We start from the raw sequence: 187,824 nt of genomic DNA, 5'->3' as shown, positions 1-187,824 counted from the left end.
GTATTGGGGATGTCCGGGATATTCATGATCAGTCTCGCGAAAAAAGGGAATCAGGGGCGCAGTGCCGGAAGGGCGCCGGCGTTGGGCGCATTCCAGATCGTGACGAAGTTCCAGCCAGTATAGTTCAGGGGGTCGTGCATCTGCGCGGTGGTCAGGCCGGTGCCACCAGCACTGGTCGCCTGGCCGCTCGACATCATATCCCAATAGGAGCTGGTGACGGTGCCGCCAACGGCCCTCTGGCCGATCAGTCCGCCGGCCGACCGCGTGGCGATCACCAGTCCGGTCGAATAGCTGTTGGCCACGCTGCCGCCGTAAAGATAGCCGACCAACCCGCCTGCGGTGCCGACCGACGCGTTGACTCGACCCGTGGCGTAGCTGTTGGCGGTGGTCGAGTTGTACTGGTATCCGATCAGGCCGCCGACATAGTTGGCGCCGGTCACCGTGCCGGTTGCGAACGATCGATTGATCGTTGCGCCCGAGGCATAGCCGACCAGCCCGCCAATATTGCTGACGCCGCTGACGCTGCCGCTCGCGCTGCTCTGGGTGATGCTCGATCCGTCATTCTGGTTGCCGACCAGGCCGCCGACCAGATTGTTGCCGGTGACGTTGACCGCGCTGGTGCTGCCGCTGACGCTGCCGCCGGCATAGAGCATCCCGACCAGGCCGCCGACGCCGTTCAGGCCGCTGACGCTGCCGCTGACGTTGATCGCGCTCAGCGTGCCGGAGGACAGGCCGAACAACCCGACATTCTTGATCGCGGCACGATTGATACGCAGGTTCGACAGCGTGAAGCCATTGCCGTTGAGCAGACCGGTGAAGCCGTAAATGCCGCTGGCGACGTTGGCGAGCAGCGTATAACCGGTGCCGTTCCAGGCATTGCCGAGACCATCGGTGCCGATCGGCACGAAGCCTGTGCCCGCCCACATGCCCGAATAGGAGCCGGGCGTGCCGGTAACGACCGCACCGGTTTCGGCCAGATCGATGTTGCCGGCCAGGCTATATTGGCCCGACAGACGCGCCTGATCGTAACCGATCAACTGCAGTTGATGGCTGTTGAAGATCACCAGGCGGCCGCCGGCATCGGTGGTGGTGGTGAAGCTGGTCGGCACCTCGAACGCGAGGAACGGGCGTGTGCTGTTGCCGGCGACGAACACGAAGCCGGCCTGGGTCTCGTTACCGATGCCGCTGGCGGCTGTCAGATTGGCATAGGCGCTCGCCTTATAGGCATAATTCGCTGCCGCTGCCTGTAATGGATCCGACGTGACCGACAGGATATTGGTCGCGCTGCCCGAGTTCGCTCCAAAGGCGGTCGCCCGGCCAGTGGAATAGCTGTCCCAATAGGCATTGCTGACCGAGCCGCCGGCCTGGTTGCCGATCAGCCCGCCGAGGACGGATTGGCCAGTCACCGCGCCGGTCGCATAGGCGTTGCTGACCGAACCCTGATTCTGGCCCACCAGCCCACCGGCAGCGGTAAACCCTGCGGATACGGCGCCGGTCGCATATACGCCAATGGCGGTCGCGCCGGGTTCATTATTCCCGATCAGCCCGCCCACCATATTGGAACCGGTGACCTTGCCACTTGCCCAGGACTGCGTGATGGACGCGGGTCCGATTCCGCCATTGAGCCCCACCAATCCGCCAATCGCGGCGCCGCCGATCACGTCGCCGGTGGCATAGGCATTGCTGATCGCGCCGCTGTTGATTCCCACCAGCCCACCGATGCTTGCGGAATTGCCTGCGATCCCGTTGGGGCTGCCGATGACGCTGGCCGATGCATGGGAATTGTTGATCGTGCCGACATTGTTCCCGACCAGCCCGCCCGTCCATTGCATCCCGTAAATCGTTCCGGCTGCGTAGGAATTGGTGATGCTGCCGACGTTCGAACCAGCCAGCCCACCGACCTGATAGGCGGTGGCGGTGTCCATGGTGACATTGGCGGACGATCGATCGATCGAGCCTGCATTCTGCCCGATCAGCCCGCCGATTTCGCTATTGTTATCGATCGTCCCATGAACGGTACCGGCGACCGACACGTTGCGGATGAGGGAGTCGGCACTGGATGTACCGACCAGCACGCCGACGCCATAGGCCCCGGTGACATTGGCGCCCGTGATACGGAGATTCTGAATCAGCGTGCCGTTCGCACCGAACAGACCCACATTGTTCTTGCCCGGCAAATTGATGGTCAGCCCCGCAATGGTGAATCCCCGACCGTCGAACGATCCGTTCTGATAGACATTGCCGGTATCGACACCGCCGATCGGCACAAAGCCCGCGCCACCGTTCCAGCCGGCGGTGCCGCTCGCGTCGATATTGCCGGCGAGGATGAAGCTGCTCTTGACGCCGGCATAATATCCTTCAGTCCCGACACCCTGCAGGCCATAGACATCGACCAGCGCAAAAGGATTGGCGGCCGAGCCGTCGCCCGAGGTCGCGCGCATGAACGATGCGCCGGCCGCAACCTGGAAATCACCGGCGGAGAAAGTCGGCAGGACGGCGGCGACCTGCCGCCAGCTGCCGGCCACCTGCACGAACTTGCCCACGTTGATATTTCCGCCCACGCCGGCGCCGAGACCGCCTGTCGTGTTCAGCCTCAGGGTGCCCGGTGTGGTGATCGCGCCACCAATCGAGATGTTACGTCCCGCCGTGAACGAGATCGCGTTGCCGCTGCCATTGGCCACGGTGGAAATGGTCGCGCTGGTGTTGATGTCCCGGCCGGCGATCAGCGTTACGGTCTTGGCCGCATTGGCCGTACCCGTCGCCGTGATTGCCGCGTTGACGATGATATTGTTGGCGGCATTGAGCGTGAGGCCGGCATTGCCCGACCAGCTGATCGCCGAATTGACCGTGATGTTGCCGGCTTGCGCGCCGGTCGACCCGGTGGTGATCGTCACATTGGTGCCCGCCGCCAGCGCGTTGGTGATCGAGGTGGCGCCGATTTGCGAATCATTGGCGCCGGGCGTGTAGACCCCACCCGGCAGCGTGCCGCCCGATCCCGCCACGATCGTGACGTTGCGCGGATCGAGCAGCAGCGTGCCCGACCGCGCGCCGAACAGGTCGACCGCGCCGTCGAACCCGAGCATGCCCTTGCTCGACACTTCCGCCTCGCCGCCGGCCCCGCTTTGCGCGCCGCGTGCGCTGATCGCCCCGGAAAACTGGGTGCGCTCATCCGACCACAACACGATCCGGCCGCCGTCACCGCTTTGCCGGGCATCCGATCGGATCAGCGACGCGGCATCGACCTCAAGCTCTGTTGCGTGAGCAAGCGTGCCCGAGCCCTGCCAGTCGCCGCCGAGGCGGATCGCGCCGCCGCCGGTCGCCCCCGAAGCATCGAGAGTGGCGCCGACCAGCTGCACCGTGGCGCCGGTGAGCGAGATCGTGCCGCCATGGCCGGTAACGCTCGTCGCGTCGAGGACGCCCGAGACATTGACCACACCACGCGCCATGTCGCGCGCCGTGCCTGCGGTGAGGACGATGTCGTTTGCGGTAATGCGTCCCGCGACCGTGATGCCCGCCGACGGAACCTGGACCTGAAGAAAGCCGTCACCGCCCAGGTCGAGCGCTTGCTCGCCCGAGGCGCCCAGCGCCCGTACCCGTGCCTGAACCAGGCCCTTGCCGTCACCGCGCATCGCCCCGGCGAATCCATTGCGGAGATAGCCGATCTCCTGCCCCGATCGCTGCGCCGTGACGATCGTCTCGTCCGCGCCCGCCATGAAATCGTTATCGGCAATGTCGAGGGTCGAGGCCGTGAACCCCGCCGCCCGAACCGTTCCGGTCGAGGTGATCAGAATACCATTGGGATTGACCAGGAACACGCGCCCATTGGCGGTGATCTGCCCGGCGATTTCGCTGGTCGTGCTGCCGGTCACGCGATTGAGCAACGCCGCCGTCGCACTGGGCTGGCTGATATCGACGTGCCCACCTGCACCGACCGAGAAGCTCTGCCAGTTGATGATCGCACGATCACTGGTCTGGGTGATCTGCATCGACCCTGCCCCGGGCGTGGTGATGGTCGCCGCACCGGCCTGAAGCTGGCCGCCGGTCGGCAGTTCCTGCGCAAGGGCAGCGGTGGAAACCAGCGCGGTGGAGCCGAGCAAAGCGAGCGGGAGCATGCGATTCATCAGACTTGTCCTCGATCAGAAGCGGGTAAGAAGGGAAAAGGTGGCGCGCCCGGAGCGGACTCCGTCGCGATGGACTCGGCCCAGTTCGATGCCGGCCGACAGGCCCGGGGAACCGCTTGCGGCCTGCCCCGCCAGCCGCAGGCCGACGCCGTAAGCGAACGCGTTCGTGCTGCGCCGCTCGACGATCGTGGGCTGCATCAGCCGCACTTGTGCCTCGGCGGCAAAAGCATAGGGCGCGACGCTGGCGAGCAGGCCGCGCCGCCCGAACACAAAGGATCCCCGCGCCTCACCGCGAACGGCATGGCCGGCATCGCCCTGGAGCGTGCCCGACGACAAGGGCGAGATGGCGTCGAGCGACGCCACGCCGATCTGCTCCGCATTGCCGAGCGGCCGGCCGAAACTCGTTTGCCCGCGCGCGCGCAGCGCCAGTACCAGATGCGTGACGATCGGCTGATCGACGCTGGCCGACAGAACCAGCTTGGCGAAATCGGCATCGCTCCCCGCACGCGACAGCGGCAATATGGCGGTCGCGTCAGCCGCGGACCGGGCGCCGAGCCCATTGATTCCGAACGACATCTCGACCCGGCCGTTCGCGCCGCCACCGCCCGGCAGATAGGTGTTCACATCCAGGCTGGTACGAATGATCCGCAGCCGATCAAGCGACAGCGGCAGGACCGCCGGGGTGATGATCCCGACGCGTTCATCCTCCGCATCGAGGCGCGCCTCGGCACCGATGGTCAGCGCGCGGCTATGGACCAGGGGGTAGCGAACCGCGAGCGACAAACGGCGAAACCGGCTGGCGAAACCAGGAAGCGACGCGACGTGCCGCGGCGCGGTGCGCGCGTCGGCCCCCTCCACCGTGATCGCAAAGCCATCGCCGCCAACGGGTATGATCGCACCCGCCGCGAGCGCGCGGTTGCGCGGCGTGGAGTCAAGGAAACTCGTTTCGCGACCCAGTGTCGGGAGCCCCGAGGCACGCAGATAGATGGTCTCGCCCGCCCCGAGCACCGAATTGAGATCGATGCCGAGCCCGAACGCCTCGCGCCCCAGCGTATCGCCCAACGTGTTGTCGACGGTGGCGAAGGCGGTGACCGGACGCCAGGTCGCGTCCACTCTCAGCACGGTACCGCCCGACCGCACGCCTGCCGCAAGCGTCGAGCGCAAAGTGAGTCCGGGCACTTCGGCGGCCAGCGTCAACCGGCGCTCGATCTGCTCCAGCGTCACGTCCGGACGCCCGGCCAGGTCCGCCAGCACCGCGCCGACCCGGCCCCGCACGCCGGCGGGCACACCCGACAAGTCGATCCGTTCGACAAATCCCTCGATCACCGCAAAGCGGATCGCCGCCGCATCGGCGAGGTCCTGGCGCGGCACCACGACCCGCAACAAGACGCGCCCGCGCCGTGCCTCGGCCGCCTCCGCCGCGCCCGCCGCCGCGAAGACGGCGGCGATGCTGACCCGCTTGCCCACCAGTGTTTCGCGTAGCGCAGCCAGGGTGGCGGATGACAATGCCCCGCCCTCGATCTCGACATCCCCCGGCGTCACGAACAGGGCCTCGGCGCCTGCAGGGGGCGCCATCAGCGAGTCTGCAGGCAACATGAGTGGCGATGCCGGCCGCCCCTTGACGGGGGGTGCATAGGTCGGCGGGGCAATCTGGCTGGCGGTTTGCGCCAGCGCCGGAATTCCCGCCGACGCACCCGCCAGCAGCCCGACCCCCGCAACCGCCCGTCGACGCAGTCTATGCCGGACCGCCATACGGCCAGCGATGCTGCCGTCGCATGATAATCCCGCAAGCATCGCATCGCCCCCTCGGCGGTCGAACGGTGACCGGACCAGCTGTCGTCGCGAACTTCATGCGTCCGACGCCCCGTCTCGCAGCTATTTTTACGGTGCCGAAACGAATCCACATATCGCTATAAATAGCGACACGATGCCATGACGGGTTGTGGTAGAACGCGCTTGAGCAAGCCGTTGAATGGCGGCTTGGCAAGGGCATTTGCCCGCGGGGAAAACGGATCGGCCGATGACAGCGACCAACGGCTCGGCTATCTTGCGTGTTGCAATCGTCGAAGACGATCTCTCGTTCCAGGACAGTTTTGCCGCCGCCGTCAGCGCGGCCGGCGACATGATCCTCGCCGGAACCGCGCACAACGTCGCCCAGGCCTCCAAATTGCTGCAAGGCGAGCCGCTCGATATTCTGGTCGTCGATCTGGGCCTGCCCGACGGATCGGGGATTGACGTGATCCGCGCGGCGCATATCGCATGGCCGGCGTGCGGGATCATGGTCAGCACCACCTTCGCCGACGACCGGCATGTCATCCCCTCGATCGAGGCGGGCGCGACGGGCTATCTGCTCAAGGACAGCTCGGCCCGGACGATGGCCGAGGAGATACGCTGCCTCCATTCAGGCGGCAGCCCGATCAGCCCGCGCATCGCGCGCCAGATCCTGCTGCGCTTCCGTCCGCACGAGCCACAGCCCGAGGCGATACCACCGCTGGCCACGCCGCTGTCGCCACGCGAGCGTGAAGCGCTACAGCTGATCACCAAGGGTTTCAGCTATGACGAAATCGCCGAACTGATGTCGATCTCCCGCAATACGGTCATGACCTTTGTGCGACGAATCTATCAGAAACTTGAGGTGAAATCGAAGGCCGAAGCGATTTTCGAGGCCCGTAGCCATGGAATTCTTTAAGGGTTTCCGCAAATATGTGATCGTCGTGCTGACGATCGTCGCCGGCCTGATCGGCATCTTCGCGGTGAGCCGGCCGAGTGGCATCCACCTGACCGAGGCGAACATCCTCGTTCAGAATACCGACGGTTATGCGCGTCCGCCCCGCACCGTCGATCCTGGCGCTATCACGGGGACCTGGAATCGCGTCCATTTGCCCTATGCGCCGCACCCCAAGATTCTGCCCAAGCAAGTCGCGGACGCCTCGGTCACCCCCACCCAGACGACCTGGTATCATTTCCGCCTGCCCGCCGGCGCCCAGCCTCCAACCGAGGCCTATCTCTATATCCCGCGCTGGAAGAGCGATGGCGAGATCGCGATCTATGTCGACGGCGTGCTCCATTATCAGTCGCATGCCAATTTGCAGTGGAACGGCTCGAACCTGCCGCTCTGGATCGCATTCGACGACACGGCGGAGCAGGCGCCGCCGCATGATATCCTGGTGCGGCTGCGCCATGTCCGCGGCATCGGCGGCGCGCTGTCGAGCCTCTGGGTCGGCAGCTATGCCGAAGTCGGCCCGGCCTATATGGTCCGCAACTTCTTCCAGGCCGAATTTCCCTATATCGGCAGCTGGATCTTTCTCGCCAGCGGCATTTTCGCGCTGTTCGTGTGGTTCGGGCGGCGACAGGACAGGCTGTACCTGCTCTTCTTCGCCGTGACCGTCACCACGTTCATCCGGACCATGCACAATTATGTCGGACTGGATCGGCTGCCGATTTCCGATGCCTGGTTCGGCTGGCTGACCGTCAATTCGATCATGTGGATCATCGTCAACGTCCATCTGTTCCTGATCGGAGTCCACCTCCACCGCCAGCCATTGCTGACCTGGACCATCGCCGCCATCACGGCGTTCTTCGCCATTGCGACGCTGCCGTTGCTGGGACGGTCGCCGGACGCGACCCTGGTCGCCCCGTTAATGTATCCGGTGATGTTCCTGGTCGGCAATGTGGTGAGCCTGCACGGGCTGTACTGGAGCTGGCGGGTCCGCTCGCTCGAGGGCTGCGCACTCGCCGCCTGGTGCCTGCTCGCCGCGCTGCTCGGCGGGTATGACTGGCTGCTCCAGAATAATTTCGTCAATATCGAAAATGTCTTCCTGTCGGTCTACGCGCAGATCGCGACCATCATCGCGTTCTGCCACATCATCCTCAGTCGCTATTCGACCGCAGTTGGCGAGGTGGAGCGCGCCAATATCGTCCTTGCCGAGCGGCTCGCCGAGCGTGAGGCCGAATTGCTCGCAAGCCACCAGAAACGGCGCGAGGTCGAACGACGCGAGCTGATCCATCATGAGCGCCAGCGCCTGATGCAGGACATGCATGACGGGCTCGGCTCGTCGTTGATCACCGCGCTGCGGGTGGTGGAACATGGCAAGATCGACGACGCCGCGATTGCCGAACTGCTGAAGAGCTGTATCGACGACCTCAAACTCACGATCGATTCGATGGAGCCGGTGGAGACCGACCTTCTGCTGCTACTCGGCACATTGCGCTTCCGTCTTCAGCCCCGGCTCGAAGCCACCAACATCCGCTTGCGCTGGGAAGTCACCGAAGCACCACCGCTCACCTGGCTCGACCAGCGCCACTCGCTGCACATCCTGCGCATCCTGCAGGAGGCTTTCACCAATGTCGTCAAGCATGCGAGCGCAAGCGAGATAAGGGTCGCGACCCGGGTCGTGGACGGCGAAGTGATGATCGAAGTCGCAGACAATGGCCGGGGTTTCGATCCCGACGTGACCCGCCATGGTCGCGGCCTGAACAATCAGGCGCATCGTGCCGCGGCAATCGGCGGACGCGTGGACGTCCGATCCGGAACCAGAGGCGCGCGGTTCACGCTCTTCCTGCCGGTCCGCCAGCCATCCGCGGCGTCCAATCATGCCGACATCGACATTCCCACGGGTGATCAATCGCCAAAAACCGATCGCTCGTCCGATGTGTCGGTTCAATAGGCCGCAGGGGAGTTTCGCATTCACATGGCCATATCCGCCGGCATGGCACGGTTGCAGGCCGAGGCCGGGTTGCGCGAAGGGGCCGTGCCGGCCTCCTTGCCTGACGCGCTGACCGTTACACCGACCTATGAGATTTCGCCCAACGCCTTTCTGCTCAGGCTGCCGACCGGTCTTGCTTTCCATTATCGTCGTGGTGTCGGCACCACCTATGCCCGCCCCGCCGGCATGGCGGACGGGGAGGTAAGCCTGTTCTTCGACGGTTCGGTCTATGGCGCGATCGCGTGGCTGAACGGATTGGTCCCGTTACATGCATCGGCCATATCATATGCCGGCAACGTCTATGCCTTTACGGGTGTGTCGGGCGAGGGAAAGTCAACATTGGTCGCGGCACTGGCCCAGCGCGGCCTGACGGTCTGTTCCGACGACGTCCTGGTGCTCGACCTGAGCGATCCGGGGCAGGTGATCGCGGTCCCCGGCCACAAGCGGCTGAAGCTGTGGGCGGACGCACTCACGTTGACCGGCCGACAATCGGACGATGCGGTCCGGCCAGGCATCGACAAATTCTATATCGCGGACCAAATCGAATTCGATGCGCAGCCACTGCCGATCCGCCGGCTGTACATGCTGGAAAGCATCGTCAATGCCGATCCGGGCATAGCGCCGATCACCGGGGCGGAGCGCTTCACCGCGCTGCGTTCGGCCTATTACCGTCCGCAATTCTGTGGGGCGATCGCGGATCAGGCGGACTATTTCGCCACCGCTGCGCGGCTCAGTGCGGCAATCGCCATATCGCGATTCAACCGCTCGCGCGAGACGGCGGACTTCGCCGCCGGCATTTCCATGATCGAGGCCGATATCCGTGGCGCGACCGGCTGAACCACCCGACAGCGGCGGCCGCATCGACTGGCTCGCATCCTATCCCAAGTCGGGCAACACCTGGCTCAGGCTGCTGCTGGCCAATTATTTCTCCGAAACCGACGATCCGCACGACATCAACGCTCCCGGCGTTACCCAGGGCGTGGCCAGGTCTCGCTGGCTGTTCGACAATTTCCTGGGGCTATCCAGCAGCGACCTGCTGCCGCACGAAGCGCTCGCGCTGCAGCCGCACGTCTACCATATCATGGCCCGCCGCAATTCGGCGCCGGTGTGGCTGAAGGTCCATGACCGCCAACAGCGCCTGGACGATGACAGCTGGCTTTTCCCACCCAGCGCATCGGGTGTGGTGGTGTATGTCATTCGCAACCCGCTCGATGTTGCGGTGTCGAACGCGTTTCATGACGGCCATGCCGACATGGAGCGCGCGGTGACCAAATTGTGCGACCCGGCGATGACGATCGGCACTCGCACATCGGCGCAGATCCCGCAGCATATCGGCGACTGGAGCGCGCATGTGTCGAGCTGGGTGGATCAATCCGACATCCCTGTCCTCGTCGTCCGTTACGAAGACATGCTGGTGGACACCGCCGGGGCGCTTGCCCGGGTGATCGCCTTTGCGCGACCAGAGGCAGCGATCGATCCGCGCAGGATCGAACGGGCGGTACAGCATAGCCGGATCGAGGCGCTCCAATCCGCCGAACGCGAACATGGCTTTCGCGAGGCGCCACGGCGCGCCACGCAATTTTTCCGCAGCGGACGTGCCGGCGACTGGCTCACCCATCTGTCCGCCGCGCAAGCCGGCCGCATCCGATCGGCGCACCATCCCGTGATGCGTCGCTTCGGGTATGCGGACGTCGATTGAATGGAGGGCGAACACATGATCTTCCGCAAAAATGTCGGGCAATTCCTCGAGACCGATATCGACGGAGAGGCGGTGCTGATGAAAGTCGACACCGGGCAGTTCAACGCCCTGAGGGGCACCGGCCTGGTGATCTGGCAAGCGATCGACGGGCATCGCGATGTCGCCGCGATCGCCTCCTTGCTGGCCGAATGCTATGATATCTCCCCGCAAACCTGCGCGGCCGAGGTCGATGCATTTCTCGACGAGCTCAAGCATGCGGGCTTCTTGGTCGCGGCGTGATCAGGCTCTATCGCAGCGGCCCCGCATTGAGTTCGGCCAGCTTCACCTGCCAACCGCCTTCGCAATGAGGCCTGGCACTTGCCTTCCCAAGCATATCACGGCTCAAGCCGTGAGAAAGGGGCGATCCCGCACCTATTGGCCTTGACGGCGGCAGCGCATCGCAATTTAATGAATATGACATCATATTTATTAAAGGTGAGCATAATGGCCAGATCCTACCACCCGCATCGCCGCTCGATTCTGGCCGGCGCCGGCATGGCCGCAGCAGCGATGTGGCTCGGCCCCACTGCCCTGGCCGCGACACAGCAGCATTCCCGGCGTGCCATCGATATTGTGGGCCGGTCACTGGTGATCGACATGCTCGCACCATTGTCGCTGACCAACACGCCCGACAGCTATGCGCTGCCTTTATCCCCGGCTCAGCTCGAGGACTATCGGGCAAGCGGGATCACCGCCTTCCACAATTCGGTCGGCTTTAACGGCCCCGGCGCTCATGCCGAGGTCATGGCCTATTTCGCCGCCTGGAGCGGCTTTGTCGGCCGCGACAGCGATCATTTCACGCTCATCAGCCTGGCCGAGGATCTCGATCGAGCCAAGCGGTCGGGCAAGATCGCGATGATCCATGGCGTGCAGAATGCCGATCATTTCCGGACGATCGAAGACGTCAGGACCTTTTACGAGCTTGGCCAGCGCGTATCGCAGATTACCTATAACCGGCAGAATCTGCTTGGGTCGGGCAGCACCGAACGCGTCGATGGCGGCGTTACCGATTTCGGCGCCGGCATCATCGCCCGGATGAACGAGGTCGGCATGCTCGTCGATGTATCGCATTCGGGCGACCGCACGACCCTGGACGCTATCGAGATATCGACGCAGCCGATCGCGTTCACGCATTCGAATTGCCGCGCGCTCAACAATCACCCTCGCCTCAAGACCGACGAGGCGATCCGCAAGCTCGCGGCCAAGGGCGGCGTGATGGGCATTACCGGCGTTCGCATGTTCGTGCGCGACCGCGAACCGACCACCGTCGAGCATATGGTCGATCATATCGATCATGTCGTCCAGCTGGTCGGCATCGAGCATGTCGGGATCGGGTCCGACAGCGACCTTTACGGCTATGACAAGATGCCGGATGCCGCAAACCGGGAACTGCGATCGCACTACAAGACAAGCTATGCCTTTCGCAGCCGGCTCGACACCGACGGCTATGATCATCCGCGCAAGATCTTCGATCTGACAGAGGCGCTGATCCGCCGCGGCTATTCGGATGCGAACATCGCCGCGATCCTCGGCGGCAATTTTCGCCGCCTGCTCGGTACGGTATGGAAGGCGCCGACCTGACGCCGGCGCCTCCCTTTCTACTATTCGGGCGAGACCGCAGGGGCATGAGCCAGCACCGCCCGCCAGATCGCCGCCAATTCCGCGCCATAAGCGCGCAACGCCTCCTCGCCGCCGATATTGACCAGCACGATGCGCCCGACATTGGTCTTCGGGTCGATGCCCATAAAGGTCGTAACGCCGGGATCACCGCCGAAATGACCGATCGTGCCCTCGCGGCGATGCTGCCAGAAGATGCCCTGGTTCGGTTCTTTCGCGGACCGGCCGGCGGGCGTCGCGCCAGCGGTGAATTCGGGGCTGAGCATCGCCGCGACGTCCGCCGCCTTGAGCACCCCGTCTTCACCGGCGCGTCCCTTGAGCACCGCCGTCACAAACCGCGCCAGATCCGTGCAGGAAGTGCGCAGCCCGCCATCGGGATAGGTCGCCAGGATATAGGGCGGATAGGGCTTCACCTTCTCGTCATAGAGCGTCGCATGATCCGGTCCGGTTTCCGCATCGGTCCAGCCCGAATGGGTCATGCCCAATGGCAGCAGGATGGTCTTGCGGGTGAAGTCCGCATAGGATTCACCCGCCTTCAGCTCGACCGCATAGGCCGCCAGCGTCGCGCCGATATTGCTATAGGCATAGGTGCTGCCCGGCGCAGTGGCGGCGAAGTTGCGCTTGCTGTAACTCTTCCCGTCCTTGCTGAAATAATCTTTCAGCAACGCGTCGATCCGCAATGGATTGCGATCCCCGGGACGATAGCCGGCGGCATAGACGGCCTCGCGATCGACGATACCCGACGTATGGGTGGCGAGTTGGCGCAGCGTGATCGGCCGATCGGGGAAACCGGGGTTGCGTACCGGGAAGGGCAGGATCGTGTTGACGTCATCGTCCAGCTTGAACCAGCCGCGCTCGACTCCCTTCATCAGCGCCACGCCGATCAACGTCTTGCTGATCGACCCGATTGGCTGGACGGTGTTGATCGTATAGGGTCGCCTGGCGGCGAGATCGGCGAAACCGAAGCCATTTTCGTAGATCGTGTGGCTGGCGTCGAACATGATGACGCAGAAGCCAGGGACATGCGACCCCGTATGGAGGGCGGCGAGTTCGCGATCCAGGTCCGCTTTCTCTCCGGCAACCGCCGGCGATCCGAGAACCAGGTTTGCGAGCATCGCCGCCATGACGACCCGGCGATATCGGGTCTTGATCTTGGTCATCCTCATTCTGTTCGTCTCACTATTCTGTGTTGCCGGGGCTGTTGAAAGTTCGGGCGCGCTTCAGTCCGCGTAACGAGCAGCGGCCGCGAGAAAGGCCGGGCCGTCGATCGCTGCATTCAAGGCGTCGCGATCAAACACCGGGCGAGACGGGCGCTCGGCGGCGGCGAGCGCGCGAAGCGCGTCCTGCCCGGCACGGGCAGTCGCCTGGATAACCGCGCCGGGAAACAGAATAAGCGAAAAGCCCGCCTCCCCGGCGGCTGTGGCCGACGTCAGCGGCGACACGCCTCCTTCCATGATATTATGGACCAGTGGCCGCGCACCGCCGAGTTCGCGCACAAGCCGCTGTATCTCGGCCGGCTCGGACAGCGATTCCACGAAGATCAGATCGGCGCCCGCGTCGATATAGGCTGCGGCGCGGCGCAGGGCCTCGTCAAAGCCGACGCTCGACACGGCATCGGTTCGCGCACTGATCAGGGTATCGTCGTGACGGCGCGCATCCAGTGCCGCCTTCAATTTGCCCACCATGGCCTCCAGCGGCACCAGCGGCCGGTCGGTCGGCGCGCCGGGCGACTTGATCTCGGCTTGATCCTCGATTTGAATTCCGGCGGCACCCGCCGCCTCGAACTGGCGCACGGTCCGCGTCACCTGAATGGCGTTACCAAAACCACTATCGGCATCGACCAGCACCGGAATGCCGATCCGGTCGCTCAGCCGCATCAATATCGTCGCGACCTCGCTTGCCGACAACAGACCAATGTCCGGTCTCGCCAAATGCGACCATGCCAGTGCGGACCCGGACAGAAAGACCGCCTCGAAGCCGGCCTGCTCGGCCAGCACTCCGGACAGCGTGTCGAAAACACCCGGCGCCCGCATCAACCGGCCGCCCGCCAACCCCTCCCGTAACTTTGCCCTCATGCTCGTCATGTCGCCTCCTACAGCCATGGGTGATCCGTCATCCCGCCGGTGCGGCGCGGATCTGGCCACGCGCACCGTCAGACCGCCAATGAACCACCTCAACCTCCTCGCCCGCGATTCTCCGAAAATGCGATGCACCTTGACACGCAGCGAGACTCGATAGCAATAATTGATACTGAGCTCATATTTAATAAACAAGAGGGGAGGCCATATGCTGCGCGTCGATTCGAGGGTTTATGTCGGCTTTTTCATTGCCCTCGGGCTGGCTGCGCCTGCCCGGGCGCAGACCGACGGACCCGCGCCCGGGAATGCGGGCGCGAGCGATACCGGGGACATCGTCGTGACGGCGCGCAAGCGTTCGGAGCGCCTGCAGGAAACACCAATCTCAATCACCGCCGTCACTGCCGAGGCGATGGAGCGAAAGGGGATCAAGGATATCAGCGATATCGCGCGCCAGACCCCCGGGCTGCAATATGGCGACTTCGGCGACATGAAGCTGTCCCCGACCTCGCTGCGCGGCGTGGTCGGCGGGTCGGGATCCGCCGGCGCGGATCCCGCCGTCGGCTATTATGTCGACGAAATCTATCAGGCCCAGGGGCCCGGCGCCGATCTCGATCTTTACGATATCGCGCGCGTCGAGGTGTTGCGTGGACCGCAGGGAACCCTGTTCGGCCGCAACACCATTGGCGGTGTCATCAGCATTACGACGCAGCGTCCCTCGGACAGCTTCGCTGCCTCCGCAACCGCCGACATTGGCAATTATAATGCGCTGCGCCTTGGCGCCTCGATCTCCGGGCCGATCATCCCGGGCGTCGTCTCCGCCAAGATCGCGATGATCCGGGACGTCAACAGCGGCTATGACCGCAATGTGCTGCTCGGCCGCGACGTGAACAATCATCATTCCTGGACGGCACGCGGCCAGTTGCTGTTCGACATCGCCCCAACCACCAGCCTGTTGCTGACCGCCAGCTATCGCCGCGCCAACCAGGAACAGCTGGTCTTCGAGACACGGCGCTACAACATGAATGCCGACCTGCCAAAGGCGCTGGTCGCCGCCGGCCTGCCGCTCAATACCGACCCGTTCGACCGCAAAGTCTATTCCGACAGCCGCAATCAGGAACGGCTAAGGGCATGGGACGTGGCCGCCACTTTCAAGACGCGGATCGGCCGTCTCGGCATCACCAACATCGCCTCCTATCACGATCATGACTATTTCAGCCGGGCCGATACCGACCGGTCGCCGCTGAAGATGCTGTACGACGGCGACCCGGAGAAGGTCTGGCGCTGGTCGGAGGAGTTGCGGCTCGACCTGTCGACCGGCCCGGTCGACTGGCTCGCAGGGCTATATTATTTCCGCCAGAACAGTCGCAACCAGAGCTTTGTCGAGATCGGCGCGGATCTGGCCGCCGCGCTGGGCGATCCCGGGCTGACAGGCGTGCGCACCGGATCCGACGGCAATCTCGATACGACCAGCAAGGCGGCGTTCCTGAGCGCGACCTGGAAGATCTCGCCACGCCTCGATGTCACGCTGGGCGGCCGTTACACCAGCGACAGCAAGACCATCCATTATGTGCAGCGCGACGTGATCGACTTGCTTGGCGGCAACACCGACATCCGCACCAGTGGCAGCTGGGATCAGTTCACCCCCAACGCCAATATCCGCTATCGTTTCTCACCCACGGTCATGGCCTATGCGACCGCGAGCAAGGGCTTCAAGAGCGGCGGCTTCAACGATGCGCTGGGCAGCGCGGACGGCATCGCATTTGGTCCGGAAGCGCTGTGGAACTACGAGCTCGGCCTGAAGACCGAATTGCTCAATCGCCGGCTCGTGATCAACACCGCGCTCTATTATATGGACTGGAGCAAGATCCAGCTGTCGGACGACAATCCGGCCACGCCGGTCTATGATCCGATCATTCTCAATGCCGGCAAGGCGCACAGCAAGGGCATCGAGGTCGAGGTGACCGCGCGGCCGACCGATCGCTGGACGCTGGGCGCCAATTTGTCGGTGCAGGACGCGCGCTTCGATGGCGGGCGCTTGCCGAGCGGCGCAAAGCTCGACCATATCCCTTATGCGCCGAGCTATACGGCCGATCTCAACGCCGAATATCGCATCCCGGTCAAGGGGCTGGGCTCGGTCACCCTGTTCGGCGAATACCAAATGCGCGGACGGACCTATCTCAGCAACGACACCGATCCCGATGGGGTGGTGCATCCCTATGGGCTGCTCAACATCCGGTTGTCGCTGCAAGCCCCGGACGAACGATGGCGCCTGTCCCTTTGGGCCAAGAACCTCACCAACCGGATTTACGAACAGCGCCTGTTCGATCTCTCCGACCAGGCGTTCGTGGGACAGAAGTTCGTCATCCTGGGCGAACCCCGCACGCTCGGCGTCGAATTCAAGCTGCGCTATTGAGGACCGGCCATGCCCTACAGGAACCATCTTCTGCCGGTCGTGCTGGCGACAACCGCGATCGCGGTTCCGGGTGCGAGCCCGTTGCCAGGCGCGGCCGCCGCTCAGACCGCGCCGCGCCCCCCGGTCCCGGCGGACGTACCAACGCGACCGCAAGGGTGGAGCGACCAATCCTATTACCTGCCGATGCGCGACGGCGTCCGGCTGGCCGTCAGCCTTTATTTCCCCGGCGGCGCGCTTCCCGGGAAGCCGGCGCCGGTCATGCTGATCCAGACGCGATATGGCCGCGCGGGCGAGGCCGGCTTCGCGGCGGCGTGGCAACGCGCCGGCTATATCGTCGCGATCGTCGATACGCGCGGAACGACCGCGTCATTCGGTCTGCGCCGGGTCGACCTCGGGCCGGAAGAGCAGCGCGACATGGACGAGATCATCGCGCATCTTGCGCACCAGCCATGGTCGAACGGACAGGTCATCGCCTCGGGCGTATCCTATATGGCCGATACCGCCGACCTGGCGACGAGCCGCCCCGCCCCTGCCCTGCTCGCGGCGATTCCGCGACAGAGCGATTTCGATATCTATCTGCATCTGTTCAGCCCCGGCGGCGTCTCCAATGACTGGATGCTGCGCACCTGGGGAACTGCGGTCCGTGAAATGGATCTGGGGCGCGACCCCGAAGGCGGCGACGCCGATTGCCTCAAGCGGGTCGCGGATTGCGGCCGGCTGTTTCCCACCCTTCAGCCAGTCGATGGTGACGAGCAATTCGGGCTGCTGCGTCAGGCCCTGGCCGCACGCGGCCTGCATTGGGGCCCCGAGGACTATGAGGGCATTGCCTTTCGCGACCAGCCAGGCCACAACGGCCATACGCTGTTCGCCTCTTCGCCCGCCGCGCAGCTCGCCGCCATCCGGCGCGAGCGCAAGCCGGTGCAATATTGGGGGTCCTGGCTGGATGCCGGAATGGCCGAGGCCGCACTCGCTCGCTATCGGTCGGCGCCTGACGTGCCGACGGAGTTATGGATCACCGCCAACAATCATGGGCAGAATGTCGGCGCCGATCCCTTTTTCCCCGGCGAGCGTGCGCCGATGCCCGCTGCCGCCGACATCTTCGCCAGCAATATCGCCTTTGCCGATCGCGTCCGCGCGGGCGTTCCGGTCGCGCGGGCGATCCATTATTATGTGATGGGCGCGAAGGAGATGCGCACCAGTGCGGCCTGGCCGCCAGCGGATACGAAACCGTCCAGCCTCTATTTCGCGCCCGGCCGGTCGCTTGCCCCGCGCGTGCCCGGACGGCGCGGCGAGGATCGCTATGCCGTCGATTTCACCGCGACGACCGGCAAGGCGACGCGCTGGTCCACGCAATTCGGCACGCCACCCGCCTATCCCGATCGCCGCGCCCAGGACGCCCGGCTGCTGACCTATGACAGTCCGCCGATGGCGATCGATACCGAACTGGTCGGCACGCCCGTGGTCACGCTCCACATGGCCGCGCGGACAAATGATCCGGCGGTCTTCGTCTATCTCGAGGATGTCGCGCCCGATGGCAGGTCGACCTATCTGGGCGAGGGCCAGTTCCGCGCGATCCATCGCAAGCCCGCCAATCCGGCCACCCTGCCCTATGACCAGGGGCCGGCGCCGCACAGCTTCCGCCGCCGCGATGCACTGACGATCAAGCCGGGTGCGCGGATGACCTTACGCTTTGCGCTGTTCCCGACCGCGGCCCTGATCAGGCGCGGACATCGGCTTCGCGTCGCGATCGCCGGCGCCGATGCCGATACTTTCCACATCTATTCGAACGGCAAGCCGGACACCTTCACCATCGCTTATGGCCCGGGGGCGCCAAGCGGGCTGGAGATCAGCACTCGTCCGTGGAAACCGTGATGCCATAACGCAGTCACGCCGCAAGGAATGCCTGCACCCGGGCCCGCACCTCGAGTGATTCAGCCGCGGCAAGGCAATGACGACTTTCGCGGGCCAGCGCCGTCTCAAGCCGGCAGGCGATATCTTCCGCCCGCGCCGCCTTGAACCGCGCCAGGGTGTCGGGCGGCAGCATCGCCAGGCGCGCCGCCAGCGTCAGGGCCGTGTCCTGCAGCGCGCAGCGCGGGACAACGCGGCCGACGATCCGTTCCCGCAACAAGTCGTGCGCATCGAGGCGCTCGCCGAGCCACAGAATCTCGGTCGCGCGGGCCACGCCGCAGCGTTCGTCGAGCAGCATGCTCATACCCCCGGTGGGAAACAGGCCGAATGCCGCTTCGGGGCAGAACAGGATCGTATCGTCCGCCGCGATCGAGATATCGGCATTGACCGGCCACGCGGCGCCACCGCCAACCACCGCGCCCTGAATCGCGCACACCACCGGCTTCACGCCAAGCATGATCCGCCGCGTCACCGCCTGCAGCCGATCAATGAAGACATGGGCCTTCGCGTCCCCGAGCCCCTGGGCGAACTCGGCCAGGTCATCGCCCGCGCAGAATGCCCGCCCCTCGGCACGCAGCAGGATCACCCGCGCCGCCGGGTCGTCCGCAGCCCGGTCGAGCGCATCGAGCAGGGCACCGAGCAGATCGAAACTGATCGCGTTGAGCCGCTCGGCACGATCGAGGCTGACAATGGCGACGGCATCGCGGCGTTCAAAGGTCGCAAGCGCCACGATCAGGTCGCCAGCAGCGCGGCGCGGCGCTTGAGCTGAGCCTTGTCCACCTTGCCGATCGGCAATAGCGGCAGGACGGGTTCGAAAACAAAGCGTTTGGGGATTTTGTAGTTGGCCAGCCGCGCCCGGCACCACGCCTCCAGCTCAGCCGCGGCAATCGGCTGTGCGGCGGTGACAAAGGCGATGCCCACCTCCTGCCAGACCGGATCCTCGGCGGAGACCACCGCCACGTCGGCGACGGCGGGATGGGCCTCGATCACTGCCTCGATTTCGCGCGGATAGACGTTGTAGCCGCCCGATTTGAACATCTCCTTCAGCCGTCCGGCAATCCGGTAGCGGCCATCGGGCCGCATGACGGCGAGATCGCCGGTCCTGAACCAGCCATCGGGCGTGAGCGCCTCAGCCGTGGCGTCGGGCCGATTCCAATAGCCCAGCATGGTATAGGCGGAGCGCGCCCAGACTTCGCCGGTCGCACCGATCGCCACATCCTGTCCGTCGCTGCCGACCAGCCGGACTTCCACGCCCGGAAAGGCCCTTCCCACCGTCTCCGCGAGCAGCTCGGGATCATCGCTCGGCTCCAGCGCCATGATGCCGCTGGTCGTCTCCGTCATGCCATAGTTGGTCGCCAGCCGCGGATGCACCCGCAACAGCCGCTCGATCATCTCCCGTGGCATCGCGGCGCCTTCCCACAGGATGAGCTGCAGCGACGACAGATCGAAACGGTCGAAATCCGGCAGCGCGAGTTGCATCTGGAAACAGCTCGGCACCGAGCCCCACAGCGTCGCGCGTGCGGCCTCCATCAATGCCAGGCATCGACGCGGGTCGAATTGCTCCATGAACAGGATCGTCCCGCCGGCGAGCAGGACGGGCAGACTGACATCGACCACGCATCCCACATGGTTGATCGGGAAATAATTGACCGCGCGCAGCGGCGCGACCGGCCAGAGGCGATTCTGCTCGAGACAGAACCCGACCAGGCCATCGTGATGGAGCAACGCGCCCTTGGGCCGTCCGGTCGAACCGGAGGTATAGACGATCAGACACGGATCGCGCCCGCCGCACGCGCCTCGCGCCGCGGCCAGCATCGCATCGCTCGTCGCCCCGCCCGCCGCGATAAAATCGCGCCAGCGCGTCACCTCCGCGACTGACGGCTCGCCGTCGAACGCCACGATGCGCTCGATCCCGGTCGCGGCGCGGAACGCCGCCAGCTCGGCGTCATAAGCACGCTCGCCGATCCGGGTTCGGGTGAGCAGCACGCGGGGTGCGGCATCGCCGATCACGTAGACAAGCTCATCCAGCGTATAGCGGGGATTGAGACCGATCCAGATTGCCCCGATCGAGGCCGTGGCAAGAAAGGCGATGAGATAGTCCGGATGCGGTGTCTGCAAGGTCGCCACGCGATCGCCTTTGCCGATACCGCTGGCGACCAGCGCGCGCGCAAGCTGGTCGATCGCGTCACGCATCGCGGCATAGGTCCAGCGCCTGTCATCCAGCACCATCGCTTCGGCATCGGGCGTGCGTGCCGCGAACCAGGCCGGATAATCGCTGATCCGGTCCAGCCGGGGCGGGTTCGCCTGCACCACCGTCATGCCGCGGGCGGCACCCAGGCCGTCAGCCAGCGCGCGACCAGAGCGGGCCGCGCCGCATGCTCGATCTCGATCTCGCAATCGATCGCCGTGATACGGCGCCCCCGCTCGTCATGGCGCACCTCGGCCGTCGCGAAATGTCCGCGTACCCGTGCGCCGACCGGAATTGGCGACACAAGCCGGAGCCGATCGAAGCCGTAATTCAGATTATATCCGGCAACCGCCGGGTCCGCGTCCCAGCCCTGCCCGGTCGCGTCATGGAACATCCGCGTCAACAGCGCGATGGTCAGGAAACCAAAGGCGATCGTGCCGCCAAAGGGTCCGTTTGCGGCCGCCCATTGTGGATCGATATGCATCGGATCCGGGTCGAGCGTGACCGCGCCAAAGGAATTGATCATTTCCTGGGTAACCTGAATCCAGTCCGATATGCCGATCCGGCTTCCGGGCGTGAAGCCCTGCGACATTCGGTCTATGGTAGGCGTGGACATGCAGTCTCCCGTGCGTACAATTGATGCGGTAACAAATATGATATTGAGCTCAGTTTTATGAATTCGTCAACCGCCCCTCGACCGGCGACCACCGCGCCGTCGCCCGCTGCTGCCGATACCGGCCTTTCGTTCATCGATTTCCTGAGCGAACGGCTTGCCTCGGCGCCGCCGCCAACCAAGGGGCAGCGAACGCGGGAGCGGCTGAAGATCGCCGCCGCGCGCGTGCTTGAACAAAAGGGCTATCACGCCCTGCGCATCGCCGATGTGGCGGAGGCCGCGAAGGTCGCTGAAGGCTCATTCTATGTCTATTTCCGCGACAAGACCGAGATCACGCTGGCGGTGCTGACCTCGCTCCTCGACGACTTTTTCAGTATCAACCTGACCAACCAGTCCGACACCGGGCCGTTTGACACGATCCGCCGCTCCAACCGGCGCTGGCTCGCCATTTGCCGCAACAATTCCGGCCTGATGCGCTGCATGCTGCAAGTCGGCGATGCCGATCCCGAATTCGCCCAGATGGCCCAGAACGGCAATCGGCGCTGGTACGAGCGCATCGCCGCCAGCGTCACGCGCCGCTATCCCGAGGGAGCATTGTCGGAAACATTGGTCCTGCTGGTCGCCTATATGCTCGGGGCGATCATGGACGATCTGGCGCGCAAGCTGGTGGTTTATCCGGACGAAGGACTTCTTGCGCTGCTCAAGCAGTTCGACGCCGACGATGATGCCGCCGCCGATGCCGCCAGCGTGCTCTGGATGAAGATATTATATCCCGGTGTGCCGATCGACGCCGAACTCCATGCCGCGGCCAGCGCGATCGTCGCCTGGCCGTCATCGGCGATTCCCGGCACCGGATAACGCAACCCGCCGGGCATGAAGGCGCGCCTTGCCGGTCGCCGCGCCGGTCGGCATTTTCCCGCAGCTGCGGGAGTTGCTGCGGGAGTTTCTGGGGGAAAATGCTTTTTGAGGGTTCTGCGGGAGTCTGCGGGAAAAGCTGCGGGAGTTTTGATGGATCCGCACGGGAGTTTTTCCGGTTGCCTGCGGGAAAAACGGGAAATGGTGAGGGGCTATAGGGCTCCTCATTCGCCGGCGGATTCACCGGCCGCCGGATAGAGCCGATGCCATGCCGCGACGGGTCGCGGACCGCGGCGTGGCCGGCGGGCTGTTATGATATTCGTCATGTCAAAGAGCACGACGGGTGCCCGGGGGCGGCCCGTCCGGCACGACATTGTCATGAGCGGGGCCGACGTTGAATCGCCAGCATCTCATCGCCGCGCGCCATTGCGCGACAGCCAGGCGCGCCGCCGACGGCGATGTGCGCGATCGGACCGGGACGGGAATGCATCTTGCCAAGCCAGGGCATCTTGCCAAGCCAGGCAAAATCGTTTTAAGCATAAATCATTATAAGCCAGGGAGAGACGATGCGCATTGCCTGCCTTGGAGGTGGCCCGGCCGGGCTGTATTTCGCGATTTCGATGAAATTGGCGGACCCGACGCATGAGGTCGACCTGTTCGAGCGCAACCGCGCCGGCGACACTTTTGGCTGGGGCGTAGTGTTTTCGGACCAGACGCTGGCCAATCTGCGCAGCAACGATCCGGTCAGCGCGGCCGTCATCGAAGATGAGTTCGCCCATTGGGACGACATCGATGTGCGCATCCGCGGCGAATCGATCCGGTCGTCGGGGCATGGCTTTATCGGCATCGGGCGCAAGCGGATGCTGGCGATCCTTCAGGAGCGTGCGCGCGAGCTGGGCGTGCGGCTGCATTTCGAGCATGAGTTCACCGCCGACCTGGCCGATTATGCCGATTATGACCTGGTCATTGCGGCGGATGGCGTGAACAGCAAATGCCGCGATGCCTATGCCGCGCATTTCGGCGTCGACATCCAGCAGCGTGCGAACAAGTTCGTCTGGCTCGGCACGAGCAAGATGTTCGACGCGTTCACCTTCGCATTCGAACAGACGCCCCATGGCTGGGTCTGGGCGCATGCCTATCGCTTCGACGACGGGCTATCGACCTTCATCGTCGAATGTTCGGAGGCGACATGGCTCGGGCTGGGGCTCGACGCGATGGATCAGGAGGCGACCTGCCGTTTCGCCGAGGCATTGTTCGCCCGCCACCTCGACGGCCACAAGCTGATGGGCAACATGGCGCATCTGCGCGGATCGGCGGCGTGGCTCAATTTCCGGCGCGTGCTGTGCGACCGCTGGTCGTACGACAAGCTGATCCTGCTTGGCGATGCCGCGCATACCGCGCATTTCTCGATCGGATCGGGCACCAAGCTCGCGCTCGAGGACGCGATCAAACTGGCCGAGGTCCTGAACCGGCCGGGGCTCGCCCGGGCCGATGCGCTGGCGGAATATCAGGCCGAACGCAGCGTCGAGGTGCTCAAGCTCCAGAACTCGGCGCGCAATTCGACCGAGTGGTTCGAAACGCTCGACCGCTATCTCGATTTCGCGCCGATCCAGTTCGCCTATTCGTTGCTGACGCGAAGCCAGCGGATCAGCCATGAGAATCTTCGCGAGCGCGACCGCGCCTGGCTGGAGTCGGTCGAGCGGTGGTTCCTGGGTGATGCGACGGGAGCGCCGGTCGATCCGGCGTCATCCGCCACGCCGCCGATGTTCGCACCCTTCCGGCTGCGCGAGATGGCGCTGGCAAACCGCATCGTCGTCTCGCCAATGGCGACCTATTCGGCGGTGGACGGCGTGCCGCAGGATTTCCACCTGGTGCATTATGGCACGCGCGCGCAGGGCGGTGCGGGGCTGGTGTTCACCGAGATGACCTGCGTGACGCCCGACGGCCGGATCACGCCCGGCTGCCCCGGACTCTATAGCGATGCGCAGCAGGCGGCATGGGGGCGGATCACCGATTTCGTCCATGCCAACAGCGCGGCCAAGATCTGCCTCCAGCTCGGCCATGCGGGGAGCAAGGGATCGACGCGGATCGGCTGGGAAGGCATGGACGCGCCGCTGGCATCGGACAATTGGCCGCTGCTCGCCGCGTCGGACCGCGCCTGGTCGCCGGCCAATCAGACACCGCAGCCGATGACGCGCGCCGATATGGATGCGGTGCGCGACGCCTTTGTCGACGCGACGCGGCGCGGAATCGCGGCGGGCTTCGACATGATCGAGCTGCATGCGGCCCATGGCTATCTGCTTTCATCCTTCATCACGCCGCTGCAGAACCGGCGCACCGATGAATATGGCGGCAGCCTGGAAAACCGGCTGCGGTTTCCGCTCGAAGTCTTCGCGGCAATGCGCGCGGCATGGCCCGCCGGACGACCGATGTCAGTGCGCATTTCCGCGAATGACTGGGCGGGCGCGGCAGGCGTCACGCCCGGCGAGGCCGTGCGGATCGCGCGCGCCTTTGCCGATGCGGGGGCCGACCTGATCGACGTCTCGGCGGGACAGACCTCGATCGAGGCGCGACCCGTCTATGGGCGGATGTTTCAAACGCCCTTTTCCGACCAGATCCGCAACGAGGCGCGGCTGGCGACGATGGCGGTGGGCAATATATTTGAGCCCGATCACGTCAATTCGATCCTGGCGGCGGGACGCGCCGATCTGGTCGCGCTGGCGCGACCGCATCTGATCGATCCGATGTGGACGCTGCGCGCCGCGGCGGCGCAAGGCTATGATGCGGTGGCGGTGCCGCCGCCTTATCAGGCGGGGATGGACCAGCTGCGCCGCAATCTGCAACGCGCGGCCGAGCAGCAAGCGGTGTTGAAGGCATGAGGCCGCTCGAGGGGCATCATGCGGTCGTGACGGGCGGCGGCAGCGGGATCGGCGCCGCGATCGCGCGCACGCTCGCTGCGCAGGGCGCACGGCTGACACTGGTCGGGCGTCGTGCCGGGCCGATCGAGGCCTTGGCGCACGCATTGCACGGGGCGGCGGCGACCGCAGATGTCACCGATCGCGCTCAGGTCGACGCCGCGCTGGCGCAGGCGCGCGCGGCGAACGGGCCGGTGACGATCCTGATCAACAATGCCGGCGCCGCCGAATCCACACCGTTCGCCAAGATCGATGCCGCCGGGTGGCGACGGATGATGGCGATCAATCTCGACGCGGTGTTCCATTGCACCCAGGCGGCGCTGCCCGATCTTCGCGCCGCCGCCGCCGGGCGCATCGTGACCGTGGCGAGCACGGCGGCGCTCAAGGGCTATGCCTATACCGCCGCCTATGCCGCGGCGAAGCATGGCGTGCTCGGGCTGACCCGGTCGCTCGCGCTGGAACTTGCCGGAACGTCGGTGACGGTGAATGCGGTGTGCCCCGGCTTCACCGATACCGCGATCGTCGCCGAGGCCGCCGCGAATATCGCGCGCCTCTCGGGCCGGACGCCCGACGCGGCGCGCGCCGAACTTGCGCGCTTCAATCCGCAAGGGCGGCTGATCACGCCCGAGGAAGTCGCGGCAAGCGTCTTGTGGCTCTGCCTGCCCGACAGTGGATCGATCACCGGACAGGCGATTGCGATCGCCGGGGGAGAAGTGATGTGAACCCAACGGCATTTCGCGAAAAACATGATGGCGCGCTGGCCGGGCCGCTCGATGTGCGGCTGTGGCTGCGCCTGCTGTCCTGTACGATGGTGATCGAAAAGCGGCTGAAGCGGCGGCTGACCGATCGTTACGATACCACGTTGCCGCGGTTCGACGTGCTCGCGGCGCTGGCGCGGCATCCGGACGGCATGACGATGGGCGCATTGTCGCGTTCGCTGCTGGTGTCCAATGGCAATGTCACCGGCCTTATCAAGACGCTCCAGAAAGAGGGACATGCCGCACTGGCCCCCGGCGCGGAGGACCGGCGCGCATCGATCGTCCGCCTGACGCCCGAGGGGCGGGAATATTTCGACGCGCTGGCCCAGGTTCATCGCGGGTGGATTTCGGGAATGCTCGGCGCGCTCGACACCGCGCAGCGCGAAGCGCTGTTCGAGTTGCTGGGCGCGCTCAAAGTATCGATTGCCGCAGATAGCGAGGACGGAACCAGGACATGACGCCAGAAACATTCGCCCCCCGGCATTTCGGCTGGGCATTCGACGCGGGCGTCGCCACGGTCACGCTTGATCGCGCCGCGCTCAAAAATCCGCTGACGTTCGAATCCTATGCCGAATTGCGCGACCTGTTTCGCGCACTGGTCTATGCCGATTCCGTCAAGGCGGTGGTGATCCGCGGCGCGGGCGGCAATTTCTGCTCGGGCGGCGATGTGCACGAAATCATCGGGCCGTTGACGGGGATGGCGATGCCCGAATTGCTCGCCTTCACGCGGATGACGGGCGATCTGGTCAAGGCGATCCGCGGCTGCCCGCAGCCCGTGATCGCCGCGATCGACGGCGTGTGCGTGGGTGCGGGCGCGATCATCGCGATGGCGTCCGACCTGCGGATCGCCACGCCGCGCGCCAAGACCGCCTTCCTGTTTACGCGTGTCGGGCTGGCCGGGTGCGACATGGGGGCCTGTGCGATTCTGCCGCGGCTGATCGGACAAGGGCGTGCGTCGGAGTTGCTGTTCACCGGGCGCGTGATGACCGCCGAGGAGGGTGAGCGCTGGGGGTTCCACAACCGGCTGGTCGCGCCCGAAGCGCTGGATGATGAGGCATTGGCCACCGCGCGGGCGCTGGCCGAAGGCCCGACCTTTGCCCATGGCATGACCAAGACCCAGCTCAACATCGAATGGGCGGTCAGCATCGAGACCGCGATCGAAATGGAAGCGCAGGCGCAGGCGATCTGCATGCAGACGCAGGATTTCCGCCGTGCATTCGACGCCTTTGCCGCCAAACGCGCGCCGATATTCGAGGGAAACTGAATGCCCGACCGGAGCTTTCTCGACTGGCCGTTCCTGGATGACTCGCATCGTCGCCTTGCCGCCGACCTGGATGCGTGGTGCGTGGCCGAAGGGCTGGCCGAGGCGCATGACGAGCATGACGTCGACGCCGCCTGCCGCGCGCTGCTGGCGCGGCTGGGCGCGGGCGGCTGGCTCCGTTATGCCGTGCCGCGCGCGTTCGGCGGCGTGCACGACCGGATCGATGTGCGCTCGCTCTGCATCATTCGCGAGACACTCGCGCGTCATTCGGGCCTCGCCGATTTCGTGTTTGCGATGCAGGGACTCGGATCGGGAACGATCTCGCTGTTCGGCACCCCCGCGCAGCAGACGGCCTATCTCCCCGCCGTGGCATCGGGCGCCAAGATGGCGGCATTCGCGCTGACCGAGCTCGATTCGGGTTCGGATGTCGCCGCGATGGAGACCTCGGCACGCGCCGACGGCGATGTCTATCTGGTCGATGGCGCCAAGACCTATATCTCGAACGGCGGGATCGCCGATTATTATGTGTTGTTCGCCCGCACCGGCGAGGCGGCGGGCGCAAAGGGCATCTCGGCATTCATCGTCGACGCCGACGCACCGGGCCTGACGATCGCCGAGCGCATTCGCGTCATCGCGCCGCACCCATTGGCGACATTGCGCTTCGACGCCATGCGATTGCCGGGCGACGCGCTGATCGGACGGGCTGGCGCGGGGTTCGGCGCGGCGATGGCGACGCTCGACATTTTCCGCCCGACGGTGGGTGCCGCCGCGCTCGGCTTTGCGCGCCGCGCGCTCGACGAGGCGACCCAGCGCGCCGAGGGGCGTCGCCTGTTCGGTGCGGCGCTTTCGGACAATGCCGTGGTTCAGGCGCAACTTGCCGATATGGCGCTCGACATCGATGCGTCGGCGCTGCTTGTCTATCGCGCCGCCTGGGTGGCCGATGTGCAGGGCGTACGGAACACGCGCGAGGCGGCGATGGCCAAGCTCCATGCAACCGAAGCGGCGCAGGGCGTGATCGATCGCGCGGTGCAGATCTTCGGCGGACTGGGTGTCGTCCATGGTGTGGCGGTCGAGGGGCTGTACCGCGAAATCCGCGCGCTCAGAATTTATGAGGGTGCATCCGAGGTTCAGCGAGTCATCATCGCGCGTCAGCACCTTGCCGCTGCACGGGCGGCGCAAAACAGGGAAAATTCATGAGCAACACGATTCTGCTGCCCGACGGGTGGCAGCGGCCGCGCGGTTTTTCGCACGGGATAAAGGCACGCGGTGAAACGGTCTTTACCGGCGGCATTGTCGGGTGGGACGCGCAGGAGCGCTTTGTCGGCCCGGATATGGTGAGCCAGTTCGAGCAGATCCTGCGGAACACCGTCGCGGTGCTGGCGACCGGCGGCGCACGACCCGAGCATATCGTGCGCATGACCTGGTACGTGACCGATCGCGACGAATATTCGGCCAACCTCGCAGCGATCGGCGCGGCATATCGCACGCATATCGGACGGCATTTCCCGGCAATGGCGGTGGTGCAGGTGGCGGGGCTGATCGAGCCCGCGGCGCGGATTGAAATTGAAACCACGGCGGTCATTCCCGATACGGAAACCGGCGCATGAACGCGCGGGTCAGCTTCGATTGGGCCGATCCGCTCCTGATCGACGCGCAATTGACCGATGAGGAGCGCCTGATCCGCGACGCCGCGCGCGGCTTTGCGCAAGCCGAGTTGATGCCGATGGTGCGCGACGCATTTCGCGACGAGCGCATCGATGCGGCGCTGATGCGTAAACTGGGCGCCGCCGGCCTGCTTGGCCCGACCATTCAGGGCTATGGCTGCGCGGGCGCGAACCATGTCGCCTATGGGTTGATCGCGCGCGAAATCGAACGCGTGGATTCGGCATATCGCTCGGCACTTTCGGTGCAGTCCAGCCTGGTCATGCATCCGATCCATGCCTTTGGTACCGATGCGCAGCGCGACGCCTGGCTGCCGCCGCTCGCCAGCGGCGAATGGGTCGGGGCGTTCGGGCTCACCGAGCCCGGTGCCGGATCGGACCCCGGCGCACTTCGCACGCGCGCACGGGCAACGGCCGACGGCTATGTGTTGAGCGGCACGAAGATGTGGATCACCAATGCCCCGCTCGCCGATCTGTTCATCGTCTGGGCGAAATGCGACGACGACATCATTCGCGGTTTTGTCCTGCTCCGTGGCGATACCGGCCTCTCGACGCCGAAGATCGAGGGAAAATTCTCGCTTCGCGCAGGGGCGACGGGTGAGATCGTGATGGATGAGGTCGCCATCCCGGCCGATCGGCTCCTGCCCGGGGTCGAGGGTCTGAAAGGCCCGTTTTCGTGCCTGAACAAGGCGCGTTTCGGCATCGCCTGGGGCGCACTCGGCGCGGCCGAATGGTGCTGGCACGCGGCGCGGCGCTACGGGCTCGACCGCGTACAATTCGACCGTCCGCTCGCCGCCACGCAATTATTCCAGCTGAAGCTCGCCGATATGCAAACTGAGATCACGCTCGGGCTCTCGGCTGCGCTTGCGGCAGGGCGGATGATGGACGAGGGGCGGCTGGCGCCCGAGGCGATCAGCCTGCTCAAGCGCAACAATTGCGGCAAGGCGCTGACCATCGCGCGGGTCGCGCGCGACATGCATGGCGGCAACGGGATCGCCGATGAATTCGGCGTGATCCGCCACATGCTCAACCTCGAGGCGGTCAATACCTATGAAGGGACGCACGACGTCCATGGACTGATCCTGGGGCGTGCCCAGACGGGATTCGCCGCCTTTTAGAGTTTGATTCAGCTGCGCTGAAGCGCGGCACCGGCCCGCAGCGCTGCATGCGGGCCGGCGGATTCCTCACGCATCTATCGTCACGCGATCGGCAATCGCGCAGCCTCGCCGTCAGGCGCGAACCGCACAACTATATTCATCTTCATATTCATTTTTGTGCTTTCGTTTTAAGTCTAAAGCGTTTATCGCTCCCCTCAGGACACCGCGAAGCGTGATCCGCATAATGATGAGGAGGGGACGGGAGATGATGACAAACCTGAAGTCAGGGCTCGGAAAGAGCCTCGCCATAGGCTCCAGCTGGACGGCGATCGCCGCCGGGCTGATGCTGATCGCTATCCCTGCGCATGCACAAGACGCGCCGCCCGCACAACCCGAACAGCCGCAAGATGCCGCAAGCGAAGGCGTCGAGGACATCGTCGTCACCGCGCAGCGGCGTTCGGAAAGCATCCAGCAAGTGCCTGTCGCCGTCACGGCATTCAGCGCCGAGGATATGCAACGCGCCAATATCAGGGATGTCGGCAGCTATTTCGCCAGCACGCCCAATGTGTTCATCACCGACAGCCCGATCCGCAGCGGCAACAATGTGTCGGACAGCGCGCTCGGCCTCGCCATTCGCGGCATCTCGAATGTCGGCGGCAACGGATCGTCCTTCGGCATCTATCTCGACGATTTCAACATTTCGCACATCGCGCTCAATCCGCATCTGCTCGACATGGAGCGGATCGAGGTGCTGCGCGGGCCACAGGGCACCTATTTCGGGCGCAACGCGTCGGCCGGCGTGATGAGCCTCAGCACCGCCAGGCCATCGACATCGGGTGTCTCGGGTCAGATCGACGCGATGTACGGCAGCTTCAACACCGCCGAAGTGAGCGGGGCGATCAACGTGCCGCTCAGCTCGACCGTGGCGATACGGGCGGCGGCGAAATGGGAGGGCTCGGACGGGGAGTTCCGCAACAAGCACCCGATCGGCGGCGGCAATGGCCGGGACTATAAGGCGGCGCGCCTGTCGCTGCGCGCGACGCCGACCGACCAGCTGACGATCGACCTGTCGTATAACTACACAAGGGAGCATGACGACGATTTCGGGCTGATCAACACCGGTGTGGTGGGCAGCTTCATCAAATCGATCTGCCCCGGCGTGACCTTCACATGCCCGGTCGACAAGAATCTGGGTTTTTATCCCAATAACCGCCGCAACTATGCGCATGACGCGCCACTGAAGGTCGATAACGAATATCATATCGCCATCGGTCGCATCCAGTGGGAGGGCGATACGGTCGGGATCACCAGCATCACCGGGTTCGGATCGGCGAAGTTCCACCGCGCCGGCGAACTCGACTTTTCCAGCAAGGATTTCCTGCGCGAGGGCTTTAACGACAATACCCGCCAGAGCCTGTCGGAGGAGCTGCGTATCCAGTCGGTCGGGAACGGTCCGTTCAAATGGACGATCGGCGGCGTCATTGCCCGCGACAAGATCCGCAACGGCGAACTGATCTCGGCGGGCAAGGAAAATGATATCGGCCTGCCCGAAGGCTTTGTGATCGAATTGTCGCATTTCAGCCAGACGATCTCCTCCAAGGCGGTGTTCGCGGAGGCCTCATATGATTTCACCGACGCGCTGAGCCTGACGCTTGGCGGGCGCTATTCGCATGACACGATCGAGCGGTTCGAGGATCAGATCGAATTTGGCGGGCCGCTCGACAAGGTGGCGGGCAAGAAGTCGTTCCAGGATTTCTCGCCGCGCGCGGTGCTGAAATACAAGGTGAGCCAGGACGTCAACCTGTATGCCAGCGCCTCGAAGGGCTGGAAATCGGGCGGGTTCCAGCTCGATCCGCAGCGCGCGCGCAGCGACTTCGGCGCCGAAACATTGTGGAACTATGAGGTCGGCATGAAATCGACTTGGTTCGATCGCAAGCTGCGCGCCAATCTTGCCCTGTTCTATATCGACTGGAAGGACGTTCAGGTGAGTTCGGGCGTGGTCGGTGTCGATTCGAACGGCGCGATCATCAACTTTGCCGGCATTTCGAACGCCGCAAGCGCAAGCAGCAAGGGCGTCGAACTCGAACTCGTCGCCGCGCCGATGCGCGGACTCGAGCTTGGCTTCAACCTTGGTTACATGGACGCCAAGTTCGGCAAGTTCGTCGACGCGCGCACCAATTTCGGCAAGATCGACTTGTCGGGCAAGCCGCTTCCAAAGGCGCCGGATTGGACGATTTCGAGCTTCGCGCAATATAGCGTTCCCGTTTCCGGTACGATGAGTGCGTTCCTGCGCGGCGAATATTTCTACACCAGCGATGCCTATACCAACGTCAACAATATCGCGGCGGTGGCGACCGGGCAGCCGATCTTTCCCTTCCGCATCAATGCCTATGACAAGGTCAATCTGCGCCTGGGCATCGAAACCGATACCTATCGCATTTCGGCCTATGTCGAGAATCTGTTCGACGCCAAATATTATACCTCGTCGTTCGATTTCGGCTTCGCGAATGGCGCCGCCGTGATCCCCAGCCTCCGCCGCTGGGGGCTGCGCGGCAGCTATAAATTCTGATGAGCGGCAAGGGATGAACGGCGGGGGGTGCCGGTCGCGACGCCCCCTCGCCCGCATGAAGACCGCGCCGCCCAGTCACCTGGGCGGCGTTTGTTTATGCGGGAACGTCCGGATCGCCATCGACAGTATCGCGCGGGATGCCGTCGAGATTGGCGTCGAGCTTGGTGAGCAAGGCGATCAGACGGTCGAAATCGCGCGCCGAAAAGCCGGCGATCAGCTTGGCGTAAATGGGTGCGGTCAGACGGCGCGCCTTGCCCAGCATGTCTTCGCCCAGCGGAGTAAGCCGAACGTCGGTGACGCGCGCGTCGGTGGCATTGGGGGCGTTCGATACCAGCCCGGCATTGGTCATACGCTGCACGATCCGCATCATCGTCGACAGATTGATGACGGCGGCCTCAGCGATCTGGCCGATGCTGCGGGGCGATCGTTCGCCCAGCACCATGAGGACTCGCCAGGTGGGAATGTCGATCCCGATCGAGCGCAGCCGTGCGTCGATGATGATATTGTACCGGCTGACCGCCCGGTTGAGCAGATAGAAGGGATATTGATTGAGCCGGAAGGCCGGCGTGCCCGGATCGCCGAGAAGCCTGTTGTCGATTGCCAAATCATTGTCTCCCTTCGCGCCAGATAGGCGCGTCCATTCTCTCTCGGCAAACGAATAAAACTTGCAAATGCAAGTTTCTCTGCCATCCTGCCCTGAGCGAAAAGAACCGGAGAGGAATGGGAAAATGATCAATCCGCCAAACACGATCCTTGCCGGCGTCGCGGAGGCGCTGGCAAACGGCGCGGTGCGTACGGTGGACCTGTCCCAGTCATTGTCGCCGGACACGCCGATCCTGTCGCTGCCGCCCGAATTCGGCCAGTGCGCGCCCTTTTCGATCGAAGAGATCAGCCGCTACGACGAGCGCGGCGTTGCCTGGTACTGGAATAATTTCACGATGAGCGAGCACACCGGCACGCATTTCGATGCGCCGGTGCACTGGATCACGGGCAAGGACCTGCCGGCCAACACGGTCGATGCCATTCCACCAGCCGATTTCATCGCCCCGGCGGTCGTCATTGACGTGTCGCGCGAGGCGGCGGCGGACCCCGATTTTCTGCTCACCGTGGCGCATATCGAGCAATGGGAGGCCGAACATGGCCGCATCCCGCCGCGCCATTGGGTCTTGATGCGCACCGACTGGTCGAAACGGTCGGTGGAGGACTACGTCAATCGCCGCGAGGATGGCGCGCATACCCCCGGGCCGTCAGTGGAAGCGGTGCGCTTCCTGGTCGATGCACGCGACGCGCACGGCTTTGGTGTCGAGACGATCGGCACCGATGCCGGGCAGGCGCATCTGCTCGATCCCGCTTATCCCGCGCATACATTGTTCCACGGCGCCGGGCGTTATGGGCTGCAATGCCTGGAGAATCTCGATCAGCTTCCCCCCAAGGGCGCGCTGATCCTTGCCGCGCCGCTGAAGATCAAGGGCGGATCGGGCAGTCCCTTGCGCGTGCTCGCGCTCGTCGCGGATTGAGCGATGGCCGAGCGTTCGTTCAAGGCCGAGGTCGAGTTGCTCCGCCTGGGTGAGGGGGAAATTTTCCATGGCGAAGGCATATTGGCCGTCACCAAGGCGCTGCTCCAGGCCGGCGTGGCTTATGTCGGTGGTTATCAGGGATCCCCCATCAGCCATCTGATGGATGTGTTCGCTGACGCCAATGATCTGCTGCTCGAACTGGGCGTGAATTTCGAAGCGAGCGCATCGGAGGCGAGCGCGGCGGCGATGCTCGCGGCGTCGGTCAATTATCCATTGCGCGGCGCTGTCGCATGGAAATCGGTGGTCGGCACCAATGTAGCGTCCGACGCGCTGTCCAACGTCGCGTCGGGCGGCGTGACCGGCGGCGCGCTGATCATCATCGGCGAGGATTATGGCGAAGGCTCGTCGATCATGCAGGAGCGCACGCATGCCTTTGCGATGAAATCGCAGATTTGGCTGCTCGATCCCCGGCCGAATCTGACCAGCATCGTCGACATGGTCGAAAAGGGGTTCGCCCTGTCCGAGGCATCGCACACGCCGGTGATGTTCGAATTGCGCGTACGCGCATGCCATATGACCGGGCGGTTTGCGGCGCGGGACAATGTACGCCCGGCGATGACCGTCGCGGACGCCGCGCGCCATCCGGTGCGCGATACGCAGCGGATCGTGCTGCCACCCGCCAATTTCCTGCACGAAGTCGAGAAGATCGAACAGCGCTGGCCCGCCGCGCTGGCCTTTATCCGCGAGCATGGATTGAACGAGCGGTTCGGACCCGACACCGGCGAGATCGGCATCATCGTCCAGGGTGGATTGTTCAATACGCTCAACCGTGCACTCGAGTTGATCGGCCTGTCGGACGCGCAGGGCCGCGCGCTGCTGCCGGTCTATTGCCTCAACGTCGCCTATCCGCTGGTGCCCGATGAGGTCGCCGAATTCTGCCGCAACAAGCGTGCGGTGCTGGTCGTCGAGGAAGGGCAGCCGGAATTCATCGAACACGAACTCAATACCCTGATCCGCCGCGCCGATCTGCAAACCCGGATCGTCGGCAAGGACGTGTTGCCGCGCGCGGGGGAATATTCGGGGCAAGTGTTGAGGGACGGACTGGCGACGTTCCTGGCCGAATGGGCGCCGGCGCTCGCACCCGAACCGGCAGCGCCCATGGCCGGCGTTCCCGCGCTGATACCCAGCGACGTGCCGCAACGGCCCGCCGGCTTCTGCACCGGATGCCCCGAGCGTCCCATCTTCACGGCGATGAAGCTGGTCGAGCGCGAACTCGGGCCGGCGCATGTCTCGGCCGATATTGGCTGTCATCTGTTTTCGATCCTGCCGCCGTTCCACATCGGCAATACGACGATGGGCTATGGCCTGGGCACCGCCGGCGCTTCGGCTTTTCGCCCGGACGGCAAGCGCGCGATCGCGGTGATGGGCGATGGCGGCTTCTGGCACAACGGGCTGACGTCCGGCATCGGCAATGCGGTTTTCAACAAGGATGACACCGTCACCTTGATCGTCGACAATGGCTATTCCGCCGCGACCGGCGGGCAGGACATTCCGTCATCGCGCGCCGAAAACCGGTTTCGCACCACCAATAGCCCGATCGAAAAGGCCGTACGCGGGGTGGGCGCGGCGTGGGTTCGTTCAGTCACACGAACCTATGATCTGAAGCGGATGCGTGACACGTTGCGCGAGGCGCTGACCACGGCCGAGACCGGCCCCAAGGTGATCATCGCGCAGTCCGAATGCATGCTCAACAAGCAGCGCCGCGAAAAGCCGCTGATCGCCCGTGCCGCGCGCGAAGGACGGCGCGTGGTGCGCGATCGCTTCGGCATCGACCCCGATACGTGCACCGGCGACCATAGCTGCATCCGCCTGTCGGGCTGTCCCTCGCTGACGATCAAACCCAATCCCGATCCACTGCGCCGCGATCCGATCGCACATGTCGACAACAGCTGCGTCGGATGCGGCCTGTGCGGTGAAGTCAGCCATGCCGCGATACTATGCCCGAGCTTCTACCGCGCAAGCATCGTCACCAATCCGACGCGGTGGGATCGGCTGCGCAATCGAATGCGTGCATCGGTGATCGGGCTGCTGCAGCGACGTGGCGATCGCGCGCGCGCCGGGCGAGCCTTTTGATGGCGCGGGATCGGATCACGATCGCGATCCTGGCCCTGGGCGGGCAAGGCGGCGGCGTGCTTGCCGACTGGATCCTGGCGCTGGCCGAAGCGAATGGCTGGCGAGCACAAGGGACCTCCGTGCCCGGCGTCGCGCAGCGTACCGGCTCAACGGTCTATTATATCGAAATGGTGCCTGAAAACGGCAGCGATCCGGTGCTCGCATTGATGCCGGTGCCGGGCGATGTCGACATCGTTCTCGCATCCGAACTGATGGAGGGCGGGCGGGCGATCCTGCGAGGTTTTGTGAGCGATGATCGCACGACATTGATCAGCTCGACCCACCGTATCTACGCCATTTCGGAAAAAACCGCGATGGGCGACGGCATGGCGGCAAGCGATCGCATCGTCGCGGCAGCTGGCAAGCGCGCCAAACGGTTCATCGGGTTCGATATGGAGACTGCGGCCGATAGCGCCGGCAGCGTGATCAGTTCGATTCTGTTCGGTGCGCTGGGCGGCAGCGACGCCCTGCCGTTTCCACGCGCTGCGTTCGAAGCCGCGATCGAAAAGGGCGGTATCGCGGTGCCGGCCAATCTATGCGGGTTCGCAGCAGGATTCGCGGCGGCATCAAGGGATATTGCGGCGGCGCCAGCGACTAGCGCGGCGACGCTTCCTTCCGTCGTGCCTGCCATCCCGCCACAGCCCACCAGTGTCGCCGGACACGGCCTGGCGGCGCGCATCCGCGGACGGTTGCCGGCCGATGCACAGGTGCTTGCGCTTCACGGCGCCGCACGATTGGCCGACTATCAGGACACGGCCTATGCCGCGCGCTATCTCGATCGGGTCGAAGCGCTGGCGGCGCTTGATGACGGACGCCAGGACCATGCGCTGACGGTCGAGGGCGCGCGCCATCTGGCGTTATGGATGAGTTATGAAGACACGATCCGCGTCGCCGACCTGAAAACGCGCGCCGATCGTTTTGCACGCGTGCGTGGCGAAGTCCGCGCAACGCCCGATCAGCTGCTCGGCGTGACGGAATTCATGCATCCGCGACTGCGCGAAATCTGCGAGGTGCTGCCCGCGCCGATCGGCCGCCGCATATTGGCCAGCAAAACCGCCAATCGTCTGCTTGCGCCGTTCTTCACGACGGGCCGTCATGTCGAGACCACCAGCCTACGCTGGTTCGTCCTGCTGCGCGGCATTGCGTGGCTACGGCGATGGCGCTCGATCAGTTTACGCTTCGCCGAAGAACAGGAACGGATCGACGTCTGGCTGGCGCTGGCGGGCAAGGTCGCCCAACAGGACACGGCGCTGGCGATCGAGGTCATACGGTGCCAGTCGCTCATCAAGGGCTATGGGGACACGTTCGATCGCGGACTGGGCAATTTTTCGACGCTCATGGCGCTGGTGCCCACATTGATGCTGCGCCAGGATGCAGCGGCATGCCTGGACGAGTTGCGCAGCGCGGCGCTGGCCGACGATGCGGGAACGGCGCTTGCCGCAGCGGTCGAGGCGACGCTCATGCCCCGTGCGCAGGCAATGGGCTGACGCCGGCAATGGGCTTCAGTCGTCAGACTCTGGTTCGTTTTGCGCATGTCGATGCGGCGGGGATCGTCTTCTATCCGCGCTATTTCGAGATGGTGAACGCGATCGTCGAGGATCTGTTTGCCGCCTGTGGCGAGGATTTCGCCGAACTCCATCTTCGGCAGGGCAAGGGCGTTCCCACCGCCAATGTCGCGATCGATTTCACCGCGCCGTCGCGGCTGGGCGAGTTGCTGGATTTCGACCTCGCTCTCGTGCGGCTGGGGCGTAGCGCGCTGACGCTCGGCGTCGAGGTCCGCTGCGCGGGTACGCAGCGGCTGACGGGATCGGTCACGCTCGTCCGGATCGACCTGGCGAGCGGCGCCAGCGAAGCCTGGCCCAGCGATCTCGCCGCGCGGTTGCGCGACACGCTATCGGCCCCCGCTATTTGAGCGGCGCCAGGATCGCATCCAGCCGCGCGGGGACCGTCGGATCACGCTCGAGGCGCGGATAGCGCAACCCCATCGCACAGGTGACGGTCGCGTCGCGCACCATCGGCCCGCGGCGAACCGTCAGCGTCATTGGTCGCGAGCTGCCCGTGCACGCACCGATTGCCTGCCGAAGCTTGTCCGCCTCGAATGCCTGACCATTGACGGCCAGGATATGCGCCCCGATCGTCAATTCAGCGGCAAAGGCGGGACTATCCCACAGCACATCGCCGATTGTGCCATCGGTATCGATAACCAGTCCGATCGAATAGCTCAGGTCCATCACGCCGCGCTGCTTTTCGAGCGCGCGGAAAAAGTCGGTCGGCGTGTCGGTATAAACGAGCCGGTAGCCACCGCGCGCCAGCCCATCCAGGGGCGCTCGGGGCGTCACCTTCTCGACATGCTCGTGAAGGAAGCTGCCCCAGTCGTAAGGCACCTGGGCATTGAGCCCGGCGATCACGTCGTCGAAGACATAAGGAACCGGGCGGTGCGATCCGTTGTCGACGCCGAAGAATGGGCGCGCGAAATCGTCGAGCGATTTTCTGCCGCCTGACAGTTCGCGCATCCGCGTATCGACATCGAGCCAGAGCAGCTGGCCCTCCAGATAATAGTCCGATCCGCGCTGCCAGTTAGGCCAGGGCTGAGCGCCTTCGGCATAAATCGAATGGTTGGTGGTATCGAGCAAGGGTCGCCATTGGCGTCCGGCGCGATTGTCCATCAGCGCAGCCGATACGGCGAAATTGCTGCGCGCCTCTTCCGATGTATTAAGCCCGGCACGTGCGGCGAGGACCGCGCCATAATAGCGCGTCATCCCTTCATAGACCCACAACAGGCTGTTGCGCATCGGAGCGTCGAGCGTTGGCGTCAGCAAATCGGCGCCGCGGCGAAACTTGCCGTTCCAGCTATGGACGAATTCGTGCGGCAGCAGCTCGCGCGCCGGCGCATTGCCCGCCCAGTCGGTGAAATAGCCGGCGGCGGTAAAATTCTCGCTCGACTGGTGATGCTCGGCACCCAGGCTGCCGATCTGCGTCGTCAGTCCGGTGAGGAATGTATAGCGGTCGAAATGGCGTGAGCGGAACAGCTTGTAAGCCTGTTCGACCAGCCGGCGATGCGCGGCGATCTGCTCGGGCTGCACGGCGAGCAATTCGGGAGAATCGGCGAACAGATCGAGCATGACCGGCGCCGGTGCCCCTGCGTCGAGAATCTCGCGACGGTGATAGCGGCCCGCGACGATCGGCGAATCGACCAGCGTCTCATAATCGACCGGCTTGAACACCACCGTGCCGTCGCGCGTCGAGGCAGCGTCGAGCGCGGTCGCATATCCCCATCCCGCGGGCAGTTTGACCGTCGCCTCGACGGTCATGTCGCGCGACGCATAACCTTGTGGATAGGGCGCCAGAGAGGTCCATTGCAGATCGATCATGTCGGTCGTCACTTCGACACGCCCCATCTTCGGATCGGTCGGCGAGAGATACTGGAAATCGACCTCGATCGAGGTGGCCCCCTCGGGCACAGTCAGGTGCAGCATATGCATCTGCACCGGATCTCGCGTCCAGGCGATGTCACGACCAGCCGAGCTGACATGAATCCCCGCGATCCGCGATATTGGGCCCGATGGCGCATGATGCCCGGGCACCCAGCGCGGAAACAGCAACTGCATCGGCCCGGCCTGCGCCACCGGCAGGATCAGCCTGCCGGTGAAAATCGCGCGATTGACGTCGGTTGCGTCGATCAACAACCGCATCATGCCCTGCAGCGCGCCGTGCGTCCCGGAAGAAGAAGCGGCGGGCGTGACCTGCGCCACGGCGGGCAGCGCCATACCTGCTGCCAGAACCGCAATCAGTTGGTATCGAAATCGCATGGTCGCTCCCCTGGCTTTATGGGGAACAATCAATGCAAAAATATATGCAAATGCAAGTTAATTCGCATCGCGTTCTTGCCGGGACAAAGCGGTGGCCGATTCGAACACCCCGATGGATGCGGGTATCGAGGGTCGGGCTGCTGAATTTATGCCGCGGCATTGCCGCAAACGGCGTCAGTCGCTCAGGGCCGGTCCAGCCAGTGAAAGAATTCGACCATATAGCCGCCGGGGTCGCGCACGCGGAATTCCAGGGTTCGCCCTCTGCATCCCGATATGAGCGACGTATCCGGCGGACAGTGCCCCGCGACCTTGAATCGCTCCAGCCACGCCTCGAGCTGATTGGTTTCGATCGACAGCATCGCGCCCTGATTGCCACCGCGCGGCGGCAGATGATTGCCGCCGGTCGCATCGACGAGCCCCACGGTACAGCCCGGACGCAGCTGCAGCAGCACAAGCCACTCCTCACGCATCAGAATATCCAGACCGAGCACCTCATGATACCAGCACGCCGCGGCATCGAGATCGTCATAGTAGAAGAACAGGATCGACCCGTCGATCGCCGGCGGCGCGGCGGGCATCGGCGGTCGCGCGGCGCCGGTCACTGGTTGAAGTCGATATTCTGCTCGATCCTTGCGACGATGGCGCGGAATTGCGCGATTTCGTCACTGGACAATTCGGACAGCGCTTCTTCCTGATGACGGTGCGCGATCGCCACGATCGTATCGATCTTCTCGACGCCCTCGGGCGTGAGCGTGACGAGCGTGATGCGCGAATCCTCGGCCGATATCTCGCGCTCGATCAGTCCGTCTGCTTCCAGTTGCACGATGACGCGGCTGACCGTCGGCTGTTCCATCAATGAATGTTCGGCGATACCGCCAATTGCCAGCGTACCGTGCGAGCGCAGGACGGTCATGACGCGCCATGGCGACGGCTTGATTCCCAATTTGCGCAGCCTGGTCTGCAGCCGGCGATCGAGCCGGTTGGTCAAGCGATAAAGCTGATACGGGACATAGCCCTCAAGCCAATTATTGCCGAGACTGGGGTCGCAATCCTTTGATCGCGGCATGGCTTCATTTTTCTTTCGCTGGCTCACCGGCGCAACTTATCCGCTACGCGGCGCTGGTCAATCACCGACCTTCGGGTTACATCAATAATCATATAGCAATGGATACACATTGGAGGGGTGATGCGACAAAATGAGGTTCAGGGGGAGCAATGGTCATCGCGGCTGGCCTTTCTCTATTCGATCGGCGCGGCGGCGATCGGGCTCGGCACGCTGTGGCGCTTTCCCTATGTCGCCGGTGCGAACGGGGGTGGCGCATTTGTCATTCTGTACATTCTGTTCGTGGTGGCGATCTGCGTGCCGTTGATGATCGCCGAAATGGCGATCGGCAAGCGCGGGCATGGCAGCGCGATGACGAGCGTGGACAGTGCGATCGCCGCCGCGGGTGCGTGGCGGGGCTGGCGCACGATCGGAACGCTGAGTCTGCTGATCCCCTTTTTCGGGCTGAGCTATTACAGCATCGTCGCGGGCTGGGCGATCGACTATAGCATCGCGTCGATCGCGCGTGGGTTCGCCGGGTTCGATGCCGAGCAATCGCGCACAATGTTCGGCGCGCTCGCCGCTTCGCCCGTCCGTGGCGGGTTGCTCCAGCTGACCTTCATCATGGCGACGGCGATCGTGGTCGGGCTGGGCGTGCGGCGCGGGATCGAAACGGTGTCGCGGATCAAGATGATCGCGCTGTTCGTGATCCTGATCGGGCTGGTGATTTACAACGCGCTGACGGTCGGCCTGGGGCCAAGTGCCCAGTTCCTGCTGCAACCCGATTTCGCCGCATTGGGGGCGGAGGGCGTGCTGACCGCTTTGGGCCAGGCGTTGTTCTCGACCGCGGTCGGCGTCGGGGTGCTGATCACCTATAGCGCCTATCTTCCGGCTGAAGCGTCGCTGCCGCGATCGTCGATGGCGCTGGCGGGCGGTGTGATCATTGTCGCGCTGTTGACGGGCTTCGCGATCTTTCCCGCCGTTCTCGCATATGGCCTCAAGCCCGCCGAGGGTCCCAATCTGATCTTCGTCACCCTGCCGATCGTGTTCGGCAAGATGGCGGGTGGGCGGATCATCGCGATCCTGTTCTTCGGGCTGATCGCGCTCGGTGCGTTCACGACAGCGGTCGGGATGCTCGAACCGGTTGTGGCATGGTTGCGCGAAAAGACCGGCATGGGCCGGGCGCCGCTGGCGGCGATGGCCGGCTTCGCGATCTGGCTGGTCGGACTGCCGTCGCTGCTGTCGTTCAGCACCCTGTCCGATTTCCACCCGCTCGCATTTGCCGGCGTGACCGGCAAGACGGCGTTCGACCTGCTCGACTTCTCCATCGCCAACCTGCTGCTGCCCGCCAATGCGCTGCTCCTGGCGATCTTTGTCGGATGGAGCTGCCGTGGCCTGATCGGTGCGCGCGAGACGGGGTTGCGCCCGACGATGCTCGGCGCGTGGCGTTTCGTCATTCGCTTTGTCGCGCCGATCGCGATCCTGGGACTGGGCGTGCATTTGCTCCTGTAGAATTTGCTGGATTGATGATGCATTTTTTTACATATAAAAAAGAATATAAATTATGGAGAATCCGCCATGGCCGCCTTTGCCGATTTCCGCGCGCAGTTTCCGACGGTTGAAACAAAGCTCTATCTGAACAGCGGCTCTTACGGATTGCTGGCCAACAGCGTGCGTGCGGGGATGACTCATTATCTCGACAATCGCACCGAACATGGGGCCGATTGGGGCGGATGGGTCGGGCTGGAAGGCGAGGTGCGCGATCGCGTGGCGCGATTGCTTGGCGCATCCTCGCGCGACGTGGCCGTGACGGCATCGGCATCGGCGGGGATCAACGCCGTGGCGAGCTGCATCGATTTCGGCGCGCGGCCAAAGGCAGTGGTGAGCAATTACGAATTCCCGACCAGCGCGCAGATCTGGCACGCGCAGGAGAAGCGCGGCGCGCAGGTGGTTCATGTCGCCGAGGCGGCCGACCGCACCATCCCGGTCGCGCATTTCGATGCGGCGATCGACGAGCACACCGCGATCGTCACCCTGTCGCACGTCTGTTACCGGCATGGCGCGAAGCTGCCCGCCGAGGCGATCCGGGACATCGCCCGGATCGCGCATGAGCGTGGCGCGCTGGTGATCCTCGATTGCTATCAGTCGATCGGCACCGAGCGGATCGACGTGCAGTCGCTGGGGGTCGATTTCTGCGTCGGCGGCATGCTCAAATATCTGCTGGGGTCGGCGGGGAGCGGTTTCCTGTGGGCGCGCGAGGCGCTGACCACCACGCTCCTGCCGGGAACGTCGGGCTGGTTTGCCCAGGCCGATATCAATGCGATGGATATCTTCGCCAACGATCCCAGCCCCGATGCGCGGCGCTTTCAGGCCGGGACGCCGCCCGTCCCCAGCCTGTACACCGCGCGCGCCGGGCTCGACCTGATCCTGGCGACGGGTGTCGATGCGATCGAAGCACGGGTCCGCGGCCTCACACGCTATGCGCTCGACCGGCTGCGCGAGGCGGGCATTGCGGTCGCCACGCCCGACCAGGATGCGTTGCGCGGGCCGATGATCGCCATCCCCGCGCGCGACGAGATGGCGCTGGTGGACTATCTGGCCGAACGCGACATGGTCGTGTCGTGCCGCGACGGCAATATCCGCGCCGGCTTCCATGCCTATAATATCGAAGCCGAGGTCGACCGCTTCGTTGCGGCGCTGGTCGCGAGCGGGCTGTGCCGCGACACCGCGACGCTTGCCGCCGCATAAGCAAAAAAGGGGGAGGCGACCGCCCGGCCGCCTCCCCTTTCCATCCGCCCGCTGTTCGGTGGCCGGATTCAATAATTGATGCCGGGATTGTCGCCGGGGTGAATGAGCCCGACCACATTCATGCCGTCGGTCGCGGTGCATTGCAGCGAATGGCGGTGCTTGCGCGGAAAGAAGATCACGTCCCCCGCCGCCACGCGCGCCCGCGCGCCATCGTTCCAGATCACGCCGTCGCCCGACAGGATGACCAGCGCCTCCTCATACAGATGCCGGTGCATTTCCGCCCGTGATTGCGGGATATGGCCGATGAATTGAGTCGCGGTGGTCGATCCCACCCGCTTGTCGACCAGAAGCTGGAAATAGCGCGGCCCCATGGCGTGCCGCTGGCTCTCATCGACACTGACGAGCCGGTCGGGCCAGACGGTGTCGAAATTGTCCGGCATCGCATCGAGCGTGTCGAGCGCCTGAGTCGCGGGGCAGGCATGGATGTGCACGGCAAGCGCCGCGTCGCCCGATTGAGTGAAGCGGAACGCTTCGCCCGCGCGGACATAGACGCCGGTATCGCCGGCGATGGCAAAGCCCCGCCCCGAAATCTCCACCGCGCCCGCGCCGCCGACCACCCACAGCACCACGTCACCGGCCGTGGAAGCCAGGACGGGCGAGTGGCTGCGGGTCAGTTCGGCATAGAATTGCGCCTGATGCTGCGCGCCCATGTCAGTCGAGACGATCGTGCGGCACCACCAATCGGGCGCATCAGCCGGACGCGTCGCATCGGCACGGATGACATAGCAATGCCCGTCAAGCACGCGGACGCCCGCCGCGTCGCTCTCCGCCCAGGGCAGGTCCTCGACACTGTCCGGTTCATCGGCATAGCCGCCGGGAAGATTACTGTGCGCGCCGTCGCAAAAGGGCGGTGTCGCGGTCTGCTTGCAGCCGCAGAACAACACTTCCTCGCGGTCGACGGCGGCGGTGTATTTGACCGGCTCGATCCCGGTCCCCTCATGCGAACGACCGTCGCAAAAGGGTTGCCGCTTCGATCGGCCGCAGGCGCACCAGAGATAGCTGCGCCCGGCCTGTAGTTCCTTGTAGAAGGGCTTGCGGCTTGCCACCACGGCGTCAGCCATTCGTCATCTCCCCATATCGCGATGTGGCCGCCCGCCGCACAGGGGCGACGGGCGACAAGGTCAGTCAAGCCGGATCAGGTCAGCCAAAGCGCACGATGATCCTCGTACCAGATTTCGAGTTCCATATTGCGATGGTCCATCACGCCCAGATGATAGGGGTCGTGGAGCTTATATTCGGCAAAGGGGCCGGGATAATCGCGACGGCGTTTCTTGTACGCCTCGAAACTGGCGAGATCGTCATATTCCCAGACGATGAAATGCCGGCCGCTGCTGGAGCCCGCAATCTCGCGGATGAAATAGCGCAGGCTCTTCCATTCCTTGAACAGGCTGCGATGCGCATTCACCCATTGCAGGAAATCCTTCATCGCCGCGTCATGCTCGGCTTCCTTGCCCTGGAGCGGGAACCAGCTTTCGACTTCATAGATCGCCATGTCAGCGCCCTCCCCCGTTGCCGCCGCCGAATTCGCCGCCATAGAGCCGCTTGGCGCGCTCCAGTTCCTCGGCCGTAGGGCGGGCGGAAGACCGCGCCGGCGTGCCGCCCGAGGCGGCCGCGACCGGCGCACCGATCGTCATCGCCGCCACCGCGAATGACGCAAATCCCAGCGCCTCGCGCCGGTTGGTCGTCATTTTCTCATCCATAGCCTGGCCTCTCCCCATCGCATTTTCAGTGGCCGGAGCTTAGATTGCGCTGGATAAGTGTCAAATGTTTTCATATGAAAACGGATATTAATTGTGGAGAGCGGGATGCGGAAACTGGGTTGGGCAATGGCGCTGGCGGCGCTTTGCTGCACATCGCCGGCGATGGCGCGCGGGCGCGAGCCGGCCCCTGCGCTGCGCGGGCAGATCACTTTTCTCTATTATAAGGACCTGCCCGCCGCGGCGCGATTTTACGAGCGGCTGCTCGGCCGCGCGCCGGAGTCGACGCCCGACTGGGTGCGGCTGTTTCCGCTGACATCGACCGCGACGATCGGGCTGGTCAATGCGACCGGCGGCGCGCTGCGCCCGTCCGAGGAAAAGCCGGTGATGGTGACGATGGTGGTCGATGGCACGCGGGCGATCGACCATTGGTATGACCGGGTTCGCGCACAGGGAATCCGCATCGTCGAGGAACGCAAGACCACCCGCATCGATGCGCGGCGATCGATCCACGCCTTCATGTTCAATGACCCGGAAGGCTATCGGATCGAGATATTGAGCTGGGTGCGCACGCCGCGCGGCTGAGGGCGACGCGCCCGGACGCGCAGTGCGAGCCGCGGCGCCAGACTCCCGCAGCTGCGGGAGTTTCTGGAGGAAAATGCTTTTTTGGGGGTGCTGCGGGAGTCTGCGGGAAAAGCTGCGGGAGTTTTGATGGATCCGCACGGGAGTTTTGCGGGGTCCTTGCGGGAAGATCGGGAATTGCGGGGCGGTCATCATGCTCTGCTCGATTCAACTGGCCGGCCGGATGGGCTTTTACCGGTGGCGCGCGATGCGCCCTGCCCATGCCGGAGAGCCGATATGACCATGCCAGACAGCGAAGTGAATCGAGCCGGGGAGGCAGCCGAGCGGATGGCGGCAGGAAGCGCCGCGCCGGGCGATTACGCGGTGGGCCATGGCAAGCCGCCGGTCGAGCATCGCTTCAAGAAAGGCAATCGCGCCAATCCGGGCGGCAAGAAACGCAAGGTGCGGTCCGCCGACGCGGTGGTCCCGCAGCTGGCCCTCGATTCCTTCCATGAAATGCTGATGGCCGAGGCGCGGCGGATGGTGCGGGTGAAGGCCGGCGGGCGCATGGTCGAGATCCCGGCGCTGCAATCGGCGTTCCGCGAAGTGGCGATGAAGGCGGCGCGCGGCAACCGGCTGGCGCTGACGACGATGGCGCAGCTGGTGATGCGATCCGATGCGGCGGAACGCGCCGCGACGGCGGAACCGAGCGCGGCGAAGAGCATGACGGCGGCCGACCTGGGATGGGCAGCGCCATTGGCGCCGTCCGTCGACCCGTCCGGGAACCCGGTGCGCCAATCCCCGGCGCTGAAGGCAGCCGAGGAGTATCAGGCGCTCTGGACTCTGGTGCTGACCCGGGCGGCGACGCTGAACGCGGAGATTGCCGCGCCGGTGCCGCACCCGGACGATGTCATCATCGCGCGAGTGCGCGGCACCGCGCATTGGCCGGGGTCAGCGCCGGACGCGCTGCTGTCGCTGGATCAGCTGGCCGCGATGCACGCCGAGCTGCAGGCGGACCTGCCGGCGCGGCGTCCGGCGATCGACGCGATGGCGGAGGGATATGACAAGGCCATCGCCTGGTGCGACTGGTTCGCGCTGAACGAGATCCGCGCGCTGATCGCGGAGAATCTGCCGAGACGCTATGCCAACCAGATCGAGCCCGACCGGCGTCCGCCCGACGCGCGGGCGCGCGGCAAGACGCTGCGCGCGCTGGCGAACAGCGACCGCCAGCAGCACGAACATCAGCTCAGCATGGCCGCGGCCCGGGCGCGCATGGCGGCCGAGGATGCGGCGCGGGGTGGTGCGGATCGGGGCGGCCTGGCGGGGGGCGAAGATGGGGAAGACTGGCAAGGCGGGGAAGATCGGGATGGGACGGAACGCGCCGCCCATGCCGTGATGCCGATCATGGAGGCGCCGCTGGATCCGGCGCAGGCGGCGGCGGAAGCGAGCATCTATCGGGCGGCGTGGCTTGAGGTGCTGGACGTCGCCAGGGATATGGAGATCAAGGTCGAGGCGCCGATGCCGCCGCCCGATGATGTGACCATCGATGCCGAGGCGGAAACGGTGACCTATCCAAGGCCGCCGGCGCCGGGCCAGCGCGCGACACTGACCAGCCTGCGCGCCACGCTCGCCCGGCTGAAGGCCGATGCGGCGCGGCACCAGCGCGATGTGAACTGGGCGACGCGGCCGTTCTTCGCTGAGCTTTCAGGGCGGCGGCGGGATCAAGTGGTGGCACTGTGTGCGGTGATTGAGCGGCATTTGGGTGGGGGTGGGGATGGGTGATTCTTGGGGTGAACTTGGCATTCTTGTCGACTATCTCGGTGAAGGGCCTGGATAAATTGGCAGGGTGGATGCAGGCTGACAGCCCCACCCCTATGCTAAAAACGGACATCGAATAAAGAATCAGCAACCGCCGCATCTTACAGGATGTGCTGTGGCAGAAATTCTGGGACATGCCGCCGACGCAGGAAGACGCGTGAGCACGCAATTCAAGAACGAAAGTGCAAAATAAGTGGCCAGTGACCCCAAGGTAATCGAGACCAGCCTGTTCAAGATGGCGGACCAGCTTCGCGCCAATTCCGGGCTCAAGCCTTCGGAATATAGCCGCCCCGTGCTTGGCTTGCTGTTCCTGCGTTATGCCGAGGGGCAGTTCGCCAGCGTGGACAAGACGCTGGCACCCAGGGCCGGCTCCCGGCTCAAGCCCGGGCCGGACGACTACAAGGCGCAAGGCGTGATCTACCTCTCGCCGGAAGCGCGGTTTTCGTATCTGCTCGGCTTGCCCGAAGATGCCGATGTCGGCCGTGCGCTCAACAATGCGATGAAGGATATCGAGCGAGACAATGTCGAGCTGGAAGATGTCCTGCCCAAGAATTTCAACGAAATCCCCAAGGACACGCTGATCGAGCTGATCCGATTGCTCAAGCCACTGGAGATCGACGGTGACGCCTTCGGCCATGTCTACGAATATTTCATGGGCGAGTTCGCCAAGCAGGAAATGCAGAAGGGCGGCGAATTCTACACCCCCAGCTCGATCGTGCGGCTGATCGTCGAGATTATCGAGCCGTTCCATGGCCGCATCCTCGATCCGGCCTGCGGGTCGGCGGGCATGTTCGTCCATTCGGCGGACTTCGTGAAGCGCCACCAGCGCGCACCGGACAAGGAGATCAGCCTGTTCGGCATGGAGAAGACCAAGGAGACGATCCGCCTCGCCAAGATGAACCTGGCGGTTCACGGCCTGTCCGGCACGATCGCCGACACCAACAGCTATTATGATGATGTACCGGAGGCGTTCAAAGGCGTGCCGCTGGTCGGCGGGTTCGATTTTGTCATGGCCAACCCGCCGTTCAACGTGTCGGGCGTGGACAAGACCAAGCTGAAGACGGTGACCGCGAGCGGGACCGAGGTGGTGAAACCGCGCTTCCCGTTCGGCCTGCCCAGCACGGACAATGGAAATTATATCTGGATCAGCCAGTTCTACTCGGCGCTGAACGACAATGGCCGTGCGGGCTTCGTCATGGCCAACAGTGCGGCGGACGCGCGCGGCAGCGAAGCGGAGATAAGGCGCAAGCTGATCGAAAGCGGCGCGGTGGACGTGATCGTCTCGGTCGGCCCCAATTTCTTCCTGACGGTGACGCTGCCCTGCACCTTGTGGTTCTTCGACCGCGCCAAGCCGCGCACGAGCCGTGCCGATGAAGTGCTGTTCATCGACGCGCGGCACGTCTTCAACCAGGTCGACCGCGCGCACCGCGATTTCCGTGATGAGCAGATCGAGTTCCTCGCCAATATCGTCCGCTTGTGGCGCGGCGGCGAGCCGGAACTGGCGTTTGGATCGACGGCCTTGCTGCGCGAGCGGCTGGGCGGGCTGGATAACTATGTCGACGTGCCCGGCCTGTGCCGTGTGGCCTCACGCAAGGAGATCGAAGCGCAGGGCTGGTCGCTCAATCCCGGCCGCTATGTCGGCGTTGCCGAGGGCGAAGCGGACACCGAGGATTTCAAGGAACGGCTGGAGGCTTTGCAGGAGGAACTGGAGCGGCTGAACGGCGAGGCGGTGGAACTGCAGGGGCGGATTGCGCTCAATGTGGCGGAGTTGCTGGCGTGAATTGGACTGAATCACGACTTGCGGACGTGTTGCACGTCAAACACGGGTTCGCGTTCAAGGGCGAGTTCTTCACCAATCAAGGGGACAAAGTTGTCGTCACGCCTGGCAATTTTTTCGACGAAGGGGGATTCAAGTCGAAAGGCGACAACGAGAAATTCTATAGTGGCTCTATTCCGGAAGGCTATGTCTTGAAGCCGGGTTCACTCATCGTTGCAATGACCGAGCAAGCCGAAGGACTGCTGGGTTCGGCAGCGAAGACACCTGTGGGTCGTATCTATCTCCACAATCAACGACTTGGCCTCGTTTCCGCCATCCGGCCTGACAGGTTCGACCTCCAGTTCGCCTATTATCTCTTCAATTCCCGTCCAGTAAGGCAGCAAATTAGAGCAACTTCAAGCGGAACCAAGGTTCGGCATACCTCACCGTCGAGGATCGGCGAGGTCAGGGTCAAATTGCCACCCGTGACAGTTCAGCGCCGCATCGGCGACATCCTGTCCGCCTATGACGACCTAATCGAAAACAACACGCGACGCATCGCTGTCCTCGAAGACATGGCCCGCCGCCTGTTCGAGGAGTGGTTTGGGAATGGTGTGGACGCTGGCTGGCCATCGGTGAAGTTGGGAACCGTCGCTGCTATCAACCCGGAATCGATCAAGCCAAAATCTCTACCAGCCCATATCGGCTATATCGACATTGCCTCCGTTTCGCCCGCGAGGGTCGATCAGGTGCAATGGATGGACTTTGCCGATGCTCCCGGTAGAGCGCGACGTATAGTGCGTCATGGAGATGTCATCTGGTCAAACGTGCGCCCTAATCGCCGTTCATTCGCTCTACTTCTCGATGTGGAACAGAACACTGTCGCTTCAACCGGATTTTCCGTATTGAGATCAACAGCCGTTCCATGGTCTTACCTCTATGTGGCAACCACGACTTCGGATTTCACGGCGTATCTGACCAATAGAGCCAAGGGTTCGGCCTACCCTGCGGTGGGCAGCGAAGATTTTGCTGATGCAGACATTTTGCTGCCGGATTCTGCGGCTTTGGACCGCTTCCACAATCATGCCGGACCAATGCTGGAGCTAGCCGCCCGTTTGCATGTACAAAACACCAACCTCCGCACCACCCGCGACCTGCTCCTGCCCAAGCTGATCTCCGGCGAAATCGAAGTCCGCGCCGCCGAGGAAGAATTGGAGACCGCCGCTGCATGACGCCACCCGCTGGCCCTCACAATTCCGGCCGCTATCCGACCCGCGAGGAATCGCTGGGCCGGGTGCTGTCGGCGTTCGGCGAGGGGCAGATGGTCGAAGACCCGGCGGTCGCGCGGCTGATCGAACTGGGGTGGCGGCACGAGAATCTCTACGCCGAAACCCCGCTGGCCCTCGCGCCCGATCCACGCACCGGGCGCACCAGCTTTCGCCAGGCGATGCTGCCCGGCCCGCTGCGCGCAGCGATCGAGCGGCTGAACCCAGGCCTCGATGCAGATGCCATCGGCGCAGTCGTCGATGGACTGATGCGCAATCGGGGGGACATGAACCCCATCGCCGCCAACCGCGAAGTGATCGGCCTGCTGCGCGACGGCGTGGAAGTGCGCACCACGCTACCCGACGGCACCAGCGAAACCCGCATCGCCCGCGTGATCGGCTGGCGCGATCCGCACGCCAATGATCTGCTGATCGCCCAGCAATTCTGGATCGCCAGCGAAATCCACAAGCGCCGCGCCGATCTGGTCGGCTTCGTCAACGGCATCCCGCTGTTGTTCGTCGAGCTGAAGGCCAGTCACCGCAGCGCGCAGGCCGCCTATGACCAGAATTTGCGCGATTATCGCGATGCCGTGCCGCACATCTTCTGGGGCAACGGGCTGGTGCTGCTGTCCAACGGCGACGATGCCCGCATCGGCGCGCCCCTTGCCGCATGGGGCCATTTCAAGGAATGGAAGCGCATCGATGATGAAGGCGCGAAAGGGGTCGTCAGCCTCGACACCGTGCTCACCGCCGCCTGCTCGCCGGAGCGGCTGCTCGACATTGTCGAGAACTTCGTGGTGTTCGAGGAAACCCGCGACGGCCTGATTAAAAAGATCGCGCAGAACCACCAGTATCTTGGCGTCAACAAGGCGGTGGCCGAAATCGGCAAGCTGGGCGGCAAGCTGGGCGTGTTCTGGCACACGCAGGGGTCGGGCAAGTCGCTGTCCATGCTGGCCTTCACGCAGAAGGTGCTGCGCACGAAGCCAGGCGGATGGACCTTCCTGATTGTCACCGACCGGCAGGAGCTGGACGGCCAGATCGCCGCGTTCTTCCAGGCCTGCGGGGCCTTCTCGCTCCCACTGCCGCAGGTGCAGGCGCAGAGCCGGGCGCATCTGAAGGAGCTGCTTTCGGGGAATGCCCGCTTCGTCTTCACCCTGATTCACAAATTCGGGACCGAGTTGGGAGAGACCTATCCCGAGCTTTCGCAGCGCGACGACATCATCGTCGTCACCGACGAGGCACATCGCAGCCAGTATGACGTACTGGCATCCAATATGCGGCGCGCCCTGCCCAATGCCGCTTTTATCGGCTTCACCGGCACGCCACTGATGGCGGGCGAGGAGAAAACCCGCGAGGTCTTCGGCGATTACATCTCGGTCTATAATTTCAGCCAGTCGGTCGAGGATGGGGCGACCGTTCCGCTCTATTACGAAAACCGCATTCCCGAGTTGCAACTGGCATCGGGCGATATTGACGAGGCGGTCGATGCGATCATCGCCGAGGCCGACCTGGACGATGACGACACCCTTGCGCTGGAACGCAAGCTGGCGCGGCAATACAGCCTGATCAAGCGCGAGGACCGGCTTGACCGGATCGCGGAAGACGTCGTCCGCCACTTCATGGGCCGCGGCTACCGCGGCAAGGCGATGTTCATCGCCATCGACAAGGAAACCGCCGTGCGAATGCACGGCAAGGTCCGTGCGGTTTGGGATGCCGCGCTGGCCGATAAGGGCAAGGCGATCCAGTCGCTGTCTGGCGATGCTCGGGAGGCAGCCCAGGCCGAACTCGAATGGCTGCACGAAACCGACATGGCCGTGGTCGTCAGCCAGGGGCAGAACGAGATCGCCGATATGGCCGCCAAGGGCCTGGACATCCGCCCCCACCGCGAACGGATGGTGAAGGAAGATCTGGACGAAAAGTTCAAGGCCCCGGCCGATCCGCTGCGGCTGGTCTTTGTCTGCGCGATGTGGATCACCGGCTTCGACGTACCGACCTGCTCGACGGTCTATCTCGACAAGCCGATGAAGAACCACACGCTGATGCAGACCATCGCGCGCGCAAATCGCACGGCGCCGGGGAAGCTGGCGGGCCTCATCGTCGATTATGTGGGCGTGTTTCGGAACTTGCAGAAGGCGCTGGCGATCTATGCCCAGCCATCCACCGACGGCACCGAGCCGATCGAGGAAAAGGCGGCGCTGGTCGCCAGGCTGAAAACAGCGGTGGACGAGGCGATGGCTTATTGCCGCCGCCGTTCGGTCGATCCCACCCAGATTGTCAGCGCCAAAGGCTTCGACCGAATTGCCAAGCTGGCCGAGGCGGTCGAAGCGGTCATGGGCACCGATCAGGAGCAACAGGCATTTTTGCGGCACGCCGGCAATGTCTGGAACCTGTTCAAGGCCGTCCTCCCCGATCCAACCGCCGATACGTGGCGCGTGGAAGCGGCTGTCCTCCAAGTCATGGCCGAGAAAGTCCGCGCCCTGCGGGAAGACCCGGAAAAAAAGGCTCGGGTCCAGCGCGTCGCCGACGCGATCGAAGCGTTGCTGGACGAGGCCATCCTCGGTGTCGAGATCACGGCACCGGTTCGATCGGGCGACGACATGGAGGGCCTGTTCGACCTTTCGCGGATCGACTTTGACAAGTTGCGCGAGCGTTTCGCGAAGGGACAAAAACGCACTCAGACACAGAAGCTCCGCACCGCCATCGAACGCAAGCTGGAAGAGCTGGCGGCGCAGAACCCGACGCGATCATCACTGGTCGAGCGATTCCAGGAGCTGATTGCCGAATACAATGCGGGCAGCCTGAATGTAGAGCGCTTGTTCGAGGCGCTGATGGCCTTCATCCGTGATCTTGATGAGGAAGAAGGTCGGGCAATCCGCGAGGGATTGTCAGAGAAAGAACTGGCGATCGTAGACATCCTCACGAAGCCGGAACCCGAACTGACCGCCGACGAACTCGCGTTGGTCAAGCAGGTCGCGAGGGCTATGCTGGAGACCCTGAAGCGGGAGAAGCTGGTTCTCGACTGGCGATTGAAAGAACGCGCCAAGGCCGCAGTACGGAGTGCCATCCAGAAATCGTTGGATGCCCTGCCTTCCGCCTATAACGATGAAATCTGGCACGGTAAGGTAACCCAAACCTACGAATGGGTTTTCGATCATTATTCCGGGCATGAAGGTATTAGCTGAGACGGCGAATAGAGTCTCAGTAATTGGGGCCACCCGCCACCGCAGTGTTTTGAGGGACGGCGTCACCCGCATCGCCCATTTATTCAACCGCTCGGTCATCTGCATCGACCCCAATGGGAAATGCCCGAAGCACAGGATGCGCCATCAGACCGGCATTCCATCCCGATCCCTTTGACGTTCCCAATCAGCCGTCACCCTCCCTCAATCCGATAGCCGCCTCCAGCCTCGCGGATGCGTTCGACATATCGCACCAGATCGACCAGCGATCGTGCGCCCATCTTACGCATCACCTGACCGCGGCGTACCTTGATCGTCACTTCGCTGAGAGAAAGCCGTGCCGCGATCTGTTTGTTGAGCAGGCCGGTGATGACGAGGTTCAGCACGTCCTTCTCTCCGTCGTTCAATGTGGCGTAGCGCTGGCATAGTTGCGCCCGGGCTTGCGCGTTGCGGCGGCTTTCTTTGTCCAGCGTCAGGCTTTGCTGGATGGCGTCGAGCAGATCCTGTTCGCGGAATGGCTTGATCAGGAACTCCATGGCGCCGGCCTTCATGGCGCGAACCGACATCGGGACATCGCCATGCGCGGTGATGAAGATGATCGGCATCCTGATGCCCATCGCCGCCATCCTTTCCTGAAATTCGAGACCGCTGAGCCCGGGCATGCGAACGTCAAGCACCATGCAGGAGGCGATATCCGGTCGCTCACTGTCCATGAAATGCTGTGCCGAGGGGAAGGCCATCGCGCGCAACCCGATCGAGGAGAGCAGATCCGCTAGTGATTCCCGCACGGATTGATCATCGTCCACGATATAGACGATCGAGGCCCCGTCATCGCTGATAGCGCCGATAGCGCCGATAGCGCCGTCATCGCGGATACCGCTGATATCGCTCATACCGCCCCCAAGGCCCGTGCCGGCAAGGTGAAGTGAAATTCCGCGCCGTCCCTTGGATGCGGGCATGCCCAAATGCGACCGCCATGCGTCTCGACGATCGACCGGCTGATCGCGAGCCCCATGCCCACGCCATCCGCCTTTGTGCTGTAGAAGGGATCGAATATCTGTTCGACCCGCGCGGGATCAATCCCCTTGCCGGTATCGGTGACGGCGAACTCCGCCACATTGCCGGGGAGCAGCATGGTCTCGATCGTCAATTCGCGGGTCCGCGAGTCGACGCCGTTCATCGCTTCAAGCGCGTTCAGGACCAGGTTGAGCAGCACTTGCTGAATCTGAACGCCGTCGGCGAAAACCAGCAACAGGCCGCTTCCGGATTTCCGGACAACGGCCACGCCAGCCAGGTCGAGCTCGCTGCGACACAGCGTCAGCACGTCGCTCACCAGTGCTTCGGCATCGATCCATGCCCGTTCGGGCTCCGCACGCTTCGAGAGGTTGCGCACATGGCTGATGATCTCGCTGGCGCGATTGGCGTCCATGATCATGCGCTCGATGGCCTGCTGCGCTTTCGCGATATTGGGCGGCTCGCCGGCCAGCCAGTTGCGGCAGGCCGCCCCGCTCGCGACGATGCCGGTCAGCGGCTGGTTGACTTCATGCGCGATCGATGCGGCCATTTCGCCAAGCGCGTTCACACGGGCAAGGTGCGCGAGTTGCGCCCGCGCCGCATGTTCCGCCAGCAAGGCCGTCGACCGCTCAAGCGCGAGATAGGTCGTCACGGCAATGGCGCAGATGCTGAGAATGCAATTGACGACGCCCGCTTCATAGGCGCCGCCCTGCGTCAGGAAGAAGCTGACCAGCGTCAGGCAGGACGAGATCACCGAGACGGCGAGGACACCCCGTGCCGGCAGGAACCCGGCGGCAATCAAGATCGCACCGACATAGAATACGGCGACCGCGATTTCGTAATTGGTCAGCGTGTCGGCGACGAAAATGACCGGGATGGCAATCATCAGCGACGCCCAGCGCGCGACCGTCGCCGGGCGATGACGGTCGAGCGGCTGACGACCGAGACGGAACGCGGGCCATATCATCTTCAATATATCCTCGCCCCCTTTCCGCATGGCAGTTCACGCGATCACCGTAGCGACACGCCGTTCAAATATCATCCAGGCTGGTCAGCCGCCACCGGGCGGCCGTCACCATGGGCTCAAGGCTCAGCCGCCCGACGATCTGCTCGAGCAGGCGGTCCTGACGATTGTCCGCCCGGACCAGGGCGGTGACTTCGACCCGGTTGCTCCCCTCGATGTCGCTGCTCTCCAGTCCCTGGACATGCAGGACGGAGCCGAGGTCACGCAAAAGCAGCGCACGGACATGGGCCTCCGCTTCGCCATGACAGACGATCCAGATCGCGTAGCGGCTTTCCAGTTCGCTGGTGGCAAGCGGCTGGCGCTGGACCAGACGCACCAGGGGCCTGAGCAACAGATTGACCAGGATGACGAATGCCGTCGTGATGATCGCAAAGCCGTGCTGGCCGGCGCCACACATCGCCCCGATCGCGGCCGAGCACCAAAGCGTCGCCGCGGTGTTGAGCCCGCGAACATTGGTGCCTTCCTTCATGATGACGCCGCCGCCGAGAAAGCCGATGCCCGACACCACATAAGCGATGATCCGCGTCCCGCCCTCGCCTCCCGCCAGACGTATGCCGAGATCCACGAACGCAGCCGCGCCCAGGGCGACCAGCGTGTTGGTGCGCAGGCCGGCCAGGCGCTGACGCCATTGCCGCTCGAACCCGATCAGGCTGCCGAGCGAGAACGCCGTGCCGAGATTGAGGACGGCGCTGATCATCGTCTCAATGGCCATGATCTTCATTCCTTCCTTCGATATCGCGTGCCTGCACACGCAAAGCCAACCGGACGGCCCGCCGCCGCACCGCGCGCGCGATGCGCAGCCCGTCGCGCGCCCGGCGCGGATCGAGCAGGCCCGACCAGGCCAGCCGGACGACCAGCCGCGACAGTGACCCGGCGCATGTCAGGCACAGCAGCGCGCCGGCCAGCCGGACCTTGCGCCAGACCGATCCGCTCATCGCCATATCGGCTCTTGCGGTCAGAATGATGATGTCACGGTCAATAATAGCTGCCGGGGCGCCGCCCGCATGAAGGTCTGATAATCCCCCGATGCCGAGAAGCCGCCAATGCCCGTGCTGCCGATATTGTTGCGGTTGAGGAGATTGTTGATGTCGAGGCGGACGCTGGTGTCGGGAATCCCCGACACGTCGGGCAGCCGATAGGACGCATAGGCATTGACCATCCAGTAGGTCGGCACATGGATGTCATTCGAATAGGTGAAGGGTTGATTGGCATAGATCGTACTGATCATGCCGGTGTCGAAGCGGCCGCGCTTCGCCGTCAATTGCGTGGTCAGTGAGGTTCCCGGATAGCCCGGCTGGTTCCGCCCCGCCAGCCGGAGCACGCCACCGGGAAAAGCGAGGTCGCTGTCATAGCGGAACCGGCTGAGCGAGAGCGACTGCGAGAGCGTGACCCCGCGCAGCAGATCGGCGCTGACGGTGATGTCGGTCCCGATGATGGTCGAACGCGGGACGATCCCCACCGTCCTGATCGGATTGAATTGCGGGCCGGTCGATGCGTTGAGCAGCCGATTCTGCACGATGCCGTAATAGGCGTCGAGATTGATCCGGAATGCGCCGAGGCGCCGATAGGCCCCAACGGTGAAATTCCAGTTCTTCTCGGGCTTGAGATTGGGCAAGGCCGCCTGGAACGTGGCCTGATCGTCCGCGGCCCATGCCGATGAGACGGGCCCGATATTGCCGCGCGGCGATACGCGATATCCAATCATCGTGCTGCCGATGTCGAGAAACATCGTCGTTGCGGAATCCGGGCGCCAATCCAGCGACACATGGGGCAGGAAGGCACTGCGGGCCGTCAAACTGCCGTTGGGCGCCTCGTCCGGCCCAACCCCGCCGCCCGCCGTCGTGAAGTCGACCGATTTGAAGCCGACCGTCAGCGTCGCGGCGTCAGTGATCCTGAAGGCGTCCTGGAGATAGGCCTGGAACGATCGCGTCCGCCAGCGCGAGCTGTTCCTGGTCTGGAACGCGGGGCCATAGACATCATAAGGTCCGACGGTCTTCAGCGGCGCGCCCTGGCCGAGCAGCGGCTCGCTATACCAGTTGAGTTCCGAGGTGGATGAGGCACGTTCGACCCAGACGCCGGCGGATAGCGTATGCCGTCCGGCGGAATAGCTGAGTTCGGCGGTGCCGCCAAAACGCCGGGAGCGTGGTTGCCAGACCTGATTGGAAAAGGGCGCACCGGTGGCCGAAGGGGTGGAGACGTCGCTGATCGCGATGTTGGTGACATTGCTCGCACCGTAAAACGCCACGCGCCCCGAAAGATCGGACGTGATGTCGAACCGGTGCGCGATGTTGCCGACCATATCGACCGTATTCTGGCCGGTGTCATAGGGCCTCAGCGCGGCCAATTCGCCGCAGGTATAGGCGCCGCACGATTTGTTGGCGTTCTCGGGAAGATTGATCCGATAGGCATAGGCATAGTCGGGAAACAGGATGTCGGTGCCGTTCCACCCAAGCTTTTCGAGCATGTCGAAAGAGGTGTTGTTATAGCCCCAGATGCGCGCACGGGCAGCGGAGAAGAAGACGGTGACATCGCCCCACGGCACGTCCTGCACCACCTTGACGTTGCCGCGGATCATGAACTGCGTACCCGCGCCGGTATATTTGTCCTTGAACACCCGTTGCGCACCGATGAGGATCCTGGGGCCGTTCGCTCCCAGTTCGCCCGAGTTAAGCGACGCGCTCGTCACCACGGTGTTGTTGCTGCCATAGGCGAGCGACAGGGACGCATCGGGCCTCTGCTTGGGGTCGGCCAATGCATAGCGTAACTCTCCGCCATCGGCGGTATTGGAGAAAGTGCTGACGCGCACCGAGCCGGGCGCCACCTTGATCGACCCGAGCGTGTCGGGAACGCCGACGCTCAGCACGGAATTTCCCGTGACGCTGCCATAGCTGCCGTCGCCGAGCGGAATACCCTCGAAGCTCAAGGCCAGTTCGTTGGCGCGATATCCCCGGACGAAGAGGAACGCGTCCGACAGGTCGAGGCCATAGGCGTCGGTGGAGGTGAAGCTGACGCCGGGCAGATTCTTGACCAGCGCCAGCGGATTGGTGCCGGGCAGCACATCGGGCCAATCCAGGCTGGTCAGCTCATATTCGCCGGGACCAGCCGGACGCGCGCGACCGGACTGCGTGCGCTGGCCGGTCACGACGATGTCCTGCAGGTCACCCGGATCGGTGTCTTGCGAGGCGGATTGCGGGGTTGGGGCCGCGTCCTGCGCGGCGATGGCCTGCGCGGACGCAGCATGGGGAACAGCCGTCGAAACCGGCAGCGCGATCAGGCTGAAGAAGGTCAGATTGCGGTCGAACATGGTGTTTTTCCTTAGGTCTATTCTGGGGGCCTGTTCCGGCCGGCGCGTCCGGCGTTCGGGCGCGCGGCACCGCACCCGACTGACGCCGAGCGACCCCGCCTGGGTGAAAGTCATGGCGGTCGTGTCAGCGTCGCGGGGGGTGCGGCGCTTTCGGAAGAATGAAGGGAGCGCCGGGCCCGAAAGGATCGGCCCGATGGTCCAGCAGGCTCAGGATAAGGCCCGCCCGCACGGCCCATCCCGCGGCAGGCGGGGGAACGGACCGTTGCGGGAGCAGCCGCTTCGGGAGGTGCGGACAGAGCATGATCAGAGCCAGGCCTTGAACCGACGGATGTAGAGCGTCTTGATGAGCTGGGTCAGCACGCAATAGCCAAGCAGCGTCGCGACGAGCCACGGGAAATAGGACCAGGGCAGCGGCTGGAGGCCGACCGCGGCACCAAGCGGCGAGAAGGGCACATAAATGCCGAAGGCGATGATGATTCCGGTCAGCACCAGCACCGGCAAAGCGGCCGTGCTCTGGAAGAACGGAATCTTTCGCGTCCGGATCATATGGACGATCAGCGTCTGCGACAGCAGGCCTTCGATGAACCATCCGGACTGGAACAACGACTGGTCGGCCACCGTGTTCGCGCTGAAGATGAACCACATCAGGCAGAAGGTCGTGATATCGAAGATCGAGCTGATCGGGCCGATCGACACCATGAAGCGCGCAATGTCGCCCGCATACCATTTGCGGGGCTTTTCCAGATACTCCTCGTCCATCCCGTCCCATGGCAGCGAGAGTTGCGACACATCGTAGCAGAGGTTCTGGATCAGCAGATGGATCGGCAGCATCGGCAGGAAGGGCAGAAAGGCCGAGGCGACGAGGACGCTGAACACATTCCCGAAGTTCGAACTGGCCGTCATCTTGATATATTTGATGATGTTCCCGAACGTCGCCCGACCGCACAGCACGCCGTCTTCGAGCACCATCAGGCTCTTTTCGAGCAGGATGATGTCCGCCGATTCCTTGGCGATATCCGCCGCGCTATCGACCGAAATGCCAACATCCGCATCCCGCAGGCCGGGCGCGTCGTTGATCCCGTCGCCCAGGAAGCCGACGGTGTGGCCAAGCGCCTGGAGCGCCCTGATGATACGCGCCTTGTCGAGCGGCGACAATTTGGCGAACACCACCGTCTTGCCGACGACCGCCCTGAGCGCGGCGTCGTCGAGCGCGGCAATATCGCGTCCGAGCAGCGGTTCGCCGACATCCAGCCCGACTTCGCGGCAGATCTTCGCGGTGACGACGGCATTGTCGCCGGTCAGTATTTTGACCGCCACGCCGTGCCGCCGGAGCGCCTCGATCGCGGTGGCCGCACTGTCCTTGGGCGGATCGAGAAAGGCCAGATAGCCAAACAGGGTCAGCCCCGCCTCATCGGCCACACCATAGGCATCTTTCGTTTCGGCGACGTCGAACGCGCGCGTTCCGACCAGCACGACCCGAAAGCCGTCCTGATTGAGGTCATGCGCCCGCGCCGCGACGTCGTGCCGGCGCATATCGTCGAGCGGCTCGACGCCGGTCGGCGTCATGACCTGGCTCGAGATGGAGAGCATCTCCTCGACCGCGCCCTTGCAGACCAGGAGATGCCTGCCGTCGCCATTCCCGACAACGACCGAGAGGCGCCGCCGCACAAAGTCGAACGGCATTTCGTCGATCTTGTGATACTGCGCCTGCCGTTCGATGCCGGCATGGCCCCTGGCATAATCAAGCACCGCCACGTCGAGCAGATTCTTGACCCCGGTCTGGTGTGCGCTGTTCAGCCAGGCGAGTTCCAGCACGCGGTCATCGCGCCGACCGGCAATGTCGAGATGATTTTCGAGGATCACCTTGTCCTGGGTCAGCGTGCCGGTCTTGTCGGTGCACAGCACGTCCATCGCGCCGAAATTCTGAATGGCGTTGAGCCGCTTGACGATCACCTTGCGCTTCGACATCGCCACCGCGCCCTTGGCGAGATTGGCGGTCACCACCAGCGGCAGCATTTCGGGCGTCAGGCCGACCGCGACCGACAGCGAGAACAGGAGCGCTTCGAGCCAGTCGCCCTTCACCAACCCGTTGATCGCGAACACGATCGGCACCATCACCAGCATGAAGCGAATGAGCAGGAAGCTGACGCTCCTGACGCCCTTGTCGAAAGACGTCTCGGCACGCTGGCCGACGATCGCCTTTGAGAGCGAGCCGAAATAGGTGTGGCGTCCGGTCGCGACCACCACCGCACGGCCCTGTCCGCTGACGACATTGGTGCCCATGAAGCAGATATTGGAGACGTCGAGCGGTCCGGCGTCGGGCCCGGTCCGGGCCGTCGCGGACTTCTCCGCCACCGCACCAAGCGTGTCGTACTTCTCGACCGGAATGGATTCGCCGGTCAGAACGGCCTGGCTGACGAAGAGGTCCTTTGAGTCAAGCAGGCGCACGTCAGCGGGGATCATGTCGCCCGCCCCGAGCTGGACGATATCCCCCACCACCAACTCCCGGATCGACACCTCTCGCAAAATGCCGGGGCAGTCCCGCGGCAAGGCGCGCCGCAACACGGTGGCGGTGGTCGTGACCATCGCCTGCAGGGCCTCGGCCGCCCGGCTCGAGCGATATTCCTGCCAGAAACGCAGGACGACGCTGAGCAGGATCATCGTGCCGATGATGATCGGCGCCTTGAGGTCACCGGAATCCAGGACGAGCGAAATCCCCGCGAGCAGTGCGAGCACGATAATGAAGGGATTGCGGCACGCGCCAAGCAGCTGGCGCGACCAATGCGGCGCTCTTTCATGCGCGGTCTCGTTCGGGCCGGTCTCGGCGAGCCGAAGCCTGGCCTCGGTCTCGGTAAGACCCTCGGCATTGGCCCGGACGGTCAGCAGCGTCGCCCTGATATCATTATGCGCTTCGAGTGCGGCGCGCAGCGAGAGCGTCCGCGCACCATCTTTCGCCGGCACCGTGATTCTGCGGGGGCCGGTCGGCCACCGACGGGTGGAGGAGGTCTTGAACATGAAACTGGCCTTCGTGGCGCGCGGGGACGCGTCGACGAAACCGGATCAGGTTACCGGCTTGTCCACACGTCTGGCGCAAGAAATTGGTGCTGGGTGGTGTGTGCATTGCGACATCGGCACGGCGGACTGCCCGCCTGTGCCGATGCCGCGACTAGGCCCTTCGTCCATGGCGCGCCTCCATCAGCCGGGGCTGCGACCGGCGCGCGCGCCGGGAAAGCGCATGCCGGCGCTGGCGGCAGGTTCCGTCACTGCCGAGCGTATCGATCTCGCCTGTGAGCTGCCAGCGCGCGGCCAGCCGTCCGGCCTTGTCGATCGACCAGACCATCTGCAGCTGCCGCACGGCACCAGCCACTCTGGTCGGCGCCATGGCCGGCACAGGCCGGAGGATGGCCGCGCGCGCGGGATTGTGGAGAATTTTGTTCATGTCTCACCTCGCAATGGCCGCACGCGGCACTACGAGCGAGACCCAGATGCCTAGGCTCGGACGAGCATCGCGTGCAGCGCGGTTGAGCAACTACTGTCGCCAGGCATCAAAAAGGGGTCCTTCGGTTTCGCTCGAACAGAGAATGTCTCTTCGGGCTTGGCAGGCAGATAGGCCCCCGCAATTGCGGGAGCAAGCGTGCGAGAGGGTGGAGAGACAGGGTATTGGTATCGGCGAAATATACTTAGGTATATTGGACTTGCGCGATACAGGCCGGCGATCCTTCGGTATCGGCCCGGCATCGGGAATATTGCCGGACCGAGCGTCATTGTGTCGATCGGCACTGGTGCGCCGTCCTGGTTCTTCGCCTGGGATTAGTCGCCGCCGACCCAGATCGGCGGCGTATGCCGCCACCATTCCAGGGCGGCCTCAAGTTGATAGGCGAGCGCGAGAAGCGTGGCTTCACCGCCGGGGCGCGTGGCGAACTGCACCCCAACCGGCAACCCATTGTCGGAGAAACCCATCGGAAGGCTGATCGACGGCGTGCCGGCAAAATTGTCGATCCAGCAATAGCCGGCATAGTCGACGAGATGGTCCCGTTGGCCGAGCCACGCGACGTCGGGGCCGAAGACGCCGATGCGAACGATTTCCGTGCTGAAGACAGGGGTCATCCAGATGTCGAAGTCATTCAGACTGTCGAGATAGGCGGCGGCAACCCGCTCCATGTGCCGCGTTGCGGCGGAAAATTGTTCGTCACCGATCCCCTTCCCGGCCGCCACCAGCGTCGCCGAACGATATTCCAGGTCATCCGGGGTGATCGGGATGCCGATCTGATCCGCAAGCAGGTCGAGCTGACGCGTGAACCTGCCTTCGATAAACATGTTCAGCGCATCGATCGCGGCGGGCCCTGCGAATGGCAGCGGGCCATCGCCGACATGATGGCCCAACCTGCCCAGCAAATCGATTGCATCGGCAAAGACCCTGCCAACGCTCGTGTCGGGCGGTCCGCCGGTTCGCATGATCGCGCTGTACGACCGGATGCGAAGCTTCTGGCCGGTCGGCGCGGTGACCCGCGGCACAGGGGTGAAGGCGGCGTTGGGGTCGCGTGTCTGGGTCGCTTCGAGCCAGGCGGCGGTGTCGCGCACGGTGCGGCTTACACAGCCATTGACACCGAGATCCGAAATCGAGCGCATCGCCTCGTCGCCGATATTGCGCCCACGCGACGGCTTGAGCCCAACCAGCCCGCACGGGGCGGCGCCGTGACGGATCGACCCCAGCCCGTCGCTCGCATGTGCGACCGGAACGACACCCGCCGCGACCGCCGCCGATCCGCCGCCCGATGAACCTCCGGGTGTGTGATCGAGGCTCCAGGGATTGCGCGTGGGGCCCACCAACGGCGATTCGGTGGCCACGTTGAGCCCCAGTTCAGGCATTGATGAGCGGGCGATGGAGATCAGCCCGGCATGGGCGATCGCCTGAGTGTAAGGCGAGTCTTCCGTCGGAATATAATCGCGCAATACGGCGGCGCCCCAGCTCGCCGGGATCCCTTTTTCGTTGATCATGTCCTTGATCAACGTGGGGATGCCGGCCAACGGGCCCGTACAAGGTTCAAGCGCCTGAGTTCGGGCGCGCTCGAACACAGGCCATGCGATGAAGTTGAGCCGGGAATTCACCGCCTCCGCACGCGCGATGGCCGACTCGATTAACGCGCTCGGCGTCGTGTGCCCCGCCTCAAGCGCGTCGCGCATATCCATCATGTCGCTTACCCGGCCAGGGGGCGATGGAATCGTCGTCATGCGTCATCTTTTCCGAAACGTGAGAATTGATCGCCCGGACCTTGCCGATAGCCGCGCCGGCCTGGCCCAATGATCCGGACCGGGATGCCAAAGCGGCGTCTTAGTCGCTGTGGGCGGGGACTGCCTGCCAGGACGGCGTTCCCGGCGGCGGCGGCACGAGAAAGCGCAGCGCCCGTGTGACGGCCGCGCCAAGCACGGAGATATGCGTTTCGTCAGCGAAAATCGCCAGTGCGGTGGAGACGCCATGCGCCGCGAGCGCGGCGCGCATGCGATGGGCGTTGCTGATGATCGAGGCGGCGGCGAGCCCCTCGCCCGGCTCCTCCTCCCGCGCGCCGGCCGACAGGAACACGATCGTGCCGGATGGGATCGCGCCTGCCGGCAGCGCGCGCACCGCGGCGACCATTTGCTCATCGCCCGGCGCCGGCGGGAAATCGACCAGTGCGGGACTCAGCATCGCATAGCCCGTGAATGCGTCCGGGCGTTGCGTCAGGGCATAGGCGGCGAAATGCCCGCCCGCCGACATGCCAAACAATATGCGCCCTGCCCCTCGTGCCTCGGGTACGCGACGCTCCACCTCCGGTGCGACCGTATCGAGCAGCGCCGCCAGAAACGCGTCCGCACCGCCCAGTTCCAGCGTCCCGAAACCCGGCATGTCCAGCGACCGTCGCGGCCCGCGATAGAAATCCAGGCCACGCCGCTGCCCGACGAACGCATAATCGCCGCGCTCTTCGGCATAGCCGATCCCGACAATGACCGCCGGCCCGACCTCGCCGGCATACCGCCCCATTCGCGCCGCTTCAACGACGGTGCCGAAGCTGTAATCGGCATCCGTCACATAGACCACCGACGGCGCACCCGAGGTTGCGCCAGCCGCCTGACCCGACGGCCGCGCGATCGAGATGCGCAAGCTGGTGCCGAGGCCGTCGGGCGTGACGACGAAGCTCTCAATGCCGGGAATGGCGGGAATGGCGGTATCGGTCATGCCTTCATCCTCATGTCACTTTACCAGCGAGCCTGCTCGCCATCGTCAGTATTTGAACGTCACCGCCACGCCGATCGTGCGCGGTTGCTGCACGGTGATCTGATTGACGCCGAGCTGCGTATAGGCAGCGAGTTGCGCACGCTTATCAGTCAGGTTCCTGACGAACAGGTCGATATCGACATGCGCGCTTTCCAGTCCGGCATGGGCATCGAACAGTGCATAACCCGGCAGCACATAATTCGGGAACGCGACGCTCGATTGCGGCGAGCTATTGCGCGCCCCCGCAAAGCGGGCCGAGCCGCGCACCACCGCCTGCCAGCGAGACTCCACCGGTGCGCGATATTCCGTCGACAGCGAGCCGCTCCAGCGTGGGTTGTTCGGCAATGTGTCACCGACCTTCGCGATACCGGCCGGTGACGTGATCCGGGTAATTTTGCTGTCGGAAAAGGCCAGCGTTCCCGACAGGCTCAATCCGTCGACCGGCCGTAGCGTTGCGCCCGCTTCGAACCCATAGACACGAGCGTCGCCGGCATTCGCAAAGCCGTTCAGCCCGCCCGCGCTGGCGAAGGCGAGGAAATTCTTCCATTCGAGATAATAGCCGGTCACGTCGAACGAGCCGCGCCCACCCCAGAATTTCGTCTTGAGCCCCAATTCGTAATTATAGGTCTGATCGGGATTATAGACGGGGTCGAATCCGGGAACGGGAAAATTCGGTCCGCCGGGACGAAAGCCGGTCGCGAACCGCGCGAAAATCATGCCGTCGCGCGAAAAATGATAGCGTGCGGTGGCAAGATAAGTGGCGACCGTCTTCGCTCCCTTTTGCGGACCGGTATCGGCCGGTGGACCGGACCCGAGGCCGCTGACCACGAAAAGCATCTTATAGGCAGCAAAATTGCTGCCGCTGAGCAGCGTTCGGTTCGCCTGCTCGATTCGTCCGATGCGCAGCCCGCCGGTGATGTCGAATGCATCGGAAAAGGCATAGGTGACGTTACCGAACCCGGAATATTCGGTGAGCGTCGTCGGGATCGTCACGAGCAAGGCCGGATTGATTCCAGGGACGAGCGCGCCCGAGGTGGTTCGGGCATTTACCGATTGCCGCTGCTCGCTGCGCTCATGCGTGTAATATCCGCCGACCAGCCAGCTGACCGGGCCGCTGCCCGTCGAGGTCAGACGCACTTCCTGGGTAAATTTCCTGAAGTCGTTGAGCGTGTCGTTGCTGAGCAGGCCCGGCGCGGGAATTGTGACGCCACCGAGCAGCGGGAGGATGTTGACGAAGATGGTATTCAGCGCCCCGGTTTCCTGCGGGAAAGCATAATTCACATTGAGGTGCTGATACGACGTCACGGAAGTCAGATTGGCAAAATCGAGATCATAATCGATCTTGCCGACGGCAAACCTGGTCTTGCGATTGGTGTTCGGTACCAGATAGTCGTTATTGACGAGATCGCCATCGCGCGGCGTGCGGTTTGCGGCATAGACCACCTGATCCTGCACATATTGATTTTGCCTTTGATAGATACCGGCGATGAAGAGTCGGAGCCGGTCGACTGGTTTGAACAGGACCGAACCCTGCACACCGTAATTCCGCCAGCGATTCTGGTCGGCGACATTGGTCAGGCCATTGTCGATGAAGCCGGCGCGGCGGTCGTGAAAACCGGACAGGCGCACAGCCAGTTGATCTTCGATGATGGGGATACTGAGTGCAGCACGCTCCGAATGGCTCGTCCCCCCGCCCTCTGTACCGCTAAGGCCCATACGGGCGATCGCGTTGGGCTTTTGCAGATCCGGCTCGCGCAACGAATAGGAGATGAGACCGGCCAGGGTGTTCGCCCCGTAAACCGTGCCCTGCGGACCTTTGAGTATTTCCACCCGCTCAAGATCGATCGGATCAAGGTCGAGCGAACTGGCGCCCCCTGTTTGAAAGCTCGAACTCGGCCCGACCGGCGCGCCATCGACGGTAATGCCGACCGACTGGCCGAAATCGGCGCCGGTATTGATGCCGCGAATGACCGGCGAGCCCGTGCCATAGCCGGCATTGAACTGGAGGCCGGGCGTCTGCCCGGCAAGGTCAGCAAGGCTGGTGTTGCCGTTTTTCAGCAGATCGTCGCCGCGAAACGCGTTGATCGCCCCTGCCACGTTGAGAATGCTTTCGGCGCGCTTGTTGGCGGTGACGATGATGTCGCCAGCATCGGACGACACCGCTTCGGACGATTCCGGCCGCGTCTCGGTCGCTTGCGTCGGCGCCGGCTGCGCCTGAGCAAAAACAGGTGACGCAGCAAGGGATTGGCACAGCACGATCACTGACGTCGCAACCGTAAAATTTCGCAGATTTCTCACCAGCATCCTCCCGAGCTTGCTGGTCAACCAGCGCCCTTGAGGCATATTTAATACAACCAACTTATTTATGGTCAAGCAAAAATAAGTTGACCGTATTGTAATTTTTGATAGCGACGTAAGGCCCACGCAGCGGAAGATGGGGAAAGCGCCCCGTTTCAGGCGCTGCGGCGGCAACATGGGGCGGATGCCCGGCGTGACATGCCTGTTTCGACATGGCCCGATACTGCAGTGAGGCGATCTTACCGATGATGGAATGGGAGTGATGGCGAGCTCAGTGAAAGCCGCTCGGCGCAGCCATGCCGAGCGCAGCGCTTCCACCCGGTCCAAAGTGCTCGCTGCCGCTCGCGACATTCTCTGCACGCAAGGTTATTCGGGCGCCACGATGAGTGTGATCCGTGATGCCACAGGGATGAGCCTTGGCGCGATCCAGCATCAGTTTCCCACCAAGGCGAAACTCATGGCCAGCGTGGTTGAAGAGTTTTCCAACCATCGGATCAGGATTTATGCCGAGGCGATCCGTCGCGGCAGAACGCCCCGGGAGGCGATGGAAAATCTCATCGATGCCAATCTCGACGTGATCAGCATGCCCGAGGCAGCAGCCTCACTGGAAGTGACCCTGGCGCGGAGGAATGATCCGGAACTGGACAAGGAAGTCGAACCCCGCGCGCGCCGCTTCGACCGGCATGTGCTCAGATGGGGCAACTGCATCCTTCGTGCCGCCGGAATCAGCAACGATAGCCATACGCAGAGCATACAGTTGCTCAGCAACGCCGTGACGCGCGGCCTTATCGTCGAATATATCCGCAATCCGGACAAAGCGGCGATCAAGCGCGCATCGAACATCTGGAAGGCGCAGATGCTTACATTGCTGTTCGGCCCTGAGTGAGCCCCCTGGCCTGGCGCGGCGACTGTCGATCTCGCACAACGCCGGTGCGATCACCACCTATGCCGGATGCCATAGTCACTCTTCTTTCCGTTCGACTCGCCCGGAAACAAGAGCGCGCCGATCGCCCGACCGGCGCGTGCCATCAGAGTCGGGCGAAGCCCGTCCTGCGGCCAGCACACCGATGCGTGGATTGACCGCTTCAACTTTGAACCAGCTATTGTGAGCGTATGTTGAGATTTGTGCGTTTGTTGGCCGCTTCGGCCGCGTTGCTCGCCGCTCAGGCCGCCAGTGCGACGCTTCCGCGTTTTCCGGAAGCCTATGCCGGCCGGATCGTCTTTGTCGCCAACGGGAATCTCTGGAGCGTGCCGCGCGCGGGCGGTGCGGCACAGCAGCTTACCAACGGGCCCGGTCAGGACATGGTTCCCCATGCGTCACCGGATGGAAAATGGATTGCCTATACGCATACCGACAAGGGCGGATCCGACGTCTGGGTGATCCCGGCAACCGGCGGCGCGGCGCGTCAACTGACGTTCAGGCCTGCGGTCACACCCGGCACCGGGGGCCCGGCGGGCCCTGACAATATGGTGGTGACCTGGACGCCGGATTCCACCCGCATCGTCTATCTGACCCGGCGCAACCAGTGGAATCCGTGGATTCGCGACATGTATTCGGTGCCGGTCAAAGGCGGTGATACGACGGCAATGCCGATCGACAGCGCGGTCGGGCTGGCCAGCTTTGCGCCCGACGGCCGCACCATCGCGTATAATCGCATCTTTCAGAACTTCCGCAGCTGGAAGCGCTATAATGGGGGACTTGCCCAGCAGATCTTCACTTATGATCTCACGACGCGCCGGCTCGAGCAGATCACGCAATGGTCGGGCACCAACACGTCGCCGATGTGGTATGGTCGCAAGGTTTACTATCTCTCGGACCAGGACCAGCATCGCCGGGCCAATCTCTGGGTCTATGATCTTGATAGCCGCCAGAGACGGCAGATCACGCACTTCACGGACTATGACATCGACTTTCCCGCGCTCGGCGACGATGCCATCACGTTTCAGCAAGGCGGCAAGCTTCGTCTGCTCACCTTGCGCGACGAACGCCTTCACGAGATCGCGTTCACCCTGCCGCGCGACAATCCGCGCACGCATGTGCGGAGCGTCCCGGTAAAGGAGGCGATCCGCAGCCGTGATCCTGCGGACCAGATCAACTTCGCCCTGGCTCCCGCCGGCGACCGCGGCCTGTTCGCCGCACGCGGTGACATCTTCAGCGTCCCCGGCGACTCCGCCGCCAGTCGCAATGTCACCAGCACGGCCGGGGTCGACGAGGATCATCCGGCCTGGTCGCCCGACGGGCAGTGGATCGCCTATACGACCGATATTGGCGGCGGGCAGCAATTGGCCCTGCGGCCAGCCCTTGGCGGGCGCGAACGGGTGCTGACCCATTTCAAGACCGGCTATTTCTACAAGCCGGTCTTTTCGCCGGATGCCCGCCAACTGAGCTTCAGCGACGGCGAACATCGGCTGTGGCTGGTCGGCGCGAACGGGGCCGGATTACGCCAGGTCGCGCAGGACAAATATGAGGAAATCCACGACCAGGCTTTTTCACCCGATGGGCGCTGGCTCGCTTTCAGCATGACCGCCAATGGGCACCGGCGCGACATTTATCTGTTCGAACTCGCAACCGGGCGCCTCACGCGGATGGGCCCGGGCGGGAGCAGCGATGCCAATCCGGCCTGGTCGGCGGATGGCAAATATCTGTTCTTCACCTCCAGCCGGCACGAAAATCTCGCATCGTCGGATCAGGAATTCGACTTCGCGCTGCTTAAATCGACCGGCCTTTATGCGGTCCCGCTCACGAAAGAGACCCCCTCGCCGGTCGCACCGCGTCCCGCGGGAGAGGCGGGCGCGCAATCTCTGCCGCCCGGCAACGCCGAAGCGCCAATCCGGATCGATTTCGACGGACTGATGGACCGGGCCGTGGTGCTTCCGGTCGAGCCCGGCAACATTGCCCAGCTCGACGCGCGCGCGGGTCGGCTCTTCTATCTCACACAGCCAATTGCGTTGATGGACGGCACATTGCCGGGGGAGAGTTCCGCGCTGCGCGTCTACGCACTCGCATCAGGCCAGGACAGGGTGATAGCCCGGGACGTCGATGGCTATTCGCTCTCCGGCGATGGAGCCAGAATTCTCGTGCAACGCCACAAGGATTTCGAGATTCTCGACACCGCGGCCGAAGCCATCGGCACTCACAAACTCGATCTCGACGGATTGCGCCTCTCCGTCGATCCGAAGGCCGAATGGGCCGAGATGTTCGACAATGCCTGGCGTCTGGAACGCGACCTGTTTTTTTCGCCGGCGATCAATGGCGCGATCAATGGCGTGGACTGGCCGGCAGTGCGTGCGCGCTATGCGAAGCTGGTGCCGCTGCTCGGATCGCGTGACGATCTCAATTGGCTGATTGGCCAAATACAGGGTGAGCTGGGGAGTTCGCATTTGTATGTCGGGGGTGGAGACGATGGTGATCCGACACCATTGTTCCAGTCCGCCTTGCTCGGCGTCGACTGGTCACTCGACCCGGCCACCGGCCGCTACCGGCTTGCCAGAATATACCCCGGTGACAATACGCGCGCCGCCTATCGCAGTCCGCTTCACCAGCCCGCGCTCGATGTGAAAGCCGGCGATTATGTCCTCGCGATCAACGGCGTCGACCTCGCAGCGCCGGGCACGCCCGAAGCGCTGTTGCGGGTGCTCGCTGCGAGCAAGCCGGTCGAGCTGACCGTGGCGGCCAGCCCCGATGGCCCGCGCCGAAAGGTGCTGGTCGAACCGGTGAGGAGCGAACGCAGCCTGCGCGAGGCCGATTGGATCGCGCGCAACCGTGCGATCGTCGACCGGCTGTCGGGCGGGCGCGTCGCTTATGTCTATCTTTCCAATATGGGAGGGCTTGGCCTGCAGCAGTTCACGCGGCAATTCTACGCGCAACTCGACAAGCAGGCGTTGATCATCGACGACCGCTGGAATGGCGGGGGCTCGATCGCCAATTATGTGATCGAGCGCTTGCGGCGCACGCCCGCCAACCTGCGTACCAACCGCACCGGCGCGGTGTTCACGAATCCCGAGGATTTGATTGTCGGACCCAAAGTGGCGTTGCTCAACCACTGGTCGGCGTCGAATGGCGATCTCTTCCCCTATCTGTTCCGCCATTACGGCCTGGGGCCAGTGGTCGGAACGAGGCCATGGGGAGGCGTTCATGGCAATCGGGTCGACTGGCCGCTGATGGACGGCGGCACCATCAGTGTCCCCGAACGCGCCCCTTATGGCCTTGATGGCGGCTGGATCATCGAAAACCATGGGGTCGATCCCGATTTCGAGATCGAGAACGAGCCTTCCGACCTGCTCGCCGGCCATGACAAGCAACTCGAGAAAGCGGTCGAACTGATGCTCAAGGCGCTCACCGTCAAGCCAGTGACGCTGGCGTCACCGCCACAAGCGGTGCCCGCTTACCCCGCAGAAGGAATGGTCGAGCCGCAGCCTGAGCACCAGGTCCCACGGACGGACTAGGGTTCCGGGCTGTTCGCGTGCAGGAAGAAGGCCCGGGCCCACCGATCCAGTTGCGGGCGTTCATTGTCTCCGCTCTATTCGCCGGATGCAGACGCTAGAGAAGCTCCTGAGTAGATTCGCCAAAGGAACTGACGCTCGTTGGTGGATTGGAAAGAGACCGGACGCTCGTGACGGGCAGCTTGCGAAGATCATAGCCGGACAGGTCGGTTTACCGACATCGACCGATGATCCATTTGCGCGAGACGGAATGGTCCGTCTGGACAGGGCGAATGCGGCTCGGGTTCTTGCGGTGGCCGGTACGACGAGCTTAGCCTATACAGAAACATCGCCGCGAAGCGGAGCGCTTATGGAAGCAAAAAGCGCGCTCAATGACCTGCATGAGGACGCTACTTTCCTTAGCAACGGGCATTGGCAAGAGGGCGGCTCGCGGAGTTGGAATCCACTCACCACCGCGACATTTGACTGTGGCCTTATTGGTTTTGATGGCGAGCACGCCTTCATCTTCTGGATCGAGGAAGAAGATTGACGAAGCAAAGTCGAACTTGGCGGAAACCACCGCCGGCCTGCAAAGCCACGGTATTATATCGGGCCTGACCGGCACGGGTGCGGTGCTCAGCATTCCAGGAGATGTCACGGGAAACCGCCGACACTGGCCGCAGAGACAACTGGAGCGAGCTCTCGTTTGGTGAACGTCGAGCGCTTCGCACGGCAGGTCTTGCACGTGCGGAAATTTCGGGAACTGTCGATCTCACAGGCAACATTCAATTGTTCCGTGGAACTTCTGCAGGCTGGAAGGGCTCGCCCAGCGCTCAGGCAACGGCTGTCTCAGCGTCGACAGACCCCTACATAGCAACCATATTCGCCCTTGATGGTAGCTCCGCCAGTAGAGCTCAGTATCGTGATCCATATTGACTCAAGGAGTTCGACCTCTGTGGCTAGGGCTCGTTCGGCAGCTTCGAAGATGCAACGAAGGGACGACCGCGGATGAGGACGTGCTGCCTTCGGGCCTAGTACCATGTCCTCGTCATACCTATCGACCTGTTGGCAGGCGGAACAATCCGGCACCAAATATTGTGTCGCGCCCACGAGGGCCAAGATCCAACGCCGCATCGACGGTGATCGAACGCGCCTGATCGGGACGGTGATCCCGTGCGCAGGCATTGAGATGCATCAGCGCGCCGCCAACGCTCGCGGTGGCGAAAGAAGTTCCCGACATGACACGATATCCGCCGGGCACCGCGACCAATTGTGCAACACCGACGCCCGCCACGCTGACGGCGCTTCCTCGACTCGCATGAGCATAGATCGAAAACTGCTCATCGATCGCCGTGATCGCAAAACTGGCCTTGTGTGATGCCGGAAACGCGACCGGCGTGTTCGGGCCTCCATTGCCGACGGCGGCGACGACGCAAACGCCCCGTTGATACGCCACATCGAGTAACTGAGCGAGCAGCGCATTTTGGTTGCCGCCAAAGGCGAGCACCAGGACGGCGGGCCGTCGTTGAACGACAGCGTCCAATGCCTTGGCCAAATTACTGGTAACGCCGGTCGTGACGCCGCGGCCATCCTGTTTGAAGGCAGCCGCGTTGAAGAGCTGGGCGCCACGGGCAGAGCCGGTTACACCGCGCTGTCCGATCAGCAATGACGCGACAGCGGTACCGTGAATACCCGCATTGGCAGGGACGCCGAAGAACGATTGGTCGGCGCGTGTTGCCTTGAGCGGCTCGGCCGAAAAATCGATCGGCGTGTCGATCATGGCGATTTGTCCGCTGACGCTATCGGACGGGAGTCGCGCCGAAGCGAACCAGCCCGGTGCTGGCGCTGCCTTACTCTCGCTACGGCCCATCGTTTGATATATCGTGTTGGCGACAACCAATTGGACGGTATCGATCGCGCGCAGCCGCGCAGTTGCGGTTTCGGTGCTGTCACCGGGCCGCAACCTTACCACCGCCATCAAGCTGTCAAGCGACGCCAACGGCCAGGTTTCGGCAAGTCCGACCTGAGCGCGATCGGCGATACGGCGCGCCTCGGTTGCGTCCCCTTTTATCGTGATGATCAACTCGCCATTTACGGCCGCGTCCACCGGCTGATCGATTTGTTCTGACGCCTGCGGGCGGCGCTTCTTGCCAAGCGAGATCGATAATCCGATGCCGCCCAATCCAATGCCGCGCCTGGATTGCGGCTCCACCGGCTGTTGAGCTTGCCCATTCACCTGCGCAGATGCCGGACCGGCATCTGCGCCGATCAAGCAACCGATCGTCATGGCAAGAATTGGTGATGCCCTCATTGGGCTTTCCCGGCAAAAGACACCAAGTGCGATTGCCGTAAATGGTCGATCGTGGCGTCGAGCCTGGCGGGCGGCACTCCTTCCTTCAACCTGAGGCCAAGCATTCCAGCGCTGGGCGCAGCGACAACGCGAAGCTGCTCGCGCTCGAACAAATTGGCCAGATCATCCCAGCGCGTGGCCTGAGCCGGCCGGAGCAGAATTTGCGGCGCTACCTCCGCAACATCTTCGTCAGGTCCCGACAAGGTTTGATACTTCTGTTCGGCCGGCGGCCGGGCCATATACCCGATTATTCCGGTCTGGATCGCGATCAGTGCCATTGCGGCTATAGCGAAACCACGGTGCAGCCGAGGCGAACCGAGCCGAGAGAAAAAATCAGTGATACCGGAACGCCGCTTTGTCGATCGCACCGGCTCTGCCACCGGAGCGACCGGTGCTTCGGCGTCGATCCGCCCGAGTAATCGAGCCAACCGATCATCAGCGGCGGGCCGATCAGGTGGGGCCAGAGACGCTGCCCCAATGGCCAGCAAATCTCGTTCACGCCGAACGCGAGCCAATGCGTCGCGCAAATCGGAATTGCCGACAAGCGCTTGCTCGACGCGCAGCCGGTCGCCTTCTTCGAGCCCCCCGATCGCATAGAATGGAAGCAACTCCACGATATCCTGCAGGGAGTGAGGGCCAGTCATGATTGGTCGCCCATCATCGCCCGCAATGCCCGGCGCGCGTGAAACAGTCGCGTCTTGACCGTGCCTTCCGGACATTCAACGGTGGCGGCAATCTCGGACAAGGGCAGTTCCTCATAATAACAGAGCCACAATGCTTCGCGATGCTCAAGAGTCAGATGACTAAGCAACCGGCGAAGTTCATTGGCGTCGGATAATTTTTCAAGCGCTTGCTCCGGTGTATCGCTTTCATCGGAAAGTTGCGCCAAGGCATCATCTGCCGGTGTCTCGACGCCCGCGCGCGGTTGCTTACGCAGCCAGTCGATCACCTTGTTGCGAACAATGCGCCGCAACCATCCCTGCGGATGGCCATCGCCGGAATATTGCCCGGCCTTACGCCACACCTCGAAGAATGCCTCATCGACCATGTCCTCAGCGGCTTGGCCATGGCCGCCCATCAAGCCCGTTGCGAAGCGCAGCATGATCGGTTGTTGCTCGCAATAGAGCCGGGAAAAGGCGGCCTGGCTGCCTTGCGCGATCAACCGCAGCGTTTCACCCAAGTCTTCCACTATATTCGGAACGCCCCATACCCACCTGGAAGATGGTCTAGCTTGTCCGCGTCTTGGTGCAAGGTCGATGAAGGTGCGTGTTGATCGCGCATTACTGGTAGTCTCATCCGGGCCGGTCGTGTCATCTGGTTTTGGAATATTGAGTTATCGGGGGCCCAGAGCGTCGGTTACCACCTTGGGCAGCGGATGATTCCGCCGCATTTCGGTGTCCGACGGCGCGGAATGCGGGGCCGGGCCGCTTCGACCTGCCCTGCCTGATCGACCGCATCGCCGCGCGCCAGCATCGCCATTGAATTGACCCGTTGTGCGGCGGTCGCAGCGGCGAAGCCGTCTGGCGTGGCAGCCGCAGACGGCTCGGTCGGCTGGGCGGTGAAAGGTGTCTCGTCGCCGTCAAACGCGTCCGGGCCCGAGTCGACAGCGGTTCTGGCGTCTGCCTTGCACTTGATGGTGGGTATCCCGGCCGCTCTCGTCGCGACGAAATGACCTGGCTCGCCTTTGCTGGTCCTGCAGGCGTCGCCGACCTTCGCTGCGGAAGCGGGGGTCGCCGAAACGGCGATGACAGAGGCTGCCATAACCGCCATGATCTGAAATGCTTTCATTGCTCAGTTCTCCCAGGATCGATGCCCTTTGCATCGCGTTCCTGAATCCGAGACGGGAGGCCGCGCGCGACGGTTCAATCGCTGCGAATTATTTTTCGCGTGGCGCCACGTTTCGTGGTCCCTTTTGAGTGGGCCACGGCGGAACATAATGAGATTCACGGGACCACCGAGAGGCAGTTTGCCGCAGGTTTCTGCGGTTTTCTAGGAGTGTTCCCGTTATGGAGTGGTGCCGCTTACAGGACTCGAACCTGTGACCCCCGCATTACGAATGCGATGCTCTACCAACTGAGCTAAAGCGGCATACCGGCCGGGCCCGCAACGAGCCCCGGCAAGGTCGCGGCGGTTAGCAGGTCCTCCGGGGCCTGACAAGCGCCGCGCGCACCCCGGCCCCGACCGTCCGTTTAAAGCGCCCGCCGAAAGCAGCCGGGTGCGCAATCCCTTTACGCAACGTTTACCACACCCGGTGCACAACGGCCGGGTAATGGACGGTTGTTTGTCCGATGAGGGCCTTTGCGTAATGGATAATGTTCGCGGCTTCGACGAGGATCGGACCGGCACGGATGACGAAGCCGCCTATGCCGGCGGTGCCGAGCCCGCGCTCAATATCGGCAGCGATGAGCGCCGGATGCATGTCCGCGCCTATAATCACTGGGTGTCGCTGCTGCAGGGCCGCGCTTATCCCTCGATCGAGGATCTCGACCCCGCCAACATCGCCGATTTCGGCCCGCACAGCGTGCTGCTCGATTTCTCGCGCGGGATCGAGGACCCGACGATCGCCTTTCTCGGCAGTGCGCTGCGCGAGGAATGCGGTCTCGATTCGACCGTCACGCTGATCTCGCACGTGCCGAGCCGGTCGCTGCTTTCGCGCCTGACCGACCATTATCTGCAGATCATCGCCAACCGCGCGCCGATCGGCTTCGAAGCCGAATTTATCGCCACGCGCGGCCACAACACCATGTATCGCGGCATCCTCATGCCCTTCTCGTCCGATGAGGACACGATCGATTTCATCTATGGCGTGATCAACTGGAAAGAGCTGGTCGATGCCGAGACTCAGGCGAAGCTCGATGCCGAAGTCGCCGAATCGGTGCGCACCACGCCGCGCGCGCCGGCCGCGGCGCCGGTCTGGGCCGATGGCCCCAGTGCCGGGTTCGACGAGTCGAATCATGAGCCCGATCCGCAATCACGCCTTGTCGCCGATGACGGCGAGCCGGTGCTCGGCGCCAGCCTGTCCGATCAGCTGATGCTGGCGCAGCAGACCGCCGCCGCGGTCCGCGCCGCCGACACGCGCAGCCGCGCGACGCTTTATCGCGCGCTGGGCCGTGCGCATGACTTTGCCGCCTGCGCCGATGCCGATCCGGCCGGGTACCAGGCCCTGCTCGACCAGGCCGGAATCGCCGTGCAGCTGCGCGCGCCGATGACGCCGATCGTCAAGCTCGTGTTCGGGGCCGATTACGACAAGACACGCCTGACCGAATTCGCCACCGTCCTGTCACACGCCCGCCGCCAGGGCGTCGCGACAGGCGGGCTGGGCAATTTCCTCGACGGGTTCGACGGCGGGATCAAGGGCGTGGTCAAGGCCGAGCGCGCCCTGCGCCAGCCCGCGTCCAAGGCGCTGACCGATCCGGTGGCCATGCTGCGCAGCCGGCCGACGCTCGCCAGTGTGTCGATCGACACGCATGTCGCGACGGGCGACTATGTCGTGCTGCTGGCGCGCGCCGGCACCGGCCACACGCTCGATATCGTCGCCGCGATCGACGACGATACCCTTCTCACGCACCGCGCGATGCGCGCCGCGACGGACTGAGACCGCCCGTTATCGTTCACGGTTGGCGCGGAATCACCCTCCCCTGCTCGAGCTAAACCTGTCCAAGTCCCGTTCTTTGTAGCGGCGGAGGCAGCAGAAAAAGGGCGGTGCTTCGACAAGCTCAGCACGAACGGGGAAGGATGATTCCCGTAAGCCGATGGCGCTCTAGGATGCGGTGGACAGTTTCATCAGGACCAGCCCGCTGACGATCAGGAACGCGGCGGCGAGTCGCATGGCGCTGATCTGTTCGCCAAGGACGACGGCGCCGAGAATGAACGCGCCGACCGCGCCGATGCCGGTCCAGATCATGTAAGCGGTGCCAAGCGGCAGCGTCTTCATCGAGATCGAGAGCAAGGTGAAGCTCGCGATCATCGCCACCAGCGTGATGACCGACGGGCCAAGCCGGGTGAAGCCATGCGATTGCTTCATGAAGAAAGCCCAGACGACTTCCAGCAGCCCTGCAACACCCAAGAGAATCCAAGCCATGCGGCTTTCCTTTCGAAAAGCCGGGTCGTCCCGGACATTGACCCATTTTGGGGGAGGGCGTGGCCTCGCCGGACTGATTTAGGATCGGGCAGGCGCCGGATCAAGATCGTCGTCCCGTCGCCGGAAGAAGCGGATTTGGCGCATCATGCGATTGTGCACTGCCACAAGGCTTGAGGTCGAAACGCGACCGGCGCATAGCGGCCCGCATGGCCAAGACTATGCTGAAATCGCTGTCGGATGCGCTCGCCGTCCGGCTGACCAAAGGCGCGCTTCCGGGCGAATTGCAGGGGTTCGGCAAAGCCGAACGCGCGGAGGCCGCCATCTTCATGGCGGCAACCGCGGAAACCCGCGCCCCCGGCGTCCCCACCCTCGCGCTCGAGGCGATGGCCGGCACCGACCCGCGCCGCCGCATGCGACTGGCCATCGTCAATGACGATATGCCCTTTCTGGTCGATTCGATCGCCGCGACGATCGGCGCGCACAACATCGTCATCGACCGAATCATCCACCCCGTCGTCCAGGTGACGCGCGGCGCCGGCGGCGTCCTGGGCAAGGTCGGCGATGACGCCAGTGCCGGGGGCGCGCCCGAATCGATGATCTATATCGAGATGGAACGCGCCGATGCGCGTGAACGCCGCGACCTGCTCGCCGCGCTTGAACGCAATCTGCGCGACGTCCGCTCGGCGGTGGCCGACTGGCCCAAGCTGCAAGGCGCGCTGGGCGATGATATCGCGCGGCTCGGCCAAAGCGAGGGCGCGGCGCTGCTGCAATGGTTCCTGGGCGGCAACATGACCCTGCTTGGGCATGAAACCTGGCATGTCGACGGCAAATGCGATGCGCAGCTCGGCATCAGCCGTCACGCGCATGACGTGCCGATCCTCGCCGACGCATCGCGCCTGCTGGCGATCAAATGGTTCGAGAAGGGCGGAGAAGCCCCGCTGCTGCTCAAGTCCAACCTGATCTCGGGCGTGCATCGCCAGGTGCCGCTCGATCTGGTGCTGGTCCCGGTGATGACGGGCAAGAAGGTCACTGGCCTGTCGATCCATGCCGGACTGTGGACCAGCGCCGCGCTCGGCGCGCCGCCGCAGGAAGTGCCGGTGCTGCGCACACGGCTCGCCGCGCTGGAGGCCAAGTTCGGCTTCGACCCCAAGGGCCATACCGGCAAGGCGCTGACTCATGCGCTCGCCGCGCTGCCGCACGACCTGGTCACCGCGTTCGAGACCGAACAGCTCGAGGAACTCGCGCTCACCGCCATGTCGCTCGCCGACCGGCCGCGTCCCAAGCTGGTGCTGGTGCGCTCGACGCTTGGCCGCCATCTGTTCGCGTTCGTCTGGCTGCCGCGCGACGACCTCACCACGGCGCGGCGCGTCGCGATCGGCGAGATGCTGGCCGAGGCGGCCAATGCGCATTTGCTCAACTGGTCGATCGCGCTGGAGGATGGCGTTGTCGCGATGATGCGCTTCACGCTCGATTTGCGCGGCGAAGGGCAAATGCCCGACACCGCCCCGCTCGACGCCCGGCTCGGCCGCATGGTGCGCGGCTGGGTGCCGGCGATCGAAGCGGCGCTTTCGGACAGCGTCGAGCCGGCGCGTGCCGCGCGCATGGCGCTGCGCTACGCCAATTGCTTCCCGCAAGGCTATCGCGCCGCCAATCCGCCCGAAGAAGCGGCGCGCGACATTGTGCGCCTGTCGCGGCTGGAAACGCCCGACGACCGTTCGGTGCGGCTCTACCGCGACTCGGCCGGGCTGGCACGGCTCAAGATCTACCGCCTCGGCGGCGCACTCGCCTTGTCGGACGCGGTGCCGGTGCTGGAGAATTTCGGCTTCCGCGTGATCGAGGAAGTCCCGACCGCGCTGGCCGACGACGCCCAGGCCTTTGTCCATGAATTCCTGATTGAAGCAGGACGCGATGCATTCGGCGGCGATCCGGCGATCCTGGAAAACGCCATTGCCGCGGTGCTCGAAGCCAAGGCCGAGAATGACGCGTTCAACCGGCTGATCGTCGATGCCGGCATGGCGCCCGGCGCCGTGGTGCTGTTCCGCGCCTGGTTCCGTTACCTGCGCCAGGCAGGCCTCGGCTACGGCCTGATCACCGTGGTCGACGCGCTGCGCCGCGCGCCCAAGGTCGCCGCGTCGCTGATCGACCGGTTCAATGCCGCGCACGACCCCGCGCGCAGCGCCAAGGCCGCCGCCGCGATCGACGCCGCCGATGGCGCGATCGAGCGCGGGCTGGATGCCGTCTCGGCGATCGACGACGACCGCATCCTGCGCGCGCTGCACAGCGTCATCGCCGCCACGCTGCGCACCAACGCCTTCGCCCCCGCCGGGCAAATCGCGCTGGCGTTCAAGCTCGACAGCCATCTCGTCCCCGGCCTGCCCGCGCCGGTGCCGTGGCGCGAGATCTGGGTCTATAGCCCGCGCGTCGAGGGCATCCATCTGCGCGCCGGCCCGGTCGCGCGCGGTGGCTTGCGCTGGTCCGACCGGCGCGACGATTTCCGCACCGAGATTCTCGGGCTGATGAAGGCGCAGCGCGTCAAGAACGCGGTGATCGTGCCGACCGGCGCCAAGGGCGGCTTCTATCCCAAGCAATTGCCGCCAGCGTCGAACCGCGACGCCTGGCTCGCCGAAGGGACCGAAAGCTACCGCGTGTTCATCCGCTCGCTGCTGTCGATCACCGACAATATCGTCGAGAACAAGGTGGTCCATCCCCGGTCGGTGGTGATCCATGACGGCGAGGATCCCTATTTCGTCGTCGCCGCCGACAAGGGCACCGCGACGTTCAGCGATGTCGCCAATGCGATCGCGCTCGAGCATAATTTCTGGCTTGGCGACGCGTTCGCGAGCGGCGGCTCGGTCGGGTATGACCATAAGGCGATGGGCATCACCGCCAAGGGCGCCTGGCTGTCGGTGCAGCGCCACTTCGCCGAGCGCGGCGTCGATGTGCAGACCGAGTCGATCACCGTGGTCGGCTGCGGCGACATGTCGGGCGACGTGTTCGGCAACGGCATGTTGTTGTCGAAGACGCTGAAGATCCTGGCGGCGTTCGACCATCGCCACATCTTCCTCGATCCCGATCCCGATCCGGCGGCGAGCTGGGAAGAGCGCAACCGCATGTTCGCGCTGCCGCGGTCGAGCTGGGCGGATTACGACGCCAAGCTGATCTCCAAGGGCGGCGGCGTGTTCCCGCGCACCGACAAGACGATCAAGCTGTCGAAGCAGATTCGCACCGCGCTTGGCCTCGACATGACCGAGATCGAACCGACCGCGCTGATCTCCGAGATATTGAAGAGCCAGGTCGACCTGATCTGGTTCGGCGGTATCGGCACCTATGTGAAGGCGGCGGCGGAGAACAACATCCAGGTCGGCGACCCCGCCAATGACCGGTTGCGCGTCAATGCCGAGGATCTCCGCGCGACCGCGATCGGCGAAGGCGCCAATCTCGGCGTCACGCAGGCCGGGCGCATCGCCTTTGCCGCGCGCGGCGGGCGCATCAACACCGACTTCATCGACAATTCGGCCGGCGTCGATTGTTCGGATAATGAGGTCAACATCAAGATCGCGCTCAACCGCGAGATGATCGAGGGCCGCCTGGCCTATGAGAAGCGCAATGTGCTGCTCGCCAGCATGACCGACGATGTCGCGCATCTGGTGCTCGAGGATAACCGGCTGCAGACGCTGGCATTGTCAGTGATGGAGCATGACGGGCCGCAAGCGCTGCCCAGCTATGTCCGCGTGATCGAGATCTTCGAAGCCGATGGCCGGCTCGACCGCGTGGTCGAGGGGCTGGCGTCGAACGACGATCTGCTGCGCCGCGTGCAGGAACATCGCGGCCTGACCCGTCCCGAACTGGCCGTGCTGCTCGCGACCGCCAAGCTCGCGCTGCAGGACGCGATCGAACATGGCGAGCTCGGCAGCGATGCCGAACTCGCGCCCGATCTCCATGCCGCCTTCCCGGCCGCGATGCGCAAGAAGTTCGCCGCGGCGATCGACAGCCACCGCCTGCGCGGCGAGATCGTCGCGACCAAGCTCGCCAACCGCATCATCAATCGCATGGGCGTGCTCTATCCGTTCGAACTGGCCGAGGAAGAAGGTGCGGCGATGAGCGACATCGCGGCGATGTTCGTCGTCACCGAACGGCTGTTCGACCTGCCTGCCCTTTGGAAGGAGATCGAAACCGCGGCGATGCCCGAGATCGCGCGCATCGCGCTGTTCGACGAGGTCGCGGTGGCGACGCGGGCACAGATCGCCGACCTGTTGCGCATCACCATTCCCGGCACCGGGCCCGGCGAAGTGCTGGCGCGGATCGCCAAGGGCATCGGCCAGCTCGAAAAGCAGCACAAGGCGCTGCTGCGCGAGGAAGCCAATGCGCAAAGCGCGCGCATTTCCGGCCGCCTCGAAGAAGCCGGCGCGCCGAAGAAGCTGGTGCAGAAGGTGGTGCGGCTGTTCGAACTCGACGGCGCGGTCGGGCTTGCCGATCTCGGCAACCGGCTGAAGCTCGACGAGACCGTGCTGACCCAGGCCTTTACCCGGCTCGGCCAGGCGCTTGGCCTCGACTGGGCGCAGACCAATGCCGCGCGGATCAGCCCGAGCGACCCGTGGGAGCGATTGCTGATCGCGGGCCTGGCGCGCGACTTCCAGCAATTGCGGCTCGATTTCCTCAGCCGTGGCGGTGAAGCCAAGGCCGGGGGCGATCCCCAGGCACTGGTCGAAAGCTGGCTGACCGCCAATGCCCAGCGCGTGGCGCAGTTCAAGTCGGTGGTCGACCGCGCCCGCAACGCGCCCGCGCCGAATGCGGCGATGCTGGCGCAGATTGCGGGACAGGCGCGGGTATTGCTGGGACGGTAGCGGCTTAACTCCTCCCCGGCCCGGGGAGGAGTTCTTACCCTTTGCAATTGAGAATCGTTCGCGTTATCGCGAGTCATTCTCAATACGAGTCGGGACGCGCCTCCACCCATGAACAGCCCGGCCGCGCGGCAAAAGCCACGGCGCAAGACCTTCTGGCTCAAGCAGCTCCACACCTGGCACTGGATCAGCTCGGCCGTGAGCCTGATCGGGCTGTTGCTGTTCGCGGTCACTGGCTTCACGCTCAACCATGCGGTCGATATCGAAGCCAAGCCTGTGGTCAGCGAACGCGCCGCGCAGCTGCCCGCGCCGCTGCTGCCGCAAATCGCGCCCAACGACGCGCCCGACATCAAGAAACCCCTGCCCGCACCGGTCGCGCGCTGGGTCGAAAAGACCTTCTCGGTCGGCGCGGGCGGCGACGCCGAATGGTCGGCCGACGAAGTCTATCTGCCGCTGCCCCGCCCCGGCGGCGATGGCTGGGTAACGATCCAGCGCGCGAGCGGCGCGGTGACGTCGGAGTTCACCGATCGCGGCTGGATCAGTTACCTCAACGATCTCCACAAGGGCCGCAATGCGGGCAAGACGTGGAGCTGGTTCATCGATATCTTCGCCTTTGCCTGCCTGATCTTCGCGCTGACCGGGCTGGTGCTGCTCTGGCTCCACGCCGCCAAACGCCCGGTCACCTGGCCGCTGGTCGCGCTGGGCTTCGCCATCCCCGCGATTATCGCCGTCATCTTCATCCATTAAGGGATCCGATCCATGCAGCTTCGCCACCATCTCATCCTGACCGGGACCGCCGCCGGCCTGATCGCCGCCGGCCCCGCCACCGCGCAGTCGGTCGATGTGTCGATCACCGTGCCGCGCCTGACCGTCGCCGAATATCACAAGCCCTATGTCGCGGTGTATCTGGAAGCCACGGGCGCCCCCGCCCGCACGTTGTCGATCTGGTACGACGTGGCCAAGGCCAAGGACGAAGGCCGCAAATGGCTCAACGAAGTGCGCGGCTGGTGGCGCGCCTCGGGCCGTACCGGCAGCTATATCGCCGATGGCAGCTCGGGCGCGACGCGCGCGCCGGGGGTGCAGAAGATCAGCGTCAATGCCGCCAGGCTCGGCGGCCTCAAGCCCGGCCAGTACACTTTGGTGATCGAGGCCGCACGTGAAGTCGGCGGCCGCGAAGTCGTCCGTTTGCCCTTCACCTGGCCGCTCAAACCCGGCCAGACGATCCAGGCCGCCGGCAAGACCGAACTCGGCGCCGTCTCCGCAACCTTCAAGCCCTGACCGGCAACCCTGAGAGGATCGCCACCATGACCACGCTCCGCGCCAAGCTGCTCGCCGCCGCCCTCGGCACCATCGCGATCGCCGCGCCACTCCAGGCGCATCGCCTGTGGATGCTGCCCTCGACCACGATCGTGTCGGGCGACGACGACTGGATCACGTTCGACGCCGCCGCGTCGAACGACCTGTTCTTCCCCGACCATCAGCCGCTGCGCGCCGAACCCGCCGTGGTTCAGCCCGACGGCACGCCGGGCAAGGTCGAGCACATGAATATCGGCCAGTACCGCGCGACCTTCGACCTGCACATGGCGCAGAAGGGCACCTACAAGCTGGTGGTGCAGAACGGCGGCGTGATGGGCAGCTTCAAGGTCGGCGGCGTCGAGCAGCGCCTGCCGCGCGGGACGAAGGCGGAGCAGCTCGCCACCGCGATCCCGGCCGGCGCGACCGATGTGAAGCTGGCCGAATCGATCAACCGCAACGAAGTGTTCGTGACCGCGGGCGCCCCGACCCAGACGGCGCTGAAGCCGACCGGCATCGGCCTGGAACTGGTGCCGGTCACGCATCCGAACGACCTGGTCGCGGGCGAGCCGGCGACCTTCCGCTTCACCGCCGACGGCAAGCCGGCGGCAAAGCTGACCGTCACGGTCATCGCCGGGGGCAGCCGCTATCGCCATTCGGTCGATGAAAAGACCTTCACCACCGATGCCCAGGGGCAGGTCGCGATCACCTGGCCGGCGGCGGGCATGTACTGGATCAACGCCAGCGCCACCGCGCCAAGCGTCGTCATTCCCAATGCGGAGAAGCGCATGAGCTACACCGCCGTGCTTGAAGTGCTACAGCCCTGACCATGTACCAGCCGCGTATCGCCATCCCGCCGGACGTCTCCGTCGCAGCCTTTCGGCGGCGCAGCCCCGGTGCGGGTGTCATCGGCCTGGGCGGGGCGACGATGGGCACGACATGGAGTGCCCGGATCGTCGCATCACGCCCGGTGGCCGAGCTGCGCGCGGCGATCGAACAGGCGCTGGACGGCGTCATCGCCGAGATGAGCCATTGGGAACCGGCGTCGCTGCTGTCGCGGGTGAACGCCGTGCCGATCGGCGACTGGCACAGCTTGCGCGCCGACCTGGCCTATGTCCTCGATGCCGGGCTGACCGTGGCACGCGCGAGCGGCGGCGCGTTCGATCCTGCCACCGGCACGCTGGTCGACCTCTGGGGCTTCGGCCCCGCCGGCAGGCGCGCCACACGACCGACGCGCGAGGAGATCGCAGCCGTCGCGTCAGGCTGCAGCGCAGTCGAACGGCAAGGCAACCGGGTCCGCCGTACCGCCAATGTCCGGATCGACCTGTCGGGCATCGCCAAGGGCTTCGCGGTCGATGCGCTGGCCCGCGCGCTGCTTGCGCTTGGCGTGCGCGATTTCCTGGTCGAGATCGGCGGCGAGTTGCGCGGCGAAGGCATGAAGCCCGACGCCCAGCCCTGGTGGGTCGATCTCGAGCCACCGCCCGGCGCGCGCCTGACCCCGATCCGGCTTGCGCTACATGGCGTCTCGGTCGCGACCTCGGGCGATTATCGCCGCTTCTTCGATGCCGACGGCCAGCGCTATGCCCACACAATCGACCCGCGCACCCGCGCGCCGCTGGTCAATGATGTCGCATCGGCGAGCGTGATCCATGCCGAATGCATGATGGCCGATGCCTGGGCCACCGCGCTGATGGTGCTTGGCGCCGACCAGGGCATGGCGCTGGCCGAGCGCGAAGGGCTGGCGGCAAGGATCGTGGTGCGCGACGGCGCCGGTCATCGCGAGTTTCTGTCGAGCACGCTGCAGGCAATGCTCGATTAAGCGCGGCGAAACGCCCATCCCCGGACAGGTCGCGCCCTGTTCTTTCCTGTTATCGGCGCGCAATTTTTTCCGACCTGTTAAGTTGGATTTTCAGCGCGGATTATCGATTATTTTTCAGCGCGTTAACCTCCATCCACCTGTTATTCAATAACAGGTGAAAAACAGGTCGATAACAGGTGGAACAGGACCTGTTATCGCCCGAACAGATGGCGGCGCGCCGTTCATATCTGCCAGCGATGAGAAAGAGCGCGGCTGGACGCTGGGTAGCATCCCGCCCGGCGCCACGCTGTCATTGCTGTCGGGAGCGTTGAATCGGCTGATCGCGGGTGGAACTCGATCACTCCTCCCCTATCACGGAGAAAGGCGAGCAAAGGGAGCGCCCAGCACGCAGCCCCCGGGTTCGCGGCGCGGATATTGTGCCGCTTAGGCCTCGGCCCAGCGCCGCAGCAGATTGTGATACACGCCGGTCAGCCGGATCACCGCGGCATCGCCCTGCCCCTGCGCCGCGGCGACCGATTGCACGCCCTGGTCGAGTTCGAACAGGATGCGCCGCGCGCCATCGTCGCGCACCATCGACTGGATCCAGAAGAAGGAAGCGGTGCGGGTGCCGCGCGTGACCGGCTCGACCTTGTGCAGGCTCGATGCGGGATAGAGCAGCATATGCCCGGCGGGCAGCTTGACCGATTGCCGGCCGAACTGATCCTCGACCACCAATTCACCGCCGTCATATGCCTCGGGCGGTTCGAGGAAGAGCGTCGCCGACAGATCGCTGCGGATGCGGAAATCGCTGCCGCGGCGGATGCGGATCGCGTTGTCGACATGCAGGTCGAACGCCTGGCCCCCGGCATAACGGTTGAACAAGGGCGGAAAAACCTTGAGCGGCAAGGCCGCGGCCACGAACAGGGGCGACGCGGCGAGCGCATCGAGCACCAGATTGCCGGCGCGCTTCGCCGCGTCCGAGTCCTCGGGCAATTGTTCGTTGCGCTTGGCCAGCGCGCTTTGCGCACCCGAGGTCGCATTCCCATCGATCCAGTCGGCCGCGTCGATCAGCGCGCGCACCGCGGTAATCCCGCCCGCATCGAGCACATCGGGAATCGCGATCATCATTTGACGCCGCTCCGCAATGCCGCGACGCCGCGGGTGGGGAAATCCGGCACATCCGACGCCGCGAGCCAGGCGGCGGCCTTGTCGATAAAGGCCGGGGTCGCCGTTTCACCGACCCGGGCGAGCCAGCCCAGCGCCTCGTCGATCCGGCCCGCGTCACCGAGCAGGCGGGCATGATTGAACCGGCCGCGAAAATCGCCGCCCTCGGCCGCCCTTGCATAGCAATCGGCGGCGATGGCCATGTCGCGTTCGACCACCCAGCCATCCTCATGGAAGCTGCCGACGAAATTGATCGCCTTGGCATTGCCCAGCGCCGCCGCCTTTTGCAGCCAGCCGAGCGCCGCCGGCTTGTCCTCGACCACGCCATCGCCGAGCGCGAGCAAGGTCGCGTAATTATACATCGCCCAGTCGAGCCCTTGTTCGGCGGCGATGCGGTAGCATTCGGCGGCCCGTGCCCTGTCCGGCGCGATGCCCCAGCCAAGATCGTAGCAGCGCCCGACCATGTTCAGCGCCATGACATGGTGCTGCGCCGCCGCCCGGGTGAACCAGCCAAGCGCGGCGCGCGGATCGGTCGCGACACCCGCGCCATCGAGCAGCATCTGACCGTACACCGCCTGCGCCTCGGCCACGCCGGCTTCGGCCGCCTGGCGCAGAAACGCCGCGCGCTCCTCCGGCGAGGCGGAGAGGCGCGCGGCGATATCGTCGGGCGTCAATGTGTCGAGGGTCTGGCGATCCATGATGCCAGCTAACCACTCGCCGCCGTTCATGTCGAGCCGAACGGCGGTCGGGCGATTGGCCTCAGAAGCCGAAGCTCAGCGTCGCAAAGGCCGAACGCCCAGGGGCGATCGATGCATAATGCGCGGTATAGGCCTGGTTGAAATAGGTCTTGTCGGTCAGGTTCTGCACATTGACCGCCAATTGCACCTTGTCGGTGAATTTATAGGCGATGCGCGCATCGAAACGGACATAACCGGGAATGGTCCGCGCGATGAACTTCGTCACCGGGCTGACCGTCACGACGCCCGCCGCTGTCTGCGTCGCGGCGCGATTGTCCGAATATCCCCCGAACACGCGGCTGGTGTAGAAGGCGCCGCCACCGAACGAGAATTTACCCACGTCCAGATTGGTCCACAGCGTGGCGCTGTGCCTCGCGGTCTGTGGCGCCTGACGGCCGGTGTTGACCGAGGTGACCTGAACGGTCTTCGCCGGCTGAAGCGTGGTCGTCACCCCACCAACGGTCTGCGTGATGGCCGGCGCCGTCAAGGCGGTGAAACCGCCATCGGTAATCGTCGGATCAAGATAGGAATAGCCGCCGAATGCGGTCCAGCCCGGCAGGATCGTCCCGTTGATACCGAATTCGATGCCACGGATGCGGCGCTTGCCGATGAACTCCACCGTATTGTTCGGCCCGGTCACGCGGGCATTCTTGGTGTCGGTCTGAAATACGGCAAGGCTGAGATTCAGCTTCTGATCGAACAGATCGACCTTGGCGCCGACTTCATAGGATTTGGTCCGCTCGATCTTCAGCGAGTCGAGCAAGGCGAGAGCCGCCGCATTGTTGGTGGTGCCGAGTCCATTGCCTTCCTGCCCTTCGCCGAGCAACGAGTTGGGCGGCGTCGCTGAGGTTGCATGGCTGGCGTAGAGGCTGCTGTTCTTGGTCGGCTTGAAGACCAGTCCGACCTGGTAATTGAAGATCTTGTCGGTGCGCTCCAGCTCGAACACGCTGGTCGCGGTGATCGGCTGGCCCGGACGCACTTTCGAGGTGAAACGATCGTAGCGCGCACCAAGATTCAGGATCAGCGGTTCGGCGAGCGTAATCGAATCGAACGCATAGACACTCTGCGTGCTGGCGTCGTTCTGCGTCTCCGCGATCGCCAGATTACGGACGATCGGCGCCGCGACGGTCGAGCTGTCGCTGCTATAGTTGACGAAATTGTCGTTCGGATTCGGATTGAACAAGCTGGTGCAATAGAAACGCGAGATCGCCTCAGGTGTGCAGCGTGCAGGCGCGATCGTCGAGCCGGTCGAGAGAAGCTCATTGCCGGCGGCGTTGACATAACCACGCGTCACGAACGTGCCTCGGCGCGACTTTTCCCAGGAAAATTCGGCACCGACGGCGAAGCTGTGCTTGATCCCGCCGGTATCGAAATCGCCGTACAGATCGGTCTGATTGACGATGCTTTCAGCATAGCCATAGCGGGTATTGGCACGACGCCAGACCAGGCCACCGGCAGTCGCCGGCACGTCGCCGATCGGCGCGACGGTATCCGTGCCGAAGACATTGCCCTGCTGATCGTCCGGCTGAGTGTAGATGTACGCCTGATCGTTATGGGTGTAGCGCGACGTGTTGCGGATCGTCACCGACCCAAAATCATGTTCGAAGCGCAGCGTCGCCTGATTGGTCTTCGCATCACGGAAGTCGCGATTCTTCAGGCCGTAAAAGGTCGAGCGATCGACAACGCCCGTCTTGCCCGCGATCGTCGTTACCGTGCCGATGGCCGGTTCCGAATAGTTGTTGCCGAGCGGGGCGTTGCCGATGGTGTAGAGGTAGGGAATGCCGCTGTCGGGCAGTTCGTGGCTTTCCATATAATAATAGGAAGCGGTCAGCCGGGTCGGCGTGCCGAGCCCGATGGTGACCGATGGCGCGACACCCCAGCGGCGCTGCCAGATGGCATCGCGCCCGGCGACGTCCTGATCATGCCACATGCCTTCGACGCGGAAGGCAATGGTGTCGCTGATCTTGTGGTTCAGGTCGACGGTGGCGCGCTTGTAATCGGCGGTGCCATAGCTGATCGCGGCGTTCACGAAATCGGTCGCGCGCGGCAGCTTCGACAGGATGTTGATCGACCCGCCCGCGCTGCCACGGCCGCCCAGCGACGAATCCGACCCGCGCACGATCTGGATCGACTCGACCGCGAACACTTCGCGCGTCTGGGCCGAAAAATCGCGTACGCCATCGACATAGGTGCTGCCCTGGCTGTCGAAGCCGCGGATGAAAGGGCGGTCGCCGATCGGGTTGCCACCCTCGGCCGCGCCGAACGTGATGCCCGGAACAGTGCGCAGGGCATCGGCGAGACTGGCCGAGCCGGTCTGGTCGATCACGTCGCGCGGCAGGATCACGACCGAGCGCGGGGTATCGATTTGCGGCGCGACGTCCTTGGGCGAGGCGTTGGGCAGATCGCGACGGTCGGTGACGAGGATATCGTCCTCGCGGCGCTGCCCGGCATTGGCTTCGCTGGCGGCTTCATCGGCGGATGCGGCATCCACACCATCCTTGGCCATCGCCGGCGCGGTGACGAACGCACCGACGCATGACAAAGCAAGGAAAGCGGGCACAGCAGCGCTGCGTGAAACGGTGCCTGGACGGCGCATGACGGTAATCCCCTTAGAGTTGAGGGGCGGCTATTGCGAGTCACTCTCATTGTCAACGCTACTGAGAGTAATTCTCACCACTGTGGCAGAAAAGCCAGCTGCGCAGGGCGCTTGCGAGATTGGGCGGCACCTCCGCCTTGATCCGTATCGCGTCGATCTCGGCGATCAGCGCATTGAGCGGCAGCGCGCGTGCCGTGGCGGCAGTTTCGAGTGCCGCCCAGAAGACGGGTTCGAGGCTGATCGACGTCTGGTGTCCGGCGATCGTCACCGATCGCTTGGCCGGCCCGGCAAAGCCGCCGGGCGGGGCAATGATCGGCGCGATTATAGCGGCGGCCCGGCCAGCGACCGTCCGGCCATACCGAGCAACATCACCGCCCACACCGCGATACCCGCCTGTCGCGCGCCGATATTCACAATAATATCCGCATGCCGAGCGACGCCGCGGACGACAGCAGCCGGTAGCCGATCGTGCCAATCGGCGGCAACCATTGCAGCGCCATCGCGCTGACGCCGACCATGACGACCGTCAGCGTGAACCACAGATGATCGAGGCGCAGTTCTCCCTTTCGGCCCGCCCTGACGAACAGCAGGACGACAAGCGCCAGCGGGACGCCGATCAGGAGAAGGAGACCCGTATCCATGCCCAATCCTATTCCGTGTCGAACAGCGCGGCGAGCTGTTCGATGATCGTACCGCCAAGCTGATCGGCATCCATGATCGTCACCGCGCGCTGGTAATAGCGCGTCACGTCATGGCCGATGCCGATCGCCACCAGCTCCACCGGTGATTTGGTTTCGATCCAGCCAATCACTTGGCGCAAATGACGTTCGAGGTAGCTGCCTGAATTCACGCTGAGCGTGGAATCATCGACCGGCGCGCCGTCGGAAATCACCATCAGGATCTTGCGTTCCTCGGGCCGCCCGATCAGCCGGCCATGTGCCCAGAGCAATGCCTCGCCATCGATATTTTCCTTGAGCAGCCCTTCGCGCATCATCAGCCCAAGCGACGCCTTGGCGCGGCGCCATGGCTCGTCGGCCTTTTTATAGACGATGTGGCGGATGTCGTTGAGCCGGCCCGGCTGTGGCGGGCGTCCGGCGGCAAGCCAGGTCTCACGCGCCTGCCCGCCCTTCCACGCGCGGGTGGTGAAGCCGAGAATCTCGGTCTTGACCCCGCAACGTTCCAGCGTGCGCGCGAGAATGTCGGCGCTGATCGCGGCGATCGAGATCGGGCGGCCGCGCATCGAGCCGCTATTGTCGATCAGCAAGGTGACGACGGTGTCGCGGAAATCGGTCTCGCGCTCGACCTTGTAGCTGAGCGAAAGCATCGGATTGACCACGATCCGCGCCAGCCGCGCGGCGTCGAGAATGCCCTCTTCCTGGTCGAAGTCCCAGCTGCGGTTCTGCTGCGCCATCAGGCGGCGCTGCAGCCGGTTGGCGAGCTTGGTCACCACGCCCTGAAGATGGACGAGCTGCTGATCGAGATAGGAACGCAGCCGCGCCAGTTCGTCGGCGTCGCACAATTCAGTCGCGGCGATCACTTCGTCATAGGCCGTGGTCCAGGCCTTGTAATCGAATTGCGCGCCGAAATCCTGCAGCGGGCGGTTGGGGCGGACCGGCAGCATGCCTTCCTCGCCCTCATCGCCGGGCTCGCCGTCCATATCGTCATACTGGTCGTCGCCCTGCTCGCTCGACTCGCCGTCCTGCGATTCGGCGTCGCGGTCCTGGCCGCGCGCCTCGATCTCGCTCTGGCCTTCCTCGCCCTCGCTCTCGCCCTCTTCGCCGTCGTCGGACTGCTGGTCCTCGGTGCCTTCGTCGTCGCTGCCGCCTTCCTCGCTATCGTCGGGGATCAGGTCGCCCTCGATCAGTTCGAGATCCTCGAGCAGGCGCGTCGCAAGCGTCGCAAAGGCGCGCTGATCGTCGATCGCCAGTGCCAGCGCATCGAGGTCATGGCCCGCCTTGTCCTCGATCCAGTCGCGGATCAGCGCCATGCCCATCGCGGTGGTGGCCGGCGCCTGTTCGCCGGTCAGCCGTTCGCGCACCATCAGCCCGAGCGCGGTCGACAGCGGCACTTCCTCCCGGGAGCGCGCGCGGGTGATCGGGTCGGCGCGCAATTTCATGTCGAGCGCGGTCGCCAGATTGGCAGCGATGCCGGCATAGCCGCGCGACCCCAGCGCCTCGACGCGCGCGCCTTCGACCGCGTCGAACACCGCGCGCGCCACGGCGTCGCCCGGTGCGGTCTTCGCATGCAGCGCGGAATCATGATGCTTGAGCCGGAGCGCGAAACCATCGGCGAAACCGCGCGCTTCCGCGACCTGATCGGCCGGCAGGGTCCGCGCCGGCATCGGCACCTTGATATGCTTGCCCGACTGAGTCGGCGCGTCGGCGGTAAAGGCGAGCTCGATCTCGGGTTCGTCGGCAAGTGCGCGCGACGTGCCGCCGAGCACGGCCTTGAACTGATCGAGGGGGGTTTCGGTGGCCATGGGCTTTCTGTGCAGGGCCGGACGCGCGAAATCAATCTCCGCCATGCCCGGGTCCGGCATACACGGTCGCTTAAGCCTATCGTGCGAGACTTGCCGTGAGATCGAGTGTGGAGCCTCGCCGCGTGCCGACGCTATTGCTGGAACATCCGGTCGGTTTCCCGATCGCCCTGATCCGCGCCTTGCTGCTCGAGCAATGCCCGCGCATCAGCTGGCGCGTCGGCGAAGAGGATTATGGCGGCAAGGACGATGTCGCGACGCTCGAACGGCCGCAGACGATCATCGGACGCTTGCCGGACGGCGATTTGATGCTGGTCAGCATCGAATATCGGCCCGACCAGCCTTACCGGCCCGCCAACGGCCATACCCCGCCGGCGCATCATCATCATATCGCGATCAGCCGGCCATCGACCGAGGACGATACGCTGGCGCTGAAGGTCGCGGTGATCGTCTGCACGACGATCGCCCAGCAACAGCCGGGATCATTCCTGCAACTGGAAGCGGGCGGCAACTGGCTCGATCATGGCGACATGTCGACCGGGCTGGCGCTGCTCGCGCGCGGAGTCGATTTGCGGCCGCTGCTGCAATGTGGCGTGCCCGAAACGACCGGTGTCGTTGCCCCGCCGATTTCGCGCAACGCCGATCCCCCTGCCCCATTTCCCGAACCGCAAGTGGTCGAGCCAGAAGACGACGGCCAGGTTTCGCTCGCGTCGATGACCATCATGCTTGACGGCGACGTGCATATCGACTGGCCGCTGATCGACGAGGTGCTGGGGAGGTTCGACCCGGATGGCCGCTGGAAAAGCATCGCCGCGCCGGGCGGCATGGGCTTTGTCCGAGGCCGCGGATCACTGGTCTTCGCCTGGCTGCCGCTGCCGATGGACCCTGAAGCGATCGACAATGCGCTGCAGCGCAGCTTCTGGTTCCAGGGCGACCGGAACCGGATCGCCCGGCATCGCCAGCATGTGACCGTGCATATAAAGTCGCCGGCCGATTTCGAGAGCATGCGCATGGTCGCGATGGTCGCGACGCTGGTGATCGGCATGATCGCGCGCGAACCGCAGGTTGCGGGCGTCTTCAACAATCAGGTCAACACGCTGTTTGACGCAAAGATGGCCGAGGGCTTTCTCGGCGTGGTCACGAATGGCGAGATTCCGATCCAGCTCTGGACCTGGACCGCGCCCGATTCGATGGCGGACGGCAATGTCTGCCTGACCACGGGCGGGCTGATGCCGTTCCTGGGGTATGAAGTCGAGGTGTGGAACGCGCCGTATCCGGTTGCGATGGTCGGCGACAAGCTCAGCGAGCTGCTGCGCTATCTGTTGCTGAAAGGCCCGGTGATCCGTCACGGCGACACGGTCGGTACAACCGCCGAGGATCAGGCGATCCGCTGCTTTTTCGGCGAAAGCCGCGCGCGGCGCGAAACCCCGGTCCGGGCGATGTTCGTCGAATTCGGCGAGCCGGCGGCGGCGCAGCCACGCCCCGATCCGGTCCCATCGCCGCCGCTCCGGCCAAGTCCGGGCGGATTCGCCCGGCGCCCCGGCGGCTTCGGTCGCAAGGGGCTTTAGGGCTCCAGATCACGCACCGTAACGGCTGGATGAGGCGGTTTTCGGCGCCGCGCCGGACCGCCCCTGCCGCCGCACGCCCAAAACACGCCGCATTATGCGACATAATCGTCTCAAATTGTCACAAATCGACCTGAACAGGATTGGATTCTCTTGCAGGAAATAAAAAAGCATGATTTGTCCCGGTTGCGCATTTTGAATCGATAGGCGGATCACACGAGGAGTCGGTCTTCACCGTGACGGTGGACCAAAGACTCCCAACCCAAGCCATCGAGATGCGCAACGGGGAGACAAAATGAAGATCGACACGCTTTTCCGCTGCGCGACCTCGGCCGTCGCGCTGATCTATTCCGGTGCGGCCCTGGCTCAGGCGACGCCGCCGCAAGCGACGGATATGTCCACCGAACAGGCCGGCACGGACCAGGCCGCTGCGGACTCCACCGACGATGGCCGGGAAATCATCGTCACCGGATCGCGCATCCGCCGCAACGGCTTCGACCAGCCCACCCCGACCACAGTGATCGGCGATGTCGAATTGCGGCAGGGCGCGCGCGCCAATATCCAGCAAGTCCTGAACGATCAGCCGCAATTTCGCGCCACGGTCACGCCGCAAGTGTCCAATGGCAACACCTCGACCGGCACCGCGCCAGTCGACCTGCGCGGCCTCGGCATCAATCGCGCGCTGACATTGCTCAATGGCCGGCGTTTCGTCGGCGAGAATAACCTCAACTTCGTGCCCACCGGCCTGATCCAGCGCATCGACGTCGTGACTGGCGGCGCCTCCGCTGCCTGGGGTTCGGGCGCGGTCGCCGGGGTGGTCAACATCATCCTGAAGGATGACCTGGAAGGCCTGACGGTCGGCGGGCAAAGCGGCGTCTCGTCACGCGGTGACGGCGCACGTTATGGTGTGGACGCCAGTTTCGGCACCAAATTCGCCGGCGGCAATGGCCATTTCATGATCGGCGCGGAATATATCAAGGACAAGGGTATCCCCGACCGCAACTCGCGGCCCAACCTGGGCAGTGCCGCGATCGTCCGGGTCAATCCGACCAGCCTGACCGATTTCTCGACGCGCCTGACGCGTGACGTGAACTATGGCAATATGAGCTCGGATGGGCTGATCACCACCGGCGTGCTGGCCGGGCAGACCTTCAACGGAGATGGCACGCTGCGCTCGTTCCGGGGCGGCACCCCGCTCGGCGCGGGCCCCTTTCCCGGACAGATGATCGGCGGCGCGGACGGCGTCGGGCTCTATGACAATGTCGCCGCCTCGACGCCGTTCGACCGGCTCAACGTCTTTGGCCGGGTAAGCTATGACCTGGGCGGGGCGACGATCTGGGCCGAAGGAAGCTATGGACGCTCCACCAGCAATGCGCCTTTCCTGACCGACTTCCTCGTCCCGCCGCTGACCATTTCGGCGACCAACCCGTTCCTGTCCGCGGCGATCCGCAATCAGCTGGCGGCAGCGGGTGAGACGAGCTTCACCTATGGCCGGGTGTTCAACGATATCCTGATGCTGCGCTTCAACACCAAGCGTGAGAACAAGGAAGGCGCGATCGGCATCAACGGCACCTTCGGCAAGGGCTTCACATATCGCGCGCATTACAGTCATGGCGAAATCCATAGCGACGAGCGGCTGGAGAATTCGCGGATCGAGGCCAATTTCGACAAGGCGATAGATGCGGTGTCGAGCGGCGGGCAGATCGTCTGCGCGGTCAATGCCGATGCGATCACCACCAATGACGACCCGGCATGCCGGCCGCTCAACCCGTTCGGCCGGTTCAACGCGTCGCCCGGCGCGGTGGATTATGTCACCGGTACGCAGCAGCAAAAAACGATCGAGAAGCTCGATTCGATGGGCGCCGAAGTGCAGGGCGACCTGTTCTCGCTCTGGGCAGGGCCAGTCACGGTGGTGGTCGGCGCCGAAGCGCGGTGGGTGAAGACCTCCTCATCGCGCAATGCCGATGCGATTGCCGGCATCTTCTCCTTGCCGGTTTATGTCAGCGATCTGAATGGTGGCTTCAACGTGAAGGAAGCCTTTACCGAAGTCTCGCTGCCGGTGATCAATGCCGAAGGGGTTGCGAAGGTCGAGCTCAATGGTGCAGCGCGCTATTCGGATTACAGCAACAGCGGCGGCATCTGGTCGTGGAAGGTCGGCGGCACGGCGCGGCTGTTCAATGATATCCTGCTGCGCGTGACGCGGTCGCGCGATATTCGGTCGCCCAACCCCGACGAATTGTTCAGCCAGCGCAACATCAATGTCGGCGCGCTGGTCGATCAGGACAGTGCGGGCCGGGGCTCGGTCCCGGGCTATACGGCGACGCCGGCGACTGTGACCACCTATAGCGGCGGCAACCCCAACCTGGTGCCGGAAATCAGCAAGGGGTGGACGGTCGGCGCCACCTTCTCGCCATCCTTCTTCCGCGGCCTCAGTTTCTCGGTCGATTATTATGACGTCAACATCAACGGTGCGATCACGACGCTGTCCGCGTCGAACCTGACGCTGCTTTGCTCCAAGGGCAATTCAACGGCGTGCAGTCAGATCATCCGCAACCCGACCACGCAGACGGTCGAGACGGTGTTCTCCAATTCGCAGAACATCGCCAGCTTCTCGACCCGTGGCCTCGATATCGAAGCATCCTATGTGCTGCCCTTGTCGAAGGTCAGCAGCGGGATGAAGGGGACGGTGCGGGTGCGTGCGCTGGCGACCTATATCAACCGTTTCATCTTCGATACCGGGCTCACCCGCGTCGATACCGCGGGCGATGTCGGCAATGCGACGGCAAACAGCGTTCCAAAATGGCGTGGCACGCTGGGGGTAAGCTATCAGGGTGACGTTGTCGGGTTCGACGCCCGCCTGCGCTATGTCGATGGCGGCCTGTACAACCGTGCGCTGACCACGCTGGTGAACAACAAGGTCGCGTCGCGGACCTATGTCGACCTTGGCGCGCAGTTCAAGGTGATGGATCGCTTCACCCTGTTCGGCAACGTCAACAATGTGTTCGATGCTCCCCCGCCAATCACCACGGCGGGCAGCCCGCATTATGACATTGTCGGCACCTATTTCACCGCCGGCGCGCGCGTGAAATTCTGACGCGCCGGACGCACCGCCGCTCCAATCGGGGCGGCGGTGATCCGGTTCCGAATCAGCCCATATCGACCGCAGCATTGGAGTGGCGGACATGACGAAGTACAACCCGAAAACCCTGGCCGCCGGGGTCCTGATCCTGATCGCCCCAACCGCGGCGATCGCATCCCCGGCTGCCGCGCAGACCGCCCCGGCCGCGGCACCGGTCGCGATCAGCCCGGCCAGCCTGTCGACGCTGCCGGCCTTTATCGACGGGGTGATGGCCGAACAGATCGCCACGCGCGAAGTGGCGGGGGCGGTGGTGACGGTCGTCTACAAGGGCAAGGTGCTGTTCACCCGCGGCTATGGCTATGCCAATATCGAAAAGCGCATCCCGGTCGATCCGCAGCGTACCCTGTTCCGACCGGGATCGGTATCGAAGCTGTTCACCTGGGTCGCGCTGATGCAACAGGTAGAGCAGGGCAAGGTCGATCTCGACGCCGATGTGAACACTTACCTCGACTATAAGATTCCCACCTTTGGATCGGCGCCGATCCGGGTTCGCGACCTGTTGCAGCACACGCCGGGGATGAGCGACATCGGTGGCATCACGGCGGAGAATGAAAGCAAGCTGGTGCCGTATCGCGACTGGATGAAGGCACATATCCCCGCGCGGGTCTGGGCGCCGGGTAGCGAGATTTCCTATTCCAACTATGGCGCCGCACTGGCCGGCTACATCGTCGAGCGCGTCTCGGGCGAACCCTATCCCGACTATGTCGAGAAACACATCTTCCGCCCGCTCGGCATGATGACGACGACGTTCCGGGAGCCGCTGACCGGCGCAATGCGCGACCATATGGCGACCGGTTATGTGGTGAAGGATGGGCGTTTTTCCGCCACGCCGTTCGAATATTACAGCCTGGTCATGCCCGCCGGATCGGCCTCGGCGACCGCACCCGACATGGCGCGCTTCATGCTCGCCTTGCTCAACAAGGGGCAACTCGGCACGGCGCGAATCCTGACCCCGGCGTCGGTCGCGTTCCTCGAAAGCAATTCGATCGCCAATGCCCCGCACCTTGCCGGAATGGCGCATGGTTTCATGGTGCATCGTGAAGCCGGGCCGCGCGTGGTCGGCCATGGCGGCAATACGATGGATTTCCATTCCAACCTGTCGATCGCGCCGGCGGCGGATTTCGGTTTCTTCATGTCGTTCACCGGCGGGACCGGGAGCTATCTCGGGCGCACCGAACTGAGCGATGCGATCATGGGCAAGCTCTTCCCGCAAAAGCCCGCGCCGCGCTGGACCGGTACCGAGCCGTCGCCGCCGCTTGGCGCCTATCGCAGCAATCGCCGCGACTATGCCACGCCGGTCGAACCCGAAGGCGACATCAAGGTCTCGATGCCGTCAGCGCATATCGTCCTGGTCGAGAATGGCGGACGCAAGACGTCGTGGGAGCAGGTCGGACCCAATCTTTACGAGCTGGTCACCGGCGCGCGCGACGGTGGCCCCTATGACCGGCTGGAATTCTACGGCACGCCGCAGGATCCGCGCCTGTCCTTCGCGGCGCAGCCGCACGTCACCTATCATTTCGTGAAACCCTGACCGCGAGGATCTCGCGGCCGGCACCGGTCAGGCCGCGAGATCCTTGCCTTCGTCCTGCGTGCGTTCCTCATGGATGTTGATCAGCGAGTTCATCAGATTATCCTCGCCGCTCGACATGACCCCGATCGTCACGGCCTCCTCGCAGCCCTCGGCGACGAGATAGGCATGGCCCATCGAGGAATCGATATAGATTGATTCCCCCGCGCCGAGCTCAAGCGGATCGTAGAATTCGGTGTGGACGACGATCCGCCCTTCGACCACGAAGATGAATTCCTCGCCGCCATGGCTGACGAGACTGCCGAACTCTTCCAGCGACTTGGCGCGGATTCGCGTCAGGTTCGGGATCATGCGCTTCTGCCGCAGCTCAGTGCAGAGATAGTAATAATCGTAATTGGCGGTGTTGACGCGAACCGCGCGATCAAGCGTCCCGATGCTGCGTCGCGCCATCACCGTCGGCGCTGCCGAGCTTTCCTCTTCGACGAACAATTCCGACATGCGGATGTTGAGCCGCTCGCTCAGCTGCTGCAGCTTGTCATAAGTCAGCGTCAGCCGGTCATGCTCGACCTTGGACAGCGTCGACACCGGGATGCCGCTGCGTTCGCTCATCTGCTTCAGCGTCCAGCCGTTGCGATTGCGTAACCCCTTCAGCAACGCGCCGAGTGTGAGTTGACTGCCTTGCATCGTCGCACTCTCCTAATCGCCCTCGCTTGACGTGTCCTGATCAGGACAATAACATCCCATGCGGGATAAGTCGCTCAAGAAGCAAGTATGAACATCGTTGAAACTAGCATCACTCGTGTCGATCACGCAATTCGATCGGAATGAGCGGCACGCCCTGAACGTGCGGCCGCATCTGAATCGAGCAAAGGGGAGAAATCAAGATGACGCCATGGACCCGTGCGATCGCGGTCGCTCTCTCCGCCACCACGCTGATCTCGGCAACGCCCGCGCGCAAGCCGGCGGCCCCGGCCTATGACACGGTATTGAAGGGCGGCACCATCTATGACGGGCTGGGCGGCGCGGGCGTGATCGGCGATGTCGCGATCAAGGGGGATCGCATCGTCTATGTCGGGCCAAAGGCCCCAGGCGCGGCGCGCACCACCATCGATGCCAAGGGACTGGCCGTGGCGCCGGGCTTCATCAACATGCTCAGCTGGGCGGTCGAATCGCTGATCGCCGATGGGCGCGGCCTGAGCGATATCCGGCAAGGCGTGACGCTGGAGGTATTTGGCGAAGGCGACAGTTTCGGGCCGATGACGCCGGAGATGAAGAAGCTCGCGACGGATCGCCAGAGCGATGTGAAATACCCGGTCGAGTGGACCACGCTTGCCGACTATCTCGACTGGCTGACCAAACGCGGCATCGCCCCCAATGTCGCATCGTTCGTCGGTGCAACCACGGTGCGCGCCAATGTGCTGGGCGAGGAGGATATCGACCCGACGCCGGCGCAATTGCAGCAAATGCGCGCGCTGGTCGCCAAAGCGATGCGCGACGGTGCGATCGGGGTCGGATCGTCGCTGATCTACGCACCCGCCAGCTATGCCGAGACGCCCGAACTGATCGCGCTGGTCGATGAGGTTGGGCGCTGCGACGGCCTGTATATCAGCCATATGCGCTCCGAAGGCGACCGCCTGCTCGAAGCGATCGACGAACTGATCGAGATTTCGCGCAAGACCGGTGCCCGTGCCGAAATCTATCACTTCAAACAGGCGGGCAAGGATAACTGGCCGAAGATCGACGCCGCGATCGCCCGGGTCGAGGCAGCGCGCAAGGCGGGCCTGAAGATCACCGCCGACATGTACCCCTACACCATCGCCGGCTCGGGGCTCGACGCGTCGATGCCGACCTGGGTGCAGTCCGGCGGGCTGGAGAAGTGGATCGAGCGCATGAAGGACCCCAAGGTTCGCGCGCGGCTGACCGACGAAATCCGCAAGCCGGGTGTCGGCTGGGAGAATATGTATCGCGCCTCGGGCGGCGCCGACGGGCTGATCGCGGCCGGCTTCAAGAGCGAGAAGCTGAAACCGTTGACCGGCAAGACGATCGCCGAGATCGCGGCGATGCGCGGCACCTCGCCCGAGGAAACGATGATGGACCTGGTGATCGAGGACGGCAGCCGCGTGGGCATCATCTATCGCATCATGGACGAAGCCAATGTCGCGCGCGCCGTGGCGCTGCCCTGGATGAGCTTCGGGTCGGATGCCGATGCCCAGGCGCCCGAGGGACCGTTCCTGAAATCGCAGCCGCACCCACGCACTTATGGCACCTTTGCCCGGGTGATCGGTCATTATGCCCGTGACGAGCGGCGCATGCCGATGGCCGAGGCGATCCGGCGCATGACGTCGCTGCCCGCGGCGAATCTGGGCATCAAGGAGCGTGGCCGGCTCGCACCCGGCTATCATGCCGACATTGCGGTGTTCGACCCCAAGACTTTTGTCGATCATGCGACGGTGCAGCAGCCCCAGGCTTTCGCCACCGGCATGCGCACGGTGTTCGTCAATGGACAGGCAGTGCTGCGCGATGGCCAACCCACGACGAACCGCCCGGGTCAGGTCGTGCGTGGCCCCGGCTGGACCGGTTGGCCAGGCGGCGGTGCGTGCCGCAAGCGATAGCCGCCTACTGAGCGAATTCGGGCAGCACGATATGCCCCGGTGCAAAGTCGCGGTTCATGATCACCGTCGCCTCGCCTGATTTCGCATCATAGGCGAGCAAGGTGATGACCGCGCCCTCGATAATCTCATGCGCGGGGAGCTTGACGGTCGAGAGCGTGTGACGCGCGCCGGGCAATGGTCGCATCCGGCCGAAGCCCGAGGCCTCGAGGTCGAACGACACGCTGCCCTTCTCCCCGCCGCTGCCGGCGTAGCGCAGCTTCACCATGCTGTCCCCGCCCAGTGGCAATCCCTCGATCAGGCCATATTCCGCCTTCGGGATGGCATAGGGCAATTTACCCTTGCCCTTCGCCCCGACCAGAAATGCGTGATCGAAGAAGGAATCTCCATCGGCATCGATCAGGCAATAGCGCGTGTCGAGCTTGGTCGGGCGCAGCGCGCCGACCAGCCCGAACAGCATCTGTCCGGTCATCTGCTTGCCGATCGACCCTTCCTTGCCCTCCTCGCAAAACACCCGCTGCGGATCGCCGGGCAGGCCCGGTACGCTGGCCGCTGCGAGCACCATGCCGCGCGCGAACGCCCGCTGCTCGCCCGCCTGGTCGAGCCTGACCGGTTCGACAATGATCGCCGCGTCGGGCCGGCCAAGCACGCTCATCGCAACGATATTGCCTGGCATGACCTTCTGTTCGCCCGCCTGGGTCAGCGATGGCAGCAACCGCAGCGGCGGCGCGCCGATCTTGTAGTCGGCGGCGGCGACCAGCAGCGGCACGACGGCCGCGAGTGCCATCATATGGAGAAGACGAGTCGGGCGAACGCTATGGTGATGCATGCACCCTGCTACCAGATCACATCGCAACCGAATGCAGCAATTTGGGATCGCGGATGATTGGCCGATCGAACGGATCGCGACGCACATCTGGTAAACCCAATGCACGCAGATCATGTTCATGTGTCACATCGCGTGACGGGAAATCATCCCTATCCTGCGCGCGTTCCTCAACGGATTTCCCGGAGCGGACCGAGCCCGGTCGGTCCGCTCCGGGTGATAACCGAGATCAAGCCTTGCCCACCACGCTCTCGGGCAGATCCTTGCCGAACACGCGCTGATAATATTCCGCGACCAGAGCACGCTCCGATTCGTCGCACTTGTTGAGGAACGACAGGCGGAAAGCGAAGCCGATATCGCCGAAGATCAACGCATTCTGTGCCCAGGTGATCACGGTGCGCGGGCTCATCACGGTCGAGATGTCGCCATTGATGAAGCCGCGCCGGGTCAGGTCGGCAACGCGGACCATGTCCTCGACCGCCTTCTTGCCCTCCGGCTTGTCATATTCGCCCGACTTGGCGAGCACGATCTGCGCCTCGACCGCGGCGGGGAGATAGTTGAGCGTGACGACGATGTTCCAGCGGTCCATCTGGCCCTGGTTGATCTGCTGCGTGCCGTGATACAGCCCGCTGGTGTCGCCAAGACCGACCGTGTTGGCGGTGGCGAACAGGCGGAACCAGGGATTGGGGCGGATCACGCGGTTCTGGTCGAGCAGCGTCAGCTTGCCCTCGGTCTCCAGCACGCGCTGGATCACGAACATCACGTCGGGACGGCCGGCATCATATTCGTCGAACACCAAAGCGGTCGGGGTCTGCAGCGCCCAGGGCAGCAGGCCTTCGCGGAATTCGGTGATCTGCTTGCCATCCTTGAGCACGATCGCGTCGCGCCCGACCAGGTCGATGCGGCTGATATGCGCGTCGAGATTGATGCGGATGCATGGCCATTTCAGGCGCGCCGCGACCTGTTCGATGTGAGTCGATTTGCCGGTGCCGTGATAGCCCTGCACCATCACGCGGCGATTATGCGCAAAGCCGGCGCAGATCGCGAGCGTGGTGTCGGCGTCGAACACATAGGCCGGGTCGAGATCAGGCACGCGCTCGTCCGCTTCGCTGAACGCAGGGACTTGCATATCCGAATCGATGCCGAACGCCTCACGGACGCTGAGCATCTTGTCGGGGGCTTCCATGATGGTCGTTTCGCGGCTGTCGGGCTGAGTATTAGGGATGTCGGTCATTATTGCCTCACGTCTGGCCTAACGCCTTAGGCCAAGGAAAGCGTTCGACTCAACACTCACAAACAACTTTGGTTCTTTAAATCCTGTACAATCGTACCGGAGACCCGGCCGCGCGGGCAATTACCTGCTTCGCCTCCTGGTCGAGCTGAGCCGCCTTGAGCCACCAGCCGGCTTTCTCGCCGCCTGGAAAGAGCGTGTCGGGTAGGCGCGACAACACCGCCGCCTTCAATTCCGGAACGGTGATACCTGGCGGACTGTCCGGCAGGCTGGCGAGCACGGCATCACGCATCGCGGCGAATTTTTCGGCATCGACAGTGTAGGTCTTGCCCGGCTGAATGACGTTTTCGATCGCAATGCGGTTCGGCTTTGCTGCGGCCATCGGCTTCACTCCGTTGGTGGGGAATTTTTCGGTGGCAGCGGAAACAGCGTCAGGAACCGGTCAAGCAACGCGCGGTCGCCCTGCACGCTCATCGCGCCCGCCGCCTCGGCATCGGCGACCGGCAATCCGCCATAGACGGTTGCCGCCAGCATCATCGGCGTGGTCGAGAGGATCAGATCGGCATCCGACGGATCGGCGCGCCGGATCGGAATGCCGTCCGGGCCAAGCGCCGCCACGAATGTCTCCGTGCCGAAGCGAAAGCCGATCGTCGCCTGGAGACCGGCCGCCCGATCGCCTGCATACATGGTACGGAACGACATCATGATCGAGGCCGCGCTGAGCGGCAGCGTCGGATCATGCGCGGGCGAGCGAACCGCCCAGCGGCCCAGTTCCTGGATCGCGACTTCGCTCTGATAGCCCCAGGGGGTCAGGCCATAGACCTGCACCGATGCCGGGGGCGGCAGCTTCTGCCGCTCGACGATCCCCGCCGCTTCCATGCCTTCGAGCCGCTGGGTCAGCACATTGGCGCTGATCCCGGACAGGCCGCCGCGCAATTCACCAAAGCGTCGCGGACCGAACATAAGCTCGCGCACGATCAGCAGCGACCAGCGCTCGCCAACCAGTTCCATTGCCAAAGCGGTGCCGCAAGCATCGTCATACCAACGCTTTTCCGCCGCTTTTGCCGATTCGGTTACTTTTTCTAACTTCATGGTTGCTTTTAATAACTGAAGCAGGCATCACCGTCAAACAGTGATTCGCAACTCAGCGTTTCCAAAAAGGGAGAACCCCCGTGAGCCTGACCAACATGATCTTCGTGAACCTCCCCGTCAGCGACGTCGCCAAGGCGACGGCATTTTATGAATCGATCGGCGCGACGAAGAACCCGATGTTCAGCGACGAGACCGCGTCGTGCATCGTCCTTTCCGACCAGATCCACGCGATGCTGCTCAACCATGAGAAGTTCGCCTCGTTCATCCCCGGCCGCACCATCGCCGACGCGAAGAGCGCGGTCGGCATGCTGATCTGCATCGCACAGCCGAGCAAGGATGCGGTCAATGCGGTGGTCGACAAGGCCGCGACGGCCGGCGGCAGCGCCGATGCGACGCCGTCGCAGGATTTCGGCTTCATGTTCAGCCGCAGCTTCGCCGATCCCGATGGTCACATCTGGGAAGTGATGTGGATGGACCCCAGCGCGGCCGCTGCCGGCCCCGAGGCGTTCGCCGACGCCGCCGCCTGACGGCGCACACCGTAAAAGGACAGTGTCATGCGTAAATTCGCCCCTTTCATTTCCGGTGCCGGCGGCTTCGCCGTCACCGTGATCGCCATCCTCGTGCACGGCGCGATGACCGGCGCGCCCCTGTTCGCCTGATCTTCAAAGGAATCCCAATGCCCTTCCCATCGAATACCAAGACGCTCTGGACCGGCCGCGTGCTGAGCGGCTTGGCGATCCTCGCGCTCGGCGCGGATGCCGTGTTCAAGCTCGCCACGCCGCAGCTGATGATCGACAATAGTCCGCCTTTGGGCCTCGCGCCCGACCCCGGCCTGTACCGCACGATCGGCGCGATCCTGCTGGTCAGCGTCATCCTGTACGCCTGGCCGCGCACCGCCATTCTCGGCGCGGTGCTGATCACCGCATTCCTGGGCGGAGCAGTCGCGGTGAACCTTCGCGCCGACATGCCGTTATTCAGCAACACGCTGTTCGGCGTCTATATCGGGCTGGTCGCCTGGGCCGGGCTATGGCTGCGCGACCCGCGCGTCCGGGCGCTGCTGCCGATCGCCGGATAGCGTCGGAACCCGAATAACTTCACAACAAGGAGCAGGATGATGACCTCCCCAGACATCGAGATCACTGCCTTTCGCTGGGTGCCGGGTTTTGCCCGTGGCCTGGTGCGCGACATCAGGGTGCGCTGGGCACTGGCCGAAGCCGGGCTGCCCTATCGGGTCCGGCGGCTCGACGCGACCACCCAGCGTCCGGCGGACTATTTCCACGAACAGCCCTTCGGCCAGGTGCCGGTGTTCGTCGAAGGCGATCTCGGCCTGTTCGAGAGTGGCGCGATCGTGCTGCATATCGGCGGGCGCAGCGAGACGCTGCTTCCCGCCGACGCGGCCGGGCGGGCACGCGCCACCTGCTGGGTGATCGCGGCGCTCAACAGCATCGAGCCGATGATCTTCGACCTGGTCAATATCGATATCTTCAATGCCGGCCAGCAATGGGCGACACTGCGCCGGCCCGAGGCGGAGCAGAAGGTGCGCGAACGCCTGTCCCGGCTGTCGGACTGGCTTGGCGAGCAGGACTATCTCGAAGGCCGCTTCACCGCAGGCGACCTGATCATGGCCACGGTGCTGCGTAACCTGCGTCACACCGGACTGGTCGCCGAGCATGCCAATCTTGCCGCCTATCTCGCGCGGTGCGAGGCGCGGCCGGCATTCCAGCAGGCTCTGGCCGAACAATTGGCCGATTTCGACGATCGCGAAGCGGCCTGAACTCCATATCCAAGCCATAATTTCAGGAGAGAGATGATGAGCTATATTCAAGGTTTCGTGCTCGCGGTCCCCGCAGCGAACAAGCAGGCCTATCTCGACCACGCGACCAAATCGATCGCGCTGTTCCGCGACTATGGCATGACCCGCATGGTCGAGAATTGGGGCGACGAAGTGCCCGACGGCACGGTCACCGATTTCAAGCGCGCGGTGAAGGCGAAGGATGATGAGACCGTCCTGTTCAGCTGGCTCGAATGGCCCTCCAGGCAGGCATATGAGGACGGCACGAAGCGAATGATGGAAGATCCGCGCATGGCCGAGATGGGCGAGTGTCCGTTCGACGGCCAGCGCATGATCTATGGCGGGTTCGAACCGCTGCTCGACGACGGCCCGGGCGGATCGACCGGCTATGTCGATGGCTATCTCGTGCCGGTCGAGGCCGGCAACAAGGAGGCGTATCGCGGCCTGGCGAGCAAGGCATCGACCGTGTTCCGCGATTACGGCGCGACCCGCGTGGTCGAAGCCTGGGGCGACGACGTGCCCGATGGCACGGTCACCGATTACAAGGGCGCGGTACAGGCGACCGGCGACGAGCATGTCGTCTTTTCCTGGGTCGAATGGCCTTCGAAGGAGACCCGCGATGCCGGCATGGCCAAGGTCATGGAAGACCCGCGCATGAAGCCGGACACCATCACGGAACTGCCGTTCGACGGCAAGCGCATGGTCTATGGCGGCTTCGCGCCTATTCTCGATCGCTGATCCAGCAACAAGCCTATTCGACAGGAGAGAGACGATGCCCAATCCCGAAGGTACGCCGATCTGGTACGAGCTGATGACCGCCGACCCGGATGCGTCAAAAGCATTTTACGACCATGTGATCGGCTGGACGGTTGGAGAACCGCTGCCGGGCGGCCAGGATTACCGCATGATCAATGTCAGCCCGGAGTCGGGCGGCGGTCAGGTCGGCGGCGTGTTGCATCTGACGCCCGCAATGATCGCGGGCGGCGCCAAACCTACCTGGCTCTTCTATATCGGCGTCAATGACGTCGATGCGACGGTCGAGAAGATCAGGGCGGCGGGTGGCAGCGTGCTGATGCCCGCCTGGGACATTCCCGATATCGGCCGCATCGCGATGGTCGCCGATCCGCAGGGCATCCCCTTTTACGTGATGCGCGGCACCAGCCCGGAAGACAGCACCGCCTATGACCGGATGGGCATGGGCAAGTGCAACTGGAACGAACTGGCGACCACCGACCAGGATGCGGCGAACGCCTTTTACGCCACGGTGTTCGGCTGGACCTATCCCGACAAGATGACGATGCCGGGTTCAGGCGATTACGTCTTCGTCGCGGTCGGCGAGCAGATCATCGGCGCGACCATGAACCGACAGCCGGACAGCCCGCCGCCCGCCTGGCAATTCTATTTCCGCGCGCCCGACATCGACGTCGCCGCGCAGAAGGTGAAGGACAGTGGCGGCACCGTCCATCTCGAGCCGATGGAAGTCCCGGGCGGTGACCGCATCATCGTGGCGAGCGACCCGCACGGCGTGATGTTCGGCGTGGTCGGGCCGGGCAAATAAGCGCGGACCAGAACAAGGAGAGAAATGATGCACAAGATCGCACCATGCCTGTGGTTCAACCACAATGCCCAGGACGCGGCCGAATTCTACGCCGCGACCTTCCCCGATTCGAGCGTCGACGCGGTCAATCTCGCGCCGGGTGACAACCCTTCGAGCAAGGAAGGCGCTGTGCTGACGGTCGAGTTCACCGTGCTCGGCATGAAGTTCCTTGGCCTGAACGGCGGCGACACATTCAAGTTCGACGAAGCCGTGTCGTTCCAGATCTATACCGACAGCCAGGAAGAGACCGACCGCTACTGGAACGCGATCGTCGATGGCGGTGGCGCGGAAAGTGCGTGCGGCTGGTGCAGGGACCGGTTCGGCCTGTCCTGGCAAATCACGCCCCGCGCGCTGATGGCCGCCATATCGAGTCCGGACCGGGCGGCAGCCAAGCGAGCGATGGATGCGATGATGACGATGGGTAAGATCGACATCGCGGCGATCGAACGCGCCGTCGCCGGAGAATTGGTCGCCTGAACCCTATCGACCGCGTCACTCCGATCGCGCCGACATCCTCCCCCGCGGCGCGGGGGAGGCAAGGCTGACACCTCCCCCGACGCCCCGCCCCGAAAGGCATTCCGATGCGCAAGATCATAGCCGGGGTCTTCCAGTCGCTCGACGGCATCATGCAGGCCCCGGGCGGCCCCACCGAAGACCCGACCGGTGGTTTCACCCTTGGCGGCTGGTCATGCAGCTATTGGGACGAGATGATGGGCGATTATATGGGCGGCGTGATCGGCGGCGATTATGATCTGCTGCTCGGCCGCAAGACCTATGAGATCTTCGCCGCGCACTGGCCGTTCATGACCAATGACCCGATCGGCGAGAAGTTCGACAGGATCGCCAAATATGTCGTCACATCCTCGACCGAGCCGCTCGGCTGGCGGAATTCGCACGCGATCAACGGCGACGCGGCGACCGGCATCGCCAGACTCAAGGCGGGCGATGGGCCCAACCTGCTGATCCAGGGCAGCACCGCGCTCTATCCGGCACTGCTCGAGGCGAGGCTGATCGACCGGCTGTTCGTGATGACCTTCCCGGTCGTCCTGGGCGGCGGCAAGCGGCTGTTCGCCGCCGGTGTCGCGTCCGGCGCCTTGACGCTGGTCGATCACCAAGTCTCGACCACTGGCGTGATCATCGCAAGCTATGAACCCGCCGGCCCGGTGCCGATCGGGTCGTTCATGCTGCCCGAGTTGAACGACCTGGAGCGCGCGCGTCAGGAACGGATGACGCGCGAGGGATGATCGCCGCGTGAGTGCGCCTCAAGCGCCGGGGGCAGTCTTATCCGGCACTCCCCGGCGGGGAAGGAAATACGTCATGCGAACGCCGCCGCCCCCTTCAATTGCGTGTAGGCCGCGATCACGTCCTGCAGCGCCTTTTCGTAGCTGCGGTCGCCGCCATTACGGTCGGGGTGATATTTCCGCACCAGCTCGGCATAGCGCGTTCTGAGGCCGCGCCGGTCGACATCGGCCCCCAGTCCCAGCACCTTCAATGCACGGCGTTCGCCCTCCGACAGCATCCGGCCATCGGCGCGCGGCGCTTCGGTCGCGCGCTTGAAGCGTGCGCCGATCGCATCGAGCGGATCGCGAAAATCGGCCCAGGTCGGCGGGCGGTCGGCGCCGGAATGCGCGAAGGCGCGCGTCTCGCGCTCCCAGCCGGCAAAGGGGCGCTGCGCGTCGTGGATTTCGTCGGCGCTCATGCCGTTGAAGAAATTGTAGCGCGCATTGAACGCGCGGACATGGTCGAGGCAGAACCAGCGATACGGGCGCGGTCCGTCACCACCATTTGGTCCATCGAGCGCGGGCGCACGGAATTCGCCCGGCTCATGGCAGCCCGGCTCGGCGCAGTCCCTGCCCGTCCCCTCGACCCGGCCGTGAAAACGTGCGCCCGGCCGGTCCCTTTTTTCGCTTTCGTCCGCCTTCTTCTCACTCACAGCGACACGCGGCTCCCCGAAACCCAAAAGTGGCTTATATAGTGACGATGACCAGCCCCGCCACCGGCCCCGTTGCCGCCGCCATCACCGCCCAGCTCACCGCGGCGCTCGCCCCGTCGCATCTCGAGGTGATCAACGACAGCGCCCACCATGCCGGCCATATGGGCGATGACGGCAGCGGCGAATCGCACTTCACCGTCGTCGTCGAAACCCCGGCCTTTATCGGCCTGTCGCGCGTTCAGCGTCAGCGGCTGGTCAATAACGCGCTGTCCGAGCTGCTCCAGACCAGCATCCATGCACTGGCGATCAAGGCACGCGCGCCGGGAGAGTGACGATGGCGTACAGGCTCTGGTACTGGCCGACGATCCAGGGACGCGGCGAGTTCGTGCGCCTCGCGCTTGAGGCCGCCGGGATCGACTATGTCGATTGTGCGCGCGGCGCGGATGGCGAAAAACGGCTGCTGGCCGACATGGCGGCGCGCCGGGGCCGCGCACCCTTCGCACCACCCTATCTCGAAATCGACCAGCTGGTCATCGCGCAAGTCGCCGATATCCTGCTCTATCTCGGCGAGAATCACGATCTGGCGCCGTCGGCGGTCGCCGATCGCTACTGGATCCATCAGCTGCAGCTGACCATCACCGATCTGGTCGCGGAGGCGCATAATGTGCACCATCCAGTCGAGATGAGAGCCTATTATCGCGAGCAAAAGCCCGAAGCGGCGCGCGCGGCGAAGCAGTTCCGCGACGGGCGCATGCCCAAATTCCTCGGCTATTTCGAGGCTGCGCTGAGGGTCAATCCCGGCGACTGGCTGATCGACCATCGCTGGACCTATGCCGACACCTCACTGTTCCAGATCGTCGAGGGGCTGCGTTATATGTTCCCGCGGCGCATGGCCGCGATCGAAGGCGATTATCCCGGCCTGATCCGCCTCCATGACCAGGTCGCGCAACTATCCGGCATCCAGGCCTATCTGAACAGCGACCGGCGCCTGGCCTTCAACACGGAAGGCATTTTCCGCCATTATCTCGAACTGGACGGCGAATGACCGTGCTTGCCAAACGCCCCGCCGCGCGGATCCTGCTGATCGACGACCGGGACCATGTGCTGCTGTTCCGCTTCGACGCCGGCGACCGTCCGCCCTTCTGGGCCACGCCGGGCGGTGCGATCGATCCGGGCGAGAGCTTTGCCGAGGCGGCGCGGCGCGAACTGCGCGAGGAAACCGGCCTCGACCTCGATTGCGGGCCGGAGGTGCATCGCCGCACGGTCACCTTCACCACGCTTGAGGATGTGCCGGTGATCGCCGAGGAGCGCTATTTCCGCGTGTCCGCCGGCGCCTGCGCGATCGATACTTCCGGCCATACCGAGCTCGAGCGCCGCGTGATGCAGGCACATCGCTGGTTCGCGCGCGACGAACTGGCCACCTGGCCCGAGACGATCTTTCCCGAAGATCTGCGCGCGATCCTGGAGCAGACCGATGACCAATGACGATCTGATCCTGCAGACGATCACGCCGGTTACCCATGACCTGGGCGGGTTCAAGGTTCATCGCACCCTGCCGTCCAGACCCCGTACCATGGTCGGGCCGTTCCTGTTCTTCGACCAGATGGGTCCGGCGCACCTCAGCGTCGGCCAAGGCATCGACGTGCGGCCGCACCCGCATATCAACCTCGCCACGGTGACCTATTTGTTCGGCGGCGCGATCGACCATCGCGATTCGATCGGCACCTTCGCGACGATCGAGCCGGGCGCGGTCAACCTGATGACCGCAGGCCATGGCATCGTCCATTCCGAGCGCTCGCCCAGCGCCGAGCGCACGATCGGCCCGGAACTGTCGGGCATCCAGACCTGGATCGCGCTGCCCGAGAAGAACGAGGAAATGGATCCGGCGTTCGAGCATGTCGGCAAGGCCGCGCTGCCGGTGGTCGAGACGAGCGGCGCCCGCGCGCGCATCATCATGGGCCGCTTATGGGGTGTCGCCGCGCCGACCACGACCTATGCCGAGACGATCTATGCCGACATCATGCTTGAGGCGGGCGGCAGCGTGCCGATCGATGCGGGCGCGGACGAACGCGCACTCTATGTCGCGCTGGGCGATGCGAGCCTCGATGGCATGACGCTCGAACCCATGACGCTTTATGTGTTGCAGCCCGGCGTCGCCGCGACGCTGCGCTCGACGCGCGGCGGCCGGGTGATGCTGTGCGGCGGCGAGGCGTTCGCGACGCCACGCCATGTCTGGTGGAACTTCGTGTCGTCCGACCGCGAACGCATCGAGCAGGCCAGGCGAGACTGGACGGCGGGGAATTTCCCCAAGGTGCCGGGCGACGACAAGGAATGGATTCCGATTCCGGACGTGCCGCTGACCGTCAGCTATCCGTGAACGGGAAATCGCGGGGTGCCGGGCAGGCACCCCGCGTCCCGGGGATCAGAAGCTGTAGCCGACCGAGAAACGGAACGAGCGGCCCAGGATCGGCCGGGCGAGCCCGCCTTGCGAACCGATGACACGCGGATTGCCTTCGGTCAGGCCAATGCGGTTGGTCAGATTGTCGCCCGTGACCTGCAGCTTGATCTTCTCCGCCACCGTGACCGCGACCCCAGCGTCGAGCTTGTAAAATTTCGGCAGCACTTGCTTGTTCTCGGGATCGGAGAAGCGGTCGCCGATATAGCTGAGCGTGGTGAACACCGCCGCCTTGGCGCCGCCGAAATCATGTTCGTAGGACGGCGACACGCGCCATTGCCATTTGGGCTGGCGCTGCACCTGCAGGCCACTGACATCGACCGAGGTGAAGAAGTTGCGGTATTTCGCATCGAGATAGGTCGCGCCGAGATCGATGCTGAGCCCATGAACCGGCCGGATCGTTCCTTCGAATTCGATCCCGTTGGTGCGCGCCCCGCCGATCGAGATCTGCGGCACATTGTTGATGATGCGGCTCACGCCCAGCCCGGTAAAGTCATTATGGAAGAAGGTCGCGTAAGCACTGACCATCGGCGTCGACACCTTCAAACCCAGCTCATAGCTGTCGACCTTCGGCGCGATCGTCACACCGTCGCGCAGGGCGTCGAAGAACGGGAAGCTGTTGCCGCGGCTGTAGCGCGCGAAAGCGCCGATCTGATTGGAGAAGTCATAGTTGATGCCGGCCGTCCACGACACTTTCGAGCCGCTATAATCACCCTTGGGCAAGCCCGAGAAGGTGCCGTTCAGGACTGCGGTGCCGTTATTGTACAGCGTATTGGGATTGTTGTCGGTATCGACGCCGAACGTGTTGTTCTCCAACCGCCCGCTTACCGTGTGGCGCTGCCAGCGAATGCCGCCATCGATGCGCAGTTCCGGCGTGATCTGATATTCATCGACCGCATAGGCGGCATAATCCTTGCCGTCATATTGCGCATTGACGTTGAAAGTCGCGCCCTGGACGAAACCCGAGCGCGTCGCCTGACGACCGTCGCCGAGCGTCAGATTGAGACGGCGGCCATGCTCTTCCGCGGTCAGCAACTGGCCGTTGCCGAGATTCCAGCGATCATCCGACGAATAGGTCGCGAAATAGCCGCCGACGGTCAGCGTGTTGTCGCCGCGCTTGAATTCGAGCGACAGGTCGTTGACGAAGGATTCGATCTGCTTGCGGACTTCCCAGATGCCGGCCTGGATCACCGGAGTCGATCCGGGCACCACGCCGCCGCCGTTGACATAGGTCAACGCTCCGACCGTGTTGCCGGCACCATATTTCGCCACGACATAATCCGCCGCCGTCATCGGCGCGGCGTCGGGCACCAGGCCAACCGTGTCGGCGCTACCCTTCATATAGCTGGCGCGTTCGCGGATCTTCAGGCCATCGCTGAGTTCATAGTCGAAATTCACGCCGCCATTGAAGATCTTCGCCCCGCGCCCGTCGGCCAGATCGACCACGCGGCCAGTGTTGATGGTCGAGAAGCGCGTCTCGCGCCCCGCCAATGTACCGGTCTGCGCATCGAAGCCGGGAAAGTCGCTGACCTTGGAGCCGTTCACCGACACCGGCACCGGCAACAGCCACTGGCCATGATCGTTGAGATAGCGGCCATAAACGAGCAGCGAGCCCTTGCCGAAATCATGCCGGATATTGGCGGTGATCTGCCCACCCTTTTCAGCGCGGAACTGCGGATCGCGGATGCCGTTCGACTGCGCATAATAGCCGCCGATCATTGCGGTGGTGTTCGCGCCGAGCGGGCCCGAGACCCAGGCATCACCGCGCACTTCACCGAAGTCGGTGGCGCTGATCCGGACTGACCCCTTGGGGGTCTGGCTGCCTTCGCGCTGCACGAAGTTGACCGTCAGGCCAGGCTGGCCCGAGGAGAACAGTGCGCCGGTGCCGCCGCGCACCGCCTCGACCCGGGCGATCGTGTCGTCGATGCGGAACAGCTGAGTGTTTTCGAGGAAGGACAAGGTGGGCGGCGGGAAGATCGGCACGCCGGAGGATTGCAGCGTGACGAATTCCGCGTCGCCGCCCGAGGGGAAACCGCGCACGAAGATGTTGGCGCCGTTCTGGCCACCCGAGCTCTCCGCGCTGACGCCGGGAACCGAGTGCAACAGATCGGCAGTGCTGGACGGCGCGAGGCGCGAAATATCCTCGGCGTTGATCGAGGTGACCGCGAAGGCCGCATCCTGACGACGCGTGCCACCGCCGGCGGTGCCGACCACGATGATGTCGTCGGTGCTGTTGTCGATCTGCTCATCAGCCTGTTCGGGCGCGGCGGCGGTCGCCGGGGCAGCGTCCTGCGCATAAGCCGGCGCGGCGCAGGCGATCGCCAGGGCCAGCGGAGCCGTGCCGAGCAGCAGCGTGCGGTTGATCTGAAATGCCATGTCCATCCTCCCAATCAGGCGCATCTCGCGACGCCTTCGGGCAACTTGGTATCTAATCATGAAATGCATTTCAAGAACTATTGCATCCAGGTGCCCCGGTGCCGTCTTGCCGCTATTGCATGCTGACCCTAGGGTGGGGCGATGGCCGATGGGTTAAAACAGAAACGAGGCGCGCGCGCCGCCGATACGGCCGGCGGCACATTGACGATGAGTGATATCGCGCGGCTCGCCCAGGTATCGAAGCCAACCGTGTCACGCGTGCTCAACGGCAGCCCATTGGTCACCGCCGAGACGCGCGACCGCGTGCTCGAAGTGGCGCGGGCCAATGGCTATGCGGTCAACCGCAACGCCCAGAAACTGCGCCAGTCGCGCGCCAACACGGTCACCGTGGTGCTCGATTTCGGGTCGCACCGGCGCGGTGCGATCGGCGACCCGTTCATCTTCGAATTGCTCGCCGGCGTGTCCGAGGCGCTCTCGATACGCGACCAGGATTTGCTGCTGTCGCCACCTGGCCTGAGCGACGCGCGCGGCTTTCAGGACCTGTACCGCGCCCGCGCGACCGACGGCTTCATCATCCTCGGCCAGGGTACGCGCCACCTGCTGCTGACCAGCCTGGCCAAGGCCGGCCTGCCCTTGGTGGTGTGGGGCGCGGTCGATCCGGGCGGCCCCTATTGCGCGGTCGGCAGCGACAATCTTGCCGGCGGACGACTGGCCGGCGAGCGCTTCCTGGCGCGGGGCGCGAAACGCTGGCTGTTCGTCGGCAATGTCGAACATGCCGAGATCGACATGCGCTTCAAGGGACTGCAGCAAGCGGCGCAGCAAAGCGGACAGGATGTGGTGATCGATCATCTGCAGATCGATTCCATGGCTTATGCGCTGACCTTCGAAAGCGCCGCCGATTATATCCGCACTCACCCCCGGCCCGATGCGGTGTTCGCCTTTTCCGATACGGCCGCGATGGCGGTGATCGGGGCATTCCGTGCCGCCGGGCATCAGACACCGCAGGATTATGCGCTGGTCGGATATAACAACATCCCGCCCGCAGCGCATTTCACTCCCGCCATCACCACGATCGAGCAGGAAACCAGCATCGCCGGTGCGATCCTGGTCGAGAAGCTGATGCAGCTGATCGACGGCACGCGGCCGAAATCGGTGATGCTGCCGACCCGCCTGATCGTGCGCGAGACCTGAGCGAGGATCCAGACGAACAGAGAAAATGAAACAGGTCAGTGCGCGAGATGCCGGTCGAAGAAGCGCGCCATCACCGTATAGGCCTCTTTCGATTCCATCGGCTCGGGATCGGAGAAAAAGGCGTGCCACATCCCGTCCCAGACATGCAGATCAGCCTCGACGCCGAGCCGTACCAGCTCCTGATGCGTCTTCAGCACCGCGCTGAGCGCGAAATCGCGCGTGCCGGAGATCAGCAGCGACGGCGGAAATGCCGCCAGCACCTTGGGATCATGGACCGGCACGACCAGCGAATCCTCGGCCTTCGCACCGGCAAAATAGGGCAAGGCGGTCATGGTGAGCGGCCCGGCCACCGGCTGGCCGGTCAGGGCCGGACCGATCACCGATGAATCGCCCAGCAACTCCGTCGCCCCGGCGCAGAACATGCCGATCGCGGCAGGACGCGGCAGGCCCTGACGCGCGATCCAGGCGATCGATTCGGCGGTGAGCATGCCGCCCGCCGAGCAGCCGTAAATACCGATCTGGCCTGGCTTGTGCGTCTTGAGCAGCGCGCGATAAGCAGCGGTCACATCTTCGCTCGCCGCGGGAAAGCGCGCTTCGGGCGCCATGCGATAATCGAGCGTGATGACCGTGATGCCCGATACCGATGCGACCGGGATCGCTTCGACCAGCGCGCCCGACCCGGCGCCCCAGAGAAAAGCGCCGCCATGAAGGTTGATCAGTACGCGGTGGGCATTGGCTTTGCTCGGGCCGCCGCGCGGGGTGACGATCTGCGCCCCGACCCCACCGATCGTCGCTTCCTTGACCTCCACGGGATAGAGCGCGCGCAGCCGCACGACGCGGTCCGAATTGATGCGGTCATAATGGCGCCGTGCCGCGGCGATGTCCGCGCCGATCGGTGGCCCGGGCTTCAGCACGTCACGCACGAACAATCGTCGCGCCTCGTCCGAGGCGAAGGCCGAATAAGGTGCGGTAAAGGCCGGCACCGCGACATCGCCGGACTGTTTTGCCGGCGGCGAATCCTGCCCGTAAGCGAGCGTTGCCGAGACCGATGCGAGGGTGACCAACAAGACCGACAGCAACCTGACCATGATATTTCTCCTTGCGACATCCCGATCCGGACGCCATTACTGAAATCGATATCATCGCTCGGCATTGTTGGAAAGCAGTCGATTGAGCGCGGCACGAGGCAGAGGGTGACAATGGACGCGAAGGTGGAGCGGAGCGTGCCGGCGAGCGATTCGCGTATGGCGATCGGCGACGACGGCTGGACGCTGTCGATCGATGGGCCGGCGCCGACACAGGAGCGCTGGGCCGAGACGATCTTCGCGCTGGCCAATGGCGCGATCGGCGTCCGCGCCAACATCGATGAATGCGGTGGGGGCGACGGATCGACCTTTCTGACGGCCGCCTATGAAGTCAGCCCGATCGCCTATCACGAGCGCTTCCGCGGCTTTGCCGAAACCACTGACACGCGTGTGCCGGTCGCCGAGGCGATCGGGCTGGACATCGCGATCGACAGGACCGTGATCGATTTCGCCTCCGCGGTGGCGGAACATACGGTGCGGCGGCTCGACCTGCGGTCTGGTGTCCTGACCCGCGAGACGCGCTGGCGACTGGCCGATGGACGCCGGATCCAGGTGCATGCGGAACGGCTCGTGCCGCTCGACGGCACCACCTGCTATGCCCGACGTGTCGCCGTGTCGCCGATCGGTTTTGCCGCCACCATCGCGATCGCCCCACGCTTGCTCCCTGCCCCGGCCGCGGCGGGCCAGGCCGACGATCCACGGCTGGGCGTCGACCTCCACGCGTACGGCTTTGCGCCATTCGGCGAGCAACGGCCGAACATGGTGGTCGAAAAGCTGCACGGCAGTGGCATCGCCGTCGCCGCGACACAGGCAGTGCTTGGCGCGGGACAGGCACTGGTCGCCGCCGATGGCATGGTCTCGATCGATATCTTCACCGCTTATGCGGTCGCGGCGGATGCCGGCGATCCCCAGCATATGGGCAATACGGCAGCGGCGATCGCCGCCGATCTGGCCGATACGGGCTTCGACCCGTTGCGACAGCAGCAGCGCGCCGCGCTCGAGGCCTTCTGGCAGAACGCCGTGGTCGAAATCGATGGCGACGATGCCGCGATGGCCACATTGCGGCTCAACCTGTTCCATCTGTTCCAGTCGGCCGGACGCGATGGTCATGGCAGCGCCGCCGCCAAGGGGCTGACCGGCCAGGGCTATGAAGGCCATTATTTCTGGGACACCGAGGTGTTCATGCTGCCGGTGCTGGCGGTCTCCGCACCGGAGATCGCGCGCGCGATGCTGGCCTATCGCTATACGACGCTCGACGCGGCGATCGCCAATGCCCGCGCGCTCAATCACGATCATGGCGCGCTCTTTGCGTGGCGGACGATCGCCGGGCGCGAATGTTCGGCGCATTACCCCAGCGGATCGGCCGAATATCATATCAACGCCGCGATCGCCTATGCGATCGGCTTCTACGACCAGGCGACCGGCGACACCGGCTTCCTGGTCGAGATGGGCGCCGAGATGCTGGTGCAGACCGCGCGACTGTGGATCTCGCTCGGTGCGCATGAAGAGCGGACGGGCGAATTCTGCATTCGCGGCGTCACCGGCCCGGACGAATACACCGCGCTGATCGACAATAACTGGTACACCAACCGCATGGCGCAAGCGCATCTGCGTCTTGCCGTCGATGTGATCGACCGCGTCGCCGCCGCAGCGCCCGATACCTGGGCGAAGACCGCCGCGCGGATCGGCTACAGCCCGGCCGAGGCGACCGCCTGGACCGCCGCCGCCAATGCGATGCGCCTGCCCTATGACGAAGAGTTGCGGATCGACGCGCAGGACGACAGCTTCCTCAACAAGCCGCGCTGGGATCTTGCCGGCACGCCGGCCGACAAATTCCCGCTGTTACTGCATTATCATCCGATGACACTCTACCGGCATCAGGTCGCCAAACAGGCCGATCTGGTGCTTGGCCTGGTGCTTGGCGGCGACGGCATCGACGTGGCGCGCAAGCGCCGCGCCTATGATCATTATGATTCGGTCACCGCGCATGATTCGACATTGTCGGCATGCAGCTTCAGCATCCTGGCGAGCGATGTGGGGCATCGCGACGAGGCCTGGCGGCATTTCCGCAGCACCGCGTTCGTCGATGTCGACGATCTGCACCACAATACCGATCACGGCGTGCATATGGCGGCGATGGCGGGCAGCTGGCTCGCCTTTGCCTGGGGCTTTGGCGGGTTTCGTCTGCGCGAAGGCGCGCCAAGCTTCGCCCCGACGCTGCCGGCGGCATGGCGCGGCTATGGCTTTGCCATGCTGTGGCGCGGCACGCGATTGAGAGTCGATGTCGCGGCGGACGGCGTGACCTATCGCAACCTCCACGGACCGGCGATCGCCTTCGCGCACCGCGACCAGAGCATCACGCTCACCCCCGGCGAGACGCGGCGGTTCGACGCATGAGCGCCTTCCCGCGCCCGCTGGACGCGATCATCTTCGATCTTGACGGTGTGCTGACCGACACCGCCGAAGCGCATTTCCGCGCCTGGAAGCGGCTGGCGGACACGATCGACGTCCCCTTCGACCATGCCGCCAACGAGCAATTGAAGGGCATCGACCGGATGGGATCACTCGACCGCATCATCGGCGACCGGCCCGGCTTCGACGCAGGCGAACGCACGCGGTTCGCGGCGCTCAAGAACGGCTGGTATCTTGAAGAGATTGCCGGTTTCACCCCCGCCGACCTGTTCCCCGGCGCGCGCGACGTACTGGAAGAAGCACGCGCGGCAGGGCTGAAGATCGCGCTCGCCTCGGCCAGTCGCAACGCGCCATTGCTGCTCGAACGGCTCGGTATCGCCGCGCTGTTCGACGCAATCGCCGATCCGGCGGCGGTCGCGGCCGGCAAGCCTGCGCCGGACATTTTCCTGGCGGCCGCGCGCGCGGTCGGCGCAGCGCCTGCGCGATGCCTTGGCGTCGAGGATGCCGAAGCCGGGATCGTCGCGATCCGCGCGGCGGGGATGGCCTCGCTCGGCATCGGGTCACCGGCTGTACTGGCCGAAGCCGACCGGGTGATTGCCGCGATCGGCGCGTTCCGGCTGGGCGAGTATCGCTCGGCCTGAAATTCGGCCCCCCGGGAGGTCGGCGGATGACCGGACCGGAACGTCCCGCTATACTGCGGGGTATGACCTGCGACCTTCCTGTCGGAAGAGCCCTGCGCCGCTTCCGCCGCCTCAACGGCATCAAACAAGGCCATGCCGCAGAATTGCTTGGCGTTTCGCAAGGCAGCGTCTCGCGCTGGGAGAGTGGTGGGCATGAGCCGGAAGCGCATCACCGCGACCGCATCATCGAATGGATCGCGGCACAGGCGAACAATGATGCCGATGCGGCGCTGAAGCGGCTCGTCGCCAGTTCCGCGCTGCCCGTCCATCTGGTTTGCGATACGACTCACCGGCTGCTCGCCGCGTCGCCGTCGCGAGCAGCAAGTTGGGCGGCAAATCCGGACGGGTTCCTCGGGCAATCGCTCTGGCGGTTCGCAAGCCCCGAGATCGTGCTCGCAGAGGAGAGCCTTCACGACCGCGGCTGGTTCGACCGCCCTTACCAGCGGCTGCGCTTCCGCACCGGCGCTAATAACAGCGCCATCCTTGAGGTGCTGCCGAGCCTGATGGAGTGGGAGACGATCCCGCTGGCGGACGGCCGCACTGGCCGACTCACCACGACAATCGGTTAATGCATATTTTATTCGTGTCCGAACCGCGGCGCGGCGGTTAGCCCGCTGCGCATGCTCGGACGTTGGCCCACCATCATCACGCTCTGGCTGATCGGCGTACTTGCCGCCGCGCAGCTCGCTAAATTCTCGGTCATCGCGCCGCTGCTACGCGAACAATTCGACCTGTCGCTGCCGGCAACGGGCCTGCTGATCTCGCTGCTGGAGGTTGGCGGCGGGCTGTTCGGTTTCGTCGCTGGGCTTGCCTTGGGCAGGATCGGCTGCCGGCGCTCGCTGCTCGCCGGGATCGCGATCCTCGCGCTCACCAGCTTGCTGGAAGCGCTGGTGACGAGCGCCGGTGCGCTCTTCGCAGTGCGCGCGGTCGAAGGAATAGGCTATCTCCTGGCCGTCATCGCGGCACCGACCGCGATCGCCGGGATCGCCGATGACCACAGCCGGCCACGCGCTCTGGCACTGTGGAGCAGCTTCGTCCCGGTCGGGATCGCGGTCGGCAGCGCGATCACCAGCATGGCGGCCACGCCGATCGGCGTGCGCGGCATCATGCTGCTATGGGCGGCATTGCTCGCGGCGGCGATCGTGCCGGTGCTGCGCTTGCCGATCAGCGGCGGCGACAGCCGGCGGATCGCGCTGCCCGCGCCCGCGGCCTGGATCTCGACCCTGGCCTTTGGCGTCTACACGCTGTTCCTTTGCGCGCTGACCATGTTGCTGCCGACCTTCCTGATCGAGCAGCGGTCCGCGGCATTGGGCGAGGCCGGGATGATCGCAGCAATCGCCTCGCTTTCGGCGCTGCCGGCCTCCGGGCTGGCGATACTGGCGATGCGTGGTGGAAAGCTGTCGTCCCGACGCCTGCTCGCCATGGCCATCCCGGCATTGGTCGCCACCGCCTTGCTGGTTCCCCTCGCCTTTGGCGGGCAGGTGACCGGACTGGCGACGACAGGCGCGATCATTGTGGCGGCGGTGCTGCTCAGCGGCCTTGTCTCGCCGTTGATGTTCGCGCGGCTACCCATTCTTGCGGGCGCGAACAGCCCGCATGATCCGCGCATCGCGACCGCGAACGGCCTGCTGACGCAATTCGGTGCGGGCGGTGCGCTGATCGGGCCGCCTTTGGGTGGCCTGGTCGTCGGCTGGTGGGGCTGGGCCGGGCTGGGCCTGACCATTGCGTTGCTCGCGCTGGTGATGCTCGCGGCGGTCGCGCTGGCCGAGCGAATCGGCAGCGCAGGCCGGGGTTGACCGTGCCGGATCGGACCCCGGGGACATCCGCTCGAGCATATTGGACAGCGCGTAGCATGCGATTAGAAGGACCCTGCCCGGCACGGGCTTTGATCCGGGGATGAAACAGGTGCCAGAAGCCGAAACATATCATCGCGACGGCAGCGTGGCGCTTCCCGGCCTTTTCCCGGTGGAAGTGCTGCACAATTTCTATCAGCAGATGCAGGCGGATTTCAAAGCCGCCGGTCAGTCGATGCGGGCATTTGCCACCCAGGGGCCCTTGCTGAGTCGGGAAGCGATCGAGATCTATGCCTATCAATATTCGCCCATGCTGGCGTTTCTCTGGGGCCTGACGCCACGGATCGCCCTGGCCGCCGGGCGCGACCTTCTGCCGACCTATGCCTATTTCCGGCTGTATCAGCGCGGTGACATTTGCCGGGTCCATTGGGATCGACCCGCTTGCGAGCATAGCGTATCGCTGACCGTCGCCTATGGCGAAGACCGTCCCTGGGCGCTCTCGGTCGCGACCGAGCGGTCACCGGCCCCGCAGGCGGCGGTCGAGGAAGATTTCGGCCAACAACCCTTTCAGTCGATTGCCATGCAGGCGGGCGACGGCGTGCTCTATCAGGGAGTCCATCATCGGCACGGCCGCCTGACGCCGAACCCCAACAGCTGGTCCGCCCACCTGTTCCTGCATTGGGTCGATCGCAACGGGGACTATAAGGACCATGCGTTCGATCGCATCGCGATCGAACGGGCAAAGCGAGGCTGACGGAAGCCGTTCACCCGTCAGGAAACGGCGTCGACCGGAACCGCCCCTTTCGGCCCACGTCCGATCATCCGGTCGAACCGGATCAGCGCGATCGCGATTAGCGTCAGCGGTATCAAGGTCATGTAGAAGGCGTTCTGACCCGACAGATGCTGGAAGATCATACCGGTCAGGAACGACCCGATCGTACCGCCCAGCGCGGAAAAGATCACCATCAGCCCGACCATCGCCGCATGTCGTTCCTGCGGCAATGAGGTCAGCATGACCGAGCACAGGGTCGGATAGATCGGCGCCATGAACACGCCGATCAACGGGAAGACATACGCCGCGATCGGCGCATTGAGCCAGCCGACACCCGGGCGCAATGTCAGCCCCTGCGTGGTCGGCAGGGTCACCAATACCAACGCGGCGACACAGACGATGCAGGCCAGCATCAGCTTCAGCCAGTGGATCCGCCGCAGCAGCGCACTCGCGCCGAGCCGGCCGATCGCCAGCGCGGCGACGAAGATGCTCGACGCCTGCACGCTCATTTCGGGCGGCAGATGGAGGATCTCGTTGTTGAAGGTCGGCAGCCAGGTGCCGATGCTCTGCTCGATCAGCACGTACAGGAAGATCGAGATCAGGAAGGCGATCGCGGTGGGCAGCGCGAGCAGGCGCAGCATCTGCCGCCAGCCCGCGCTTTTTGCCGCCGCGCTTTCCGGTTCCGCCTTGCTCTCATCAAGCGGGGTGATCGCCCAGAGCCCGGCCGCGACCGCACACAGGCCGGCGATCAGCCAATAGACGTGCAGCCAGTCGGTGCCGGTCGCATCGGCGCCGATGAACCAGGAAAACATCCACACGCCGATCAGCACGCCGACCATGAACACGCCCTCGACCAGCCCGGTCAGGCTGGCATGCCCGGCGCGGTCGGGGCGCAGCAGGCCGATCGAGGCATAGGTCGCGACCTTGCCGGTGCCGAAGCAGATGCCGGTGACGACGAAGAAGAGCTGAGTCATCCAGAACGCATTGGCGATCGACATCAGCAACGCCCCGGCGCCGACGATCAGCATCGAGGCGATCAGCGCGCGGCGAAAACCGAAGGCGGGCAAGCGCGTGGCGAGCAGGAACGAGGCCGCGACCACCGACAAGTCCTTGCAGGCCTCCAGCGACGAGGCATGCGTCTTGGTCACCGCATAATGGCGGATCGATTGCAGGATGACCACGCCGACACTGTTCATCAGCAGGCCGAGCACCGCATAGGTCAGGATCAGCGCAATGACCGCGCGCGTCTGTGTGCCCATCGCCATTCCCCGCCCCATCCATTGTCCGATCCGTCGCGCGGACCTTGAAACGGACCTTAGCGCCAAATGGCCACCCTGCAAGAAATGCATTTCATAGAAGACCCAGGGTCGCGCGAGCGCGCTCGGGATTGCTCCCGCCAGTCTCTCGCTTATGCTGATCCGGTACAGTGAGTACCGCGCAGGCGCGAGAGGAAGAGAAGATGACCGAAGCATTCGACCTCCAATCCATTACGCTGCCGACTGGTGTGACGCTCGACGTCGCGGTTGCGGGCGACCCGGCCAGTCCGGCGATCATCCTGCTCCATGGTTTTCCCGAATCGCACCGGACCTGGCGGCATCAGATTCCCGAACTGGCCAGGACCAATTTCGTGCTCGCGCCCGACCAGCGCGGCTTTGCCCGCTCGTCCAAACCGGCCGCGATCAGCGACTTCACCCCCGACAAGATGGTCGGCGACCTCATCGCGCTGGCCGATCATTTCGGGATCGGGACCTTCACGCTGGTCGGGCACGACTGGGGTGGAGCGATTGCCTGGATGGCGGCGCTGACCCGCGCCGATCGGGTCGAGCGGCTGATCATCGTCAATGCGCCACACCCCTATATCTTCCAGAAGACGATGTTCGACGATCTCGGCCAGCGCGAGGCGAGCCAGTATATCCGCGCCTTCCGCAACCCCGATTTCGAGAAACATATCGAGAGCATCGGGCTCAGCGCTTTTTTCGACGGCAGCTTCCTGCGCCACACCGACTTCGCCACTGTCGCCGATGAAAAGCCGATCTATCTCGACCAATGGAGCCAGCCCGGCGCGATGACCGCGATGCTCAACTGGTATCGCGGCAGTGCCATCGTCGTGCCGACAATGGATGAAACGCCCGAGCGTCCTGCATTCCTCGACGCGCCCTTCCCGCCGATCCGGCAGCCGACGCTGGTAATCTGGGGCATGAAGGACGCGGCCTTGTTGCCGAGCCAGCTCGAAGGTCTCGACGCGCTGGTGCCCGACATGACGCTGGTGAAGGTCGATGCGGGGCATTTCGTGCCCTGGGAAGCGCCCGAGGCGGTGACCAACGCGATCCGGGATTGGCTGGCTTAAAATCCTTCCCGCACCGGGCAGGAGCTAGAGCGGCTCCACCCACGCCCCATGCGCTTGCACAGTCGCGCGTTGCGCGGCTTCCTCGAACCCCGGCCAGCTCTGTACCCACAGCTGTTGCTGCGCGGTATTGCGGTTCGGTTCCATTCGAACCCAGGCGAGCGGTCGATCCGTCGTTGCGACCGCACCGGCGGCGGCCATCGCCGCCGCGATCCGCGCCTGCCGCTCCGGACCGAGATATTGCCATACCACCGAGTGCATCAGCGCGCGCGTGACACCCGCCGCCTGCGGTTCGGCCAGCCTTGCCTCGACCCAATCCGCGGCATCGCCCTGCACCATATCGACCGGTCGCGCCTCGATCATGGCGATCGCATGCGCCAGGCGTTCGGTCCGCTCGGGATTGTCGGCCCAGATATAGGCGCGCAGCCGGTCCGCCGCTTTCGGGTCAGTCACGTCGACCGGCTGAATCTCGACACCGCGCACCGAGACGATCTCGACCTGCACCTGTGGAGGGCGCGCGCCGCGCCAGTCGGGCCGGATCGTCACCGGCGACTCGGCCGGTCCGACCATCGTTCCGCCAAGGTCGAAGCGGAAGCGGTCGATCAGCAGATTGAGACCGGCGCTCGATCCGATCTCGAGCAGTTCGAGCTTCGGCCCATGCCGCCCGGCGACCTCGATCAGACCAGTCATCAGCGCCGCCGATCGCCCCGCTTCGTTGGTCTGCGGCGGTCCATCAAGCCATGGATAGAGCGCCGCGTCATGCGTGATGAAGCTTTCGCGCAACACGCGCCGGACCTCCCCGGGCTCGACGATCCTCCCCGCGAACAGGTCGGAAAGCCCGGGCGCAACGCCCGCCAGGTCAAGCGCATGCAGCCCGCCGACCAGCCGCAGCGGCAAAGCGTCGGTGGTCGGCTCGCCCGGCCAGTCGAGCACCCGGCGGCCGGTACGTGTGTCACGATCGAGGCTGACCGCCAGGCCAGCACAGATGCGCGCGGTGATCGGCGCCCCCATCACGGTGCAGAAATGCTCCTGGATCAGGAATGCGCCGCGATTATTCTGCTCATCAGACATGACACGCCCTTCTCGCTTCGTTCGTTTCGGGCGACGTCGAGAAACTGGCTCGGGCGCGCGCGGCTGGTTTCTCGACTGCTCTCGAAACGAACGGGTGATGATTGCCGGGCGTTGTTGCGCCCGCGAACGCCCCCAAGTAAAGCCCCGCTCGATCATGGCCGCACCAATCATCATCGCCGTGCCCAAGGGGCGTATTCTCACCGAGGCCGTGCCGCTGCTGCAGCGTGCCGGAATCGAGCCCGAGGCGGCGTTTTCCGACGAGGACAGCCGCGCGCTGCGCTTCGCGACGAGCAACCCCGGCATCGACCTGATCCGTGTCCGCGCGTTCGACGTCGCGACCTTCGTCGCGCATGGCGCCGCGCAGCTCGGCATCGTCGGATCGGACGTGCTGGCCGAATTCGACTATTCTGAACTCTATGCGCCGGTCGATCTGGGTATCGGTCATTGCCGCTTGTCGGTCGCGGAACCCGCCGCACTCGCCGCGACCGACGATCCGCGCGGCTGGAGCCATGTGCGCATCGCGACCAAATATCCGCATGTCACGCGCGCCCATTTCGAAGCGCGCGGCGTGCAGGCCGAATGCGTCAAGCTCAACGGCGCGATGGAACTGGCGCCTTTACTGGGTCTGGCGCCGCGGATCGTCGACCTGGTGTCGTCGGGCCGCACGCTCAAGGAAAACGGCCTGGTCGAGGTCGAAGTGATTGCCGAGGTGACGTCGCGCCTGATCGTCAACCGCGCCGCGTTCAAGACGCGCGGCGAGATCGTGCCGCTGGTCGAGGCATTCCGGCGAGCAGTGGATGACGCCCGTGCAGCCTAGCGCATTGCCTCCCTTTCTCCGTTCGCTCGCAACGAACGAGCTTCATGGGGCGCGCATCTGGTGCTGAAACTCTCCACCTCCGATCCGGGCTTCGACCGTGATTTCACCATCCTGGTCAATGCGCGGCGCGAGACCGATGCCGATGTCGCGCGCGACGTGCGCACGATCATCGCCAGCGTCCGCGACGAGGGCGATTCCGCCATCGCTGCCTTCACCAGGAAGTTCGACCGCCACGATCTCAACATGAGTGGTTGGCGGATCGAGAAGGCCGAGTGGATCGCCGCCTATGACGGGCTCGACCTCGCATTGCGCGACGCGCTCGACCTCGCCGCCGCGCGCATCGCCGCCTATCACGAGAAGCAGAAGCCCGAAGACAGCGACACGACCGACAGTGCCGGGGTCCGACTCGGCGCACGCTGGAACGCGATCCAGAACGCCGGCATCTATATTCCCGGCGGCCGCGCGGCCTATCCGTCATCGGTGCTGATGAACGCGATCCCCGCCAAGGTCGCGGGCGTCGAACGCCTCGTCATGGTCACGCCGACTCCGGACGGCGAGATCAACCCGCTGGTGCTCGCCGCCGCGCATATCGCCGGGGTCGACGAAATCTGGCGCATCGGCGGCGCGCAGGCGATTGCCGCGCTCGCTTATGGCACCGGACGGATCGCCGCGGTCGATGTGATCACCGGGCCGGGCAATGCCTGGGTCGCCGAAGCCAAGCGCCAGCTTTACGGCGTGGTCGGCATCGACATGGTCGCGGGACCGTCGGAAATCGTCGTCGTCGCCGATGGCCGGAACGATCCCGACTGGATCGCCGCGGACTTGCTCAGCCAGGCCGAGCATGACCCGACCAGCCAGTCGATCCTGTTTACCGACAATGCCGCCTTTGCCGAACGCGTTGCCGAGGCAGTCGACCTGCAGATCGGCGCGCTTTCCACCGCCCGCGTCGCGCGGGACAGCTGGGATGCGAACGGCGCGATCATCGTCACCGCCGACCTGGGCGAGGCGATGCCGCTGGTCGACCGCCTCGCACCCGAACATCTCGAACTGGCCTGCGACGATCCGCAAGCCTTGTTCGACCGCGTCCGCCATGCCGGATCGGTGTTTCTCGGCCGCCACACGCCCGAGGCGATCGGCGATTATGTCGCCGGGCCGAATCACGTCCTGCCCACCGGCCGGCGCGCGCGTTTCGCCAGTGGCTTGTCAGTGCTCGATTTCATGAAACGCACCAGTTTCCTGCAATGCGACGCGGCTGCGCTTGCCGCGATCGGCCCGGCCGCCGTGGCGCTGGCCGAGGCCGAAGGGCTGCCGGCACATGCGAAATCGGTGGCGTTGCGGCTCTAGGCTTTCGCCGCCGGAAAAGAGCTCGGAGAAGAGCCCAGAGAAGAGCAAGGTTCACCTGAGCCACTTCCTCGGTTATGGGCTCGATAATGTCCCAACGTACCGCACCCCGTTCCAAGGCCCGCGCCGCCGCGCGCCTTGCCGCCGCGCAAGCACTGTATCAGCATGAGATGGAGGGCACGGCGATCCCGTCGCTGCTCCACGAATTTCACAATCACCGGCTCGGCGCGACGATCGAGGATGCGGAGTATGCCGAGGCGGAAGTCGATTTCTTCGACGACATCGTCAAGGGCACGCATGCCCGGCTCGAAGAGATCGATACGGCGATCGCCGCGAAGCTCGCCAAGGGTTGGAGCATGACTCGGCTCGACAAGGCGATGCGCGCGATCCTGCGCGCCGGAACCTATGAACTGCTGGCGCGGCCCGATGTGCCGGTCGGTACGGTGATCACCGAATATGTCGATGTCGCGCATGCCTTTTTCGACAAGCGCGAGGCGGGGTTCGTCAACGGGCTGCTGGATGGGATCGCGAAAGATGTCCGGACTTAAGCCGCGCCGCCGGAAAGGTTGAGACTATGACCGAAGCCGATTTTCTCGTCGCGCTGCGCAGCTTGCCGCTCCATCCCGGCGCGAACGGCCTGTCCGACGATACGGCGAGCCTCGGTCCCTATGTCCTGACCACCGACACGATCGTCGAGACGATCCATTTCCTGCCCGGCGACTTGCCCGGGGACGTGGCGTGGAAGCTCGTCGTGACCAATTTGTCCGATCTCGCCGCCAAGGGCGCGACGCCGGTCGGGGTATTGCTCAACTATCCGCTGAGCGGCAGCGCCTGGGACACGGCCTTCCTCTCCGGCCTGCGCCACGTGCTCGAAACCTTCGCTACGCCGCTGCTCGGCGGCGATACGGTGTCGTTGCCCAGGGGCGCGCCCCGCATCCTGACGCTCACCGCGATCGGCGGCGATGCCGCCGCGCCGCCGCGCTCGGGCGCGAAGCCGGGCGACCTGCTCTATGTCACCGGCACGATCGGCGATGCCGGCGCGGGCCTGGCCATCGCGCGGGGCAAGCCCGGGCACGACGACCTGCTGGCCGCGTATCGCCGTCCCCATCCGCGTCTTGCCGAGGGCCGCGCGCTTGGTCCCTATGCCCATGCGATGATGGATGTATCGGACGGACTGCTGATCGACGCGCGGCGCATGGCCGAGACATCGGGGCTGGCGGTGACGATCGACCTGACCGCTGTGCCGCTCTCGTCCGCCTATATCGACTTTGCCGGCCGCACCCGCGACGCGCGCCTGGCCGCCGCGACCGCAGGGGACGATTATGAGCTGCTGTTCGCCGCGCCCGCCGATCGCCCCCCGCCCATCCCGGCGACCCGGATCGGCCGGTTCGACCCCGGTGCCGGGCTGATCCTGCACGATGATGGCGATGTGCTGCCACTTCCGGCTCATCTGGGATTTCAGCACGACATCTGACCGGGTTGCGCTCCGCGTTACCCGCCTTATACCTTTCGCCAAACCGTAGGGGACGCGGTCAGCCTGACCATCCGTCCCAAGCGACATAAAGGGGAAGGATCAGCATGACGATTGTCTATGCCGCCATAATCTGCGGCCTGATTGCCGTAGTGTACGGCATCATCACCAGCCGCCAGGTGCTCGCCGCGAGCCCGGGCAACGAAAAGATGCAGGATATCGCGGCGGCAATCGCTGAAGGCGCCAAGGCCTATCTCGGCCGTCAGTATCGCACCATCGGCATTGTCGGCATCGTCGTCGCCGCGCTGGTCGCCTATTTCCTCGGCTGGGTGTCCGCGATCGGCTTCGCGATCGGCGCGATCCTGTCGGGCGTGACCGGCTTCATCGGCATGAACGTGTCGGTCAAAGCCAATGTCCGCACGGCAGAGGCCGCGCGCACTTCGCTGCAGGGCGGCCTGACCATGGCGTTCCGCTCGGGCGCGGTCACCGGCATGCTGGTGGCGGGCCTCGGCCTGCTCGCGATCTCCGGCTTCTTCTGGTATCTGACCGGCCCCGCCGGCCACGCGCCGACCGACCGCATCGTCATCGATTCGCTCGTCGCGCTCGCCTTCGGGGCCTCGCTGATCTCGATCTTCGCGCGCCTCGGCGGCGGCATCTTCACCAAGGCCGCCGACGTCGGCGCCGACCTGGTCGGCAAGGTCGAGGCGGGCATTCCGGAGGACGATCCCCGCAACCCCGCGACCATCGCCGACAATGTCGGCGACAATGTCGGCGACTGCGCGGGCATGGCCGCCGATCTGTTCGAAACCTATGTCGTGACGCTCGGCGTGACGATGGTGTCGATCGCCTTGCTCGTCCAGGCCTCGGCCGGCGAACTCCTCGCACTGATGGGTCTGCCGCTGATCGTCGGCGGCGTGTGCATCATCACTTCGATCATCGGCACCTATATGGTGCGCCTCGGCAGCAACAATTCGATCATGGGCGCGCTCTACAAGGGCTTCTGGACCACGGTCATCCTGTCGATCCCGGCAATCTATTTCGCCACCCAGTACACACTTGGCGACATGCACACCGTGATCGGCGGCGCATCATTCCTCGAACCCGGCGTGGCCCATGCCGGCTTCACCGGCATGGACCTGTTCTGGTGCATGATGATCGGCCTCGCGCTGACCGGCGCCCTGGTGTGGATCACCGAATATTACACCGGCACCAATTACCGCCCGGTCAAGTCGATCGCCAAGGCGTCGGAAACCGGCCATGGCACCAACGTCATCCAGGGCCTCGCGGTCAGCCTCGAAAGCCCGGCATTGCCGACGATCGTCATTTCGATCGCCGTCATCGCCACCTATCAGCTGGCGGGCGTGATCGGCATCGCCTTCGGCGCGACCGCGATGCTGGCGCTGGCCGGCATGGTCGTGGCGCTGGACGCCTATGGCCCGGTCACCGACAATGCCGGCGGGATCGCCGAAATGGCCGGCCTGCCCGACGATGTCCGTCATCGCACCGATGCGCTCGACGCGGTCGGCAACACGACCAAGGCCGTGACCAAGGGCTATGCGATTGGCTCGGCGGCACTGGCCGCGCTGGTGCTGTTCGGCGCGTATACGACCGATCTCGGGATCTATTTCCCCGACCTCAACGTCGATTTCTCGCTCTCCAACCCGTATGTCATCGTCGGCCTGCTGCTCGGCGCGTTGCTGCCGTTCAGCTTCGGCGCGTTCGGCATGACCGCGGTCGGCCGTGCGGCGGGCTCGGTGGTCGAGGACGTCCGCGCGCAGTTCCGCGACAATCCCGGCATCATGGAAGGGACCAGCCGTCCCGACTATGCCCGTACCGTCGACCTCGTCACCAAGGCGGCGATCAAGGAGATGATCATCCCGTCGCTGCTGCCGGTGCTCGCACCGATCGCGGTGTATTTCATCATCACCGCGGTATCGAACCAGGCGAGCGGCTTCGCGGCGCTCGGCGCATTGCTGCTCGGCGTGATCGTGTCGGGCCTGTTCGTCGCCATCTCGATGACGTCGGGCGGCGGCGCCTGGGACAATGCCAAGAAGTACATCGAGGATGGCAATCACGGCGGCAAGGGCAGCGAAGCCCATAAGGCGGCAGTGACCGGCGACACCGTTGGCGACCCGTACAAGGATACGGCGGGCCCGGCGGTCAACCCGATGATCAAGATCACCAACATCGTGGCCTTGCTGCTGCTCGCGGCACTGGCTCACGCCGCCTGACAGGCCCGATCTTCCGGTCGCAGGAACGGCCCGCGCGGAGATGTCCGCGCGGGCCGTTTCCGTTTTGCCCATCTCGATACATTCTCTTTCGGCAATGCTTTCAAGCGGCTGCACGGCGCGATATTAATATGCGTTGTCGGGGCATGAGATCGGGGCGGGGGATATGATTCGGAAATTGATCGGGGCATTTGCCGTAATCGCGGCAGTCGGCCCGTCCGCGGCGCAATCGCCTGCCCCGTCAACGGCCTCGGCGACGACCCTGGCGACACCCCCTATTCCGATCGACCATTTCGCCAGCCTGCCTTTCCTGACCGCACCGGAACTGTCGCCCGACGGCACCAGGATCGCCGCGCGGATCGCCGTTGCCGGGCAGTTGCGCCTGGCTATCGTGCCGCTTGGCGATGTGAAGAAGATCGTCACGATCGGGATGGGCGAGAATGATCTCAACAATTGGGAATGGATCAACAATGACTGGCTGATCGCCAGTATCGGCGCGACGGAGAAAGTGGAGGGCGACGACTGGTACCTGTCCCGCACCGCTTCGATCAGCGCGGACGGCAAGAAGATCATCATGCTGGGCGCAAAGACCGCAGCGCAGAATGCCGGCAATGTGTTGTGGATGGCGCGTGACGGGTCGCCGCATATCCTGCTCGCCATGCAGACATCGATCTATTCGAACGATGTGGGGTTCTGGCCCGAGGTGCGCGATTTCGATGTCAGCACAGGCAAAAGCGTCCGCGTCGTCCCATCGACCGACAAGGTCTCGAGCTGGTTCACCGATGGCGCGGGCACGGTGCGCATGGGCGTCGCCTATAACGACGACAACCGATCCTATCGCCTGCTCTATCGCGACGACCGGACCAAGCAGTTTCACACCGTCAGCAAGGCGCGCGGCCGCGGTGCTTCGCTCGGCAGCCTTCCCGCAATGTTCCTGCCCGAAACCGGCAAGGCGCTCGCATTCGACGACGATGACGGCTTCAACGCGCTCTACGCCTTTGATCTTTCCACGCTGAAGACCGGCGAGAAGATTTTCGGCAAGCCGGGCTATGATATCGGCGGGATCATTCCCGACGCCACCGGCACGCGGATGATTGGCGTACGCTATACGGACACGCACGCGCGTACCCAATGGTTCGACCCCGTTCTGGCGAAGATCCAGGCCGATATCGACAAGGCAATCGGCGCGCGCCACGCGCAGATCACCTCCTGGAGTAGCGATTTCAGCGTGCTGATCGTCAAGGTCGCCGGCGCCGACCGACCCGGCGCCTATTATGTCTATCGCCCGGACGAGGGCAGGCTGCGTATGCTCGCGAAAATCAGCGATGCGCTGGGCACCGATGCCCAATCGCCGGTCAGCACGGTGACGTACAAGGCGCGCGACGGACTGGAGATTTCCGCGGTGCTCACCACGCCCAAGGGCAAGACGGCGAAGGGCTTGCCGCTGATCCTGATGCCGCATGGCGGCCCGTTCGCGCGCGACGACGAGAGCTGGGACTGGTGGACGCAGTTCCTCGCCAGCCGCGGCTATGCCGTGTTGCAGCCCAATTATCGCGGCTCGTCCGGCTATGGCACCGCTTTTGCCGAAAAAGGCCAGGGGCAATGGGGCCTGGCGATGCAGGACGATCTGGTCGATGCGGTTAAATGGGCAACCGGCAGCGGCCTGGCGGATGCCAAGCGGGTGTGCATCGTCGGGGCATCCTATGGCGGTTATGCCGCGTTCCGCGCGGCGCAGCGCGACACCGGGCTGTATCGCTGCGCGGTGTCCTATGCCGGGGTCTCCGACATGCCGGCGATGCTGCGCTACGATAGTCGTTTCCTCAACAGTGGCGCGCGCGGCGACTGGATGCGCCTGCAGGCGCCGGACCTGAAGACCGTATCGCCGATCAACCATGCCACCGAATTCGGCGTGCCGATGCTGATCATGCATGGCAAGGCCGACCGCGTCGTTCCGGTCAAGCAATCGCGCGAGATGGTCGAAAAGCTGAAGGCGGCGGGCAAGCCCTATCGCTATGTCGAGCAGCCGCTCGGCGATCATCATTTCTCGCGCCAGGCCGACCGCGCCCAGTTTCTGACCGAACTCGAGGCGTTTCTGAAGGAATATAATCCGGCATAGGATCCATATCCCGGCACCGAAGAAGACCGCTATGGCCCGAAGGACCCGGCGTGGATGCATTCGCTTTTGGCAATGCTTTCAAGCGGCTGTGACGTGGTTTAAGCCATCGCCAGGGGTTTCGGGGGCGATGGTAAAATGATTCGGGGATTGATCGGGGCGTTGGCGCTTGCTCTTTCGCTGACGCCGGGCACCGTGCAGGCGGCCGACCGGCCGATTCCGATTCCGATTCCCGTCGAAACCTTTGCCGACACGCCTTTCCTGTCGAGGCCGGTGCTGTCACCGGATGGCACCCGAATCGCCGCGTTCGCCGCGGCCGACGACAAGAACAGGCTGCTCGTCTTTCCCGCCGATAAAGATGCCGGCCGCCAGGTTGTCGAACTGGGCGAGGCGACACTCTCCGATATCCAATGGGCCGGGAATGAACGGGTTTTGGTGACCGTCACGACCAACATGGACTGGTACGGCACACCGATCCCCATTTGGCGGCTTTTTGCCGTCGAACTGGCCGCTGGCACGGTGAAGATGCTCGACCCCAAAAGTCGCGGGATCATGGCGGGAGACATCCTCCATGTCGATCCGGACGGGGGCTGGCTGCTGGTGGCGAGCCAGGACGATGTGCTCTCCACGCCCTCGGTCAAGCGTATCGAACTTGCCACGGGAAAGGTGACCAAGATCGAGAAAGAACGTCCCAACGTGTGGAACTGGTTCGCGGACCAGTCGGGCGTGGTTCGTGCGGGCATCTCCTATGACGCCGATCGCTGGACGATGTGGTATCGCGCTACGGCGGAAGAACCGCTGAAACCGATCAGACGCAAGGAAAAGCCGTCCGGCGACGACGGCGCGGTGGACGGCGTGCGCTTCATGAGCAGCGCGGATGACGGCATCATCCTGACCAACGCCCGGACCGGCCGGTTCGGCGCCTATGCCTATAATTTTCGCACCGGTACGATTGGTGCAGCCATTTATGAGAATCCCGAGGTCGATATCACGAGCGTCGTCGTCGATCCGCGCAGCGGCGTGATCAACGGTATCTCCTATACCGACGACCGCTTTCGCATATCCTGGCTCGATGCCGGCAAACGCGTGCTACAGACCAAGCTCGACCGGGCACTTAAGAACGCCGAGAATATCGTGCTGAACGGCAGTCGCGATGGCAATCGCTTGCTTGTCTGGTCGGGCAGCGGCGCCGATCCCGGGGCCTATTATGTCTATGACCGCGCCGAGAACAAGATGTTCCCCGTCGCGAAGCCTTATGACAAGCTGGCCGATGTGACGCTCGCGCCCGTCGCGCCGGTGAAATATGCCGCGCGCGACGGCCTGTCCATTCCCGGTTACCTGACCCTGCCACTCGGCCGTGAGGCGAAGGACCTGCCGCTGATCGTGATGCCGCATGGCGGGCCGCACGCGCGCGACACCTGGGACTATGACCCCTATGTCCAGTTCCTGGCGAGCCGGGGCTATGCCGTGTTGCAGCCCAATTTCCGCGGCTCCACCGGCTATGGCAAGGATTATGTCGAAAAGGGCTATGGCCAATGGGGCCGGGCGATGCAGGACGATGTCGATGACGGAGTCGACTGGCTGATCAAGACGGGCAAGGTCGACGCCAAGCGCGTCTGCATCATGGGCATATCCTATGGCGGCTATGCCGCGATGTGGGGCGCAATCCGCAACCCCGAACGCTATCGCTGCGCGGTCAGCCTCGCCGGCGTCATGGACGTGCCCGGCATGCTTCGTTTCGACCGCCGCAGTTTCAGTGCGCCACGCTATTTCAAGGCATGGCAGGCCAAGGTCGAGGGCGCGGAGAAACAGGATCTGAACGCCGTGTCACCCCTCGCCCAGTCGACCCGACTGACCATCCCTGTCTTCATCGCGCATGGTGAGAAGGACGACAATGTTCCCGCCAAGCAATCGCATCAGATGATTGCCGCGCTGAAGAAACGCGGCGTCGCCGCCGACGCCGCTTTCTATCCGACCGCCAAGCACGGCCTGCAGAAGCGCGAGGACATTATCGACTTCCTGAAGCGGCTGGAGGCGTTCCTGGCAAAGCATAATCCGGCGTGACGCTGGATCATGGCTGCTTGGCCCGGCCCATGATCATCCCCACATCACCAGCATGAACCCGGTCCGCGCCCTGGTCGAACGCCAGATTGACAGTCTGGTCGGTCCATCGCCGAGCGATGTCCCGTTCGACCTGTCGACCGGCGATAACGGGCTGTTCGGACCCGGGTCGGTCGCGTGGGACGTGCATGGCGATTTCGCGACGATGATGGTCGGTGGCGTCGCCGCATTGCTGCTGCAGATGCTCCATCCGGCGGCGCTGGCCGGCGTATGGGACCATAGCGATTTCCGCCGCGACATGCGCGGACGGCTGCGCCGTACCGCGCGCTTCGTCGGCGGCACCACTTATGCGTCGACCGAGCAAGCCGAGGCGATGATCGACCGGGTGCGGAGGATCCATGACCGGGTGAGCGGCACACTGCCCGACGGCACCCCCTATTCCGCGACGGATCCGGTGCTGCTCACCTGGGTGCATGTCGCCGAATCGACAAGCTTCCTCGCCGCTTATCGCCGCTATCGCGATCCGGCGATGACCGTCGCGCGGCAGGATCGCTATTTCGCCGAAGTGGCAATGATTGCGGAGCGGCTCGGCGCGACGGATATTCCGCGGACGCGCGCGACCGTCGACGCCTATCTCGAGGCGATGCGTCCGCAATTGCGCAGCGATGACCGCACCCGCGCGATCGCCCATGCCTTGTTCAATCCGCCCGCCGACACGCTGGCGATCAAGCCGATGCAGTCGTTGACCATGGCCGCCGGGACCGACCTGCTGCCGCCCTGGGCCGCCGCGATGCATGGCCTGGCCCGGTCGCGCGGGCAGCGCCACCTGATCCGGGCCGGGACCGCCGGCGTCGGCATGGCGCTGCGCTGGGCGCTCAGCGAGCGTACCGCGCGCAAGGACTCGCTGCTGCGCGCACGGGCCGCATCGCTCGGTTAGCCCAACCCTGTTTTCGAGCAAGACATCGCTGATCACGCCGTTGCTCAGTTGCACATCCCATGATCCCTCCAGCCTGCGGATTCTGTCAGGACGTAAAGCGAAATCGCCAAGTTTGGGCATCGGCGAGGGAATCACATGTCCACTATCTTTTCCAAGCCCGGCGTCGGCGACCGCACCAAATCCCTACTCTACGCGCTGCAGAACCGGCTGGTATAGGTCGCCGGCGGGCGCGGCGACGACGGGTCCATTCGGGCGGCCAGTTGTTCGCGCTCTTGCGCCATGTCAGCACCCCGCTTCCCTTCGCCCGCGTCTTCGGCTAAAGGCCCGCGTTCAAGAATTCCCCGAAATCACCAGAGGTTTGTTTGGCCAAGGAAGAACTGCTCGAAATGCGCGGCCAGGTGGTGGAGCTTTTGCCCAACGCCATGTTCCGCGTGAAGCTTGAGAATGACCATGAAATTCTTGGTCACACCGCGGGCAAGATGCGCAAGAACCGCATCCGTGTGCTGGTCGGCGACGAAGTGCTCGTCGAACTCACGCCCTATGATTTGACCAAGGGTCGCATCACCTACCGGTTCAAATAGGCGCGGCCTCCTTCTTCCGTTCGCCCTGAGCTTGTCGAAGCACGAACGGACTATGTGTTGGCAATGATGTCGTCCCCTGCCCCCAAACTCGTTCTGGCATCGACCAGTCCGCGTCGGCTGCAGCTGCTTGCTCGAATCGGGATCGTGCCCGATCGCATCGCCGCGCCCGATGTGGATGAGGATCCGGTCAAAGGCGAAGAGCCGCGCGTCTATGTCGCGCGCATCGCGACCGCCAAGGCCCATGCGGTGGAGCGCGCACCCGGCGAAGTTATCCTGGCCGGCGATACGACCATCGCGGTCGGCCAGCGCATTCTTGGCAAGCCCGCCGACGAAGCGGATCTGCGCCGCATGCTCGCCCTGCTCTCCGGTCGCCGCCATCATTGTCTATCGGCGGTTTGCCTGATCGATGCCAATGGCAAGGCGCGCACGCGCCTGTCCGACACGATCGTCGCGTTCAAGCCACTCTCCGTCACCGACATCGACGCCTATGTCGCCAGCGGCGAAGGCATGGGCAAGGCCGGAGGCTATGCCATTCAGGGCCGGGCGGAAACCTGGGTACGCTATCTCTCGGGCAGTCATTCGGGCGTGGTCGGCCTGCCGCTGTTCGAAACGCGCGCATTGTTGACCAGCGCCGGTCTTCCCCTTGGCTGAATGGCTTTATGAAGCCGGCATCGGCGAGGCCCGCGCCGCGCTGGTCGAGGGCGACACGATCACCATGGCGCGGATCGAACCCGACACGATCGGCCCCCTGGTCGGCACCGTGGCGCTGGCGCGGCTGGCCGACATCACGATCAAGGGCCGCGAAGGCCGGGTGACGATCGAGGGTGGCGGGGAAGCGCTGCTTTCGCCCCTGCCCGCCGGCATCACCCAGGGCGCGCGCCTGAGCGTCGAGATCATCCGCGAAGCGATCCCCGAGCCCGGCCGCGCCAAGCTTGCGCGCTGCGCGCCAAGCGATTCGCCACCTGCAACCGGCTCCGACCTGCTCACGCGGATCACCGCGACCGGTCACCCGGTCCGTCAGTGCCGTGCGCACGAGGGCGATCATCTCGAAGCGGCGGGCTGGTCCGAGATACTGGAAGAAGCCAGCAGCGGCGAGATCGGCTTTGCCGGCGGCGCGCTGCGCATGACGCCAGCTCCGGCAATGACGCTGTTCGACGTCGATGGCAGCGGCCCACTCGAACCACTCGCCATTGCCGCAGCACATGCCGTCGCCGCCGCGATCCTGCGTCACGATATTGGCGGATCGATCGGCATCGATTTCCCGACGCTTGCCGGCAAGGCGGCGCGCCAGGCGGTCGCCGCCGCAATCGACGCGGCTTTGCCATTGCCGTTCGAGCGCACCGCGATGAACGGCTTCGGCTTCCTGCAGATCGTCCGTCCGCGCACTCGTGCCTCGCTGCCCGAGCGGCTGCGTGCCGATTCGGCCGGCGCCGAAGCGCGCGCCGTGCTGCGCATGATCGAACGTATTCCCCCGCCTGCCCCGCGACACCATATCGTGTCGAGGCGTGTCGCCGATCTGCTGACCCTGCGCAGCGACTGGCGCGAAGAGCTTGCCCGCCGTACCGGCGTCGAGCCGATATTCGAGACGAGACAGAAATGAAGAAAAATGCCTGCCCGATCTGCGGCAAGCCCCCGAGCGAGACGCACAAGCCGTTCTGCAGCCAGGGATGCCGTGACCGCGACTTGCTGCAATGGCTCGGCGAGGGCTATCGCATTCCGGCCGGCCCGGCCGATCCGGAAGCGGAAAATGCCGCCTCAACCGGACTGGACACCGCCGATAACGACGACTAAGAGGCCGCCTCTTGCCGGACATGTCCGGCAGTGCCCGAGTAGCTCAGTTGGTAGAGCACACGATTGAAAATCGTGGTGTCGGTGGTTCGAACCCGCCCTCGGGCACCATTTTTCCCTGGTGTCACACATCCCGATCGTCCAGATCGATCACCAGCAGCAACCGCTCCTCACCGGTCCCAGCGATCGGCGGCGACCGATGCACGATGGCGTGATGCGGCGCGAGCAACCTGCCCTTGAACAATCCGACATCGCCGCAGCTCAACTGACGCGGCGATGGCGATTCCCCATCGCTGGATGCGGCCACGGATCGCTGGTCGAGCCATTGGGTCCCGCTGCCGACATAGGTCGAGATCAGGCGCACCGCGACATAATCGGCATGGAAGCGCCAACAGGCATTGCCGTCGATTCGCTCCAGGCGCAGCGCGACCCGGTCGAGCGCCATTATGTTCGCGTAAATTGTGGCCAGGCGTGCGACATCGGCAATGAGTGGGGCATGCCAGCGCCGCACCGAACGATCGGCCAGATGCGCGCATAGCGTCTCGCCCAGAGCATCGATCCCTGCGGTGAAGCAGATACCCGGAAACCCGCGCAGCGTGCCGATGGCGATCGGCGGAGGCCGCTCCCACACCGCCAGCGTGATATCCGGATCGCGGATGCCGGCAAGCACGGAGTCCGCCCCGCCCAGCCGGACGTGATCAGGGACGGGGATGATTGGGCAAGCCGTTGCCGTCATGCCGAGTTCGACGCCCGGAGCTGCCGACCACGGCTCCGACCACGGCCTGATGGTAGTTTCGACCGTCATTCACTTCACCTCTTGTTTGCAATGATATAATGTATCATTAGCCGGCCATGATGACCAAAAGCAAGCCATGGCGCGCGGCGATCGGGACCGCGCGCTCGATCGATTGGATGGAACGTGCGGCATTGTTCGGGTCGGTCGCCTGCATGGTGCATTGCCTGATCCTGCCGCTGATCATCGCTGCCCTTCCGGCGCTCGGCACGGTGCTGGCGATCCCCGAATCCTTCCATGTGTGGATTCTTGGCTTTGCGGTCCCTGCCGCCGCGCTGGCGCTGATCCAGGGACGTGCGCGGCACGGCGAGCGCTACCCGTTGTGGCTGGGCGGAGTCGGTATTGCCTGGCTCGCGATCGGTGCCCTGGTGCTTGGCGGAACGATGGCGGAAACGCCGGTAACGGTTGTCGGCAGCCTGTTGCTGGCCGCTGCACACATTGCCAATTGGCGATTACGCCATGCCGCCGCGACGCCGTGCAGCGGATGACGGATCCGGATTAACGAACGCCGGCGCCCGCCGGTGATGCGAAGGACTGCCGCCCCGTGATGGCGATCGCTTCGAGCGTCGCGGCGTCCGCCCCGTCGCGGGCGATGATTGACATGCCGTGCTGGAGCGCCGCGTAAAAGGCCGCGGCGGCAGCGCAATCGAACGTCGCGGGCAATTGCCCATCCGCCACCGCCCGGTCAAACCGCTGGCGCAGCCGGACGAGGTTCATCTCGCGATGAGCCTTCAACATTTCGCAGACCGGGTGGCTCGATTGCCCCATCGAGCGTGCGCCCAGCACGATCATGCACCCCCGGGGGGTCGTCTCATCGCTGTACGACCGCGCGGTATTCATCAGAAAGGCGCCGATCGCCGCCGCGATCTCGGGCTCACTATCCAGCGCATCCCAGATCTCGGTCCCGACATTGCCCTGATAGCGCTCGACCGCCTCGCGAAACAGCGCCTCCTTGCTGCCGAAGGCGGCGTAGAGGCTGGGCGAGGCAATGCCCATGGCGTCGGTCAAGTCAGTCATCGACGTTTCTTCGAAGCCATTTTCCCAGAACAATTCCATCGCCCGTTGCAATGCCGCGTCGCGGTCGAAGGTGCGGGGGCGGCCACGCTTTTCCATCGTCAAACTCTTTTCTGTGCCGTTCGACACAATAATCGGTTGACGCGCGGTTGCAAGCCATTGCAGGAATATTGTGTCGATCAACACAGAAAAGGAATCAGCAATGGAAAACCTCGACGGAAAAGTGGCTTTGATCACTGGCGGCAGCCGCGGCATCGGCGCGGCGATCGCCAGGCGGCTGGCACGGGACGGCGCAATCGTCGCCGTCACTTATGTGCAAGGCGTCGAGCAGGCGCAGGAAGTCGTGCGGGCGATTGAGGACGGGGGCGGCAAGGCGCTGGCGATCCAGTGCGACAACCGCGATGCCGCGGCCGTCGAGGCTGCCGTGGCGAGCGTTGCCCAAGCTTTTGGCCGAGTCGATATTCTGGTCAACAATGCCGGCATCTTCCACGCTGCGCCGCTCGCCGAGCTGACGGCGAATGATTTCGACGACACCATGGCGATCAATGTCCGTGCCGCCTTTGTCGCGTCGCGCGCCGCATTGGCGGTGATGCCCGATGGCGGGCGCATCATCGCGATCGGCAGCAATCTGGCGTTGCGCGCGCCCAGCCCTGGGCTGAGCCTCTATACCGCCAGCAAGGCCGCGATCGCCGGGCTGACCATCGCCCTGGCGCGCGAGCTGGGGCCGCGGCGGATCACCGTGAATGTCGTGCATCCGGGGTCGACCAACACCGACATGAATCCAAAGGACGGGCCCGGCGCGGCGCATCAGACCGGGCTGATGGCCAATCCCACCGGATTTGCCGATCCGGGTGAAGTCGCCGATGTCGTCGCTTATCTCGCTTCGGATGTCGCCCGATCGGTGACGGGCGCCGCCTGGACGATCGACAACGGCGCCAACATCTGAGCCATCCCGGCACCGGGCAGCCCCAGCATCACGGCTGGAATCCGCTGCCCCGGTGGCCGGCGCGGCAGTGATCGTGGAAACCGAGTTCACCCCGGCCGGCCGGTCGCCGGGCTGGCTATTGCTGTTCGGTCTTGCCGGGATCGCCGGATCGCGCTGGGGACCAGCATTGCCGGATGGAGTCTCGCGCCGGGCGGCATGAACATGCTGGGCTGGGCCGCGATCATGGCTGGCCTGATCACCCCGCTCGGTGCCTGGCGCGCCGCGCGTCATTTGGCTTTGGCCGTTCATCCTGCCGCAGTATGAGCTTTCTATATCGCGCGTTCCTTGGCAGAGGTTCGGATATGAGTATGCTTTACGATCAGGGTTATGTGATGGCCGCCACAGCCGGCCGGCGCTTTTTGACTGCGGCGCTGGTCGCGTCGATCGTCGCGGCGCCTGCCGCGGCACAGCAAGTCGCCCCGCCGCCGGTGGTGCCGACCGTACCGACCGCGCAAACCCCCGTCGCGCCGGCCATGGCGCTGCCCGAATTGACCGATGCACAGGCCCGGCAGCTCGCTGACCTGATCGACAAGGATTCGATCGCGCAGGGGCTGCGCGCCGATTCGGCGCCGCAAGCCGTCAAGCTCGACAAGGATGCACTGGTTGGCGCCGCGCTCGACCATGCCAAGGCGGTGCATGCCGGACGGCTCGACACCGCCGACTTCCAGCTCGAATGGGGCATCCGGCCGCAAGCCTATGACCCGCGCCCGGCCTTTATCGACGCGCTGAAGCGTGATCGACTGGCCGCATGGATCGCCTCTCTGCCGCCGCCCTATGCCGGCTATGACGCGCTCGTTGCCGGGCTGGCCCGCTATCATGCGCTCGCCGCCGCCGGTGGCTGGACCGCGCTGGCCACCGGCCCCGAACTGAAGCTCGGGGCCAGCGGCAAGCAAGTCCTGGCGTTGCGCCAGCGCCTCGCGATCGAGGATTCGCAGCTCGTCGCCACCGGTGACAAGTTCGATGCCGCGCTGTCCGAAGCGGTGAGCCGTGCGCAGCGTCGCTATGGCCTCAATCCCGCCGGCGTGGTCGGGGCCCAGACGGTCGCTGCGCTCAACGTGCCGGTCGCGGCGCGTATCCGCCAGATCATGGCCAATATGGAACGCTGGCGCTGGCTGCCGGCGGAGATCGAGAAGAACCGCGTGCAGGTGAACATCGCCGCCGCGGTGCTGACCGTGTTCGACGGTGATGCGCCGGTGATGTCGATGAAGGCAGTGACCGGCCGGCCCGGCGCCGAAACGCCGATGCTGGTATCGCGAATCCACAGCATCGTGCTCAATCCGCCATGGAACGTGCCCTCCACCATCGCCGATCGCGAATTGTGGCCGAAGGAAAAGAAGAAGCCGGGCTATCTCAAGGCCAACGGGTTCCGCATCATCGACACCGGCGGTGGCAAGCGGCTCCAGCAATCGTCGGAGAAGAGCGCGCTCGGGCGGTACAAGTTCGATTTCGACAATCAGTTCGCGGTATATCTCCACGATACCCCGGCCCAGGCGGGCTTTGCGCGCTTCGACCGGCTGTCGAGCCATGGCTGCGTCAGGCTCGAAAAGCCCGCCGACCTCGCCAAGCTGCTGATGAAGACCACCCCCGAATGGACACCCGCGGCAATCGACGCGACCGTCGCCGCCGGCAAGACCGTTCGCGCGAAAATGGCGGATCAGGTGGCGGTCTATCTGCTTTACTGGACCGCATTCGCCAATCCGAACGGGCTGGTGAGCTTCCGCGACGATCCGTATAAATGGGACGGTACGCTCGCGACCAAGATCGAGGCGCGATCCGCCACTCAGGCGCTCGCCGCGCGCTGACACTATATTCTGAAGGAATGACGATGACGACCAAGCCGATCCGTAAAGCCCTTCTCGCTGCCTCCGCCGCGCTGCTGGCGGCGGGGCTTGCCGGTTGTTCGGGATCCGAACCCGCGCCGGCACCGACCGAGAATAGCGACGTGATCAGCGAACCGACGCCCGAGCCCAGCGCCTCGCCGACGCCGGAAGCCGCGCCGGTGACGGATGCCAACGCCACGGCCGAAGTCGCACCGCACGAACCCGCAGTCGCGCCCGACGAACAGATGCTCGACGATGCGTCGGCTACCGGCATGACCGCACGCACCTCGCGCGGCGAACAGACAGCCGATGACACGGCGACGGCGGGAAATACCCAGAACAAGTGACGCCTCGGCCTGAGGGCACAGGCATTCCGGGGGCACCGGCGGGACCGATGGCATTGTCGCAAGAAGCGGGTGGGCCAATCCCGGGGCCAACCCCGGGGCCAGGCCGAGGATGGTGGCCATGCATCCCGACCTGATCATGACGGCGATCGGCGCGGTGACGTTCTGCCTGTCACTGTTGCTGTCGGCGTTTCTGTTTGCCATCCGGGGACCGCTGCGGCCGGCCAATCGGCTGCTCGCGGGTTTCCTGTTGCTGACGGCGGTCGATCTGTTCGGCTGGACGGCCGACCTGTTCCCGGACGGCGTACAGCACTTCCTGATCTTTCGGCTGCCGCTGTCCTTTCTGCAGATGCCATTGCTCTGCGCCTATGTCGGGACGCTGTGCTTTCCGAAACGGCGGTTTCATGCCCATTTGCTTGGCGGCGCAATTGCGACGCTGGTTTCGGCCGCCTCGCTCATTCCCCGTTTTCTGGTGGTAGCATTCGCGGCGCCATCAAGCCGGTCGATCGATACCGGCCTTGATCTTGTCGCGAACAATATAGCGCTGCACGTCCAATTCTATGCCTATATCGCGATCATGATCGCCCTGTTCGTTCGGTCGCGCCGAGGCGATGGTCGGACGGACTCTCCCCCCGACCGCTTCACGGCGACCTGGATCATCACGATCATCGCGGTGTCGGTCGCGGCGCATACGTTGGTGGTGGCCAAGAGCTGGGCGTCGATCCGCGGCGACGAGACGGGCTTTCAGACCCTGCAGATCGCCGTTGGCCTGTTTGCCGTGGTCATTACCTGCGCCCTGACGCTGGCGGCGCTGGCGCGGCAATCGCTGTTTCTCGGCCTGGCCGCGGAAGCCATCATGCACCGCGGCAAGCGAGGCGCCGCACCGTCGATCACGATCGACGAAGAGGCGACCGCCCATATCGAGCGCTACATGATGGCCCAGAAGCCATTTCTGGATCCGTCGCTGACCATCGGCCGGCTCGCCCGTCGTCTTGGCATGACGCAGCGCGACCTGTCGGGCCTGATCAACCGGCAAATGGGCCTGCATTTCTTCGACTTCCTCAACCGGTACCGGATCGACATGGCGGCCGCGATGCTGGTCGATCCGGCCAATGACGCGATGACCGTGCTGGAGATTGCCCATCTGGTGGGGTTCAATACCAAATCCTCCTTCAATACCGCGTTCGGCAAGCATCGCGGAGAAACCCCCACCACGCATCGTCTGCGCGCCCGGGAAGTATCGCGCGCCGAAGCGCGCTGACCCTGTCGTGCCGGACGGGCGTCCGACTTTGCGAAATCGGTCGCCGCCCGCCGGGTGAACCGTCACGCCTTCGATCCTGTTCGGAGGAGATAGTCGATGTGGTCATTTCTCAAGCGCGGCCTGGCGCCCTTAGCCATGCTGCTCGGCATTCCGAGCGCCTCACATGCCGCGCCGCCACCTTCGGGCGAGGAAAGAGCGGCAGCGATCGACCGCCTGCTCGCGCCCTGGAACAAGCCCGATGCGCCCGGCGTGGCGATCTCGGTCACGCTGGACGGCAAGGTCATTGCCAGCGCCGCCAGGGGCCTCGCCGACCTGGAACATGGCGTCCCGATCAAACCGGTCTCTGCCTTCCATGCAGCCTCGCTGTCCAAACAATTCACCGCGTTCGCGATCATCCTGCTCGAACAGGATGGGAAGCTCTCGATCGACCACCGCCTGGCCGACTACCTGCCCGAAGCGACCGGGCTGGGCCCGATCACGCTGCGCCAGTTGCTGAACCACACCAGCGGGCTGCGCGACCAATGGACGCTGCTGGCGATGGCCGGGTGGCGGCCGGAGGATCTGGTCACGGATGATCAGGTCCTGGCGATGATCCTGCGCCAGCGCGCCACCAATTTCGCGCCGGGAACGGCATATCAGTACACCAACTCCGGCTACAGCCTGCTGGCGGCGGTGGTGCGCCGGGTTTCGGGCAAGAGCCTGAACGCGTTTTGCGAGGAGCGGATCTTTCGCCCGCTGGGCATGACCCATACCCGCTTTCCCGAAGATATTTCGGACGTGGTGCCCGAACGCGTGCTGTCCTATCGCCCCACCGCCAGCGGCTATGCGCGCGAGGTTCTCAACTATGCCACCGCCGGCCCTTCCGGCCTGACGACCACAGCCGAGGACCTCAGCCGCTGGGCCCTGAATTTCGAGCATCCCGTCATTGGCGGCACACAGGCGCTGCGCCGCATGGAGGAGCAGGGCGTGCTCAACGACGGCACCGTCAATATCTATGCGCTGGGCCAGGAACATCGTCCCTATCGCGGGCTCGACACCTGGAGCCATGGCGGACGCGATGCCGGGTTCCGCGCGTTCCTGCTGCGCATCCCGGGAGAGCGATTCTCGGTCTCGGTGCTGAGCAACGCCGCCGATATCGATAGTGCGAAGATCGCATTCGCCATCGCCGACATCTATCTGGCGGATCGCCCGGCCTATCGCGCACCGGAACGCCTGGCGCCCACCATGCCGGATGCGGCGCAACTGGCCGGTTATGCCGGGAACTACGAGCTGTTCCCCGGCCTCATCTTCACGCTGAGCAGCGATGGCAAACAGCTGTTGTTCGGCGCCCTGAATGACCCCGCGCCGACTGCACTCCCGCCCTTGTCGGCGCATAGTTTCCAGCTGAATGCGAAGAGCGACCTGGCGATCGAGTTTCCCGACCAGCCGGCGGGACAGGCGCCGAGTTTCCAGTATCGCATCGGCCTCCACGGCGCGTTGCGGGCGAAGCGCGTGACGCTCGCCTCCTTCTCCCCCGCAACGGCGATGTCGAAGGAATTCGCCGGACGATATTACAGCGCCGAGCTCGACACCGATTATGAACTGAAGGTCGAGAAAGATGTGCTGACGGCATGGCATGCACGGCGACCCGCCGTTCGGCTGAGCGCTTATCAGCCGGACATGTTCTCAAGCTCCGAAAGTTTTTTTCAGAAGGTCGTTTTCCAGCGCGACGCTGCGGGGCGAGTCACGGGTTTCCTGCTCTCGGGGCCAGTCACCGAAAATGTCCGGTTCGTGCTGCGCAACCCGCCCGGCGAGTGACCCATGACGGGTAAGCCGCCCCCGTTGACGCGAGCAACGAGCCGCCTAGCATGACCCGCTCAACGACAAAAAAGGGTCACGCAGATGCGGCAATTGGGTTCGATGGTGGCGGCGTTAGCGCTGATGACGGGCGCGGCACAGGCCAAGGGCGCCGACAACAGCCAGGCCGAAGCGCAGGCGCTGGATATCGCCAAGCGCGCCATCGCCTTTCGCACCGTGCAGGGCCCGGGCAACCAGACCCCCGATTATGCCAACTATCTGAAGGACCTGCTGCTCGCGGGCGGATTCGCCGCCGGCGATGTGACGGTGACCAGAGTGGACGATACCGCCTATCTCGTCGCGCGCTATCGCGGCACCGACGGCGCGGCCAAGCCGCTGGTCGTTTCCGGCCATATGGACGTGGTCGAAGCCAAGCCCGCCGACTGGCAGCGCGACCCGTTCACGCCAATCATCGAGAATGGTTATCTGTTCGGGCGCGGCGCGACCGACATGAAGCTCGACGGGGCCGAGGTGATCGCCACGCTGCTGCAGTTGAAGCGCGACGGCTACAAGCCGCGCCGCGACATCGTCATCGCCTATTCGGGCGACGAAGAGACGACAATGAAGACGACCCAGGCGCTCGCCGCGCAATTTCCCAATGCCGAGCTGGTGCTCAATGCCGATGGCGGCGGCGGATCACTGGCCGAAGACGGCCATCCGCAATTCTTCACGCTGCAGGGCGCGGAGAAGACCTATGCCGATTTCCAGCTCGAATTCACCAATCCCGGCGGCCATTCGAGCGCGCCGCGCAAACTCAACCCGATCTATCAGCTGTCCGCCGTGCTCGACCGGATCGGCGCCTATCAGTTCCCACCTCAGGCGAACGAACTGACCAAGGCATTCTTCATCGAGGCCGCCAAGCAGCAGACCGGCGAAACCGCAGCGGCGATGCGCGCCTTTGCCGCCGACCAGAGCGACAAGGCGGCGATCGCGACGCTGACGGCGAATCCCGCCTATATCGGACAGATCGGCACGACCTGCGTCGCGACGATGCTGAGCGGCGGCCATGCGATGAACGCACTGCCGCAGCGCGCCACCGCAATGATCAATTGCCGCATCTTCCCCGGCGTGAAGGTCGAGGATGTCCAGGCCAAGCTGGTCAACCTCGCCGCCGACCCGGCGATGACGATCAGATATGTCGACATGGGCACCATCCCCAACGACGCCTCACCAATGCGGCCCGATGTGATGAAGGCAGTCAGGAAGGCGCTCGACATCGGATACAAGGGCGTGCCGATCATCCCGGGCATGTCGGCGGGCGCGAGCGACAGCATGTGGTTCCGCAGCCGAAATGTGCCGAGCTATGGCGTCAGCCCGACCTTCATCAAGGATTCGGATTCGTTCAGCCACGGCCTCAACGAGCGCACCCCGCTCGCCAATATCAAGCCGTCCATGGCCTATTGGAAATCGCTGATCACGGATCTTTCCAAATAGGGTTGAGCCCCCTCTCCCGTTCGTGCTGGGCTTGTCGAAGCACCACTCTTCTTCGAACCATCGAAAAGAAAGAACGGCCCTTCGACAAGCTCAGGGCGAACGGGTGCGGTGTGGTTCTCTCTAACCCAGCAGCGCCGCGATCTGGCGTCCGGCGATGCCGCGCGCCTCGTCAGCGGTGAAGGTGGTCGGCGACAGACAGAGTTCGAGCCATAGCCCGTCGACCAGCGCCGTGATCGCGATCGCGGTCAGGCGCAGGTCGGCGGAGGCGACGCCGCATTCCAGCAGCAGCGCCTCCAGATCGCGGCGATAGGCGGCATAGATATCATCGTGCAGCGCGGCGATCCCCGGGCGCGCCTTGACCAGGCTCCAGAAGGCCAGCCAGGTGGCGAGCAGGCCGGGATCGGCGATCGGCGGGTGGAAACTGGCAGTGACATAGGCGTCGAGCCGCGCGCGCGGATCCGGGCCGGCCGCGGCAACGCCGGCATCGAGCGCGGTGCTGACCCGCTCGCCGACATGCATATAGGTCGCGGCGACCAGCGCATCGACGCCGTCGAAATAATGGCTGACCAGCCCGGGCGACACGCCGGCCTCGACCGCGATCGCCCGCACCGATGCGCCAGCCGCGCCATGCGACGCAAGCACGCGCGCGGTCGCCTCGATCAGGCTGAGGCGGCGCGCATCGGGTTCGGCGCGGGAGAAGGCAGGCTGGGTCATGGCACCGCCATAACAGCAATTGCGTTGGCGTGCAGCCTGTTGTACGATCGTTCAACAAGATAATCTTGGGAGGCCGGGATGGCGCATCGTTTTGCCGACATGGAAGCGCATGATCCCGATGCGGACTGGAGCCTGCCCGGCTGGCTCTATACCGACCCGGAATATTTCGACGTCGAAGTCGCGCGCGTTATTCGCCCATCGTGGCAGATCGTCTGCCATGTCGGCGACATCCCCAGGACCGGGGATTACCACACGCTCGACTATATCGGCGAAAGCGTCATCGCGGTGCGCGGCGAGGACGGACAGATCCGCGCCTTCGCCAATGTCTGCCGCCACCGCGCGATGCGGCTGGTCGAAGGGCCGCAGGGCTGCGCGAAGAAGCTGGTCTGCCCCTATCATGCCTGGGCCTATGAGCTTGACGGGCGCTTAAGCGGCGTGCCGATGCGCAGCGATTATCCGGCGCTCGACATGACGAAGAACGGGCTTGCGCCGATCGGGATCGAGATCTGGCGCGGCTTCGTGTTCGTGCGGCTCGAGGATGATGGCGGGCCGTCGGTCGCCGAGATGATGACGCCCTATGACGGCCAGGTCGCGCCGTACCGGTTCGAGGACATGCAGACGATCAGCCCGGTGCGTGCGCGCGAGCGGGCGGTGAACTGGAAGAATGTCGGCGACAATTATTCCGACAATCTCCACATCCCGGTCGCGCATGACGGGCTGACCCGGCTGTTCGGCAAAAGCTATGCGATCGAGGCCGAGCCATGGGTCGACAAAATGTCGGGCCGGCTGGTCGATCGCCCCTCGGCCAATCCATGGGAGCGGTTCTACCAGAAGCATCTGCCCAAGGTGGATCATTTGCCCGAGGAGAATCAGCGGCTGTGGCTCTATTTCAAACTGTGGCCGAACATGGCGTTCGACCTGTATGCCGACCAGATCGATTTCATGCAGTGGCTGCCGCTGACGCCGACCACCTCGCTGCTGCGCGAGATGTGCTTCGCGCTGCCGGATGACCGGCGCGAGATGAGCCTGGTGCGCTATGCCAATTGGCGGATCAACCGCACGGTCAATGCCGAGGACACCTGGCTGATCGAGCGCGTGCAGCGCGGCATGGCGTCGCAAACCTATACCGCCGGCCCGATCGGTGCGAGCGAAGTATGCCTGCGCAGCTTCGCCAAAAAGATCCGCCGCATCATCCCGGAGGCGCGCCAGCACCGCGCGCCAGCACCGGGCTGGAGCCGCCGGCCGAGAGCAGTGACGGAATAATAACATCGTCATTCCCGCGAAAGCGGGAATCCCGCTTCTTCTCGACGGTAGTGAAGGCAGCGGGTCCCCCGCTTTCGCGGGGGTGACCAGAAATTGGGGAAGCAGAGAATGACCAAATCCTACGACGCAGTGATCATTGGCGGCGGGCATAACGGCCTGGTCTGCGCTTTCTATCTCGCCAAGGCGGGGATGAAGGTCCGCGTGCTCGAACGGCGCGACGTGATCGGCGGGGCTTGCGTCACCGAGGAATTCCATCCCGGTTTCCGCAATTCGACCGCGAGCTACACGGTCAGCCTGCTGCGTCCCAAGGTGATCAAGGACATGCGGCTACACGAACGCGGCTGGAAGATCATCGAGCGGACCATTTCCAATTTCTTCCCGCATGACGATGGCTATCTGAAGCTCGGCGGCGGCACCGCGCGGACCCAGGCCGAGTTCGCGCGCTTCTCGCCGAAGGATGCCGAGACCTTCCCCAAATATGAGGAAGCGCTGGAGCGGGTCGCAGAGGTGCTGCGCGACATGGCGCTGAAGACTCCGCCCAATGCCGGTGGCGGCGTCCGCGCGCTGATCGCCGCAGCGGCGCAGGGCCGCAAGCTCGCCGGCATGGACATCGAGGCGCAGCGCGACGTGATGGACCTGTTCATCAAATCGGCGCGCAGCTTCCTCGATAGCTGGTACGAGAATGACTATGTGAAGGCAGCGTTCGGGTTCGACGCCGTGGTCGGCAATTATGCCAGCGTCGACACGCCCGGATCGGCCTATGTGCTGCTCCACCATGTGTTCGGCGAAGTGAACGGCAAGAAGGGCGCCTGGGGCCATAGCGTCGGCGGGATGGGCGCGATCACCAAATATATGGCCGAGGCATGCACTGAGCTCGGCGTCGAGATCAGCCTGGAGACGCCAGTCGCCAAGGTGCTGGTCGACGGCAATCGCGTCACCGGCGTGAAGCTGGAAAGCGGCGAGGAGATCGCCGCCAAAGTGGTCGCGGCCAATGTCGGCCCGGCCCTGCTCTATCGCCAACTGGTCGACCGCGCCGATATGACGCCCGAATTCGCGCGGCGGATGGACAATTTCAAGACCGGCTCCGGCACGTTCCGGATGAATGTCGCTTTGTCCGAACTGCCCGATTTCTCGGTCCTGCCGGGCAAGCAAGTGGCCGAGCACCACACCTGCGGCATCATCATCTCGCCGACGCTCGATTATATGGACAAGGCGTTCACTGACGCGAAGGCCAAGGGCTGGTCGGACGAGCCGATCGTCGAGATGAAGATCCCGACCTCGGTCGATGACAGCCTCGCGCCGCCGGGACAGCATATCGCCAGCCTGTTCTGCCAGCAGTTCGCGCCGGTGCTGCCGGATGGGCGCAACTGGGACGACGAGCGCGAGGCCGCCGCCGACCTGATCGTCGATACCGTCACCAAACATGCGCCGAACTTCAAAGGCTCGATCATCGCGCGGCAGATTCATTCGCCGCTCGACCTGGAGCGCAAGTTCGGGCTGATCGGCGGCGACATCATGCACGGCCATATGTCGCTCGACCAGCTCTGGGCAGCGCGGCCGGTGCTGGGCCATGGCGACTATCGTGCGCCGATCAAAGGGCTCTATATGTGCGGCGCGGGCACGCATCCGGGCGGCGGCGTGACCGGCGCGCCGGGGCATAATGCCGCGCACGAGATCCTGCGCGACAAGAGCGTGCTGGGGCGGCTGTTCGGATAGGCGACCGCCGCAATCACCAGAAGCGCTGGCGGAGGCGGTTGAGGCGCTCCATCGTCTGCCGCTGCGCAGCGAGCCCCTTCATGCCCATGTCGTGATCGCCCTTATGGACTTGCGTGTCGAACGCGGCTTGCCGCTCGCCAATATCGGCAACGAAGCGGTCATGCGCCGCCAGCACATCCTGCCAGGGTGAAGCGGCGGCAGATCCGAGCGTAATGCAGCGACCGGCCAGCCCGGCGATCTCGATGCGCAACAACGCCCCCCAACGCCCCAGTTCGTCGAGGACCAGCGGGTAGATATTGCCCCCCGCATCCGACCCGGCAAGCGCGCGGTCGAACAATGTCGCGAGCGCGGCATCGTAGCGCTGCTTGAGATCGGCGAGTCGCGCAAGCTGCGCATCGAGCCCGGATTGCAGCAGCGTCCGCTGCGCCTCGGATAGCGGCGGTGCGCTCATTCGTCAGCCGTTCGGATCGGGGACGTGCCCGGTCCCGTCGCAGACATGGCAGGTATATTTCTGATGCCCGTGGCAGCGCGGGCAGGTTTTCTTTCCCGACCCCTTGCAATCGGGGCATGGGACTCGCCCGGTCCCCTTGGTGAAGTCGCCGAACTGCAGTCCCGACCCCTTGCCGCCGCAATGCGTGCAGGCCTCATATTCCGCGCCCCGCGCGAAATAACCGTCACCGCGGCAATCGGGACATTGGACATCCTTGTTCCCCCGGCAATCCGGACAGGTGATTTCGCCATAGGAGCAGTCATGACAGGGCACTTGCCCATGAACGCAGTCCCGGTTCGGGCATTTGATTTCCGCCATGATCCATATCCCCCGCTACGCCGCTCGATGCACCGGGCGTAACCGACCGGGTGCGAGGCGGTCACCTGACGGAATCGAGGGGTCGCCGACCGATCGGTTTCGGACCGGAAAGCCGTTGCCGGTCACCAGTGGGCATCCTAGTCTTCGGCCATGACGCACAGGGTCCGGAAAACATGATGCCCGGCGCGATGATGTCGCTGATCGAACCTGTGGTCGCCGCACGCGACGCGGCACGGGCAGCGCGGGACTTTTCCAGCGCGGCGACCCAGTTCGGCGTGAGTTATTTCCAGGCGCGGCATTATCGCCGCCCACCAGGGCAGCTGACCGCGGCGCGTCACTGGGCAGCGGGCGGACTGGTCGAGCGGCGCTGCGTCGCCGGCTGGATCGGCGGGACCAGCCACCGTTACATCTGTTTCGACGTCAATCCGCTGGTCGAGCCGATCGCGCGTGGCATGACGCGGTATCGCTTCAGCGACTTCGCGCCGCGCCGGGACCGCCGCTTCGGCGACTATTGGGACGCGATGAGCGAAGGGCGGATCGGCGATGCACTCGGCGTGACCGCTTATGGCTATGACGGCGCGGTCGCCTCGCTCCATATCGGCTTTGCCGACCCGGAGATCGACAGCGGAATCGCCGAAGCGCTCCACAGCGCCGGCACAATCCTGGCCGAACGGCTGCTGCGCGAGCCGCTGGGGCCCGACAACGCCGCCGGCGGCGCGGCGCTCAGCGCCCGCGAGCGCGACGCGATCGGCTTCGTTGCCGAGGGCAAGACCGACTGGGAGATCGCGACGATCATGGGCGTCGCCGAGACCACCGCGCGTTTCCATGTCGACAATGCGCGGCGCAAGCTGGGCGCGGTCAACCGCGCGCACGCCGTCGCCCGGCTGATGGCGCTGGGATTATGAGGACGGTGCAGCGCGGCTGTGGCGGACCCAGAAATAGACCGGCAACCCCGCCAGCAGCAGCACCAGCCCCCAGAGATCGGCCTCCAGCCCAAGGCCATAGACCATCCACAGCACGAACAGCGTGGCCGCGGCGGCGGCGATCTTGAGCGGCAGGTCGTTCGGCAGCAGCCGGAGCGCGGCGAGCGCGCTGGCGAGATAAGCGAGCATCCCCGAGGCCAGCGAGACCGAGGCGATGAACGTGAACAGCTCCCCCATGCCGCGCGTATAATTGGACAGTGCGACCACCGTAACCAGCACGCCGGAGACGAGGTGCGCCCGGGCCGGGGTGCCGCGCGCAGTCTCCTTGCCGAACCAGGCGGGAAACACGCCGCCCTGCGCCATGGCGCGCGGCACTTCGCCCTGCAGCAGGATGAAGCCGTTAAGCGCGCCAAATGCGCTGATCGCGGCGAACAGCGCGACGATATCGGCAGCGCGCGAACCGAATTCGCGGCCCAGAAACTCGGCGATCGGCGCGGGCGAGGCGGCCGTGACCGCAGCGGGCATGAGGAACGCGGTCGCCGCCGAGACAAGCAGATAGACCAGGCCGGTCAGTGCGGTGCCGATCAGCGTCACGCGCGGCACGACATAGGCCGGATTATCGATCTTGTCGGCCGGCACCGTCGCCGATTCCACGCCGAGAAAGCCCCAAAAGGTAATCGCCGCCGCGCCGGCGATCGCGCCGGCGCCGATCGGCACCGGGGGGTTGGCCGCAACCGCCCCCGCCCCGTCGCGCAGCAGCAGCCAGGCCGCCAGCGCGATGACGCCGGCAAGCGGCACCAGCTTCAGCGCCATGGTCACGAACTGCACGCGACCGGCAAGCGCAACGCCGCGGATATTGACCGCGATCAGGCTCCAGATGATCGCCAGCGCGACCAACGCGGGCACCTTGCCCAATATCGGGAAGATCAGGCTGAGCGCGCTGACCACCGCCACCGCCACCGCCGCATTGCCGGCCCAGATCAGCACCCAGTAACTCCAGGCGACGGCAAATCCCGCCGCCGGGCCGAACGCCGCCTGGGTAAAGGCATAGGGCCCGCCCGCGATCGGCAGCTTCGCACCGAGCCGCGCGAACACGAAGGCAAGGCACAGCGCCCCGCCGATCGTCACGATCCAGCCGATCATGCCGTTCCAGCCAAGCGGCGCGAGCGTCGCGGGGAGCAGATAGACGCCCGACCCGATCATGTTGCCCATGACCAAAGCGAGGCAGGTCCAGAAACCCAAGGCCCGCCGCGATGTACCCATATCGTCCCCCGCCATCATGCCGGACCTGTTCCGACACTCGCCGGTCCGCATGCTCCATCGCCATGGTGCGGCACTGTCGCCCCCGGAACAAGGCTCTCCCGAGCAAAATCGGGCAGGCCGAAAAATGGCTGTTCCGGCAGCATTTTTCCCGCAGCTGCGGGAGTTGCTGCGGGAAAATGCTTTTTTGAGGGTTCTGCGGGAATCTGCGGGAAAAGCTGCGGGAGTTTTGATGGATCCGCACGGGAGTTTTTCAGGATCCTTGCGGGAATAACGGGAAAACCGGACAGCCCGGCGCCGCGTGACGAACCGCGCCGGATGTGCCGAAACAGCGATGGTGGAATTTCCGGTATTTTGCGCAAGAGATGTGGCGCGGCGATGCCGGCACGCGCCGGTACCGACATAGGGATCATCATCTTCACGATGCGAAAGAGCCAGGCGGGCGCAAGGGCATCCGCCAATGGCGACGCTGGCACAGGTGTCGGCGGGGTTGAATCGCCACTGGCCGACGCGGGCGTCGATTTTGTCAGCGCCTCTCACATTGATCCCGCTCAAACGCACGGTCGCGCCGCACCGTTGCGGGATCCGGGGTGACGCGGGATGGGTAACGCGGTTAAGCTCAAGGCGATGACCTTTGCCGCCGTTCCCACACCCCGCTGGCCGCAGCGCCTGATCGATGCCGCGCTCGCGCTGCATGACAACCGATTGTCGGATGCGGAGCCGCTGCTCAAACAGCATCTCAAGGACGATCCGTTCGACGTGCAGGCGATCCGCATGCTCGCCGAACTGGCCGGACGGATCGGGCGCTACAAGGATGCGGAGAATCTGCTGCGCCGCGCGGTCGAGCTGTCGCCGGACTTCACCGCCGCCCGCGCCAACCTCGCCATCGTGCTCTATCGCCAGAACCGCTCCGACGAAGCGATCGCCGAGCTTGACCTATTGCTCGAGGAAGAGCCCGACAATCCCGGCCATGCCAATCTGAAGGCGGCGGCGCTGGGCCGGATCGGCGGGTTCGACGAAGCGATCAGCTTGTACGAGGAGGTGCTGAAATCCGCGCCGCGCCAGCCCAAGATATGGATGTCGTACGGCCATATGCTGAAGACGGTCGGGCGCCAGGCCGATGGCGTCGCCGCCTATCGCCAGTCGATCGCACTGATGCCGGAACTGGGCGAGGCGTGGTGGAGCCTCGCCAATCTGAAGACCGTGAAGTTCGACGCCGCCGATATCGCGGCCATGCAGGCGGCGCTCGCCCGTGGCGGCATTTCCGACGAGGATCGCTTCCACCTCGATTTCGCGCTGGGCAAGGCGTTCGAGGACAGCAAACAGACGGCCGAGGCGTTCGCACATTATGCCGCCGGCAACACGCTGCGCCGGGCCGGGATCGTTTATAAGGCGGACGACACCGAAGCGCTGGTCGACCGCAGCATCGCGCTGTGCACGCCCGATTTCTTCGCTGGCCGCGCCGGCGCCGGATATGATGCGCCCGATCCGATCTTCATCCTGGGCATGCCGCGCGCCGGATCGACTCTGGTCGAGCAGATCCTGTCGAGTCACAGCCAGGTCGAGGGGACGTCCGAGCTGCCCGACATTCCCGCCCTTGCCCGGCAATCGACCGACTATCCGGGGCATCTCGCCAGGCTGCCGCACGACCGGCTGCGCACACTGGGCGAGGAATATCTCCGCCGCACCCGCATCCAGCGCCGCACCGACCGACCCCTGTTCATCGACAAGCTGCCCAATAACTGGGCGCATGTGCCGCTGATCCATTTGATCCTGCCCAACGCCCGGATCATCGATGCGCGGCGTCATCCGCTTGGTTGCTGCTTCTCCAACTACAAACAGCATTTCGCGCGCGGCCAGGCGTTCAGCTATGCGCTCGACGATATGGGCCGTTACTATCGCGACTATGTGCGGCTGATGGCACATATCGATGCGGTGCTGCCCGGGCGGGTTCACCGGGTGATCTATGAAAACATGGTCGACGATACCGAAGCCGAGGTCCGCGCCTTGCTCGCCGCATGCGGGCTGGGGTTCGAGCCGGCCTGTCTCGATTTCCACAAGACCGACCGCGCGGTGCGCACCGCCAGTTCCGAGCAGGTGCGCCAGCCGATCTTCCGCGAAGGCACCGAGGCATGGAAGCCGTTCGAGCCATGGCTCGATCCGCTAAAGGACGCGCTTGGCGATGTGCTTGAGGCCTATCCGCAGGTGCCGCGCTTCTGAGACCGAGAATTTGGTAAACCCGGGGCCGATCGCCCCGTCACACCAAGCGTGGCAAAAACGTCACGTTGCAGTCATGAAATGAGTAGGTCCATATCGGACCGTTGACGAATATTGCGCGTGCGAACACTCTGCCGAAACAGAATGTCGTTTCGGGGGATCGTCATGCACGTCATTAAACGTCGCGCCGCACTTGCCACCTTGCTGGCTTCAGCGGCGAGCATCGCCTCTCCCGCGCTGGCACAGGATCAGGCGCCGACCGCGCCCGCCCGCGCCGCGATCGATGACTCGGACGACATCATCGTCACCGCGCAGAAGCGCGAGGAAAACCTGCAGAATGTGCCGATCAGCATCCAGGCGCTTGGCTCCAAGAAGCTCGACCAGCTCAACATCAGCAATTTCGCCGAATATTCGCAGCTCCTCCCCTCGGTCGCGTTCCAGAGCTCCCAGCCGGGCGTGACCACCGTCTATATGCGCGGTGTCGCATCGGGCGGCGACGGCAACCATTCGGGATCGCTGCCGTCAGTCGGCGTCTATCTCGACGAACAGCCGGTGACGACGATCGGCGGCACGCTTGACGTGCATGTCTATGACGTCGCGCGGATCGAGAGCCTCGCCGGGCCGCAGGGCACGCTCTATGGCGCCTCGTCACAGGCCGGCACGATCCGCATCATCACCAACAAGCCCGATCCGAGCGGCTTTTCCGGCGCGGTCGATGCCGAGCTCAATACCGTCGCCAAGGGTGGCATCGGCGGCAAGGCCGAGGGTTTCGTCAACATTCCGCTGTCGGAGATGGCGGCGCTGCGCGTCGTCGGCTTCTATCAGCGCGACGCGGGCTATATCGACAATGTCGCCGGCACGCGGACCTTCAATGTCTCGGCGCCCGGAGCCCCGCTAGCGCCCGGCTATACCGGCATCGTCACCAACACGGCGCTGGTGAAGAAGAATTTCAACACCAACGAAACCTATGGCGGGCGCGCCGCGCTGAAGGTCGATCTCGACGATAACTGGACGGTCACGCCATCGGTCATTTATCAGGAACAGCGCAGCAAGGGCCTGTTCGGATATGATCCGCGGGTCGGCGACCTGAAGGTACAGCGCTTCAATGCCGATAGCCGCCGCGAGCGCTTCGTGCAGGCCGCACTGACGATCGAGGGCAAGATCGGCAATTGGGACGCGACCTATGCCGGCGCCTATCTCGACCGTACCGCCCATTCCGCAACCGATTATACCGATTATTCGGAAGCCTATGATTCGCTCTATGCGTCGCGCAACGGCATCTCGAGCTATTTCTATTTCCACAACGCGGCCGGGCTGACGATCGACCCGCGCCAGTATGTGATCGCATCCGATCACTTCAAGAAAATGAGCCAGGAATTCCGCGTCGCATCGCCGCAGGGCGAGCGGTTCCGCGTCGTCGCCGGGCTCTTCTATCAGCGCCAGAGCAACCTGATCCATCAGGATTACCAGGTGGCCAATCTTGCACCGCTGCTGTCGGTTAACGGGTCGCCGGGCACATTGTGGCTGACCCAGCAGCATCGCGTCGACAAGGATTACGCGATGTTTGGCGAGGCGAGCTACGACATCCTGCCCAATCTGACGCTGACCGCGGGCGCGCGCGGCTTCATCTACGATAACTCGCTGATCGGCTTTTTCGGCTTTGGGCGGAATCCCGCCTATGTCCAGGGCGCGCCGGGCAATCCGCCGCCGAACGCAGCGGGCAGCTCGCGGACTGGCGTTGCCGGCTGCTTCACCAATCAGGGGTTGAGGCTGCGCGACGCCCAGCTGGCCGGCGCGGGGACGACGTTGTTGCCGCCCGAAGTCGCCGGCGGCCCGTGCACCAACCTTGGCGTCTATAACACCCGCACCGGGGGCATCGACCCGGTCGAGGCCGAGGGCCAGGGCGTGACTCACCGGCTCAACCTGACCTGGAAGCCGACCGAGGACATCCTGCTCTATGGCACCTGGTCGCGCGGCTTCCGTCCCGGCGGCATCAACCGGCGTGCCGATGTGCAGCCCTATGCCGCCGACTATCTGACCAATTACGAGATCGGTGCGAAAACCACCCTGTTCGGCGGGCTGCTCCGGCTGAACGGCGCGGTCTATCAGCAGGAATGGAAGAAATTCCAATTCTCCTTCCTCGGCGCGAACAGCTTCACTGAAATCCATAACGGCCCCAATGCCCGCATTCGCGGCATCGAAATGGACGCGAACCTGTCGACCGGCGGACTCAGTCTAACGGCCGCCGGATCCTATACCGATGCCAAGACGCTGAAGAATCTGTGCGGCTATGACGACCCGACCTTCACCTGCACCACCGCGGGGCCGACGGGGCAGATCAACTATATCTCGGCCGCAAAGGGGACGCGCCTGCCGATCACGCCGCGCTTCAAGATCAACGGCACGGCGCGCTACACCGCGCCGGTCGGATCGGGTAAGGCCTATGTCCAGGCGGTCGTCGCGCATCAGAGTTCGGCATCGTCGGACATTCGCAACAAGGTGTTCATCGGCACCTTCCTCGACCCGAGCGATCCGGCGACCGTCGCCGATCCAGCGAGCTTCTTCAACGCCGCCACCGCACTGGGGCGCCTCAAATCCTATACGACCGCCGATTTCGCGGTGGGCGGGGAATTCGGCTCCTACTCGCTCGAATTGTTCGTGCAGAACGCCTTTGACGAACGCGCCGAATTGTCGCGGTTCCAGGCATGCGGCAATTGCGGCCAGCGCGGCTATATCGTGACCAACACGCCGCGCACGATCGGCATTCGCGCAGGCACCAAGTTCTGATGGCGGGCACCCCGGCGCAGGCCGGGGTGCCGCTTCAGCGGTAAGCCGGGTCGTCGAACCAGTCAGCGAAATCGGGCCACGCCGCCGACACGCGATCGGGGAAAACCGCGTCGCGCTTTTCGAGAAAGCTCGCCACGCCTTCCGCCGCATCGCCGCTTGCGCCGCGCACCCAGATCGCGCGGCTTTCGATGCGGTGCGCCTCCATCGGGTGCGACTGGCCAAGTCCGGTCCACAGCATCTTGCGCAGTAGCGAGACCGAGACCGGCGCACTGTCGCCGGTCAGTTGCTTCGCCAGCGCGCGCGCCGCGGGAAGGAGGTCTTCGGGCGCATGCAGGCTGCGCACCAGCCCGCCCTTCAGCGCTTCGTCGGCGCCGAACACCCGGCCCGAATAGCACCATTCGAGCGCCTGGCCGATGCCGACCAGGCGCGGCAGGAACCAGCTCGACGCGGCTTCCGCCACGATGCCGCGCCGCGCGAACACGAAGCCGAAACGCGCCGCCTCGCTCGCCAGGCGGAAATCCATCGGCAGGGTCATGGTCGCGCCGATGCCGACCGCCGGGCCGTTGATCGCGCCGATCACCGGCTTTTTCGAGGCGAAGATGCGCAGGCCCAGGATACCGCCGCCGTCACGGACCGCCGGATGGGAATAATCCACGCCGCCATCGGCCCGCGTCGGTGATTCCTCACCATTCCAGCCGCCGCGCTTGTCATAGTCGAAGGTCGCGGCACCCGCCGACAGGTCGGCCCCGGCACAAAAGCCGCGTCCCGCGCCGGTGACGATCACGCACCGCACAGCGTCATCGGCATCGGTCAGGTCGAACGCCGCGACCAGTTCCTGCATCATCGCCTTGTTGAAGGCGTTGAGCTTGTCCGGACGGTTGAGCGTGATCGTGGCGATACCATCATCGACGCCCAGCAGAATGGTGTCGAAGTCCCGGTTCATGCCGGGCATTTCGCGCCGCTCTCCACCCATGCCCGGGTCAGCGCACCGAACTCGGCCTGCGTGCCCGGCGCGGGATTGCGGCCCTTGCCGGGATGCCAGGCCCAGCCGACCAGCGTGTCATGGCTGTTATGCTCGATCAGCTGTTCGAGCGTCTTGCCGTCGTTGCGCTTCGGATCCTTGATCTGTTGGCAGATCTGCCCGAGCGTCTTCCCCTCCCATGCCATCTGGATCGGGGCGAGATGCCAATTGGGATGGCCCGGGATGCTGCCCGACCCAGTGGCGAACGCGACATTGGCCGGACCATGGCAGGTCGCGCATTCCAGCCCGGGTGCGCCATGCCCATCGGCACCGCGCACCACCGGCGGGTTGTGCGGCATCATCGCATCGCCCTGATTGGGACGATCGGTGCGGGGATGGCAGTTGAGACAGCGCGGGCTTTGAATGACCTTGCCCATTTCGACGAACAAGGCGGCGGAGTGCCGGTCGCGGTCGGACGGGCTGCCCTCGACGCTGGAGGCGGGCATGCGCAGCACTTGCCCGCCGCTGGCGAGCACGGCGACCGGAAGCGCCAGCACGCTTGCCGCGAGTATCAGGTGACGACCCGCGATCATGCATTGTCTCCATGCGCGAAGGGCAACCGGCGCACCGCCTTGCCGGTCAGTCCGCGCCAGGCATTGGCAACGGCGGGCGCGACCGGCGGCAAGCCGGGTTCGCCGACGCCGGTCGGGTTGGCGCCCGATTTGACGATCGCCACCTCGACCTCAGGCATTTCGCCGATGCGCAGCGAACGATAGCTGTCGAAATTGCTTTGCTGCACCACCCCGCCCTCGCCCAGCGTGATCTCGCTGTACAATGCATGGCCAAGGCCATAGCCGATCCCGCCCTCGATCTGCGCGCGGATGACATTGGTGTTGATGGCAATGCCGCAATCGATCGCGCACCACATCTTGTGCACCTTGGGCAAACCATCCGCACCTTTCGATACTTCGGCGATCTGCGCGACATAGCTGCCGAAGCTTTTGTGAAACGCAACGCCGCGGGCCCGGCCAGCCCTGGCGCCGAGCCCGCCGGCCAGTTCGGCGACGCGCTTCAGCACCGCCTTGGCGCGATCGTCCTTCATCAGCTTCAATCGCCCGGCGATGCGATCCTGTCCGCCGAGTTCGAGCAACTGGTCGAGGAACGTCTCGACCGCATAAGCGGTGTGAGTATTGCCGACGGAGCGCCACCAGAGCGTCGGCACGCCATTCTGCATGACATGGAAACCGGCGCGGAACGCGGGAAAATCATAGGAGCTTTCGGTGACGCCTTCCATCATCGAGTCGTCATAGCCCTTGGCCTTGTCCTCGAATGGCGTGCCGATCATGAAGGACTGAGCGGCAATGACCGAATCCCAGCCGACAATCTCTCCCTTGGCATCGACTCCGCCCTGCGCGCGGTGAATGACCAACGGGCGATAGCGGCCGCCGAGCAGGTCGGTCTCGCGCGTCCAGACATGTTTGACCGGCGTCTTGCCGCCCAGCGCCTTGACCGCCGTCGCGGCCTCGACCGCGAATTCCATCGCCGGCGTCGCGCGCCGGCCGAAGCTGCCGCCGGCATAGAGTTCGTGCAAGGTCATGCCGGTAAAGGGCACGCCAAGCGCGCCGGCGATCGCCGCCGTCTCACCGACCTGGAACTGGCTGCCCATCCAGACATCGGCACCGCCTTCGCGCGGTTCGATCACTGCGTCGAGCGGCTCCATCGGGCCATGCGCGAGATAGGGGAAGACATAGGTCGCATCGATCGTCTTCGCCGCACCCTTGATCGCGGCGGCGGCATCGCCCTTCGCCTCGGCCTGTTTGCCGGGCGTCCGCGCGGCTTCGGCATAGGTCCTGATCATCGTCTCGGTCGAGCGGGTTTCCGCCTTGGACAAGTCCCAGTCGATCTCCAGCGCAGCGCGGCCCCTAATCGCGGCATAGGTGTCCCTGGCATAGACCACCACGCCGTGCGGGATCGCCTTGACCGCGACCACGCCGGGCACCGCCAGCGCCGCCTTGTCGCGCACTGCCTTCACCGTGCCGCCAAAGGCCGGCGGATGCTGGATCACGCTGATCACCATGCCGGGCCGGCGCACGTCGAAGGTAAATTCCACCGCGCCGGTCGATTTGATCAGGCTGTCGATCTTGGGCACGTCGGTGCCGATCAGGGTGAACTGGTCGGGGGTTTTGAGCACCGGCTTTTCGGGCACCGGGAGCAAGGCCGCATCGGCGGCAAGTTCGCCAAAGCGCGCCTTGCGCTTGCCATGGCTGACCACGCCCTTCGATACCTTGATCTCGGCCGCCGGCACGTGCCATTTCCGCGCCGCGGCCTCGACCAGCATCGCGCGCGCGGCGGCGCCGGCATTGCGCAGCTGCATCCAGCTATTGGCCATGGCGGTCGACCCGCCGGTGCCCATCGTGCCGAACATGAGATTCTTGTAGAGCGGGTCATTGGCCGGCGCGAAGTCGATGCGCATCTGCGACCAGTCGGCATCGAGTTCGTCGGCAACGATCGTGGTCAGTCCGGTCGCCGGCCCCTGGCCGAATTCGACATGCTTGATGATCACCGTGACGCTGTCATCGGCGGCGATGCGCACGAACGCGTTGGGCGCGAATGGCGCGGCGGCCTTGGCCGGACCAGCGGCAGCGGCGGCGCGACCGCCCAGCGGCAGCGCGAGGCCCAGCACCAGGCCTGACGTACCGAGAAATTCGCGGCGGCTGGCGCCTTTGGCATCGAAGGGCGCGTTCATGCCGCCGCTCCCGCATTTCTGGCCGCATCCTTGATCGCCTGACGCACGCGGACATAGGTGGCGCAGCGGCAGATATTGCCGGCCATGCCGTGATCGATATCCTCATCGCTCGGATTGGGCTTGATCGAGAGCAGGCCGATCGCCGACATCACCTGACCCGACTGGCAAAAGCCGCATTGCGGCACGTCGATCGCCACCCAGGCCGCCTTGACCGCTTCCGCCGTCTTGCCCTTCACGCCCTCGATCGTGGTCACGCTGCGCCCCGCCACGGTGCCGACCGGCGTTACGCACGACCGCCGGTTCTTGCCGTCAAGATGCACGGTGCACGCGCCGCATTGCGCGATGCCGCAGCCATATTTGGTGCCGGTCAGCTCGAGATGATCGCGCAACACCCACAGCAGCGGGGTATCGGGGTCGCCGTCGAACGCCGCTTTCGCCCCGTTCAGAAGGAACTCGGTCGCCATCCAGCGTCTCCCTATTCGTACCCGCCACGATGATACGGCGCGCAACGGCAGGCAGGCAACCGGAAACGCCTCGAATCGCAACTCCTGGGTCGTAACGGCTTTTTAGGCGGCGGTCGGCATAAGGCGGATCATGCGTCACTTTCCTCTTATCGCCCCCAATCCTCCGCGCCTGAGCGAGCGACTCGATGCGCTGCGCCGGGTCGAAGCCTCAGGAGTGTTCAGCAATAACGGGCCCGAGGTCCGCGCGTTCGAGGCCGACATCACCGAATCGCTGTTCGGGGGTCGTGGCGCAAGCCTGGCGGTCGCCAATGCGACGCTCGGCCTGATGGTCGCGATCAAACACGCAGCGATCGAGGCCGGGCGCCCCGACGGGCTGGCGTTGATGCCCAGCCTGACGTTCGCCGCGACTGGCCAGGCAGCGCTCTGGTCGGGGCTGACCCCGCTGATCTGCGATGTGGATCCTGAAGAATGGAGCGCTTGCCCCGAAGCGGAGGAGCGGCTGCTGCATCATTATGGCGACCGGGTCAGCGCGATCATTCCCTATGCGACCTTCGGCAATGCGATCGACCTGGATCGCTATGCCTGGCTGCAGCGGCGTTTCGGCGTCGGCGTGGTGATCGATGCGGCATCCTCGCTCGGTACGCGCGATGGCGCGGGCGACGGCTTTGGCCACGACGCGCCGTTCGCCGTGGTCTATTCGATGCACGCGACCAAGACGTTCGCGGTTGCCGAGGGCGGGCTGATCCATAGCGGCGATGCGCGGCTGATCGATCAATTGCGGGCGATGATCAATTTCGGCTTCGAAAGCGGCCGCAGCGCGACGTTGCCCGGGATCAACGCCAAGTTGCCCGAAGTGATCGCGATCCTGGCGCGCGCCAAGCTCGGCGAGATCGAAGCGGTGTGCGACGCACGCGCCGGGGTCGAGGCGGCGTATCGCCAGGCGCTGAGCGATTTCACCGTGCAGGCCGTGTCGGGTCAGCGCCGCGCAATGCAGTTCATGCCGGTATTGCTACCCGACGCGCTCGTCGCGCGCCGCGATCAGATCGCGACCGAGTTGCAAGCCGCCGGTATCGGCGTGGGGCGCTATTTCAGCCCGCATCTCGCCGAACAGCCCTTGTTCCAGACCAGCGCGATGATCGAGCCGACCCCGGTTGCCGATCGCATCGCGGCACGCATGCTGTCGCTGCCGATCACCGATGCGATGACGCCCGACGATGCGCGCCACATCGCCGCGACCTTCACCGCCCTCTGCACATCGGCGGCGGCGCGCGTGCCGGCCGAACCGACGCGTCGCGCGATCGTGTCGACGCTGATCGTCGGCGGCGGGCCAGCCGGCACCGCGCTGCTCACCGCCGCGAGCAAGAAAGGCCGGCTGGCCGACCTCGCGCGCGCGGGACTGGTCGTGGTGGAACGCGACGATGCGATCGGCGGCGGACGGCTCGGGCGCTACGCGATCAATTCCGACAGCACCGCGCAGACCTTCCTGACCGCGGTCAAGGACAATCCCCATCCCGAACTCGCCGGGATCATGGCGCATCCGGCGGGCCGTGCGGTCGAGCGCTATGCCGATGCGCTGGGCGTACCGCTGGTCGAGGCTGGCCCTTTGCTGCGCGCGACCGGCGATCGGCTGGCCGATATCGTCACCGCCCATGGCGGATCGATCCTGACCGGGCATGAGGTACTGGGCAGCCGACGCACCGCCGATGGACTGTGGTGCACGCGGATCCGGCGCCGTGCCAATGGCATGGAGTTCGATCAGCTCTCCGATCATGTGGTCATCGCCACTGGCGGCCATCAGCCGCTCGACCGGCTGGTTCAGCAGAAGGTCGCCGGCGTCCCGCTGGTCGACCATGCCGGCGGCAAGCTGTTGCAATCCGACGAAGTCCTGTCGCTCGGCGGTTTCGCCAAGGTTGCCGACCTGCTCACCGGCACGCGCGCGCCGCGCATCGCGGTGATCGGCGGATCGACCAGCGCGCTGACCAGCATCGCCCTGTTGCTGAAAGGCGCACCCGCCTTGCCGTTCGGCGCGGGCGGGATCACGCTGCTGCATCGCCGTCCGCTCCGCCCCTTCTACCCGTCGGTCGAGGCCGCACGGGCCGAGGGCTTCACCGATTTCGGGCCCAACGACATCTGCCCGGTCAGCGGTTTCGTCTATCGCCTTGCCGGCTTCCGGCTCGAAGCGCGCGAGCTGGTGCTGCGCATGCTTGGCGTCGATGGCCGCGCACCCGATCCGCGCATCGCGCTGCATCGCATCACCGGTGCGGATGATCAGGCGGCGCGCGATCATCTCGATCGCGCCGACCTGATCGTCGCGGCGCTCGGCTATCGCCCGCATGCCTTGCCCGTCAGCGACCGGCACGGCGATCCGATCACCCTGTCCGCGCATTTGGGCGGTGCGATGGTCGATCGGCATTGCCGCGTGATCGATGCGGATGGCGCCCCGGTCCCGGGCCTTTTCGGCATCGGCCTTGCCGCCGGTTTCGTCCCCTGGGGCGCATTGGGCGGCGAAGCGAGCTTCTCGGGTCAGGCCAACGGGCTGTGGCTGTGGCAGAATGACGTCGGCCAGATGATCGTCGATCAGATCCTGGAGGACGCGGCTGTCGAACGGGACCGGGCGGTGGCATGACGACGCCCGCCGTCAGCGTCATCATGGCGGCGTATAATGGCGCCGCATTGGTCGGCGAGACCATTGCCAGCCTGCAGGCGCAGACGCTGGGCGATTTCGAGATCGTCGTGGTCGACGACCGATCGACCGACGATACGCTCGCGATACTGCGCGGCATCGACGATCCGCGACTGCGCGTGATCGAAAGCCCGATCAATCAGGGTCCGGTGCGTGCGCGCAATCGCGCCATGGCGGAAGCGCGCGGCCGCTATATCGCCGGGCTCGACCAGGACGATCTGTGCCGGCCCGAACGGCTGGCGAAACAAGTCGCCTATCTCGAGGCGCATCCCGATACCGTCCTGCTCGGCACCGCCGCCGCCGCGCTTGAGGACGGACGAGTCTCGGCAACCGGCCACGCGCCCGCCTCCACGCCGCTGCTGATCGAATGGCTGTTGCGGATCGAAAACCCGCTGGTCTGGTCATCGGTGATGGTCCGCGCCGATACCGTGCGCCAGCTCTCGCCGTTCACGCGCCCTGCCATGCTCTATGCCGAGGATTTCGATCTGTATCACCGGCTGGCCAAGCTCGGCCGGATCGCGCGGCTCGATGAGGAACTTCTCGTGTATCGCCGGCACGGCGGCGGGGCGTCGCAATGCTTTATCGACACGATGCGGGCGAATGCCGCGCTGGTGCTGGCCGAGGCCCATGCCACGCTGTTCGGCGATGACGCGCACGAGGTCGCACGGCTGATGGTGCAGCATATCATGGGGCAGGAACCGGTCCCGCATCGGGTCGCGCTGTTGCAGCTCGGCACTGCGCTCGCCCGATTGCAGGAGGATTTCCTGGCGCACCGCCTGGTCGATGCGGAGAGCCTGACGCTGATCCGTTGGGAAACCGCGCGGCGCTGGAGCCGGGTCGGCCGGGCGGCGCTGCGCACCGGCACGATCGGGCTCGGCGATGCCATGGCGGTGCGGCCCGACCATCTCGGGCTTGGCCATGCCGGGGTCGAGGAACTGATCATGTCGCGCCTGATCGGCGGCGCGCGATCGGCGATCAGGCGGGCGAAATAGCCCGCGCGAGCGTATCGCCCAGAGCGCGTTCGAGTCCCGCCAGAATATCCGCCTCGAGCTGATCCGCGCGAACATTGCCCAGATCGAGATCGATCCGGTCGAGCCGGACATGGCAACCGGCGGGTACTGCCGCATCGAACACCCGCTCCAGCAGGGCAGGAACCAGATCGCGCACCAGCGCCTCAATTCGCGGCCGCATCGCCCGTGCGGTATCGTCATCGGCGACCGACGCCATGAACTCGAACCGTCCGATGCGATGCGGCTGGTCCGCCATGGCTAAACGGCCGATCCCGACAGCGCCGGAAAGACGAGTTGCGGAATCGGTGCCAGCGTGCGGAAATTCAGCACCCCCTCGAACTGAGCGGTCTTCAGATAGGGGTTGCCGTAGATCTGGCGGGCGAGGAGCGGCAGCGTATCGCCGACATTGATCGCCATCCGCTGCGCAGCGCCCGCCGGCCGAACGGGCTGCCCCGCCAGCCGCGCGGGATGGAATGTGACCGAAGCGTTCGCGCGGAGCGGCGTCCCATCCGGTTTGATCAGCCAGTGGCTGCCCGCAACGGTCTTACCGCCAGTCACGGCTATCGCTCCTCGGTCATGCGCAAATTCCTCAGGACCTGTTGCACGCAAGCGTTGACGATCGCATCGCGTTGCGCCGGGGTCATCGCGCCACCGCCATCGCCACCGGAGGGCGCCGCGCCCCCCGATGCGGCGCCGGAACCCGGACTTGATCCCACCGCGACATGCACGCCGATCTCGCTGATCTCCAAGGGCATGGGAAGGTCTCCGTTCGATCCTAGGTCATCACCGTCGTCATGGTTTCGGCGGCCAGCGCATGTCAGTCATGTTCAGCCTTGCATCGCCTGAATGATGGTCAGCTCGATGAATTCGGCCGGATGAATCATCTGCAGCGTGACCGCGACGATCATATCGCCGTTTAGCACATCCTGCGGGGTCATGGTCGAGCCGATGCCGCACGCCACGGTGAACGCGTCGCTCGGCTTCCCGCCCATCAGCCCGCCGGCTTGCCACAGCCCGGTCAGGAACGCGGAGACCGACGCGGTCACCGTCGCCCAGGTCATCACATCATTGGCGGCGAAGGCGTAGGATTGCAGCGCCGCCCTGATCGACTGGTCGATATAGATCAGCGTCCGCCGCACCTGGATAAAGCGATAGTCCAGGCTGTTGCCGTCAAGCGTTCGCGCGCCCCATACGACCGATCCACGGTTCGGCTGGCTGCGCACGATGTTGATTGCCTCCCCGCCCGGCGGCAGGTTGAAACCGCCCTGCTGGATATCGGTCATGGCGCAAAACGGCGAAGCCACCTCGGCCAGCGCGACGTTCGCCGGTGCACCCCAGACGCCATGATTGCCGTCGTTCATGGTCCAGATGCCGGCCAGGGCGGCACTGGGCGCCATGACGTTCATGTCGGTGGCGACCAGCTGCATGATCTGCTGGAACACCGGCAAGGCGTTGAACAACAACCGGTCGAGCGTCCATTGCCACGCGGCAAGATCGGCACCCGGCGCCGGATAGGGAATTGGCGGGGTCGCATCGGTCGAGGTCGATCCCGAATATTGCGCGGTGTTGGTATCGCTTTGCGTGATCGGGAAGGCCGTGGCGATCGCGGTCTGCAACGCGGCGCGCCGCGCGCCCGAATAGAGCATATTGGCCGCAGTGGTCAGGATCGTGTTGAGGACTGAATTGTCGCCGTTCGCGGCCACCAGGTTAGTGTAGAGAATATCGCCCGGCGCGACGATCGACGTGTTGAGCGCAGGTCCATAGGCCGCGCCATAACCGACATTGGCGTTCTGCGGCGCGATCGCGGTGACGAAATTGTCCTGGCATTGCTGAAGAGCGGCGACGGTATCGGCCGTGAGGCAACCGGGCAGGTCGAGGATCGCCATGCGACTCTGCAGCGTCCCCGCCTGAGCAAGCATGGCGCAGGCGACGCGCGCATAATCGGCCAGGCCCAGCTGGCAGGCCTCCGGGATGACGATCATCGTCGGCCCGACCAGTGCGGCGACGGCGTCAAGCCCGGTCAGCAGGCCGGGCGCATTTGTCGCCGGATCGCCTGCGGCGATCATGGCCGGGTTCCAGCCCGGGGGAACCGGATCAAGTACAATAGTCGGCGACTGGCCGCTCCAGTAACTGCCGACCGACACGACATAGCAGGAGCCGCCACCATTGGCGAAGAACAGGCGCAGATGCCAGTACAGGCAGAAATGGCGCGCGGCATCGGCCGATAGCGGCTGCAGGCCGAAGCCGGTCATCGCCACGGTATACGGGGTCGGACCGGCATCTGCCGGCGTGGTGAAATTGGCGAAGAAATCCGGCGTCGCCGCGCCTGCAACCGAGACGCCATAATATCGCGGCGCGGCGCCGCCGAAACAGGCGATGAAATCGGTCATCGATTCGATTGCGATGGGAACGCCGTAGAGCGGCTTGCCGGTCACCGGATCACCGGCGCACTGGGTATAGCCGACAAAGACCGGGACAGCGGTCGGAACACCGACGACCGCTGTCCCGAAGGCATCTATTTCCGTAGCGTAAACGCCCGGCGTCGTTGGACTGGATATCATGTCGTTACGGATACGTCCCGATGCGTCATCGTACAAAACAATGTTGCGCCACTACGGCTCTATTGAGGCCGGGCCGTTCTTCTTTCCTCCCGGCATGCGCCGCGACGACTTGCCGCGGGATCGCCGTCATTGCATCGCGCAGGCCGGGCTGGCGTATGCAGATCGGATGATGGGCGTGAACAAGAGCGTTTCGGGCTGGGTACGTCTTTTGGCGCTGGTGTGCCTGCTGGCCACGTTGCCTGCCGCTCCCCTGTCGGCCCAGGTTACAGCCCCCCATCAGGCCGAAGTGGAAATACGCACTCCCGCACCGCCCCGCCCAACCATCGGTAGCGACTGGGCGCGGCATCTCGGCTATGAACTTCATGTCACCAATTTCTACGCCGGAACCGGCGCGCTTCGGCTGAAGCGAGTCAGCATCTTCGCCGACCGCGCGACCATCCCGATCGCGACCTTCAGCGGCGCCGCGCTGCGGGCGCTGCTCTCCCCGAATGGCGACGATCCGCCCGGTACCGGCGATATCGTCATCGCAGGCGGCGCCCGCGTGGTGCTATTCGTCTGGCTGACTGAGCCCGCCTCGGCGCCGCGCGCGGCCTATTTGCGCCACAGCGTCGAATTCGAAACGAAGGACGGTAAGGTCGAGGTTGCGAATGATGTCCGCGTCGCGATCGACAATCGCCCGCCGGTGCGGATCGGCCCCCCGCTGACCGGCGGACCGTGGCTGGCCGGCGAAGGGCCGGGCAATCATGTGTCGCACCATTGGGGCGGCGTGGTCGCGATCGACGGACAGGTGACGATCCCGCAACGCTTCGCCATCGACTGGTTCGGGCTGGATGCGACGGGCCATGTCGCGCGGGTGCCCCGCGACCGGCTGGCAGCCTCGTCCGACGCCGATTGGGTAGGTTTCGGCGCCGACGTGCTCGCCGTTGGCGACGGCGTGGTGCGCGATGCGCGCGACGGCGTCGCGGACGGCACACCGCTCGCACCGCAAAGCCAGCCCGACGACCTGACCAGCCGCTCGCTCTATGGCAATTTCGTCGTCATCGAGATCGCGCCCGGCGTGTTCGCGCATTACGCCCATTTGCGTAACGGCAGCGTCAAGGTCCATGCCGGCGACCGCGTCGGTCGCGGCGCGGTGATCGGCGCGCTAGGTCAGACCGGACAGGCGGGTGGACCGCATCTTCATTTCCATATCAGCGACCGAATGACGTTCGAGGGATCGGAAGGGCTGCCGTTCGTGATCGACGGGGTGACCAGGCTGGGTTCGGCCGGGATCGACGACACGCTCGACCCGCGGATCAAGGTGAACGTCGGCAAGGCCCGTCCCGAAAAAGCGCCGTCATGGTTGCCGCTCGACGGCGACCTGGTGACCTTCGTCCGCCAGGGCCCGGACTCAGCCCCGGACTCAGCGCCGCCGCGGCGCCGCCGTGGAGTTGCGCAGCACCAGTGACGCCGGCACCACGGTCGGTGTATCGGGCACGTCACGCCCGGCCTGATCCGCGATGATCAGCTCGACCGCCCGTGCCGCAACCTCGGCGATCGGCTGAACGATGGCGGTCAGCGGCGGATGCGTGAAGCGCACGATCGGCGTGTCGTCGAAGCTGATCAACGACAGATCGCGCGGCACATCGATGCCGCGTTCGCGGCCCGCCTCGAGCGTCGCCAGCGCCATCCGATCGTTGCTCGCGATGATCGCGCTGGCCGGCGCGTCCCGATCGAGCAAATGATGCGCCGCCAGCTTGCCCGATGCGAAACTGAAATCGCCTTGCGCCAACAGGCCGGTCGTCTCCAGCCCCGCCGCCGCCATCGCCGCGCGCCAGCCATCGACGCGCCAGGTGCTGAGTTCATATTCGAGCGAACCGGCGATGAAGCCGATCCGGCGATGGCCGAGCGCGATCAGATGCTCGGTCGCCAGGCGCGCGGCGCGTTCATCGTCCATCGTCAGCGCAAAGCCGGGCCCCGCGGTCAGCGAACCGATCCGCGCGAAACTAATCTGGTGATTTTCGAGCAGCGTGATGATCAGCGGATTTTCGGAATGCGGCGGGGTCAGGATCACGCCATCGGGTTGCAGCGCGGCGATCGCGCCAAGCAGCTCGCGTTCGATATGGTCGCTATGCGTGTCGACCAGTTCGATGATCATCCGATAGCCATATTCGGCGCAGGTGAGCATGCCGCCAAGCAGCATCTGGTCGACCCAGTCGGTGCCCTGCCGTTCGCGCCAGTCGGCGATGGTGCGCTCGCGATCGTTGAGCGCCAGAATCAGATAGGATCGCGACCCGCTCATCCGCTGTGCGGCGATCGAGGGAACATAACCAAGCCTGTCGATCGATTCCTGCACCCTGAGCTTCATCTCCGGGCGGACGTTCGGCTCCTTGTTGATCACCCGGCTGACGGTTTGCAGCGACACCCCGGCATCGGCGGCGACATGCTTGATCGTGACTGTTTGCCGCCGCCGCGCCATGGCCGCTCAGCCTTGCCGTGCCGCAGGCGCCGCGTGCGCCGCACCACAATAGCGGGCGACGTAATCGGCATGCGCGGGCAGCGTCGCGACAGTTCGGGTGACGTTGCCGCGCAGCGTGCCGAGGAATTTGTCCAGTTCGTCGTCGCGCAGCTTCTCGGCGATCGGATGATAGGTGCGCGGCATGATTCCCTGGCCCATCATTACCTGGACCCAGCTGTTTTCGGCGAACAATTCCTCATTCTTGCGAAAGACACGGCCGGTTTCCCGGAACAGTTCGATCTTCTGCGCCAGCGTATCGGGGATCGGCATGCTCGCACAATAGCGCCAGAAGGGACTGTCGCGACGGTCGGTCGCCTTATAGTGCAGGACCAGGAAATCGCGGATCTGCAGCATGTCGTCATTTTGCTGGTCGTTGAATTCCACAATGTCACGCTCGCTGATATCGCCTTGCGGCATCATTCTCAGCAGGCGCAGTACCGCGCGCTGGATCAGATGGATACTGGTGGATTCCAGCGGTTCCATAAAGCCGCTCGACAGGCCGATGGCAACACAGTTGCGATACCATTGCCGCCGCCGCGCACCGGCCTGGAAGCGCAGGAAATTGGGTTCGGTCAGCACCGCGCCCTCGATATTGCCGAGCAACCGTTCGAGCGCATCATCCCGGTTCAGATAATGGCTGCAATAAACCAGCCCATTGCCGGAGCGATGCTGCAGCGGGATACGCCATTGCCAGCCCGCGTCATGCGCGATCGCACGGGTATAGGGGACCGATGGCGCGACATTTTCGGTTTGCAGCGCAATCGCCGAATCGCACGGCAGATAATGCGTCCAGTCGTCATAGCCGGCATGCAATGTCTGCTCGATCAGTAGCGCGCGAAATCCCGTGCAATCGAGGAACAGATCGCCCTCGATCCGCGTACCGGAGTCAAGCAGCAGCGCGGCGATGTCACCGCTTTCGCCGTCGAGTTCGACTTGTGAAATCCTTCCCTCGACACGTTTGGTCCCGTCCGTCTCGGCCATGGTGCGGAGGAATTTCGCGTAGAGCGTCGAATCGAGCTGATAGGCATAGTTCATCGCCTCATCGGGCAGATGCGCGAACTTGCCCTGCACGGCGGCGATCACCTCCAGGCAATAATCGTCATAGGATTGCTCATACCCCTTCTCGCGGGCGTAGAGCCAGAAATGCTGGAAGCCGGCCGACCAATGGTCCTTGCCGGTATAACCGAACGAATGGAAATAGCGGTGCCCGGGCTCCTTCCAATTGTCGAACAGGATGCCGAGCTTGAAGGTCGCCTGAGTCGCACGCATGAACTCGGCCTCGTTGATGCCGAGCAGGCGGTTATAGTTGACCAGCGGGGGGATGGTGGATTCGCCCACCCCGATCGTGCCGATCGCATCGGATTCGACCAGAGTCAGATCGACCGTATGCCCCATGGTCCGCGCGATCGCCGCCGCGGCCATCCAGCCGGCGGTCCCGCCGCCGGCGATCACGATGCGGCGCGGATGCCGTGCTTCCCCGGTCATTGGCTGAGCGCCCTGAGCAGGAAGGCGCGGACGCGGCCGGCGCTTTCCGGAGTCAGCGGCGCGAGGATGCTGCGCCCGTCCTCGGGGATATGAGCAACCACCTCCTCATCATTGCCGAAGACATAATAATCGAACATGTCGCGCCAGTAGCGCTTCTGGTCATCGGGCAGGTCGCGGATCGCCAGCAAGGCGTGGTTGAGCGCATCCTGTGGCTGGCCGAGCCAGCGCGGCGTCTCCCGCCACCAGTAATTGACCAGCACGTTGAACGGCTCGAGCCCCTCGACATGGTGCCACCACAAAGCGGGGATGTAGAGCGCATCGCCCGCCGCCAGCTCGGCGACCTGCGCATGGACCAGCGCCTCGCGGAAGCGCGGATGCGTGTCGAAGTCGGGGGCATGGAAATCGACCATGCTGACGGCGCGGCCAGCGGGAGTATTATCCACCGGTCCGAGATAGAGATTCCGGAATTGCTCGCGCGGGAACAGGGTGAAGCGGCGGCGGCCGACCGCGACACAGGCGAGATTGTCGGGCACGTCGTTATGCGCCGCGATGCGCGTTCGCGTGCCCATCCAGATGCTCGCCATCGGCGCGCGATCGCCAAGCGCGACCTGGTTCGCGTCGTGCAGCCCGATGAAGAATTCATGCATGTCGATCGAGGCGAGATAGATTGGCGGCGCATCCGCCTTGCCTTCGAGCGTATCGATCTGCGCGAAGATTTCCGGCAGCTTGGCGCGCAGCGTGCGGAAGTTCATCCCCATCGCCTGGTCGTAGAAGAGCCGGCCGTCGCTGCCCGGTGCACCGACCGAGACGGTGAACGGGCGATCCTGTCGCCGCCGGAGCAGATAATCGCGCGCGTCGCGCGCCGACCGGCGGCCGGCCTCGACCAGCGGCCAGCCCGATACCAGGCCGCGCACGATGAACGGACGATCCGCCGCGCGCAATTGCCGGTCAAGCTCTTCCGGCCCCGAGACGATCATCTCGGGAATGGCGGCGAGTGCGCCGAAGATTCCGGGATCCGCCTCAGCCATCGCCCACGCGCCGGTTCTTGCGCGCGATCAGTTCGGAAAGGTTGCCAAGCGAGGCCAGCGCCATGAAGATGTGCATCAGATGATCCTCGGCGTGCAACTCGCCGAGCGCGTCGGCATCGAGTGCCTGCAGCCGGCCCTCATCGATGATGTGAAACCCGACCAGCCGGTTGGTCGAGCCATCGTCGAGCGTGATCTCCAGGGCAAAGGGTTCGAGCAGATCGTGACGGCGCAGCGCGGCGAAGAAGTCGCCCGATGCCTGATACCCCGCATCGAGCGCGCCCAGCTGGTCGGCGATCGATTCCAGATAAGGCGTCGGGCGCCCATCCTCGTCGAACAGCCGCACCCCTTCGTCACCACCGATGCGCGGGCTGGCCATGTCGATATGGATTTGCTTTGCGCCCGCATCGTCCGCCGGCGTGCCGATCAGGAACGGCTGGATGTCGATCGCCAATGGCACATAGCGGGCATCCCAGCGGCCATTGTCGAGAAACAGATTTTCATCCTGCTCGAAGCCGAACATCGCCAGCGCCGTGAACGTGTCGCGGTCGTGATTGAGGCGGAAAAGGATCGGATAGTCAGTCTGCACCCGGCGGAATTCGCTCGGCACGGTCATGCAGCACATCACCGCATCGCCAAGTTCCACCGCCCGATCGGTGCGCACGCGCATGTCGCGGTGCGCTTCGGCCGTGAGAATTTCGTGATCGGGCATGTCAGCGGGTCTTTTCCATTACAGGCTGATGGCCCGCATCACGCAGCGCGTCCAGATAGGCACGATTGGTCGGCAGGCTGGCGGCGAGCGTGCGGGCGCGTTGGTCGACCTGCCGCAACCGGGCCGCCACATGGTCGCGCGCGCCGGTGCGGATCGCGCCCTCGGCAGGCGGCGCGAACCCCATGCCGTACAGCACATATTGATAGCTCGCCGCCGGGAAAATCTCGTCAATGGCAGGCAAGTCGGCCCGCGACGGCGGTTGGTGCCGCCAGAGCCGCAGCAGCTCGGCAAGCCGTGGCGGGATGGAGCCGGCCTCGCGATGGTCACGCCAATAGGGCTCTTCGCGGTGGCTCAGCACATAATGGAGCTTGAGGAATTCGACGATCCGGTCCCAGCGATAGCGGAACACGGTGTTGAAGCGATCGGCATGGATATCCATCACCTCGCGTGTCGCCGGGAAACCGTCGAGCAGCGCCTCCAGCGACAATTCGATCAGCACGATGGCCGAGGCTTCGAGCGGCTCCAGGAAACCGGCCGAGAGGCCGATCGCCAGGCAATTGCGCTCCCAGAATCGCGCACGATGCCCCGAGCGGAAGGCCAGCCGGCGAAAGGACAGCTGGCCGGTATCGACCGTCGGCATCGCGCCACGCAGATAGGCTTCGAGTGTCGCCGCCGCCTGATCGTCGCTGGCATGATGCGAGGAATAGACGCAGCCGACGCCGCGTCGGGTCGGCAAGCCGATGTCCCAGATCCAGCCGGCCCCGTGAGCGGTGGCGGTGGTCTGCGACGCGATCGGACTGCCGGGTGCGACCGGCACTTGCACCGCGAGCGCGCGATCGTTGAACAATTCGGTGCTGCGGTCGATGAACGGCACGCCATATTGTTCGCCGATCAGCAGCGCGGCATGCCCGGTGCAATCGATGAACAGGTCGCCCTCGACCGCGTCCGTCGCGCGCATGGTCACGGTGGCGATGTCGCCATTGGCCGCCATCCCGACCGAAATGACATGATCGCGCACATGGCGAACGCCGAGCCGATCGGTCGCGTGCCGCGCCAGCAAGGCAGCAAACTTCCCCGCATCGAGATGATAGGCATAGTTGAGCGCACCGGCATAGTCCGGCATCGCGCGCTGCCGCGGCGCCAGGTCAAGCGCGCAGGTGCGGGGTTGCGGACTGACCACGTCGGCAAAACGGCGATCGGCCTCGCTCTGATGCCAGGCGGCGACGACATCGCACGGTTCGCCATCGACCGGGGCGACGAATGGATGGAAATAGCGGTCGCCGGCCTCTCCGGTGCGCCAGCCGTCGAAGCGCGACCCCTGTTTGAAGGACGCATCGCAGGCGAGCAGGAATTCGGCCTCGGGGATGCCGATCTGCTCCAATGTGCGGCGCATCGTCGGCCAGGTCCCCTCACCCACGCCGATCGTCGGGATGTCGGGGGATTCGATCAGCGTCACGCTGATCGGGGCCGCGGCGGAAGGGTTGGCGCGCGCGGCGATCAGGCAGGCCGCGAGCCAGCCGGCGGTACCGCCGCCGACGATCACGATCCGGGAGATTGCCCCATCCACGCTACGCGCCTTCATCCACGATCAGCAGCTTGCCGTGCCGGGAACGGAAAAGCCACCCTCGTGCCAAGGTGGCTTTCCTGTTCGCGACACTCCCCCGACAGGGTCGGCTCAGAACGATGCCCGAACGCCGAACGAGTAGCGGGCATAACCCGGCGAGACGACGGTCACGTTGCGATCCGACCGCTGATGCTCGCGCCGGCTTGAACCGGTCAGGTTGATCCCTTCGGCGAAGACGCTGAACCCCTTTTTGAACTCGTAGCTCGCGCTCGCGTCCACCTGGCCATACGCTTCGGTATAGGTCGGGTTCGCGCCTGTCGTGTTCAGGAACTCGGCGCGCCAATTATACGCGACACGCGCCTGGATGCCGTATTTGTCGAAGAACGCCACCGCATTCGCGCTGTTGCTGAGGCCGACCAGCGCGAACTGCGTGGCGCTGGAAGGCTTGCTATTGTCGTATTTCGCGCTGCCGTTGACGATCGTATAGTTCAGGATCGTGCCGAAGCCGGTATCCCAGAAGCTGTGCTGGACGGCGAATTCCCAGCCATGGAGCGACGCGGTTTGATCGCTGTTCACCGGCGTGGTGACCTGGAAGTTGAGCGCCGGATCCTCGGGCAAGGCGAAGATCAGACCGTTGGCCCGGTCCGACGATTGCGGATAATGGTCGAAGATATAGGTGCGGATCTGCGCGGCCGTCGCATTTGCCCCCAGCGCACCGAGCGCCGCCTGATAGCGCGGGCCGCCCACTGGCGTGGTCAGGCCGAACGCGTTGGTGTCGACGCGCGTGGTCGAAATGAAGTTTGCGACATTCTTGTGGAAATACCCCACCGACACATAGCTGCCGGGGCCATAATACCACTCCGCCGACAGATCGATATTCTTCGATTTGAACGGGATCAGTCCTGGATTGCCGAGCGCACCGGTGCCCCCGCCGACACGGAACAGCGTGTCCAGCGTTTGCCCGCCCTGCATGCGGTCATAGGGCGCACGGGTGATCGTATGGCTGTACGAGGCGCGCAGTTTGACATTGTCGAACGGCGAGATGTCAAAATCGGCCGACGGCAGCCAGTTCTGATAACTGCCCTTGAACCGGGTAAAGGCGCTCTGGCCCGACTGGACGACGTTGAACTCATTCTCCGACACCCATTGGGTGCGCAACGGTACCGGCACCAGTGCCGCCGACGAGATGTCAGTCGTCTCGTAGCGCAGGCCAGCGACGAAGTGCGCCGGATTACCGAAGGCGTCGAACTTGGTCGCCACCTGCAGATAGGGCGCCAGCGTCTTTTCGCTGATGCGCCGGTCGGTGTCGAACTTGGCGAGACATGTACCCGGGCTGATCGCCGCGCCCGATCGTGGTTTGCTGCACGCCTGGAACTTCGATTCGAGCAGGTCGACCATGTTCTCGAAATTGAACGTGTAGAATTTCTGCGCCATGCCCGGCTGCGCCAGACCTGGGAACAGGTTCGGCAATGTCGCAAGCTTGAACAAATCGTCGGGAACCGACGATGCCGGGCCGATGCCGCCCCAGGTGTCGTTCTGAATGGTGCCGAAGGCCGAGCGGACCTTATTGTCGAGATAGGAGACGCCGAAATCGAGGCTGTCGAGCAACCCGCCATCATGGTCGTAATGACCGCTCAGCTGGACCTGGTTGATCTCATCCCTGAAATAGGCGTTGCGGAACGCGTTGCCGGTCGGCGTGATCAGCGCCGGGTTGAGCGGGTCGATGCCCGGGGCCATGGTGTAGGAGATGACCGGCAGGCCATGGTCGAAGTTGATCGTCTGGCTCTGCACGCCGAAGATCGCGGTACCGACCGACATGCTCGAGCCATATTTGTTGGTCGGCTTCACTTCCGCGGTCGAGTGATGCGCATCGAGCGTTACCGTCACGCCGCCCGGCCCCTTCCAGACCAGGTTGCCGCCAAGCGACTTGTTCTCCGCGCGGTTGCTGGTGAGCGACCCGCTATAGGAAAGGTCCTTGCCGGCGCTGCACACCGTCGACGGCGCCACGCAACCCGGATCCGGCACGGCGAACCGCTCGGTGTAGAAGACCGGGCCGGCGACCGGACCATCGGTCCAGGAGCTCGACGTATCGCCATGGTTAAACCAGATGCCGACATTGCTGTTGCGGGTTTCGACGGTGTTGCGCGAATAGGTATAGTCGATCGTCGCGGTCAGTGCGTCGGTCGGGCGGAATTGCAGGACAGCCTGACCATTGATGCGTTCGCGATTAATGTCGTTGAACTCGTACGACGCATTTTGCGGGACCTGATAGACATCGGTCGGATCCGGGCGGTTGATGACGTTCGGATTACTGGGCGAGAGTGATCCCCAGTTGTTCTCGTTGCCGAGATAACCGTCGCGCCAGCCGACGACCCCTTTGTTCGTGCCCGCCTTGCGCTTCTGATAGGAGCCGATGATCGCGATGCCGATGCGATCGTCCGCCAGCGTCGTGCTGAAAATGCCCGAGACTTCCGGCGTGATGTCGTTCTTGCCGCGCTGGGACGTGTCGATCACGCCCTTGACGGCGAGGCTGCCGCGCGTGCCTGGCCGCTCGAGCGGGCGCGGGGTGCGAATATTGATGGTCGAGCCAATGCCGCCCGATTCGAGCGTCGCGCGGCCGCTCTTATAGACCTCGACCGCGGCGACGCCCTCAGAGGCGAGGTTGGCGAAGTCGAACGAGCGGGACGATGGCGCACTGCCGCCGTCAGCGATGAACGCGGTCGGCATCTGACGGCCGTTGAGCGTCACCAGATTATATTCGGGACCGAAGCCGCGGACGGTGACCAGCGATCCTTCGCCATTCGAGCGATCGATCGACACGCCAGTGATGCGCTGCAGTGATTCGGCCAGGTTGGTATCGGGAAACTTGCCGATATCCTCGGCGGAGATCGCATCGACCACGCCCTGCGCATCGCGCTTGATATCCGCCGATGCGCGCAAGCTGGCGCGGATGCCGGTGACGATGATGTCATCACCCTGATCGGCTGGGGGCTGCTGCGTTTCGGAGGGGTTCGCAGTGCCAGCGGCCGCATTCTGCGCGGCCGCGATGCCCGGTACGGCCATCAGCGCGAGCGTCGATACGCCAAGCGCCAATCGCGAAGCCAAGCGGCGGTTGAAGCCCCCCATTGTCATCCCCTCTGTCATCGGCGCTGTCCCCACGCCGCTCTTGATAACGTTCACTTTGCTGATTTTGACGAATTATGTCAACCCCGGCCACCAAGCAGGCGCGACTTGGTAACATGTGTCACCAATAGTTGTGAACGTTATCAAAATATGCTGTGTAAGTAACGTATCGCCGACGTCATGTGCTGCCGAAGTGCGGGGCGGTTGCGGCACTGGTATCGACCGGGATTCGTCCCGTAAGGACCGGGCCGGATGACAGGATTCGGCAGGCGCCCGACAGAGCAGGCGACCTGGATAAGAAGGGGGACGAGGATGTCGAGAGGATTACATTGTGCGTTGCTGAGCGCATCGCTTCTGGCTGGCATCGGCGCAACGACAGCCGTGCCGGCGCGCGAGGCACCGCCGACCGCCGACCGAGGCGACGCCCGCACACGCGCGGCAGCACGCGTCGCCCGGATGACTCTCGATGAAAAGATCGCACTCGCTCATGGCCTGTTCCCGCCCCGGGCAAAGGGCAAGACGGCCAATGAGCTGATCCCGTCCGCCGGACATATTGACGGCATTCCACGGCTCGGCGTGCCGCTCATCCGCGAAAGCGATGCGTCGCTGGGCGTCGCCAACCAGGTCGAGCAGCGCAAGGGAGATGTCGCGACGGCGCTGCCGTCCAGCCTGGCGACCGCGGCGACCTTCGATCCGGAGATCGCGCATGCCGGCGGCGTGATGATCGGCGCGGAGGCGCGCGCCAAGCGCTTCAACGTGCTGCTCGCGGGCGGCGTCAATCTGACGCGCGATCCGTGGAACGGCCGCAACTTCGAATATCTCGGCGAAGATCCGCTGCTCGCCGGCGAGATGGCTGGCGCGCACATCGCCGGCGTGCAGTCGAACCGCATCACGTCGACCATCAAGCATTTCGCGCTCAACGCGCAGGAAACCGGGCGCATGGTGCTCGATGCGCGGATCGATGAAGCGAGCCTGCGCGAGAGCGACCTGCTCGCCTTCCAGATCGCGATCGAGAAGGGACGGCCCGGATCGGTGATGTGCGCGTACAACAAGGTCAATGGCGACTGGGCGTGCGAGAACGCGCATCTGATGAATGACGTGCTGAAGCGCGACTGGGGCTATCGCGGCTGGGTGATGAGCGACTGGGGCGCGGTCCATTCGACCGCCAAAGCGGCCAATGCCGGCCTCGACCAGCAATCGGGTCAGGAACTCGACACGGCGATTTTCTTCGGCGACGCACTCAAGGCCGATGTCGAGGCGGGCAAGGTGCCGATGGCACGGCTCGACGACATGATCACGCGCTATCTGACCGGCCTGATCGAGACCGGTGTGCTGGATACGCCGATGCCGGCCAGGCCACTGTCAATCCCCTATGCGCGCCATGCCGATGTGGCGCAGCGCGCGGCGGAGGCCGGCATCGTGCTGCTCAAGAATGAAGGCGGCGTGCTACCGCTTGCCCGCACGGCGAAGCGTATCGCCGTGATCGGATGGGGCGCCGATGTCGGGGTTCTTTCCGGCGGCGGATCGAGCCAGGTACGCTCGGTCGGCGGCGCGCCGATCGAGATCCCGCTCAGTTCGGGCGCAGCCTCGTCCTTTGCGCGGATCACTTATCACGCATCCTCGCCGCTCAAGGCGATCCGCGCCGCGATGCCCCAGGCCAAAGTGAGCTTTATCGACGGTCGCGATGTGGCGGCGGCAGCGCAGGCGGCGCGTGGCGCCGATGTCGCGATCGTCTTCGCCACGCAATGGACGACCGAGGCGCAGGATGTTCCCAACCTGTCGCTGCCCTATGGCCAGGATGCGCTGATCGCCGCGGTCGCCGCCGCGCAGCCCAGGACGGTCGCCGTACTGGAAACCGGTGGCCCGGTGCTGATGCCATGGCGCGATCAGGTCCCGGCGATAGTCCAGGCCTGGTATCCCGGGCAGCGCGGCGGCCCGGCGATCGCCAATATCCTGACCGGCCGGGTCAATCCCTCGGGCCGCCTGCCGATCACTTTCCCCGCGGCCGCGTCGCAGGCGCCCCGCGCGGCGCCGGTTGGGCTCGACACGCTGACATCGCTCGAGGCACAGGCGGCGGCCAATCCGGCGAACGCGGCGCAATACCATCTCAAGACTTTCTCGATCGATTATGTCGAAGGCGCGGATGTCGGGTATCGCTGGTACGAGCGAAAGGGCCAGCGCCCGATGTTCGCGTTCGGGCATGGGCTGAGCTACACCAGTTTCGCCTATCGCAACCCCGTCGTGCAGGGTGGCAAGACGCTGCGCATTTCGTTCGAGGTGGTCAATACCGGGCGCAAGGCCGGCGTGGACGTGCCGCAAATCTATGTCGCGCGCGATGGATCCGCAGCGCCGATGCGGCTTGCCGCCTTCACGCGCGTCAGTTTGAAACCGGGCGAATCGCGGCGCGTGACGCTCACCGCCGAGCCGCGCATCATCGCCGATTATGACACGAAGCTGCCCGGCTGGCGCATTGCCGGCGGCCGTTACCGCGTCGCGCTCGCGCGCGACGCGACCGACCGGACACTGGTGTCGACCACGACGCTCGATCCGGCCACCATGAAGCCATGACCAGACTGGAGCGTCGAGCGTTCCGTCTGGCGGCGACAGCGCTGTTTTCGACGCTGAGAAAGAACGTGCCGGCATCAGTCCGACAAGGATGACATGCCCGCTCCTGTGCCATGGTTGAATCGCTGCCGCCGAAAGGGCTGCGACGACAGGGCGACCGGAGCAGGCTGAGGAGCGCGCGGGGGAACGCGCAGAGGGAGATATGTTACACCGCAATGTAACATATCTCCCTCTGCCATCACGTCGACGACGTGCCTATTTAGCACATTATATCATATACTTACTATGAAGTTGATCACCCAGACACGCTTTATCCGACATGGGCGATCCGGTGAAAGTTCTGGGCTGACGGGCCTCGACCAAGCCGCTGCGGAATTGTGATTCGCGCCCCGTTGCCGATAACGGCCGGACCGGGCAGAACCGGACGGATAGCTGATGCCATTCCGCCTCGCCCTGCCATGGGCGGCACGACCATCCCGCCAGGGCGTTGAGGTCGCGCCGGCCCGCCGCTCCATCGGCTTTCTGCTGATCTTTGCGCTCGCCAATGCCGGCGGGGTTATCGCCTATCTGCCGCTGCTCAGCTTGCTGCTGCCGATGAAGATCGAAGCGGTCGCGGGGGACGCGCGGATCGCGCTCTTCACCGCGACCGTGATCGCCGGCGCGATCGCCGCGAGCCTGTCCAATATCCTGTTCGGCTGGCTCAGCGATCGGTCCGTCGCGCGGGGCGGCGGGCGCCGTCGCTGGATGGCCATCGGCATCGTCGCGACCGTGCTTTCCTTTGCCTGTGTGGTGATCGCATCATCCCCGGCCGCGATCATCCTCGCGATCATCTTCTTTCAAGCGGCGGTGAACGCCTTGCTGGCGCCGCTGCTCGCGATCATGGCGGATGAGATTCCCGATGCGCAAAAGGGCGTGGCCGGTGGGCTGCTTTCGTTCGCAAACCCTGTCGCGTCGGCGGTTTCGGCGATCCTGGTGAGCATGAGCGCGCTCGACGAAGCGTCGCGTTATGCGATCGTGTCGCTGGCGATCGTCGCCTGCGCCATCCCCTTGCTGCTGGTGCGAGCCCGTCCCGTTCCGGCCCCGACCGAGGCGCACACGGCGACTGTCATGCTCCGGCGGGATCTGGCGATCGTCTGGGGCGCGCGGCTTCTCGTCCAGGTCGCCGGCAATGTGCTTTCGCTCTATCTGCTATACTATTTCGAGAGCATCGCCCCGGATCAGCCGCCGCTGACCATGGCGTCGCGCGTCGGCCACCTGCTCACGATCGCGTTCATCATACCGTTGCCGATCGCCGTCCTGCTTGGGCGCCTGTCCGATCGGCTCGATCGCCGCAAACCATTCCTGCTGGGCATGGCCATGCTCGCGGCCCTCGGCCTTGTCATCATGGCCCTGGCCAGTGACTGGACGGTGGCCGCGGCGGGATTCGGTCTCTACGCAGTCGGGTCGGCGGTTTTCCTGGCGCTCCATTCCGGCTTTTCGATGCAGCTGCTGCCCAATCCCAGCCATCGCGGCCGCGACCTTGGCTTGCTCAACCTGACCAACACGCTGCCCGCGCTGCTCGGCCCGCTGCTGACCTGGTCGCTGGCGACGCCGCGCGATTTCGATACGCTGATGCTGGTGCTCGCCGGCCTGGCCTTGTGCGGCGGGCTCGCCATTCTCGCGGTTCGTGGCCGAGGCTGACCTTATGCCACCGGCGCCCGGTGGCGCATATGATCGACCACCAAGCGCTGCGGCAACGCCGGATCGTCGATACCCGGTAGAGCATTCCAGGGTGTCATCCGACGGACAGGAAGCCGGTGATCGTCAGGCGGCCCGTCGCCGGATCAGGCGAGAGTGAAGAGTCAGGGGTAATGGCGCCGCTATGCAGAACATAGCTGCGATAGAGCAGTGCCCGGTTGTAGCGTGCCTCGGCCAGCATGGTTTGCTCGAACAGCGCCGTGTCGCCGGCGATATAGCCTGGCGGCGGAATATTACCGAAGCGCAGTTCGGCATCGAGCTGGTCGAAATAGATCGGCGCGCGGGCGTCGTTGATCGTTTCGAAGCCGGTCGATCGGTGTCGGAAAAAGGCCGTCCCTTCGCCACCCTCCGGTGCGAGATAATGGAGCAGTGCGATCCGTTCCTCCGCAAAGGCATCGCAATGCGGCAAGCGCTGGCGGATCGTCAGGTCCGCCGGCGGCGTCGTGACGATCGAAAGGCTGGCGTCGATGACCCTGGCGCGATCGCTGCCGAATGTTTCGCGCAGCGCCGCGGCGATGATTTCCTGCTGCACGGGCAAATAGCCGGCGGGGAGCGGCGCGCGAATGCCGGGATAATGGTGCGCGGCAGGACCGAACTCCGTCGCGATCGCCGCCGCCCGGAGCGATTCCGGATCGGACGCGAAATTGTCGATGACGACCAGCGGCTGCGCCTCGTTTCCGAAGCGATGAACCGTGAAACTGGGGCCGGTCATGCCGGCTTGGCACCATCTGGCATCATCACGCAGATGAAAGCCGGTGCCTTGCTCGCGTCAAGAGGGCATGTTTTCCGTACCCATCCGGTGAGGGCCGCGACGGCGATCGATCCTACCGGCCGCGATGAATGGCGATGAGGTTTTCGAGGTTTTCGATACCGAAGTCGGAGAACGCGATGATGCCGTCAGGGTGGGCGACGTCG

General features: G+C 64.6%; 155 protein-coding genes and 2 tRNA genes. 91 read left to right on the top strand and 66 right to left on the bottom strand.

The genetic code is table 11. From position 1 onward, the window contains the following. Window positions 1-50 precede the first annotated feature (50 nt). Both OO12_RS16285 and OO12_RS16280 read right to left on the bottom strand, forming a co-directional pair. Window positions 51-4,121, bottom strand: a complete 4,071-nt coding sequence (locus tag OO12_RS16285) for a beta strand repeat-containing protein (RefSeq protein ID WP_034159736.1) — start codon at window positions 4,119-4,121, stop codon at window positions 51-53. Between the two features lie 15 nt (window positions 4,122-4,136). Further along, a complete protein-coding gene (locus OO12_RS16280) occupies window positions 4,137-5,915 on the bottom strand; it encodes a ShlB/FhaC/HecB family hemolysin secretion/activation protein (RefSeq protein WP_152616478.1) in 1,779 nt (592 codons plus the stop codon). Window positions 5,916-6,141: 226 nt separating this feature from the next. Between OO12_RS16280 and OO12_RS16275 the strand changes: the two genes are divergently transcribed. The 6 genes from OO12_RS16275 (at window position 6,142) to OO12_RS16250 (ending at window position 12,146) form a co-directional block, all read left to right on the top strand. Then, window positions 6,142-6,810, top strand: a complete 669-nt coding sequence (locus tag OO12_RS16275; protein ID WP_034159735.1) for a response regulator transcription factor — start codon at window positions 6,142-6,144, stop codon at window positions 6,808-6,810. After that, a complete protein-coding gene (locus OO12_RS16270; RefSeq protein ID WP_052215946.1) occupies window positions 6,797-8,788 on the top strand; it encodes a sensor histidine kinase in 1,992 nt (663 codons plus the stop codon). Before OO12_RS16275 ends, OO12_RS16270 begins: the two co-directional genes overlap by 14 nt. Before the next feature lie 24 nt (window positions 8,789-8,812). Further along, window positions 8,813-9,664, top strand: a complete 852-nt coding sequence (locus OO12_RS26985; protein WP_052215945.1) for a hypothetical protein — start codon at window positions 8,813-8,815, stop codon at window positions 9,662-9,664. Further along, the gene (locus tag OO12_RS16260) at window positions 9,648-10,526 is read left to right on the top strand and encodes a sulfotransferase domain-containing protein (protein WP_052215944.1); all 879 of its coding nucleotides are present in this window, start codon (window positions 9,648-9,650) and stop codon (window positions 10,524-10,526) included. Before OO12_RS26985 ends, OO12_RS16260 begins: the two co-directional genes overlap by 17 nt. Window positions 10,527-10,541: 15 nt before the next feature. Beyond that, window positions 10,542-10,805: a PqqD family protein gene (locus OO12_RS16255; protein WP_160296829.1), complete on the top strand. Its 264-nt coding sequence runs from the start codon at window positions 10,542-10,544 to the stop codon at window positions 10,803-10,805. Window positions 10,806-11,009: 204 nt separating this feature from the next. Beyond that, window positions 11,010-12,146, top strand: a complete 1,137-nt coding sequence (locus OO12_RS16250; RefSeq protein ID WP_034159733.1) for a dipeptidase — start codon at window positions 11,010-11,012, stop codon at window positions 12,144-12,146. Between the two features lie 20 nt (window positions 12,147-12,166). Here OO12_RS16250 and OO12_RS16245 read toward each other — a convergent pair whose 3' ends face one another. Further along, entirely contained in the window at window positions 12,167-13,342 is a 1,176-nt protein-coding gene (locus OO12_RS16245; RefSeq protein WP_052215943.1) for a serine hydrolase domain-containing protein, read from the bottom strand. A gap of 60 nt (window positions 13,343-13,402) precedes the next feature. Further along, window positions 13,403-14,266, bottom strand: coding sequence for an isocitrate lyase/PEP mutase family protein (locus OO12_RS16240; protein WP_034159732.1), 864 nt, complete (start codon window positions 14,264-14,266; stop codon window positions 13,403-13,405). A 202-nt stretch (window positions 14,267-14,468) separates the two neighbouring features. Here OO12_RS16240 and OO12_RS16235 point away from each other — a divergent pair, with 202 nt between their 5' ends. Both OO12_RS16235 and OO12_RS16230 read left to right on the top strand, forming a co-directional pair. Beyond that, a complete protein-coding gene (locus OO12_RS16235; RefSeq protein ID WP_034159731.1) occupies window positions 14,469-16,673 on the top strand; it encodes a TonB-dependent receptor in 2,205 nt (734 codons plus the stop codon). A gap of 9 nt (window positions 16,674-16,682) precedes the next feature. Next, window positions 16,683-18,545: a CocE/NonD family hydrolase gene (locus tag OO12_RS16230; protein ID WP_034159730.1), complete on the top strand. Its 1,863-nt coding sequence runs from the start codon at window positions 16,683-16,685 to the stop codon at window positions 18,543-18,545. A 13-nt stretch (window positions 18,546-18,558) separates the two neighbouring features. Here OO12_RS16230 and OO12_RS16225 read toward each other — a convergent pair whose 3' ends face one another. Genes OO12_RS16225 through OO12_RS16215 form a run of 3 tightly spaced genes read right to left on the bottom strand, consistent with a single transcriptional unit; the run spans window position 18,559 to window position 21,385 of the window. Then, window positions 18,559-19,311: an enoyl-CoA hydratase/isomerase family protein gene (locus tag OO12_RS16225; protein ID WP_034159729.1), complete on the bottom strand. Its 753-nt coding sequence runs from the start codon at window positions 19,309-19,311 to the stop codon at window positions 18,559-18,561. A gap of 2 nt (window positions 19,312-19,313) precedes the next feature. Further along, the gene (locus OO12_RS16220) at window positions 19,314-20,900 is read right to left on the bottom strand and encodes a class I adenylate-forming enzyme family protein (RefSeq protein ID WP_082006578.1); all 1,587 of its coding nucleotides are present in this window, start codon (window positions 20,898-20,900) and stop codon (window positions 19,314-19,316) included. Then, window positions 20,897-21,385, bottom strand: a complete 489-nt coding sequence (locus OO12_RS16215) for a MaoC/PaaZ C-terminal domain-containing protein (protein ID WP_200887490.1) — start codon at window positions 21,383-21,385, stop codon at window positions 20,897-20,899. Before OO12_RS16215 ends, OO12_RS16220 begins: the two co-directional genes overlap by 4 nt. Window positions 21,386-21,442: 57 nt before the next feature. On the opposite strand from OO12_RS16215, the gene OO12_RS16210 reads away from it, so the two are divergent. The 9 genes from OO12_RS16210 to OO12_RS16170 all read left to right on the top strand — a co-directional run bounded on the left by OO12_RS16210 (window position 21,443) and on the right by OO12_RS16170 (window position 32,498). After that, a complete protein-coding gene (locus OO12_RS16210) occupies window positions 21,443-22,240 on the top strand; it encodes a TetR/AcrR family transcriptional regulator (protein WP_034159726.1) in 798 nt (265 codons plus the stop codon). 563 nt (window positions 22,241-22,803) lie between these two features. Next, the gene (locus OO12_RS16205) at window positions 22,804-25,116 is read left to right on the top strand and encodes a bifunctional salicylyl-CoA 5-hydroxylase/oxidoreductase (protein ID WP_034159725.1); all 2,313 of its coding nucleotides are present in this window, start codon (window positions 22,804-22,806) and stop codon (window positions 25,114-25,116) included. After that, window positions 25,113-25,874, top strand: coding sequence for an SDR family NAD(P)-dependent oxidoreductase (locus tag OO12_RS16200; protein ID WP_034159724.1), 762 nt, complete (start codon window positions 25,113-25,115; stop codon window positions 25,872-25,874). Before OO12_RS16205 ends, OO12_RS16200 begins: the two co-directional genes overlap by 4 nt. After that, window positions 25,871-26,368: a MarR family winged helix-turn-helix transcriptional regulator gene (locus OO12_RS16195; protein ID WP_034159723.1), complete on the top strand. Its 498-nt coding sequence runs from the start codon at window positions 25,871-25,873 to the stop codon at window positions 26,366-26,368. The genes OO12_RS16200 and OO12_RS16195 overlap by 4 nt, the downstream gene beginning before the upstream one ends. After that, window positions 26,365-27,174 carry an enoyl-CoA hydratase family protein gene (locus tag OO12_RS16190; protein ID WP_034159722.1) on the top strand — a complete coding sequence of 270 codons (810 nt, stop codon included), beginning with the start codon at window positions 26,365-26,367 and terminating at the stop codon, window positions 27,172-27,174. The genes OO12_RS16195 and OO12_RS16190 overlap by 4 nt, the downstream gene beginning before the upstream one ends. Further along, window positions 27,175-28,368 (top strand): acyl-CoA dehydrogenase family protein, encoded by a 1,194-nt coding sequence (locus tag OO12_RS16185; RefSeq protein ID WP_034159721.1) that lies wholly within the window; start codon window positions 27,175-27,177, stop codon window positions 28,366-28,368. It abuts the gene before it with no gap. Next, the gene (locus tag OO12_RS16180) at window positions 28,365-28,778 is read left to right on the top strand and encodes a RidA family protein (protein ID WP_034159720.1); all 414 of its coding nucleotides are present in this window, start codon (window positions 28,365-28,367) and stop codon (window positions 28,776-28,778) included. Before OO12_RS16185 ends, OO12_RS16180 begins: the two co-directional genes overlap by 4 nt. Further along, window positions 28,775-29,950 carry an acyl-CoA dehydrogenase gene (locus OO12_RS16175; protein WP_034159719.1) on the top strand — a complete coding sequence of 392 codons (1,176 nt, stop codon included), beginning with the start codon at window positions 28,775-28,777 and terminating at the stop codon, window positions 29,948-29,950. Before OO12_RS16180 ends, OO12_RS16175 begins: the two co-directional genes overlap by 4 nt. Before the next feature lie 244 nt (window positions 29,951-30,194). Then, window positions 30,195-32,498, top strand: coding sequence for a TonB-dependent receptor (locus OO12_RS16170; RefSeq protein ID WP_235364829.1), 2,304 nt, complete (start codon window positions 30,195-30,197; stop codon window positions 32,496-32,498). A gap of 94 nt (window positions 32,499-32,592) precedes the next feature. On the opposite strand, the gene OO12_RS16165 is transcribed toward OO12_RS16170, so the two are convergent. Further along, window positions 32,593-33,102 carry a MarR family winged helix-turn-helix transcriptional regulator gene (locus OO12_RS16165; RefSeq protein WP_052215941.1) on the bottom strand — a complete coding sequence of 170 codons (510 nt, stop codon included), beginning with the start codon at window positions 33,100-33,102 and terminating at the stop codon, window positions 32,593-32,595. Window positions 33,103-33,226: 124 nt separating this feature from the next. On the opposite strand from OO12_RS16165, the gene OO12_RS16160 reads away from it, so the two are divergent. From OO12_RS16160 to OO12_RS16145, 4 genes are read left to right on the top strand one after another with little or no spacing between them, the layout of a single operon-like run. Continuing rightward, window positions 33,227-34,015, top strand: a complete 789-nt coding sequence (locus OO12_RS16160; protein WP_034159718.1) for a cyclase family protein — start codon at window positions 33,227-33,229, stop codon at window positions 34,013-34,015. 3 nt (window positions 34,016-34,018) lie between these two features. Beyond that, window positions 34,019-36,148, top strand: coding sequence for an indolepyruvate ferredoxin oxidoreductase subunit alpha (locus tag OO12_RS16155; protein WP_034159717.1), 2,130 nt, complete (start codon window positions 34,019-34,021; stop codon window positions 36,146-36,148). After that, a complete protein-coding gene (locus OO12_RS16150) occupies window positions 36,148-37,674 on the top strand; it encodes an indolepyruvate oxidoreductase subunit beta family protein (RefSeq protein WP_034159716.1) in 1,527 nt (508 codons plus the stop codon). Before OO12_RS16155 ends, OO12_RS16150 begins: the two co-directional genes overlap by 1 nt. A gap of 8 nt (window positions 37,675-37,682) precedes the next feature. Further along, window positions 37,683-38,099: an acyl-CoA thioesterase gene (locus OO12_RS16145; RefSeq protein ID WP_034159715.1), complete on the top strand. Its 417-nt coding sequence runs from the start codon at window positions 37,683-37,685 to the stop codon at window positions 38,097-38,099. Here OO12_RS16145 and OO12_RS16140 read toward each other — a convergent pair. The 3 genes from OO12_RS16140 to OO12_RS16130 all read right to left on the bottom strand — a co-directional run bounded on the left by OO12_RS16140 (window position 38,092) and on the right by OO12_RS16130 (window position 41,062). After that, window positions 38,092-39,996, bottom strand: a complete 1,905-nt coding sequence (locus OO12_RS16140) for a M61 family metallopeptidase (RefSeq protein WP_034159714.1) — start codon at window positions 39,994-39,996, stop codon at window positions 38,092-38,094. The genes OO12_RS16145 and OO12_RS16140 overlap by 8 nt on opposite strands. A 182-nt stretch (window positions 39,997-40,178) precedes the next feature. After that, window positions 40,179-40,598, bottom strand: coding sequence for a VOC family protein (locus tag OO12_RS16135; protein WP_235364828.1), 420 nt, complete (start codon window positions 40,596-40,598; stop codon window positions 40,179-40,181). After that, window positions 40,595-41,062, bottom strand: coding sequence for a MarR family winged helix-turn-helix transcriptional regulator (locus OO12_RS16130; RefSeq protein ID WP_152616477.1), 468 nt, complete (start codon window positions 41,060-41,062; stop codon window positions 40,595-40,597). The genes OO12_RS16135 and OO12_RS16130 overlap by 4 nt, the downstream gene beginning before the upstream one ends. Before the next feature lie 120 nt (window positions 41,063-41,182). Between OO12_RS16130 and OO12_RS16125 the strand changes: the two genes are divergently transcribed. Beyond that, window positions 41,183-42,550: a sodium-dependent transporter gene (locus tag OO12_RS16125; RefSeq protein ID WP_034159712.1), complete on the top strand. Its 1,368-nt coding sequence runs from the start codon at window positions 41,183-41,185 to the stop codon at window positions 42,548-42,550. 66 nt (window positions 42,551-42,616) lie between these two features. Further along, the gene (locus tag OO12_RS16120; protein ID WP_034159711.1) at window positions 42,617-43,786 is read left to right on the top strand and encodes an aminotransferase class V-fold PLP-dependent enzyme; all 1,170 of its coding nucleotides are present in this window, start codon (window positions 42,617-42,619) and stop codon (window positions 43,784-43,786) included. A 68-nt stretch (window positions 43,787-43,854) separates the two neighbouring features. Here OO12_RS16120 and OO12_RS16115 read toward each other — a convergent pair whose 3' ends face one another. From OO12_RS16115 to OO12_RS16105, 3 genes are all read right to left on the bottom strand, one after another. Beyond that, window positions 43,855-44,907, bottom strand: coding sequence for a cupin domain-containing protein (locus OO12_RS16115; protein WP_034159710.1), 1,053 nt, complete (start codon window positions 44,905-44,907; stop codon window positions 43,855-43,857). Between the two features lie 74 nt (window positions 44,908-44,981). Further along, window positions 44,982-45,338 (bottom strand): hypothetical protein, encoded by a 357-nt coding sequence (locus OO12_RS16110; protein WP_034159709.1) that lies wholly within the window; start codon window positions 45,336-45,338, stop codon window positions 44,982-44,984. Between the two features lies 1 nt (window position 45,339). Next, window positions 45,340-45,534 (bottom strand): hypothetical protein, encoded by a 195-nt coding sequence (locus OO12_RS16105; RefSeq protein ID WP_152616476.1) that lies wholly within the window; start codon window positions 45,532-45,534, stop codon window positions 45,340-45,342. Between the two features lie 117 nt (window positions 45,535-45,651). Here OO12_RS16105 and OO12_RS16100 point away from each other — a divergent pair, with 117 nt between their 5' ends. The 5 genes from OO12_RS16100 (at window position 45,652) to OO12_RS16075 (ending at window position 54,125) form a co-directional block, all read left to right on the top strand. Then, the gene (locus OO12_RS16100; protein WP_082006577.1) at window positions 45,652-46,128 is read left to right on the top strand and encodes a VOC family protein; all 477 of its coding nucleotides are present in this window, start codon (window positions 45,652-45,654) and stop codon (window positions 46,126-46,128) included. Window positions 46,129-46,401: 273 nt separating this feature from the next. Next, complete coding sequence (locus OO12_RS26980; protein ID WP_152616475.1) at window positions 46,402-47,886, top strand: DUF5681 domain-containing protein; 1,485 nt, start codon at window positions 46,402-46,404, stop codon at window positions 47,884-47,886. A gap of 229 nt (window positions 47,887-48,115) precedes the next feature. Then, window positions 48,116-49,702 carry a type I restriction-modification system subunit M gene (locus OO12_RS16090; protein ID WP_034159707.1) on the top strand — a complete coding sequence of 529 codons (1,587 nt, stop codon included), beginning with the start codon at window positions 48,116-48,118 and terminating at the stop codon, window positions 49,700-49,702. Next, a complete protein-coding gene (locus OO12_RS26975) occupies window positions 49,699-50,910 on the top strand; it encodes a restriction endonuclease subunit S (protein WP_052215939.1) in 1,212 nt (403 codons plus the stop codon). The genes OO12_RS16090 and OO12_RS26975 overlap by 4 nt, the downstream gene beginning before the upstream one ends. Further along, window positions 50,907-54,125, top strand: coding sequence for a type I restriction endonuclease subunit R (locus OO12_RS16075; protein ID WP_082006576.1), 3,219 nt, complete (start codon window positions 50,907-50,909; stop codon window positions 54,123-54,125). The genes OO12_RS26975 and OO12_RS16075 overlap by 4 nt, the downstream gene beginning before the upstream one ends. A 191-nt stretch (window positions 54,126-54,316) precedes the next feature. On the opposite strand, the gene OO12_RS16070 is transcribed toward OO12_RS16075, so the two are convergent. The 10 genes from OO12_RS16070 to OO12_RS16025 form a co-directional block, all read right to left on the bottom strand. After that, window positions 54,317-55,015 (bottom strand): response regulator transcription factor, encoded by a 699-nt coding sequence (locus OO12_RS16070; protein WP_082006575.1) that lies wholly within the window; start codon window positions 55,013-55,015, stop codon window positions 54,317-54,319. Further along, window positions 55,012-56,103 (bottom strand): sensor histidine kinase, encoded by a 1,092-nt coding sequence (locus OO12_RS16065; protein WP_082006584.1) that lies wholly within the window; start codon window positions 56,101-56,103, stop codon window positions 55,012-55,014. The genes OO12_RS16070 and OO12_RS16065 overlap by 4 nt, the downstream gene beginning before the upstream one ends. Window positions 56,104-56,167: 64 nt before the next feature. Next, window positions 56,168-56,881 (bottom strand): MgtC/SapB family protein, encoded by a 714-nt coding sequence (locus tag OO12_RS16060; protein WP_235364827.1) that lies wholly within the window; start codon window positions 56,879-56,881, stop codon window positions 56,168-56,170. Continuing rightward, the gene (locus OO12_RS16055; RefSeq protein ID WP_152616474.1) at window positions 56,862-57,095 is read right to left on the bottom strand and encodes a hypothetical protein; all 234 of its coding nucleotides are present in this window, start codon (window positions 57,093-57,095) and stop codon (window positions 56,862-56,864) included. The genes OO12_RS16060 and OO12_RS16055 overlap by 20 nt, the downstream gene beginning before the upstream one ends. Before the next feature lie 20 nt (window positions 57,096-57,115). After that, window positions 57,116-59,464 (bottom strand): TonB-dependent receptor, encoded by a 2,349-nt coding sequence (locus OO12_RS16050; protein ID WP_034159705.1) that lies wholly within the window; start codon window positions 59,462-59,464, stop codon window positions 57,116-57,118. A gap of 303 nt (window positions 59,465-59,767) precedes the next feature. Next, window positions 59,768-62,425, bottom strand: a complete 2,658-nt coding sequence (gene mgtA / locus OO12_RS16045) for a magnesium-translocating P-type ATPase (protein ID WP_235364826.1) — start codon at window positions 62,423-62,425, stop codon at window positions 59,768-59,770. Between the two features lie 205 nt (window positions 62,426-62,630). Beyond that, window positions 62,631-62,903, bottom strand: a complete 273-nt coding sequence (locus tag OO12_RS16040) for a hypothetical protein (RefSeq protein ID WP_034159704.1) — start codon at window positions 62,901-62,903, stop codon at window positions 62,631-62,633. Window positions 62,904-63,274: 371 nt separating this feature from the next. Beyond that, a complete protein-coding gene (locus OO12_RS16035; RefSeq protein ID WP_082006572.1) occupies window positions 63,275-64,696 on the bottom strand; it encodes an amidase family protein in 1,422 nt (473 codons plus the stop codon). A 100-nt stretch (window positions 64,697-64,796) separates the two neighbouring features. Next, window positions 64,797-65,678, bottom strand: a complete 882-nt coding sequence (locus tag OO12_RS16030) for an alpha/beta hydrolase (RefSeq protein ID WP_034159703.1) — start codon at window positions 65,676-65,678, stop codon at window positions 64,797-64,799. Between the two features lie 45 nt (window positions 65,679-65,723). Next, on the bottom strand, window positions 65,724-68,015 hold the full coding sequence (locus OO12_RS16025; protein ID WP_160296828.1) for a TonB-dependent receptor: 2,292 nt from the start codon (window positions 68,013-68,015) through the stop codon (window positions 65,724-65,726). A 262-nt stretch (window positions 68,016-68,277) separates the two neighbouring features. Between OO12_RS16025 and OO12_RS16020 the strand changes: the two genes are divergently transcribed. The 3 genes from OO12_RS16020 to OO12_RS28635 all read left to right on the top strand — a co-directional run bounded on the left by OO12_RS16020 (window position 68,278) and on the right by OO12_RS28635 (window position 72,987). Then, window positions 68,278-68,901 carry a TetR/AcrR family transcriptional regulator gene (locus tag OO12_RS16020; RefSeq protein WP_034159701.1) on the top strand — a complete coding sequence of 208 codons (624 nt, stop codon included), beginning with the start codon at window positions 68,278-68,280 and terminating at the stop codon, window positions 68,899-68,901. Window positions 68,902-69,149: 248 nt separating this feature from the next. Then, window positions 69,150-72,461, top strand: coding sequence for a S41 family peptidase (locus tag OO12_RS16015; protein ID WP_160296827.1), 3,312 nt, complete (start codon window positions 69,150-69,152; stop codon window positions 72,459-72,461). Between the two features lie 85 nt (window positions 72,462-72,546). Continuing rightward, window positions 72,547-72,987 (top strand): hypothetical protein, encoded by a 441-nt coding sequence (locus tag OO12_RS28635; protein WP_034159699.1) that lies wholly within the window; start codon window positions 72,547-72,549, stop codon window positions 72,985-72,987. A gap of 504 nt (window positions 72,988-73,491) precedes the next feature. On the opposite strand, the gene OO12_RS16005 is transcribed toward OO12_RS28635, so the two are convergent. Further along, a complete protein-coding gene (locus OO12_RS16005) occupies window positions 73,492-74,709 on the bottom strand; it encodes a S8 family serine peptidase (RefSeq protein WP_235364825.1) in 1,218 nt (405 codons plus the stop codon). Window positions 74,710-74,789: 80 nt separating this feature from the next. Here OO12_RS16005 and OO12_RS28110 point away from each other — a divergent pair, with 80 nt between their 5' ends. Next, window positions 74,790-75,206 carry a hypothetical protein gene (locus OO12_RS28110; RefSeq protein WP_152616472.1) on the top strand — a complete coding sequence of 139 codons (417 nt, stop codon included), beginning with the start codon at window positions 74,790-74,792 and terminating at the stop codon, window positions 75,204-75,206. Between the two features lie 221 nt (window positions 75,207-75,427). On the opposite strand, the gene OO12_RS15990 is transcribed toward OO12_RS28110, so the two are convergent. The 3 genes from OO12_RS15990 to OO12_RS15980 form a co-directional block, all read right to left on the bottom strand. Beyond that, on the bottom strand, window positions 75,428-75,967 hold the full coding sequence (locus OO12_RS15990) for an RNA polymerase sigma factor (protein WP_235364824.1): 540 nt from the start codon (window positions 75,965-75,967) through the stop codon (window positions 75,428-75,430). A gap of 176 nt (window positions 75,968-76,143) precedes the next feature. After that, window positions 76,144-76,575, bottom strand: a complete 432-nt coding sequence (locus OO12_RS15985; RefSeq protein WP_034159695.1) for a hypothetical protein — start codon at window positions 76,573-76,575, stop codon at window positions 76,144-76,146. A 224-nt stretch (window positions 76,576-76,799) separates the two neighbouring features. Beyond that, window positions 76,800-76,875, bottom strand: a tRNA-Thr gene (locus OO12_RS15980). A gap of 217 nt (window positions 76,876-77,092) precedes the next feature. Here OO12_RS15980 and OO12_RS15975 point away from each other — a divergent pair. Next, window positions 77,093-78,382: a PAS domain-containing protein gene (locus OO12_RS15975; protein WP_034159694.1), complete on the top strand. Its 1,290-nt coding sequence runs from the start codon at window positions 77,093-77,095 to the stop codon at window positions 78,380-78,382. A 165-nt stretch (window positions 78,383-78,547) separates the two neighbouring features. Here the strand turns inward: OO12_RS15975 and sugE are convergent, their stop codons facing one another. Further along, window positions 78,548-78,868, bottom strand: coding sequence for a quaternary ammonium compound efflux SMR transporter SugE (sugE, locus tag OO12_RS15970; protein WP_034159693.1), 321 nt, complete (start codon window positions 78,866-78,868; stop codon window positions 78,548-78,550). A gap of 206 nt (window positions 78,869-79,074) precedes the next feature. Between sugE and OO12_RS15965 the strand changes: the two genes are divergently transcribed. The 5 genes from OO12_RS15965 to OO12_RS15945 all read left to right on the top strand — a co-directional run bounded on the left by OO12_RS15965 (window position 79,075) and on the right by OO12_RS15945 (window position 86,821). After that, the gene (locus tag OO12_RS15965) at window positions 79,075-83,712 is read left to right on the top strand and encodes an NAD-glutamate dehydrogenase (RefSeq protein WP_052215935.1); all 4,638 of its coding nucleotides are present in this window, start codon (window positions 79,075-79,077) and stop codon (window positions 83,710-83,712) included. 108 nt (window positions 83,713-83,820) lie between these two features. Beyond that, window positions 83,821-84,456, top strand: a complete 636-nt coding sequence (locus OO12_RS15960; RefSeq protein ID WP_034159692.1) for a PepSY-associated TM helix domain-containing protein — start codon at window positions 83,821-83,823, stop codon at window positions 84,454-84,456. A gap of 12 nt (window positions 84,457-84,468) precedes the next feature. Continuing rightward, window positions 84,469-84,987, top strand: a complete 519-nt coding sequence (locus OO12_RS15955; RefSeq protein WP_034159691.1) for a DUF2271 domain-containing protein — start codon at window positions 84,469-84,471, stop codon at window positions 84,985-84,987. A gap of 26 nt (window positions 84,988-85,013) precedes the next feature. Next, window positions 85,014-85,829 carry a DUF4198 domain-containing protein gene (locus tag OO12_RS15950; RefSeq protein WP_034159690.1) on the top strand — a complete coding sequence of 272 codons (816 nt, stop codon included), beginning with the start codon at window positions 85,014-85,016 and terminating at the stop codon, window positions 85,827-85,829. A 2-nt stretch (window positions 85,830-85,831) separates the two neighbouring features. Further along, window positions 85,832-86,821: an FAD:protein FMN transferase gene (locus tag OO12_RS15945; RefSeq protein ID WP_235364823.1), complete on the top strand. Its 990-nt coding sequence runs from the start codon at window positions 85,832-85,834 to the stop codon at window positions 86,819-86,821. Between the two features lie 423 nt (window positions 86,822-87,244). On the opposite strand, the gene OO12_RS15940 is transcribed toward OO12_RS15945, so the two are convergent. The 6 genes from OO12_RS15940 to cobT all read right to left on the bottom strand — a co-directional run bounded on the left by OO12_RS15940 (window position 87,245) and on the right by cobT (window position 93,776). Continuing rightward, window positions 87,245-87,928 carry a Fe2+-dependent dioxygenase gene (locus OO12_RS15940; protein WP_034159689.1) on the bottom strand — a complete coding sequence of 228 codons (684 nt, stop codon included), beginning with the start codon at window positions 87,926-87,928 and terminating at the stop codon, window positions 87,245-87,247. Beyond that, complete coding sequence (locus OO12_RS15935) at window positions 87,925-88,662, bottom strand: tetratricopeptide repeat protein (protein WP_034159764.1); 738 nt, start codon at window positions 88,660-88,662, stop codon at window positions 87,925-87,927. Before OO12_RS15935 ends, OO12_RS15940 begins: the two co-directional genes overlap by 4 nt. 61 nt (window positions 88,663-88,723) lie before the next feature. After that, a complete protein-coding gene (locus tag OO12_RS15930; protein WP_034159688.1) occupies window positions 88,724-91,297 on the bottom strand; it encodes a TonB-dependent receptor in 2,574 nt (857 codons plus the stop codon). Between the two features lie 58 nt (window positions 91,298-91,355). Next, on the bottom strand, window positions 91,356-91,619 hold the full coding sequence (locus tag OO12_RS15925; RefSeq protein WP_034159763.1) for a ribbon-helix-helix domain-containing protein: 264 nt from the start codon (window positions 91,617-91,619) through the stop codon (window positions 91,356-91,358). Between the two features lie 88 nt (window positions 91,620-91,707). After that, window positions 91,708-91,938, bottom strand: a complete 231-nt coding sequence (locus tag OO12_RS15920; protein WP_034159687.1) for a hypothetical protein — start codon at window positions 91,936-91,938, stop codon at window positions 91,708-91,710. A gap of 8 nt (window positions 91,939-91,946) precedes the next feature. Beyond that, window positions 91,947-93,776, bottom strand: coding sequence for a cobaltochelatase subunit CobT (gene cobT / locus OO12_RS15915; protein ID WP_034159686.1), 1,830 nt, complete (start codon window positions 93,774-93,776; stop codon window positions 91,947-91,949). A gap of 122 nt (window positions 93,777-93,898) precedes the next feature. On the opposite strand from cobT, the gene OO12_RS15910 reads away from it, so the two are divergent. The 3 genes from OO12_RS15910 (at window position 93,899) to OO12_RS15900 (ending at window position 100,008) form a co-directional block, all read left to right on the top strand. Further along, a complete protein-coding gene (locus tag OO12_RS15910; RefSeq protein ID WP_034159685.1) occupies window positions 93,899-95,341 on the top strand; it encodes a DUF4261 domain-containing protein in 1,443 nt (480 codons plus the stop codon). A gap of 292 nt (window positions 95,342-95,633) precedes the next feature. After that, window positions 95,634-98,432: a TonB-dependent receptor plug domain-containing protein gene (locus tag OO12_RS15905; protein ID WP_034159684.1), complete on the top strand. Its 2,799-nt coding sequence runs from the start codon at window positions 95,634-95,636 to the stop codon at window positions 98,430-98,432. An 88-nt stretch (window positions 98,433-98,520) separates the two neighbouring features. Continuing rightward, complete coding sequence (locus tag OO12_RS15900; protein ID WP_052215934.1) at window positions 98,521-100,008, top strand: serine hydrolase domain-containing protein; 1,488 nt, start codon at window positions 98,521-98,523, stop codon at window positions 100,006-100,008. 27 nt (window positions 100,009-100,035) lie between these two features. Here the strand turns inward: OO12_RS15900 and OO12_RS15895 are convergent, their stop codons facing one another. Beyond that, complete coding sequence (locus OO12_RS15895) at window positions 100,036-100,689, bottom strand: helix-turn-helix domain-containing protein (protein ID WP_034159683.1); 654 nt, start codon at window positions 100,687-100,689, stop codon at window positions 100,036-100,038. A 200-nt stretch (window positions 100,690-100,889) separates the two neighbouring features. Between OO12_RS15895 and OO12_RS15890 the strand changes: the two genes are divergently transcribed. Beyond that, entirely contained in the window at window positions 100,890-102,617 is a 1,728-nt protein-coding gene (locus tag OO12_RS15890; protein ID WP_034159682.1) for an N-acyl-D-amino-acid deacylase family protein, read from the top strand. Between the two features lie 4 nt (window positions 102,618-102,621). Here OO12_RS15890 and OO12_RS15885 read toward each other — a convergent pair whose 3' ends face one another. The 4 genes from OO12_RS15885 to OO12_RS15870 form a co-directional block, all read right to left on the bottom strand. Further along, window positions 102,622-103,401 carry a hypothetical protein gene (locus tag OO12_RS15885; RefSeq protein WP_160296826.1) on the bottom strand — a complete coding sequence of 260 codons (780 nt, stop codon included), beginning with the start codon at window positions 103,399-103,401 and terminating at the stop codon, window positions 102,622-102,624. Window positions 103,402-103,669: 268 nt separating this feature from the next. Beyond that, window positions 103,670-104,674 (bottom strand): cobaltochelatase subunit CobS, encoded by a 1,005-nt coding sequence (gene cobS, locus OO12_RS15880; protein WP_034159680.1) that lies wholly within the window; start codon window positions 104,672-104,674, stop codon window positions 103,670-103,672. 76 nt (window positions 104,675-104,750) lie between these two features. Continuing rightward, a complete protein-coding gene (locus tag OO12_RS15875) occupies window positions 104,751-105,053 on the bottom strand; it encodes a DUF6958 family protein (RefSeq protein WP_034159679.1) in 303 nt (100 codons plus the stop codon). Between the two features lie 5 nt (window positions 105,054-105,058). After that, window positions 105,059-105,763: a winged helix-turn-helix transcriptional regulator gene (locus OO12_RS15870; RefSeq protein ID WP_034159678.1), complete on the bottom strand. Its 705-nt coding sequence runs from the start codon at window positions 105,761-105,763 to the stop codon at window positions 105,059-105,061. Window positions 105,764-105,843: 80 nt separating this feature from the next. On the opposite strand from OO12_RS15870, the gene OO12_RS15865 reads away from it, so the two are divergent. The 7 genes from OO12_RS15865 (at window position 105,844) to OO12_RS15835 (ending at window position 110,396) form a co-directional block, all read left to right on the top strand. Beyond that, window positions 105,844-106,290, top strand: a complete 447-nt coding sequence (locus OO12_RS15865; RefSeq protein WP_327196028.1) for a VOC family protein — start codon at window positions 105,844-105,846, stop codon at window positions 106,288-106,290. A 149-nt stretch (window positions 106,291-106,439) separates the two neighbouring features. After that, window positions 106,440-106,838, top strand: coding sequence for a DoxX family protein (locus OO12_RS15860; protein WP_034159677.1), 399 nt, complete (start codon window positions 106,440-106,442; stop codon window positions 106,836-106,838). A 39-nt stretch (window positions 106,839-106,877) separates the two neighbouring features. Further along, window positions 106,878-107,537 carry a glutathione S-transferase family protein gene (locus tag OO12_RS15855; RefSeq protein ID WP_327196027.1) on the top strand — a complete coding sequence of 220 codons (660 nt, stop codon included), beginning with the start codon at window positions 106,878-106,880 and terminating at the stop codon, window positions 107,535-107,537. Between the two features lie 36 nt (window positions 107,538-107,573). Beyond that, window positions 107,574-108,293, top strand: a complete 720-nt coding sequence (locus OO12_RS29420) for a DUF1428 domain-containing protein (RefSeq protein ID WP_034159760.1) — start codon at window positions 107,574-107,576, stop codon at window positions 108,291-108,293. 34 nt (window positions 108,294-108,327) lie between these two features. Beyond that, the gene (locus OO12_RS15845) at window positions 108,328-109,113 is read left to right on the top strand and encodes a VOC family protein (RefSeq protein ID WP_034159675.1); all 786 of its coding nucleotides are present in this window, start codon (window positions 108,328-108,330) and stop codon (window positions 109,111-109,113) included. Window positions 109,114-109,137: 24 nt separating this feature from the next. Continuing rightward, window positions 109,138-109,629, top strand: a complete 492-nt coding sequence (locus OO12_RS15840; protein WP_200887489.1) for a VOC family protein — start codon at window positions 109,138-109,140, stop codon at window positions 109,627-109,629. A gap of 104 nt (window positions 109,630-109,733) precedes the next feature. Next, window positions 109,734-110,396, top strand: a complete 663-nt coding sequence (locus OO12_RS15835) for a dihydrofolate reductase family protein (protein WP_034159674.1) — start codon at window positions 109,734-109,736, stop codon at window positions 110,394-110,396. Window positions 110,397-110,467: 71 nt separating this feature from the next. Here OO12_RS15835 and OO12_RS15830 read toward each other — a convergent pair whose 3' ends face one another. Next, complete coding sequence (locus OO12_RS15830; RefSeq protein ID WP_034159758.1) at window positions 110,468-111,085, bottom strand: J domain-containing protein; 618 nt, start codon at window positions 111,083-111,085, stop codon at window positions 110,468-110,470. A 47-nt stretch (window positions 111,086-111,132) separates the two neighbouring features. Between OO12_RS15830 and OO12_RS15825 the strand changes: the two genes are divergently transcribed. Genes OO12_RS15825 through OO12_RS15810 form a run of 4 tightly spaced genes read left to right on the top strand, consistent with a single transcriptional unit; the run spans window position 111,133 to window position 113,462 of the window. Beyond that, on the top strand, window positions 111,133-111,417 hold the full coding sequence (locus OO12_RS15825; RefSeq protein WP_082006568.1) for a BolA family protein: 285 nt from the start codon (window positions 111,133-111,135) through the stop codon (window positions 111,415-111,417). 2 nt (window positions 111,418-111,419) lie between these two features. After that, window positions 111,420-112,130: a glutathione S-transferase gene (locus tag OO12_RS15820; RefSeq protein ID WP_034159672.1), complete on the top strand. Its 711-nt coding sequence runs from the start codon at window positions 111,420-111,422 to the stop codon at window positions 112,128-112,130. Beyond that, the gene (locus OO12_RS15815) at window positions 112,127-112,570 is read left to right on the top strand and encodes an NUDIX hydrolase (protein WP_034159671.1); all 444 of its coding nucleotides are present in this window, start codon (window positions 112,127-112,129) and stop codon (window positions 112,568-112,570) included. The genes OO12_RS15820 and OO12_RS15815 overlap by 4 nt, the downstream gene beginning before the upstream one ends. Further along, window positions 112,560-113,462: a pirin family protein gene (locus OO12_RS15810; protein WP_034159670.1), complete on the top strand. Its 903-nt coding sequence runs from the start codon at window positions 112,560-112,562 to the stop codon at window positions 113,460-113,462. Before OO12_RS15815 ends, OO12_RS15810 begins: the two co-directional genes overlap by 11 nt. Before the next feature lie 45 nt (window positions 113,463-113,507). On the opposite strand, the gene OO12_RS15805 is transcribed toward OO12_RS15810, so the two are convergent. After that, window positions 113,508-115,916 (bottom strand): TonB-dependent receptor domain-containing protein, encoded by a 2,409-nt coding sequence (locus OO12_RS15805; protein ID WP_152616471.1) that lies wholly within the window; start codon window positions 115,914-115,916, stop codon window positions 113,508-113,510. A 141-nt stretch (window positions 115,917-116,057) separates the two neighbouring features. Here OO12_RS15805 and OO12_RS15800 point away from each other — a divergent pair, with 141 nt between their 5' ends. Next, window positions 116,058-117,107, top strand: a complete 1,050-nt coding sequence (locus tag OO12_RS15800; RefSeq protein WP_052215933.1) for a LacI family DNA-binding transcriptional regulator — start codon at window positions 116,058-116,060, stop codon at window positions 117,105-117,107. A 35-nt stretch (window positions 117,108-117,142) separates the two neighbouring features. Here OO12_RS15800 and OO12_RS15795 read toward each other — a convergent pair whose 3' ends face one another. Continuing rightward, a complete protein-coding gene (locus tag OO12_RS15795; protein WP_034159669.1) occupies window positions 117,143-118,195 on the bottom strand; it encodes an alpha/beta hydrolase in 1,053 nt (350 codons plus the stop codon). Window positions 118,196-118,306: 111 nt separating this feature from the next. On the opposite strand from OO12_RS15795, the gene OO12_RS15790 reads away from it, so the two are divergent. The 5 genes from OO12_RS15790 (at window position 118,307) to OO12_RS15770 (ending at window position 123,831) form a co-directional block, all read left to right on the top strand. Then, entirely contained in the window at window positions 118,307-120,589 is a 2,283-nt protein-coding gene (locus OO12_RS15790) for a glycoside hydrolase family 65 protein (RefSeq protein ID WP_052215932.1), read from the top strand. Then, complete coding sequence (gene pgmB / locus OO12_RS15785; RefSeq protein ID WP_034159668.1) at window positions 120,586-121,245, top strand: beta-phosphoglucomutase; 660 nt, start codon at window positions 120,586-120,588, stop codon at window positions 121,243-121,245. The genes OO12_RS15790 and pgmB overlap by 4 nt, the downstream gene beginning before the upstream one ends. Before the next feature lie 62 nt (window positions 121,246-121,307). Next, complete coding sequence (locus OO12_RS15780) at window positions 121,308-121,853, top strand: helix-turn-helix domain-containing protein (RefSeq protein WP_034159667.1); 546 nt, start codon at window positions 121,308-121,310, stop codon at window positions 121,851-121,853. A 51-nt stretch (window positions 121,854-121,904) separates the two neighbouring features. Next, window positions 121,905-123,080 carry an MFS transporter gene (locus tag OO12_RS15775; RefSeq protein WP_034159666.1) on the top strand — a complete coding sequence of 392 codons (1,176 nt, stop codon included), beginning with the start codon at window positions 121,905-121,907 and terminating at the stop codon, window positions 123,078-123,080. Window positions 123,081-123,180: 100 nt separating this feature from the next. After that, window positions 123,181-123,831, top strand: coding sequence for a hypothetical protein (locus OO12_RS15770; RefSeq protein ID WP_034159665.1), 651 nt, complete (start codon window positions 123,181-123,183; stop codon window positions 123,829-123,831). Between the two features lie 17 nt (window positions 123,832-123,848). Here OO12_RS15770 and OO12_RS15765 read toward each other — a convergent pair whose 3' ends face one another. Beyond that, complete coding sequence (locus tag OO12_RS15765; RefSeq protein WP_160296825.1) at window positions 123,849-125,114, bottom strand: MFS transporter; 1,266 nt, start codon at window positions 125,112-125,114, stop codon at window positions 123,849-123,851. A 194-nt stretch (window positions 125,115-125,308) separates the two neighbouring features. Between OO12_RS15765 and OO12_RS15760 the strand changes: the two genes are divergently transcribed. Continuing rightward, entirely contained in the window at window positions 125,309-126,196 is an 888-nt protein-coding gene (locus OO12_RS15760; protein ID WP_034159753.1) for an alpha/beta fold hydrolase, read from the top strand. 24 nt (window positions 126,197-126,220) lie between these two features. Here OO12_RS15760 and OO12_RS15755 read toward each other — a convergent pair whose 3' ends face one another. Continuing rightward, the gene (locus OO12_RS15755; RefSeq protein ID WP_052215931.1) at window positions 126,221-127,264 is read right to left on the bottom strand and encodes a DUF2332 domain-containing protein; all 1,044 of its coding nucleotides are present in this window, start codon (window positions 127,262-127,264) and stop codon (window positions 126,221-126,223) included. Window positions 127,265-127,418: 154 nt separating this feature from the next. Here OO12_RS15755 and hisG point away from each other — a divergent pair, with 154 nt between their 5' ends. The 13 genes from hisG (at window position 127,419) to OO12_RS15690 (ending at window position 140,712) form a co-directional block, all read left to right on the top strand. Next, window positions 127,419-128,081 (top strand): ATP phosphoribosyltransferase, encoded by a 663-nt coding sequence (gene hisG / locus OO12_RS15750; protein ID WP_034159664.1) that lies wholly within the window; start codon window positions 127,419-127,421, stop codon window positions 128,079-128,081. Window positions 128,082-128,138: 57 nt separating this feature from the next. Then, window positions 128,139-129,425: a histidinol dehydrogenase gene (gene hisD / locus OO12_RS15745; protein ID WP_200887493.1), complete on the top strand. Its 1,287-nt coding sequence runs from the start codon at window positions 128,139-128,141 to the stop codon at window positions 129,423-129,425. Between the two features lie 86 nt (window positions 129,426-129,511). Next, entirely contained in the window at window positions 129,512-129,970 is a 459-nt protein-coding gene (gene nusB, locus OO12_RS15740; RefSeq protein ID WP_235364822.1) for a transcription antitermination factor NusB, read from the top strand. Between the two features lie 26 nt (window positions 129,971-129,996). Continuing rightward, a complete protein-coding gene (thiL, locus tag OO12_RS15735) occupies window positions 129,997-130,896 on the top strand; it encodes a thiamine-phosphate kinase (RefSeq protein WP_034159661.1) in 900 nt (299 codons plus the stop codon). Window positions 130,897-131,000: 104 nt separating this feature from the next. Further along, complete coding sequence (locus tag OO12_RS15730; RefSeq protein WP_034159660.1) at window positions 131,001-133,124, top strand: sodium-translocating pyrophosphatase; 2,124 nt, start codon at window positions 131,001-131,003, stop codon at window positions 133,122-133,124. Window positions 133,125-133,287: 163 nt separating this feature from the next. After that, window positions 133,288-135,237 (top strand): alpha/beta hydrolase family protein, encoded by a 1,950-nt coding sequence (locus tag OO12_RS15725; protein ID WP_052215930.1) that lies wholly within the window; start codon window positions 133,288-133,290, stop codon window positions 135,235-135,237. A 135-nt stretch (window positions 135,238-135,372) separates the two neighbouring features. After that, entirely contained in the window at window positions 135,373-137,298 is a 1,926-nt protein-coding gene (locus tag OO12_RS15720; protein WP_034159659.1) for an alpha/beta hydrolase family protein, read from the top strand. A 52-nt stretch (window positions 137,299-137,350) separates the two neighbouring features. Then, complete coding sequence (locus OO12_RS15715) at window positions 137,351-138,232, top strand: oxygenase MpaB family protein (RefSeq protein WP_034159658.1); 882 nt, start codon at window positions 137,351-137,353, stop codon at window positions 138,230-138,232. A gap of 362 nt (window positions 138,233-138,594) precedes the next feature. Continuing rightward, window positions 138,595-138,813 (top strand): translation initiation factor IF-1, encoded by a 219-nt coding sequence (gene infA / locus OO12_RS15710; protein WP_010162480.1) that lies wholly within the window; start codon window positions 138,595-138,597, stop codon window positions 138,811-138,813. Between the two features lie 66 nt (window positions 138,814-138,879). After that, window positions 138,880-139,464 carry a Maf family protein gene (locus OO12_RS15705; RefSeq protein WP_034159750.1) on the top strand — a complete coding sequence of 195 codons (585 nt, stop codon included), beginning with the start codon at window positions 138,880-138,882 and terminating at the stop codon, window positions 139,462-139,464. After that, entirely contained in the window at window positions 139,457-140,413 is a 957-nt protein-coding gene (locus OO12_RS15700; RefSeq protein WP_034159657.1) for a ribonuclease, read from the top strand. The genes OO12_RS15705 and OO12_RS15700 overlap by 8 nt, the downstream gene beginning before the upstream one ends. Then, entirely contained in the window at window positions 140,410-140,604 is a 195-nt protein-coding gene (locus tag OO12_RS15695) for a DNA gyrase inhibitor YacG (RefSeq protein WP_034159656.1), read from the top strand. The genes OO12_RS15700 and OO12_RS15695 overlap by 4 nt, the downstream gene beginning before the upstream one ends. A gap of 32 nt (window positions 140,605-140,636) precedes the next feature. Further along, window positions 140,637-140,712, top strand: a tRNA-Phe gene (locus OO12_RS15690). A gap of 13 nt (window positions 140,713-140,725) precedes the next feature. On the opposite strand, the gene OO12_RS15685 is transcribed toward OO12_RS15690, so the two are convergent. Beyond that, the gene (locus OO12_RS15685) at window positions 140,726-141,406 is read right to left on the bottom strand and encodes a DUF1826 domain-containing protein (RefSeq protein WP_082006567.1); all 681 of its coding nucleotides are present in this window, start codon (window positions 141,404-141,406) and stop codon (window positions 140,726-140,728) included. Between the two features lie 50 nt (window positions 141,407-141,456). Between OO12_RS15685 and OO12_RS15680 the strand changes: the two genes are divergently transcribed. Continuing rightward, window positions 141,457-141,882, top strand: a complete 426-nt coding sequence (locus tag OO12_RS15680) for a MerC domain-containing protein (protein ID WP_160296824.1) — start codon at window positions 141,457-141,459, stop codon at window positions 141,880-141,882. Between the two features lie 10 nt (window positions 141,883-141,892). Here OO12_RS15680 and OO12_RS15675 read toward each other — a convergent pair whose 3' ends face one another. After that, window positions 141,893-142,663 (bottom strand): TetR/AcrR family transcriptional regulator, encoded by a 771-nt coding sequence (locus OO12_RS15675; protein ID WP_200887488.1) that lies wholly within the window; start codon window positions 142,661-142,663, stop codon window positions 141,893-141,895. On the opposite strand from OO12_RS15675, the gene OO12_RS15670 reads away from it, so the two are divergent. The 7 genes from OO12_RS15670 (at window position 142,632) to OO12_RS15645 (ending at window position 150,088) form a co-directional block, all read left to right on the top strand. Continuing rightward, a complete protein-coding gene (locus tag OO12_RS15670; RefSeq protein ID WP_200887487.1) occupies window positions 142,632-143,354 on the top strand; it encodes an SDR family NAD(P)-dependent oxidoreductase in 723 nt (240 codons plus the stop codon). The genes OO12_RS15675 and OO12_RS15670 overlap by 32 nt on opposite strands. 52 nt (window positions 143,355-143,406) lie before the next feature. Continuing rightward, a complete protein-coding gene (locus OO12_RS28630; protein WP_160296823.1) occupies window positions 143,407-143,553 on the top strand; it encodes a hypothetical protein in 147 nt (48 codons plus the stop codon). 172 nt (window positions 143,554-143,725) lie between these two features. Then, the gene (locus OO12_RS15665) at window positions 143,726-145,195 is read left to right on the top strand and encodes a L,D-transpeptidase family protein (RefSeq protein WP_200887492.1); all 1,470 of its coding nucleotides are present in this window, start codon (window positions 143,726-143,728) and stop codon (window positions 145,193-145,195) included. Between the two features lie 17 nt (window positions 145,196-145,212). Beyond that, window positions 145,213-145,560 (top strand): hypothetical protein, encoded by a 348-nt coding sequence (locus OO12_RS15660; RefSeq protein ID WP_235364820.1) that lies wholly within the window; start codon window positions 145,213-145,215, stop codon window positions 145,558-145,560. Between the two features lie 118 nt (window positions 145,561-145,678). Continuing rightward, window positions 145,679-146,818, top strand: a complete 1,140-nt coding sequence (locus OO12_RS15655) for a helix-turn-helix transcriptional regulator (RefSeq protein ID WP_160296822.1) — start codon at window positions 145,679-145,681, stop codon at window positions 146,816-146,818. Window positions 146,819-146,914: 96 nt separating this feature from the next. Beyond that, window positions 146,915-148,615: a serine hydrolase domain-containing protein gene (locus OO12_RS26970; protein ID WP_082006565.1), complete on the top strand. Its 1,701-nt coding sequence runs from the start codon at window positions 146,915-146,917 to the stop codon at window positions 148,613-148,615. 84 nt (window positions 148,616-148,699) lie between these two features. Then, window positions 148,700-150,088, top strand: coding sequence for a M20/M25/M40 family metallo-hydrolase (locus OO12_RS15645; RefSeq protein WP_034159653.1), 1,389 nt, complete (start codon window positions 148,700-148,702; stop codon window positions 150,086-150,088). Window positions 150,089-150,208: 120 nt separating this feature from the next. Here the strand turns inward: OO12_RS15645 and OO12_RS15640 are convergent, their stop codons facing one another. Further along, on the bottom strand, window positions 150,209-150,802 hold the full coding sequence (locus tag OO12_RS15640; RefSeq protein WP_034159652.1) for a TetR family transcriptional regulator C-terminal domain-containing protein: 594 nt from the start codon (window positions 150,800-150,802) through the stop codon (window positions 150,209-150,211). 78 nt (window positions 150,803-150,880) lie between these two features. Here OO12_RS15640 and OO12_RS15635 point away from each other — a divergent pair, with 78 nt between their 5' ends. Both OO12_RS15635 and OO12_RS15630 read left to right on the top strand, forming a co-directional pair. Further along, complete coding sequence (locus tag OO12_RS15635; protein ID WP_034159651.1) at window positions 150,881-152,065, top strand: aromatic ring-hydroxylating oxygenase subunit alpha; 1,185 nt, start codon at window positions 150,881-150,883, stop codon at window positions 152,063-152,065. 108 nt (window positions 152,066-152,173) lie between these two features. Then, a complete protein-coding gene (locus OO12_RS15630; RefSeq protein WP_034159650.1) occupies window positions 152,174-153,781 on the top strand; it encodes a phytoene desaturase family protein in 1,608 nt (535 codons plus the stop codon). A gap of 13 nt (window positions 153,782-153,794) precedes the next feature. Here the strand turns inward: OO12_RS15630 and OO12_RS15625 are convergent, their stop codons facing one another. Beyond that, window positions 153,795-154,232, bottom strand: coding sequence for a hypothetical protein (locus OO12_RS15625; RefSeq protein ID WP_034159649.1), 438 nt, complete (start codon window positions 154,230-154,232; stop codon window positions 153,795-153,797). 485 nt (window positions 154,233-154,717) lie between these two features. Here OO12_RS15625 and OO12_RS15620 point away from each other — a divergent pair, with 485 nt between their 5' ends. Beyond that, the gene (locus OO12_RS15620) at window positions 154,718-155,494 is read left to right on the top strand and encodes a helix-turn-helix transcriptional regulator (RefSeq protein ID WP_034159648.1); all 777 of its coding nucleotides are present in this window, start codon (window positions 154,718-154,720) and stop codon (window positions 155,492-155,494) included. Here OO12_RS15620 and OO12_RS15615 read toward each other — a convergent pair. Continuing rightward, a complete protein-coding gene (locus OO12_RS15615; protein WP_235364819.1) occupies window positions 155,489-156,793 on the bottom strand; it encodes an amino acid permease in 1,305 nt (434 codons plus the stop codon). The two genes, OO12_RS15620 and OO12_RS15615, sit on opposite strands and share 6 nt — an antisense overlap. Continuing rightward, window positions 156,790-157,233 (bottom strand): hypothetical protein, encoded by a 444-nt coding sequence (locus OO12_RS28105; RefSeq protein ID WP_152616468.1) that lies wholly within the window; start codon window positions 157,231-157,233, stop codon window positions 156,790-156,792. Before OO12_RS28105 ends, OO12_RS15615 begins: the two co-directional genes overlap by 4 nt. A gap of 139 nt (window positions 157,234-157,372) precedes the next feature. Here OO12_RS28105 and OO12_RS15605 point away from each other — a divergent pair, with 139 nt between their 5' ends. After that, window positions 157,373-158,992 carry a sulfotransferase gene (locus OO12_RS15605; protein ID WP_443024570.1) on the top strand — a complete coding sequence of 540 codons (1,620 nt, stop codon included), beginning with the start codon at window positions 157,373-157,375 and terminating at the stop codon, window positions 158,990-158,992. 162 nt (window positions 158,993-159,154) lie between these two features. Beyond that, window positions 159,155-161,776, top strand: a complete 2,622-nt coding sequence (locus OO12_RS15600; RefSeq protein WP_034159742.1) for a TonB-dependent receptor — start codon at window positions 159,155-159,157, stop codon at window positions 161,774-161,776. A gap of 34 nt (window positions 161,777-161,810) precedes the next feature. On the opposite strand, the gene OO12_RS15595 is transcribed toward OO12_RS15600, so the two are convergent. The 4 genes from OO12_RS15595 to OO12_RS15580 are packed head-to-tail and all read right to left on the bottom strand — an operon-like array spanning window position 161,811 to window position 165,947. Beyond that, the gene (locus tag OO12_RS15595) at window positions 161,811-162,719 is read right to left on the bottom strand and encodes a crotonase/enoyl-CoA hydratase family protein (RefSeq protein ID WP_034159741.1); all 909 of its coding nucleotides are present in this window, start codon (window positions 162,717-162,719) and stop codon (window positions 161,811-161,813) included. After that, complete coding sequence (locus tag OO12_RS15590) at window positions 162,716-163,330, bottom strand: hypothetical protein (RefSeq protein ID WP_034159645.1); 615 nt, start codon at window positions 163,328-163,330, stop codon at window positions 162,716-162,718. Before OO12_RS15590 ends, OO12_RS15595 begins: the two co-directional genes overlap by 4 nt. Continuing rightward, entirely contained in the window at window positions 163,327-165,483 is a 2,157-nt protein-coding gene (locus tag OO12_RS15585; RefSeq protein ID WP_034159644.1) for a xanthine dehydrogenase family protein molybdopterin-binding subunit, read from the bottom strand. Before OO12_RS15585 ends, OO12_RS15590 begins: the two co-directional genes overlap by 4 nt. Continuing rightward, window positions 165,480-165,947, bottom strand: coding sequence for a (2Fe-2S)-binding protein (locus tag OO12_RS15580; protein WP_034159643.1), 468 nt, complete (start codon window positions 165,945-165,947; stop codon window positions 165,480-165,482). The genes OO12_RS15585 and OO12_RS15580 overlap by 4 nt, the downstream gene beginning before the upstream one ends. Window positions 165,948-166,077: 130 nt before the next feature. Here OO12_RS15580 and OO12_RS15575 point away from each other — a divergent pair, with 130 nt between their 5' ends. Both OO12_RS15575 and OO12_RS15570 read left to right on the top strand, forming a co-directional pair. Continuing rightward, on the top strand, window positions 166,078-168,573 hold the full coding sequence (locus OO12_RS15575; RefSeq protein WP_034159642.1) for a DegT/DnrJ/EryC1/StrS family aminotransferase: 2,496 nt from the start codon (window positions 166,078-166,080) through the stop codon (window positions 168,571-168,573). After that, window positions 168,570-169,622 (top strand): glycosyltransferase family 2 protein, encoded by a 1,053-nt coding sequence (locus tag OO12_RS15570; protein ID WP_034159641.1) that lies wholly within the window; start codon window positions 168,570-168,572, stop codon window positions 169,620-169,622. The genes OO12_RS15575 and OO12_RS15570 overlap by 4 nt, the downstream gene beginning before the upstream one ends. Here the strand turns inward: OO12_RS15570 and OO12_RS15565 are convergent. From OO12_RS15565 to OO12_RS15550, 4 genes are all read right to left on the bottom strand, one after another. Then, window positions 169,606-169,896 (bottom strand): contractile injection system tape measure protein, encoded by a 291-nt coding sequence (locus OO12_RS15565; protein ID WP_034159640.1) that lies wholly within the window; start codon window positions 169,894-169,896, stop codon window positions 169,606-169,608. The genes OO12_RS15570 and OO12_RS15565 overlap by 17 nt on opposite strands. A gap of 2 nt (window positions 169,897-169,898) precedes the next feature. Next, window positions 169,899-170,198, bottom strand: coding sequence for a hypothetical protein (locus tag OO12_RS15560; protein ID WP_052215927.1), 300 nt, complete (start codon window positions 170,196-170,198; stop codon window positions 169,899-169,901). A 2-nt stretch (window positions 170,199-170,200) separates the two neighbouring features. Continuing rightward, the gene (locus tag OO12_RS15555) at window positions 170,201-170,395 is read right to left on the bottom strand and encodes a DUF5908 family protein (protein WP_034159639.1); all 195 of its coding nucleotides are present in this window, start codon (window positions 170,393-170,395) and stop codon (window positions 170,201-170,203) included. A gap of 72 nt (window positions 170,396-170,467) precedes the next feature. After that, complete coding sequence (locus tag OO12_RS15550; RefSeq protein WP_034159638.1) at window positions 170,468-172,201, bottom strand: phage tail sheath C-terminal domain-containing protein; 1,734 nt, start codon at window positions 172,199-172,201, stop codon at window positions 170,468-170,470. Between the two features lie 94 nt (window positions 172,202-172,295). Here OO12_RS15550 and OO12_RS26965 point away from each other — a divergent pair, with 94 nt between their 5' ends. Then, entirely contained in the window at window positions 172,296-173,648 is a 1,353-nt protein-coding gene (locus OO12_RS26965; protein WP_052215926.1) for a M23 family metallopeptidase, read from the top strand. Here OO12_RS26965 and OO12_RS15540 read toward each other — a convergent pair. The 6 genes from OO12_RS15540 to OO12_RS15515 all read right to left on the bottom strand — a co-directional run bounded on the left by OO12_RS15540 (window position 173,604) and on the right by OO12_RS15515 (window position 182,610). Then, complete coding sequence (locus OO12_RS15540) at window positions 173,604-174,659, bottom strand: LacI family DNA-binding transcriptional regulator (RefSeq protein WP_034159637.1); 1,056 nt, start codon at window positions 174,657-174,659, stop codon at window positions 173,604-173,606. The genes OO12_RS26965 and OO12_RS15540 overlap by 45 nt on opposite strands. 6 nt (window positions 174,660-174,665) lie before the next feature. Continuing rightward, window positions 174,666-176,183 carry a tryptophan halogenase family protein gene (locus tag OO12_RS15535; protein ID WP_034159636.1) on the bottom strand — a complete coding sequence of 506 codons (1,518 nt, stop codon included), beginning with the start codon at window positions 176,181-176,183 and terminating at the stop codon, window positions 174,666-174,668. Then, complete coding sequence (locus tag OO12_RS15530; RefSeq protein WP_034159635.1) at window positions 176,180-177,211, bottom strand: cupin-like domain-containing protein; 1,032 nt, start codon at window positions 177,209-177,211, stop codon at window positions 176,180-176,182. Before OO12_RS15530 ends, OO12_RS15535 begins: the two co-directional genes overlap by 4 nt. After that, window positions 177,204-177,920: a SapC family protein gene (locus OO12_RS15525; protein WP_034159634.1), complete on the bottom strand. Its 717-nt coding sequence runs from the start codon at window positions 177,918-177,920 to the stop codon at window positions 177,204-177,206. Before OO12_RS15525 ends, OO12_RS15530 begins: the two co-directional genes overlap by 8 nt. A gap of 1 nt (window position 177,921) precedes the next feature. Continuing rightward, the gene (locus OO12_RS15520) at window positions 177,922-179,487 is read right to left on the bottom strand and encodes a tryptophan halogenase family protein (protein WP_034159738.1); all 1,566 of its coding nucleotides are present in this window, start codon (window positions 179,485-179,487) and stop codon (window positions 177,922-177,924) included. Window positions 179,488-179,595: 108 nt separating this feature from the next. Then, window positions 179,596-182,610, bottom strand: a complete 3,015-nt coding sequence (locus tag OO12_RS15515) for a TonB-dependent receptor (RefSeq protein ID WP_034159633.1) — start codon at window positions 182,608-182,610, stop codon at window positions 179,596-179,598. 309 nt (window positions 182,611-182,919) lie between these two features. On the opposite strand from OO12_RS15515, the gene OO12_RS15510 reads away from it, so the two are divergent. Together OO12_RS15510 and OO12_RS15505 are read left to right on the top strand one after the other, a co-directional pair. Further along, complete coding sequence (locus tag OO12_RS15510) at window positions 182,920-185,175, top strand: beta-glucosidase family protein (RefSeq protein ID WP_034159632.1); 2,256 nt, start codon at window positions 182,920-182,922, stop codon at window positions 185,173-185,175. Between the two features lie 432 nt (window positions 185,176-185,607). Next, entirely contained in the window at window positions 185,608-186,852 is a 1,245-nt protein-coding gene (locus OO12_RS15505) for an MFS transporter (RefSeq protein ID WP_082006563.1), read from the top strand. A 94-nt stretch (window positions 186,853-186,946) separates the two neighbouring features. Here the strand turns inward: OO12_RS15505 and OO12_RS15500 are convergent, their stop codons facing one another. Beyond that, on the bottom strand, window positions 186,947-187,621 hold the full coding sequence (locus OO12_RS15500; RefSeq protein WP_034159631.1) for a DUF6445 family protein: 675 nt from the start codon (window positions 187,619-187,621) through the stop codon (window positions 186,947-186,949). Window positions 187,622-187,824 lie beyond the last annotated feature (203 nt).

Source organism: Sphingomonas sp. ERG5, assembly GCF_000803065.1.
Taxonomy (GTDB): Bacteria; Pseudomonadota; Alphaproteobacteria; order Sphingomonadales; family Sphingomonadaceae; genus Sphingomonas.
This window is presented reverse-complemented; position numbering and strand designations above follow the sequence as displayed.

What these genes read in the sequence shown, in the direction of transcription:
- OO12_RS16285 (WP_034159736.1), bottom strand. Translation starts at nt 4,121, where the DNA reads ATGAATCGCATGCTCCCGCTCGCTTTGCTCGGCTCCACCGCGCTGGTT.
- OO12_RS16280 (WP_152616478.1), bottom strand. Translation starts at nt 5,915, where the DNA reads ATGCTTGCGGGATTATCATGCGACGGCAGCATCGCTGGCCGTATGGCG.
- OO12_RS16275 (WP_034159735.1), top strand. Translation starts at nt 6,142, where the DNA reads ATGACAGCGACCAACGGCTCGGCTATCTTGCGTGTTGCAATCGTCGAA.
- OO12_RS16270 (WP_052215946.1), top strand. Translation starts at nt 6,797, where the DNA reads ATGGAATTCTTTAAGGGTTTCCGCAAATATGTGATCGTCGTGCTGACG.
- OO12_RS26985 (WP_052215945.1), top strand. Translation starts at nt 8,813, where the DNA reads ATGGCCATATCCGCCGGCATGGCACGGTTGCAGGCCGAGGCCGGGTTG.
- OO12_RS16255 (WP_160296829.1), top strand. Translation starts at nt 10,542, where the DNA reads ATGATCTTCCGCAAAAATGTCGGGCAATTCCTCGAGACCGATATCGAC.
- OO12_RS16250 (WP_034159733.1), top strand. Translation starts at nt 11,010, where the DNA reads ATGGCCAGATCCTACCACCCGCATCGCCGCTCGATTCTGGCCGGCGCC.
- OO12_RS16245 (WP_052215943.1), bottom strand. Translation starts at nt 13,342, where the DNA reads ATGACCAAGATCAAGACCCGATATCGCCGGGTCGTCATGGCGGCGATG.
- OO12_RS16240 (WP_034159732.1), bottom strand. Translation starts at nt 14,266, where the DNA reads ATGACGAGCATGAGGGCAAAGTTACGGGAGGGGTTGGCGGGCGGCCGG.
- OO12_RS16235 (WP_034159731.1), top strand. Translation starts at nt 14,469, where the DNA reads ATGCTGCGCGTCGATTCGAGGGTTTATGTCGGCTTTTTCATTGCCCTC.
- OO12_RS16230 (WP_034159730.1), top strand. Translation starts at nt 16,683, where the DNA reads ATGCCCTACAGGAACCATCTTCTGCCGGTCGTGCTGGCGACAACCGCG.
- OO12_RS16220 (WP_082006578.1), bottom strand. Translation starts at nt 20,900, where the DNA reads ATGACGGTGGTGCAGGCGAACCCGCCCCGGCTGGACCGGATCAGCGAT.
- OO12_RS16215 (WP_200887490.1), bottom strand. Translation starts at nt 21,385, where the DNA reads ATGTCCACGCCTACCATAGACCGAATGTCGCAGGGCTTCACGCCCGGA.
- OO12_RS16210 (WP_034159726.1), top strand. Translation starts at nt 21,443, where the DNA reads ATGAATTCGTCAACCGCCCCTCGACCGGCGACCACCGCGCCGTCGCCC.
- OO12_RS16205 (WP_034159725.1), top strand. Translation starts at nt 22,804, where the DNA reads ATGCGCATTGCCTGCCTTGGAGGTGGCCCGGCCGGGCTGTATTTCGCG.
- OO12_RS16200 (WP_034159724.1), top strand. Translation starts at nt 25,113, where the DNA reads ATGAGGCCGCTCGAGGGGCATCATGCGGTCGTGACGGGCGGCGGCAGC.
- OO12_RS16190 (WP_034159722.1), top strand. Translation starts at nt 26,365, where the DNA reads ATGACGCCAGAAACATTCGCCCCCCGGCATTTCGGCTGGGCATTCGAC.
- OO12_RS16185 (WP_034159721.1), top strand. Translation starts at nt 27,175, where the DNA reads ATGCCCGACCGGAGCTTTCTCGACTGGCCGTTCCTGGATGACTCGCAT.
- OO12_RS16180 (WP_034159720.1), top strand. Translation starts at nt 28,365, where the DNA reads ATGAGCAACACGATTCTGCTGCCCGACGGGTGGCAGCGGCCGCGCGGT.
- OO12_RS16175 (WP_034159719.1), top strand. Translation starts at nt 28,775, where the DNA reads ATGAACGCGCGGGTCAGCTTCGATTGGGCCGATCCGCTCCTGATCGAC.
- OO12_RS16170 (WP_235364829.1), top strand. Translation starts at nt 30,195, where the DNA reads ATGATGACAAACCTGAAGTCAGGGCTCGGAAAGAGCCTCGCCATAGGC.
- OO12_RS16160 (WP_034159718.1), top strand. Translation starts at nt 33,227, where the DNA reads ATGATCAATCCGCCAAACACGATCCTTGCCGGCGTCGCGGAGGCGCTG.
- OO12_RS16155 (WP_034159717.1), top strand. Translation starts at nt 34,019, where the DNA reads ATGGCCGAGCGTTCGTTCAAGGCCGAGGTCGAGTTGCTCCGCCTGGGT.
- OO12_RS16150 (WP_034159716.1), top strand. Translation starts at nt 36,148, where the DNA reads ATGGCGCGGGATCGGATCACGATCGCGATCCTGGCCCTGGGCGGGCAA.
- OO12_RS16145 (WP_034159715.1), top strand. Translation starts at nt 37,683, where the DNA reads ATGGGCTTCAGTCGTCAGACTCTGGTTCGTTTTGCGCATGTCGATGCG.
- OO12_RS16140 (WP_034159714.1), bottom strand. Translation starts at nt 39,996, where the DNA reads ATGCGATTTCGATACCAACTGATTGCGGTTCTGGCAGCAGGTATGGCG.
- OO12_RS16130 (WP_152616477.1), bottom strand. Translation starts at nt 41,062, where the DNA reads ATGCCGCGATCAAAGGATTGCGACCCCAGTCTCGGCAATAATTGGCTT.
- OO12_RS16125 (WP_034159712.1), top strand. Translation starts at nt 41,183, where the DNA reads ATGCGACAAAATGAGGTTCAGGGGGAGCAATGGTCATCGCGGCTGGCC.
- OO12_RS16120 (WP_034159711.1), top strand. Translation starts at nt 42,617, where the DNA reads ATGGCCGCCTTTGCCGATTTCCGCGCGCAGTTTCCGACGGTTGAAACA.
- OO12_RS16115 (WP_034159710.1), bottom strand. Translation starts at nt 44,907, where the DNA reads ATGGCTGACGCCGTGGTGGCAAGCCGCAAGCCCTTCTACAAGGAACTA.
- OO12_RS16110 (WP_034159709.1), bottom strand. Translation starts at nt 45,338, where the DNA reads ATGGCGATCTATGAAGTCGAAAGCTGGTTCCCGCTCCAGGGCAAGGAA.
- OO12_RS16105 (WP_152616476.1), bottom strand. Translation starts at nt 45,534, where the DNA reads ATGACGACCAACCGGCGCGAGGCGCTGGGATTTGCGTCATTCGCGGTG.
- OO12_RS16100 (WP_082006577.1), top strand. Translation starts at nt 45,652, where the DNA reads ATGCGGAAACTGGGTTGGGCAATGGCGCTGGCGGCGCTTTGCTGCACA.
- OO12_RS26980 (WP_152616475.1), top strand. Translation starts at nt 46,402, where the DNA reads ATGACCATGCCAGACAGCGAAGTGAATCGAGCCGGGGAGGCAGCCGAG.
- OO12_RS16075 (WP_082006576.1), top strand. Translation starts at nt 50,907, where the DNA reads ATGACGCCACCCGCTGGCCCTCACAATTCCGGCCGCTATCCGACCCGC.
- OO12_RS16070 (WP_082006575.1), bottom strand. Translation starts at nt 55,015, where the DNA reads ATGAGCGATATCAGCGGTATCCGCGATGACGGCGCTATCGGCGCTATC.
- OO12_RS16065 (WP_082006584.1), bottom strand. Translation starts at nt 56,103, where the DNA reads ATGATATGGCCCGCGTTCCGTCTCGGTCGTCAGCCGCTCGACCGTCAT.
- OO12_RS16060 (WP_235364827.1), bottom strand. Translation starts at nt 56,881, where the DNA reads ATGAAGATCATGGCCATTGAGACGATGATCAGCGCCGTCCTCAATCTC.
- OO12_RS16055 (WP_152616474.1), bottom strand. Translation starts at nt 57,095, where the DNA reads ATGAGCGGATCGGTCTGGCGCAAGGTCCGGCTGGCCGGCGCGCTGCTG.
- OO12_RS16050 (WP_034159705.1), bottom strand. Translation starts at nt 59,464, where the DNA reads ATGTTCGACCGCAATCTGACCTTCTTCAGCCTGATCGCGCTGCCGGTT.
- OO12_RS16040 (WP_034159704.1), bottom strand. Translation starts at nt 62,903, where the DNA reads ATGAACAAAATTCTCCACAATCCCGCGCGCGCGGCCATCCTCCGGCCT.
- OO12_RS16035 (WP_082006572.1), bottom strand. Translation starts at nt 64,696, where the DNA reads ATGACGACGATTCCATCGCCCCCTGGCCGGGTAAGCGACATGATGGAT.
- OO12_RS16030 (WP_034159703.1), bottom strand. Translation starts at nt 65,678, where the DNA reads ATGACCGATACCGCCATTCCCGCCATTCCCGGCATTGAGAGCTTCGTC.
- OO12_RS16020 (WP_034159701.1), top strand. Translation starts at nt 68,278, where the DNA reads ATGGCGAGCTCAGTGAAAGCCGCTCGGCGCAGCCATGCCGAGCGCAGC.
- OO12_RS28635 (WP_034159699.1), top strand. Translation starts at nt 72,547, where the DNA reads ATGCAGACGCTAGAGAAGCTCCTGAGTAGATTCGCCAAAGGAACTGAC.
- OO12_RS28110 (WP_152616472.1), top strand. Translation starts at nt 74,790, where the DNA reads ATGGTCGATCGTGGCGTCGAGCCTGGCGGGCGGCACTCCTTCCTTCAA.
- OO12_RS15985 (WP_034159695.1), bottom strand. Translation starts at nt 76,575, where the DNA reads ATGAAAGCATTTCAGATCATGGCGGTTATGGCAGCCTCTGTCATCGCC.
- OO12_RS15975 (WP_034159694.1), top strand. Translation starts at nt 77,093, where the DNA reads ATGGATAATGTTCGCGGCTTCGACGAGGATCGGACCGGCACGGATGAC.
- sugE (WP_034159693.1), bottom strand. Translation starts at nt 78,868, where the DNA reads ATGGCTTGGATTCTCTTGGGTGTTGCAGGGCTGCTGGAAGTCGTCTGG.
- OO12_RS15965 (WP_052215935.1), top strand. Translation starts at nt 79,075, where the DNA reads ATGGCCAAGACTATGCTGAAATCGCTGTCGGATGCGCTCGCCGTCCGG.
- OO12_RS15960 (WP_034159692.1), top strand. Translation starts at nt 83,821, where the DNA reads ATGAACAGCCCGGCCGCGCGGCAAAAGCCACGGCGCAAGACCTTCTGG.
- OO12_RS15955 (WP_034159691.1), top strand. Translation starts at nt 84,469, where the DNA reads ATGCAGCTTCGCCACCATCTCATCCTGACCGGGACCGCCGCCGGCCTG.
- OO12_RS15950 (WP_034159690.1), top strand. Translation starts at nt 85,014, where the DNA reads ATGACCACGCTCCGCGCCAAGCTGCTCGCCGCCGCCCTCGGCACCATC.
- OO12_RS15945 (WP_235364823.1), top strand. Translation starts at nt 85,832, where the DNA reads ATGTACCAGCCGCGTATCGCCATCCCGCCGGACGTCTCCGTCGCAGCC.
- OO12_RS15940 (WP_034159689.1), bottom strand. Translation starts at nt 87,928, where the DNA reads ATGATGATCGCGATTCCCGATGTGCTCGATGCGGGCGGGATTACCGCG.
- OO12_RS15935 (WP_034159764.1), bottom strand. Translation starts at nt 88,662, where the DNA reads ATGGATCGCCAGACCCTCGACACATTGACGCCCGACGATATCGCCGCG.
- OO12_RS15930 (WP_034159688.1), bottom strand. Translation starts at nt 91,297, where the DNA reads ATGCGCCGTCCAGGCACCGTTTCACGCAGCGCTGCTGTGCCCGCTTTC.
- OO12_RS15920 (WP_034159687.1), bottom strand. Translation starts at nt 91,938, where the DNA reads ATGGATACGGGTCTCCTTCTCCTGATCGGCGTCCCGCTGGCGCTTGTC.
- cobT (WP_034159686.1), bottom strand. Translation starts at nt 93,776, where the DNA reads ATGGCCACCGAAACCCCCCTCGATCAGTTCAAGGCCGTGCTCGGCGGC.
- OO12_RS15905 (WP_034159684.1), top strand. Translation starts at nt 95,634, where the DNA reads ATGAAGATCGACACGCTTTTCCGCTGCGCGACCTCGGCCGTCGCGCTG.
- OO12_RS15900 (WP_052215934.1), top strand. Translation starts at nt 98,521, where the DNA reads ATGACGAAGTACAACCCGAAAACCCTGGCCGCCGGGGTCCTGATCCTG.
- OO12_RS15895 (WP_034159683.1), bottom strand. Translation starts at nt 100,689, where the DNA reads ATGCAAGGCAGTCAACTCACACTCGGCGCGTTGCTGAAGGGGTTACGC.
- OO12_RS15890 (WP_034159682.1), top strand. Translation starts at nt 100,890, where the DNA reads ATGACGCCATGGACCCGTGCGATCGCGGTCGCTCTCTCCGCCACCACG.
- OO12_RS15885 (WP_160296826.1), bottom strand. Translation starts at nt 103,401, where the DNA reads ATGGCACTCGCGGCCGTCGTGCCGCTGCTGGTCGCCGCCGCCGACTAC.
- cobS (WP_034159680.1), bottom strand. Translation starts at nt 104,674, where the DNA reads ATGACCGACATCCCTAATACTCAGCCCGACAGCCGCGAAACGACCATC.
- OO12_RS15875 (WP_034159679.1), bottom strand. Translation starts at nt 105,053, where the DNA reads ATGGCCGCAGCAAAGCCGAACCGCATTGCGATCGAAAACGTCATTCAG.
- OO12_RS15870 (WP_034159678.1), bottom strand. Translation starts at nt 105,763, where the DNA reads ATGAAGTTAGAAAAAGTAACCGAATCGGCAAAAGCGGCGGAAAAGCGT.
- OO12_RS15860 (WP_034159677.1), top strand. Translation starts at nt 106,440, where the DNA reads ATGCCCTTCCCATCGAATACCAAGACGCTCTGGACCGGCCGCGTGCTG.
- OO12_RS15855 (WP_327196027.1), top strand. Translation starts at nt 106,878, where the DNA reads ATGACCTCCCCAGACATCGAGATCACTGCCTTTCGCTGGGTGCCGGGT.
- OO12_RS29420 (WP_034159760.1), top strand. Translation starts at nt 107,574, where the DNA reads ATGAGCTATATTCAAGGTTTCGTGCTCGCGGTCCCCGCAGCGAACAAG.
- OO12_RS15845 (WP_034159675.1), top strand. Translation starts at nt 108,328, where the DNA reads ATGCCCAATCCCGAAGGTACGCCGATCTGGTACGAGCTGATGACCGCC.
- OO12_RS15840 (WP_200887489.1), top strand. Translation starts at nt 109,138, where the DNA reads ATGATGCACAAGATCGCACCATGCCTGTGGTTCAACCACAATGCCCAG.
- OO12_RS15835 (WP_034159674.1), top strand. Translation starts at nt 109,734, where the DNA reads ATGCGCAAGATCATAGCCGGGGTCTTCCAGTCGCTCGACGGCATCATG.
- OO12_RS15825 (WP_082006568.1), top strand. Translation starts at nt 111,133, where the DNA reads ATGACCAGCCCCGCCACCGGCCCCGTTGCCGCCGCCATCACCGCCCAG.
- OO12_RS15820 (WP_034159672.1), top strand. Translation starts at nt 111,420, where the DNA reads ATGGCGTACAGGCTCTGGTACTGGCCGACGATCCAGGGACGCGGCGAG.
- OO12_RS15815 (WP_034159671.1), top strand. Translation starts at nt 112,127, where the DNA reads ATGACCGTGCTTGCCAAACGCCCCGCCGCGCGGATCCTGCTGATCGAC.
- OO12_RS15810 (WP_034159670.1), top strand. Translation starts at nt 112,560, where the DNA reads ATGACCAATGACGATCTGATCCTGCAGACGATCACGCCGGTTACCCAT.
- OO12_RS15805 (WP_152616471.1), bottom strand. Translation starts at nt 115,916, where the DNA reads ATGGCATTTCAGATCAACCGCACGCTGCTGCTCGGCACGGCTCCGCTG.
- OO12_RS15800 (WP_052215933.1), top strand. Translation starts at nt 116,058, where the DNA reads ATGGCCGATGGGTTAAAACAGAAACGAGGCGCGCGCGCCGCCGATACG.
- OO12_RS15795 (WP_034159669.1), bottom strand. Translation starts at nt 118,195, where the DNA reads ATGGTCAGGTTGCTGTCGGTCTTGTTGGTCACCCTCGCATCGGTCTCG.
- OO12_RS15790 (WP_052215932.1), top strand. Translation starts at nt 118,307, where the DNA reads ATGGACGCGAAGGTGGAGCGGAGCGTGCCGGCGAGCGATTCGCGTATG.
- pgmB (WP_034159668.1), top strand. Translation starts at nt 120,586, where the DNA reads ATGAGCGCCTTCCCGCGCCCGCTGGACGCGATCATCTTCGATCTTGAC.
- OO12_RS15780 (WP_034159667.1), top strand. Translation starts at nt 121,308, where the DNA reads ATGACCTGCGACCTTCCTGTCGGAAGAGCCCTGCGCCGCTTCCGCCGC.
- OO12_RS15775 (WP_034159666.1), top strand. Translation starts at nt 121,905, where the DNA reads ATGCTCGGACGTTGGCCCACCATCATCACGCTCTGGCTGATCGGCGTA.
- OO12_RS15770 (WP_034159665.1), top strand. Translation starts at nt 123,181, where the DNA reads ATGAAACAGGTGCCAGAAGCCGAAACATATCATCGCGACGGCAGCGTG.
- OO12_RS15765 (WP_160296825.1), bottom strand. Translation starts at nt 125,114, where the DNA reads ATGGCGATGGGCACACAGACGCGCGCGGTCATTGCGCTGATCCTGACC.
- OO12_RS15760 (WP_034159753.1), top strand. Translation starts at nt 125,309, where the DNA reads ATGACCGAAGCATTCGACCTCCAATCCATTACGCTGCCGACTGGTGTG.
- OO12_RS15755 (WP_052215931.1), bottom strand. Translation starts at nt 127,264, where the DNA reads ATGTCTGATGAGCAGAATAATCGCGGCGCATTCCTGATCCAGGAGCAT.
- hisG (WP_034159664.1), top strand. Translation starts at nt 127,419, where the DNA reads ATGGCCGCACCAATCATCATCGCCGTGCCCAAGGGGCGTATTCTCACC.
- nusB (WP_235364822.1), top strand. Translation starts at nt 129,512, where the DNA reads ATGTCCCAACGTACCGCACCCCGTTCCAAGGCCCGCGCCGCCGCGCGC.
- thiL (WP_034159661.1), top strand. Translation starts at nt 129,997, where the DNA reads ATGACCGAAGCCGATTTTCTCGTCGCGCTGCGCAGCTTGCCGCTCCAT.
- OO12_RS15730 (WP_034159660.1), top strand. Translation starts at nt 131,001, where the DNA reads ATGACGATTGTCTATGCCGCCATAATCTGCGGCCTGATTGCCGTAGTG.
- OO12_RS15725 (WP_052215930.1), top strand. Translation starts at nt 133,288, where the DNA reads ATGATTCGGAAATTGATCGGGGCATTTGCCGTAATCGCGGCAGTCGGC.
- OO12_RS15720 (WP_034159659.1), top strand. Translation starts at nt 135,373, where the DNA reads ATGATTCGGGGATTGATCGGGGCGTTGGCGCTTGCTCTTTCGCTGACG.
- OO12_RS15715 (WP_034159658.1), top strand. Translation starts at nt 137,351, where the DNA reads ATGAACCCGGTCCGCGCCCTGGTCGAACGCCAGATTGACAGTCTGGTC.
- OO12_RS15705 (WP_034159750.1), top strand. Translation starts at nt 138,880, where the DNA reads ATGTCGTCCCCTGCCCCCAAACTCGTTCTGGCATCGACCAGTCCGCGT.
- OO12_RS15695 (WP_034159656.1), top strand. Translation starts at nt 140,410, where the DNA reads ATGAAGAAAAATGCCTGCCCGATCTGCGGCAAGCCCCCGAGCGAGACG.
- OO12_RS15685 (WP_082006567.1), bottom strand. Translation starts at nt 141,406, where the DNA reads ATGACGGTCGAAACTACCATCAGGCCGTGGTCGGAGCCGTGGTCGGCA.
- OO12_RS15680 (WP_160296824.1), top strand. Translation starts at nt 141,457, where the DNA reads ATGACCAAAAGCAAGCCATGGCGCGCGGCGATCGGGACCGCGCGCTCG.
- OO12_RS15675 (WP_200887488.1), bottom strand. Translation starts at nt 142,663, where the DNA reads ATGCCGCGGCTGCCGCCAGTGATCAAAGCCACTTTTCCGTCGAGGTTT.
- OO12_RS15665 (WP_200887492.1), top strand. Translation starts at nt 143,726, where the DNA reads ATGGCCGCCACAGCCGGCCGGCGCTTTTTGACTGCGGCGCTGGTCGCG.
- OO12_RS15660 (WP_235364820.1), top strand. Translation starts at nt 145,213, where the DNA reads ATGACGATGACGACCAAGCCGATCCGTAAAGCCCTTCTCGCTGCCTCC.
- OO12_RS15655 (WP_160296822.1), top strand. Translation starts at nt 145,679, where the DNA reads ATGCATCCCGACCTGATCATGACGGCGATCGGCGCGGTGACGTTCTGC.
- OO12_RS26970 (WP_082006565.1), top strand. Translation starts at nt 146,915, where the DNA reads ATGTGGTCATTTCTCAAGCGCGGCCTGGCGCCCTTAGCCATGCTGCTC.
- OO12_RS15645 (WP_034159653.1), top strand. Translation starts at nt 148,700, where the DNA reads ATGCGGCAATTGGGTTCGATGGTGGCGGCGTTAGCGCTGATGACGGGC.
- OO12_RS15640 (WP_034159652.1), bottom strand. Translation starts at nt 150,802, where the DNA reads ATGACCCAGCCTGCCTTCTCCCGCGCCGAACCCGATGCGCGCCGCCTC.
- OO12_RS15635 (WP_034159651.1), top strand. Translation starts at nt 150,881, where the DNA reads ATGGCGCATCGTTTTGCCGACATGGAAGCGCATGATCCCGATGCGGAC.
- OO12_RS15630 (WP_034159650.1), top strand. Translation starts at nt 152,174, where the DNA reads ATGACCAAATCCTACGACGCAGTGATCATTGGCGGCGGGCATAACGGC.
- OO12_RS15625 (WP_034159649.1), bottom strand. Translation starts at nt 154,232, where the DNA reads ATGAGCGCACCGCCGCTATCCGAGGCGCAGCGGACGCTGCTGCAATCC.
- OO12_RS15615 (WP_235364819.1), bottom strand. Translation starts at nt 156,793, where the DNA reads ATGATGGCGGGGGACGATATGGGTACATCGCGGCGGGCCTTGGGTTTC.
- OO12_RS15605 (WP_443024570.1), top strand. Translation starts at nt 157,373, where the DNA reads ATGGGTAACGCGGTTAAGCTCAAGGCGATGACCTTTGCCGCCGTTCCC.
- OO12_RS15600 (WP_034159742.1), top strand. Translation starts at nt 159,155, where the DNA reads ATGCACGTCATTAAACGTCGCGCCGCACTTGCCACCTTGCTGGCTTCA.
- OO12_RS15595 (WP_034159741.1), bottom strand. Translation starts at nt 162,719, where the DNA reads ATGAACCGGGACTTCGACACCATTCTGCTGGGCGTCGATGATGGTATC.
- OO12_RS15590 (WP_034159645.1), bottom strand. Translation starts at nt 163,330, where the DNA reads ATGATCGCGGGTCGTCACCTGATACTCGCGGCAAGCGTGCTGGCGCTT.
- OO12_RS15585 (WP_034159644.1), bottom strand. Translation starts at nt 165,483, where the DNA reads ATGAACGCGCCCTTCGATGCCAAAGGCGCCAGCCGCCGCGAATTTCTC.
- OO12_RS15580 (WP_034159643.1), bottom strand. Translation starts at nt 165,947, where the DNA reads ATGGCGACCGAGTTCCTTCTGAACGGGGCGAAAGCGGCGTTCGACGGC.
- OO12_RS15575 (WP_034159642.1), top strand. Translation starts at nt 166,078, where the DNA reads ATGCGTCACTTTCCTCTTATCGCCCCCAATCCTCCGCGCCTGAGCGAG.
- OO12_RS15570 (WP_034159641.1), top strand. Translation starts at nt 168,570, where the DNA reads ATGACGACGCCCGCCGTCAGCGTCATCATGGCGGCGTATAATGGCGCC.
- OO12_RS15565 (WP_034159640.1), bottom strand. Translation starts at nt 169,896, where the DNA reads ATGGCGGACCAGCCGCATCGCATCGGACGGTTCGAGTTCATGGCGTCG.
- OO12_RS15555 (WP_034159639.1), bottom strand. Translation starts at nt 170,395, where the DNA reads ATGCCCTTGGAGATCAGCGAGATCGGCGTGCATGTCGCGGTGGGATCA.
- OO12_RS15550 (WP_034159638.1), bottom strand. Translation starts at nt 172,201, where the DNA reads ATGATATCCAGTCCAACGACGCCGGGCGTTTACGCTACGGAAATAGAT.
- OO12_RS26965 (WP_052215926.1), top strand. Translation starts at nt 172,296, where the DNA reads ATGCGCCGCGACGACTTGCCGCGGGATCGCCGTCATTGCATCGCGCAG.
- OO12_RS15540 (WP_034159637.1), bottom strand. Translation starts at nt 174,659, where the DNA reads ATGGCGCGGCGGCGGCAAACAGTCACGATCAAGCATGTCGCCGCCGAT.
- OO12_RS15535 (WP_034159636.1), bottom strand. Translation starts at nt 176,183, where the DNA reads ATGACCGGGGAAGCACGGCATCCGCGCCGCATCGTGATCGCCGGCGGC.
- OO12_RS15530 (WP_034159635.1), bottom strand. Translation starts at nt 177,211, where the DNA reads ATGGCTGAGGCGGATCCCGGAATCTTCGGCGCACTCGCCGCCATTCCC.
- OO12_RS15525 (WP_034159634.1), bottom strand. Translation starts at nt 177,920, where the DNA reads ATGCCCGATCACGAAATTCTCACGGCCGAAGCGCACCGCGACATGCGC.
- OO12_RS15515 (WP_034159633.1), bottom strand. Translation starts at nt 182,610, where the DNA reads ATGGGGGGCTTCAACCGCCGCTTGGCTTCGCGATTGGCGCTTGGCGTA.
- OO12_RS15510 (WP_034159632.1), top strand. Translation starts at nt 182,920, where the DNA reads ATGTCGAGAGGATTACATTGTGCGTTGCTGAGCGCATCGCTTCTGGCT.
- OO12_RS15505 (WP_082006563.1), top strand. Translation starts at nt 185,608, where the DNA reads ATGCCATTCCGCCTCGCCCTGCCATGGGCGGCACGACCATCCCGCCAG.
- OO12_RS15500 (WP_034159631.1), bottom strand. Translation starts at nt 187,621, where the DNA reads ATGACCGGCCCCAGTTTCACGGTTCATCGCTTCGGAAACGAGGCGCAG.